Genomic DNA, 230,686 nt, shown 5'->3' on the forward strand with positions numbered 1-230,686 from the left:
AAACGGCAATTACGTGGCTAATTATAGAATAAACGGAACCTAGGAAAACACAGGAAAACAAGAAGTTTCTTACATTTTATCGAAAAAATCAGTGTGTTTTAGATTAAATCCCGTTCTTGTCTGTATACCAAAGCAAAACAATTAACCTCGAGAAGCACCCTAAAATGGGACCTCGCCCTTAATTAAAGCAACATGGCCACAAACTTTACTCCAAAAACAAAAACAATCAGAAAAACAAAATCCACTCATACTACAGAGAAATTAGTGGAGAAATTGTACCTGTTGAAACAAAAGTTTCAATCTTCCTATTACGGTAACTCCGATGGTAGAAAATACGAAAAAGCCCGTAATTTCAATATTAGATTAAGTAACATCTTATTTGAAGCCAACCAAATGGCCTCAACACTGGAACTAGTTCCGAAAAGCGGCTATATTACTATTAACTCAGAAATTCAAAAGTTAGAGAAAGAGTTGAATGAACTTATATAGTAGAAAATTTACATAGACATTCTTTTACCTATATTTATAGCTCACTTAAAAAATTTATGAGAAAAAGGTACTATAAAATCGGTGGAGTACTCTTAGTCGCCCTTTTTCTTTTTATTTTGTTGTGCGATTTTATTATCAGCTCATCTGCTGAGGGCAAGACCTTTTCAGACACAAGTGAAATCTCAAAAAATAGAGTAGGCTTAGTACTTGGTACTTCCAAAAAACTAATTGGAGGGCTTCCGAATCCGTATTACACCTATCGCATTAAAGCAACCGTAGAACTTTACGAGGCTAAAAAAATAGACTTTGTGCTGGTAAGTGGTGATAACGGCACACGTTATTATAACGAACCCAACACCTTTAAAAAAGACCTGATAAATAAAGGCATACCGGCAGAAAAAATTTTTTTAGATTTCGCAGGCTTCAGAACTTTAGATTCTATGGTAAGAGCCAAAGAGGTGTTTGGACTAAACAATGTTACAGTTATATCTCAAGAATTCCATAACCAAAGAGCTATCTACTTGGCCGAAAAGAAAGGCCTTGATGCTATTGGATATAATGCCAAGAGTATAACTGGCTCTCAAGGCCTTAAAGTTCACTTACGAGAGTATCTTGCAAGGGTTAAGGTTTTTATAGACCTAGCGCTCAATACCCAACCTAAATTTTTTGGTGAAAGCGTTGAAATAAAATAACCGCCGATACACAATGTGGATTATTTTATTTACTTATATCGTCATAATTTTCTATTACAAAAAGTGTTCTAAGGTTCTGCTTATGTAAAAAGTCTAAACAATATACACCGTTTGTACAGTTATTGATGATTTTCTCTTCTCCATAGCCTACTGCCCTAGTGATATTGGTCGCTGAAACACCGTTAGCCAACAAATACGCTTTAATGGCTTGAGATCGCTGCTCTGATATTCGTTTATTAGAGCTATTTCCTCCTTTACTATCTGTGTGAGTTTCTATTGAAATTCTTAATTCAGGAAATTTCTTAATCGCATCAACCACTTTATCCAATTCAGGAGTCATCGCAATAGTTACGTTACTTTTACCGGTCTCAAAGAAAAAGTTATTGATATTCAATACTTTCTTCCCTTCCTTCTCTTTTACAATATCACTTAACGAAGCTAGTTGCACCTGCAGTGGCTCCTTCTGTAGCTCTTCTAATTCCTTTGGATTATAGGTTTCCCTGAAAGTAGAGTATCCATCCCTAATAATTTCCATAGATACTATATCGGTATAAGGAATTTCAACTTGATAGCTACCGTTGGTCTTCGTAACCATTTGGGTAAGGATATTACCATTACTATCCAATACCCGAACTTCTGCTTCAGAAATTGGCTCATCATAAGGCGGCTTTACAACTTTTCCTTTAAAAATAAGCGTACGTGGACCAGGTTTGTTTGCTATCTTAAACCCATATATATCATCATTTCCTTTACCCCCAGGTCTATTAGATGAGAAATAGCCCATTAGCTCGTGCCCTTCACTTTTACGAATGACAAACCCGAACTCATCATATTTTGAATTGATTCCTTCGCCTAAGTTTACAGGAATACTGAAAGAATTATCTGCCTGTATGTTACTACGATATACATCCATTCCTCCAATACCGTAAAAAACATCTGATGAAAAGAAAAGACTATTATCGTAAACGAAAGGTGCAATTTCATTACCTGGCGTATTGATCCTTGGCCCCATATTAATTGGCTCTGACATTACTTGACCGTTGTTCGTAACTACATAATACAAATCTGTTCCACCATAACTATCATCAAAATTAGCAGCAAAATATAAGCGTTCGCTTGCTTCATCGTAAAACGGATAATAAAAAGAAGTACTTAAATCTTTCAATAAAAAGCGAAATAGTCCTCCTTCATAAGCCATACCAATTGCCAATGCATTTTTTCCTTTTTCATCAAAAGCTAGATTTTTTCCTTTAGCATTTGAAAGCACATAGTAAGTACCACCCGTTGTGCTAGAATAATACGGAGTAGATTTATGAAAAGGAGAGTCAGGAACCCCTTTATAAACACTTACATTACTTATATTACCCCCTTTTTCGATATCTGCTTCGTAGATATCTAAATAAGACTCTCCCGAAGGACCATAAATACGTTTTGACTTATTCTTCCTTCCACTGCTAAAGAGTAGTTTATCATCATGAAAAGCTGGAGAAAAATCAGAAAACTCGCTATTACCATCCAAAGTAAAAACAAAAAAACCGGCAGATTCCGTTTCCTTTCTTTCCAACAATTGATAGTTAAACTCGGCATTTTCCACCAATTCATTTTCAAGCGAATTACTCTTTGATTTCAAAAAAGCCTTAACTCTTTCTTGTTCGGATATTTTTGCTAAGCTCTGCAACATCTTATTAAACCGATGTGCAGACATGATAGTATCATTCTTATTGATATCTAGATATAACTTGGAGGCTTTATTGTACTCACCTGTTTTGAAATAGGAGTCGGCTAAATTCAAAAGTTGATGATTGGATATAAACTTACCCTCCTGCATTTGTTTGTTATACTCGTTAATAGCATCGTCATAGGCATAACTATAGAAATAGTTATCGGCCTTAGATGTCTTTTCCTGTCCAAAAGAAAAACCTACGGCTAACGTAAAAAATAATATGAAGATTCTGAATTTCATAGTCTAATATTAGAAAAATCTAGGCGTATCAATTTGTTTTGGTTTTCCTTTTAAGCTCTTACTACTTCCACCAGAACCATCTCCCCTACCCAAATAAAACTTAAGAATAACCTCGTGTGAACCACTGCTGAATTCACCTAATGGAGTTGTGTTGTAATCATACGAATAACCAATAAAACTGCCATTGGTTATTTGAAAACCTACAAGTCCGCTTACTGCGCTACCTAAACGGTAAGAAGCACCTAAGGTGAACTTATCGTTATACATGAAGTTAGCACTTAGGTTCGTGTTTAACGGCGCACCGTTAATATAGTTCAGCAAAAATGCTGGCTTGAACTTTAGGGTTTCGGAAAAATCAAAAACATAACCCCCGATAAAATTGAACTGCAATTTATCTTCTATAATTGTAGCCACATCGTCATTATAGATTCCATCTGTAAGGAAATTAGGTATTGACGCTCCCAAATACCAGATATCATCCTCGTATAAAAAGAAACCTGCACCTATAGTGGGATAAAATTTTGAAATGGTTTCTCTACCTAAAATTGGTTCCCCGGGATTTTCGAACGTACCCTTTGAAAAATCTACATTCAAAAATGAACCTCCCGCATCCATACCAAAGGAAAGCTTTGCTTTGTCCGAAACATTAAACTGGTATGAATACGCTACTTCTACATAAGTCTGCGTAGATGGCCCCAGCTGATCGCTGATAATATTAAGACCTAATCCTGTCTTCTCATTTGCAAAGGGTATGTTCGTTCCCAAGCGGATGGTTCGTGGCGTACCTTCAACATCTAACCATTGTGCACGATATGAAGCCGCAATTTCCGGATTCTGAACCGAGCCCACATAACCTGGGTTAAAACTACCTATATTATACATATACTGGGTATACTGAGGTTCTTTCTGCGCAAAACTATTTGCCGAAATGAACAATACACCTATAGTGAAGCAGATGTAACCGTAAAAGGATTTTAATGTTCTATACTGCATTATCCGAATTATCTTATAAGCTGAATCCAGCCTTTTTTAGTAGTATTTGTATCAAGGCCTTCTAACTCTTCTTGTAAGGTTATATTTAGAATATAGAAATATGTACCATCAGGTGACTGTTTACCTTCCCACATTCCGTCCCAAATAACATCATCGGTCATTTGATCACCCTCAAAAACCACTTTTCCGTATCTATTGAAAATTTTAATATCGTAGACTAGATCTATAGGGGTTGATTCAAACTGTTTGTTAATTCTAAGTACATCATTAGTACCATCGTTATTAGGTGAGAACTGATTAAATACAATTCCTAATTCCGCATCACTTCTTTCTGAGACATTTACAACTGCCGTAGCTACATTATTTTCATATTTATCTTCGCTATCAACTGGAGAGGAACGTATGATTTCTGCTGTATTTTCAAACAGACCTGCTATTGGAAGCCCTACTCTAATTTCAAGAATAGCAACTTCATTTTTAATGAGCTCGGGTATAACCCAAACTCCCGTTTCTGGTGAATATTCCCCTTTATCCGCAGAATTACTTATATAAACAAAACCACTATCTGTTCGTGTAGAAATAGTATCCCGTACCTGAATATTAGAAATGGCATCTTCATTTGAAATGTTGGTTATCTTTATTGTAAAGATGACCTCTTCTCCTACTAATGGATTTACTCTCTCCAGATTATTGAAAGGACTTCTGATGCTTAAGGTATCTTCTTCTTTAACGATCCTTGCAAACTTCTCTAAAGCCAAATCTATACCTTCCGGAAGGTCTATATTCAAAGTAACCTCAGAAGTATCATTGTCAGGATTACTATCTACTGGAAACGATTGCAATAATTCCGCTACGTTAGTATACGGACCTCCTTCTAAAACACCAACCGTAATAGTCAACGTTTCCGTACCGTCTGCCGGAATTTCAGCAATTGTCCATTCGCCGGCGGCCAAATCATAACTACCATCCGTAGCGCTGTGTGATTTGTATTCAAAGCCCGTTTCGAGCATCTCTCCAACAGTAACATTACGAGCAACCCTATCGGATAAATTATTTACGGTTAAAGTAAAAATAACTTCATCTCCCGCAACGGCCTCTTGTTTATCTACGGTTTTTACTACTTCAAGATCAATAGGTGTAGGATCACAGTTTGCATTATTGATATCTGGATCACAAGCATCTAGTGGATTAGTTCCATCAATTTCTTCCTGTCCGTCCGTAATACCATCTTCATCCGTATCACAAAGTCCGTTTGAATTATCCGGTATACAGGCATTGTTGTTACCAGGGTCCGCTTGATCCATTACACCATCACTATCGGTATCCAGCACACTAGACTCTAAAGCATCTATTATACCATCTCCGTCTTCATCCAAAGGATTTGTGGGATCATCTCCTACTTCCTCTCCGTCACTTATACCATCACCATCACTATCCGCATTATTTGGATCAGTGCCAAGGTTAGATTCCAGCCCACCTAACAAACCATCGCCATCATCATCCGTATCACAACTGCTAACCGAGATAGTTACCTCGCTTGTGTCATTCTCACAAGGTAATTGGGCATCAGTAGTTGTAAATGTAAACACGTACGTTCCATTAGCTAGACCTTGAAAATCCACAACACTTTCGGCATCAGGAACTACATTGGCCGGACCGGAAGTCCATGCCCATGTACCTGCACTTGCGGTTTCTGAAAATGTAGTATCCAAGTCTAATGTGGTTGTACCAAATGCAGCATCATTACAAGACGATCCATTTTCTGGACTTCCCGTATTTACAGGAGGTAAAATAACAGCATCTACTTTGATGCGAGGCGATTTACAAGTATTGGCTACTGCCTCTACGTAATAGGATGTTGTGCGTGTTAAAGCACTAACAGTGAAGTCTGACCCTGTTCCTAATGAGGCACCGCCTGTTGCTCGTGAATACCAATTAATAGTTGCATCTAGTGTTGCCGTAGCACTTAACACAACTTCTCCCGGACCACATCTAGTATCTCCGGATGGAGTCCCGATAATCTCTGGCGTTTCGTTTTGAACCAATGTTAATGTTAATGTAGGCCCCTCACATTTTTCCACTGTATCATAATAAAATGCATAATAAGTCCCTGGTAAAGGATCATTAATCTGATTGTTAGGAACAGGGCTTTCTATAGGATCATTTGAGTTGAACGCCCATCTTAACACGGTACCGGCCGGGGCATCACCCACAATATAATCATTTAATGAAGTTGTAATGTCATCACAAAAAGTACGCGTTATTGTTGTATCTAAAGTAGGAGGTACTTTGGCTGCACATTTATTACAATCATCAACCTTGATAGTTACTGATTTAGATTCGTTAACACAGGGATCTACAGCTCCCGTAGTTGTATACGTAAACACATAATCCCCTTTCGCTTGTCCTTCAAAATTGACAACATTATCCGCACCTATAGTTGGTGTAGTACTACCAGGAACTGTTCCAACGGCCCAAGCACCTGCCGTTTGACCAGAAATTATTGTATCAAGGTCTAAACTATTAACACCTAAAGTGGCATCTGCATTATTACATAACGGCGCAGCGGGTGGGGTAATGGTACCTGCCGATGGTGAACTACTTTGTGTTATAGTTAAAGTTGCAAAGTTTTCACTAGCGCAATTATTAGGTTCGTCCCAGAAAAAAGCATAGTAAGTTCCTGGTTCACTTACAGGGCTATCATCTATTCTAGAAGTCCAATCAGATTGAAGTAGTAAATCTGTATTGTTGGTGGTCCATATTAAGAATGCACCTGTAGGTCTAGCTCCATCGTAATAATTATCCAATCCTACAGTAAAATCATCACAAAAAGCATCTGTAGTTGCATTCAATACTGGAGCAGCAACACCAGCAGCACAATCATTATCTTCAATAGTAACGGTTCGTTGGGCTATTGCCGTTTGAACGTAGTTAAATTGTGTAGTATTACTAGGATTTCCTAATGTTAACGTAACGGTTTCATCAGGCTCAGTAATAGCATCATCAACTGTTAAAATATTCAATGCCCTCGCCAAGGTTGCAGTTGCCGCTGGTGGACTTGAAGGAAAAGTAAACGTCGCCTGACCTTGAGTGGTAAAATCATCTGTAATTGTTGCACTACCCCCTAAAGTGTAAGGTATTGTAATTTCTGTTCCTGTAGCATTAACCTTATCCAACCTAAGCACGTATCGTCCTCGAACAGTACCTTCCTCTGCCGCATCAGCCTCTGTGGTCGTAAGCGTAAAAGTACCTACATCATTATCTGCAATAGTAAACGTAACCGAATTTGAAGCGGTTATGGTTCCATTGGAAACATTGGTAATGGTAACAATAATAGTTTCATCAAGCTCAATAAGTTCATCATCAAATATATTAACATCAACAGTCACACTTGGTTTAGCAAGAGTTAAATTATACGTTTTGGTAAGCGTCTGGAAATCATCCGTTTCCGTAGCAGTTCCCGTTACACCTATAGTAACGGCTGTGGCAAGAAAGCCTCCTGTTCTACTAATCGTAAAAGAACTACCGGCACCTCCTTCCGCTGGTTCTCCAGGCGCTCGGGTAATAGAAGTTTGCTGAGCATTGGACACAGAGCCAACACACAAGAACAAAAACAATAGGAGAATAATACCTTTACCTTGAATTCCTAAACTATGGGTAAAGCAAGCTTTTTTCTTTTTCAATTTCATAACTGTCCTTTGAACAAAAATTCAAATTCACAGCAAATAAAGTAGGTCGTGGCTAAATGGGCGTCAATATTACTAAAAAAATCGTCCACAACCGTAATTTTAGGGTTAAATCAAGGTTTTATGGACGAACTACATCATATACGGATAAAACATCAACTTGGGATATCTGCCGACTGACTTTTTGCCTCAGGCGCTATCTTTCTAACTAGGCCTTGAAGTACTTTTCCTGGCCCCACCTCAATAAACAAAGAGGCTCCGTCTTTTACCATATTTTCTACACTTTGTGTCCATTTTACAGGGGCCGTAAGCTGAGAAATAAGATTCTTCTGAATTTCCGTTGCATCTGTCACGGCAACCGTAGTTACATTTTGATATACAGGACAATTGGGTACGGCAAAATTTGTATTCTCTATTGCTGCCGCCAATTCTTCCCTAGCCGGCTCCATTAAAGGTGAATGGAACGCACCGCCCACAGGAAGCACCAAAGCTCTTCTGGCACCTGCTTCTTTCATATTCACACAGGCTGCTTCTATAGCTTCTACTTCTCCAGAAATCACCAATTGTCCAGGACAGTTATAGTTTGCAGCAACCACGACACCCGGTGTCTCATTACAAATTTTTTCAACCAAAGCATCTTCCAATCCCAAAACCGCAGCCATTGTACTAGGTTGAAGTTCACAAGCTTTCTGCATTGCTAAAGCGCGCTGTGAAACCAATTTCAACCCATCTTCAAAACCTAAGGCCCCATTAGCTACCAAGGCTGAAAACTCACCCAAGGAGTGGCCTGCAACCATATCCGGCTTAAAGCTGTCCCCCATAACTTTACTTAAGATAACGGAGTGCAAAAATATGGCCGGCTGGGTAACCTTTGTTTGTTTTAAATCTTCAGGAGTGCCCTGAAACATGACATCCGTAATTGAGAAACCAAGAATATCATTTGCTTTTTCAAACAATTCTTGAGCTAAGGGATATTTTTCGTACAGGTCTAAGCCCATACCTACAAACTGCGCTCCTTGACCAGGAAATATATATGCGTTCATTCTTATCAATTTTTAATGCCTGCAAAAATAACAAATTAAGTTCAAGTCCCAAGTACAGTACTTACTCTTTGAACCAACTTGAATACATTACATAATTATTAGCAATACGGTCTATTTCTCCCGAACTTAGTTCAGGACTAATATCCTTTATCTTTTTCGCAGGTGTCCCTGCAAATATAGTCCCTGAAGGCACATGTGTACCCTTTGTAACTACGGCACCAGCTGCAATAATACTATTACTTTCTATAATACAATCATCCATTACAATACTTCCCATACCAATAAGAACATTGTCATTTAAAGTACACCCGTGTACGATAGCGTTATGACCTATTGACACATTGTTACCTATAGTAGTGGGAGATTTTTGATACGTACAATGTACTATTGCCCCATCTTGGACATTTACTTTGTTCCCCATTTTAATAAAATGTACATCTCCTCTTAAAACGGCATTATACCAAATACTGCATTGGTCACCCATATTTACATCACCAACAATTGTTGCATTTTCCGCAATGAAACAATCCTTACCGAACTGAGGTGTTATCCCCTTTATAGTTTTTATCATCCTAGATTTGTTTTATCTATTTCTAAACTTTTTAAAAATACGCCAAAAAGTCCTTTTTCTTTGAAGCCGATACCAACAGCTCCTTCCCATTTGAAACGACTACGCTACCTCCTTTGCCCTTTCTGTACTTGACAACCTCATCTACATTTACCAAATATGATTTGTGGATGCGTGCAAACGAAAAGTCCGCCAATGCTTCTTCAAAATACTTTAAAGTTTTACTTACTAAAATCTTCTTGTTCTCTAGATAGATTTCGGTATAGTTATCATCTGCCTTACAGTAAAGAATATCGGTAACATCAATGACTTGGAAACCGTCTTGCTGTGGCAGGGTTATTTTACCTTGAACGGATTTCAAATTTGGTTGCAATAGTTTATCCTCAAGTTCATTTTCCTTTTGCTTGATTATCTGTACATAACTTACAGCTTTTATCAACTCATCTATATTTATGGGCTTCATGAGGTAATAGGCGGCATGATGATTTAAGGCATCCATTGCATACTTATTATAAGCCGTCACAAAAACAGTTTCAAAAGTACGGTCCGGCAATTGATCTAATAGGTCAAAGGCATTGCCAAATGGCATTTCTACATCCAAAAAAACAAGATCCACTTCATATTTCTCAATAAGCTCTAGACCTTCCTGAATAGATGCCGCCTCACCCACTAAATTTACATCAGAACAATACTTACCTAAATAATTGCGTAATATTTCGCGGCTGTTGGCTTCGTCTTCTACAAGTACGGCGTTTAATTTCATAGTAGGATTTTTAGTTGGACAGAACCTCAATAATCTTTAATCTTTTTGTAAAATAAAAAGCACTTTGGTACCGGTGCCATCCGAACAAAGATCAGAAATGGTTACGTCTACCTTATTTTTATACATATTATTTAAGATGGCGATTCTTTTTTGGATGTTTCCCATTCCTTTCGATTTTTGTTTCTTTTGATTCTGAGTTTTCAGTTGGGCGGATTTTTTTCTTCCTATACCATCATCTGTAATCGTAATTGCAATAGACTTTGTTCCTCTTGGTGTAACCTCTACTCTCAAAAGTCCCTTTTCCTCCTTATAGCGAAGTCCGTGCCAAATAGCATTTTCAATATAAGGCTGAAGTAACATAGGCGGAATCTCAAAAGAAGAGATAGTAATGTCTTTATCTATATTCAACTCATAATCAAACTTATCAGGAAAACGGGAGTGTTCTAGCTTCACATATAGCTCTAGCTGTTCTAATTCTTTGGCAAGCGGAATAAAATCTTCCTCCGAATTTTCCAGTACCGAACGCATTAACGTGGAAAACTCGCTTAGAAACCGATTTGCACTTCGCTCATCGTTCTTGGCTATAAAATTATTGACCGAATTGAGTGCATTGAAAATGAAATGTGGATTCATCTGTGATCGCAACGATTTTAATGCCAATAGATTATTGGCCAGTTTTTGTTGCTGATTACTTCTATAAAAGAAAAATGTGGCCAAGCCCAGCAGAATCATCCCAAAAATAAGGGAATAGATAATCCATTTTTGGCGTTTATTATTTTCCTGAATCAATTGCTGTTCCGTAAGTGCCAAATCATATTTACTCTGCGAAAGTTCCCTTTCTTGCTCGAGACCTGAAATACGATTCTGTTTGGAAGAAATTTCACGGTTAAATCTGGCGGCCCTGGATATTTCCTGTTCCTTACGCACATACAAAGTATCTACCAAGGAGACATAATTTCTGTAGGTCTCAAAAGCTTTGGGATAATCGCCCTTATATTCAAAAACTTCAGAAAGTTTTCTTGTTGCATCTTTTTGAACTACCAAATCATTCTCAAAATCTGCCTCTACAATACTTTCTTTTAAATACGGAATTGCTTCATCGTACTTATCTTGGGCTATATAGGCATTTGCAATTTTATAATTGATCCGTTGGGAAGTAATAGAATCAAATTCACCTCTTGCTTCCCTTTTAGTCGTTCCTGCTTTTGGGAGCGTCTTTAATTCATTGAGACTCTTTTTCCGTAATTCTATTTCTGCTCCGTATTGACTCTTTTGATTGTAAAAATCCGCTACCTTTTCCTTTTCCTGAACAGCGCGTTTAGGTTCTAGATCTTCGGTAAGTTTTAAAGAGCTATTATAATATGCTCCTGCTTCTACCAATTTGTCATCCTGTGCATAGGTGTCGGCTATCTTAGAATTTAAGTCAGCTAATTTTGGGGTTATTTGATTTTTTCTAGCAACCAAGATTCCCTCCTCATAAAAAGCTACAGCCTTCCCAATAAGCCCCAAACCTCTATAAGCATCCCCTAAACTCTCATTTAACCGTACTTTTTGATAAGCATCCAGACCTTCTATTTTCAATAATGGACTTAATTCTTTCTCTGCTTCCGAATATTGTTTATTAAGAATGAACACCTCCGCTAAAAGAAGTGTTGTTCGTGTAGACTTATTGGCTTCTAAAGCATCCTTATAATTGGTAATTGCCAAATCATATTGATGGTGATAGCGATACACCTCTCCCAAAGCGACAAGAGATTCCGAAAGCAGCTTTTTATCTGCCTGCTTCCCAAGCACGGCAATAGAATTGGTGATATAATCAATACTTCGTTCAATATTAGACTGCTTAAACGTATTGGCCGAATCCAAATAAACCTGATGCAGATTGCCTTGAGGCTTGGCCATCTTACTGCGACCAACCTCCCTTTGCGCCCAAGAGTTCATTGTGGAGCATCCTACAAAAAGGATAAACAGTATGTAGCGAATTGATAGCATCTAATTAATTGTACAACGTAAACTTAGTTCAATTATGCGGCACTAAAAAACCGTCTTTTGACCTATTTTGCTAGAAAAACATCCTTTATTTAGGCTTTACGCAATCAAAAGGACCGTTCCCTCTTTTAAAACGCCACTTCCCTCAAAATAGGTTTTACACGAATTAAGTTGATTCTACTTTTACCTTATCAAAAAAAACAGAAACAAATTAACAGCCTCTCAACAGAGCTTAAAAAAACTAAATATGAAAAACACAAGAAAGATTTTAGGATTAACCCTTATGTCACTGGCATTAACCAGCATGTACGGTTGTGAAAATAAACCTAAAAAAACAACTACCGAACCTGTTCTGGCACAGGTTTTCACTCCTATAAATAATAAAGCACCAAAAAACAACACGGTTAAAATCGCATTGTTATTAGACACTAGCAACAGCATGGACGGACTCATTAACCAAGCAAAATCTCAGCTTTGGGATATTGTAAACAAGTTTACTTATGCTAAATGTGGTAATGAGCAGCGACCGGAATTACAAATTGCCCTTTATCAATATGGAAACGACAACCTATCTTCTAGGGAAGGCTATATTCAGCAAGTATTGAATTTTAGCGGAGATTTAGATGAGATTTCTGAGAAGTTATTTTCTTTAACCACCAATGGAGGTGAAGAGTTCTGTGGAGAGGTCATTCATACCTCCTTGAAACAACTCAATTGGGGAGAAAACCCAGATAACCTCAAGATGATATTCATTGCAGGAAACGAACCATTTACCCAAGGAAAACTCAACTATAAAGATGCCGTCACCAACGCAAAAGAGAAAGATATTGTTGTCAATACCATTTTCTGCGGGAACTATGAGCAAGGTGTTAATTCTGATTGGAAAAACGGCGCCACTTTAACGGGTGGAGAATATATAGCTATTGACCATAATAAAAAGATTGTTCATATAGATACCCCTTATGACGATGTAATTATTCAACTAAATTCTAAATTGAACAAGACCTATATTTCATATGGTGCATTGGGCAATGCCAAGATGGAACAACAACGCTCGCAGGATCATAACGCATATGAATTAGAAGAAGCGGTTGCTGTAAAAAGAGCGGTAAGCAAAAGCTCTAGACTTTACAACAATAAAAAATGGGATTTAGTAGATGCCTCTGATGATTCCTCTTTTGATATTGCCATGGTAGAAGAAGATGAGCTTCCCACAGAATTAAAAGGAAAATCAAAGGTTGAAATGGAATCTTTTATTCAAGAGAAAAAAACGGAACGAAGCAAAATTCAAAGTGAAATTCAAACATTGAACGCGAAACGTGAAAAGTTCATTGCCGAAAAACAAAAAGACGGCCAAAAGGGAGAGCTAGAGAACGCCATGTTGAAAGCTATTCAAAAGCAGGCGGCCAAAAAAGATTATAAATGGGAAGAATAACATCAACCTATCTAAAAGCAAAAAGCATCCCGTACTATGGGATGCTTCTTTATGTATTATTATGACAACTTACTGCGCTGCAGGACAATAACAATCGTACTTACGTTCTTTTTGACCAAAATCATAACCCAACGTTATTTGGTGAAATCCACCACTGTCAAAACGAATGTCGCCGGTCTGATAGGAGTAATTGTATGAAACCATAAAATTCCCAACGTTAGCTCCTATAATAGGAGTAAATAACTGCAAACGCTGCTCTCCAAAGCTATCTGCTGTTGCGAACTGAGCTCCTTCAAAACTTCTTCGATAAGACAACCCTCCCCAAATGCGACCAAAATCTACATCTTTGTAAACCTTTGCATTCAGATCAACAGACTTTTCTTTTGTAAACTCACTCATCTGAAATAAAATTGAGGGTTCTAATTGCCATTCCTGTTTCCCGAATATATAACCCACAGAAAAAAGATACCTCCGTAGATTATCGATTACGGGAATATTATCATTTCCTTTTCCATAACGATAAAGGTTACGCTCACTACCCAATAAATTAGTAATAGCAACATGAGCATAAAACTCCATTAAATTGTATGAAAAACCTAAATCTATATTAAAATAACCTTCACTCAATTTTATACCTGAAATAGCATCATCCACCGTGTCTGAACGAAATTCAGATTCGTCCAAACTACTTTGTAGATAGGTAGGACTTAAACCAAATGACAATTGATTTAAATTTCTGCCGTCACCACCCAATTTTAAATGATGGGCATATGTAACCTTTACTCCTGTTTGTGAGTGGTAACCGTTAGCATCATTAAAAATGATAGCTCCCACTCCACTATTACTTTCTCCAATTCTAAAATTGGCGTTTATGGTCTGTAAATTTGGAGCATCATCTACGTCAAACCATTGCATTCTTGCTGTAGCTCTTATTTTTCCTCCTTCACTGATACCAGCCATTGAAGGATATACGAGGTAATAATTGTCGGATAAATAATCAAAATATACAGGTATACCCTCTTGTGCGGTAGATTGAATTGCAAAGGAGAGGGATGCAAGTAAGAGCAGTAAACGGTATTTCATCTGTTGGATATAGAGGATGATTATTTTATCGACTAAATATAAGGTATAACGGTTGAAACGCAACATTATTATATAGACAAATCAATACGGACTGTTCAAAAATAGGTTGTATTTTTACAAAAATTTTGACACCATGAAGGAGTATACGATTACGGTTGTTAAAACCAACAACCCTGCGATTCTAAAATTTGAGACGAATCACTTTTTAACCAAAAACAAGAACTACGAGTTCAAAAATATAGATGAAGCCAAAATATCACCTTTGGCCCAGCAACTTTTTTACCTTCCTTTTATAAAGACAGTATATATCTCCGGTAATTTCATAGGCCTAGAGCGTTTTGATATTGTTGAATGGGACGATGTTAAAGACGAAGTTGCCCAGCAGTTGGTTGAGTACTTAAATGCAGAGGAGCCCGTTGTTAACGAGGAAGAGGAAACAACTAAAAAAGTAGCTATTACGGTTTACGCAGAGGTTACTCCCAACCCATCTGTAATGAAGTTTGTAGCTAACAAACCTATTGTACCTGCAGCTTTTGAATTCAAAAATATAGATGAGGCTAAAAATTCGGAATTGGCCAAACAGCTATTTAATTTTCCATTCGTAAAAGAGGTTTTCTTTGACCTTAATTATGTTTCTGTTAGCAAATATGACGTTGCTGAATGGGAAGATGTTACTATGCAATTACGTGAACACATACGTGAATATCTTGCGGATGGTAACGAAGCCGTTTCTGAGAGCGCTATTGCAAAAAGCAAAGAAGATGCTAATGAAGGCGCAGTACCTTCACAAACCGTAGCAGATCTTGACGACACTTCTCAACAAATTGTAGATATTCTTGAGGAATATGTGAAGCCTGCAGTTGCAAGTGACGGTGGTAATATCTTATTTCAATCATACGAGGAAGAAAGCAAAACTGTTAATGTTATTTTACAAGGAGCCTGTAGCGGATGTCCTTCTTCTACCTTTACTTTAAAGAACGGTATTGAGACGATGCTTAAGAATATGATAGGGGACAAAGTTAATGAAGTTGTTGCCGTGAACGGTTAATGAACTAATTTTTATAGTTATAGAATCAAAAGACCTGTCCAATATTTTCGTAATTTGTAAGAAACTATAAAATAAACACAATTATTATGGCAGTTCTAAAAGTTATTGAAGTATTGGCTAATTCTGACAAAGGTTGGGATGACGCAGCAAAACAGGCAGTTGAACAAGCTTCTAAATCCGTGAAAAATATCAAATCTGTTTACATTAACGAGCAAAGTGCTACGGTCAAGGATGGTAAAATGGATAATTACCGTGTGAACGTTAAAATTACTTTTGAGGTAAAATAGACACTTAAGAATTTTTTAGAAAAGCGTTGCAATGATATTTGCAGCGCTTTTTTTTACTCCTAAATCTATTGAAAAGTATATATCGCCTATTAAAACACTATGGATTTCTATTGCGTTTTGGGCACATACGCACAAAGTGTTGACGCATTCCGTTTTTATACGACCCATTAACAATAGTTTAATGGTTTCAGCTTGACTGAGCCCCCTGTAATTAGTATGTTACTAACCTAAACAATTTAAGTAATGGAAGAATTTGCAAATTATCAAGAACATATAGACAAAGCCATAGATTGGGCATGGAACATATTACCAGACCTGATAATGGCGCTCATCATACTAGTCATAGGATTATGGATAGTGCGCTTTATTAATAAAATGGTACGTAAATTTTTTGAAAAGAAAGATTACGACTTAGCTTTAGAAAGTTTTCTACAGAGTTTTATTAATATAGCGCTAAAGGTTTTACTTTTTGTTTTGGTTATCACCCAATTGGGAGTCAAATCATCATCACTAATTGCCATTATAGGTGCAGCTGGTCTGGCCATTGGTTTGGCTCTGCAGGGATCACTTTCCAATTTTGCCGGTGGTGTCCTTATTCTCCTTTTTAAACCTTTCAAAATCGGAGATTTTATTTCGGCTCAAAATGTAGATGGAACAGTAAAAGAGATAACCATTTTCTATACAAAACTCTCTACATTCGGTAATCAATTGGCAATTATTCCTAACGGACAATTATCTAACAATAATGTGGTAAACTACAGCGCCATGCCTACAAGACGCGATAATATTAAAGTTGGTATAGGCTATAGTTCTAATATTAAAGTTGCCAAAGATATTATGCTTGATATCTGTGCGAAAAATGATAACGTATTAAAAGACCCTAAGCCTGAAGTTTATGTTGACGATTTAGGCGATAGTTCTGTTAATCTTAGTTTACGGTTCTGGGCAGAGAATTCCGTTTTTTGGGCAGCTCACTTCTTTATATTAGAAGAAACAAAAAGAAGGTTTGACGAAGCCGGAATTGAAATACCATTCCCACAACGGGATTTAAATTTGAAAGGTCAAACCCTAAAGGCATAGACTATATCGGAAACAGATTTACTTTTTTTTCTTCTGCTGAAGAATAAAGTCTTTTAAATAATAAGGTTCAAAGTAGGCGACATCTTCAAAGTTGCCTACTTTGAATTTTTTGTATGATAGCTGAGCCATTTCATTAGCGGAAGGCACAACCGTGGTATCAAAACTCAGGTTAGGATGCGATAATAACGTTTTGCATTTTTCGGCGCCGTTTCCCACTAAAATTACCTTTCCTTTTGCTAAAAATTCGGCGAAAGAATTTTCATCTATAATTTCTGCTTCCGTAGCTCTCATTTCATCTTTATCCATGTTAAATACTGCGGAATACACTTCCATACGGCGTGCATCTAAAACAGGAATGATATAATCTACATCTTTTGATGTCACCTGTGCGGCCATGCTACTTAACGTAGCAATAGAAATTAAAGGAATATTTAAAGCAAAGCATAACCCTTTGGCTGCCGAAACCCCAATACGAAGTCCTGTATACGAGCCCGGACCTTTACTCACGGCAATAGCATCTAACTCGGAAATATCCATATTTACTTCCCTCAACACTTCTTGAATAAAAATGTGTAATTGTTCCGCATGTGAATAATTAGGGGTATCATGCTCTTTGATAGCCAAAATACGCCCTTCTTTAGCTATACTGACCGAACAGTTGGTCGTTGCTGTTTCTAAGTTTAAGATTATACTCATAAGGCTGCAAAGATAAGTGAGAAGATTAAAACTCACAGATAAAAATACCTGCTCGATTTTACACCGAACAGGTTTCCATGTATCACTTTATTCTGTACTATTTCAATTCTAATGGCAGCCCAAAATAGAATTCAAGTACTTTTAGTCTAAAAATATAATCATACTTGGTTCTGATCAATTCAGCTTCCGCATTATCGACCCTAGATTGCGCCTGACTAAAGTCAAATGCGTTCATGAGTCCTACATCATAACGCTCTTTAGAATAGTCATACGCCAAACGCCTTGCATCCAAAGTCTTTTGAGCGGCATCATAGGCCTTTGCAAAACTGGTAACGTCAACGTACGCCTGATTGATATCGGTTTCTAAATTCAATTTATCCTGTTCTAGTTGTAGTTTGGCTTTCTCTACATTTATTTTAGAACGCTTAATATTATTTTTAACGGCAAAGCCATTAAAAATCGGAATATTCAATTGAGCCCCGTATGATATACCATCATTAATCCACAATTGATTTGCAAAACTTTCCGCTGGTACTAGAGTACCCGTAGTACTATCAAATCCACCCTGATCGGAATACCTGGTATTGTAATTGAAAAAAGCTCCTAGTGTTGGATATATAGCTCCCTTTGCAATATCAAGATCTTTCTCAGCTAAATCTATACTGGATTGTGAGAATTTAATGTCGTTTCTAAAACTTAGAGCTTCTGCAAAAATTTCTTCAGGAGATTTATTTCGTACTTCAGAAGGTGGCACTTCAATATCTGCATCTAGCACGTCAAAATTCTTATAATCGGTTATCTGTAGTAATTGTGCCAAGTTAATTCGTGATATTAAAACTTGATTTTCCGTATTTACAATTTGCTGATCTAGAGTTGCTAATGTAGCTTCAATCTCCAGTAAATCCCCGTTAGGCAATACTCCAGCGTTTACGAGTTCCTTAGATCTTTTCAAATCTTGTTCAGACACGGCAAATTGTGCTTTAAAAACCTTTAAAGTTTCCTTATTGGATAGTATTTGCAAATACGCATTGGCCACCATTAACCGAATATCATCTTTTAAGTCATCTAAGCGATATTGATTGGATATCTCATTCAATTTTGCACGATTTAAACGATGGAGATTACGCAAACCATCAAAGAGCGTCAAAGAAGACGTAAGCCCCCCACTTGCACTCAAAATAGTTGTAGTTACCGGTTGATTCGTAGTGGGATCAAAAGAAAGACCTGTACTACCTGTAACACTAGATGAAGCATTTAAAGCCGGCAACATTGCACCTACTGCATCCGATTTATCTATTAACGCATTCTGCAAGTCCAATTCGTACTGTTCTACCGACAGGTTATGTTCTACTGCGTACTCCACGCATTCCTGCAGTGTCCAATTTTTCTGCTGTGCGCTAACCGCCCCAATAGAAAAGAGGAGCAATAATGCTGTTAGTTTAAAATTCATTTTGTGATTTTTTGATTATGATTGATGATTGTTACTCTTCTTTATCGGCCTCTTCCTCTTCTTCGTCTTCTCCCTTTTTAATAGGCTCCGTTTTACTCCAAACCTTCACTTTATCGGACTCTGTTAAACCCGAAACGATTTCAACGTTTACGCCATCTGAAATTCCTATTTCAATATCTTTTCTTTCGAACTCCTGGTCACCAGTTTCAACCTCTACATAAGGCTCATCTGTCTTTTTATCAAATTGCAATAATGCCTCTGGTATAACCAAAACATCATCTTTTTTCTCCAAAACCAGTGAAGCGTTGGCGCTATATCCGGCTCTAATAAACACATCGTCCTTAACCTCTACATCTCCTTCTATTTTAAACTGTACCGCGCCTGTTTCTTCAATTCCTTTGGGAGCAATGAATCGTAATTTAGCATCCAATTCAGCACCTTCTACAGCACCCAAACTGATTTTTAAAGGGGTACCTACTTCAAGTTTGGCAACTTCGCCCTCATCTACCTTACCTTCAAAAATCATCTTGCTTAAATCGGCAATAGTTGCAATGGTGGTGCCGTCATTAAAGTTGTTGCTCTCAATAACCTGATCACCTTCTTCAACTGGGATTTCTAGAATGGTGCCATCTACAGTTGCCCTAATGTTAGTATTTGCACTTGTAGAACCACCTGCAGAACCTTGACGGATAATCTGGTAATCTGCCTTGGAATTATCCAACTCTTGTTTTGCTTGGTCATACTGCAATTGCAAGGTGTTAAAATCCTGACTAGATATCACCCCTTTATCAAAAAGCGATTTGTTTCTGTTGTACTCTATCTGAACATTATTTAGTGCTAACTCTGCATTCCTTACCCTACCCCTAGACTGGTTTAGAGCCTGCTCATTAGGCACTACTTTAATTGTAGCAATTAATTCACCGGACTTTACCTTTTGGCCTTCCTCCATGTAAATCTTTTGTATAATACCCGAAATCTGTGGCTTAATTTCAACCTCATCTTCAGGAACTACCTTACCTGTAGCTACCGTTTTCTTTTCTATATCCGTTTTAAAAGGCTGTTCTGTTTCATAAGTAATAGCATCTTTACTATTCGATTTTATAAAAAAGGCCGCGGCCCATAAAGCGCCTAGCACCAAAATACCAATTAAGATATATTTTACAATCTTGTTCATTTTTCAGGTGTATTTGTTGTCTATTGGTTTTGTTGTTTTCCGTTTTGTTACAAAATTCTCTATTATTCTTCCCTAAGGGCATCAATTGGTTTTATACTCACCGCTCTTTGCGCAGGTATCAGTCCTATTAAAGTACCAAGAACTACCATAATCACTAACGCCCCAATTACATAGGGTATAGGCACTGTGGGATTAGTATACGGGAAGTCTATATCTTGGGTAGCACTACTAATTCCTGCCAATGCCAATGCTCCCAAAATAATACCCATGATACCCGCAATAACAGTCAAGAAGACCGATTCTAATATAATCTGATTACGTACCTCTGCAGGTGTCGCCCCTAAAGCTCTTCGTACCCCAAGTTCCTTGGTTCGTTCTTTTACCGAAATGAGTAAAATGTTACCAATACCTATGACGCCCGCCAATATGGTGGCGATACCAACAATCAACGAAAGAAAGGTTATACCATCTGCAAAGCCCACAATTTTATTAAACTGCTCCCCTAGGTTGAAAGACCCAAAAGCACGATCATCATCCGGGTGCACATGATGCAGGTTTTTTAAAAGGCTTTTAATATTCTCCTCTACTTTAATCACATCTACATTGTCATAGGCCGCAATTGAAAACCATCCCACATTATCGCCTGTATTGTATAATTTTTTAAAGGTCGAAAATGGAATGAAAATATCTCCATCTCCCCCAAAACCACCACTTGGCTCGTATTTATGAACTCCAATTACTTGAAAATAAACATCATCAATTTTAAAATAACCACCAATAGGGTTTTCGTCCTTATCAAAAAGTTCTTTCTGCGTCCGTTCTCCAATTACAGCAACTTTTCTTGACTGAGCAATATCCTCATCATTGATAAACCTGCCACCGTCATAGATTTTTTTAGGTGCAATTTTGGTAAAAGCAGGAAAATCCCCAAATAGCGAATAGCTACCCGTCTTATTATTTCTACCAATATTGGCAGGTGGAGTACCAAAAAAACCGCGGACATTTCTTGGTGCTATAAATTCTACTTCCGGGATACGATTCTGGATCATTACCGCATCATCTAGCTTTAATTGCATTTGCCTGCCCGTTTTATAGCCTTCATTAGGCATACTGGTATTTTGGCCCCATACAAACATACTATTCCGGGCAATACTCTCAAACATACTTTCAAAACCATTATCCATCCCTTTGGCCGCACCGGAAAGGGCTATATAAATGAATATGCCCCATAGCACGCCTACTACGGTAATAACAGTCCGAATCTTGTTCTTACTGATCGAACCGAAAATCTCTTGCCATGTATTTCTATCGAATATAAAATTCATATTATTCGTCTCTTAAGGCTACAATGGGTTTTATACGGGCCGCACGTCTTGCAGGAACGTAACCCGCAATGGCTCCGAAAATAATAAGAACAATAGTAGCTGAAATCGCTATGCTCATATCTATGTACGGGTTAGTTATAAAAAAGTCTTTCAACTTATCTCCCAAAGAACTTAAAATAACAATTCCGATAAGCATCCCCACAAAACCAGAAACCGTAGTAATAAAAACCGATTCCAATAAAATAGTTCCGATTACAGCTTTTGGTGTTGCCCCAAGTGCTTTTCGTATACCCAGCTCTTTTGTTCTTTCTTTCACCACAAATACCATGATATTACTGATACCGATTATACCGGCTATTATAGTTCCAAAAGCCACAAAGCCCACTATAATCTGCAATACACGCGCAAACTGCTGGTTTTGTTTTAGCTGATCAGCTACGTTTCTAATGAAGATGCCGTTCTGGTCTTTAGGATTGATATATTTTTTAGACCGAATAAATTTGTCCAGACTCTTATCAAAAGCCATAGCACCGGCATATCCAATTTCCGGTTTAAAGCCAACCACAATTTGATTGATTTTATCCGTATTTTTTTCAATTAATTGACGTGTAGTGTAGGGTATAAAAATAATACGTTCCTCATTATCACCTCCATCATCTTGAAACACACCTATTACTTTAAAAGAGCTTCCTCCTACATCAATATATTTTCCCATAGAATTCTTGGCACCAAAGAGATCTTCTTCAACCAAACGACCTATGACCGCATACTTGGTCTTGTTCTTTATATCTTGTGCATTTAAATACCGGCCTTTCATCATGATAGTCATTTCATTGAATTGATGCGAAGGCCCTACTGCTTGAGTTGTATAGCTATTTGATTCGTTCATATAGCTCACCGTATCCTGACGGGTAATTCTTGGGGTAATATACTCTAAGAATAAGGGAAAGTTTTTTTCAATATCGGCCAAATCACTATTGTCAAACTCAATCGTTCTATTGGATTTATAACCTTTATAAGGCATAGTTGTCCTTCCTGGGAAAACATACAGAACATTGGTAGCATCATCACCAAAAAACTCATCAAATGTATTGATAAGACCATTTCCAAAGCCGAAGAGCACCACAAAAATGAGAATACCCAAAGCAACCGTAAACCCCGACAAAAAGGTGCGGAGCTTATTCTTTTGAATCGTCTCGAAAATTTCTTTCCAGTTGTCTCTATTTAACATACTGAGCGGCCCTAACCTGTTCTACCTTTTTATCTTCTACAATTACCCCATCCTTTAAATGCACAATACGTTTACACATATGAGCAATATCTTCTTCATGCGTTACCACAAGTATGGTATTTCCCTCATCGTTAATTTTTTGAATAAGGTCCATTACCTCGTAAGAGGTCTTACTGTCCAAAGCTCCCGTTGGCTCATCTGCCATAAGAACTTTTGGCTCGGCAGCTAAAGCCCTTGCAATGGCAACTCTTTGTTTTTGTCCCCCTGAAAGTTCATTTGGCAAATGACCGGCCCATTCTTTAAGACCTACTTGAGCAAGATATTTTAGAGCCTTCTCTTCCCGTTCTTTTCTAGGTACTTTTTGATAATATAACGGCAAGGCCACATTTTCCATGGCGCTCTTGTAATTGATAAGATTGAAAGACTGAAATATAAAACCTAAGAACCTATTGCGGTACTTGGCCGCTTTTGTTTCGTTCAGGTTTTTAATAGGAACCCCGTCTAAATCATAAGTACCGGAATCTGCCTCATCTAACATTCCCAGAATATTCAGTAGTGTAGATTTCCCTGATCCTGAAGAACCCATAATGGCTACAAGTTCTCCCTCTGCAATACTAAAATTCAATCCTTTTAAAACATGTAATGAGTTGCTACCCATTTTGTAGGACTTGTGAAGATCTTTTATTTCAATCATGGTAGTTTTGTTAATTAGGTTGGAATTCTCAAAACAATATGGCGATAAGACTTGTAAGTTGCCGAATTGTTACAAGATGGACTCCAAATTTTCTGTTAAATAAATAAAATTATCCTTCTTCCTCTTCTTTTTCAATGGCATTCCACACCTTGATTTCATCAGATTCCGTAATACCGGACTTCACCTCAACGTGAATTCCATCGCTAATACCCAATTCAATATTTTTTCTTTCGAACGCCTGGTCGCCGTTTGCAATTTCAACAAAAGGTTTCTTCGTTTTATCATCAAATTGAACCAGAGCCTCTTTAATAGCCAAAACGCTATCTGCCCTTCCTAAAATTACCGATGCATTTGCACTGAGCCCCGCACGAATAAACACAGAATCCTGCTTTTTCATAGTTCCTTTTATTTCAAATTGAATAGCTCCGTTTTCTTCCTTTCCCTTTGGGGCTATATAATCCAAAACCGCATCAAAAGTCTTTCCCTCCAAAGCACCAACTGTAATTTCTAGCGGCAAGTCCTCTTTTATTTTACCTACTTCACTTTCATCTACCTTACCCTCAAAGATCATTTTATCCACATCCGCAATGGCGGCAATGGTGGTACCTTCATTAAAATTGTTACTTTCAATAACTTGGTTGCCTACTTCTACCGGAACTTCAAGAACCATCCCACTCACGGTAGCCCTAATTTGAGTATTTGCAGCATTTCCGTATCCTGTAGTGGTACCTGTTTTTACAATATCATACCTTTTGTTTGCAGCTGCATACGATTGTTTGGCCTGATCATAAGTTACCTCGGCTCGTTCCAGATCTACCTTAGAAATCACTCCTTTACCAAAAAGTCCTTTTTGGCGCTCCAGGTTTCTGAGTTGGTCATCCAAACCTATTTTAGCCTCATCTATATTATTTCTGGCATCGTTAAGCGCATTAAGGTTTGGGACTACTTTTATTCTACAAAGCAAATCTCCCGATTTCACATAGTCGCCACCCTCAACGAACACCTCTTCTATTACCCCGGAAATATTAGGTTTGATCAATACTTCTTCCAATGGTAGTATACTTCCCGTAGCCACTGTTTTCTTAACAATAGTCTTTTTTGATGCTTGTTCTGTTTCATAAACAACTGGGTCCTCGGCGTTTTTTTGATACAGATAATACATAGACCCGCCAAAGGCCACTACTATAAACAAAAGAACAATTCTGGTTACTGATTTTTTCATTTTTATGATTGATTGATGTTATTCTATTTATTTCTACTTAAATCTAAATTAATACTGGATATCATTCGGTTCTGAGTGCATCTATAGGTCTCACTTTTATGGCACTTTGCGCAGGAATAAAACCCGCTAAAAGCCCTGAGAAAATCAGAATAATCAATGCTCCTACAACAACCCCCAAACTAACGCTAGGGTTTACAAACATATCTACTGGGCCACTTATATCCAATAGGGTATTTACACCATAGATAAAAAGAGCTCCCAAAGTTATACCTGCCATTCCAGAGATGATAGTCAAAAAAATGGACTCCATTAAAATTTGCAGCTTAATTGACCATGGGTCTTCACCCAAAGCCCTTCGTATTCCTATTTCTTTTGTTCGTTCCTTAACTACAATGAGCATAATATTACTCACCCCGATTATGCCGGAAAGCAAGACCAAAATCCCAACGAAGTAAGCAATAAAACGTAATGCCCCGAACAAACTTTGCACGCGCTGAAATTGCTCGTACAAATCAAAATGCCCCACAGCACGCTGGTCATCTGGGTGTACTTTATGGCTTTCCTTTACCACACCCATAATTTTATCTTTAAGGCTAGTAATAGAAGTACCATCATTAGCGGTTATTGCCATCCAACCTACATCATTCCCTCGGTTAAAGGCTTGTGAGAAAGTGGTAAAGGGAACAAATATTTGTTTCTGACCTTCCTCACCATCACCATCATTGCTTTTCTTTTTATAGGTACCAACTACCATAAAATTAACGCCCTGTATTTTAATAAATGACCCAAGCACCTCTTCATCTTTATCGTAAAGTCCTGCTCGTACACCTTCACCAATAATAGCTATTTTTCGTTTTTCCTTAATATCATTATAATTCAAAAATCTACCTGAAGTCATGGTCATAGGGTCTTGTTTACTAATTTCAGGGTAATCACCATATACATTGTACGCCCCGGTTTTAATACCTCGCACTACATTATTTGCTCCGTTAAAATCTCCTAATTGATTTCTAGGCGAAATGAATTTTAACTCCGGCACATTATCTCTTATTGACTGTACATCTTCTACTTTAAAAAGAAAACTTCTACCCTTAGGAAGGCCCTTATAAGATTTGGTTGTACTTCTAGACCACATAAACATGGTATTCGTAGAAATATCCCCAAAATCCTGCATAATGCCATTTTCCAGCCCCTTTCCTGCAGACAAGAGCAGTATTAAAATGAATATACCCCAAAACACACCAAAGGCGGTCAATACGGTTCTGAACCAGTTGCTGGTCAGTACTTCCAAAATTTCTTTCCAACGGTCTCTATTGAACATAATTTTATGGTCAGGTTAGTTCAGTTTTATTTTATTCGTCTCTTAAAGCATCAATGGTATGAATATTGGCCGCCCGCCATGCCGGAAAAAATCCGGCTATAGCACCTGCCAAAACCAATACAAACACCGTTGATATAGCCACCGTGAAGTTCACAGAAGGGTTCATGATATAATCCACTTCTATATGTGGTCCTACAAATTCCAACAACCCCATACTGAAAATGAGTCCGGCAAATCCGGAAATGGATGTAATGAAAATAGACTCGTGTAAAATCATACCTACTATGGACCATGGTTTGGCACCAAGTGCCTTCCTGATACCTATTTCTTTGGTACGTTCCCGTACTACGATCAGCATAATATTACTAACACCTACAACACCCGCTATTATAGTGCATATACCTACGAACCAAAAGAACAGTGCAATATTATCCGTAAGACTATAGTAGCGCTTAGCCTCCTCCATGGCACTCCATACAAAAATAGCATTGGTATCTTCCGGATCAACAGTGTGAGTTTCCTGTAAATAAGATTGCAGGTTGTTTTTAAATTTAATTGATTTGGCAACTACCTCTTCAAAATTATCCGAAGGAGGCAAAGTATACGCAAGATTATTCACTCGGTCTCCACCATTAAAAGTACTTTGCGCAGTAGTTACCGGTATGAAGATGCGTTCTTCTTCACGGTCTTCAGTTTCATTGAATATTCCGATTATTTTAAACGGCAAACCCGATATTTTAATGAATTCACCTACGGGGTTCTCTACCTCGGTAAACACATCTTCAGCAATTTTCTTACCAATTATCGCAACCTTAGCCCTAGCGAGCTCATCTTGATGATTTAAGAACCTGCCCGCAAAAATTCTTGCATTTTCAATTAATTGAAATTGTGGAGAAACCCCCTGAACTTGATATACCAATGCCTCATTACCATAGGTAACCGAAACATCGCGAACAAAAACCCTAGGTGATTTAAATTGAATATCATCTTCTAGTAGCCTAGCCGAGAATTCATAATTTGCATTCGTTAGCTGTATATTTCTACCGGGGTTAAGGCCTTTATACTTTTTTGTAGTAGTTCCCGGCCAAACCCAAACACTGGTTGCAGCATCTTGCTCAAACTCATGAGCAATGCCATTGCGAAAGCCTTCGCCAAAACCTAATAGAATAACGAGGATAAATATTCCTGATGCTACGGATAATCCTGTGAGAAATGTTCGCAATTTATTTTTGCGAATAGTATCAAAGATTTCCTGCCACCTTTCGATGTCTAACATGTAGTTGATTTTGATTGATTGATGAGCACGATTGGGGCTATCGTACAACTACAAGACTAGCACGGGGAAGATTTGTTACACTAGAATGCCAAAAAAAATGTTAAACTTCTTCTGGTGACCTGTTTTTCATCTTTTTATAAACAAAATAAAATAATCCTGCTACAAGAATATAAGGCAATGCCATAAGATATACGATGCCATTATTTATACCCTCTGCAGCTTTTACATTCCCGCTACTTTCTAAAGCAGCGCGACACATGGCACATTGCGCCTCCAAAGTCTGGGGCGAAACCAAAACAGCTAAAATCAAAACTATAAATAGGGTCTTTTTCATTCTTATTGATTCAAAAAATAATTTACCTATTACTTTTTTAACTCACGTAATAAGGCGAAATCATAAGGTATACCACAACACCGGTTATCGCTACATATAACCAAATAGGAAATGTAATCTTTGCCCATTTCCTATGGTTTTCAAACTTTTTGAGGTACGCGAAAGCATACGTTTTGAGCACCAAAGGTATAATGATAATCGAAAGGATAATATGTGATACCAAGATAAAGAAATAGATATAGCGCATAATTCCTTCCCCACCGTAACTGGTAGATTCCGAGGTCATATGATATCCTATATACATCACTAAAAACAAGAGGGACAAACCTATACAGCCGGTCATTATATTTTGATGTAATTTCTTCTTACCATTTTTAATCGCCCACACAGCAACAAGTAACAAAACGGCCGTAAGTCCGTTTATAGAAGCATAGATAGGCGGTAGAAAACCAAGTCTTTCTACATTTGGTATTTTCACTCCAAACAATATTGCCACCACTATGGGTACCACTATAGATACAATGGTAATTAACTTATTAAACTTTTTTTCCTTTGCTAACGTCTCCTCCATCTATTCTGCCAATAATCGTTTAATATCTTCTTTTAAAATTGAAATCTGTTCTTTTTCACCATGATCATTTTCGCCCTGCTTTTCTGTAATAGCTCCACGATAATAGATTATTGGGTTACCGAAATCGTCCGTTCTAGACCTCAGAAAACCTTCTTTATCTACTAAGGCAAATAATCCCGAATGTTCAAAACCACCTGGTGCATCCTCCATTTCCGCGGCAAAAATATTGAATCCATTGTTGGCCAGATCAAAAACTTGCTCTTTGTCTCCGGTCAATAAATGCCAATCCATATCGGTAATACCATATTTTTCGGCATATGCCTTCAAGACACTTGGTGTATCGTAATCCGGGGTTATTGAAAAAGAAGCTATTCCAAAATTTTCATCAGCCTTAAATTCGTTTTGGATAGTTACCAAGTTTTCTGTCATTACTGGACAAATAGATGGGCAACTCGTAAAAAAAAATTCAACAACAAATACCTTTCCATTATAATCAGAATTTGAAATGGCCAAGCTGTCTTGATTGATAAAATCAAAAGAAGGAACCTTTTTTTTCTCTCCGTTTAAAGTGATATAGGACAGTGTACTTTTTGCATGTTCAACATTTAACCTATCATTCTGCACAATGGTTCCGCTAGAAATACGGTCAACAATCCTGGGAACGAAAATAATTCCGAAAATCAGTATTATCAATGATACCCAAACATATGTATATTTCTTCATTGCAGTTCGTAAATCAAAAACTGTTATTATTCTTGCCTATCGGCATTATTCTTTTTAAGTGCCAGACGGTATTCCGCCAATATGATTTTTACATCATCTACCATCTTATTGTTTAACTCGGACACGGACGTTGCATCAAAACCATACAAAGTAGCCTCTACCCCATCTTTTGTTCTACCTCTAAGATTTAGCTCTTTATCTATAATAAAGGCATAAGGAGTGCTTAAATCATTTTCTAATTGTATATCTGTTTTTAACGAAGAGAAAAAATCCTTGACCTGTTTTTCATCACCAAAAACAAAATTCCACTTTTGCATATCTACTAAATGGCCTAACTCTTTCTTTAATTCCGTTGCTTGTACTTCCGTTCCTTTTGGCATTACCATTACAAACTGAAAATCTTTAAACTGATAAAAACGCTTATAAATTTTTTGATTAAGGTTAAAGGCATTACCATTTTTCTTGTCAGGATTATTACCTAACAAACCAACTACGGTAATCTTATTCTTAAAGGTCGCGTTACCTTCCATATCAGTAACATCATTAACACCATTCGTCAAGATAGGAAGCTTGCCAAAGTTATTGACCCCAGAAGCAAAAAAAAGATATGCTACTATAGGTAGAATAAACAAAACAATTAAGACCACATATTTTTTTACTTGCATAGGAAAGGAGTGCGCCGCACCATATTTTCGACAGCTACAAAAATAAAAAAGACGGTTGTGAAACCGTCTTAGTATGCTGTTAATTTATTAAGATAATGTTTCTTAGAAATTCCACTGTATAAAGCCATCTTTATACACATTGTAGATATAGTCCGCTTCAAAGAGAAGAATGAACAATAAATAGGCTACAAGGAAAATTGGTGTCCATACAATTGCTCTTCTTAAAGAATTTTTTTCATCACGTAGATGCATAAAATCCCAAGCAATGTAGTAAGCTTTTACCAAAGTAAGAATAATGAATACCCAGTTTATTAACTTCATTCCCACAAAATAAGAATGCGTTAATGCTCGAGGTTTAGCAATACCTAATGCTACTTCTACTGCTGTTATTAGGGAAAGAAATATAAGTACTCCCCAGATTTTTTGGGTATTGGACTTGAATTTCAACAGTCCTCTAAAAATCTCTAGTTTGTGTCCGTGTGCCATATTATATTAATCTCAAATGCGTTATATGTCGTTTTAAACAGAAAATATAGGTTATACCAAATAGAAGAAGGTAAATACAAATACCCAAACTAAATCTACAAAGTGCCAGTAAAGACCTACCTTTTCAACCATTTCATAATGGCCTCTCTTTTCGTAGGTTCCTAAAATCACATTAAAGAATATGATTATATTAATAACTACACCAGAGAAAACGTGAAACCCGTGAAAACCTGTTATAAAAAAGAAAAAATCTGCGAATAGACGACTACCATATTCATTACGAATAAGATTAGCGCCTTCAACTACCAACTTACCATCTTTGATTTTCTTTAAGGTCTCCTCTCTATTCAACAAGGTCTTATGACCTTCGTGCTCACCTTCCTGAACTATAGCTTCCGTACGGATAAGAATACTTGGATTGGCCTTAAGCCCCTCCATAACTTCGTTAAAAGAATAGGTTGGTTGATAACCTTCATCAAAAAACCATATACCATTTTTATTCTCATGTACTGCGCGCTCACTAGGAATAGTCTTAGCAAAATCACGTATAGCCGCTCTTTCTCCAGTTTCAGCATTTACGAATTGTAAAATCCTACCACCTTTAGTCTCAACCGCACCGTAGTCTCCTTTTATAAAAGTTCCCCATTCCCAGGCCTGAGAGCCAACGAAAATAGCACCACCAATAATGGTCAAGAACATATACCAAATAACGGCATTCTTCTTCATCTTATGACCTGCATCTACCGCTAACACCATAGTTACCGAAGACATAATAAGAATGAACGTCATGAAAGCCACATAAATCATTGGGAAATTCCCATGAAAGAAAGGAACGTGGGTAAACACCTCATCCGCGATTGGCCATGTTTCAATAAACTTAAATCTTGAAAAGCCGTAAGCAGCCAAGAAACCCGAGAAAGTTAAAGCATCGGAAACGATAAAGAACCACATCATCATTTTACCATATGATGCTCCTAAGGGGCTATTTCCGCCTCCCCACACGTTTTCTTCCGCCGTACCAGTTGTTACCGTTGAATCCATATATTTTGTAGTATGGTTAGATTTTGCACAAATTTATAGTTTTCTTATGTATCGTGAAAGCACTATACACATGAAAAACCAACTTTATTTAATTTTATTACCCTACGAAGTACATAAATGCCAGTAAATAAACCCATAGCAGGTCTAAAAAATGCCAAAATGTAGCTCCTAGATCTACTCCTAAATATTCTTGAGGGGAATATTTGCCCTTAATCTGATTATAAAGAACCACTAATAACGTAATAATTCCAGCTGCAACGTGCACAATATGCACCATTGCGATTAAAAACACGTAAGATAGCTTAATATTACTTGTTGGCCCTGTAAAATAGTAGCCCGTAGCTATCATTTGGGAAAATCCGTTAAATTGAAATGCAACAAATGCTATCCCCAGTGCCAAAGTTGCCAACAGCCAAGTTGTCCCCATTTCAGAATCTCCTTTTTTAATGGCGTTTTTTGCCATTATATAAGTTAGACTACTTACTATTATTATAGCAGCACTTATCAAAAAAGAACTTGGCAAATGCAAATCACTGATCCAATCTTCCCTGGAACTACTAACAATATACGCACTGGTCCAACCTGCAAACCCCATAAGCAGGCTTACGATTCCAAACCAGAGCATCATTTTTTTAGCCCGATCGTTCTTTTCTTTCCCCGTTCCTCTAGTTAAATCCATGATTCTATTTAAATAAACTTATCTACTACGTACACCACTTGCATAAGCGTAATGTAACTAACACTTGCCAACATTAGTTTTCTAGCAGTAACATTATCTCTTTTCTCGTATAAAAGAAAAGCGAACACTAACATTACCATTCCCATCAAAAATATGATTACCGCTGCGGGAATAGAAAGTTCCAACCTACCAGTAATACCAAATGCAGGAATTACAGAAATAACCAACATCCAAATAGTATACATTATAATCTGAAGCGCCGTACCCTTATCCTTCTTCCCTGTAGGAAGCATTTTAAAACCTCCTTTTCTATAATCATCGTCCAACATCCAAGCTAATGCCCAGAAATGCGGAAACTGCCAAAAGAACTGTATCATGAATAAAGTACCCGGCTCTATGCCAAACTCGTTTGTTGCGGCAACCCACCCTAACATAAAAGGAATTGCCCCAGGAATTGCCCCAACAAACACCGCCAATGGCGTTTTAGTCTTTAAGGGTGTATAACAACTTGTATAGAGAAATATAGAAATTGCTCCGAACATAGCTGTCTTGGGATTCAATATATAAAGTGAGATAATACCCAGAACGGTAAGTAATACAGCAATAGACAATGCTTTATTGACGGATATTCTTCCTGCAGGTATAGGCCTGTTTTGCGTACGTTTCATTAACGCATCCAGATCTTTTTCAATAATCTGATTGTAAGCGTTGGATGCCCCAACCATGCAATATCCACCAAAAGCCAATAGCAAAAGTGAAACAACATCAATCTGATGGGCACCTAACAAATAACCAGCTAAAGAAGAAAAAACCACACTAATTGCTAGTCTAGCTTTAGTAATTTCTTTAAAATCGGCCATTGCCAGTGCCAAAGTAGGAACTGTTGCCATATTCACCGCAGTCTTCATTCATCTTTTTTCGAACGGCAAAGATAGCTTTCAACCTCTATTTCTGCAACCAATTGGTCATCTTTCTATTATGAGCTTTTACGAGCTGATCAATAAAGCAATTACGGTACAACCTGTAACAAAAAAAACCCGCCTAACAAGTAGACGGGTTTTTAATATATTTTTTTTGTAGCTAGAGCTTACTGCAACTTAAATGTAATAGGAATACTAAATGGAACCCTTACAGCCCTACCACGTTGCTTACCTGGTGTCATTTTAGGAAGCTTACCAATAATACGAGCAGCTTCTTTCTCTAAGTTTTTATCCGGGCCACGCATTCTAACGTTACCAATGCTACCATCTTTCTGGATAGTAAACATTACACTTACTCTACCCTGAACACCCATTTCTTGGGCTATTTCCGGATATCTGAAGTTCTTACCAATATGCTTCTGCATCATTTTTTGAAAACAAGCTCTTTTATCAGACTCACTTTCACAACCTGGAAAAATCGGAACATCTTCAATAACCGCAAAAGGTACATCTACATCTTCTACCTCTTCTTCAACAAGAACATCCTCTACTTCTATGATTTCTTCTTCCTGACTGGTTTCCGTAGACTCAATTACAGTTTCTTCTACTTCCTCCTCATCTTCAACAACCTCAATAATTTCAGGTGCTGCTGGTGGCGGTGGCGGTGGTGGCGTTTTAATTTGCTCCGTCATAGGAACCTCTTCGTCCAATTCATCATCAACGTTCATTGAAATATCGTAATCATTGGTCTTGTCATACGTTTTCCACTCCAACGCAGTATACACTAATCCCATTGTAACTGCCAGGCCAATAACAAAATAAAGTCCGCTATTGCGGCCTACATCTGCTTTCGGGTTCTTTTTCGGTTCCATAATTTTGTATTTTAATGTGTGCTAATTTAATTAAATAATTCTTTAACAAGCAACTAATTTCTCCATTTTAACCACCTTTCCGTAGAAAAAATGGATTTTATAAGCAATGATCCCATGATTGCACCCACACTATTTGCCAATGCATCAAAGATATCGCCATGGCGATTTGCCGTTAAAGCGTACTGTAATACCTCAATAACTATACCATAACCAATAGCTCCGAACAATGCTAGTAAAAAGGCTTTGCGCAAAGGCATTGCCCCATTAGTTACCTCTCTAAAAAAAAGTACAGCCAGAAAGGCAGCACCAAAATAAAAAGAAAAGTGTACCACCTTATCAAGATTTGGAATATCTATATCCGCAACATCCGTATCGGAGAAAGAGGCCAGACTCATATACGTAACGAATATCATCCAACCAAAAAATGCTATCGTATACCTACGGTTTTTAAGCACTAATAAGCGATTTATACGCATCTGCAGACAAAAGGTCGTCTACTTCCGAAGCATCACTAATTTTAATTTTCACCATCCAACCATTTCCATAAGGGTCAGAATTTACGTTTTCAGGAGCATCTTCCAATGCTTCATTAAACTCAATAATTTCACCACTTAAGGGCTGAAACAAATCAGAAACGGTTTTTACCGCTTCAACCGTTCCAAAAACCTCTTCTTTATCCAAAGTCTCATCTACGGTTTCCACTTCAACATAAACAATATCTCCCAATTCACTTTGAGCGAAATCAGTAATACCAACGGTAGCAATATCACCGTCTATTTTAATCCACTCGTGATCCTTTGTATATTTTAATTCTGCAGGTATATTCATGGTCTTATTTTTATGAAAACAAATGTATCGTTTTCTGAAGGAGTATTCAAAAAAACACGACCAAGTTGACAAAGAAATGAGAAAAATTATCCTAATTTAAAATTAACTACTCCTCTACAACTATTTCCTCAATTTCATAAGGCGATAAATTAATTACCGAAATTGTATCTAATAGTGAAACCCGTATTAATAGTAGTCTGCGGAAAGGCTGTTGACACGGCAAACTGGGAGAATGAGTGATCGTAAAAGAACAGAGCATTTAAGTTTTTACTTAGCGCATAATCTGCAGTAAACTTAATGGACAGCAAGTTTTGTCCAGAAGTAATTTGATTATTATCTATATCGAGATTTCTTATAATAGTAATATTATCCCTTAACGTAACATCTGCCTTTAGGTTTAAATCACCTTTTAAACGGGTTTTGTTCCCACCAATGTTCGTAACAAACTTTACATCCTTAAAACGATACCCTAAACCAACCGTATATTCCTTACCGTTCATTTCGGTCATAAGGTTATTATCAAAACTAAGTGCCAAAGTTCTACTGGTTCTCATTTCCGCTAAAATGCTCACTGAGTTTTTCATTTCGAAATCCAAACGAACTAGCGGATTGAACTCATCATTCAACACTACGTTATTTAAAATAAGGTCGGACATTTGGTCACCTGTCTCTGCATCTAAGGTAGATAGTCCATCATTCTTCAACTGTACTTTCTCAAGATTAGTCTGAAATGAGTTGATACTATAGGCAGCACGATACCCGTGGCTCAAAGAAAAACGCTGAAATGTCTTCTTAAACCACTTGTTACGCATAAGACCCGTAAACTTCAAGTTCCAATTAGGAATGGGAATATCACGAAAAGCATCCAAATTTACACGCTTCGCATCCTGACCCGTATACGCAGCAAAGAATGCCGGAAGCAACACTTCTTGTTGTGTTTTCCCATACCCCTCCGGAAACCCTGTATCCGGATTAATAACCGGGGTCTGCCCCCTGTCTTCCAACAAACGATTCGCTATAGTAATTCGGTTTTGTTTGAACTGCTCAAATGTTTTTGAATCAAATTCATCACTTTTATTAAAAACCGTACCGATCATAACCGTAGATATACTAAAGTTACCATACTGGTTCCCCAAGAGGTTATTATATTCCAATGAACCATCTGCATTATTACGCACTACGCTGAAATTCTCTTGATAGCTATTTGAGTATTGCCTATCCGCAGATAAATCTATAGTAAGATCCTTAATAGGTTGTGCTGTAGCGGTTATATTAAGCTGCTTGTTCACATTTTCTATATACTGTTCATTGAATTCTCCAAAACCGGTTAACCACCCTTTTCTAGCAGCATCAAAACGTACATCTGCCTGACTACCGAATACAAAACCAACCGAAGGCTTCAATGACCCCACAAAACCAACCGATTGTGTATATCCTGGCAACACCTTACCTCTACTTTCATTATAGTTGACATTTAAACGCTTAACCATAGTTAATACATCTACTGCCGTATTGAAGAGTCCACTACTTTTCTTTTTCGTTTTTTCCTCATCAGATGCCGGGTTTCCTGCTTTATCCTTTCGAATCGGAGTTCGTTTAGCATCCGGTTTGCCACTTCGCTTTTTAAGTCCGATCAAATCGTAGAACTTTTGCATTGTTAGATTGGCCGTAAGATTATGAGTACTGGCATTCTGTACTGTATTAATATCTTCTAATGCCACTTCTCTTAAAGCATCTCCACCACGTTGCCAATCAAAATTACTGGTATAGCTGTATTGCGCATTGATAAAATCCAGCACGGGTATCTTACTAAACGGTAGGTCATAATTCAACTCCAACTGTTGTGCATGTCTATTGGGCTCTCCTAAATCCCAAAAGCCGTCCCAAAGACCTAAAGCATCATTAATTCGTTGATCTTCCTCACCCGTATCAGTCAAATAATCTTCGTAATAATTTCTTACGATATGATTGTTACTGGCCGTCATATTTAAACGTAATGACTTCGTAAGACTATAGTTTACGGCATACTGCCAATTGAACTGGTAATTTCTTTGTTGCAATGTAGGCAACTCTAATTTATCTACTCCCTCTTCCACAACATCTCTAAAACGTTGTTGATTAAACTGTCTATCTATATTGGAATTTACGGAAACACTAGTAGGCAGTAAACTTAAGTTCAGTTCTTTTAGCCATCTCCAATATTGACCTGTAAACAGCGAATCATTTTTAGCAAAGGGTGCCACCTCTACAGGTTTAAAATTATGATTATAAACAAAACCTGCAGCAACGTTCTTATCCTCCAAAGAGGCTATTTCAAAATCTCTATGATTGGTTTCATTATATGAATAGTTAAAAGTAAAGTTTTCTACATCATAGAAATTAGCATCTGCCTCTTCACCTCTATCCTTACGGACCCCTATAAAGTTTATACTTGTTCTTTTTGTATAATCTTCTGCCTGCTGCTCAATAGCTTTTGCATCTTCGGGATTATCAGCAGCATCAATTCTGTCCTGTAATTTTAAATCGTCATAAACCGGATCAAATTCCGGAGTTATCATTTGTTCAGATATACCATAGTTAAATGGAAGTTGAATTCCCCATTTATTTGGAAGCAATTGTCCTAGGTTCACATTTGTGACCACATCGTACGAAAGCGCATCTTCACGTGCACGTTCGTTAGGCATCTGATCAATAGCACCAAAACCAGAGGTACTAGTACTACCTGTTGCTGATACGTTTGCAAAATCTGCAAAATTAGCATCTACCGCAGCTAAAGCCGCCCATCCGCCTTCATTATCCAAACCGGCCAAACGTAGTTCATTAAACCAGACTTCTCCTCTTGCGGGAGTCCTACTAACATTTTTCACACCCACCATCATACTACGGATGCTACCCAAAGACGGGTTACCCTGTATACCTATACGCAACCTACCAGGTGTTCTTGCAGAAAGGGGGTCTACCGGTATTACCTCACCCTCTATAACTTCAAAATATCTTATTTGACTAAGGTCACTTCCTGCTATCCAAACCGATTTTACTTTATTAAGGTCAGCTAAGACAATTTCCATTTGGTTATTATCTGGCCAAACTGCTTCTTCGGAACTAGCTCCAAAAGCAGTAAACTCTAATGGTATCTCTAGCTGGTAGAAGTTTTCCGAGAAATCTGTTCCTATTCGAAGGAAACCTATTAAAGGTTGATCAACATCGTAATTATCTGTTTCTAGAATTTTCTCGGCGTGTATGAACATTTTCAATTTCTCATACTGGCGCACATCAATATCAAGACTCTTAAAAACGCCTCGGGAATCTTGTGATTCCAAGTTTTCCACTACCAAGGACAGTGATTGCTCATTCTGCTGAATGATTGTGTTATTATTATTCAGTTGCTCCCGAAGTACGCCTGGTGGAAGCACATAAGGAATTGGCGTTCTACTTTCGTTCTCTTGAATATTTACCGCATTAACATCTAGTGTAGTAGCGTCATCTGAAGTATTAGGGTCATCTATATCTAGAGATTTTGTATACGTTCTCCAATCTCCACGGACTAAATCCAAAGTAGCAAAACGTAAAAGCACATCGCTAGAAAAGCCGGTCATATACATACGTAATGAGCTTATAGAACGAAAATCATTGATACCGCCTACCGCTTCCGTAAAATCGCTCAAAGGAATTTTATACTGAATCCATCTTGTACGCACCGTACTTTCGTTTGGAATTCTATTTCCGGAAAGCACCAGTGAATCACGAATATCCGTTACATATTTGTCATTGATGGTCGTATTAGGCTTAATAGGAATACGGTACTCATAATAACTATTAACCGTGTTCATGGTAAGATCACGATCTATGTCTTCTACATCCGGTAGGGTTGTTGAGCCCCTATTATCATTGGTAACCTCAACCGGGGAGTTTCCTTGTGGGTTGTTAAAATTTAAATATCGATTTAATATTCCACCTTCCCGTTGCAAGAAATACTCATAGTTGTCCAAAGCCGGATCCTCAGGGTTATCAGTACCATAAATAGCGGTTTCGGCCGCATCATCTAGACCATCAAAACCAACATCTTGCTGAGAACGACTACCTTCATCTACATCAAAAGCATAAACTAATGCTTGTGTCGCTGGCACAGGTCCCCAAATAGGGTTTTCTGGCTTAATACTACCTTCCCCGTTAATTGGCAATCCGTTTTCATATTGCTTAAGACCATCGGATAAGATATCCTCAGAAATATTACCTAAGTTAAAAACCAACTCACCTTGGCTAGTGGCAGTTCCTTCTAAATAAGGATCCATTACCCAAAATTGTACAAACTCAACATTAGCCTGCTCAAAGTTGGTACTACTCAATGAGCGCATGATACCACCCCACTTATCATTAGGAGCATCCGTATTAAAATTTGCATTGGCATTATATGGGCCTTTTAATTCAGGGTAATAGGCTAAATCCAATGTAGTTTGTTGTCTGGTCTGTCCTTGTGCCTGTTCCACATTGGGAAATACCTCATCTATAAATATTCTTCTTGTGGCGTTGGTAGAAATATCATTATCGCTAATACTAGAAGGTCTTTGGTTGGTGTAGAAAACCGGATCAATTGTATACCAAGCTGTTTTTGCCCTTCCAAAACCTGTTTCCAGTCCCTTTTGGGTAGGCGAATCCAAAAATTCCAATGGTGTACTGGCCAATGCCCAACCAAGTGAAGACCGAATATCGATTAATGCTTGCGCCCCTTCAAAATCATCTAAATAAGTGGTTGTTTCCCCTTGAAAATCAGCGTTTTTGGGAGAATTTGGCTTTAACCAAGCTACCTCTCCACGCACCGAAATATTAGACGGTACATCTGTATCAATATTAGGAAGCTTATTTACCAAACGGGTCAAAAATGGGACTTCGGTTGAGAAATTTCCATTAAAACCAAATACCGTATTATTTACGGGCTCTACTCCAAAATTGGACTTTTGCGTTAATGGACGCTCGTTTAAGTTTAACAAAGTGGCGCCTAAAACAAAATTCTTGTTGAACTGATGTTCTACATTTACTCCAGTAAAACGGCGTGTTTGCTGACCGAAAACCGCATTGTTCTCTACTGAAATATTAATAGGCGTATTGGATGCTTCCAAACTAGGATCAAGAATCTGAACTGTACCCGCTTGGTAGTTTACCGTATAATCTATACCTTCTTGTAATTGTCTTCCTCCTGCGGTAACACGCACAGAACCTCTTGGCACATTGAATGCTCCAATAGGAATACCATTGCTTCCTTCTGACTTATATCCACCTTTTAATAAGAACTTATCTTTTTCAGGATTCTGCAATGCAGCTGATTTGGTCAGCTCGTACATATCTCTAAATACGTACTTTTCTTGGTTAGCGTTATAACCCGTTTCCGTATTATAATCTCCTCCGCCCAAACGCTCAAAAAGATACTCTCCAAACGGCTCGACTTTTGTGAAAATAATTTGTCCATTTTGGGTATCTACCGTTATACCGGGCACAAAATCAAAGAAACCATCACCACCTGGCTGTAAGTCATTGTAGGCATTCAACCTATCAAAATTAAATATCTCCAGAAGTATCCGCTCTTGTAAAGGCTTGCCCCCATCTGTCTGCCCAGGAAAATCCTCTACCGGAGTAATATAGTTTCTTGGCGTTGGATTCGAATACAGAATATTCATTTTAAAATCTTCCTCACTCAACCTAAAAGCGCCCGTAGCATAAATGTTCTTCATCATCAAATCCCAGATAGGATCAGACACGTTGGTAATATTACTTTTCAGTAATTTTAAAACCAGTGTATTGTTGTCAATAATAGGATTGTCAATAGACCCAGAAACCGTAGTTGCATCTAAGCCCCCATTTGCAAATTCACCTACTTGGTACACTTTACCGTTATACGTATATTGAAACGCTACTGCTAAAACCTCGTCATTACTTAAACGCTGGTTTAATGAGATATAACCTAATTGAGAGTTAAATTGAAAATCTCTATTCTGTTCTAATTTTCTAGCATTCTCTAAATAGGCATAATCAAAACCTTGGTTAGGCTGATAACCTGCAATATTAAAAGCCTGTTCTATCGTTGCTACATCTCTAACACTCTGTGTAAGCGCTCCACCCTGACCTATTAAAGCAGGATTATAATCATTGGCGTCGTTACGAGGTAACTGATTAGGCTGACCGGTATTGGTATTAAAGAAAGTTCCTGGCGCATTCTGACCGATCCTAGTTTTTGTTTCACCGGCCAAAAGAGGATCGTATTCCCCCAAATCCTGTATACCAACTATGTTACGAACGTTCAATGTTTGCTGGCTACGGTTCGTAACCCATACTTCTAAACGCGTAATCTGAACTTGACTTCTTATATACGGATAGTCTGCTAAGGCAGCATCATAATTATCTCTAAAGTATTGTGCTAAAAAAAAGTGCTTATCCTCATCATATTGCAAAGCAGAAACAGAGAATTCGTTCACTGTACCACCACCCTGCGCTACAACCGTGTTATTTTGAGATCGTTGCTCAGAAAAGACCGCTGTAACCGTAGTTTTACCAAATTGAAGCTGTGTTTTAACTCCAAAAAGACTTTGCGCCCCTGTTATTAATGAACTATTAAGCGGCATATTTACGTTACCTACTTCTATAGACTGAATAATATCGTCCTCTGTAGGAGTATAATCCAATTTTACAATATTCTGAAAATCAAAAGTTGCCTCTGTATCGTAATTAGCGGTTACTTGCAACCGCTCTCCTATCTTACCCAACATACTTAAACTTATACGTTGATCAAAATCAAAAGAAAGATTGGTCCGGTTTCTTGGAGATAGTGATGGGTTATCGTTTTTCTGCCAGATGACACCTAAATCCATAGCCACGGATCCCTGTGGTATCACCTCTATAGTATTGCCTCCAAAAATTGATTGAAAGAAATTATTGTTTACGTAAAAATTAGGGAGTAAATTTTTTCGAGCTTCTTCGCTGCCTTCTTTTTTACCAGCGTAGGCATCTGCTTTTTCTTTGAAATATCCTTTGATTCCCTCTTGGCGCACCAACTCATAGTACTGATCAGGAGTAAGGATTACAGGGTATCCAATATCAAAATCACCTACCTTTTCAGAATAGATGTACATATTTAGGTTTGGATCGTATTCGTATTTAGAAACAATACTTTCCGGGTTTTCCATTTTGAGCTTACCCAAAGAAAAACCGGTTTTTACGGAATCCACTTCTTGCTCTTCCCTATCTTCATTTTCTGTTTCTTGAGCATACGATATACCGGAGGAAACGAGCAAAAATAAAAATAGGAGTGTAAGCTTAAATGGTGATTTAAGAAATAGTTTGGCCCCTGTTTTCAAACTTGTTATAAATTTTTAAGCGCAAGTTTAATTATGTTCTCTACGCTGAGAGAGGGATCTTGGGCAAGTACTTTATCAACTACCTTTTCGGCTTGTCTTCTTACAAAGCCAAGAACCTCTAAAGCAGATAACGCTTCTTCTTTATTTGTATTGTTCGCGGGTGCGGAAACTTCGCCTATATCGTAAACTTTTAAAATCTTATCGCGAAGGTCTAGAATAACACGTTGGGCCGTTTTGGCTCCTATACCTTTGATAGATTGAATTGTGGGCACGTCTCCGTTAGCAATAGCATCCCTAATTTGGGCCGGTTCTAATGAAGAAAGCATAGTCCTAGCCGTACTTGAACCAATACCTGAAACCGATAACAAAAGACGGAAAATCTCGCGCTCTGATCGCTCTGCGAAACCAAATAAAGTGTGAGAGTCTTCTTTCACCTGAAGATGGGTGAACAAACTGATATTTTCCGAATCCCCAACCTTAGAAAAGGTATTTAAAGAAATATTGACAAAATAGCCAACTCCAGCACATTCTATTACTACAAACGTCGGATTTTTTTCTACAAGCTTTCCTTTAAGGTGAGTAATCATGGTTGGGGCGGTTTTGGTGGATTATTATGTCCGGCCATTACAACCGGACTGTAGTTATGATTTGACCGTTGTTTTGGCCTTTTTTCTTTTTTCTCTTTCCTGGGCATCTATAACCGCAACTGCAGTCATATTAACCATTTCATCTACATTTGCTCCTAATTGAAGAATGTGAACAGACCGTCTAAGACCCACCATAATTGGTCCAATACTATCTGCCTGATTTAATTCTTTCAATAGTTTATAAGTGATGTTTGCGGCTTCCAGATTGGGAAAAATCAAGGTATTCACCTTTCTTCCCGCTAATTTCGAGAACGGAAACTGACTTTGCAACAATTCCTTGTTCAGCGCAAAATCTGTTTGAATTTCACCATCTACGATAAGGGCAGGGTTACTTTCATGTAGAATACGGACCGCCTCTCTTACTTTCTTTGCATGTGTATGATCAGAAGAACCAAAGTTAGCATAAGAAAGTAAAGCCATTACCGGCTCAAAACCAAAGGTTGTGGCAACATTAGCGGCATTTTGGGCTATCTCAGCTATTTCCTCCGCATTAGGATTTATATTAATAGACGTATCGGACAAGAACAAAGGTCCTTTATCTGTAATCATAATATTAACCGTAGAAACTTTCTTAACACCGGAAGCCCTACCTATTACTTCAAGAATTGGTTTTACCACCGTTGGATATGCTCTTGAATATCCAGAAATCATGCCATCTGCATCACCTTCCAGCACCATCATAGCACCAAAATAATTACGCTCGCGCATTCTTATTTTAGCACTGTAGAGGGTTGTGCCATTACGTTTTCTACTTTCCCAGAACTTGGTTGCATAGCGTATATGCTTCTCATCAAATTCTTTGGAAGTAGGATCAACAATTTCAATATCGGCATCAAAATCCAACTCTTTTTTTAACTCTAATATAATTTCTTTATGACCTAACAAAATGGGTTCCGCAATACCTTCTTCGTAAACGATTTGTGCTGCTTTTAAAACATCTAAATGATCTGCTTCTGCAAAAACAATTCGTTTTTTATTCATTTTCGCTCTATTATGCAATAGGCGCACCACTTTATTATCGTTACCTGAACGTTGTAAAAGCTCTTCTTTGTAACGATTCCAATCTGCAATAGGACTTTTAGCCACACCACTTTCCATTGCGGCTTTAGCAACGGCAGGTGGAATCTCGGCAATTAAACGTTGATCAAACGGTTTTGGAATTATGTAGTCCTTACCAAACGTCAACCTTGTTTCGCCATAAGCAATGTTAACTTGCTCCGGAACCGGTTGTTTTGTAAGCTCGGCCAATGCTTTAACAGCAGCCATCTTCATTTCTTCATTAATGGTGGTCGCTCGCACATCTAATGCCCCTCTAAAAATAAAAGGAAATCCTAGTACATTGTTTACCTGGTTAGGATGATCAGAACGTCCAGTGGCCATTATAATATCCTTACGTGTCCTTACTGCCAAATCGTAGTCTACCTCAGGATTAGGATTGGCCATGGCAAACACAATAGGATTTTTAGCCATTGAAACCAGCATTTCTGCTGAAACTATATCCGCTATAGAGAGGCCAACAAAAACATCAGCATCTACCATAGCTTCGGAAAGTGTATCTATTTTTCTATCCGTAGCAAATTCCGCTTTTGAGGAAGACAAGTTTTCGGCATCTTTTCTAATCACCCCTTTACTGTCTAACATGACAATATTTTCAGCTTTTGCCCCAAAAGCTTTATATAATTTGGTACAGGAAACAGCTGCAGCTCCCGCCCCGCTTATTACAATCCGTACTTCTTCTATATTTTTTTCGGATAACTCTAGTGCATTCAATAATGCAGCGGCAGAAATTATTGCCGTACCATGTTGGTCATCATGCATTACTGGGATATCAAGCTCTTCTTTTAGCCTTCTCTCAATTTCAAAAGCCTCTGGGGCCTTTATATCCTCAAGATTAATACCTCCAAAAGTAGGAGCTATCATTTTTACGGTCTGGACAAACTCATCCACATTTTCCGTATTCACCTCAATATCGATTCCATCTATATCCGCAAAAATCTTAAACAACAAACCTTTACCTTCCATCACTGGCTTAGAAGCTTCCGGCCCAATATTACCCAAACCTAAAACAGCAGTACCGTTAGAAATGATAGCTACTAAATTTCCTTTGGAAGTATATTTATAAGCATTTTCCTTATCCTTTGCAATTTCAAGACAAGGTTCTGCCACACCAGGCGAATAGGCCAATGCCAGGTCACGCTGGGTAGAATATGGTTTTGTAGGAACGATTTTTATTTTACCAGGCTGAGGTTTAGCATGATATATCAATGCTTCCCTTCTCAGTTTTTGATTCCCCATAAGATTATTCGGTTTTAAAAAACAAATTTAAGGGTATTCTTCGGATAAGTGAAGCGCGTTCGAAGTATTAATTTCTTATACCCCAATCTATAAACAATATCATCAGTTAGTTTATTCTTACTTCTCCCCTTTAACATTAAGCCGTAATGAAAACACAGCCGCCAGAATAAAAAACACTCCAGCAAAAAGGATGGCATTAATAGAGTTCCCGCCAAGAAGATTTTTAAAAATAGGCCCGAAAGTCAAGGTTTCTATACCCATAGGAATTACGATCATCATATTCAAAATACCCATGTAGACACCTCTTCTGTCTTGCGGAACTATTTTAGATACCATGGTATAAGGTATACCCATCATGGCCGCCCAGCCTACACCAAAAAGAACCATTGGCAACAATACGATAAAAGGATCAGAGATATAGGGGATGGCAAAAAGCGCTAATCCTGTGCCGAACAAACTTGCAGCATAGACTTTTTTACTTCCATATTTGAGTACTATTGGGACCAAAGCTAGCGCGACAACCATTGTCGTAACATTATAAGTCGTACTCATTTTAGCTGATTGAGCTGCCGCTCCGGAAAGATCAAAACCCATGGTATTCATAAACAGGGGCGTAATAAATTGCCAATACACAAATAGGGCATACCACTGAAAAAGGTAAACTACGGAGAGTTTCCACATAAAGGAAGGCATTTCTTTTACCGCTTTTGATATTTCAACAAAAGGCATTTTAAAACGCTCAATAGATGATAACGCTTTGTGGGCCTTGATTTCTTTAAATTCTTCTTCGGACGGCGGAATTTCCGGTGTTTTTAATACTGACCATAAAATTGTGGCTACAGATAAAAATGCTCCAATAAAGAAAGAATAATATAACCATTTTGGAATAGAACCGGCCACATCCACAGCATCTGCCACACTAAACCAATCTTGAAACAAGAAAATAGATGCGTTGGCCAAAACAATACCAGCTCCTACAAACAAACTTTGCATCTGGTAACCAAGACTTAGTTGTTTTTCGGGTAATTTATCGCCTACAAAAGCACGATAAGGTTCCATAGCCATATTATTACCCACATCCAATATCCAAAGTAATCCAACAGCAAACCAAAGGGCGGGACTTAAAGGAAATGCAAACAAACAAAGACTACCGATTATAGCCCCAATTAAGAAGAAGGGTTTACGCCTACCAAAACGGGGCGACCATGTTTTATCCGAAATAGCGCCAATAATGGGCTGAATCACTAAACCCGTTACAGGACCTGCAATATTTAAGATTGGCAACATATCTTCCGATGCTCCTAAAAATAAAAAGACAGGATTGATTGCAGTTTGCTGTAATCCAAAGCTGAATTGAATGCCCAGAAAGCCAACGTTCATGTTGAAAATCTGCCAAAAACTTAAGCTTGGTTTATTTATAAAGTTCATGAGAAGTTGATTTTGGTCTTAAAACTATCTAACAAGATAGTATAATAAATCATCGACAGAAAAGAACTTTACCAGAAAATATGAGAGGGACCGAACTCTAACGTTTTCGATGAAGCCAGAATTATTTCAAGAACTCAATATTCCGCTGTAAACCTGAAAATTTAGTTCTTTTTACAGCTGATTTTTGAAACACTTTTCTAAACACATCTTCCGTAATTTCCTCCCAATCCTTTTTGGACATCGAAAGAAGTTCAGGGTGTGGATTGAACAGGGGTTCTTGGTGAGGTTTCGAAAAACGGTTCCATGGGCACACATCTTGGCACACATCGCATCCAAATGCCCAATCATTAAACCTACCCTCAAACTCAGCAGGAATTTCATTTTTAAGCTCAATAGTGAAATAGGAAATACACTTACTACCGTCAACCACGTACGGCTCAACAATGGCCTCCGTTGGGCAAGCATCTATACAAGCGGTACAATTACCGCAATGATCAGTGACCTTATAATCATATTCCAACTCTAGATCCACAATGAGTTCCGCAATGAAATAGAAGGAACCAACCTGTTGGGTAAGTAAATTGCTGTGTTTTCCTATCCAACCTAATCCGCTTTTAGCTGCCCATGCCTTGTCCAACACAGGGGCCGAATCTACAAAAGCCCTTCCTCCAACTTCACCAATATTTTCGGAGATAAAATCTTGCAACTGACGCAACTTAGATTTGATGACGTGGTGATAATCTTGCCCGTAGGCATATTTAGAAATTTTATAGGTATCACATTGCTGAGTTTCCTCAGGATAGTAATTCAGTAACAAAGAGATAACGGACTTAGCTCCATCTACCAATAAGCGAGGGTCCAAGCGTTTGTCAAAATGATTGGCCATGTACGACATCTCGCCGTGCATGTTATTATTAAGCCATTTTTCTAGGCGAGGTGCTTCTTCCTCTAAAAAATCAGCTTTGGAAATTCCACAGGACAAAAAACCGAGGCGTTTGGCTTCGGTTTTTATAAGTTCGGAATACTTCCCTCTTGATTTCATACTAAAACAACCCAGGTTGCACGCCTCCTTTAAGTTTTCCCAAGTGCTTATAGGCCAAATCCGTAACTTCCCTACCTCTTGGCGTTCGCATAATAAAACCTTGCTGTATTAAAAAAGGTTCATAAACCTCTTCAATAGTCTCCGAACTTTCAGAAACTGCTGTGGCTAAAGTAGTTATACCCACAGGACCTCCCTTAAACTTATCTATAATGGTTGTTAGTATTTTGTTATCCATTTCATCCAACCCATGTGCATCTACATTCAATGCTTTTAGACTGAATTTTGAGATTTCGATATCTATACTACCATTGCCCTTAATTTGAGCAAAATCACGTACTCTTCTTAAAAGAGCATTACAAATTCTAGGGGTACCCCTACTTCTACCGGCAATCTCAATAGCAGCATCTTGTGTAATAGGCACTTTTAAAATCTCGGCACTACGCTCTACAATGGTTGAAAGCAGTTCCGTAGAATAGTATTGTAAACGACTCTGAATACCAAAACGTGCACGCATTGGAGCCGTAAGTAGCCCCGAACGAGTTGTTGCTCCAATAAGTGTAAACGGGTTCAAATTTATCTGTACCGAGCGGGCATTTGGACCCGACTCGATCATAATATCAATCTTATAATCCTCCATTGCAGAATAGAGATATTCTTCCACAATAGAACTTAAACGGTGAATCTCATCAATAAAAAGCACATCCCGCTCATCCAAATTTGTAAGTAGACCAGCCAAATCTCCGGGTTTGTCCAGAACCGGACCAGAGGTAATTTTGATTCCCACCCCTAATTCACTTGCCAGAATATGCGCCAAAGTAGTCTTGCCCAAGCCTGGAGGGCCATGAAATAAGGTATGATCCAGTGCCTCTCCTCTTTGATTGGCGGCTTCAACAAAAACCTTTAAATTCTCCAACACCTGCTCTTGCCCGGTAAAGTCATCAAAACTTATGGGACGTAAAGCTCTTTCTATATCAAATTCTTCGGGTGTGAAGTTTTCTCCTTCAGGATCTAAGTACTCATTCATATTAAAACAAAGATAGCAGAAAAAGAAACAAGCCCACTATACTTCATTACCCTAATCTGCCGTTTTCTATATGGCAAAAAGCCGCTCAACCTTGAAGATAATTTTCGTAATTTCATTGCATGCAAGACTCTATTTACTCCTCAGAAATACTTCAGTACATTCCTTTTTATTATGTTATTTGGTCTGACAATTTACTGACCGAATCCGAAATTAACGTTGTTCATAATGCAATTGATGCAGACAAAACGCTGGCAGAACAGAGTAAGAAGCAATTACTTGCATGGTTAGACACCAACAATCCGCCAGCTGATGTAGAACTAAAAAAATGGAAACAAACCATTTCAAACTCAGCCGTGAATCTAATAGAAAGTGAAACCTACCCCCTTACCACTTTCAGTCAGAAGGTCGTATGTCACTATAAAGACGAATGCCCGTTTAACGAACAACTGAAGCATATTGAAATACAATTGGGCATTCAACCAAATCACTACAATCACCTTTTTGATGTGGAAGTATCGCATGAAGCTACATCGGACTTTTATAATGCCACAGAAATTGACTGTATTTTAAAGGGTAAGCATGCAAAGGTGGTAGATAATTTCAGAGAAATACTTGCAGACCCAATTTTTAAATGGGATATATACCGAGACAAAGAAGAGTTTAGAAAAGTGGTTCTAAACCAAGTCAAATTTCTGGCGGATAAAGGTTATGGAGCCATGGCATATCCAGAAGAATACGGAGGAACCAATGACATGGAAGGCTATGCCTATATGTTCGAAAATATGATGTATGCAGATGGCAGTCTATCTATAAAATTCGGAGTTCAATTTGGACTTTTTGGAGGGAGCATACAAAAACTAGGAACTAAAAAACACCATGACCAATATTTAGATGCAACAGGAAAAACGGAGCTTTTAGGATGTTTTGCTATGACCGAAACTGGCCACGGCTCCAATGTTCGTGGCATAAAAACTACGGCAACCTATAACAACAAGACAGATCAAATTATTATTCATACCCCTGGTAAGAACGATAACAAGGAATATATTGGCAATGCATTACACTCCAAGATGGCCTCCGTATTTGCCCAACTTATTGTAAATGGAAAAAATGAAGGCGTACATGCTATACTTGTTCCCCTTAGAAACGAGAAACACGAACTTTTACCAGGCGTAGTTATTGAAGATAATGGTTATAAATTGGGCCTAAATGGTGTTGATAATGGTAAAATATGGTTTGACCAAGTTGCCGTACCTAGAGAGAATCTACTTAATAAATATGGAGACATCAGAGAAAATGGCTCCTATTATTCTGATATTAAAAACCCGAACAAGCGCTTTTTTACTATGCTTGGCACTTTAGTTGGCGGAAGGATTTGTGTTGCCCGAGCAGGTTTAGGAGGTGCCAAATTTGCTTTAACCGTGGCTATTAAACATGCGCTTAAACGTAGACAGTTTAATGACAGTATTAAAATTCAGGAAGATCTGTTGATGGATTATCCAACACATCAGCTACGTCTTACGCCTTTGGTAGCTAGCGCCTATGTCTACCACATAACTTTGGACAATATGATGACGCAGTATTGCGACACATCTCAGCCAGACAAGCGAAAAGTAGAAACCCAAGTAGCAGGATTAAAATCTATCATTACCTGGTACGCAAATGAAACCATTCAAGAATGCAGGGAAGCATGTGGCGGAAAAGGTTATCTAATAGAAAACAGAATTGCGGATTTAAAAGGTGATGTAGACATCTTTACCACATTTGAAGGAGATAATACCGTACTTCTGCTATTAGCTGCAAAAGGGGTTTTATCCGACTTTAAATCAGAATTCAATAGCGCAGGGTTTTCTGCCGTATTGAAAATACTGGGTATACAAATAAGTGATAAATTAACAACTATTAACCCTGTTTACACGAACAAGGTAGACAAAGACCATTTATATAATCCAAAGTTCCATAAGCACGCTTTTGACTATCGTACGAGACGCTTAACTTATTCCTTAGCTATGCGCATTAGGGATTACATTAAAAAAGGAGTTCCCTCATACCAAGCTTTTCTAAAAGTTCAAAGTCACTTAGTTGCTTTAGGGAAAGCATATAGTAATGAACTGGCTTATACTACCTATTACGATTTTGTACAGAACATGCCAGAAGGCAGAAACAAAGACCTATTTCAAAAGTTGGGCACTCTCCATGCTTTGCACACCCTTAGACAAGATGCAGAATGGTATTTAGAACAGGGTTATATTGGCGGAACAAAATCTAAAGCTATCCGCCAGCGTGTTGAACGCTTATGTACGGAGCTAAGACCACACATTGAAGTTTTGGTAGATGGATTTGGCATACCGGAACACTGTATGAGTGCTCCTATTGCCCAATAGTATTCAAGGAGTTTTTATTACTTCTCCTTATGCAATTCAGAGGTGTCCAAAAAATCGATTATCTCTACTTTACCATCCCCGTATAAATGGGTTTTAGCATTTCCGCTTGAGGTCAACTGCACAGTATTGACAGAGTTTACATCTGCGTTGGCGGACTCTTCTAAAGTCAAAAAAACAGTGTCTGAAACTAACTTCTCACTTTTAAGTTTGGAGCTTTCAAAAAGATTAGCATATAACTCATAAGTCGTTCCTTCAAGGATGGCAGTAGCATTCGTGTACATTTTAACATTACATAAATCCGTCTCACCAAAAATATTAACATCTACTCTATCTTTGAGAACAAGGTTCATTTCTTTTCCTTTGAGATTAAAATCTCCAGAACTATTTCCTTCCATATTAATGTTAAAAACTTCGGCATCAGCATTTAAATCCATCTTGGCAGACTCATGCATATCTACGTAAAGGTCTTTTGATGTAATTGCTCCATCCATAGTAATCTCTCCGTCATACAGGGTAATAGCTTCAAGATATATATAATTGACCGTGATTTCCAGTTTCTTCTTTCTGGTAATATTATAAAAGGAACTGATTTGCAAAACACTATCCTGAACCTTAAATCTTAAAACATCAATAAGATTATCATCAGCAGTTATAGCAATCCCTTCTTCTGTGGAATCGTGTAAAACTATATCAAGGTCATCTCGCAATTCAATAGCATGAAATGGTGGTAATTCTTGAAATACATCAACAACAACCCTATTTCCTTTAATCTTTGGTTTTCGTTGAGCAAAAGCTGAAAAAGTAAATAATAAGGCAAACAGAAAAAGTAAATTTCTCATACTACAGTGTCTTTGGTTCTAGGGGGTTAGATTGACATTTTATAATTTGCAAATGTATCTTATATTGTTCGTATCCAACAAGAATGTTAAAAAAAAGTATAAAAAAAATGCCTAACTATAAAAGTTAGGCATTTATATTTGAGTTAATCTAGTATTTTAATGCTGAAGCTCTTCCTCATCTTTTTGTAAAGGTACATCCTGAGGCACAAAATCCTGACCTGGAATGATATATTCGTCATTCTCGTCCACCTTACTATAATCGTAAGCCCAACGGTGAACCTCTGGTATCGCACCTGGCCAGTTACCATGAATATGTTCTTGTGGAGTAGTCCATTCCAATGTATTTGCTTTCCATGGGTTCTTGGGACCAACCTTTCCGTAGAAAATACTTCTTACGAAATTGAAAACAAATATAAGTTGAGCACTAGCTGTAATGATAGCGAAAACGGTCATCAATACTTGAATGTCCGTTAATTCATCAAACATTGGGAACGCCGTATTCTCATAGTATCTTCTTGGTACACCTGCCATACCAACAAAGTGCATTGGGAAAAATATACCATATGAACCAACCGCAGTAATCCAAAAATGGACATATCCCATATTTTTGTTCATCATTTTTCCTTCAAACATAGTTGGGAACCAATGGTAAATACCGGCAAACATTCCGTAAAGTGCTGATATACCCATTACCAAGTGGAAGTGAGCAATTACAAAATAGGTGTCATGAACATTAATATCCAATGTACTATCACCTAAAACAATACCCGTAAGACCACCAGTAATAAAAGTAGAAACCATACCTATTGAAAACAACATGGCGGGATTCAACTGAAGATTACCCTTCCAAAGTGTAGTAATCCAGTTAAAGGCTTTTACTGCAGATGGAATAGCGATCAATAATGTTGTAAATGTAAATACGGATCCAAGGAACGGGTTCATACCAGAAATAAACATGTGGTGACCCCAAACAATGGTTGATAAGAACGCGATTGCCAAGATGGAAGCAATCATTGCGCGATACCCAAAAATTGGTTTTCTAGCATTAACAGCCATAACTTCAGATACAATACCCATGGCAGGTAAAATAACAATGTATACCTCAGGGTGACCCAAGAACCAGAAAAGATGTTCATACAATACAGGAGAACCACCTTGATAGTGTAAAACCTCGCCTTGAATAAATATATCCGATAAGAAGAAAGAAGTACCAAAACTTCTATCCATAATCAACAACAATGCTGCAGATAATAAGACAGGGAAAGAGATGATACCGATAATGGCAGTTACAAAGAAAGCCCATATCGTTAAAGGTAATCTAGTCATAGACATACCTTTTGTACGAAGGTTAATTACAGTTACAACATAATTTAATGACCCCATTAGAGAAGATGCAATAAATATAGCCATAGAAACCAACCAAAGCGTCATTCCCATTCCTGAACCTGGCTGTGCCATTGGCAGTGCACTCAAAGGAGGATAAATTGTCCAACCTGCTGCTGCGGGTCCTGCTTCCAAAAATAATGAAGATAACATTACAATACATGAAACAAAGAACATCCAGAACGAAAGCATGTTCATGAAACCTGATGCCATATCTCGAGCACCGATCTGCAAAGGAATTAGAAGGTTACTGAATGTACCACTTAATCCCTGCGTAAGCACAAAAAATACCATTAATGTACCATGTATGGTTACCAATGCCAAATATACGTCCGCATCCATAACCCCGCCTGGAGCCCAATCACCCAATAAGACCTCAAAAACAGAAAATGATTCTCCTGGCCAAGCCAATTGCATACGGAACAAAAGTGACATTGCAATACCCAACGCCCCCATAACGAATACACCTAGAATCAAATACTGTTTAGCGATCATTTTATGATCCTGACTAAATATATATTTGGTTACAAAGGTTTGTTTGTGGTGATGATCATGTTCATCATGTGCATGATCATCTACCTGTGCATTTGCAGTAACAGACATATTTGCTATTCTTTAATTTTTTTAATTTTCTTTTTAAAGCTCCTACCCTACATTTTGTTTAATCAAAAAACACCATTATGTGGATTAATGACTAGCCGTAGCGGTTTCAATATTCTTGAATTCATCCGTAGATGCTTGACCCATTACATTTTCCCCAAAGGTCTTCTGTTCGGCAATCCAAGCATCATACTCTTCTTGTGTCTCTACAATAATCTTCATCTGCATATTATAGTGAGATTTTCCACAAATCTTGTTGCACAACAAAATATAATCAAACTCCCAAGGATCTGAATTGTCCTCACCATTAGCAGCTCTTTCAGCTCTTATTGCATTGGTACGTTTTACTTTATCAACAACATCAGGATTCAGACGCATTTGTTCGGTTGTATGTATTGGTGTAAAAGAAAATTCTGTTATCATACCTGGAACACAGTTCATTTGCGCCCTAAAATGTGGCATATAAGCAGAATGTAATACATCTTGTGAACGCATTTTAAAATTCACTTTTCTACCTACCGGTAAATGAAGTTCCTTGACAATAATATCATCTTTAGAATAAGCGTCTGACTCATCCAAACCAAGAACATTAGCCTTATTAATATCAATCATCCTTACGTTAGCCATACCAAGAACATTATCTTCTCCACCATATCTGGCTGTCCAACCAAACTGTTGTGCATAAAGCTCAACTATTAAAGGATCATCATCATCGTTAATATCCATTATTGTTGTCCATGTGTACAATCCCCAAAGAATCAAACCGGATAAAACAATAACCGGAATAATTGTCCAAATGAACTCTAAACGATCACTATCAGCAAAAAAGAGTGCTCTATTTCCTTCTACACCGCGGTACTTATAACCAAAGTAATGAAGCAAGGCCTGGGTAAGGGTTTGGACTAGAAATATGATGATAAAAGAAACCAACATTAACGAATCATACTCTGCACCATGTGCAGAACCAGCTTCAGGAAGTAAAAACTTACCATATTTCCAAAAACTAAAAATCGTAATTCCGTAGATGAAGACAAGAAATGCGAACAAGAGATATCCGTTCGTTTTATTATCTGAATCGTTGGCTATTTGGGAATTTTCAGCTTTGAGTTGCGACAGTTCGAAAATCTTCGTCATCTGCCAAATCGCTATCGCCACAAGGGCCAAAACCACTAAAGTCAATAATGTAGTCATCGTATGTTCTACTATTATACGTTAAAAATACTAATAATGAAAATGTCTGCTTTCCTCAATAAACGGATTACGTTTAGGCTGTAAAGGTGCAGTTGTCAAAGCACGGAATACCCAGAAAACAAATAAGCCTGCAAAGAAAAGAACAGCTCCTATTTCTGGTATACCTATAAACCATTGATCACCCACAGTTGATGGCATAATCATATTGAAAATATCCATATAATGACCTCCAAGAATAACGATACCTGTTAAAATCACAAACCAGTTAAGGCGTTTGAAATCGCTATTCATCAAAAGTAATACTGGAAACAGAAAGTTCATAGCTATCATTCCGAAAAACGGTAATCTATAATCCGCAATTCTCGTAACATAATACGTAACCTCCTCAGGAATGTTAGAGTACCAAATTAACATGAACTGTGAAAACCAAAGATACGTCCAAAATATACTGATACCGAACATGAATTTAGCTAAATCATGAATATGGCTATCATTTACGTCTGGTAAGTAACCTCTAGACTTCAGGTATACAGTTACCATTGCAATAACGGTAATACCGGATACAAACATACTAGCAAAAACATACCATCCGAACAGTGTACTGAACCAGTGCGGATCAACACTCATAATCCAGTCCCAAGACATAATGGATTCAGAAACCAAATAGAAAACCAAGAAACCTGCAGACCATCTGAAATTTAACTTGAAATTAGAATTGTCATCAGACTCATCTTGCTTTAAAGAAAGTTTTCTAGAATATTCTCTATAAAATATCCAACCTGCTAAAAATATAGCTGCTCTAACCAAAAAGAACGTTGGATTTAAATAACCTGCTTTACCTTGTAAAAGGTGATCATGAGCAACTACATCCGCATCCATCCAAACAAACAGATGATTCATATGAAGAACTGACATCACCAGTATTACAAATACAATGATTCCACCAGGAACCAAATAAGAGGTAATACCTTCCATTACCCTAAATAACAAAGGAGACCAACCTGCTTGCGCAGCACGTTGTATGGCATAAAACGCCAACACACCCAAGGCAATCATAAAGAAAAAGAATGCGGCAACATAAAGAGCTGCCCAAGGTTTATTCTGTAATTGATGTAAAAGGTGCTGGTCATGAGAAGAGTCATGCCCTCCACCATGGGCTTCGGCCGCCTCACCATGTGTCTCAACAGCTTCACCATGACTATCCGTGGCAGTTGCTCCATGCGGCTCAACAGCTCCATGTGCATCTCCGTGTCCTTCACTATGGCTAGCCACTATTGCTTTTGCCTCTTCTACTGTACTAGGTGCCGATATGAATCCGATAGCAATACCTAGTATCCCAAGAGCCATTAAAATAAAGGAACCGATCTTTAATTTGTTTGAAAACGTATACATATCCCTTTTCTAAGTATTATTTAGTTAAGTCTTGTTTCAATTTCATCACGTACTCCGAAACCTGCCACATCTCTTTTGTATTCATCTGCGATGCATAAGAACCCATAGAGTTCAATCCGTAATGAATGGTATGGTAAGCCGTACCTATTGTAATATTTCGAGCTTCATCTGCATATGTTGGTACACCAAGGATTTTCTCCCTTTTAACCAAAGTACCTTGTCCATCACCTTTATCTCCATGACAGATAGCACAATAAATGGTATATAACTGACCACCTACAGCTAAGTCTTTCTCGATATTCAAAGAATCTAATGGACTCTTTTGAACTCTTGCCAACTCTTTGCCTTCTGGTGTGTTTTCATAACCGTAAGGTATCCAACCTCTAGAAATTGTATTTGCGGGTGGAGTCATTGCTTCTTGACGATTCGGTAAGAAATCAACTTCGCCATATGCTTCGTAACCAACCGGCTCGTACATATTAGGCATATATTGATAGTTGGGACTGTTCTTATCGGCACAAGCCGTAATACACAGTAGCAACCCAAAAACGATTCCTATTTTGCTAAAACTGTTCATATTTAATGACTGTTTTTTTCAACTATATTAATTTCCACTGCTCCTGTATCCAACAATAGATCTTTTAATTCTTTCTCATTATCGTGAATATCGATTTCCATTAAAAAATGGTCATCTGTAGTACGAACATCTGGATTCTCTGCTTCTTTGAAAGGCCATAAACGACTTCTCATATAAAAAGTTATTACCATTAAGTGTGCTGCAAAGAAAACCGTAAGTTCGAACATAATAGGAACGAAAGCCGGCATATTCTCTAGATAGCTAAAACTTGGTTTACCACCAATATCCTGAGGCCAATCTTCAATCATGATAAAATTCATCATCACGGTAGCCACGGTTAAACCTACACAGCCATAAAGAAAAGCTGTAATCGCTAAACGCGTTGGCGCTAGACCCATTGCCTTATCCAAACCATGAACAGGAAATGGACAATATACTTCTTCGATGTGATGCTTGGCTGCTTTAACCCTTTTAACGGCAAGCATTAGCACGTCATCATCATCGTAATATGCATGTATCGCTTTTGATGCCATAGCTATTGTTTCTTATTGTTTAATAATCTTGCCTGACCGGCCCAATCGTCTCTTTGTGCTCTTCCTGGGAAAGACTCTGTTATCGAATCTAACAAATCATACTCTCTATTGGTCATTCTACCTACCTGAGCAAAAGTAAATATCCCTATCTCATTAAGAGTAGCTTCCATTTGTGGACCAACACCTTTAATTTCTTTAAGATTGTCCGCAGTTTCTTTGGTAGCATCAAATTTACCAATAGTACTTAAAAGCTCAGATACACTTTCACTACTATCCTGCTGAGGAACAACTTCACCCATCAAAACATCATCAGTAATAAGCTCTTCTTTTGTTTCGGTAGCAGTCAATTTAGTAATTGTATACAAAGGCTTACCAGCTTCTCTCAATTTCTTATACTTACTTCCCGAAGATTTCAAAATGGATTTAACTTCCGCTTGAGCAATTACCGGGAATGTTCTAGCATATAAAAGAAACAATACGAAAAAGAACCCAATAGTACCTACAAAGATACCTATATCCACAAATGTTGGTGAAAACATTGTCCATGAAGATGGAAGATAATCTCTGTGCAACGACGTTACGATAATTACGAAACGTTCAAACCACATTCCTATGTTCACAACAATGGAAATTGCGAATGAGAACATAATACTAGTTCTTAATTTTTTGAACCACATAAACTGTGGAGAGAATACATTACAAGTCATCATTGACCAGTACGCCCACCAGTAAGGACCAGTTGCTCTATTCAAGAATGCATATTGTTCGTATTCTACACCTGAGTACCAAGCCATAAAAAGCTCGGTTATATAAGCGCATCCTACAATAGAACCAGTTAACATTATAACAATGTTCATCAACTCTATATGCTGTACCGTAATATAAGCTTCCAAATGACACACTTTACGCATGATAATCAAAAGCGTGTTCACCATAGCAAACCCTGAGAAGATAGCCCCTGCTACAAAATATGGAGGAAATATCGTAGTATGCCATCCCGGAATAACCGACGTAGCAAAGTCAAAAGATACAATCGTATGCACAGATAGTACAAGTGGTGTAGCCAAACCTGCTAAAACCAGGGATACTTCTTCAAAACGTTGCCAATCTTTAGCACGACCACTCCAACCAAAACTTAGTAAACTGTATATTTTCTTTTGAAAAGGAAGTATAGCCCTATCTCGTAACATTGCAAAATCAGGAAGAAGACCTGTCCACCAGAAAACTAATGAAACCGATAGATATGTTGAAATTGCAAATACATCCCAAAGTAACGGGGAGTTAAAGTTTACCCAAAGAGAACCGAACTGGTTAGGAATGGGTAATACCCAATATGCCAACCAAGGACGCCCCATATGTATAATCGGGAAAAGACCTGCCTGAACAACAGAGAAAATTGTCATTGCCTCGGCAGAACGGTTAATTGCCATTCTCCATTTCTGACGGAACAATAGAAGTACCGCTGATATCAAAGTACCGGCATGACCAATACCTACCCACCAAACAAAGTTAGTAATATCCCAAGCCCAGTTAACGGTCTTGTTCAAACCCCATGTACCGATACCTGTGGAGATTGTATAAATAATACAACCAATTCCCCAAAGAAATGCCACTAAGGCTATAGAAAACACAATCCACCAATGCTTATTAGCCCTACCCTCAACTGGAGCGGCTATATCCACACTAACATCATGGTAGCCTTTATCCCCAATAACTAAGGGCTTTCGTATAGGTGCTTCGTAATGCGACGCCATATAATTCTATTATAGTTGTTTACTTAAATACGATTTTATGCTTCGTTCGTGTTTCTCACTTTCACATGATAGAACACATTTGGCTTAGTTCCCACATGCTCCAACAAATGGTACATACGATCACTCTCTGCTAATTTGGAAACTTCACTTTCCTCATCGTTAACATCACCAAAGATTATAGCCCCTGTGCTACATGCAGAAGAACATGCTGTTTGAAACTCTTCATCTTTTACAAGACGCCCGTCTCTTTTAGCATCCAAAATAGACTTCTGGGTCTTCTGAATACACATTGAACATTTTTCTATAACCCCTCTTGAACGAACATTTACATCAGGATTCAATACCATCTTGCCCAAGTCATTGTTCATATGGTAATCAAACTCATCATTGTTATTATACAAGAACCAGTTAAACCTACGAACTTTGTAAGGACAGTTGTTAGCACAATACCTCGTACCTACACAACGGTTGTAAGCCATATGGTTTTGACCTTGACGGCTATGAGATGTTGCCGCAACAGGACAAACCGTTTCACATGGTGCATGGTTACAGTGCTGACACATTACAGGCTGAAAAGCTACTTGCGGATTAGCTGCCGGATCTTCCAACTCACCAAAACCACCTAACGAACCTTTGTCACCAGATAGGCCATCAAACTCATCTTTCTTAATATTATCCCCCTCAAAAGTATCTTCTGAAGAATAATATCTATCAATACGCAACCAGTGCATATCCCTACTCTTTCTAACTTCTTCCTTACCAACTACAGGAACATTGTTTTCTGCATGACAAGCAATAACACAAGCACCACAACCTGTACAAGCATTTAAATCTATGGACATATTGAAGTGATGACCGATAGTACGATCAAAACTATCCCATAAATCTACAGAAGTTGCAGGCACCTCCTGGTGATCTAACGACACTTGAGGCTGCGGGTTCCATTCTGCATGGTTTTTAGTATTGAATATCTCTAAAGTAGTTTCTTTAATGATATCTCCTCTACCCATTAGGGTCTTATGCAACTGAATACATGCAAATTCATGCATTCCTGAAGCTTTCTCTATTGTAGCAGCTTGAACGCTGTTAAAATCTTGGTATAATGGATAGGCATTTACACCTGTTTGCATTTCGGTTTTCATACCTACTTTTCTTCCATAACCCAAAGAGAGACCTATGGAACCAATAGCCTGACCGGGCTGTATTATTACAGGAATATTGTTTATTACAACTCCATTCACGGTGACATTCGCATAACTACCGTCCAAACCTCCATTAGCCACATGCTCGTTCACGAAACCTAAACGCTCTGCATCTGCTTTGGATACCGTAACATAGTTATCCCAAGACACTCTTGTTATAGGGTCAGGAAACTCTTGTAACCAAGGGTTATTTGCTTGTTGACCTGCTCCCATACCCGTTTTAGGATATAAAGTAAGTTCAACTCCCCCACCGCTCGTAGCATTTACCAAACTATTGATTGCTGTTGCAATAGGAATTCCAGCTTGCGCGGCAACCTCCTCAATTACATTAGCCTCAACTGTTTCTTTATCCACCTCCGTAGAAGCTGTATTTTCAGGATCTGCATCAGAAGACAAAGTCATACCAGCCGCAGAATAAACACCATCATGTAGCGCCTTATTCCAATCGTTACCGGCTAAAATTGATTGAGACCATGTTTCTTTTACATACTCATAATAACTCTTATCACTACCTAACCATTTCAACAATGCAGTCTGGAACTGCCTTGTATCAAATAGCTCTTTTATAGTTGGCTGAACCAAACTATACTGGCCCTTTTTAATTTGCGTATCACCCCAAGACTCCAAGAAATGATTAGCAGCGGCAGTATATTGAGCAACTTCAGTAGTTTCATTCCAGTTATTTGAAAACACAACCGAAAGACCTACCTTCTCAACACCTTCTTTAAAGTCTGCAGCATTTGGCAAAGTATACATAGGGTTGACACCATCCATCAATAACGCACCAACTTTGCCCGCTTTCATATCGGCAATCAACTTCTGCACCGCCTTAACATTACCTTGTCTTACATAACGAGGAGAAGCAGCATCATACGCCTTGCTTCCCAACATTTCGTTGATCGCAAGAACAACTGTCTGGGCATTTATATCGTCTAGACCCGTAACTATTACGGCTCCGCTTCTGTTTTTTCTTATCTGAGCCGCAACATCATCTATGGTTTTCTGTACATTTTCAGAAAGCTCACCACCAACACTTGTACCATTTAACTTAGCATACAACTGAGCTAAAGCTATTTTTTGTTGCATTGGCGTTAAAGGCACACGCTTATCGGCATTCGCTCCACTCAAGGTCATATTCGCCTCAAACTGCACGTGACGGGACATTTTACCATTCTTAGGGATACGTCCTTTTGCGTAACCACTATCATAGCTACCCCCTTGCCAATCTCCTAAGATATCGGCCCCAAAAGATACTATGAGTTCAGCCTTCTCAAAATCATAATCCGCTAATGCACGCTCACCGTATTTTGCTTCAAAAGCACTAGCCGCTGCATCTTCGGAAATGGCATCGTAAACCACATGATTTACATTACCATATTCAGCTTTCAAGTCCCCCACTAATCTATCTGTAGATGGACTTGCATAAGTCTGCGTTAACAATGCGATTTGCTGACCAGAATTTTTAAGACTTCCCAACTTTGCTTTTACAGCAGCATCAAGAACAGACCATTCGGTAGGCTCTCCATTTGCCATAGGCCCTTGCAAACGAGTGCTATCGTATAAAGAGAGTACAGATGCCTGAACCCTTGCGTTTGCAGAACCTGCTACTTTAGCATCTTTATTATTCTCAACCTTGATAGGACGGCCTTCCCTTGTCTTTATCAGTATACTTGCAAAGTCAAAACCGTTCGCTATGGTAGTAGCATAATAATTTGCAACACCTGGAACAATATTTTCTGGCTGAACAACATAAGGAATAGATTTATGCACAGGTCCTTCGCAAGCAGCTAATGAAGCCGCTGCAGTACTAAAACCTACGTACTTGAGAAAATCTCTCCTATTGGTAGATGTAGCGGATAGACTTTCTTTATCTCCCAAAAAATCATCCACTGGAATCTGTTCAACAAATTCGTTCTGTCTTAGCGTCTCAACAATGGAATCGTTCGGATTTAATTCCGCCTCGTTTTTCCAATATTTTTTGTTTGATGCCATACGTTTTTATGTAATTAGCTACTTTCTAGTTCGATTAATAATGACACTTTCCACATTCCAGCCCACCCATTTGTGCGGCTGTTAATTTTTCAACACCATATTTCTTGGAAAGCTCGGTATGAATTTTATCGTAGTAAGCGTTACCTTCTACTTTGATCTCGGTTTCACGATGACAGTTAATACACCAACCCATAGTTAACGGCGAAAATTGATACATGATTTCCATCTCCTCTACAGGACCATGACATTGCTGACATTCAATACCAGCCACACTTACGTGCTGAGAGTGATTAAAATATGCAAAATCCGGTAAATTATGAATACGAACCCACTCTACAGGCTGGCTCTCACCAGTATAACTTTGATTCTCCTCATCCCAACCAACAGCTGCGTACAACTTCTTTATTTCTTTATTATAATCTACACCATACTCGCGTTTACCCTCTTCCAAGGTTTCATCAGCCACTTGATATATTGACTTATGACAGTTCATACAAACATTGAGCGCAGGAATGCCAGAATGTTTTGATACGCGCGCAGAGGAATGACAGTATTTACACTCAATCTTATTTTCGCCCGCATGTATACGGTGAGAGTAGTGAATTGGCTGAATTGGTTCGTACCCTTGATCCACACCAACCTGCATCATCCAACCATATGCAAAATAAGCACTACCTAACAACAGAAAAATAACGGTCACCAAAACCAAAAACTGATTTTTAGCAAACGCTTTCCACAATGGCAACCTTTTCTGAGACTCCTCGGCCTCCAACACAACACCATTTGCCTCAGCAATTCTTCTGAGTGTCTTGTTCACCAAGAACAACATTCCAACCAAAAGAGCAAAAACCAATGCTAGAGCACCTAATATTATTTCGTTTGATATACCATCTGCAGCACCCGCACTTGGAGCACCAACAGCAGCAGCATCGCCGGCAGCTGGAGCAGCAGTTTTTGGTGGCGCAGCAGTATAAGCCAAAATATTATCGATATCTTCATCCGACAAAGTAGGGAAAGGCGTCATCGCCGCCTTGTTATATTCTGCATATACTTCATTGGCATACGAGTCACCAGAGGCGATCAAACCAGGACTGTTCTTAATCCATTTATACAACCAATCACGACCTAAGCCCTCATCATCAGACAACCTAGTCTCCACATTAGCAAGAGCTGGACCAGTCATTTTACGGTTTAAGGCATGACAAGCAGCACAATTCTGATTAAACAACGCTTTACCCTTTGCTGGATCACCTGCCGTATCACCAGAGCTGGCCGCCTCAGCAGAAGCGTCGCCTTCAGCCGCATCATCTTGAGCGGATATAGAAACGGAAAATAACAGGAAAACAATTAGAGTTACACCTAAAACCTTAGAAATCGAATGGCGGTACGGAACCTTTTTCATATGAATCTTATTTCTATCGACATCTTGGCACGATAATTTCATTATTTTGAAAATACTTGTATTGTTATTATCTATGCTAAAATCGAAGGCAAAAATACGTAAATGACTTTATTTTGAAAATGTTAACGGATTGATAATTCCTAATTTATATTTATTCTAAATAATATGCCATCCTTTACATTGCCGAGGAATAAGCTACTTTTACATAAATTATTAGAACCCAATTATTTCACTACAATGAAGACAATTTTTGCACTAAGTTTTACTATGGCGTCTTTAACATTTGGATTTGCCCAGCAAGGGCAAATTAACATTGAACAAGACGAAAAAATCACTGAATTAATAGAAATATACAAGACTTCAAATGAAAGTTCTGAGTATTATCGAATTCAAGTTGGTTTTGGATCTTACAGTAAAGCTCAGAAAATCCAAGCTAATGTAGAACAAGATTTTCCTGACCTACCTTCTAAAATAGATTTTGATTCTCCTACATACAGAGTAAGGATCGGAAGATTTAAAAACAAATTGGATGCCGAGAGAAAATTTAAAGAGGTCCGGCAAAAATATCCGGATGCTATGTTATTAAAACCAAAAAAATCGACCCGTTAAGGTCGATTTTTTTTGCTCTATATAATTTGAATATCTTATTTAGATTTCAACTTCTTTTTCACTTCCACTTCTCTGAAAGCTTCAACGATATCTCCTTCAACTATATCATTATAGTTCTTTAATTGCAGACCACAATCATAACCTTTGGCCACTTCTTTAACATCATCCTTAAAGCGTTTTAATGAAGTTAACTCGCCCGTATATACAACAACACCATCCCTAATAAGACGTATTCCCGCGTTACGGAAAATTTTACCATTAGTAACCATACAACCTGCAATTGTACCAACCTTAGAAATCTTGAAGGTTTCTCTAATTTCTGCAGTACCAGTAATTTCCTCTTTGATTTCTGGAGACAACATTCCCTCCATTGCATCCTTTAGATCATTAATAGCATCATAGATAATAGAGTACATCCTGATATCGATTTCCTCTTTCTCAGCAACATCTCTTGCGTTACCCATTGGTCTTACGTTAAAACCAATAATAATCGCATCTGACGCAGAAGCCAACAATACATCAGACTCAGTAATTGCACCAACTCCTTTATGTATAATATTAACTTGTATTTCTTCTGTGGATAATTTCTGGAACGAATCCGTTAATGCTTCCACAGAACCATCAACATCACCTTTAAGAATGATATTAAGCTCTTTAAAGTCACCTAACGCAATACGTCTTCCAATCTCATCCAATGTAATATGACGTTGCGTTCTAACATTCTGCTCACGCTGTAATTGCGAACGCTTGGTAGCAATCTGCTTGGCTTCTCTTTCGTCCTCAAGTACATTAAACTTATCACCCGCCTGTGGCGCGCCATCAAGACCTAAAATAGATATTGGAGTAGCTGGACCTGCTTCTTTAACGGTATTTCCACGTTCATCCTGCATTGCTTTAACCTTACCACTATTTGTACCAGCCAAAACGTAATCCCCTATCTTAAGAGTTCCACCCTGAACTAATATAGTAGAAACATAACCACGCCCTTTATCCAAAAATGCCTCTACAACGGTACCGTTAGCTTTTTTATTAGGGTTAGCTTTAAGCTCTAATAGTTCAGCCTCGAGTAGCACTTTTTCAAGCAACTCCTTTACACCTTGCCCAGTTTTTGCCGAAATATCGTGCGATTGTATTTTACCGCCCCAATCTTCGACCAACAAATTCATTTGAGCCAAGCCATCCTTAATTTTCTCGGGATTGGCCGTAGGTCTATCTACCTTGTTTATTGCGAATACAATAGGCACACCTGCAGCTTGCGCATGACTAATCGCTTCTTTCGTTTGAGGCATAATAGCATCGTCCGCAGCAATTACAATAACCGCAATATCAGTAACTTGAGCACCTCTGGCACGCATAGCCGTAAAAGCTTCGTGACCTGGTGTATCTAAAAATGTGATTTTTTGACCACCCTCTAAAGTAACTCCATATGCACCGATATGCTGTGTAATTCCACCGCTTTCCCCTGCAATTACGTTAGCTTCCCTAACATAATCCAGCAAAGAAGTTTTACCATGATCCACGTGACCCATTACCGTAACAATAGGTGCGCGTGCTACTAAATCTTCCGGGGCATCTTCTTCTACCTCTATAGATTCTTCAAGATCGGCAGTTACAAATTCAACCTCGTAACCAAACTCATCAGCAACAATAGATAATGTCTCAGCATCTAGACGCTGGTTCATAGTAACCATTATACCAAGTGACATACATGCCGATATAATCTCGGTAGTACCTACACCCATCATGGTTGCCACTTCACCAACAGTCACAAATTCCGTAACCTTCAACACTTTACTTTCAAGTTCTTGTTGCTCAAGATCCTTCTCAGTTTGTTGGCGGTGCTGGTCTCTTTTATCTCTTCTATACTTGGCTCCTTTACCCTTCTTGGATTTACCCTGCAATTTCTCTAGGGTCTCTCTAATCTGTTTTTGTACGTCTTCCTCAGTAGGCTCTACTTTTGGAGCTCCATAACGTGGGTTTCCACCTCCACCACCTTTTCTGGCAGCTGGGCCAGTACCGCGTGGTCTTGGCGCATTACTTTTATTACCACTTCCCGGGTTACTAACTATACGTCTTCGTCGTTTTTTACGATCCGCACCAGCATCAGAACCAGCTTTAGGCTCCTCTTTCTTCTTTTTAGGCTTATTGAACTGAGAAAGGTCAATTTTGGCCGTAATCTTAGGACCGGTAAGTTTTTTGTATTTCGTAGTTAAGACGCCATCGTCTTTTTTCTCTTCCGAAGTTTCTTCTGCCGCAGCTTCAGGCTTTGCTTCCTGAACCTTCTTTTCTTCCGCAGCTTTAGGTTTATCCTCAACCTTAACTTCAGGTACTTTTGGAGCTTCAGGTTTCTTTTCTTCTACTTTTTCTTCTACCTCAGGCTCTTTAACCTCTTTTTTAACAGGTTCCTCCTCAACTTTAGGTTGTGGCTCTACTACCTGTTTTGGCAGCTCTACCTCTTTTGGCTTTTCAACCTCGGAGCCATCCTCTTTTTCTACATTCTCAACTTTTTCCTCAACAGGAGCAGGAGCGGCCTTGCCTTTTTTATTCCCATCAAGATCAATTTTACCCACTGTTTTTGGACCTTGAAGCTCAACTTTTCCTACCAACGTCTTTTCTGCCGCAGCAGCACGTTTTTCTCTAGCCAAACGCCTATCTTCTTGCTCTTGCTCTAACTGCAATCGCAAAGCTTCTTTTTCCTTTCGCTTTTCTTCACCCACTTCTTTGGAGGCGACTTTTTTGCTCTTATCGGTCTGAAACTCTCCTTGAAGCACTTCATAAACCTCATCGGAAATCTTTGTAGTAGGTCGCGCATCGATATCATGCCCTTTAGAGGCAAGAAAATCAACAGCCCTATCCAAAGAAATATTAAACTCTTTGAGGACCTTATTAAGCCTAATTTTTGCAATGTCTGCCATAAATACTTTCTCCTAATTCTCTTTAATCCTTGCTAATATACAGAACTCCAATGTGGTTTTACACTCTAACACATTAGCAGAATTTTCCGCTAAAGTATTAAAACCCATGACGAGTTCATAGCTAATCTTCCAATTCTTCTTTAAGAATACGCACAACTTCGGAAATAGTTTCCTCTTCCAAGTCGGTACGCTTCACCAAATCGGCTACATCTTGCTCCAATATACTACGAGCTGTATCCAATCCTATTTTCTTGAATTCTTCAATAATCCAAGCATCGATTTCATCTGTAAATTCAGTCAATTCTACATCTTCCTCAACACCTTCCCTGAACACATCTATCTCATAACCAGTTAATTGACCTGCTAAACGAATATTATGACCCCCACGGCCAATAGCTTTAGAAACTTCTTCAGGCCTAAGATAAACTTGAGCCGTCATTTTCTCGTCATTCAACTTTACAGAAGAAACCCTGGCAGGACTCAAAGCCCTTGTTACCATTAATTGTGGGTTAGCCGTCCAATTGATAACATCAATGTTCTCATTACCCAATTCACGAACAATACCATGAATTCTAGAACCTTTCATACCTACACAGGCACCAACAGGATCAATACGATCATCATAGGAGTCGACTGCAACTTTTGCTTTTTCTCCTGGTATACGAACTGCTTTCTTTATAGTGATCAGGCCGTCGTAAACTTCCGGAATTTCCTGAAAAAACAATTGTTCCAAAAATTTAGGAGAGCTTCTAGACATAATAATCGTTGGTTTACTACCCTTTAGCTCTACACTTTCGATTACACCACGAACGTTATCTCCTTTTCTAAAGAAATCAGAAGGAATCTGTCTATCTTTTGGTAAGATGATTTCATTTCCTTCGTCATCCAATAAAATAATAGCTTTGTGACGAATATGGTGTACCTCTGCGGTATAAATCTCACCTTCCAGATCCTTGAAGTGCTTATATATTGTTGTATTGTCGTGCTCGTGAATCTTTGAAATCAAGTTTTGCCGAAGTGCCAAAATAGCCCTCCTACCCAAATCAATAAGCTTTACTTCTTCAGAAACATCTTCACCCACTTCAAAATCTGGTTCAATTTTACGTGCTTCGGTAAGCGATATCTCTTCATTTGGCTCTTCTACCTCACCATCCTCAACAACTACACGGTTTCTCCAGATTTCTAAATCCCCTTTATCCGGGTTGATAATGATGTCAAAATTATCATCAGAACCAAACTTTTTCTTAAGAGCACTTCGAAAAACGTCTTCCAAAATGGCCATTAAGGTTACCCTATCTATGAATTTGTCGTCTTTAAATTCCGAAAAAGACTCAATCAGTGCAATATTTTCCATTATGCTACTATTACCTTTAAAATTTTAAAATGACTTTTGCTTCTTTAATATCAGAAAAACTGATCTGCTCTTTTTTCTGAACTGTAACTTTCCCTTTTCCAATGGGTTTGGGTTCCCGTGCTTTCCATTCCAGCACAATACCATCATCGGTAGTTCCGGTCAAATTTCCCTCAAATGTCTCTACCTCAGTTCTCACTGCAAGCTTTCGCCCAACATTTTTAGTATACTGCCTTGGCATTACCAAGGGAGATGCCGCTCCCGCCGAAGCAACTTCCAAGGAAAAATCATATTCTTCTCGATCTATATCATTTTCAATAGCGCGACTAATTTTCATACAGTCTTGCACAGTAACACCTTCATCTCCATCCAAAACCACCTTGATGGCGTTGTCCGCAGACATCGAAAAATCGATTAAAAACAATGACCCGTTTTCCTCTAAGGCATCGTTCAAAAGGGCTTCAACCTTACTCTTGAGCATAATATTTAGAAATAAAAAAGAGGACTAAATTGTCCCCTCATGAATACTTTTATATCCTTTCAGTGGTGCAAATATACGATTTTTTTGTTTCCAACAATATCCTATTCATTTAAAGAGTTTTATATCATAACAATTCATATTAAATTAACGATTTAGTAGTACATTTAAATTATACCAACCAAATTATCATTACATGGAAATACTTTCTTCTTACAACATGATTATTGGCGCTTCTGCCATAGTCATTATCTCTTTTTGGTTTAATGGAATCTCTAAAAAAACCAATATCCCGTCTGTACTTATGCTCATTGTCCTAGGTATAGCATTACAATTTGGCCTCAAGTACATTATGGGTTCTGAAATTGATTTTGAAAAAAACCTGCGCGGCACTTTAGAAATAATAGGCACGGTTGGGCTGATAATGATTGTACTGGAAGCCGCATTGGAACTTGAGCTAAAGCGAGAAAAGCTTATCCCTATTTTAAAATCAATGGCTATTGCCCTTCTAGGGCTTGTTGCTTCCGCCTGGGTTGCCGCACTTGTACTCTATCATTTTATTGACGGCATGACCATGCAATCTGCTTGGTTATACGCCACCCCCCTTTCCATTCTGTCCAGCGCCATAATCATTCCCAGCGTTAGCAGCCTTAGAGACGATAAGAAAGAATTTCATATTTACGAAAGTACATTTTCAGATATCATGGGTATTATGATGTTCTACTTCCTTACCGGAGGATTAGATCCCGAAACCGATTCTGGGCCCGTTGCCTTTGCAGGAAATATAGTACTTACCATTGTAATTGCCATTATTGCCAGTTACGCACTTGTTCTTATTTTCCAAAAGATAAAAAGCCAAGCTAAGCAATTTTTATTGATTGCGGTACTCTTGTTACTTTATGCTATTGGGAAAAAGATGCATTTATCCTCTTTAATTATAATTTTGATATTCGGTTTGGTCATTGCGAACGTAAAACTGTTCTTTCCCGGAAAGACCGCTATTTTTCTTGAAAAGGAAAAGATGCACCAAATCTATCATGAACTGCACATCATCACTTTGGAAACAGCATTTGTTGTGCGTACCTTTTTCTTTGTAATCTTTGGGGTTACCATTGTACTTGCATCTTTAATGAGCCTTAATGTGGCCATGGTAAGTATTCTGATTATCGCCTCTATATACGTCATCCGATTTCTAATTTTACGTGTTTTCATAGGAAAGGATATTCTACCGCAAGCCTTCATTGCCCCCAGAGGACTCATTACTATACTCTTATTTTATGCTATTCCCGTGGAAGCCGAAATTGCCGGTTTTGAATCGGGTATTTTATTATTTGTGATTATCGCCACAAGTTTAATCATGACCTGGGCCATGATACGAGACAAAAAGAAAATGGGCACTATGCTAGATGAGATCGATGAAGAGATCCTAGCACGCAACGAAGCGGAAGACCAGCTTAACGAACACGAAGCAGAAACTTCAGAAATGCAAACGAAGAAAGAAATTGAAGAAAGTAAAGAAGATTCTTCCGATCAAATAGAACCAGATGACCATCACACCTAGGTCTTAAAACAAAAAAACCGATACTTTTCAGTATCGGTTTTTTTGAAATCTCTGTTGGCCTACTAGGACTCGAACCTAGAACGACTGTACCAAAAACAGCTGTGTTGCCAATTACACCATAGGCCATTACCGTAATTTTCGCTAAAACTAGTTCAGCGTTTGAGCGTGCAAATTTAAAACAAAGTTTCGTTTAAGCAAACATTTTTTACAACAATAATCCAAAATCTATACAACAGACAGATTTTCAACGATATAAAATATATAAATAGTTTCATTTCTACGGTGCAAGCCCCATCAACAAGGCCGCAACGGTATATAACTCAATAATCTTCTTTGGAAGGTCTTGTTAAAGGTTTATCAAAAATACCCATGCATATCTATATAAATTAGTAAATTCGCCGCATTGGTTAAACCTCATAGTCCATGTTTTCAAAGAACTTCGAAAAATGGGACAATCTTCTCGGATGGTCCGTCTTTTTTATTGCCCTTATTACTTATGCCATCACCGTTGAACCCACCAACAGTTTTTGGGATGCCGGCGAATACATTGCCACGTCAGCCAAACTTCAGGTTGGACACCCTCCAGGAGCACCGCTGTTACAGATGATAGGAGCCTTTTTTGCTATGTTTGCCATTGAGCCCGATCAAGTGGCCCGCATGGTGAACTATGTTTCTGGCGTATCAAGCGCATTTACTATCCTTTTTATGTTTTGGACGATTACAAATCTCACTCAAAAACTGATAAAACGGAAGGACGATGTCATAACGAACAGTAAGGCCATTGCTATTTTTGGTTCTGGTATTGTTGGCTCCCTTGCCTTTACTTTTTCGGATAGCTTTTGGTTTAATGCGGTAGAGACAGAAGTCTACTCCACTGCAAGTTTATTAATGGCGCTATTGCTTTGGCTTGGTCTAAAATGGACAGACGATTTAGAAAACCCTAGAGGAAATAAATGGTTAGTTCTTATATCCTACGTAGTAGGTCTTACCTTTGGTGTTCAGTTTATGGGCTTTTTGGCCATACCTTCCATAGGATTGCTTTATTACTTTAAAACATACGAAAAAACCACGGTAAAGAACTTTCTACTTGCTAACATTGCCGTTATTGCTGTATTGATGTTGGTCTATAAGTTCTCTTTAACCTATGTATTAAAACTATTTGGTTGGAGCGAAGTCTTCTTTATCAACAGCATTGGCCTTCCATTTAACTCTGGCACCATTATAATGGGACTCATTTTTGTTGCTACGTTCTATTTTGGTTTAAACTACACCAGAAAGAACAATTATAAAACAGCAAATACCATTGTTCTTTCCCTGATGTTCCTCTTCTTAGGTTTTTCATCTTGGATGATGCTACCAATTCGTGCTAATGCAAGAGTGGTCATTAATGAGAATAATCCTGAAGATGCCCGTGCTTTGCTAGCCTATTATAATCGTGAACAGTACCCTGGTGTTGACAGTCCTGTTTATGGAACTTACTACTCCAACACTTTTGGGGTTGGCGGTGAAGACAAAGACGAAGCCCCTAAATATGAGAAAGATGAGAAACTAGGGAAGTATGTAATTGTAAATTACTACAAAGGTGCTATTCCCGGAGATGACCCTGAACATATTGGTTTCTTACCCCGTATGTGGAGTGGGCAAAATGCCGAGAACTACATGAAATATTTTGGACCGTTAGATTTTAGAATGACGCAGTCCAACGAAGAACTCAGACAAGCAGTTGCCCAAGTTAAGGATGGTTTTGCCAATGGCGAAATAGATGCAGAACAGTACATTAGCTTTTTAAGGCGATTTAGTGATTACCTTGAAGTCGAACCACCTTCCGTTTGGCAAAACATTAAATACATGGTTCAATTTCAATTTGGATACATGTATTGGCGTTATTTTATGTGGAACTTTACTGGCAAAAATAATGATGTTCAAGGTAGATATAACGGAAATGGCGAATGGCTAAGTGGTATTAACTTAGTAGACAGCCCCCGTTTGGGAAGTCAAACCAATCTTCCTGATGAAGTCAAGAACAATAAGGCAAGAAACACCTATTTCCTGCTTCCACTTATCCTAGGGATTGTTGGTATTTTGTTTCAAATAAGCAAAAACCCAAAACAGTTTTGGGTTCTTTTAATATTCTTTTTATTTACAGGCCTCGCAATACAGTTCTATACCAACCCTTACATTTTTCAACCAAGAGAAAGAGACTACTCGCTTGTAGGCTCTTTTTATGTCTTTGGCATATGGATAGGTTTAGGAGTTTATGGACTCTTTGATGAACTCAAAAAATACCTCAGCCCTAAAATATTAGCCCCGGCAGTAACACTAGTTTGTCTTTTGGCAGTGCCTACGGTAATGGCCGTACAAAACTGGGACGACCATGATAGATCTAATCGGTATACCGCCAATTCGTCCGCGAAAGCCTATTTAGATTCGTGCCAAGAAGATTCAGGCGCCATATTGTTTACTATTGGGGATAACGACACCTTCCCGCTTTGGTATGCCCAGGAAATTGAAGGCTACAGAACAGATGTGCGTATAGTCTGTACCAGTCTTTTTGAAACAGATTGGTACATTGACCAAATGAAGCGAAAGGCTTACGAAAGCGAAGCTATCCCATCACAAATTGCCCATGATAAATATCGTTGGGGATCTCGTGATGTACTTTACTATCAAACGGTAGACCCACTTTTCAATAAGAAAATATCGGAAAGCAGATGGTCCATCCAAGATTTCATTAAGTGGGTAGATAGTGACAATCCGCAAACGAAATTGAAATACATTTTAGAACGACAAGAAAATATTGACATGGACGCTTATTCCGAAAGTAGCCAAAACATTGTTTACTACCCTACTAATAAGCTTCGTATACCTGTTAACAAAACTAACGTTCTAGAAAGCGGGTTGGTAAAAGCAAAAGACTCAGCACTAATTGTTGATTATATTGATATTGACCTACCTAAAAGTGCGATTACCAAGAAAAGCATGATGATGCTGGACATCATAGCTAACAATGACTGGACACGCCCTATTTATTTTTCAGGCGGAAGTTTTGACGATGCTGAATTTATTTGGATGAAAGACTATTTGCAGCTAGATGGTATGGCTTACAAATTAGTGCCCATTAAAACGGAGCGTAGAAATTCTTTTGAAATGGGGCGTATTGATTCTGACCTTATGTACGATGTGGTAACTAATTGGGATTGGGGCAACTCTGGAAGCTCAGACATTTATCACGATCCTCAAACACGTATTCAGGGCCTATCTTACCGTAGCAACTTGGCGAGATTACTGGAACAATTACTAAAAGAAGATAAAATAGAAAAGGCGAAGGACATTATCGACCTTTCGATAACAAACCTTCCCGTTGAGTATTTCGGCTACTATACTTTTGTGGAGCCTTTTGTTGATGGGTATTATAAAGTAGGTGAAACCACCAAAGCAAGGGAGCTTTTTGGAAAGTTAAAATATATCTACCAAGACCGCTTGGAGTACTATGCCGGTATACCACTTGAAGAGCAATATGAGAAAATAGATGAGATAATTGCCGACATGGAGGGTTATAGAAGAAATATTGACATATTAATCGGCAACAACGATCGCGAAATGGCTGAAAAGGAAACGTTAATCTTCAATGAATACATAGACAAATTCAAACATTTCTACAAAGACAATATTTTACAGGAAGATGATTTAGAGCCAGGCCAGAACCCGGACATGGCAGACACTGTACCTGTATCGGACACCACTGCTATAGACGCAGCTACTACGGGTGATAAGGTGCCGGACACAACACTTGTACCGGCCACGAACTAAACTTCGGTTAACAAGAACTAAAAAAAGGCTCTTTCATCATTGATGAAAGGGCCTTTTATATTTTAAGCTATCTGAACAGAAAAATAATTCAGTTTTTTAATACTTTCAACAGGTACAAACTAAAGGTACTCGTTTAAAATACCAATAAGCGTATTAGCATCTTGCTCTCCACTTTGGCGCCATACCATTTCACCTTTTTTATAAATCATTAATGTAGGAAGTCCTTTAACACGAAGCGCTTGTGCAAGCTCTTTGTTCTTGTCCACATCAATTTTTATAACCTTGCCTTTATCCCCCAAAGCAGCGGCTACATCACGTAGAACAGCATGCATTGCATTGGATTGCTCGTTCCAATCCGCATAAAAATCCAAAAGAACAGGAATTTTTAAATCTATGAGTTCACCAAACTTTGACATACGTAGTTATTGGGTTAGGATCCAAAAGTAAGAAAAAATGTTAAATTGCCACCTATAGCCCAAATTTTATAGGCTTTAGGCCGCGTTAAAATCGTGTTAAGCTTTCTTTTTAAGGGTAATCACGGTTATTTCAGGCCATATACCCACTCTGCCTGGATAGCCTAAAAAGCCAAAACCTCTATTTACATTTATATATTGGCCAAGTTCTTGATAGATACCTGCCCAATATTTATATCTCCATTTTACGGGACTCCATTTAATCCAACCCGGTATTTCTATTCCAAATTGCATCCCATGTGTATGTCCACTTAATGTAAGATGATAATGGTAATCATCATGTAATACAACATCTTCCCAATGCGAAGGATCATGGCTCATAAGAATCTTAAAATCGTCTTTACCAACATTGAAAACTGCTTTTTTAAGGTCTCCTGCTTTTTTAAAACCACCACGACCCCAGTTTTCTACTCCAACCAAAGCAATCCTATCCTTACCTTTTAGCAGATAGCGATTTTCGTTCAATAATAGGTCAAAGCCCATATTTCGCTGTAGTATCTTTAAATCTTCCAGATTCTTATGCTTGGCCTCTTCCGTTTCCCAATCTACATAATCCCCATAGTCATGGTTCCCTAGAACAGAAAATTTACCGTCTTTGGCATTCAGTGTAGAGAAAAGGTCTGCCCATGGCTCCATTTCCGTGGCCATATTATTTACCATATCACCAGTAAACAGAATTACATCGCTTTTCTGCTTATTGACTAGATCAACAGCATATTCAATCTTTTTTCTATCGTCAAAACTACCACTATGTACATCTGATATCTGAGTGATTTGGTATCCATCAAAAGAATCGGGCAAATCATCGTACTCCAAATTATATTTGAGTACCTTAAAATTGTATTTCCCCTTGTACATCCCATATAACAGCGCCCCAAAAGGAATTGCGGCCAAACCAAGCCCCAAAAGGCTCAAAAACTTTCTACGTTCCGGAAAAGTAAACTCTTTTGTTTGACCAAAGAATTTCTGATATCCGCTAGAGATAACTCTAAAAATATCTTCGGACAAAAGAAAAAGAATCGTAACCATTTCAAATGCCAATACGGTCAAAAGTAGCCCAAAGGCATAACTTTTAGCCCTGCTTAAAACCCTTCCCTCTTCTTCGCCAAATGTAAATTGATAGATAAAATTACCAAGTACCAGTACGGCAACAGTAATAAAAAGATAGTATACCCAAGGGTATCTGGTTACAGTTTTTAGTGCCTGCAAAGTATAGAGACCCATAACAATGTAAGCGATGACAAAAATAATCCAACGTAGCATACTTACAAAGGTATTTCAATCTAAGATGGGGATCACCTCATTTAGATTTTATTTAACCCTATTTACAATATTTATAATTGTGTCTAAGTCTGTTACAGCTATTTCAATGTCATTTAAAAAAGATGGTGAGTTCATAGAAACCTTGTTTGTTTCCGGTAAGGTTTTCAAAAACTTAGTACCTGAAAGATGAACAAATTCAAAACCCGCTTCTTTGAAATCCAAAACATTTTCAGGCCGCACTCCCCCACCGGGCATAATATTACAACTAGTGGCTTGCTTGAGAAGTTCTTTTAGGAGTTCTATTCCTTTTGGCGAGGATTTCTCCTGACCCGATGACAATATATAATCTACTCCTAAGCTTTCTAGCTGAAACAAGGTTTCAAATGGGTCTTCCACCCAATCAAAAGCACGATGAAAAGTAAACTTTAAATCTCCAGAAGCCTCGATCAATTCTTTTGTTCGGCCTACATCTAATGAAAAATCAGTATTTAAAATCCCTGAAACAATTCCTTTAAACCCCAAGTCTACACATAAGGCAATATCTTCTTTCATAATTTTCAACTCATCCGCAGAATAGGTAAAATCTCCACTACGCGGACGAACTAACACATGAACAGGAATAGAAATATGCTCTCGCACACTTTTCAACAATCCATAGGAAGGTGTAATCCCGCCTATTGCAAGTTCGGAACATAGCTCTATGCGATTGGCACCTGCCTTTTGCGCATTTAATGCAGATTCCAAAGAATTGGCACAAACTTCTATTAGCATTTTACTTATATTTAATGCCCAAGTGGCATTTTAAAACTACCCCTAAAATAGAAATCTTAATACCATGCAAAGAAGAAAGTTCCTGAAAAATTCAACCGCCGCCACGGCCGGTTTAATTTCGGCACCTCTAATAGCCGGCCAAACTAATACATCTACTTATCAAAAAGCGAATAATGCAGTAGCTATAAAACCTATTGTTATATGCACTTGGAATTTTCAAAAGGCATCTTCAAAAGCATGGGAGGTTCTTAAAGATGGCGGCTCCTCACTTGATGCGGTCACCCAAGGTGTAATGGTAGAGGAAAATGATGTAAACAACCAAACCGTAGGTATTGGCGGAAGACCGGATAGGGATGGGAATGTCACGCTTGATGCTTGTATTATGGATAAAGACAGTAACTGTGGAGCAGTACTTGCCATGCAGAATATTGCCAACCCTATTTTGGTTGCCCGCAAGGTAATGGAAGAAACGCCACATGTTATGCTTGCTGGAAAGGGCGCCGAACAATTCGCTTATGAGATGGGGTTCAAAAAAACGAACCTACTCACAGAAAAATCAAAACAAGAATGGATAGAATGGCAAAAAACGGCACATTACAAGCCTATTATAAATATCGAGAATCATGATACTATAGGCATGCTCGCCATTGATGCCAACGGAGATATTTCCGGCGCTTGCACCACTAGTGGTATGGGATACAAAATGGCGGGACGCGTGGGTGACTCCCCAATAATTGGCGCTGGACTTTTTATTGATAACGAAGTAGGCGGAGCAACAGCCACCGGCGTGGGCGAAGAGGTAGTCCGTACCGTAGGTAGCTTTCTTATCGTAGAATTAATGCGACAAGGGAAATCTCCTCAAGAAGCTTGTAAAGAAGGGGTAGAACGAATTATGGCCAAAAATAAAGGTCGAAACGATTTTCAAATCGGGTTTATTGCCATTAACAAAGCTGGCGAAACCGGCGGTTATTGTATTCATCCCGGATTTACATATAGGTCCTATTCTGAAGAGGGGCATGTAAATAATCTAGCTAAAAGTCATATCAAATCTTAAAACACTAAAAAGAGTTCAAAAACTTGATTAGCTTTGAATCCTTTTGAAAAACTATAAAATGCCAGAACAAAAACGACTCTTCTTACTAGACGCCTACGCACTTATTTTCCGCGGATATTACGCGCTTATAAAAAACCCTAGAATCAATTCCAAGGGCATGGACACCTCCGCAATTATGGGATTCATGAATTCACTTTTTGATGTGATTAAACGCGAAAAACCAGACCATCTAGCGGTTTGTTTTGACAAAGGCGGAAGTGCGGAACGTACAGAACTGTTTCCTGAATACAAAGCCAATAGAGATGAAACACCTGATGCCATTCGAACGGCAATTCCATACATTCAGAACATTTTGAAAGCTATGCACATCCCTTCGGTAGTTCTTGAAGGCTGGGAAGCTGATGATATTATCGGCACTTTGGCCAAACAGGCCGAAAGAGAAGATTACAAAGTTTTTATGGTTACACCGGATAAGGATTTTGGACAATTGGTATCCGAAAATATATTTATGTACCGCCCTGCTAGAATGGGCAATGGAATAGAAATATGGGGTATTCCTGAAATACAGAAGCGTTTTGGCGTAGAACGCCCAGAACAAGTAATAGATTATTTGGGTATGATGGGAGATGCTAGTGATAACATTCCAGGCTTACCCGGTGTTGGTGACAAAACAGCCAAAAAATTCATTGAGCAATTTGGCTCTATGGAAGGTCTTTTAGAGAACACAGACAAGCTAAAAGGGAAAATGAAAGAAAAGGTTGAAGCGAATAAAGAGTTGGGGCTCCTTTCTAAAAAATTAGCGACCATCTGTATAGATTGCGATGTTACTTTTAATGCCGAAGATTATGAAATGTCTGTTCCAGATAGCGAAAAAGTACAAGCGATTTTTGAAGAACTTGAATTTAGACGACTAAAAGACCAGTTCATTAAAATATTTTCAGGTGAAACCGAAAATGAAACGCAAACTCAAGTAAGCAATACTGAAACCGCGAAAAAACAAGCGTCAACCTCTTCGTCTGCTGGTAGCGGGCAATTCTCACTTTTTGGTGGTGACGGAGCTTCTGCCGCTACAATTACAGATAGTTCCAGCCGAAAAACCATCAAGGACGTACCTCACGTGTACCAAAGTGTAGCACCCGGTATGGCAATGAAACTCTTTGTTCAAAATTTAATGAAACAGACTTCGGTTTGTTTTGATACGGAAACTACTTCCTTAAATCCGCTTGAAGCTCAACTCGTAGGTATCGCATTCTCATGGGAAGCTACGAAAGGGTATTATATTCCTTTTCCAGAAAACAAAGAAGAAGCACAGGAACTCATAGAGCTTTTACGCCCTTTCTTTGAGGCTAAAAACATTGAAAAAATAGGGCAAAACCTTAAGTATGATATCAAAGTTTTAGACAAATATAAGATTAAGGTTAAAGGAGATTTTTTTGATACCATGTTAGCGCATTACCTAATAAACCCTGATATGCGACACAATATGGATGTACTTTCAGAAACCTATCTGAATTACACTCCGGTCTCCATAACAGAACTTATTGGGAAGAAAGGGAAGAACCAATTGAATATGCGAGATGTTCCTTTGGAAAAACAAACGGAATACGCAGTGGAAGACGCGGATGTTACCTTTCAGTTAGCGGAACATTTTAGACCAGAACTTGCCGACGCAAAGACGGATGTGCTTTTTAAAGACATTGAGATTCCGTTGCTACATGTCTTGGCCGATATGGAACTAGAAGGCATCAATCTAGACGAAAGATTCTTGAATTCGCTTTCCGAAGACTTGAATGACGATATTAAAAATCTTGAAGAGAAAATATACGAAGCCGCAGGAGAAGAATTTAATATAGGCTCGCCAAAACAATTGGGAGAAATACTTTTCAGCAAAATGAAACTGGTAGATAAGCCCAAAAAGACCAAAACAGGTCAGTTTTCTACGGCAGAAGATGTACTATCCTATTTAGCCAAAGATCATGAAATTATCCAAAATGTGTTGGATTATCGTGGGTTGGCAAAGCTTAAAAGCACATACGTAGATGCACTACCAGAACAAGTAGAACCAACTACAGGAAGAGTACACACGGATTATATGCAAACCGTTGCCGCAACAGGTAGGTTAAGTAGTAATAACCCGAATCTACAAAACATTCCTATCCGTACGGAAAGAGGTCGCCAAGTCCGAAAAGCTTTTGTCCCAAGGGATGAGAATTACATTTTATTAGCTGCGGATTATTCTCAAATTGAATTGCGCATAATTGCCGCATTGAGCGAAGAAACTACCATGATCGAAGCTTTTAAACATGGTGAAGATATTCATGCTTCCACAGCATCAAAAGTATTTAACGTTCCTATTGAAGAAGTAACCCGTGAACAAAGAAGCAATGCGAAAACCGTAAATTTCGGAATCATCTATGGTGTATCTGCTTTCGGCCTGAGCAATCAAACAGACCTATCCCGTTCGGAAGCCAAAGAGCTTATTGATACGTATTATAAAACGTATCCTAAACTCCGTAATTACATGAGCGAACAGATAGATTTTGCCCGTGACAATGGTTATGTACAAACTGTTTTAGGCCGAAGACGCTACTTAAAAGACATTAACGGAAGCAACGCCATAGTGCGTGGTGCCTCAGAGCGTAACGCTGTAAATGCACCCATACAGGGTAGCGCTGCAGACATTATTAAGATAGCGATGATCAATATTCATAAAAAACTAGGTGAAGGCAACTATAAATCTAAAATGCTTTTACAAGTGCATGATGAATTGGTATTTGACATTTACAAACCCGAGTTGGAAGAATTGAAAATTCTAATTAAATCGGAAATGGAAAATGCTTACAAATTATCGGTTCCTTTGGATGTAGAAGTTGGTATTGGGCAAGATTGGCTAGAGGCGCATTAAATCTAACATTGAGACAGACATAATAATTAGGAAGGGCGTTTCATTAAAAAATCAGTACCTACCAAAATTTTAGTGTTTTTCTCACGTTAGATTTAAACAACCTCTCAACTATGTCTCTAAAATTTCCCCAATGGCTCTTTGTAGCACTGTTTTTATTCGCTTCTCAATTAGGTTTCTCCCAAACTAATTACTTGCAAAATTTTAGCTTTGAAAACTGGTCAGGAAGCCCTGAAAAACCAGAAAATTGGGCGATTACCAATGAAAATAGCATAAGTAAGCAAACCGATGCTACTGAAGGTAATTTTGCTTTAGAACTAGACCTAAACAATTCTCTATCTAACAAAACCATATTAAGCACAAGAAATGTAAGCCAAGTAACACTTGCCACTGATGCAGAACACACATTTGCATTTGACTACAAAGTAACACAAGGCATAGGAAACTCTACTACCGCTACACTTTGGATTCTTAAAGACCTTGGTAGTTATACCATACAATATATATCAGAATCATTAACTTTAAATACCGACGGTAACTGGCATACCTATAGTTTTGATTTTGATACAGATGTATCCGACGAAGACTATGTTTTTGAATTGGAGTTTAGAGCTAATTCCGCAACTACTAGCATTGTACTTTTTGACAATATGCGTGTTCTAGGGACCACACCTGTAGATTCTGATAATGATGGCATTAAGGATTCAGATGATCTTTGTCCAAATACACCTTCTTCTGCCTCAGCAGTAGATGATACAGGCTGCGAGGTAACTATTGACGATACAAACCTTTTAAAAGACCCAAGTTTTGAGGATTGGGCTCTTAATAGTGGTGAAAACCTTAGAGATTGGGGAAGAAATGTCATTCCAGGTAGTTCGTGGAATAAAAATGAAGATATAAACGATAATTTACAGTATAGTAATGAACTTAAAACAGCTGATAATGGCTCAAATACTGCTTCCATTTTTCAGAATGACATTCAAATTTATGCAGGAGTTGAGTATATAATCTCCATAGATTATAAAGTTTTAGAAGGTACTTTTAATAATTTAGAACTTCTATTTACTCAGGGAATATTTGCTGATACTTTTGAATCATTTTCTGTAAACCCTACAGAATCAGGTTGGTATACATTTTCTACACTTTACACCCCTCAATCCAATGAAATGGTTAATCTCCAAGTTAATGTAATTTCTAATGGACAACAAGAACGGATATTATTAGACAACACTATAATTAGAGCAAATGTCGCAAGTACTGATGATGATAATGATGGTGTTGATAATTCTTCAGACCAGTGCCCTAATACATCAACAGGTGAAACGGTTGATGCAAATGGTTGCTCACAAAGTCAACTGGATGATGACAATGACGGAGTAACCAACGACCTTGACAATTGTTCTGACACTCCTGCGAATACTACAGTAGATACGAACGGTTGCCCGATAGTCATAAATAATGATGTGGATGATGACGGTGTTATAGATGATAATGACTTGTGTCCTAACACGCCAACAGGAGAAACTGCAGATGCAAATGGATGTTCTGAAAGTCAGTTGGATGATGATAATGACGGCGTGAGCAATGATCTTGACAATTGTTCAGACACGCCTGCGAATACTACAGTAGACGCGAACGGTTGTCCGGTAGAAATAAACAATGATGCGGATGATGATGGTGTTACTGATGATAATGACCAATGTCCTAACACGCCAACAGGAGAAACTGTAGATACAAATGGCTGCACCATCACCTCTCCTTCGGAACCTAACATACCTAATGAAAGTATTCAGGTAAAAGTTTCCAGTACAACTTGCCAAGATTCCGACAATGGTGAAATTTCGGTAAGTTTTGAAGAAGACTATTCATATACTGTTCAGATAACTGCTGGTTTACTAGATAATACCTTCAACAATATCAATAAATCAACGGGGCTGGTTCGTTCTGACTTACCTGCCGACACCTACAACGTTTGCATTACCATACCCATATTCCCAACTTTTGAAAGATGCTATACTGTTAAAGTTGAGGCCCCAGAAGATTTTAAATCTGGCAAAATCAATATAAATAATAGTAAAAAGACAGGTAAACTAGTAGTCTCAGGATCCAAGAACTACTCTCTTATGGTCAATACAAAGGAGGTTAATTACAGCTTTAATGATACAGGAAATCAAGTACTTTCTTTTGACCTTGATGACGGGCTTAATACTATTGTCGCATCAACGGACAAGGAATGCCAAGGCGAGTATATGGAAAGTATCCTCCTAAATACAGTAAGAACTTATCCCAATCCAACTACTGACAGTGCCATCATTACAGGAATTGAGAATAATGAGAAAACTACAATTACCATTTATACCATAAACGGAAAGATTATCAAGAGTATGCAACAAGCAATAAATGACTCCTCTGTTACCATTTCACTAAGTGACCTACCCATAGGCACTTATTTGGTACGAATATTTTCTGACAGCCAAGACATTCAAACCAAAATTGTAAAAAAATGAAAAACTCACTAACGCTTATCTTTTGCGTCATTTTATTTGTAGCATGCAAAGGAAACAAAGAGGATTTAGTTGATCAGGTTTTGCCTTCAAACCCTGAAATAGAACTTGGAGCTTTTAATCTCGTGTTTCCTGATAACAATTTAATTTGTACTGAGGGCGTAAACCAAGCTAACAACGAATTGGATATAGAATTCCTATGGTCAAAGTCAACTAATGCAACCTCTTATAAACTAGACATTACGAATCAGACTACAGGTGAGGTAATTTCAATGTTCTCAAATACTGAGTCAAAAGCTGTGACGCTTCCCAAAGACACTCAATTCTCATGGACCGTTACTGCAGCCTTAGAAGATAAGGAAGAAGAAAGTAACACATGGAATTTCTATTCAGAAGGAATTTCAGAAGAAAACTTTGCACCTTTTCCAGCAGAAATAACAATCACAGATAATGAGGATGGCACCGTTAATATAGAATGGTCTACTACCGATTTAGATGATGATATATCTTTTTATAATATTTATTTGGGCACTACGGCAAATCCAGAACTATTGCTCTCTCAAACCAACATTATGAATATTTCTGATCAGCCCATAGAATACGGCACTGTACACTACATAAAAATTGTAACAGAAGATAGTCGTGGTAATTCATCTACAACTAAAACAGAATTCAGCTTTTAATATCAAGAGTGAACTTAATTATACACCTCTTAACTATTATTAATCTTTCCTTACCTTTTATAAAGACGGAGGTCTTAGAGAATTAACATTTACTAACACTCTTTACATACAAAACCCGCCCTTTCACAACATAAATTCGCAGAAAGAGCTTTTCGTAGCTACTTTTATATTCCCATTCTAGCAGAAATGGACTTACTAATAAACCAATGAAAACGTTAGCTACACTTTTTACTATTTTGTTTTATGTCTGTAACAGCCATGCACAGGAAGTTATAGAAGAGAGCGTGGCTCATGAAACTACCACGACTTCAATAAAAAAAGTGAAGGTATTTCCTAATCCCGCTAGTAACGTAGTAAATTTATTAGGATTGAAAAACACCGCAAAAGCAACCATTTCCATATTGGACATTTATGGTAATACCGTAGGTTCACACCAATGGGAGATCCGCAGAAACGCAATAAGCGTTCCTATTTCTTCTCTAGATTCAGGAGCATATATCATTACCGTTCATTCTAACGAGCAAAAAGTCCGTCTTAAGTTCTACAAACAATAAAGAACAACCAACACGAAAATATTACGTTCAAAAACACGTAGTGTTCTATCCGCGTTTACCCCATAAGTTTTGGTAATTCACTTTCAACTATTCGCAAAATGAATAGGTTGTTTCTACATACCCCATAAAACCCATAGAATAAATTATATTTTAACATTTATTATGTAAGGCAAAACTTTAGCACCGTACAAAGACTGATAATTTAAAAATATCATGAAAATGAAAAAAAGAATTGCAGTTTTAGCCCCAATTATGATTGCTACTAGTATTTTTACCCATGGATTAAGCGCCCAAGGACCTATTGATGGTTTTTTTAGCAAAAAAGGTAAAGCCAGTATTTCCTTATCCTACTTATCCGGTAACTACGATGAATTTTATGTAGGAGGTGAAGAAGTGAGCCCTGTTCCTGCTCATAACGAAATTGATCAAACTATATATAGCCTTTACGCTACATACGCCATTACCGATAACATTGCGGTAATAGGAAATTTACCCTACATTCAAAAAGAAGGAAACGGTAGCGCAGACCCCATTAACGGCACAACGGAACAATCCGACTTCCAAGATATCAGTGCATTTGTAAAGTGGGCGCCCTACATTAAGGAGTTGCCAAACGGCACTATGACCTACATTGTAGCTTTAGGAGGTTCAATTCCATTAAACTATGAACCCAGTGGTATTTTATCCAACGGCTCAGGGGCACCTGGTATAGATGGGAAATTAGGGTTGCAGTACAAAAACAATAGCGGATTTTTTGCTATGGTTATTGGCGGATACGGATTAAGAGGCAAATCCGATAATAATTTCAATCTTGGAACTGGTGATAAGTTTGATGCGCCCGATGTTGTAAATGCCGTGGTGAAAATAGGATTTGCCGCTAAAAACTTCTATCTAGATGCTTTTCTAGATTCTCAAACCTCTTTAAACGGTGTAGATATAATGGGCCCAGGCTTTGCTGGGAACTTCCCGGAAACAATAGTTAACTATTCCAAAATTGGCGGTAACCTTTATATCCCCTTTACAAACTTCATTGGTGCAAGTTTTGGCGGTGGAGCTATTATAGATGGTAGAAATATAGGGAAAAACACCTATTACAACGGCGGTATAACTTTAAACCTATAAAAATTATCAGCATACAAAACAAACACACCACAGCAAGGGTGTCTTTCTAAAAAGAAAAGGATTCTCAAATATTTGAGAATCCTTTTTTCGTGTAAATAGACTTGACCAGCTCTAATTAGTAGAAACATTAGCTTTAAGTGTATGTTTTTATTTAAATTCGCCCAAGAAATTGAAAAAGAGTGTTTTTAAGTGAAAATAATCGCAAAACACCGCTTGTTTTTCAATAGAATTAGTGTACATTTGCAGCCCGTTTGACGGGATTGAAGTGTTTAATTAAAAAGTAACCGTAGTGGATACATTAAGTTATAAGACCGTTTCTGCCAATAAAACAACTGTTGACAAACAGTGGTTATTAGTTGATGCAGAAGGAGAGACTTTAGGCCGATTGGCTTCTAAAGTTGCCAAAATGCTTAGAGGAAAACATAAGCCAAGTTTCACCCCTCATGTTGATTGTGGTGATAATGTGATTGTTATCAATGCTGAGAAAATCAATTTGACAGGAAACAAATGGGATGACAAAACCTATTTGCGATATACTGGTTACCCAGGTGGCCAACGTGCTACTTCTGTAAAAGAGCTATTGGCTAAAAAGCCTGAAGCAATTGTAGAAAAAGCGGTTAAAGGTATGCTTCCAAAAAATAGATTAGGTGCAGATCTTTTCAGAAACCTTAAGGTTTTTGTTGGGACCGCTCACAATCATGAAGCCCAGAAACCACAGGTTATCAACTTAAAAGAATTCAAGTAATGGAGATTATTCATAAAATCGGCAGAAGAAAAACAGCGGTTGCCCGTGTATATGTTTCAGAAGGAAAAGGAAACATTACAGTAAACCAGAGAGATCTTAACGATTATTTCCCAACTGCTACCCTTCAATACAAGGTTAAACAACCTTTTGCACTTACCGAAAACGAAGAAACTTACGATGTAAACGTAAATGTATACGGTGGTGGTATTACTGGGCAAGCAGAAGCTATACGTTTAGCTCTTTCTAGAGCTATGTGTGAAGTTGATGAAGAGCACAGGTTGGTTCTTAAACCAGAAGGTTTATTAACTCGTGACCCACGAATGGTAGAGCGTAAGAAATTTGGGCAAAAGAAAGCTCGTAAGAAATTCCAGTTCTCTAAGCGTTAATATTACATTATTATACAGATACCTGTCCTTTGGACGGGTATCATTTTTTATATTTTTCTAATCAAAGTTCATTGAAAGTCCGCATAAAGCGGATAAATTAAAAAACTATTTTTTTGTTGAAAAATAGTTCCTCGGGAGACCTTATGACATCTAAATGTTAATAGGCACCGTTAGTTTAGCATCTAAATGCTTGAGGCTTGCCATTATAGGCATACCACTTAAGCATTGCCAATTCATAAGAACGTAAACTAAATTAAAATGGCGAAAGTCGAAGTAAAACAATTATTGGAAGCTGGTGTGCATTTTGGCCACCTTACACGAAAGTGGAACCCTAACATGGCGCCCTACATCTACATGGAGCGTAACGGTATTCACGTTATCAATCTTTATAAAACAGTTGCAAAATTAGACGAGGCCAACGAAGCCCTTCAAAAAATTGCCGCATCTGGTCGAAAAATTCTTTTCGTAGCTACAAAAAAACAAGCTAAAGATATCGTTGCTGAAAAAGTAGCAAACGTAAACATGCCTTTCATCACAGAAAGATGGCCTGGTGGAATGTTGACAAATTTCGTTACCATCCGTAAAGCGGTAAAGAAAATGGCCTCTATTGACCGTATGAAAAAAGACGGAACGTTCATGACTTTGTCTAAAAAAGAACGTCTACAAGTAGATCGTCTTCGTGCTAAATTAGAAAAGAACTTAGGTTCTATTTCTGACATGACCCGTTTACCTGGCGCTTTGTTTATTGTTGACACTATGCGTGAGCACATTGCTGTTAAGGAAGCTCAAAAATTGAACATTCCTATTTTTGCAATGGTAGATACCAATTCAGACCCAAGAGACGTTGATTATTTGATTCCATCTAATGACGATGCATCAAAATCCATCGATATTATTATGACTCAGGTAACCGATGCTATCGCTGAAGGTCTTGCTGAGCGTAAATCCGAAAAACAATCGGATAAAGAAGGTGCTGAAGAAGCTAAAAAAGAAAAGCCTAAAAAAGTAGCCAAAGAAGAGGTTAAGAAAGAAGTTAAAGAAGCTCCTAAAGCTGAAGCTCCCGTAGCAACTCCTACTGAAGCTGTAGACCTTACTAAAATAGAAGGTATTGGACCAAAAGCTGCAGAAGCTTTGGTTAATGCCGGTTTTGATTCTTACGCTAAATTAGCAGAAGGAAATCCAGATAAAATCAAGGAAATCCTTACTGAAGCTAGCTCTAGAATGGCACACCTTGACCCAACTTCATGGCCAAAGCAATCCAAAATGGCTGCTGATGGCAAATGGGATGAGCTTAAAGAATGGCAGGACAGTGTTAAAGGAGGCGTAGAATAAGTTCTTCCACCTTACTTACAGTAAATAAAATAATAACATAACATTTGGTTTAAGATAGCGCTAGAAATACGCGCTATCTTAGAGCAAATTGAAAAATAGAACAAAAAATGGCAAAAATTACAGCCGCAGAAGTAAACAAACTAAGAAAAGCTACTGGCGCAGGAATGATGGACTGCAAAAATGCTTTGGTTGAAGCTGAGGGAGATTTTGACAAAGCAATTGAAGTTCTTCGTAAGAAAGGACAGAAAGTAGCTGCTAAAAGAGCCGATAGAGATTCATCCGAGGGTGCTGCAATTTCTAAATTGAACGCAGACCAAACAGCTGGTGTTGCAATTGTATTAGGTTGCGAAACTGATTTCGTTGGAAAAAACGAAAATTTCCTAGCTTTAGCTAATGAACTTGCTGAAATAGCTTTAAACTATGACTCTAAAGAAGCATTTTTAGCTGCTGATTTTGGAGGAATGACAGTTGCTGACAAATTAGTTGAGCAAACAGGAGTTATTGGTGAGAAATTAGAAATCACTGCTTTCGAAAAATTAGAAGCTCCTTACGTTGGAACTTACGTTCATATTAACAAGATCGCTGCATTGGTTGGCTTATCGGCTAAAGTAGAAAATGCTGATGTTCTAGCAAAAGATGTTTCTATGCAAGTAGCTTCAATGGGAGCAACAACTTTGTCTTACAAAGATTTTGACCCTTCATTTGTTGCTGCAGAAACAGAAGCTAGAATTGCTGTTATCGAAAAAGATAACGAAGAACTAGGTCGTTTGGGAAAAACTCTTAAAAATGTTCCTCAGTACATTTCAATGTCTCAATTAACTGATGAAGTTATAGCTAAAGCCGAAGAAGATGCTAAAGCACAATTGAAAGCTGAAGGTAAACCAGAGCAAATTTGGGACAAAATTCTTCCAGGTAAAATGGAAAGATTTATTTCCGACAACACTACTTTGGACCAAGAGCAATGTTTATTGGACCAGAACTTCATTAAAGATGAAAAAATCAATGTTGCAAAATATGTTGAGTCTTATGGAGATGTTTCTGTTACAGGCTTTAAGCGTGCTACGGTAGGATAATCTAATATCAAAATAATCAAAAACCGCCCCAACATTTGTTAGGGCGGTTTTCTCTTTTGATGATTCCGTACTTTATTGATTTTACATAAAAAGAGCGCTACTTCTAAAGTAACGCTCTTTTATATATGTATAAGCAGAAAATTATTAATCGGCTTTGAGCCATGCTTCCCTTAACTTAATTGCACCCTCACTAGCATTTTTTAGAGTTGTAATGGTCTTAACATTCACTGTTGGACTTCCAACTTTTCCCTCTAGATTAATCTCTTCATCTCCCCGTTTAACGGTCATCTTAATATCCGTATCGGGAGACCAGCCAAAACTTTTCCCAATAATAGGACGTATTGACTCTAAAGTAATTGGCTCTCCATTAATGCTTTTTATGACATCACCACCCTCTGCTCCCAACGTATTGAAGAAACTATTAAGCTCTATACCTTCTCTTATAAAAACAATACTCTCATTAGTTTGCTCAACATCTATAAACGGCTCTTCACCGTTTAAGAAATATCCTGTGCTCTGCTCAACCATACCTGCTTTCAAGCCCACTTTTGCTAAGTACTCATTATAATCTATGGGTGTATTACCAACAACATAAGTATCAAAAAACTCGCGAATCTCAGGATAGGTCATAGCCACAATCTCATCTATAAGCTTATCATCTTCAAAAGGGATATTCTTCCCGTACTTTTTACTAAGTTCTTTCATCATCCATAGCACCCCTTTTTCGCCATTGCTAAGCTCCCGCAACTGAATATCCAACACCATATTAATCAAAGCTCCTTTCTCATAGACATTGGCATAGTTCTTTTTATACGGTTCTACTAATATATTTTTACTCATTTCAGTAAATGACATGGTATCATCATATGCCTTGGCGTTATTAACCTTACCCATCATTCTTTCATAGAATTCAGTTTCATCAATAAGACCCTGTTGAATTTGAAAAAGATTCGCGAAATATTCCGTTGTCCCTTCATACATCCATAAATGCTCAGACATTTTAGGGTCGTTAAAATCAAAATATTGAACCTCTTTTGAATGGACACTCAATGGGGTTACGATATGAAAAAACTCATGAGAAACAACATCTACCATAGCTTGTTCCAGACGGTCTTTTGGCATAGCCTCTGGCAGAACGACCACCGTTGAAGTGTGATGTTCCAAAGCTCCAAAACCAGAAGCATCATCAGCCTCCATAGTTGATAGATACAATAGAATGTTATAAACTTTAGTCCCATCTATATCACCTAAAAAGGTTTTTTCGGCTCCCATCATTTTTTCCATTCGCTCTTTAAGACTTAAGGCAGAATAAATTCCTGATGGCGAATACACACTTAATGTAACCGTAATCCCATTAATTTCAAATGTCTCTGTATTAGGTTTTGCGTAAAGAATTGGATTATCGATTACATCAAAATATCTATTTGCCGTAAAAACATCAACATTTGCCACTGGTGTTTCCAATATTTTTGGCGATAAGGATGTGGACGCTTTTAAATCTTCCGGTCTCTTTACGGATAATTGATATGCAACTTCTTTCAGCCCTCCAAAGTAACCCACAAAACCGTGAAGGTTAAGCATAAATGTTTTTCCCGCATTTATATTGGTTCCTGAAGGAGAAAAAACCTTATCCTTTACTTCACCTTCTGTATCATACGTGTCGTTCACCAAATAAGTAACCTTATCCAGATTTTTACCATTCGCAATCTTCCACGTATTATCATCCGGTTTCACAAAAGTCAACTCATTTCCATCATAATCCAAAGCCTTAAAACCTTCAATATATTGACCATAATTATCTGTACTATATGTTCCCGGAACCGTTTTAGGTATAAAAAAAGACACTTCATCCGTTGTAAAAACACCTGGATCTACTGTAACAGAGACTTTATCTTCAACTACATTTTGTAAATCCAAGGTAGTCAAGACCGGAGTCTTGTCAGCGGTTAAAATAGTTTTTGTTGCCCCACAACTGGCTAATAACACCGTAAAGGCTAGTAAGCAAATTTTTCTCATTGTATATATTTTAATACTAAATTGTAAGTAATACCCGTAATTTTAAAGGGCTACAAGATTATAAAAATTAACAGAATACCGCATCATTATTAGGAAATAATTATGGTTAACTTTATATAGGCCTTCAAAAAGGAACCCTAAGATTTTTTGATTATTTTTGCCTCAACGAAATACTAGCCATGCAATACAAAAGAATTCTCTTAAAACTTAGCGGTGAAGCCCTAATGGGCGAAAAGCAATACGGAATAGACTCTAAACGGTTATCCGAATATGCTGAAGAAATCAAAGAAGTAGCAGAAAAAGGTGTTGAAATAGCCATTGTTATAGGTGGCGGAAACATATTTAGAGGCCTAACAGGTGCAGCTACAGGTATGGATCGCGTACAAGGTGACCATATGGGAATGCTTGCAACCGTTATAAATGGACTTGCACTACAAAGTGCTTTAGAAATGCAAGGCGTACAAACACGTTTGCAATCTGCTATTCAGATAAATGAAGTAGCCGAGCCCTTTATTAGAAGACGTGCCATGCGTCATTTAGAAAAAGGAAGAGTGGTTATTTTTGGAGGTGGAACAGGAAATCCTTATTTCACAACAGATTCGGCAGCCGTTCTGCGCGCTATTGAAATTGAGGCAGATGTAATTCTTAAAGGTACACGTGTAGATGGTATTTATACTTCAGATCCTGAAAAAGACAAAAACGCAACTAAATTCGATACTATTTCTTTTGCCGATGTGCTTTTAAAAGGCCTAAAAGTTATGGATACGACCGCATTTACTTTGAGCCAAGAGAACGAACTACCAATTGTGGTTTTTGATATGAACAAAAAAGGCAACCTTATTAAATTAGTAGAAGGCGAAAATATTGGTACAGTCGTAAATCTTTAGCCTTAATTTAGTTTTATTTGCTCCTTATATTATATTTGAATTATGAACGAAGACATACAGTTTATATTAGATTCCGCAAAGGAAAGTATGGATGCTGCCATGAGGCATTTAGAAAAAGAGTTTGTTAAAATACGTGCCGGCAAAGCAAATCCGGCCATGCTTTCTTCCGTAATGGTGGAATACTACGGTTCTCAGACACCTCTTACACAAGTAGCCAATATTAACACGCCTGATGGACGTACCATTTCAGTACAGCCGTGGGAAAAGAATATGCTACAGGAAATTGAGAAGGCGATTATGAACTCCAACTTGGGCTTTAACCCAATGAACAATGGTGATTTTGTTATCATTAATGTACCTCCTTTAACCGAAGAGCGTAGAATTCAATTGACAAAACAAGCTAAAGCCGAAGCCGAAGATGCCAAAGTTGGTATTCGTAGTGCACGCCAAGATGCTAATAAAGAAATTCGTGATTTAGAAGATGCTTCTGAAGATTTGCAAAAGAATGCAGAAGTTGATGTTCAGACCCTTACTGATAAATACATTAAAAAAGTAGATGCATTTTTAGTAGTTAAAGAAGCGGAAATCATGAAAGTTTAATTTGAACTTCCCTCTAAAATTGAAAGCAGCCTATCCGGCTGCTTTTTTTATTTTGTATCAATTCGTTAATTAAATATTACATTTTAGGAACACACCTAATCATTCTATACCTTTGCGCTCGGAAAAATCGAACGATGGCAGCCAAACTTAAACAAGGTTTTTGGGAGAAAACAGCAAATATAATTCTCCGTAATCGCATATTGATACTCATTTTAATTGTTGCCTTCACGGTTTTCTTGGGCATGCAATGGAAAAACATGCGTTTCAGCAATACCCAGGCAAACCTATTGCCAGATGACCACCCTGTAAACCTAGAATATCGCGATTTCCTGAAGCAGTTTGGCGAAGAAGGAAATGCTATTGTATTTGCCATTAATGATTCCGCTCTGTTTACTCCTTCCAATATTAATAGATGGAACAAATTCAGTAAGCAACTCACCGCTTTTCCCGAGGTAGATTTTGTTCTTTCCTTGGATAACCTTCAAGAGCTTAAAAAGGACAATGGAAACCAGAAGTTTATTCTTGAGCCACTCATAAGCTCAGAAATAAGAACCAAGAAACAAATAGATAGCATAAAAAACCATCTATTTAACGATTTGCCTTTTTACGATAATCTTCTTTTTAATAAAGAAACCGGTACCATCAGGACCATAGCCAATATGGATGGTGACATTATAAATACCAGTGTTCGTAAGGATTTCATACTAGAAGACCTTAACCACCTTATTGACAATTTTGAGGCTGAAACCGGTCTGGATGTTCGCGTATCAGGAATGCCGTACATCAGAACAATGAACTCTCAAAACATTATTGACGAAATAGGAAAGTTTATTTTGGCTGCGCTTGGCGTCACCTCCTTAATTTTCTTTTTCTTCTTTAGAAGCTTCCGTGCCACCTTTATTTCTATGTGTGTAGTGATTATTGGAGTGATGTGGGCTTTTGGAATTTTAGGCCTACTACAATACGAAATAACGGTTCTTACCGCATTGATTCCACCGTTAATTATTGTTATTGGCATACCAAACTGCATCTTCCTCATCAACAAATATCAGCAAGAGGTCAAAAAACATGGGAATCAAGCGCTTTCGTTGCAACGTGTAATATCTAAAATTGGTAATGCAACGCTTATGACCAACATGACTACAGCCTCAGGTTTTGCTACTTTCATCATTACAGATAGTAAGTTGCTTAAGGAATTTGGCATTGTAGCCTCTATAAACATCATAGGCATTTTTGTGCTGTCCCTATTGATCATCCCTATCATATACAGCTTTTTATCCTTACCAAAAACAAGACACTTAAAACATCTTAACAAACGTTGGATCGATGCTTTCGTCAATAAAATGGAACACATTGTTAGAGAACGTAGAATTGGAGTTTATATCGTTTCTTTAATTCTTCTTATCACCAGTATCATTGGTATTTATCAAATTGAAATATCGGGTAGTCCTATAGAAGACATGCCCAAGAACGCGCAGTTTTTTAAGGATATTCGTTTTTTTGAACAAGAGTTTGATGGGATTATGCCGGTTGAAATTGTAGTAGACACCAAAAGACCTAAAGGCGTTCTAAAACCAGCAAACCTAAAACGAATAGACAAGCTAAGTGAAGTAATTACGGAAATACCGGAACTCTCTAAACCTATATCCGTAGTTAACTTAGTAAAATACTCCAAACAAGCCTTCTACAACGGTATTCCAAAATATTATCAACTCCCCACCTCACAAGAAAACAACTTCATTATGAAGGTGGCACAAAATTCTGACGGAAACGGCAACCTACTCAAGAACTTTGTTGATAGCACGGGACAGACCGCCAGAATCACCACATTTATGCAAGATGTGAAAACGGATCGCATGGAGCAAATTGAGGAAAGATTGAACGAAAATATCACTAAGATCTTTCCTCCAGATCGCTACAACGTTTACATGACAGGAAGTGCGCTACTCTTTTTAAAAGGCACAAAATATCTTGTAAAGAATCTAATTCTATCATTAGCTTTTGCCATTTTTCTGATTGCACTGTTCATGGCCTATCTTTTTAGGTCATTTAGAATGATCATAATTTCATTGATACCCAATTTACTCCCTCTAGTTGTTACGGCCGGTATTATGGGATTTGTAGGCGTTCCCATTAAACCTTCCACGATTTTGGTCTTTAGTATCGCTTTTGGAATTTCGGTAGATGACACTATTCATTTCTTGGCAAAATATCGCCAAGAGCTTATTGCCAACAAATGGCAGATAAAAAAATCCGTCTATGCGGCCCTCCGTGAAACTGGGGTGAGTATGTTCTATACTTCAATTGTTCTTTTCTTTGGATTTTCTGTATTCATCATTTCAAACTTTGGGGGAACCGTTGCTCTAGGGGCTTTGGTTTCTGCAACCCTAATGTTTGCTATGTTGGCCAATCTTATTCTTTTACCTTCACTATTATTGTCTTTGGAAAGGAATATCGCAAGCAAAAAAATCCTGAAAAAACCGCAAATAGACATTCTTCCGCATGATGAAGACGAGGTTGGCAAAAAATGAGGTTGATTTAACGGATCATAAGCATTGATTCTTTTTTCAAAAACTTATATTTGCGCTTCAATTTTCAAGTGACCAAAATGAATTCTTACAGCGTAAAAGAACTACTTTCAGAAAACCTCCTATTGCAAGAGGTAACTATAAATGGATGGGTAAAAACATTCAGAAGCAATCGTTTTATAGCTCTGAACGATGGATCGACTATTCATAACATTCAATGTGTTGTAGATTTTGAGTCATTTGATGAGGAACTGCTGAAACAAGTTAATACGGGTGCTGCTTTAAAAATAACCGGAACGTTGGTAGAAAGCCAAGGTAAAGGTCAAAAAGTAGAAATTCAGGTAAGCGGGCTTACCGTACATGGTGAAGCTGATCCAGAAACCTATCCTATACAACCTAAAAAACACTCCTTAGAGTTCTTAAGGGAAAAAGCACACTTGCGTATACGCACCAATACTTTCGCTGCAATAATGCGAGTAAGGTCTGCTTTATCTTTTGGTGTTCATCAATACTTTCAGCAGAACGGCTTCAACTATTTCCATGCACCAATTATTACCGGTTCGGATGCGGAGGGTGCAGGAGAGATGTTCAAAGTAAGTACGTTAGACAGTAAAAACCCTCCTGTAACAGAGGATGGAGAGGTTAATTTTAAGGAAGATTTCTTCGGAAAAGAGACCAACTTAACGGTTTCCGGTCAATTGGAAGCTGAGACCTACGCTATGGCATTGGGCAAGGTTTACACTTTTGGCCCTACATTCCGTGCAGAAAACAGTAATACGTCAAGACATTTAGCTGAGTTCTGGATGATAGAACCAGAAATGGCCTTTTTTGACCTTAATGACAATATGGATCTTGCCGAAGATTTCATAAAAAACGTTATTACGTACGTTTTGGACAACTGCCAAGACGACCTTCAATTTTTAGAAAAACGCCTTTTAGACGAAGAAAAGACAAAACCACAAGCAGAGCGAAGCGAAATGCCGCTCATAGAAAAGCTAAAATTTGTTTCTGAGAATAGTTTTAAGCGAGTTACCTACACGGAAGCTATTGACATTTTAAGAAATAGCAAACCAAATAAAAAGAAAAAATTCAAATATCCTATTAACGAATGGGGGGCTGATCTACAAAGTGAGCATGAGCGCTTTTTAGTTGAAAAACACTTTAAGTGTCCTGTAATTTTGTTCGATTACCCGGCTACAATTAAAGCATTCTACATGCGTTTAAACGAAGACGGTAAGACCGTTCGCGCAATGGACATCCTTTTCCCTGGTATTGGCGAAATAGTTGGCGGCTCTCAACGTGAAGAACGTTTAGATGTACTAAAAGAGAAAATGAGTGCACTAGGAATTGACGAAGAAGAACTATGGTGGTACTTAGACCTAAGGAAGTTTGGTAGTGCCGTACATAGTGGTTTTGGACTTGGTTTTGAGCGTTTAGTACTTTTCGCAACCGGTATGGGCAACATTCGTGATGTGATTCCATTTCCACGTACACCTCAAAATGCAGAATTTTAGCTAGAATTCGTTAACTTAGAAGTCAAGCTACACAAGACCTAAATGCTAAAACAACACTTACAGTTTAAATTATCGCAAAAGCTATCTCCACAGCAGATACAGCTCATGAAGTTGATTCAACTGCCTACACAGGCTTTTGAGCAACGACTTAAGCAAGAACTGGAAGAGAACCCGGCATTAGAAGGTGGTAAGGAAGAGTCAGACACTATAGAGGATGACTTTGCCGATACCTATGAAAATGAGGATTCCGACAATGAAATCATTGCCGCCGAAGATATTAATATTGATGATTACCTAAGTGATGATGAGATTCCTGATTATCGCACAAAGGCAAATAACTACAGCGCGGATGATGAAGAAAAAAACGTTCCTTACGCTGCAGGAACTTCTTTCAATCAATATTTACTAAACCAACTTAACACGGTTTATTTAAATGATGAAGAATGGAGTATAGCCGAATTTTTGGTAGGAAGCGTTGATGAAAGCGGCTATATCAGAAGACCAATTTCCGACATTACGGATGATTTGGCTTTCACTCAAAACATATACACCGAAGAAAAAACCATTGAAAAGGTTTTAAAAATAGTTCAAAAGCTAGACCCTCCCGGAGTTGCAGCCCGTTCACTAGAAGAGTGTCTTATTATTCAATTGAAACGAAAGGATGTAACTCCTAGTATTGAGCTGGCTATAACTATCCTTGAAAAATCTTTTGAACAGTTCACTAAGAAGCATTACAAAAAGCTTATTCAGAAATACAATATCACAGAAGAACAACTGAGAGATGCTATTTCGGAAATAGAAAAGTTAAACCCAAAACCAGGTGGCTCTTATTCCGGCAACAACCGCATGGTAGAACATGTAGTTCCTGATTTTTCCATTCGTATTGTAGACGGAGAGCTAGAGTTAACCTTAAACGGTAGGAACGCACCAGAATTACACGTATCAAGAGAGTATAACAACATGCTTAAAGGCTACAAGGATTCCAAGAAAAAATCCAAATCACAGAAAGACACTGTGCTTTTCATAAAACAAAAACTAGATGCCGCTAAGTGGTTTATTGATGCAATTAGACAGCGCCAACAAACCTTGTTCATTACAATGAACTCCATTATGCATTACCAATCAGAATATTTTTTAACTGGAGACGAACGTAATCTTCGCCCCATGATTTTAAAAGATATTGCAGATGAGATTCAAATGGATGTATCAACCGTATCCAGGGTGGCAAACAGTAAATATGTTGATACGCCTTACGGCACAAAATTAATAAAGGAATTCTTCTCTGAATCCATGAAAAACGACCAAGGAGAGGATGTTTCAACCAAAGAAATCAAGAAAATTCTTGAAACCGTTATTAGGGAGGAATCTAAGAAGAAACCTCTTACTGACGATAAACTAGCAGCTATACTAAAAGAAAAAGGATATCCCATAGCACGAAGGACCGTCGCAAAATACCGGGAACAATTGGACATTCCCGTAGCAAGATTGCGCAAACAGATTTAATGAAGGTTTTTCTAAAGGCCATATCTTATATTTTTCATCCTTTATTCATCCCGATAGCAGGAACGTTAGCCTACTTCTTGATTACGCCTAAATACAGCCCTATTGCCATTCAGAGTGCCAATGTGTTGCCTATTTTTATCTTAACAGTTATCATACCCATAATTGTATACTTTATACTTAGGAATCTAGGTTTGGCTCAGAGCGTTTTTATGTATACTCTGAAAGAACGACGATATCCTTTATATGTTCATATAATCCTACTACTATTCGTAGTGTACAGAGTATTGCCCAACACCAATATTGCCGAATTACATTTCTACTTTGTTGGTTTAATTATCTCAGCCCTAACCACAGTCTTATTATTATTCCTAAGATTAAAAGTGAGTATGCACCTTATGGGCATGGGAAGCCTTGTAATGTTCCTTATAGCCCTAAGCATACACTTTGAGGTCAACATCACATTAGGCCTAAGTATATTCACTCTATTGACGGGACTAGTAGCTACATCTAGACTTTATTTAAAGTCACACAGTGCGATAGAGGTTATATTAGGATTCTTTATTGGATTTCTTCCCCAACTATTTACAATCCGTTTTTGGCTTTAAATTGCTGCCAGTTTCCTTCAGCAGAAAATTACAAAATGTAGAAAATAAGTCCAACTCTTAACGGTTGGGTATTTAAACTTTCATTATCCAAAAATACATTGCCATTATACAGGTTACTAAGCGAGTAATAGGCATGGACATTGAATGTATTGTATCCAAAATTCAACGTTAAACCATACTGAAAACTTCTTATATCATTATTATAAAAAGATATTTTACTTGCATCAGTTGGCACCAATTTGGATCTTCCAGCAAAAACGTATCCAAATTTCATTCCGGCATATAATCTCCAAAACTTATATTCTGAAGGTGTAGAATTCCTCCATCTAATTTCAAAAGGGACTTCCAACACATGAGTTTCTATTTTATTCCTTTTGAAGTCACTATCATTTTCAAGTATACTATATAAAATACCATTGTTATTTTCCTCTGCTTTTAAATTTGAGTAATAAGAGTACACACCATAACCTACACCCAGCCCTATTGCTGTTGTACGATTACTATTTAACGGCATATCCTTTATAAACCCGGCCTGTAGACCATAAGACAAATTACGCTGACTTACATCATCTGGTTGACCTAAAAGGAAATTATAGGTAACACCAATGTAAAACTGGTCTTCCAGATACCTAGTATCAATACTTGAGGAATCCGGACCGGTCTGAGCAACTAAGCCACTAAAGCACAGAAAAAGCAACCCAATTAAATAACGCATCATAAAATCAAAATTAAGCAAATAAAAAACGCCCCGGAAAATATTCCGAGGCGTCTGTACTTATATGTTAAGAAATACTATTGCAAATTGTTGAAGGCATCGCCATCATAAGTCGTGTAATTGACTTTCAATGCATTCACCTTTCTCAATTGAGCTTTAATATCAGCAATCAATCCCATATTAGCATTTCTATCAACCTTCAAAGCTGTTGTCAATACATTCTGAATTTCTTGGGGCTTTTTAGCTCTCTCAGAAAGAATGTAATCACCAACTTCATTAGGAGATGAAAATTTATCATTCAATTGAATTCTAGCCTCTTCGCCAAATTGAGCTTTATACTGTGAAGTTGGCTTCCCAACATAAATGTATATAACTCTATCCTTCTTTTCTAATTTCTTAGTTTCACTAGCGTTAGGCAGAGTATTCTCTACTTTCAAAGAACTATCTTTCATAACCGTTACGGTCATAAAGAAGAATAAAAGCATAAATACAATATCAGGTAACGATGCAGTGTTCACAGCTGGTAAACCGGCATCCTTTTTCTTTGCAAACTTTGACATATTATATTCTGTTTTAGCTCTTATTAATTTGTACTACCCGTCTCTGCTTCCGATAACTTCTGAGGAAACAACTCTTGAATCCGCTTAACCTTTTCTTTGAGATCCTCTTTTCTACTAGCGTCGGTCTCAGGATTAAGATATTCTGCCTCCATATCAGTAAAGTCTCTTCTGTAAAGACGTTGTGCCTCACGATTCCTAAGTTCATTGTACGCACCTACCAGTTCATTTTGAACCGTGATGTAAGTACTATACTTTGTCTCACGATCGTTCTTCAAAGATATAATAGCTTTCGCTGGGTTATCAGATGAATCGGACAGTCTTTTACCTTTACAGTAGCTACAATATTCTGGAGTACCTGAAGGTGCGCCACCATTATCTAAAAAAGCCATTGCTCTTTCTCGTAATTTCTTAATATCGATAAGCTCCTCTTCAACTAGCAACTGACCATTACGGTTAATATTTACCGTAAAGATATTCTTCTCTTTAATAACAGGCGGCTTCTCCGTAGGTGGCTCAATTGGTGGCAACATACGATCTAAACCTGCATCTGTCTCAATGGTTGTAGTAACCAAGAAAAATATAAGTAGCAAGAATGCTATGTCTGCCATTGATCCGGCGTTTACCTCTGCTGGTCCTCCTCTTCTAGACATAATTTAGTTCTTTATTTATTTAATCATTTTTCTAACACCGCCCCATAGCATAGATCCTACAGCTACAAGAGTCAATATGAAAAATACGTTTATACCAGCACCGATTTTCTTAATCTCAGACTCATCAGTTGATATACCTCTTTTTGCCATTTCTTCGACACTAACATCAGTACCGCTAGACATTACAAAACCAATCCCAACTACTAATAGAAATCCAACCACTACAAAAAGAGTCTTCTTTAAATTAGCAGGGTTTGAAAATAAGTTTTTAAGAGCGAATACAAGACTAAATACCACAGCGATTCCTAACAGCAACCATGTAATGGCAAACATTGCATTTAAAGCTCCGTTGTTAGCAGCCTCATCGGCTGGCATTTCAGCCTCTGGAAGCATGAACCACAAGGCAGCGCCTATTAAGCCCACAACGACCAATATAATTTTTACAATTTTGTGCATAATTTAAGGTATTATGTGTGCGACTTATTTTTTGTGATCCACCAACATATCTATCAAAACGATAGATGAATCTTCCATATCATTAACGATGCTATCAATTTTAGCAATAATGTAGTTATAAAAGATTTGAAGGATAATAGCAGTAATAAGACCAAATACCGTTGTTAATAATGCCACCTGAATATCACCTGCAATTAGAGATGCACTAAGGTTACCAACAGCACTAATTTTCTGGAAGGCCTGAATCATACCAATTACCGTACCCATGAAACCAAGCATTGGTGCAATAGCGATAAATAAAGATAACCAGGAAACATTCTTTTCTAATTGTCCCATTTGAACACCACCATAAGCTACAACAGCTTTTTCAGCAGATTCAACACTTTCTCCTGCTCTATCCAAACCTTGATAGTATATAGAAGCAACAGGCCCTTTCGTATTTCTACAAACTTCTTTTGCAGCTTCAACACCACCAGATGCCAATGCATCTTCTACTTGTTGTCTAAGCTTACCAGTATTAGTGGTTGCCATGTTCAAGTAAATAATTCTTTCAATTGCTACTGCCAAACCAAGAATCAAACACAAAAGAACAATACCCATAAAACCGGCACCACCTTGTATAAACATTTCTTTCAACATCTGGGTAAAACCTACTTCAGCTTCAGCAGGTGCATCTTGCAGCATTACTGCTGTAGTAGCCATTGCGTTAACAGTATTTGTACTCATTACAAACAACCCGCCCACGGCTAGGATAGAGGATAATTTTTTCATTTGTTCAAACTTAAATTAGTTATTTAATAGGGTTAAAGATAAAAAAAAATCACAATAAAAAAAGTAAAACTTCGTTGCATCGGAGAAGTGGTGCCCAAATATTGGACATAGCATCGAAACGGGCAATTACGCCAGTGTCTCTGCCTGACATAATCAAGCATTGACTTCCATTTTGCATATAGAAACTAAACTTACAAATATTTCCAGTCTAAACTAATTTAAACTGAAAAATCTTTTTGTTCTGCAGAGAGGAAGGGATTCGAACCCTCGATACCCTTTTGGGGTATACACACTTTCCAGGCGTGCGCCTTCGACCACTCGGCCACCTCTCTAAAATCATCTTATACGCCTCTTTTTTAATAAAAACAGACCAGACAAGATAACCCTTTTTAAGGGGTGCCCAAATAACAAAAAAAATATTAGTTGATGAAATTAAAACTGCTAATTTTCTTCTATCTCACCACGTAGTGAAGTTTCGAATATGCTTTTGAACAACTTGGGCGAAACATTATTACCCAAAAGGTACATCAATTTAGCAATGGCAGCTTCGGTTGTAATGTCTTTACCATTAATTACTTGCAATTCTTCTAACTGCTTACTTGTTTCATATCTACCCATGGAAACACTACCGCCCGAGCATTGCGTAACATTAATAATATGTATATTATTTTCCTTCGCTTTTCTTAGAATATCTATTATCCAAGGCTCATTTGGAGCGTTTCCGGCTCCGTAAGTTTCCAAAATCAACCCTTTTAATCCAGGAATACTCACAACACTCTGCAATACCGTGGGACCAATTCCAGGAAACAATTTTAAAATGGCCACGTTCGTATCCATATTTTTATGGACCTTAAACTTCTTTCGTTTTACATACGACAATAAGTATTCCTTGCTCACCTTTAAGAACACACCGGACTCTATTAATTCGGGATAATTAAGAGAGGCAAACGCTTGAAAATGCTCCGCATTAATCTTCGTTGTCCGGTTGGCGCGATACAATTTGTACTCAAAATAAAGTCCCACCTCTTGAACTACCGGTTTTTTATTTTGTTTTAAAGCCGCAATTTGAATGGAAGTAATCAAGTTTTCCTTTGCATCTGTGCGCAAATCCCCAATAGGCAGCTGAGAACCGGTAAAAATTACTGGTTTGCTTAAATTTTCTAGCATAAAACTAAGGGCAGAAGCCGTATAACTCATAGTATCACTACCGTGCAATACCACAAAGCCATCATGAGTATCATAATGCTCTTCTATTATAGTCGCAATTTGAGACCAATGTTCAGGATTCATATTAGATGAATCTATAGGAACATCAAAAGAAACCGAATTAATCTCACAATCCAACTGCTTTAATTCTGGTATATTCTTCATTAACTTATCAAAATTGAAAGCCTTTAAAGCGCCAGAATCGTAATCCTTGACCATACCTATGGTACCGCCAGTATATATAATGAGAATTTTACTTTTATCTATCAAACCAATATCATTAAATTCCGAATATTTGTTTTGAGTTTTCCGTAGTCATATTTGCCACAACCTCGGCGGACTCTCCATAGACCTCTGCCAATTTCTCTAACACATTCATTAGATAAGCGCTTTCATTACGTTTTCCTCTGTAGGGAACAGGAGCTAAATACGGTGAATCTGTCTCTAGAACAATATGTTTTAATGGAATTTCGGCTAAAAACTTATCTATTTTTCCATTTTTAAAAGTTACGACTCCACCTATTCCAAGCTTCATATTATATGATAAGGCCTTTTTGGCTTGTTCTAGCGTTCCGGTAAAACAATGAAAAATACCGTATAAATCGTCATCTTTTTCACTCTCTAACACCTTAAAGACTTCATCAAAAGCATCTCTACAGTGAATGACGATTGGCAATTTATACTTTTTAGCCAAACGGATTTGTCTACGAAAAGCTTCTTGCTGTTCTTTTAAAAAGGTTTTATCCCAAAATAAATCGATTCCAATTTCCCCAACTGCATAGAATTTTCGCTGTTCTAACATTTCTTCTACGTGCTGCAGTTCTGCTTCATAATTTTCCTTAACATGAGTAGGATGCAAACCCATCATTAAAAAAATATTATTGGGAAAAGACTTTTCAAGATCACACATTGCTTCTGTGTATGTTGAATCTATTGCTGGGATAAAAAAGCGCTGAACACCAAGAGCCATAGCTCTTTCAATAGCCTCAGACCTATCCTCATCAAAGGCTTCGCTGTATAAATGGGTATGCGTATCTGTTAATATCATGCTGCAAAAATAGCCTTATCTTTGATAAAAAGAATACATGTCCTCTCTGAAAAAATTTCTTCGGAAAAAAAATTACTCCCAAATACCCTTAAAGCTTACCCAAACCGATCACTTTGAAATATCAGCTAAAATAAACGGTGTTTCTGGAAGGTTTATCCTAGATACGGGTGCATCCAACACTTGCATTGGTATTGACAAAATCGATCAATTTGCACTAGCCTCGGAAGTTTCGGAAATAAAAGCAGCTGGAGCTGGAGCTACAGATATGGAGACCTTAATATCGACCAAAAACAAAATTGAAATAGGAAACTGGAAAAAGAAAAAGTTGAAAATCGTTCTTTTTGACCTAGTTCATGTAAACCAAGCCCTTACTGCCCACAATACTTTACCGGTAGATGGAATAATAGGTGCCGATGTTCTAAAAAAGGCAAAAGCAGTAATCGATTATAATAAGTATTGCGTTTACCTTAAAAAGTAATCTAGATATTCACTCTACTATTACACAAAAAAAAGCCCCAAAGATTAAAATCTTCAGGGCTATATATTAATTAGTGAGACAAACTACATCTCCAAAGCTTTCTTGACATTACCATCCATCAATAGTTCTTCAGGATTTTCCAATGCTTCTTTTATAGCGACCAAGAACCCTACAGATTCCTTACCATCAATAATACGGTGGTCATAAGATACCGCCACATACATTATAGGTGCAATAGCAATAGCTCCATCTCTAGCAATTGGTCTTTCCACTATGTTGTGCATTCCTAAAATTGCACTCTGTGGTGGGTTGATAATTGGTGTGGACAACATGGAGCCAAATACACCTCCATTAGTAATGGTGAAAGTACCGCCGGTCATTTCGTCTACGGTAATCTCTCCTTCACGGGCGCGTATTGCCAATCTTTTCACTTCTGCCTCAACACCTCTAAAGGTTAAATTTTCAGCATTTCTAATAACAGGCACCATTAATCCTTTTGGCCCGGAAACCGCAATACTGATATCACAGAAATCGTAAGAAATCATCTCTTTACCGTCTATCATAGAATTTACGGCCGGATACATTTCCAATGCTCGGACAACGGCCTTCGTAAAGAAGGACATAAAACCTAAACCAACCCCGTGTTTAGATTTAAAGTCGTCTTTATATTGTTTTCTAAGCTCAAAAATCGCAGACATATCAACTTCGTTAAAAGTTGTAAGCATAGCTGTTTCATTCTTGGCAGACACTAAACGTTCCGCAACTTTTCTACGCAACATAGAAAGTTTTGAACGTGTTTCTCCTCTGTTTCCTCCTGTAGGCGTTCCCATGGAAGGAACAGCATTTACAGCATCTTCTTTAGTGATACGACCATCTTTTCCACTTCCCTTAACCGAAGAGGCATCAATACCTTTTTCACTCAATATCTTTTTTGCCGCTGGTGATGCTACTCCAGAAGCATAAGTTTCTTTTGCCTGTGCAGGTTGTGGAGCTTTTGCCGCCTCTTTTTTAGGTTCGCTTTTCTTCTCCTCTGCCAATTCTTTCTCTGCAGAGTCACCAGTAGGTTTGGCAGCGTCCGTATCTATTAAACAAACTACCGCTCCAACTGCAACAGCATCCCCTACTTCGGCTTTTAAGGTAATTATGCCACTTTTCTCAGCAGGAAGTTCTAATGTAGCCTTATCCGAATCTACCTCGGCAATGGCCTGGTCCTTTTCAACGTAATCGCCATCTTCTACCAACCATTCCGCTATTTCTACTTCGGTGATAGATTCGCCCGGAGATGGGACTTTCATTTCTAATATCATGCTATACTTATTTGCTGTGTTATCTTAAACTATTTCATTAACCAATTCCTAATCCTCCGTAGGCTTGGGTATTGGTTTTGACATATTATTCTTAGTCTTATCGAATACATAATCGATTACTTGCTGATGTCTCATTTTTGAACGAACTGCACTACCGGCTGCTGGAGAAGCATAGAATCTTCTTGAAGCGACCCTAAACTTGTTCGAATCACTAAAATGCATCATCATATGGCTCCATGCCCCCATGTTTCTTGGCTCTTCTTGCGCCCAGACCAAATCATCTGCCTTTTTGTACTTGGCAATAACAGCTTTTATCTTTTCTGATGGCACAGGAAACAATTGTTCTACACGAACCAAAGCAACATCTTCCCTATTCTGTTCTTCTTTGACCGCTAGTAAATCATAGTAGAATTTACCTGTACAAAACACGACCGATTTCACCTTACTTATCGTAACGGAAGCATCATCTATAACTTCTTGAAAACTTCCTGATGCCAATTCATCTACCGTAGACACCGCTTTTGGATGTCTCAACAAACTTTTAGGCGTAAATACAATAAGAGGTTTTCTGAAATTTACTTTCATCTGCCTTCTCAAGATATGGAACATCTGTGCTGGTGTAGAAACATCTGCAATATACATGTTGTCTCTTGCACACAGTTGCAAGTACCTTTCCATACGAGCTGAAGAATGTTCTGCTCCCTGACCTTCATACCCATGCGGAAGCAACATCACCAAACCGTTCTGCAATTTCCATTTATCCTCTGCTGCAGAAATATACTGGTCAATCATAATTTGGGCCCCATTACTGAAATCTCCAAATTGCGCTTCCCAGATGGTTAGTGAATTAGGACTGGCCATGGCATAACCGTAGTCAAAACCAACCACACCATACTCTGATAATAATGAATTATAAATTTGAAATTTTGCTTGTTTCTCACTCAAATGATTAAGCAATATAACCTCCTCTTCACTTTCTTCCACCTTCATTACGGCATGTCTGTGCGAAAACGTACCACGCTCCACATCTTGACCTGACATACGAACCGCATAACCTTCTTGCAATAATGTACCATAGGCCAACAATTCTCCCATGGCCCAGTCCAACCTATCAGACTCGAAAAACATTTTCTTGCGATCCCTTATAAGTTTATCAACCTTACGTAGGAATTTTTTATCTTTTGGAAGCTCCGTAATAACCTTTGCTATTTTGGTAAGCTCTTTTTTATCGAAAGTAGTATCTACTTTCTCCATCATTTCCCACTCACGAACGTTAACAAAGCCTTTCCATTCATCGGCCATGAACGGGGTTATTTCCGTTTTGTCCTCTTTTCGGGAATCTACAAGTTCTTCCTCTAGAGAAGCCTTATATTCCTCTTCCAACTTTTTAACAAAGTCTTCTTCTATTATACCTTCGGCCAATAACTTCTGCGCATAAATATCACGCGGATTTTGGTGCTTGGCTATGGCCTTATATAGTTTTGGCTGCGTAAAACGCGGCTCATCACCTTCGTTATGACCATATTTTCTATACCCTAACAAATCAATAAATACATCTCTATTAAAACGCATACGGTATTCCAATGCAAAAAGCGATGCATGTACAACAGCTTCCACATCATCTGCATTTACATGTAAGACAGGACTTAAGGTTACCTTTCCAACATCCGTACAATAGGTAGACGTACGAGCATCTAAATAGTTCGTTGTAAAGCCAATTTGGTTATTAACTACTATATGTATGGTACCATTGGTCTTATACCCGTCTAGATTGGCCATTTGCACCAATTCATAAATAAGCCCTTGACCAGCAATTGCGGCATCTCCATGTACAACTATAGGAAGTACTTTTGAAAACTCATCTGGAAAATGGGCATCTTGCTTTGCACGTGCAATACCTTCTACCACTGCACCAACCGTCTCTAAGTGAGAAGGGTTAGGAGCAATGTTCATCTTTATTTTTTTGCCATTATCAGTTTTACGATCAGAGGTCCAACCTAGGTGGTATTTTACATCGCCATCAAAAATCTCTTGCTCATAATCTTTACCATCAAATTCACTAAATATATCTTTTGCCGCCTTGCCAAAGATATTGGTAAGCACATTTAGTCTACCTCTATGTGCCATACCCATTACAAACTGTTCCACACCTAACTCAGCAGCACGCTCAACAACAGTATCAAGAGCAGGAATCAATGACTCACCGCCCTCTAAAGAAAATCGTTTTTGGCCAACATACTTGGTATGCAAAAACCCTTCAAAGGAAACCGCTTGATTTAGTTTTCTAAGAATTCGTCTTTTATGCTCCGCATCAAATTTTGGATGATTATCATTAACGTTCAACCACGTCTGTATCCACTCAATACGCTCTGGCTTACGAATATACATATACTCTACACCAATAGCATCGCAGTATATACGACGTAGATGCCCTATGATTTCTTTTAAAGTATTGGCTCCTATACCAATAACATCACCGGCACTGAAGACCGTATCCATATCACTTTGTGAAAGGCCAAAATTTTCGATATCAAGCGTTGGCTCATATTGCCTACGCTCTCTAACAGGGTTGGTTTCAGTAAATAAATGTCCCCTACTTCGATAACCATCTATCAAACGAATGACCTGAAACTCCTTTTGAAGAGATTGTGGCATTGCCGCAACTCCATTTTGTTGTGTACCGTTTTCGGCTAATAAAGCATCAAGATCCAACCCATCTAGCGCCGACTCCGTTCCAAAATCAAAACCTTGGAAAAAAGCGCGCCAACTAGGCTCAACACTATCGGGGTTAATAAGATATTTGTCGTATAATTCCGCAAAAAAAGAAGTATGAGCGGTATTTAGAAAGGAATATTTGTCCATAGAAGATTCTCTGTCATGCAAATAAATGGGTACAAAAATACAATAATTCCCATTTCTGGGACGTATCTTAGTATGCAATATTGAAAAAATAAAGATAATGATTAAAAAACTCTCTTTGATCTCTAAAAAAATATTTTTCGCGTTATTTCTTCTTCTTTTTGCGACAAGTTGTTACACACAAAACACTTCTCAACCTTCCGATTTCTGGGATAATGTTAGACTAGGAGGCGGATTGGGCTTTGGCCTGAACAATGGAGGTTTCAACGCTACAGTTTCCCCTAGCGCTATATACCAGGTCAACGATAAATTTTCTAGCGGTGTAAGCCTTACTTTTAACTATGCAAAATACGATAATGATAAGCGGTATGCGTATGGTGGTAGTATTTTATCCCTTTACAATCCCCTGCCCTATATTCAGCTTTCCGCAGAATTGGAACAATTACGTATTAATAGATCTATTGCATTTAACGGTCTACCCACTATAGAAGACAATTATTGGTCGCCCGGACTATTCTTTGGCGCAGGTTACATAGATCGTAATTTCACTGTTGGTATTCGCTATAATGTACTTTATGATGATAGTGAAAGTATTTACCTGAATGCATGGATGCCTTTTGTACGTGTGTACTTTTAGGAGTATTTAGCTTTCAACCATACTTTTTGTAACTCTCGCTTTAATACGAGAAAGGTAACTTGATCGGCTACCTCAACAACATCTGTTACCGTAATTTCCTTAAACGCTTTTTCAGGAACATCTATTATATATAGTAAATTCAGATATTCTGAAAAGCGCTCCATTATTAGACGATAGATTTTCTCCTTTAAAACAGCCTTAAGTTGATTCGGAAGAATATCCGGTGTAACATCTATATGAATATTGGCCAGCCCAAAATCTTTTATTACCTGGGCTACCAATTTATTGTAAAGCTCATTTTTCTCTGCATTGGCAAGCAAATCTGTACTATCGGAAAAATTCAAAACCATGTATTATTTACGTTTTTGATTTGAGGTTGGTTTTGATTCAGAAAAAAAAATCCAATTTACAGCCCTTTAGAAGTTCATTTCTAGTTATGCCCTGATTTTCTGTTCCCACTCCCATGCGGACTTCATTGCCTCATCTAAAGTATACTGTGATTTCCAACCTAAGACTTCGTTCGCTTTTCTAGTATCAGCGTACGCAGAAACAATATCACCAGCCCTTCTGTCTACAATTTTATAATTTAGTTTTTTACCCGACACTTTTTCAAAACTGTGAATTACCTCCAAAACTGAGCTTCCTTTTCCAGTACCTAAATTAAATACCTCGTAATTTTCTTGGTTCTTCCCTGCCAAAAGACGTTGCAATGCCTGAACATGGGCTTTGGCTAAATCTACCACATAGATATAATCGCGAACACAGGTACCATCTTCCGTAGGATAATCATCACCAAAAACCGACAATTGCTCTCGTAAGCCAACACCGGTCTGTGTTATAAATGGAACCAAATTTTGCGGTACACCTATAGGCAATTCACCTATATTACCACTAGGATGTGCACCCATTGGGTTGAAGTAACGCAAAGCGATGGCGTTCATATTCTCATTCACCAAACACGTATCACGAATAATCTCTTCGCCCATTTGTTTTGTGTTCCCATAAGGGGATTCCGCTGGTTTAACCGGAGCCATCTCACTAATAGGCATCTCGTCTGCTTGCCCATATACCGTACAAGAGGAGCTAAATATAAAATTGGAATTGTCTTTCTTAGAAAGTTCTTTTAAAAGATAAACCAATGTACCAATGTTATTTTCATAATACAAAAGTGGTTTTTTAACACTTTCACCTACCGCCTTTGAAGCAGCAAAATGAATTACCCCCTGAACATCCTGGTGCCTTTTAAAAAAATCTTCAACCTTGGATTTTTCTTTTAAATCAATTTTTTCAAAAAGTGGCACTTTACCGGTTATGGAAGAAATACCATCAAGTACCTTTTCGGATGAATTGGAACAATCATCTATGATTACCACCTCAAAACCTTCATTTTGAAGTTCTACAACTGTATGTGATCCAATAAATCCAAGCCCACCGGTAACTAATATCTTCATAATCTATTATTTTTCAAAACCCATGCTTTTTTATTGCAAATAGGCCACTTTCTTTTTTACTGCTTAGTTCGCTCATGTTTTTAAAGCAAGTTAGAATAAGCGCTAAGCATTTACCAACTCCAATACTGTTTTTGTAATAAAATCTATTTGATCATTTTCTAATTCCGTGTGCATTGGTAATGAAATAACTTCTTTAACCAATTGGTTTGTTACAGGGAAATCAGCTTCATTATACCTATCATCTGCATATGCCTTTTGTTTATGTAAAGGAATAGGATAGTACACACCACATGGAATATCATTATCTGCCAAATGTTTTACCAAAGCATCTCTTTTGCCATTGGTAATTCTTAAGGTATATTGATGAAACACATGGCAACTGCACGTATCGCATATCCCTTCTCCACATCTCGTGGTTTTTGGCGTTATGATATGGGGCTGATTTTCAAAAGCCTTGTTGTAACTCCTTGCAGCCTGTCTTCTTCGGTCACAATACTCATCCAGATTGGGTAATTTAGCACGTAACACAGCTGCCTGAATAGAATCTAACCTAGAATTTACTCCTACCACATCATGATGGTATCTTTCATACATACCATGATTTACCACTCCTCTTAAAGTATGGGCCAACTTATCATCATTAGTGAAAATTGCACCTCCGTCTCCGTAAGCTCCTAAATTTTTTGATGGGAAAAAAGAGGTAGCACCAACATGGCCTATAGTTCCAGCTTTCTGTTTTTTGCCATTATCAAAAATATAATCCGCACCAATTGCTTGGGCATTATCTTCTATTACAAATAAGTTATGTTGTTCCGCCAACTGCATAATGGCGTCCATATTGGCACATTGGCCAAATAAATGAACAGGGACTATAGCTTTTGTTTTAGGTGTAATAGCCTTTTCGATAGCCGCAATATCTATATTAAAAGAATCTGGCTCTACATCTACAAGAACGGGAGTTAATTGTAATAGGGCTATTACCTCAACTGTAGCCGCGAACGTAAAATCTGCGGTGATTACCTCATCTCCTGGCTGGAGACCCAACCCCATCATTGCAATTTGCAATGCATCCGTACCATTGGCACAGGGTATAACGTGTTTTACATTTAAATATGCTTCTAATTCACTCTGGAATGATTTTACTTCCGGTCCATTTATGAAAGCCGAAGTTTCCATTATAGTGGCTATTGCCGAATTGACTTGTTCTTTTATTCCTTCGTACTGGCCACCTAAGTCGACCATTTGAATTTTTTTCATCGTCATGAATTATATAAATCGAAACAAAAATACGAAACCATGCAGTACAATTTTATCTAAAGAAGTGTAATTTAGCGCAAAATATGAATCAGTGCATAGCATCTATAATGTGATTGTTCAGATTTCTTGGTTCTTCCTGAAGATTCTGGCTCTTTTCAATTCTAAATTAAAACTGTTCGTAAAAGGCCGCAAGCACTCCTTCTACTTACTTGATAACGCTATTTCCAAAGAAGACAGAACACTTTGGGTTCATGCAGCATCCTTAGGTGAATACGAACAAGGGCTTCCCATAATTGAGAAGCTTAAGAACGAATATCCTTTACATAAAATTGTGCTCACCTTCTTTTCCCCATCTGGATATGAAGTAAAAAAAAATACGACCGTAGCGGATGTTGTGGCCTACCTGCCAATGGACACTAAAAAAAACGTGGCACATTTCTTAAAAACAGTACATCCTGATATTGCCATATTTGTAAAATATGAGATTTGGCCTAATTATATTAAAGCGTTAGAGAAGAACAAAATCCCCGCTATTTTAGTCTCGGCCTTATTCAAGAAAAATCAGGTTTATTTCAAAGCCTACGGCGGGTTTATGAGAAATACCCTTCGCAAATTCTCCAACTACTTCGTTCAGGATGCGAATTCAAAAGAATTATTGGAATCCATTGGAATAAAAGATGCCATCATAAGCGGAGACACGCGTTTGGACCGTGTTTCTGAAATTCTAGACCGTGACAATACACTGGATTTTATGGAGGTTTTCAAAAATGATAAACTTTGTTTTGTAGCCGGAAGTACTTGGCCAGAAGATGAAGCCATATTAATAGACCATATCAACCACGCCCCAAAGAACCTAAAATACGTATTAGCCCCGCACACTATCAAAAAAGATAAAATTTTAGGTCTTGCAGGAGCATTCACAAAAAAAACCACACTCTATTCAAAAATCTACAGTAATAATCTACGCGATTATGACGTACTGATCATTGATAACATTGGGCTTTTGACCCGTATTTATAGCTATGCCGATATAGCTTATGTTGGCGGTGGTTTTTCAACAGGATTACACAATACTTTGGAACCTGCCGTTTTTGGTATTCCCGTAATCATTGGACCAAATTATGACGGTTTTATAGAAGCCGAGGATTTAGTAAAACAAAAAGGTATTTACCCTATAAAAGACCAATGGACGTTTGGAGAGCTTTTAAAGAAGTTTCTTGACAGTCCGGAATTTAGAAAAAAGACAGGAGAAATAAACGCCAATTACATTTCAAAGAACAAAGGGGCGAGTATGGAAATCATGTCCCACATTAAAGCTTTTATCTAAATTTTTAAAATTATTCTACTTTATCTTCCCTAAGGAGGTCTTAAAATTTGAACCTCCAGTGATTTTAACTCTTTTTACGGTTTGCAAAAAATGCAGTTTATCGTTTTTATGAACAGTTCAACTAATTAATATACTAACCATAAGGGGTTTAAGCCAAAAAATTCGCAATATTTGACCTTTGTATTTATTAATTTATTAAATTTAAGGAAATCTCACACTTATGGAACAACAACTAAGCACCGGAGTTAAAATGCTCAACGGATTTCTTCGAATCATGATCACTTGCCTGGTATGTATTCTACTATCAGTACTAGTAGCCCTCGTTCTAGATGTTACTGGAATTATGTAGTAATCTAAAAAGATTTAATTGACCAAGCATAAAAAAGGCCCTCGTAGAGGGCCTTTTACTTTTAAACGGAACTTAAGCGTAGGCTCCCGGACTTCCTTGCATTCTCGTTTACACCAATCTTATATAACCTTTTCAATATTTAAAACCTTACCCGTAAGTGGGTGCAGTTTCAACATTTCACCGGTCTCTTACACCATGTTTCATAAATGACACAACATGGTAGATATACTGGCATTATGTGTATTAGAAATCAAAGATTTGTCTTTTCTGATGGCTTCAAAGAAGTTATCTCTATGGTATCAATCTAAATCTCCAGCTCCTAATGATGCAAACCTTAGGGATTATGCAAGACGTAGTGCTTTATTATTGGGCATAAAAGACCAGAACACTTCTTGCTCAGTAGACCCTACGTTCGGTTCGTTTAACGACACCGTAACTTTAAGAAATATAACAAAATACGATATTCATTTCGCTATGACCGACAAAGACCATTTCACGACATAAGGAAGTAATAACATCTAAGGAAATTAGTTGCCCTCAAGAAGATTTGCTTGAACAAGTGATTAGAAAAAAATACTTGTGACCAAACACCAAAGCGGAGATTTGGCATTGGCCCTTTCACAACTTATGTCCTAAAAAGAAATTAAAAAAAATAGGACCAAAAAATAGCGCAGCCGAGATAAGAAATCAAGGCCATTCAGAACATTGTATTTCAGGTCTATCCAATCGAAAACAAACCTATCCAAAGTCACTTAATTATAACTAATGCTAACCAGCTACCTTTTCTTCTATCCTATTGAGTAGGTCTTCTGGGTTAAAAGGTTTGAAAATAAATCCGTCCATACCACTTTCAAACATCTTCTCTTTTACTTCTTGAAATACGGATGCCGATAAGGCTAATATAGGGACCGTGGTATTGAACTTTCTGATTTCCATAGAAGCTTCATACCCATCCATTACGGGCATCTGGATGTCCATCAAAAGTACATCATAACCTTCTTCACGTACTTTATTTACCGCAGCAAGTCCGTCATAAGCCACATCAACAACCAAGTTGGCCTTTTCTAATATTTGCTTTCCGACCATAACATTGATCTGATTGTCCTCTACCAATAAAACTTTTTTACCCTTTAGGTCAAATACCTTTCTTTGAGTAGTTTTCTCCAACTCTTGGCTAGAAGCCAACTTCAATTCTAAATTAAAATAAAAGCGACTTCCTTTATCCATTTCACTTTCTACATATACTTCAGAACCCATAGCATTTACTATACTTTTAACAATGGGCAATCCTAAACCCGTACCACCGTACAAACGGTTTGTACTACTGGATGCTTGAGAAAATGCCTGCCATATTTTTTCTTGCCCCTCTTTTGTAATTCCAATTCCGGTATCTATGATTTCTGTGCGAATAACAACAATGTCGTTTGTCTCGCTTTCCATTACGATTTTTAGCTTTACACTTCCCTTTTCCGTAAATTTAATGGCATTTGAAACCAAGTTATTGATTACCTGATTGAAGCGAACAATATCTAACCAAACAGTGGGAAGTTTGTCATCGATTTCCAATTCCAACACAATTCCTTTACGTAAACAGCTAGATTCATGAATTTTCTTTATTTGCTTCACCGCTTTCATAATATTAGTAGGAATAGGGTCTAGTTCAATCTTTGTGGACTCCATTTTACTGAAATCCAAAACATTGTTCAGTAAGTTCAAGAGTATTTTACCGGAGTAGTTCAATGCTTCAATATTCTGCTTTTGATCTTCTCTAGGATTGGTGTCGCCTAAAATATGGGAAAGACCGGTAATTGCATTTAGAGGTGTTCTTATCTCATGGCTCATCATACTTAAAAACCTAGACTTTGCATTTGATGCCTCAATAGCTGATTCTCTCTGATTGTGTATTTTAGAATAAAACCCTGCGTTTATAAAGGAGAAATAAGTTAATTGATATGTTACTAAAAGAATTGTAGTAATAATGGAAATAGGATAAATATACCTTCCTGCCAATTCAGGATCCATATGCGTGTCACTAAAAAGATTAAAATCCGTAAAATACAGAAGTGCCCAAAACACCATTGACAAACTAGAGAATAGCGGAATATAAAGTTTTTCTCTTATGAAAGAAAATAGTATAAAAGGCAAAGCCATGGCAAACATGAGTATAAATTCCACACTCCCGGCCTTTCCAATAAATGAGGCAGTCACCGTAACACTCAAATTAAAGGCAATCATATAAATAAAGCGGGCAAGGGTTAGGTTTCCTTTTTTGGAAATGATGGCAGAAAGGATAAAAAGAGGCGCCGTGGCTATGATGAAATTGCTAAGTTCTATCATATGCAATATCCTAGCTAGAATAAACCAAATTATTGTAATGACAGTCGTCAACAATGAAAGCATAAAAACAAGCTGCACCCTTCTGTTTGAAAATTCTGACATGTATAAGATGTATTAATGTGAGGTAAATATAAGATAACCGTTCCTGAACACATAATGAACTATTTTTAAATACCGATTTCCAGAACCTGTACCACCGTATTTATAAAGAAATATGACAAGTTCCCGTGACCAACACTCTAAATAGCAAATAGCCCACTGCAAATTAAATAATGTAATTCTTATCTATAGAAAAGGTAAACAGCGGCGCACTACTTCATCAAATTAATCTCTGCAATGCTCTTAATTCTATTTCGCTCTAAGAAGGCGTCAATGGTTTCAAAATGTTCAATTACTCTTTGGTTCTTGAACTCAAATACTTTTTGAGATAATCCTTGTAGAAAATCACGATCGTGAGATACCAGAATTAAAGTCCCATCATAGGTTGATAAGGCTTCCTTCAAAACATCTTTTGATTTTAAATCCAAATGATTCGTAGGCTCATCCAATATTAAAAGATTTACAGGTTCTAACAACAATTTCACCATTGCCAATCTAGTCTTCTCACCACCAGAAAGCATACTTACTTTTTTATCTATATCGTCTCCGCTGAACATAAACTTGCCTAAAATGTTCTTTATCTGGTTACGGATATCACCAAAAGCAACCTCATCTACCGTTTGAAAAATAGTCAGTTCTGGGTCTAATAACGATGCTTGGTTTTGCGCAAAATATCCTACCTTAACATTATGCCCTAATTGACAGTTTCCTTCTACATCTATTTCACCCAGAATAGCCTTGATCATGGTTGACTTACCTTCACCATTACGACCCACAAAAGAAACTTTCTCTCCTCTGGCAATTGACATATTTGCATCTTTGAAAACAATATGCTCATCATAAGATTTAGAAACTCCCTCAACCGTAACCGGATAATCTCCCGAACGTGGAGATGGTGGAAAGCTCAATTTTAAAGAAGAGGTGTCTACCTCATCAATTTCAATAATTTTCAATTTTTCAAGCATTCGTTCACGCGACGTAACTTGGTTCGTTTTTGAATAGGTTCCTTTAAATCGTTCAATAAAGGCCCTATTATCCGCTATAAATTTTTGTTGCTCCTGATACGCTTTTATCTGGTGGGACCTACGGTCTTCACGCAATTGCAAGTAGTGGGTATAATTGGCTTTGTAATCGTAAATACGCCCCATAGTAACTTCTATGGTACGGTTGGTAATATTGTCAATAAATGCTCTATCGTGAGATATTACCATTACGGCATTGGCTTTGTTCAACAAGAAATCTTCCAGCCAAATAACTGATTCAATATCAATATGGTTCGTAGGCTCATCCAACAAGATAAGATCTGGTTTTTGCAATAGAATTTTAGCCAATTCTATACGCATACGCCAACCTCCGCTAAACTCATTGGTTTGCCTTACGAAATCCTCTTGTTTAAAACCCAACCCCTTCAAAGCTTTTTCTACCTCAGAATCATAATTAATATCTTCTAAGGCATAGTATTTCTCACCTAAATCAGAAACTTTTTCTATGATGGACATGTAGGCATCGCTCTCATAATCCGTTCTAGTCTCTAATTCTTTGTTAAGTCGCTCCATTTCATCGCGCATGGTAAAAACATGCTTAAAAGCTTTGGCAGCTTCTTCAAAAACGGTACAATCATCTTCAGTCAATAAATGTTGTGGTAAATAAGCTATAATAGCATCTTTTGGTACACGAACATTACCGCGTGTACCACTTTGCTCGCCAGCAATAATTTTCATCATCGTAGATTTTCCCGCTCCGTTCTTACCCATTAGGGCAATTTTATCGGTAGGATTAATCAAAAAAGAAACATCACTGAATAAGGTAGTACCACTAAATTCTACCGCCAAATTATCAACTGAAATCATGCTTTGAAATTTAAAAGTGCAAAACTAACAATAAGATGTGGTTAGTTACTCTTTTACGAGTTCAAAAAGTTCTTTGTCTAGCTGTGGCTTTACCATGCTTGTAGTATTAAAATGCATTGTTGTTGTATTAGTGCTATTGTATGCGGGCCATTCCGGTAATCCGGTATGGTTTGGGTTTCCGGTCTTGGCAAAATTAATCCATGCTTGGCTCATTTTATCCGCCAAAGCGTGTGCATCTTTCCCTCCTCCTGTCATATGATTTGCTAAAGTAATATTATCGAAAACAAATGGTAGCTCCATACAATGCAATGCTTTATATTTTCCATCAAAAACGGGAGATTGCCATGTAAAAAGGTACATAAATACTGGTGCCCCGTCTTTGATGCTAGATTTTAAATTCGCTTCGGCCACTGCTCCTGGTCTAAACATGGTGTCAACATCCAACAAATCTTTTGCCGCAGTATCTTCTGGATATGCTTTTTTAACCGCTTTGATATATGCATCTGCTTTTTCTTTATAGGTCTCTTTAATATGATTCATGATGGTTTCATCGGAAGCACCAACAAAACGCATATTGGCAAAAGGAGCAAATTCATTTTTAGCAGTTCCGATTAATAGGGGAACGTCTTTTGAAAGTGCTAGCGCTTCTGAAGAATTGATTTGAAAAGGTAAATCAACACCATCTTTACTAGGCCCCCAATTCAATCCAAAACCGACAATGGTCTTCCCTTCCGCTTTCATTTTCTTCTCTACTATTTTTAGCGCCTTACCACTGGCATCTGCCAAAGTCTGAAAAGGTATATTTTGAATACTATCTATGGTTGTAGCATTCAATCCTAGAATAGAAATAGTTTCCTTGGCTACTTTTTGGGTAACCTCTTTCTCTAATATCGCTTTCCGGTAAGAACCACTTTGGTTTATGGCCTTATGGAACAAATCTTTTGCTTTGGGCATGGCCATAAGGGTAGTGACTTTAGCTCCACCTCCTGATTGCCCAAAAATGGTTACGTTATTTGGGTCTCCTCCAAAGTTTGAAATATTATCCCGAACCCACTTCAGTGCCATGACCATATCCAAAATACTGTTGTTAGGAGAGTGCTGGTACTTTTTGCCATAGGCGGATAGATCCAAAAAGCCCAAAACATTCAACCGGTGATTTATAGACACTACAACTACATCTCCTTTTTTACTCAAGTTCGCCCCGTCATACGATGGTAACTCATGACTAGATCCTGTGGTAAAACCACCCCCATGAATCCAGAACATTACCGGTCTCTTTTCACTTTCATCAATACTAGGTGTCCAAACATTTAAATTGAGACAATCTTCATTGGTATAACCCCAATCATGATCAAAAACAAATTCAGCTTCATCCTGCACCGAAGTAGTGGATATTAAAAGTGGAGCTACGGGACCGTACATAGTTGAACTTCGAACGCCCTCCCAAGATTCAGGTTCTTTTGCCACTTCAAATCGTTTAGCTTGGGCATAGGGAATTCCTTTGTACGTATAAATGCCTTTTTCAATATAGCCACGCACCTTTCCGGAATTGGTCTTCGTTACAGCAATATTTTCTCCTGTCCGTATTTCTGACTGAGCATCCAGAAAATTTGTGAAAAGTATAATGCCAAGGACTACCAAAGTGGTGCTAATTTTTTTCATTTTATTGAGTGTATGTTGAGTTGTTCATTTGCTTTATCTAACTGCAATTTCTAACTATCTCTAATGTAAGGAAAAAGAAGAATTTTTCACTTAATAGGTCACATCATTTTATGTTAACCCAATTTATCTCTATTAAAATCTCATTATTTTCAGATACAACATGATAAATAACATCAAAGAAATTTTTAGTTGTCTTATTTAATTCAAAACCTATGTTCTAACAACTCAAAAGGGGGCGAAATCTTTATCGATTTTTAACAAAAAATAATGTTAAATAATTAAAAAGGGTTAACTTGTAACCCTTGACAAATAATACGGAAACACCCATAAAATAAGCACTTTGGGATATAATAAATGATAAAAATCATATAATAGCAAATAATAAAATTATGACAAAAGCACTTTATGTTGCTGCTTTGGAATCTCACAGTGGCAAGTCATTAGTTGTACTCGGTTTGATGCAACTTTTACTTGGGAAAATGGCAAAAGTCGGATATTTCAGACCTGTAATAAATGATGTTCCTAAAGGCGAAATAGACAATCATATTAACACGGTGCTAACTCATTTCAATTTGGATATTCCTGTTGAAGATGCATATGCCCTTACCCAAAGTCAAATGGTTGAAATGTTCAATGATGGACGAACAGGAGACATTCTTGACTCCATTATATCCAAATATAAAGAACTTGAGCAACGGTTTGATTTTATACTTGTAGAAGGAAGTGATTTCTCTAGTGACGGAAGTGTAATTGAATTTGATTTGAACATAGATATTGCCAAGAACCTTGGGATACCCGTTATTCTAATAGATAATGCGAAAGGTAACAGTTTAGAGGAATTTTGCGGTAACCTTGGTTCTGCGGTCAATACCTATATCAAAAAGGATATTGAACTTATTGGTGTGGTAGCAAATAAGTTAAGACCAGAGAATATTGATATTGTTAACAAGAGGTTGAATCTTGAACTTAAGGATAAAACCGTTGTATTTGGGGTTCCTAGAGCTTCAAACTTATCTCACCCAACTATTCACGAAATTCTTAAAGCCCTTAATGGGAAGGTTCTTTTTGGGGCGGAAAGTTTAAATAACCAAACCGGAAGTTTTGGCGTGGGCGCCATGCAATTACACAATTACCTAAACCACTTGCATGAGAATAGCTTGGTTATTACCCCTGGAGACCGCTCAGACATTATATTAGGTGCGTTGCATGCCAACCTTTCTGACAACTATCCTACCATTTCAGGAATTATATTGACCGGGGGAATTATTCCAGAACCCTCTATCTTAAAACTATTGGAAGGTTTTGAAACCCACGTGCCCATAATTTCTGTACAGCAAGGCACATTTGATACCACCAACGCCGTAGGAAACATCAAATCAAGAATATACGCCGAAAGCAAACAGAAAATCGCAACATCGATCTCATTGTTCAATTCCTATGTTGATGGTGAATTATTATTGGAACGTTTAAAAACTTACGAAGCCAAAGGCACTACCCCAAGAATGTTTCAGTACAATCTCGTTCAGCGTGCCAAAACTTCTAAAAAGCATATTGTTCTTCCAGAAGGTGAAGATGATAGAATTATTGAAGCTGCTAGCGAGTTGAGTGCTTTGGGTATTGTTAAAATAACTCTTTTAGGGAATAAAGAAAAGATTGAAAAGAAGGCTATGCAGTTAGGCTTTGACCTTTCCCATTTGTCTATCCTTGACCCCGGAAGCGCACCTAATTTTGAAAGTTATGCCAACACCTTCTATGAATTAAGAAAGCATAAAGGTGTAAATATGGATATTGCAAGGGATTCTATGTTGGATGTTTCTTACTTTGGTACTATGATGGTGTACCAAGGAGATGCAGACGGTATGGTTTCAGGAGCTGTGCATACCACGCAACATACTATTCGCCCAGCATTACAGTTTGTTAAAACCAAGCCTGGCATAAAAGTAGTATCCTCTGTATTTTTTATGTGCCTGGAAAATAGAGTTTCCGTCTTTGGTGATTGTGCCATTAACCCTAATCCAACGGCAGAACAGTTGGCAGAGATTGCAATTTCGTCCGCAGCTTCTGCAGAGGCTTTTGGAATTAAAGCTAAAATTGCCATGTTATCTTATTCTTCCGGTAGTTCAGGAAAAGGAGATGATGTAGACAAGGTGAGATTGGCGACTGAAATCGTAAAAAAATCAAATCCTGAATTACAGATTGAAGGCCCCATACAATATGATGCGGCTGTAGACCCATTAATCGGTAAAAGTAAACTCCCTAATTCCGAGGTTGCAGGACAAGCGTCGGTTTTAATATTTCCAGATTTAAACACAGGAAACAACACCTATAAAGCAGTACAAAGAGAAACCGGAGCCGTGGCCATTGGCCCAATGTTACAGGGACTTAATAAACCCGTAAACGATTTAAGTAGAGGTTGTACGGTAGAAGATGTTTTTAATACAGTAATCGTAACTGCTATCCAAGCACAAGAAAAATAAACAACTATGCAGATTTTGATTGTCAATTCAGGGAGTTCCTCAATAAAATTTCAAGTGATTGAAATGCCTTCCGAAGAAATTATTTGTAAAGGTTTGGTGGAGCGTATCGGACTTGATAACGGTAAAGTACATTATACTGCCAAAGAAAAATCTCATGTAGAGTCATTGACCCTTGCAGACCACAAAGAAGGTTTACGAGCAATTACTAATTTATTGATGCATGACATCCATGGTATTCTAAAACACCCAGATGAAATTGATGTTGTTGCACATCGTGTAGTGCATGGTGGGAGTAAGTTTGATCAACCCACCAAAATTGATGAAAGCGTAGTAGCAGAGATAGAACGACTTAGTTCTATAGCTCCGCTCCATAATCCTGCCAACGCAACAGGTATCAGAGTAGCCATAGATATGTTTAAAAATGCAGGACAGGTTGCTATTTTTGATACGGCCTATCATCAAACCATGCCTGAAAAAGCATACCGCTATGCAATTCCTAAAGAGCTTGCAGACAAAAACCGTATTCGTGTATATGGTTTTCATGGTACTAGTCACAAATATGTTTCGGAACAGGCTATTGCCTATTTAGAAAAACCAGCGAACAAAATCATAAGTATTCACCTAGGTAATGGTTGTAGTGCTACTGCTATAAAAGATGGCAAGAGTATAGACCATTCTCTTGGTTTTAGCCCTACCAACGGGCTCATAATGGGTACACGTAGTGGAGATATTGATCATTCCGTGATTTTCCATCTTATGAATAGTTTAAAAATGACTTCTGAAGAAGTCAACTATTTATTACAAAAACAAAGCGGACTTTTGGGCCTAACCGGATATTCGGATTTGCGAGAAATCCAAAATGGCGCAGAAGAAGGAAACAAAGATTGCCAATTAGCTTTGGCTATGACCGCCTATCGCATTAAAAAATTCATTGGCACTTATATTGCCGTGCTTAACGGCGTAGATGCCATACTCTTTACTGGAGGTATAGGTGAAAACTCAAATGTACTTAGAGAAATGGCCTGTAAAGACATGGAAGCTTTAGGCCTTCACATTGATGATAAAAAAAACAACCAAAGAAGCGCCTCTATTTTTGAGATTCAGAAAGATGAATCACAAGTTAAAATTCTTGTTGTCCCCACTAATGAGGAATTAGAAATAGCTAGACAAACTTATGCGTTGGAGGTGTAGGTCATTGGTTCTGTAAGAAATGAGATTTTTGCCTGGATATTATAGACAAAGCTAAATAACATTTCATCCAAATAAAGAAGCCTTTCAGTAAATTGAAAGGCTTCTTTATTTTGTAGGCGCAGAGACTCGAACTCTCACACCTTGCGCAACTAAATCCTAAGTCTAGCGTATCTACCAATTCCACCACGCCTGCATCTCCAAATTAAATTGGGAGGCAATTTTTGTCGTTTCTCTGTTTCCTATTTTTGGTATTTCAACAATAGTTCTTACTGCACTTGCTGTCAGGTACAAATTAAATCTACCCATAATGATTGCATTGAGCTATGTTGTGGAGCCTATTAAGGCACTTCTTTTTATTCCTTTTATCAATATCGGCGAAACACTTTTTGGAACGGCACATACCCTATTAACTTTTGAGGCTATAAAAGCAAGTTATGACCTTAGTTTTTGGAATACGCTAAGTTCTCTTTCATATGAACTGCTCTGTGGTTTTGTAGGTTGGGGCTTAACTATTTTACCCGCTTCAATATTTTTTTACTTTTTATTGAAAGAAATGTTAAAATTTTTCGTCAAAGATTCTAAATCAACCAAATGAGTACAAACAAAACCATTCAATTTCTAGGATATCTAGGATTAATAGGATCAATTCTAGTAGGTATGGGAGAATATTTACTTCACTACTCTACTAATATTTTAGGTCATTCAGAGAATTATGAATTCTTTGCCTTTGTAGACCTAGAGCATATGACTTTGGGTCACTTTTTAGCGGTCATTGGTCTACCTTTTTATTTTGCTGGGTACATTCATATATATCTAATGTTAAGATCAGGTAATGAAATATTAGCCAGATTGGTACTCGCCATTGGCTTTATTGCCTTTGCCGTTGGAGGCATATGGATTGGATCTCGCTCTTCTATAGGTAACATTGTACATCTTAAAGATTCCATGAACCCAGAAGTTTATAAAGATCTGCTAGCGCATTATACAAATCATATGGAAGTATTAGTGCAAGCACTTAGGGTTATAGTTGCATTGCTATCTATTGTTTTCATTGTTGCAATACTTAAAGGCGGTACGTACTATAAAAAATGGATGGCAATTTTCAGTCCAATTGTTATCTTAATTGCTGTGGCACTTGTTGGTTTAGCAATCCCGTCTATTGGTCAACATACCTTACCAATTCTTATGAACATTACTCATTTTATACTTTTTAGCTTATCGCTATACCAACTACATATTCTTATAAAACCTTTACATAATGATTAAAAAGCTACTTAAAATAATAGGTACACTCCTATTGATGATGATGATCTTAGTCTTTTTCAGATTCTGGAGAGATTCTGTTTCTGATAAATACGATGTTAGTATTGAATCAGATAAAATACCTGAATTTTCAAATGTACCCCTAGACTTTGTTCATAAATACACTGGTGAAAAATCACTTCCATTAGCACCTTCAGCACTTATTGATATTGATAATGACAACATCGATGAAGTATTTTTTGGTGGAGGAATGAGCCAAGAAGATGCCATTTACGCATATCGAAATAATGAATTCGTACTAGTTTCAGAAGAAGTTGGTTTACCAAAAAAAGGCAACACCACAACTTCATTAGGAGTTGTTTCTGGAGATATGGACAATAATGGCTTTACTGACCTTATTATTGCTCGCGAAGATGGTCTTCATATTTACTATAATGATGGTAAAACGTTTACAGAAACAATCATTAATACACCTGTAAATAAAAAATCATCTCCTGCAGGAATTACTCTTGGTGATATTGATAAGGACGGAGATTTAGATATTTTCTTAGCTACCTACCTGCACAAAGAACTGATGGAGGGGCAAAACATTTTTGAACGCTATGATTATGGCTCTACAAGTGAGTTATTATTAAACAACGGTGATAATACTTTTAAGAGTATTACGAAAGCTGCTGGCTTAGACTACATACATAACACCTTTCAAGGGGTTTTAGTAGATATTGACAATGACTCTTGGTTAGATCTTGTTGTAGTTCATGATACTGGCGAAGCTAGAACATATAAAAATAACGGTGATTTGACTTTTACTATGAAATCGAATCCGTTAACTGGTAAATTCGCTTACCCAATGGGACTTGCAGTTGGTGATTATAATAATGACGGCTTGGTAGATTTTATGTTCTCTAATGTTGGTACGACTGCCCCAAATTTTATGGCAAGCGGTGACATTAAGGATAAATCCCTTTTTAATGATAAATGGATTCTGTTTAAGAATGAGGGCAATTTTAAATTTACCGATGCCGCAGAAGAGGCTAAAATTGCTGATTATGAGTTTTCATGGGGATGCACTTTTGCCGACATGAATAATGACGGGCTACAAGATTTGATAGTTGCAGAAAATTATGTCGATTTTCCTTTCAGTAAAATATTTAAACTACCTGGGCGATTATTGATTCAAAAAGAAGACCACACTTTTGTACCAACAGAAACAGAAAGTGGTGTTGAAAATCCTTTGTATGGTATAACCGCACTTGTAAGTGATTTTAATGCTGATGGACATTTAGACCTTATTTGGACCAATATAGACGGCCCTTCAAATGCTTTTATCAATAAAGGAAATGCTAACAATTTTGTACAATTAGATTTAGCAGATGCTGCAGAAGCTATGGGAGCTAAAGTTACCGTTGTTACACCAGATGAAACTTATACAGATTGGCTGGTAACCGGTGAAGGATTAGCGAGTGATCAAACTGCATTACTTCACTTTGGATTAGGCAAAACTCAGCATATCCATAAAATAACGGTAGCCTATTCAAATGGTAATAAAGACGAGATTATTTCGCCTAAAATTAATTCGGTTGTAGATGTTATCAAAGAACGTAATCTACAAATGGCAAATGATACTGTAGTAACAACCTTGAAAACAAAAAAATGATAGAATCTCTAAAAAGAATGTTCAATAAAAGACCAGACGAGTTCGATAAAGTTCCTGAAGGTGTTTGTCCTAATTGTTGGGGTGACCAAGAATATGGAAACGTAGTTCGTAAAAAATATAAGGATTTACAGATTGAAGTTAATAATCACAGTAGTAAACATGCCTTTATTCAAAATTTTGTGGTTACCCATTTAACAGGTATACAGCTAAAAAGTAAGGTTAGCGGTCTAGAGTGCCCCACTTGTCATATAACCCCTAAAAATGAAAGCTAGTACTACTTTATTCTGGGTTATAAATATACTATTCCTCATCGGTCTTTTTGGTGCGGGTAGTCTAGTTATTACAGAATTTATAACAGGTGATGGCTGCCCCAAATTTGGGGCTGTACCCGCTTGTTTAATCATCTTAATATGTTTTATACTTCCCTTTATTTCGCATTTGCTTAAAAAATGGAATCTCATTTATTTCTTATTTACCGGTATTGCAGCACTAATTGCTTTAGTGGCATCGGTAATGCAATTTATAGGTAATGCAGAATGCCCTAAAACTGATTCAGGAATACCTATGTGTTATATATCGTTACTGATTTTCACATCACTTATCATCCTTAAAAAAATATAACTTAATTCTTTAAACAAAAAATAATCTCACAAAGAGAACCAAAGTCCTTGAGGTGCTTGGGAAATGCTATTGAAACTTTGAAGTGATTTGCATGTTGAAACGAAAGAATTATTTAAACAAAGTGACCCTACTATTTTAGAAATAATTACGGATACAAGCCTAATCTAATGAGAGGAAGAATTATAGCGACTTTGACAGATTACAAATATGTAATTGCGCTGGTTAGCGTGTTCAATTTTTTATTAACACCTATTCACATTGCAGTAAGCGGATTTAATCCAGGTTACGTAATCGTAACAAATTTTACTTTGGTGATTTTAGGGAGTTCACTTATTGCTTCAACAAAATTGACAAAGGCATTTACCTATGTTCTGGGCTTGCTTACATTAACCGCAATTTGGATGGAGTTTGCCCATGAAGGGTCCAAACCTCTCACAATTTTTAGACTGGTCATTTCGTTTGCACTTTTTACCAACTTATGCATCTTATTACTTGGCCAACTTCGGAAAATTAAACAGGTTAACCTTCAATTTATTCTGATGCCCATTTTAGGGTTTCTTTTTTTAGGGCTTATTGGAGGAATTCTTTTTGAAGCAATTGATATTGCCGACCCAAATTCATTCAGACGCGTAGCTCACTTTTATAGCTATAGTTTTTACTATTTCAGCTTTATCAGCATTACCACAGTAGGTTATGGAGATATTACTCCGTTAACCGCTCCAGCTCAATCTCTTACTCTTGTTCTAAATATTATTGGTCAGTTTTATTTGGCCATAGTGATTGCTGTTTTTGTCGGAAAATATATTAATGTGAAATCGTAAATCCTATAACACCCCTTTTGTATAGTCTTTTCTATTGCGGCGTCTTTCAGCTTTATAAATTTTGAGTGGGTAACTTTCTGTGACTATTGAATTGATGGCTATAGGTTTAACCACCGTGGTAGTACTAAGGGTAAACCGAATTAAGCGGGAAAATTACACCCATAAAAAAAGCCTCTCAGTTTCCTGAAAGGCTTCTCGTTTTACATGCGGAGAGACTCCCCGAGGCTGCGCTCGGGACAGGCTTCTCACCTCTCCTTATTTCATATTTTATTCAAAACTTCATAAAACTAAAAAAGCTTCTCGATTAAGAGAAGCTTTTGATTGTACAGGCGGAGAGACTCGAACTCTCACACCTTGCGGCACTAGATCCTAAGTCTAGCGTGTCTACCAATTCCACCACGCCTGCATTTCCAATTCTAAATTGGGATGCAAATATAATGCAAATTTTCAATTCTCTAAATTTTCTATCATTTAAAAACGTTCTTTTTTGTATTTTTAAAATACACCCTAAATTTGCTACATGCAAAACGTACAAGATTACATTTCAAAAAACAAAGAAAGGTTCTTAGATGAACTCATACAATTATTGCGTATTCCTTCTGTAAGTGCTGATTCTGCCTTCTCTCAAGACGTAATCGATACCTCAGAAGCAGTAAGGACTGCGCTAGAAAATGCAGGTTGTGACACGGTCGAAATTTGTGAGACCGATGGCTACCCAATTGTCTACGGCGAAAAAATTATTGACCCTGCCCTACCCACGGTTCTGGTATATGGTCATTATGACGTTCAACCGGCAGATCCAATCAATCTTTGGAACTCGCCTCCGTTCGAGCCTGTTATCAAAAAAACCGATACACATCCTGAAGGTGCCATTTTTGCCCGTGGTGCTTGTGACGATAAAGGTCAGATGTATATGCACGTAAAAGCGTTGGAATTTATGGTGAAAACCAATCAATTGCCCTGCAACGTAAAATTCATGATTGAAGGCGAAGAAGAAGTTGGTAGTAACAACCTAGCCGTTTTCGTGGCCAATAACCACAAAAAACTAGCTAATGATATCATCTTAATTTCCGATACTGGTATGATTGCGAACGATGTTCCATCAATAACTACCGGTTTAAGAGGCCTTAGCTATGTAGAGGTAGAGGTTACTGGCCCAAATAGGGATTTACACTCTGGACTTTATGGTGGTGCCGTAGCGAACCCTATAAACGCTTTAACCAAAATGATCGCTTCGCTTCATGATGAAAACAATCATATTACCATTCCTGGGTTTTATGACAAAGTAGAAGACCTCTCCCAAGAAGAACGGGCAGAGATGGCAAAGGCGCCCTTTAGTCTAGATGCATATCAAAAAGCGCTTAACATTACATCGGTAGACGGTGAAAAAGGTTATAGTACAAATGAACGTAACAGCATACGTCCTACCCTAGATGTAAACGGAATTTGGGGCGGATACACAGGAGAAGGCGCAAAAACGGTAATAGCCAGCAAAGCCTATGCAAAAATATCTATGCGTTTGGTTCCTAACCAAGATTGGCAAGATATCACACAGTTATTCAAAACTCATTTTGAAAGCATAGCGCCTAAAGGGGTTACCGTAAAAGTGACGCCCCATCATGGTGGACAAGGGTATGTTACACCTATTGACACCATTGGTTACAAAGCAGCGTCTAAAGCATACGAAATTACATTTGGTAAAAAACCCATTCCACAACGTAGTGGTGGCAGTATTCCTATTGTAGCGTTATTCGAAAAAGAATTGAATAGTAAAACTATTCTAATGGGCTTTGGCTTAGATAGCGATGCTATTCACTCACCAAATGAACATTTTGGAGTTTGGAACTACTTAAAAGGTATTGAGACCATACCTTATTTCTATCATCACTTTACAGAAATGAGCAAGTAAAATAAAAAGGGGAATCAACTAAAACTGATTCCCCTTTTTATTTATATTTTTTTAACGTACTTGGTAATTATAACCGTCATAGTTGGTCCTACTTTACCTTCTATATATTCTGCATTCTCGCGGTCTAAAGAAATTCTTCGTACAGCCGTACCTTGCTTGGCAACTTGACTAGAACCTTTAATTTTCAGGTCTTTTACTAAAACAACACTATCTCCATTTTCTAGAATTACGCCGTTTACATCTCTGTGAATAATTTTATCAGCCTCTGCTAAACCTTCTCCTGTTGCTTTTGCCCAGTCCAAAACTTCTGGCTCTAAATACATCATTTCTAAAAGATCCTTAGGCCAACCTTCAGACTTTAATCTAGATAACATTCTCCAAGCTACAACTTTCACAGAGTCATACTCGCTCCACATGCTATCATTAAGACATCGCCAATGATTGGCATCCATTTGTTCTGAATCCTCAATTTGAGTACGACAAGTTTCACATGCTAAAATACTTGAATCTACTCCACTTATAGATACCGGCTCTACTTCAAAAACTTCTAAATTATTCGTTCCCGTACATAATTCGCAAGTGGAGCCACTACGTGCTTCCAAATCAGCTAATACACTCATTATTCATTATTTTTATAATACAAATTTACATCTTTTAAGTGGGTCAATTGGACCTTTCCCCAAAGAATTGGGGGCGGGCTATACATTACAAGTACGCTTTGCTAAAAAGCAAATGCGGGCTTTTCATTACTATCCCTAAGGCAAAAAAACAAAAATTACTCTACATTTGTAGAATCAAAATATATATTCTATGTTTGTAGAACATACTCTAAACTTGTAGAAAATGCAGTTATCCAAATCGGAAGAAGAATTAATGAATATTCTATGGAAGCAAAAAAAGGCGTTCATGAAAGATTTACTCGATGCTTACCCAGAGCCAAAACCCGCTACGACCACTGTTGCCACATTATTAAAAAGAATGGCCGACAAGAAGTTTATTGACTATAAAAGCTTTGGTAGAAGTAGAGAATACTATCCGCTGGTAAAAAAGAAAGATTACTTCTCTAAACACGTTAACGGACTCATTAAAAACTTTTTCAATGATAGTGCCAGTCAGTTCGCATCATTTTTCACTCAAGAAACCAATTTAAGTAAAGCTGAATTGGAAGATTTAAAAAAATTAATAGATAGTGAAATCTTAAAGAAATAGTCATGATCTTATTCCTTATAAAATCTGCTGCCTGTATGGCCATATTTCTAACCTTCTACAAATTATTGTTAGAAAAGGAAAGTATGCACACTTTCAAAAGGTTTTATCTTTTAGGTGCATTGTTCATTTCTTTCATAATACCGAGTATTGTTTTTACCGAAGTTGTTGCCGCAACACCCATAAATGTATCTATAGAAACACAAAATATAGAATTCATAGAGGATGCTCAGATTACACAACCCATTGCAACCGATTCAAAATTCAATTGGGAATTAGCATTATGGTCAGTTTATGGTATAGGAGTCCTAGGTTTCGGATTTCGATTTTTTCGTCACCTCTTTCAAATTGGATTACGAATTCGTAAAAACCCAAAACTAAAAACAAATTTCAGTGTAAAAGTACTTCTAAAAGAGCAGTTACCTCCACACACTTTTTTCAGTTATATATTCTTGAACAGGCAAAAGTATGAGGCTAAAATAATTCCTAATGAGGTACTACTTCATGAGGAAACCCATGCGAAACAAAAACACAGTATAGATGTGTTATTAATCGAATTTCTACAGGTTATATTCTGGTTCAACCCCCTTACCTATCTCTTCAAAAAGTCAATTAAACTTAATCATGAATTTCTGGCAGATAGTGCTGTAATTATAAATAGTAAAGACCCTATTCAATATCAAAACACGTTATTATCGTACTTATCAAACGATAGTTTTAATCATTATCAGTCGGCTGGCATTGCGAATGCCATTAATTATTCATCAATCAAAAAACGTTTTAAAATCATGAAAAAACAAACATCAAAAAAAGGGATTGTATTAAGATGTACATTACTTCTACCCTTACTCGCAATTTTACTGTTTGGTTTTAGCGAAACCAAAACTATCATCCAAAATGAAAATGCTGCAAGTAAAATAATTATGACGGATTCGGAGAAAAATCCAGAAATTGAAAAATATAATGCCCTTGCCAAAAAATACAATGCGATACCTATTGAAAAAAGGGTCATCCCATTAAAGGATTTGTACATATTGGAAACTATCTACCGTAATATGAGCAAAGCTCAAAAAGAAGAGGCTCATCCTTTTCCTGAATGCTTGCCAAAGAAGAACCAAGATGGCGCAACGAAAAAGCAAATTACATCTTATAATTATTTGGCGAAAAAATATAATACCATGATGGACAATGGCGCAAACGTTCACATCGTAAAATCTGATGTAGACCAGTTAAATCGTATCTACGGATTAATGTCTGCTAAACAAAAAGAGAATGGAGAGCCGTTCCCAGATTTTCCAGAGCCACCAGCAATACCCGAAGCTCCTAACGTATCAAAAGATGAAAAAAGCAATATTCCTCATCCACAAACACCAAATACGAAAATAGAATCATCATTAAATTTTCCTGCACCTCCTCGCTCACCCCATGCGCCAAAAACACTAAACACAACTAATTATGCCAATAAACAATTAAAAGAAATCATTGAAAATCAAGACCCATATGATCATTTAAACCTCGATGCAAAGGCTATAAACGGAATTCCTTCAAACACCCACACCTTTTATTCTAAACCTAGCAGTCCGGTCGCACCACCATCACCTCCTACTCCGGCATCCCCATTAGATTATGCCATTGATATGGCAAAAAAAGGAGCAACATTCTTCTATGAAGGCAAAAAGGTTTCGTCTAATAAAGCCATTGACCTACTAAAGAAAAACAAAGAGTTAAATATAGAATCTAGAGAGAAAAATGGCAAAGCAGAAGTACGAATTACCAAAGAACCTGTAACAATAAGATAACCACAACGTCAAACATATGTTAAAGCCCTCTTTTCGAGGGCTTTTTCATTACCAAAAGTGAAATAGTTACGTTCACCCAGTATACATCATCATCAACATGCCAGCCGTATGGATGGTCAAAAAACAAATCATTAATCATGATACAAAACTTCTTTATTCTCTGCTCGGGGGCGGACAGCTCCATTTTAAAAACCTGTTCACAAGGGGAACAGAACAAATACGCCGGTATTGGCGCAACCGTATTCTTTACGGCTCTCATGGCATTTATTGCCAGTAGCTACGCCCTTTATACTGTTTTTGACAATATATACACGGCTACTTTCTTTGGTTTCATTTGGGGGCTTTTGATTTTTAACCTAGACCGTTTTATTGTCTCCACCATTAAAAAGAGAAACAATTTTGGTCAAGAATTTTTACAAGCTACTCCACGTATCATTCTCGCAGTCATAATAGCCGTGGTTATTTCCAAACCCTTGGAAATGAAAATTTTTGAAAAGGAAATTAACCAAGTACTGTTAGAACAAAAAAACGAAATGACCTTGGCCAATAAAGAACAGCTGGCCTTACAGTACACGCCTAAAATTAAAAATCTCAATGCGGATATTACCTCCTTAAAAAGTGAAATCACTACTAAAGAAATGGAGACAAATGCACTCTACAGCACCTATATTACCGAAGCCGAAGGCACTTCTGGCACCTTTAAATTAGGTAAAGGCCCAGTTTATGAAGAGAAACGACAAAAACATGATGCCGCCCTTGCCGAACTCAATACGCTAAAAGAAACCAATGCCCAGAAAATCTCTGGAATCGAAAGTCAGATTACGGCTTTGAATACGGAATATGCGGATGTGGTTAAAAACTCTCAACCTGTAATAGATGGTTTTGATGGACTCATGGCGCGCATAAACGCACTTAACGAACTGCCTTGGTGGCCATCATTTTTTATTTTTCTATTGTTCTTGGCTATAGAAACCACACCCATTATTGCAAAACTTTTATCCCCAAAAGGAACGTATGACTTTAAATTAGAGGAAGAAGAAAGTATGATCCATACTTGGGTACGGCAAAAAATACAGCAACGCGAACAAATTCTATTAGCAGATACGGCTTTGAATGAAAAGATATATAATGAAATAAGGAGAGAAGAAGAGGTTTACGCTTATAAAAAGAAAAAAGCAGAGGAACTTTTAAAAATACAGGCAGATGCTTTTGGGGATTTACAGATGAAGCAATTATAATTTACCTAATCAATTAAATCCAAAAAGACATTTATTTTTTTTAAGACCTTTTTGAAATCCTCATCAAAAGCTGCGTCTCCTGCGTGCAACCTTTCTTTATGTTCTTCCGCAAAAGCAAAGGTTTTTTCCATTCCTAAAATACTTATTTTGTATTTTAGTTTGTGGACTATCTCTGCAGCTGCCCTTGGCTCATTCAGCTTAATATGATACAGATATTTTCCTAAATCCCAAGCAAATTCAGATTTCAAAAGTATTACAAACTTTTGTTCAAATTCAGAATCGCGAGCACCTACTAGGTTTTCCACGTAGTTTAAACTCGGTCTTTCAGCTTTATAACCCTCAAAATCATTCATAGAAATTCCACCTCAATTAAAGCGCTCTAACTTGTATTTATAACAAGATATATTAAAGGTAAGAATTCTACTACTGAGATTTTTTTCTTTGTTGTGAAACGTCCAAAAAAAAATGTCATCACCTCAAAAAAAGATGTTTGCTTCCGAGCATCAATTCAAACACTCATATTTCTATCGTTTTAACAGTATAACCCAATCTTGCTTTTTAAGCTCTGGAGGAGCACCTAAATCTACCTTGCCTCCACCTTGTAATTTAACTACGGAACCTTTTTGCAGGCTACCCCCGGCCAGTGGGTCATACCAACTTACGAAAAAGTCGCCCTCAGCTTCACTTAGATCAATTGTATACATACCTTCTTTTGGTACGTAGATAGCATAGACTTCACCCTTTTTCCGGTAACAGTATGCTTCATTAGAACTTACTAAATCATGTTGAGCTTGCATATCCCAATACGGTAAATTTTCCTGAAAAAAATCTAAGGCGTGTTCGGTAATTTCCCATAAGCGATCTCTACTTCGCCAGTCTTCCGCATTAAGATCATGATAGGTGTTATTAGCACCAAAATACCATTCAACGCCGGCAGCACCGGAGAGCAACGTTCCCCAAAGTACGTATTGCCTTAAGCTATCATGGTTGCCATCTAAAGAATCTGATCGTGCCCCGGTGTGCCACATGCCAATCTCATCCATAGTAATCATCCATTCATGTCCGGTATCCCGACTTTTCGTTTTCCAAGTTTTCACCACTCCCGCTGCTCCTTCTCTTTTATCTACTTGAAGAGAAATTCCATCCAAATCTTTGTAACCAACTATGGAGTCTAAAATATTAGCTCGTGCCGGTTCATGACTATGTGTATGCAAGAGCACAGGGTGGTTATAAGGGTCTATATTATTCAGAAAAGTGATCATAGCTCTACGCTGCTCATCATTCTGGGAAACAGGTGTGAATTCTGCATAACCATTCTCTTCTCCTAAATTAAAATTCATGGCCAAATGATGTCCAAAACGTGCCATAAGCTCACGGAGATATAATTGACGCATAGGACCTGTATCACCCTTATCCAACATAGTTTCGTTCTCCGTTTCCTGCAATACCATATGCATCAATATGCCTTTTGCCTGCATATGATCAAACACAATTTCCCATTGCTCTAATTTGCTTACATCAAAACGGGTAAAATCACCCGGTGCGGTATAGGGCCAAACATCCTTTCCATCTCCAAGGATATTCAAGGTTAGAAAATAGACCACATTCATACCCTTTGAGGCCAAATAATTTAATGCTCCGATTAGAGCTTTTCCCTTATCGTCTTTCCATGCTGGGTCTCCTTCTTGCCAATCCTTTAAATGCGGTGCATAGCTATGCAACTTTTCATTGGTCTTTGCCTCACCTTCGCTTTCTGAACTTTGCATGCGATAAGTGCCGTCAAAATCTTCATAGCCCAAAAGATTTTCAGGACTATCGGCACCACCTTTTATCCAATACTCACCAGAATCTTTAAATTGGAAATATCCTTTATTATTCACCAAACGCCCTTTGGCCCTGAAATCAGGACTTTTCTTATCTGATGCCACTACATTAAACTTGCCCAAAGCATTGGTCAAACTTATCTCTTTACCCTGTGACTTATCGTTAGAAAGTGCGATGGAATCTCCATGCTGCAAAATGGCAGAATAGCTCCACTCCCCCATTTCACTTGGAGAAAAGCGTACTTGCCAAATCTTACCTTCATCAGCACTACTTTCTGCAGCGTTGCCGTCTGCGGCATAAAAACCACGAACTTCATACGTTTTATCCCCATTAGTAAACTCAACATTTAAACGATAATTCAAAAACGGATTATCTTCTGCCTTTTCCGAAGTTTCAGGACCTTCAAAGGATAAAGTGATGGTATGCCATCTTTGGTATTCGGCCAACTTCGCCTCATTCTTTTGTTCCGTACATGAAAGAAAGAAAAAAACGAATGAAATAAGGAATAACGGGTGGTTTTTCAAGTTGTGCTGGTTTTATAGATTAAAAACTAAAAATAGACAAATTGAAAATAGTTCCGTGCCCTAAATCACACTTTAACTAATTGCCCCATATCCTGAGCCATAATGCATTTAGCAGACGCTTGGCATCAGCTCTATATTTTGGCATTTCTTGAACTACAAGTCCATTTTCCGTAGGTATAAGTTCATAACTAAAAGCAAATTGAGTTTCTTTTGGGTCCATACTTATCAGTCCAAACCTAAGGTCATTAAAATATAATTTGCCTTTTGTTTGAGTTATGGTATACCAACCTTCTGTTATAGCTATAAGCCGTTGCACTTTATCCTCTTTTTTTAAATTTCCTAAAAGGTCGTGATTCTTCGGGTAGGATATAAACTCAATTTCTTTGGTATCGTAAAAAGAATAATTCCCTATTAAATAGGCATTTTCAGTATCTACATTTGCCGTCCATAAGACAGAATTGAAAGGAGTAGGCCTAGTGTCTATATTTTCATAAGATATTCCATGTTTTTCAATACTAGCCGTAAATTCTTGAAAAGAGAACCATTTTAAAATCAGGGTGCTTACCAAGTATGCAGTACTTACAGTAAGACCTAATCTGTTGTATCTTTTTCGTTTTGGCGATGTTTTTTTCTGGCGCATGGCCATTATAAGGAATATCAGGAAAGGAACCGTGTAGAGCGGGTCTATGACAAAAATATTCTGTAACGCCAATCGGGTTTTTAGAGGCCAAAATAATTGGGTTCCCCAGGTAGTGAAGGAATCAAGGACCGGATGGGTAAAAAGGCCCCAGAACATTAACCAAGACCAATCTTTAAAGGTTGCCTCGCTCTTTGTTTCAATTTTTGAAATTATCCAGCCAAATATGGGAGCAAAAAGTATGGAAAAGAAAATAGAGTGACTAAACCCACGGTGCATTTCTGTGGCAGTAACGGTATCAAAAAGGAAACGCGAGATAACGTCCAAATCAGGAATAGTACCGGCTATGGCGCCATAAAGCATAGCTTTATTACCTACTTTCTTTCCTAAGACGGCTTCGCCTACTGCGGCACCTAGCACGATTTGGGTTAAAGAATCCATTGTTGGTTACTGGTTAAGAAAAAAAATTATTCTACAATCTCCATTTTCTTTAGTAGAAAAGAAGCATTCATGTTTTGGCAAATTCCGTCTTTGAACTTGTAATCAAAATGAAGTTCGTTATCTATGATTTCCGCATCAAAATAATGGTTTTTTACTTGTGGCAATGTATCAGCAACTTCACAAAGACTTAAATCGTGTGTAGCGATAATTCCGGTGGATTTAGAAGCTACCAAACGTTCTACGAACTTACGGCTGCCTTCTGCCTTATCCGTGCTATTGGTTCCTTTTAGAATTTCATCCAAAACAATAAAATAGCGATCCTCGTGAATTTCATCAACAATGAATTTTAATCGCTTTAATTCCGAAAAGAAGTATGATTCATCATCAGTTAACGAATCTGTTGTTCTCATACTTGTTATTAACTTAATAGGGGAATATTCCACCTTCTTCGCACAAAGTGGCAGCCCCATGTTGGCCATTACGATTTGTAATGAAACGGTTCTTAGGAATGTACTCTTACCCGCCATATTTGCGCCCGTTACAATAAAGAACTGTTCGCGGTCTATTTCAAAATCATTTAGAACGCTCTTCTCTGGGTTTAACAATGGGTGCCCTGCTCCTATAGATTTAAGAACCACGGCATTTTCATTGATATTGGGAAAAGTATAATTAGGGTGATTAAATGCAAAATTGCCTAGGCTATTGTACGCATCAAAATATGCGATGGCGTCAAACCATTTTTCTACAAAAGCGCCATGCTTTGCAATCCATTTTTCAATCTCATAGCAATGCGTTAAGGTACGCAGAAGAAAGCCGTTCCCCAGAAAGAGGTAGATAATATTGTTGTTCTTATCTAGGCTGTTCAACTGTTTTGAAAACCGTGCAATGATCAATGATGTTTTTTCTTGATCACGCAGTACGTTCCCGCGGAGTTCCTTTAAGTAGCCTGATTTAAATTCGGTATCCTCAATCAATGTAAGTAGCTTGTTGTACTGCTGAAAGGTACTCTGCACTTTTGAAGCGTCACCACCAAGTTTGGCAATCTTTTTTGTGTAAACTCCTGTAATACCCATACCTACTACCAACCAAAGAATCAAAACGGATTCAGGAACAAAATCAGTAAAATATAAAGCAAATAACAACACCGAGATTCCTGAAAAAATATACGGTAAATAGCGCATTATCTTTGGTATGAACGGCACGTATTTATCTAACCAATTTACAATAGCATCGGTCTTACCTTCTGCTTGGGTCAATGAAGCTATTGCAGAGAAATTCTGCCGCCATTCGGGCATTTTCGCCAATTCTTGTATGGCTTCTTGTTTCTCTTTGATACCATCTATAGTATTCGCCTTGAACAAACCTGCAAAAGTCTCCGCACCTTGTTTTAATGCAGTACGATTGGCATACTGAAAAAAGGAGCCCCTACCAAAAAGGTCTATATCTTGACTAAAATAGTGCAAGGGGTCCTTAAACTCGTTTCCTTCTGGTAAATCATGAAAGTCACGATCTAACACTTTTAATTCCGTCTTGTTGATATCCAATAAAGCCAGTAACCTATCTCTTTTGTACTGTAACCCTGAGTGACGCGTAACTAAAAACAAAAAAAGAACAATAGTTACCAATACCACCCCTAAAACCAACTTGGTATTACCAAAAGTTAGATAAATAGCAAAGCCGGCTACTATGAATATGGCTAAGCGCAACATGCTTGAAGCAAATAGAAGCTTCTTTATTTGTGAAAGCTCTTTGGTGTATTTTTCAATTTCACCGTTGTAAAAAGATTGTAATTCCTGCATAGTATCCAACAAGGATTTTAGATAAATATCACCAAAAAAACTTACGAAAGTGCATTGTACTTCGCTTTTAATTTTTTGGTAAATTTAGAAATGACCAGATTGTACGAATGGTCTATAAGCTCAATTATTAGTTTGGGAGGAATATTTTCTATTAGGAGGGTGTTCCAATGCACCTTGCTCATATGATAGCCTGGTATAATTAAACCGTCGTATTCATCCCGAAGCAAAATTGCCCTATCAGGATCACACTTAAGGTTTACTTGAGATGGAAGACGTTCCAACGCGCAAAGTGCGAACATTTTACCCATGACTTTAAACACTAAAGTTTTCTCATCAAAAGGAAATTCTTCGGTCACGCCTTTTTTAGCTGTGCAATACTCACGAAACAGTTCAACGTTCATCATATACAATCCTAGATTTGCTCGGTGCTATTAGATATCAAAACCCTCAAATGGTTACACTTTGTACCTAACATATTCAGAAAACCCAATTATGAACCTACTGTATACCCTTTGAATCATAAACGATTACTTTCTCCCACAAAGCACTGGATTCTTCAATAAACACTTTGTGCGGAGCTTCGTCTTGGTAGTTTTTTTGTGCCTCGGCAGATTCAAAAGTTACAATCAATGAATAGGTAAAAGAACCATCTACAACATCACGACTAGCTTTTGGGGGCGCTCCTATAAAACTTGTTTTAGCATATTTAGAGTTATCCAAAAATTTCTGTAAAGACTTCTCAAACGTAGCTCTTGCTTCTTTGCTTTCCGGGTCTTTAAACCAGAAATATACGGTATGGGCAAAATTGGGATCAAATTCTCTCATGTCATTCTTTGTTTGGCCATTAGCGGTAACGGCAAGGGTTAAAAATAATATTGAAATAGTAAGTGTTCTCATAAATATGGTATTTAAAACGTTATTTAAATTAATCTTCGAGCATTTCTTTCTGCTTTTGGGTAATTTCCAAAGCGGTATAGTCTAATTTCCATCCAATGGTCTCTACTATTTTTTCAATTAGAAGAACAGCTTGTATGGCTTCTTTTTTAGCTGTTTCCATCAATCCACTTTGTGGGATTTTTTCACGAATATGTTGTTTGGCCTCTTTATTCAATAAGGTTAAGTCTTCCGAAGAAAAGAAGTTAAACATACCACTCTGAATATCATAAAACTGAATATCAGGCTCAATGGAAAGAATTTCAGGTTCTGGGAAGTGGGTCAGAATGATTCGTTTATTAGCATCATCGGCCTTAATTTTTATCTTTTTAAGATCGTAGCCAATATGAGCCTTGGCATTTATGACCAGTAACGCCTTTTTCTTACTGCTCACCAAACTCATGAACCGTTCTTTTATATTCTCATAACGGTAAATTTCTGCAAAATCACCCTCAACAGAAACCAATTTACAAACACTCTGTATTTTATCTACAAGAACGGTAGATTGATGCTTTGTTACCTCTTTACTTTTCTTCTGCCTTATAAAAGAGTACACCCAATACATGAGAATAGCCCCCAGTACCAGACCTAAAAAAGTATCGAAAATATTATCCATTGTTATTTTCCTATTTCCCCCAAATGGGTAAATTTAAATCCTTTATCGTACTTGAGGCCATAACCGAAAATACGGTCCATTGCAGCATGCGAAAATAACATAATCCCTGCTAACTGCAATATTGGTTCCGAAAGATACACCCCAATTATATAGATGGCAAGAGCAATGCCCTTATGATGAAAAATATTATAGCATAAAGCACCCGCTTTGTTTCCCAGAAGATACCCTACCATGCCTATATCCGGAGTTAACAATAACACCAAAAACCACCACCAGGCAAAAGGCAAAAGACTGTAAAGATATATTCCCAAGAGAAACATAGCCAATTCTTCAACCTTTAATAAGCTGCTCATTTCCGAACGGGTTTATTCTGAATGACTCTGTAAAGTACAGGTCTACTAGGGCTAGCGTCATTATCAAAAGGCGCCACTTGCAGATTTAATATATAGGTACCATCTTCAATCGTATTGGCCACGTAGATAAATTCCGTAATTGTAGCTTGTTTTCTAATTTTACCTCCAAAATTCCAAAATACCTTGTGTGATACTAAGGCACCATTGTCTTTTTCCTTATCTATGGAAGGAAGATCTACCAACAAATGCTCTACTCCTTTCTCCACTAAAAACTCCGTAGCCTCTTGCGTTAGATATGGAGGATTGGTATGTGCATACTGGCGTGATTTTTTCTGCCTCATATTGGGAAGGGTTCGTATGACCACGGCCTCCCTTTTTTTATTACCCAAAGCGTACTTTAGCTGCTTTTTTGAAACAACTAAATCATTATCAAACATTTCCGGGGCTACGGTAATTACTTCCGCGAGAAAGAAATACTGCTTTAGATTTTTATTGATGGAGTGAAATTCTTCGCTTATATGGCCCACACATTCGGTATGCGTTCCGTGCGCATGTGGGTTAAAAGAAATATCATTGAAATTAATGGAAGCCCCTTCGGACACCTTACCCACAAAACCTTTTTCCTCGTGAGGTTGAATTGTTGGTGGATCTACATACCATGCGTTTACATTATCCACACCATTTTTTATAACGATGGATATATCCAAAGGCTTTGTAAGGTCTATAGGGTAATTTTTTGTTCTATGTTTAATAGTGGCAATCATAAATTTATTCTGTTTTAGACCTTTTGTTGGGGATTTAAACTACAATGGTCTTTTCTGGCGTGAAATTACTACACACGTTCATTTCTGAATCTACTCCAAATTTACCATAAAAAGGTCGGATGCGAGTCCGTCAGCTAAAAAACGACCTTTTTGAGTCGTTAACAAGGTATCACCATCAATATAGAGAAAATGATCCTGAAGGTGTTTTTCGGCCTGCATTAAGGCATAATCATAAAAAAAATTACCAAAATCAGATTTAATTTTCGAAAGCGACACGCCCCAAATGGTACGCAGCCCCGTCATGACATATTCGTTGTAGGTATCCGTAACGGATAAGACTTCCGTTTCCATGGGAAGTTCCCCTTGTTCTATCGCTTTCAAATATTTGGGATTGTTATTAATATTCCAACCGCGGCGAACACCATCATAGGAATGTGCAGACGGACCAATACCTATATATTTTTTCTGTTGCCAGTAGGCGGTATTGTTTCGTGAGAAATAACCAGGTTTCCCAAAATTAGATATCTCATAACTTTCAAAACCAGCGGCTTCCAAGGTTTCTGATAAAATATGGAAATGCGCCTGAGCTACCTCATCATCAACATTTTTTATCAATCCTTTTTTTATGAAACTGGCAAGTGCCGTTTGCGGCTCTACGGTAAGAGCGTAACTAGAAATATGAGGAATACCAAAAGAAAGGGCTTTCTGGATGTTTTCACTCCACCGTTCACTGGTCATATCTGGTACACCGTAAATCAAATCGATAGAAATATTATCGAAATAAGTGGTGGCTTCTCGAATACAATTTTCTGCTTCAAACGCATTATGTGCCCGGTTCATCAACTTTAAATCTGATTCAAAAAAAGATTGAATACCAATGCTCAACCGATTGATTGGACTCTCAGAAAGTGCTCTTATTTTTTCCGTGGATAAATCATCCGGATTGGCTTCCAAGGTAATTTCAGGATTATCAGTAACCTTATAATTCTTATAAACCTCATCAATAATCGACTGAATTTCTATGGTTTCCAGTACACTAGGCGTTCCACCGCCGAAGTAAATGGTCTCTACCATTTCTTCCTTAAACTCATCTTTTCGCATCACTAATTCTTTCCGCAAAGCTGCAACCATCGCTTCTTTCTTTCCCATAGATGTCGAAAAATGAAAGTCGCAATAATGACAAGCTTGCTTGCAAAAAGGAATGTGGATGTAGATGCCGCTCATTTTTTAGTGTTCAGTGTTCAGTGTTCTATTTTGCTCCAAATTTGGCCGGTTTTCGCATCATGTATTGAATTAGTTTTCCGACCTCATCGCTTTGTGCTGCGCACTCACTAAAAGTTTTCTCATCAATATATTTACAAGCCAGATCAAATTCTAACCACGTTTGTGTTTCTGAATTTTCTGCATCACTATCTGTCAACTTACTAATAAAATGTCTGGGATATAGTCGCTTACGATATGCTTCTGCTACATTAGCACTTACACTCCGTGAAGATCTTCTAATTTGATCAGTTAGAGCATAAGTTTCAGTTTTAGGAAATGCTTTCGATATCTCAAAAATTCGCATTGCTAAAGCAAACGACTTTTTATAAGCCAATAAATCTTGAAATCTCATATTAATCTATTCTACAAATAATTTCAATTACCAAAACTGAATACTGCCAACTGAACACTAATTACATAACCAACAGCCTACTTCTTCACCCTTTTCGCATTCTGTTTTACAAAAGCGTCCCAACCTGAGTAGCTTTTACCTACCTCTACTCTGCCTTCGTTATAAAAATGACACACTGCAGCAGCAAGACCATCTGTACTATCTAGGTTTTTAGGTAAGGTTTTTAGTCCCAATACACTTTGTAGCATCTTCGCCACTTGTTCTTTACTGGCATTACCGTTACCGGTTATGGCCATTTTTATTTTTTTGGGTAAGTATTCCGTAATGGGAATTTCTCGTGAGAGTCCGGCCGCCATGGCTACCCCTTGTGCACGACCCAGTTTTAGCATAGACTGTACGTTCTTCCCAAAAAACGGTGCTTCTATGGCAATTTCATCTGGGTTGTACGTGTCAATAAGTTCTATGGTACGTTCAAAAATGAGTTTTAACTTTACGTAGTGGTCATTATATTTTTTGAGCATCAATTCATTCATCTGAATGAACTCCATTTTCTTGCCTACCACTTTTATTAGACCGAAGCCCATTATGGTAGTTCCGGGGTCAATACCGAGTATGATTTTTTCTGTAGCCAAATGTTGTATTTTATTGGAGTACTATGGGAATTCTAAATTTTGCCCTTACCGGAATACCTCGTTTTAAAGCAGGTTCAATCTTAGGCAAACCGTTTAGGCTATTTTTAATGTGCTTGTCAAAATTGGGAAGCTGGGTTTCCGTTACACTTCCCTTATCGATATTTAAAAGAGAAATAGCTCCTGAAGCCTCCATTAAAAAGTCGACAAAAATAGTATCCTTTATTGCTCCCTGAACCACAAAATCCGATTCTTCCAATGTTTTTGAAAAGTGCTTCATAAGGGAAGTCATAAAGCATTGTTTTTGCTCCTGTTTGGAAGCTGTTTCGTCACAATCGGTAAAAAGTGGATATTGGTCCACATCTTCCCAATCGATACTCAATATCTCTTTATTGACCAATTCTTGAGTTTTCTTTTCCCTTGAAGCCGACGTATTACATGCGGTCAGCAAGAACAGAAAACATAAGATTGTGAGGTTTCGCATTGCCCTAAATTCTAGGCGGAAATTACGATTTTTTGTGGAGGTTTGTGCTATGAATCACTATTCACGAAAGGAAAATACCCCAAAAAAGCAGTTTTCAATAAGAAAATGTAATTTAAAAACGGGAGTGGTTATTTTACATCATAATGGATTTCCTCTTTTAATTCAGAAATACGCTTTTTTACCATTTTGGACATATAGTCATTTTTATCACCAAAGCTCTCGTCAAATTTTTCATAATACGTTAATTTAATTTTGGGGTCTTTGTAATACTGATCAGCTACTGTACACACATTATGATAGACCAGAGCGTCATTCGGATCTTCTTGATGTGCCAATTTGTAGTATTTCAAAGCCTTTTTCATATCTCCTTTGTTTCTTGCGATTCCCGCCAAGGATATATACTCATGCAGCAAAAATGGTTTTTGTACTGCAATAGACTCTTGAATATAGTATTGCGCACTATCTATCTGTTTATCTTTCCAAAATACATGCCCTAAATTAAAATAAGCCTCCGAATTTTCATCATTTAATTCCAAAACCTTTTTATAGTTGATTTTTGCCTTTTCAAACTCCCAATCCTTGAAATAGCAATAAGCCAGTTTCTCATAGATATACTCTTTGTGTTCGCCCAGTTCAATTAACTTCTCAAAGTAGAAAATAGCTTTAACATACTCATCATTATTATAATAGGTCAGCGCCTTTAAATTTATTAGTGCCACATCATTTTCATAAAATCGGAGCCCACGGTCAATGAACGTTAAAGCAGAATCTTTCTCTCGTTGCCCTACATAATACTTACTCAATTGAAACAAACTTCTTAAATGGGTACTATCTGTTGCTGTGGCATTTTTATAAGAGACTATACTTTTCTCAACATTCTTTTGTTCACGAAAGGTCTCTCCTAAATAATAATGATACTCTGGGTTGTCATTTGCAACTTTGGTCAACTCTAAAAAAAGACTTTTTGCATTTTTAAAATCCTTGGTCTTCAGAAAGAGTTTCCCCAATTCAAATTTTGCTATTTGTAACGTCGTTTCTTTAGAAAGCACATTTTGGTATTGCGCTATGGCTTTTTCATAATTGCCAATAGCGTTATAGGCCCTTGCAATCTGTAAAGTAGAAGTAATGGAACCATCTTCCGCATAATGGTTAATAGCCTTAATGTAGTTACCTGTAGCGTAGAGACTATCCGCCACTTTGGAATTTGCTATTTGACCATCCGCCTTAGTATAGCATACAAATAAAAAAATAAACAATAGGGCTCTCAAAATTTATCTAAGTTTGAAAGTAATAGGTATTGAAAATGGAACACTTACGACTTTACCTTTTTGTGTCCCAGGTTTCATTTGGGGTAGTCGGGCAATAATATTAACAACCTCATTTTCCAGCAACTTATGTGGGCCTCGTGTTCGAACATTAGCAATATTACCAGTACTATCAATTGTAAAAAGTACATTAACTCGGCCTTGTATTCCTTGTTCTTGTGCTTCTTCTGGGTATTTAAAGTATTCACCAATATGCTTTTGCATACTTTTCTGAAAACAAGCCCTCTGATCCGTTGCATTTTCACAACCGGGAAAAACAGGAACTTGTTCTACGACTGCAAAAGGCACGGCCACACCTTCATAATCAGCATTCACTCCTGTGGTAACCGTCCAACCGTTTACAGTTTTCGCATTTTTATTGGCTTGTGAAGCCACTACATTTGTCATTTTTAATATTTCTTGTAGCTCGTTTTCTGTTAAACTATCCTTTGACATAAGCTCTTGATTCAAGTTTATTAATCTTTCCTCAAGCGAATTACTATTTTCAGAAGATTCTCCTGAATTAACATTTTGCTCACACGAAGTATAAAACAACATGCCCAAAACCAAGGGCACCAATGCCAAATATTTTAATTTGAAAACCGATTTTGATTGTGATTTTTGTAACATGACGATTCGTTTTTTGATTAATGATGATTTAAAAAAGTGATTGATGAACGATATATTTTGTGTTTGGAAAACTTGTGACAACAACAATTGATATTGTTCGTTTTTATTGCTCTTTGCCACTTTTGCATCGGCGATGAACTCGTGCAATTCTGAAATTCTATTTTGATACACATAGACCAGCGGATTAAACCAACCTATAATACGCATCAACTCAAAAAAGAGGAGGTCCCAAGAATGACCTTGTTTAATATGAACCAACTCATGCGCTATGATACTTTTATAATCGCTTTTCGGAACTTTATCCCCTATAAAAACAGACTTGAAAAAGGAGAAGGCAATAGTACTATCTGAAACCATAATACGGGTAAACTCCTTGAAATTTAACTTTTCACCCTTAGATTTTAGAAGATTTAGTTGACGTAGTTTAAGGGCAAACAATATAAGTGCAACACCCACACCAACTGCAAATACCAGTATCTGCCATGATACATCAAACCCTGAATCTTCTTGAGAACTTACAACAACAGCATTGTTTAACTCCCATAAATATTCTTGGTATTCAATATAAGACTGATCAACTTTGGTCTTAAAAGCTTCAATTTTTATCAAAGGCAAAACGAGTGATAACAGAAACGTGCTCAAAAGATAAAAGCGGTTCCATTGAAAGAAGGTTTCTCGTTTTAAGAAAAAATCATAGATAACAAGAAAAACCAGTTGAAAAGCGATGCATTCTAAAACGTATTGTACCATTATTCATCCTTTTTAATATCCTTTAAAATAGACTCCAATTCCGTTAGGCTCATATCGTTCTTTTTCATAAAGAAGGAAACCATACTTTTAAATGAACCTTGAAAATAGCCATCCACTAGTTTATTGATACTCTGATTGCTATAATCGGATTTCTTTACAATAGGAAAATAGAGATACCCCTTACCCTCTTTCTCATGATCAACAAAACCTTTACTTTCTAAAATTCTAACAATAGTAGACACGGTATTATATGCCGGTTTTGGTTCTGGTAACTGCTCTATAATAGTGGCAACATTGCATTTTTCCAATTGCCATAATTGCTGCATTACCTCTTCTTCCGCTTTCGTCAACTGCTTCATTCAACTAATTATTTAGTTTGTTCTTTAAGCAAATATAACTAAAATTTTAGTTTAAAAATTGATCAACTGATAGTCAGTATAGATTAAAACGCAATTTCATTTCTAGAGAAGAACCTGTAACAAAATGTAATTATCTTCGTCCCATAGAAAATTGATAGAATGGATATTGTTTTGCTCGTTTTGGGTTTTGTTTTTATGCTCGTTGGTATTTTTGGCAGCTTCTTACCCATACTCCCTGGCCCACCAATTAGCTGGGTAGGACTATTATTACTACATCTTACGAAAGCAATACCGCAAGATTGGGTATTCTTAGGGATAACTGCAGCGCTAGCGCTTCTTGTTTTTGGATTGGATTATGTGATACCTGCTATAGGAACCAAAAAATTTGGGGGTACAAAATATGGGGTTATTGGCACCACATTAGGACTTTTAGTGGCACTATTCTTTCCTGTTTTAGGCCCTTTTGGCATCATAATTTGGCCTTTTGTAGGGGCGTTAGTGGGTGAACTATTGAATAAAGCAGATGGGAAAACCGCTACGAAAGCAGCATTTGGGAGCTTTTTAGGCTTTCTTACCGGCACGTTTATGAAGTTTTTGATTGCAGTAATCTTTCTTGGCCTGTTCATTTCCAAGGCCTGGAATTACAAAGCTGAATTATTTCCTTTTCTAAATTAATTCAGTCAGTATTAATACAAAAAAACCTTGCTCAAAGAGCAAGGTCGTGTATTGAGTATGCACAAAATTTTAATCCAAATACTAATCCATCCAAACTACTTTATCCGCAGTAGGAGTCCGCTCCCCTTCAGGAATAGGTTCATCTGTATAGCCCATGTAAAAAAAGCCTAAACAGGCTTCGCCGTTATTCATCTCAAAGAAATCGTGCATGTGCTTTACAAGTCCGGGAGAGCTCCAATAAGAACCTATGCCCATTTCCGTACAACACAACCACATGTTCTGAACGGCCATTGCCGTAGCAGCTACTTCTTCCCATTCAGGAACGCTTTGTGATGGGTCTCTTTGCATACAAATAGCAATAACTGCCCCTGCACGTTTAGGGTTTTCAATCAGTTTTTTAGCTTTGAATTCTTTTGGATTAGGGTCATTTTCCAAATATTTTAACGAAAGGAAAAGTCCTAATTTCTCTTGAGATTCGCCCTGTAGTACACGAAATCGCCAAGGTTCCGTTTTCTTATGTGTAGGCGCCCAATTGGCAGCTTCCAATATTTTTTCTATATCCGCTTTTGCAATGGGTTTATTATTATACTGTGCTGGAAAAACCGAACGTCTATTTTTTATTAAATCAAAAATCATTTGTTTCTTTTTCTTTTCCCAAAAGTACCTATAAACCCTTAGGGAAGCATGGGCTTTAGCAAAAAGATAACAGCTATAAGATATTACTCAAACCAACTTTTGTAATACTTGCCATCATCAATATCCATGGCTTGTTGTGTTAACTTTAATGGCTTAAACGTATCAATCATAACTGCAAGTTCTTCGGTCTTACTTTTACCAATGCTCGCTTCGTATGTACCAGGATGTGGACCATGGGGAATACCTGCCGGATGTAAGGAAATATAACCTTCATCTATACCTTTTCGGCTCATAAAATCGCCATCTACATAATACAACACCTCATCAGAATCTATATTGGAATGATTGTAAGGCGCCGGAATAGATTGCGGATGATAATCATACAACCTAGGACAAAACGAACACACTACGAAAGCACTGGTCTCAAAAGTTTGATGTACTGGTGGCGGTTGGTGCACACGCCCTGTAATAGGTTCAAAATTGTGAATTGAAAAACCATAGGGAAAATTGTAACCGTCCCAACCCACCACATCAAAAGGATGCGTAGCATAGACCAAGTGATGCAGCTGTCCTTGCTTCTTCACCTTCATTAAAAACTCTCCCTTTTCATCATACGTTTGGAGATTTTGTGGCAATTTAAAATCACGCTCGCAGAAAGGAGAATGTTCTAAGTGTTGCCCAAACCAGTTGCGATAGCGCTTTGGTGTATATATTGGATGGTAGCTTTCGGTAATTAATAATCGGTTGTCTTCAGTATCAAATTCTATTTGATAAATCATTCCTCTGGGAATCACCAGATAATCACCATATTCAAAAGGAATTTCCCCTAAAAAAGTCTTTAAAGTACCAGAACCTCTATGAATGAACAGAAGCTCATCTGCATCTGTATTCTTGTAAAAATAATCGGTTAGGGACTTTCTTGGGGCTGCAAGCCCTACATGTACATCACTATTAAAAAGTACGGTTTTTCTACTTTCTAGATAATCGTCTTCCGCCTTTATCTTAAAACCTTTTAGCAACCTAGACTTAATGTTGTATTCTACCGCAGCCCTAGGTGCTATGTCTAAAGTTTTACCTACTTCTTTTATTTGTGTAGGTCTGTGTAAATGATACAAAAGGGAAGACATACCATCAAAACCAATTGTTCCAAACAATTGTTCGTAATGCAAGGTTCCATCTTCTTTATTGAATATGGTGTGTCGCTTTTGCGGAAACTTTCCCAGCTTATGATATAAAGGCATGTATTTTTCTTTAAAAATCTAGCTTAAAATTACGTCTTTTTTGTCGATTTCGCATATTTGAGCCTTTTTATGAACGTATGAAATAACCACATTATCACAAATTTCTTAAAATGAAAAAAACGTTATACTAACGCATTTGATCGATGAAAAGAAATCTATTTGATGTAAGTTTGTACCGTTGTTAAGATTATGAAGATGAGCGACATAAAACTGGACATTTATAAAATCCTTGTCTAGCTTTATTTAGTATTTCTATTGAAAATGTAAACCTTAATACCTTGTATCATGAACAGAACACATTATCAGGTAAAAGCGGAAAGAGCAAAAAAAGCATGGATATCCATCCAAAATCAAATTACTTCCAAGGAAAACAAAGAGAATGTTTTAGAACGCCAGTTGCGTAAAGTATAATTCTCAATACAAAGCAGTGCACGCATAAAATGCATGTAACTTCTGCAAACTCTTCTTTGATTATTAGTGTGTAAGGCTATTTTTTATAGGCTATACTACACCAAAATCCATAAAAAAAAGCCTTCCAACATTGGAAAGCCTTTCATTGGACCAAACCTATTTAGGTTTTGGGTCACAACACAACAGGGCAAAGATACTAAAGCTTTTGACATAATTACTATGTCTTAAGACTAAACTATGCCCTAGGGTCAAACCTTCTTAAAATAAGGCGCGCAGCCTTATCATAATTAATATAATTGTATGCCCAGTTAAAAAACACAATGACCTTATTCCTAAAACCTACCAAGGCCATGAGGTGAACAAACATCCATATGAACCAAGCAAAAAAGCCTCCGAACTTAAGTTTTTTAATATCTGCAACTGCCTTATTTCTACCTATGGTAGCCATAGTTCCTTTATCTAGATAGGTAAAAGGTTTCATGTCTTTTCCCTCTAACATCCTTTCTAAATTATTAGCTAGCAGTTCCCCTTGTTGAATTGCCGGTTGCGCTACCTGCGGATGTCCTTTTGGAAAATCTTCGGTTTCCATATAAGCGATGTCTCCAATGGCAAAAATACTTTTATAACCTTCTACTTGATTAAAGCGGTTTACCTTGTAGCGGTTTATGCGCTCAACCAAAATATGCGGTGCAAACCCTTCTATGGCTGCACCCGTCACCCCTGCTGTCCAAATGAAATTTTTGGTCCGCATACTTGTTCCATCTTTAAGGGTTACCTGTTCTCCATCATAATTGCTAGCAATAGAATTCAAATGGATACGAACACCCAATTCCGCTAAAAATTCCATAGCTTTTTTTGAAGCATGTTCACTCATTGGAGGCAATACTCTAGGGCCGCCTTCAAACAAGTTAATCTCCATTTCATCTATATTTAGATGTTTATAATCCTCAGGAAATACATTATTCTTCAATTCTGCAAAAGCTCCCGCAAGCTCAACACCTGTTGGCCCGGCACCTATAATACAAAAATTCAGTAGTGCCTTGCGCTCAATAGGGTCTTGACAATCATCTGCCTTTTCAAAATTTTGCAACATGAGACTTCTAATATCCAATGCTTGTGGCACGCTCTTCATGGGCATAGCATACTTTGCAATTTCTTGATTACCGAAAAAATTAGTTTTTGTACCAGTGGCTAAAACCAGATAATCATACTGCAAATTGCCCGTATCCGTCGCAATTAACTGTTGTTCAGGGTCAATACGCTCCACATTGGCCAATCTAAAGTAAAAATTCTCCAAATGCTTTAATACTTTACGTATGGGATATGCAATGGAGTCCGGCTCAAGACCGCTCGTGGAAACTTGATAAAGTAAGGGTTGAAATGTATGGTAATTATGCTTGTCCAGTAATACGACTTGCAAATCTATTTTACTTAGCTTTTTGGCTAGTGATATTCCGGCAAAGCCGCCACCAATAATCACTAATCTTTTTTGACCTGTATTAGGAAGGTTCATAGCTTAAATTTTTCTGCAAATTAAGAAGAACCAGCCCAATATCTTTTTTATATTTAGAAATATCACATATAATATTGCCCCAATAAAAAAACTGAAAAGAAGCTAAATTTCATATAGTGAAAATGCATTTACTCAGAAACATAAACACTTTGTTCTTTTTTACTTTTTGCAGAACCGCTCATGCCCAATTCGGGTATTACCAATAAAGGAATCTGTGTGTGAAAGGCTATCCTTTTCACAACAGACTCACGGGTTATACTTTCTAAATAACTATGTTGGTAGTGAAGCATGGCCAACAAATGAATATCTAATTCCTCACTAAAAACCTCTAATGTCTTAGAAATGGAATTTAATTCTGATACGGTATGCACATAATGCTCCGCGGTCTTTAAATATTTGCGCAGCATACTTAAATTAAATTTCTGAAGTTCTGTTAATGCCGTGATTTTATGCTGCACATGGACTATTCTAATTACGGCATTGAACGTGCTGGCCATATCAAGTAATGGTTGAAGTTCTGATTGTGTGTAGAACCTATTGAAATCTGTAGCAAAAGCAATTTCATCCGGAGTTTTAAATTTAAAATTTTGAGGAACGGCAAGCACGGGACATCTCTTTACCGTTTTAATAATACGTACCGTGTTACTACCCATAAAGACTTCATCTACACCAGAGGACCCTTTGGTACCTGTAATAACCAAATCTATTTTATAGTCATCTACGGCTTCCTTTATCTCATCTACGAGCATAGAGAAAGAAGATATTGCAATAAATTTATGCTTGGGATTATTAAATTCCGTGTTCATTCTAGAAATGAGCGCAGTAAGACCTTTTTCAGATACGGTTTTTGCGGCATCCTCCTCTGTGCCATTACCCACATTGGTTGCCATAAAACGGCTATGCGCTATATGTGGTGTGTAGGTATTTAATGCGTAGAATGTACAATTTTCATTCTTGAAAAGTTCTATTGCATAGCGTGCAGCGTTCCATGCATTTTCGGAAAAGTCGGTAGGTAACAGTATATTTTTCATCTACTTTTTTATTGAAATCTTCAATGTAAAAGTAGAACCAACTCTAAAGTCAAACTATGATAAATATCAGCTTTTAAAAAGAGGCCGGCTAAAATCCCTCAACTAATTCCAAGAGTTTACGCTCATCAGCAATACCAATTTTCTTACCTGAGGTTTTTATGAGTCCTTTTTTCTTAAACTCAGAAATTATGCGGATACAGGATTCCGTTGCCGTTCCTACTACGTTAGAATAATCTTCCCTAGACAAGGTGAGTGTTAGAAAACCCTCAGCATCCTCGCCATAATTCTTTTTCAAATATAAAAAAGCCTCTGCCATTCTTTGCTTCACTGTTTTTTGAGACATGTTTACAATAACATCATCTGCCTCTCTTAAATCGTGAGCCATATGGCGCAAGACTTCAACAGCAAAATTAGGGTTGGTGTCCAGCGTATTGGAAATGGCTTCCTTTGGAATAAAGCAAACTTCCATATCACTTACGGCAATGGCACTCAAATTGGTAGATTCCTCGGCAATAACAGCACGTTGGCCCATGACTTCGCCTTTACTGGCCAATCTTACAATTTGGTTTTTACCGTTCTCGCTTAGTTTAGACAATTTTGAAACGCCGTCCCTAACACAAAAAACACCATCTAGCTTTTCTCCTTCTTGGAAAATTGCCTCCCCTTTCTTAAGGGTTTTTGAAATTTTAGAATCAGATACTTTCTTCAATTCCTCCTTGCTCATGGCCCGTAAAGAATTGAATTGTCTTATTATACAATTTTCACATCTGCTACTCATATCTTTTATTATTTATACCTGACTGAACAAAGGTACCGTTCAAAACCTACAATAAACCTGACAATTGTCATATATTTAAAGACTCACAACTTGCACCTTTGTAAAAGGTATTAGCAAATGTAAAAATGAATTCTAACAATTGTTTCCATTGCGGTGATGACTGTGGTAAAAAACCCATAGTCCTTGACGACAAAATTTTTTGTTGCAATGGTTGTAAGACCGTTTATGAAATTTTTTCCGGTAATGACCTTGATTATTACTACGACATTCAGTCTGCTGCCGGTGCTACTCCAAAAAAGGTTGATGGAAGATACGACTTTTTAGACTCAGTACCAATAGCAGAAAAACTAATAGAATTCAATGATGGCGACTTACAGATCATAAACCTTTACATACCCCATATTCATTGTAGTTCTTGTATATGGGTACTTGAAAATCTTAACAAAATAAATCCATCAATAAAGAGCGGACAAGTAGATTTTCCTAAGAAAACCGTTCGGATAACCTATAACAGTACAGAAATATCACTAAAAGAGGTTGTGGTGCTGTTGGCCAAGATAGGTTACGAACCTTATATTTCATTAGATGATTTTGATAACAAAAAGAAAAGTGTAGACCGTAGTTTAATCTATAAACTTGGAGTGGCAGGTTTTGCATTTGGGAATGTCATGTTCCTATCTTTTCCCGATTATTTTGACCTATCGTCTAGTGATGCTTCCGGTGGCGAGTTTTGGCTTAATAGATATGAACCCGTTTTTCACTGGCTTATGTTTCTATTTTCGTTACCCGTAATTTTTTATGCCGGCAGGGATTATTTTATATCAGCTTATAAAGGGCTTCGAAGTAAGATTTTAAATATAGATGTACCCATTGCACTGGGAATCTTGGTGCTTTTTATTCGCAGTACATTAGAAATTGCTTTTGATTGGGGAAGCGGCTTTTTTGATTCTTTAACGGGATTAGTATTCTTTCTATTACTCGGCAAATTTTTTCAACAGAAAACGTATTCCTTTCTATCTTTTGAACGTGATTACAAATCGTATTTTCCTATTGCCATAACTCGCATATCCCAAGAAGGAAAAGAAGAAACTACGCAGGTTCATGATATAAAAAGAGGAGACCGGTTATTGATAAGAAACGAAGAATTGATTCCCGTAGACGGGATTCTTATGAGCGGACAAGCACGTATTGATTATAGTTTCGTCACCGGCGAATCCGAACCCGTAAAAAAAGAATCTGGAGAGAAGATTTTTGCAGGTGGAAAACAGTTACAAGGTGCTATTGAGATGGAAGCATTAAAATCTGTTTCGCAAAGTTACCTTACCCAATTATGGGGCAACAGCATTTTTCAAGAAGACAAAGCCAGTAAATTTCAAACACTTACAGATAGTATTGGCCGAAGATTTACGATAGCGGTACTTAGTATTGCATTTATTTCAGCGGTATTTTGGTTGTATTATGAGCCAAGTAAAGCCATGAACGTTTTTACAGCGGTCTTGATTATTGCCTGTCCGTGTGCCATAGCTTTAGCCTCTCCTTTTACATTGGGTAATATGTTGCGCATTTTTGGCCGGAAGAAATTCTATTTAAAAGACACACGTACCATAGAACAACTTGCGCAAATAGATACCGCTATTTTTGACAAAACAGGCACGATTACCACGGCCAAAAAAAGTACGGCTACCTATGAAGGCATGCCACTTACTGAATCTGAGGCCTCTTTACTAAAAAACACCTTGCGCGGATCTAACCATCCGCTCAGTAGAACGCTCTATACGCTTTTAGCAGAGCAAAATATTATTACATTAGATGAATATGAGGAACATGTTGGCAAAGGAATAGAAGGTACCAAAGATGATGAGCATATAAAAGCGGGGTCTGCCGCTTTCGTTGGTAACGAACAAACACCAGATGCCTTGAATACATCTGTACACATTAGTAGCAACGACGCTTATAAGGGTAGATACGTTTTTCATAATGAATATCGTGATGGTGTATCCGATGTTTTTAAAGCGATGTCTCAAAATTTTGATTTAGCCATTTTGTCCGGCGATAACGAAGGTGAAAAGTCACGCTTAGAAAAACTGCTTCCCAAACTAACACCCCTTTACTTCAATCAAAAACCTCAACACAAACTAGAATTCATAAAGGCTTTACAGGAACAGGGCAAAAAAGTGCTTATGGTAGGTGATGGCCTTAATGATGCCGGTGCATTGGCTCAAGCAGAAGTTGGTATTGCCATATCAGAGGATATTAATGTGTTCTCTCCGGCAAGCGATGGTATTATGGATGCTTCTAAGTTCCAACAATTAAACAACTATATATTGGCTTCAAAGAAAGCCATGAAAATTATTAAGCTTAGTTTCTTGTTATCGTTGACCTATAATCTTATAGGCCTTTATTTTGCAGTTACAGGTCAGCTAGAACCGGTTATAGCCGCAATTCTAATGCCCCTTAGCTCTATTAGCGTAGTTGTGTTTGCTACTGTGGCAACCAATCTCATAGGCAGAAAAATTGACTAGCACTGTAAGGATTAACGCTCAGTAAGACAACTTAATAGTTAAAAATCGGATTCAGTCCGATTAAAAAGTTACGTTTGTAAAACCAACAACTAATTACGTTTTAAGTACCAATGCCAGTCTCAACTATCTCTTCGTTCTCAAAACATTTTAAAAAAATCTCATTACTACAAATCTCAATAGCTATTGTCTATTTGTGGTTTGGAAGCCTTAAGTTTTTTAACGACATAAGTCCGGCCGAAGAATTGGCCAAAGAAACAATTACTTCTCTTACTTTCGGTTTAATTCCTCCTAAAATTTCCATCATAATTCTTGCTGTTATAGAAGTAGCGATTGGTATTTTTTTGCTTTTGGACCTGTTTAGAAAGCAAACTGTTATAGTAACGCTTCTACACATGATCTGTACTTTCTCTACTTTACTCCTTCTTAGCGAAGCCTCTTTTACTTATAGCCCTTTTGCCCCCACTCTTTTGGGGCAATATGTAATTAAAAATCTAATTATAATTGCCGCTTTGATTTCTATTTATCAAAACACAAAAAAGGCTTAAATAAATTGGATTCAAACGTTTTAGCTTGATAAAAGAATTTTTTTGAACTATTCCCATTGAAAATAATAATACTGTATATATTTACAGTGCAGCTGGTTATATCTATAAACAAAGAAACTTTTATAGATTTATTAAAACCTGACAAAAATCATATTAAATAGAAAGTTCACACCGTAGTTTTACGGCATAATTCAGGTAGGTATGAGTGTCATTTATGTGTTATTGGCCATAAGCATCTTTGTTGCGGTCATATTTTTCATTGCTTTCATCGTTTCGGTGAAAAGCGGGCAGTACGATGATTCGTATACTCCATCCGTACGCATGCTTTTTGAAGATGAACTGGTAAAAACTAAAAAAACCAGCTCCAAAAAGTTAAAAGAAGAAAAAATCCAACTAAATAAACAAGTATAATTATGGAAGTACAGCAATTTTATTACGATAACAAAATCGTGAAAAATTTCCTCTATGCAACCATGTTCTGGGGTATTGTGGGTATGTCTGTAGGCTTATTGTTAGCCTTAATGTTCATGTTCCCCAACTTAACCGATGGAATTTCATGGTTAAGTTTTGGTCGTTTGCGCCCATTGCATACCAATGCGGTGATTTTTGCATTTGTAGGAAATGCTATTTACGCAGGGGTCTACTACTCTACGCAACGTTTGCTAAAAGCACGTATGTATAGCGATTTTCTTAGTAAATTCAATTTTTGGGGCTGGCAGGCAATTATTGTGGCAGCAGCTATTACGCTACCATTGGGATACACCAGTACTAAAGAATATGCTGAGCTTGAGTGGCCTATAGATATTGCTATTGCTGTAGTTTGGGTTGCTTTTGGAGCTAACCTTATAGGTACTATGATAAAAAGGAGACAGCGCCACCTTTATGTAGCAATCTGGTTTTACCTGGCCACTTTCGTTACTGTAGCAGTACTTCATATTTTCAATAATATTGAACTTCCTGTTAGTGCATTAAAAAGTTACTCGGTTTATGCCGGTGTTCAGGATGCGTTAGTGCAGTGGTGGTACGGGCACAATGCAGTTGCATTTTTCTTGACCACTCCATTCTTAGGTCTTATGTATTATTTTGTACCTAAAGCTGCTAACAGACCTGTTTATTCCTATAGACTTTCTATTGTACACTTTTGGTCATTGATATTTATTTATATCTGGGCTGGTCCTCACCACTTATTATATTCTGCATTGCCCGATTGGGCTCAAAATTTAGGGGTAGCATTCTCTATAATGCTATTAGCACCATCTTGGGGCGGTATGATCAACGGACTATTAACCTTGCGCGGTGCTTGGGACAAAGTACGTACCGATCCTGTTTTAAAATTTATGGTCGTTGCCATTACAGGTTATGGTATGGCAACTTTTGAAGGCCCAATGCTTTCGCTTAAAAACGTAAACGCAATTGCCCACTTTAGTGACTGGATAATCGCTCACGTACATGTAGGTGCCTTAGCCTGGAACGGTTTCTTGACCTTTGGTATGATCTATTGGTTAGTGCCCAAAATGACAAAAAACAAATTATTTTCCGTTGGGCTGGCTAATTTCCACTTCTGGATAGGAACATTAGGTATTATACTTTACACCTTGCCAATGTACGTTGCTGGGTTTACCCAAGCTTTAATGTGGAAAGATTTTAACCCAGATGGTACTTTAGTTTATGGTAACTTCTTAGAAACCGTGCATGAAATTATGCCTATGTACTGGATGCGGGCCATTGGTGGTAGCCTTTATATCGTAGGTGCCTGTGTTATGATATATAACGTGGTTCGCACCATTAAATCCGGTAGCACAATAGAGGACGAGTTGGCGGAAGCTGCTGCACTTACCCGTGTTTCTAAACATAGAACGGCTGGTGAAACTTTCCATACATGGTTAGAGCGTAAGCCAATTCAGTTAACAATCTTGGCTACTGTAGCCATCCTTATTGGAGGTCTAATACAAATTGTACCAACACTTCTTGTAAAATCCAATATTCCTACGATTACAAGTGTAAAACCATATACTCCATTAGAACTGGAAGGTCGTGACCTTTATATTCGTGAAGGCTGTGTTAGCTGTCACTCGCAAATGGTTCGTCCGTTTAGAAGTGAGGTGGAACGTTACGGCGAATATGCCAAAGCTGGGGAGTTTGTATATGACCATCCATTCCTTTGGGGCAGTAAGCGAACCGGACCGGATTTGCTTAGAGTTGGCGGAAAATATTCCGATAATTGGCACCTTAACCATATGTACGATCCACAGAGTACATCATCCGGATCTATTATGCCATCCTATTCTTGGTTAGTACGGGACAAACATGACCGTAGTAACATACAGACTAAAATGGAAGCTATGGTAACCCTTGGTGTACCTTACACCGAAGAGGAAATTGCAAATGCCGATGCCCTTATGGATGCACAGGCCGAAAAAATAGAAAAGAATCTATATACAGATCCCGATTTTGCTAAAACCTATGAGGCCGATAAAACTTACGCTGCTGAAAACGGCGAAGAGTTTGTAGAAATGAGAGACCGAGAAATAGTAGCCTTAATTGCGTATTTACAGCGATTAGGAACAGACATCAAGGTTAAGGAAACAGGAGAATTATTATCTGAAAACAAAAACTAGAAATCATGTTCAAATTTGTAAAAGGTTACATGGAAACTATAGATGGTGTAGCTACCTACCCCATGATATCATTACTTATCTTCTTTGTGTTTTTCACATTGTTATTCTGGTGGGTTATCACCGCATCAAAATCATACATAAAAGAAGTGAGCGAACTACCTTTTGAAGAAGATAACCAACAAAACCTAGAGCTATGAAAAACACATCAACCTGGTGGATTAAAATTCCACTCATTTTCTTTATAATATTCGGGATAACCGAGTTTGTTGTTGATTCCGGTGAAATGCCTGCCTTTATAAAATACCCTATGGTACAGGTATTTCTTGTATTTGTGCTGTTCCTCCTAATAGTTATTGCCGTAATTACAAGAGCTATAGAAAATGTAATGTTCCAGACGCTGTCAAAAGAAGCTCAAGAGCGCTACATAGCTGCAAAGAGCAAATCTTTCCATTGGAAATGGGGTGAAGAAACATACCAAAACTTACTAGGTTCTAAACCTATTGAAAAAGAGGGCGAAATTATTCTTGACCATAACTATGACGGTATACGTGAGCTAGACAACAATTTACCACCATGGTGGGTATACCTGTTCTATGCTTCTATTGTATTTGCCGTAGTTTATTTGGCACGTTTTCATGTTTTTAATGAGTATGACCAAATCCAAGAGTACGATCAAGAGGTTGCTGCCGCACAATTGGAAATTGAAGAATACAAAAAAACCGCCAAAGGTCTTGTAGATGCCAACACGGTAGAATTACTAACCGATGCCGGTGACCTTAAAGCGGGCCAGACCATTTTTGAAAGTAACTGTGTTGCCTGTCATATGGTAGACGGTGGTGGTGGTATTGGACCTAACTTAACGGACCAAAACTGGATTTTGGGTGGAGGCATCAAAAACGTTTTCCATACCATTTCAGAAGGTGGTCGTGATGGTAAAGGTATGATTGCTTGGAAACAAAATTTAAAACCTGCAGAAATCGCGCAGGTTGCAAGCTATGTATTAAGCTTCCAAGGAACAACACCTGCAAATCCAAAAGCAGCTGAAGGAGACCTTTGGGTTGATCCCAATGCTCCTGAATCAGCTACACCGGCAGAAGAAGCCAGTACTGAACAGGAAGTAGATTCCACATCGGTTACTATGAACTGAATACAACGAGGTGTTAAAACCTCTTAGGGCCAATAAAGAGATATATAATGGCACAAGATCAAGACAATTTTAGGGATTCAATAGGTACCATTAAAGAAGATGGAAAAAGAGCTTGGGTCTTTCCTAAAAAGCCAAGTGGTAAGTTTTATGAGTATCGTAAATACGTAAGCTACGCGCTTTTGGCTTTTTTGATTGCATCTCCTTTTGTAAAGATCAATGGCAACCAATTTCTAATGTTCAATGTCCTAGAAAGACGTTTCAACATATTTGGCTTTCCTTTTTACCCACAAGATTTCCACCTGTTTGTTATTTCAATGATAATCGGGGTGGTTTTCATTGCCCTGTTTACAGTTGCCTTTGGCCGTATTTTCTGCGGATGGATGTGTCCTCAGACCATTTTTATGGAAATGGTATTCCGTAGAATCGAATATTGGATAGATGGAGATCGCGGTGCTCAAATGCGATTGGATAGACAGGAATGGAATGCTGAAAAGATTCGTAAACGTGTTTTAAAGTGGATAATCTTTTTTATCATATCCTTCGTTATAGCCAACGTTTTCCTGGCCTACTTAATTGGCAGTGATAGGTTGATACAGTATATAACAGATGGCCCTACCCAACATTTAAGCACCATGTTATCGTTGTTAATATTTACCGGTGTCTTTTATTTTGTGTTCGCCTGGTTTAGAGAGCAAGTATGTATTATTGCGTGCCCTTACGGACGTATGCAAGGGGTATTGTTAGACAATAAATCTATAGTTGTTGCTTACGACCATAAAAGAGGTGAAGCCGAAAACGGAAGAAAAAAATGGCGTAAAAATGAAGACCGCGAAGCTTTAGGTCATGGTGATTGTATTGACTGTAACCAATGTGTAAATGTCTGCCCTACAGGAATTGATATTAGAAACGGAACACAGTTAGAATGTGTTAACTGTACGGCTTGTATAGATGAGTGTGATGCCATTATGGAGAAAGTAGATCTCCCAAAAGGGTTGATTCGTTATGCAAGTGAGGATGAAATTACAAAAAAAGAAAAGTTCAAATTTACACCTCGCCTAAAAGGCTATACCGCAGTACTAGTTATTTTGACCGGGGTATTGGTTGGTATGATGTTTTTAAGAAACGATCTTGAGGCTAATATTTTACGACTACCCGGACAGCTTTACGAACACAAAGAAGGTAACATCATAAGTAACGTGTATACTTATAAACTCTTGAACAAAACAACCAAATCCGTAGATAATGTTCACTTCGAACTGATATCTCCAAAAGGCGAAATAAAACTGGTACGTAACGATAATTTTGATGTACAACCAGAAGCTTTGGCAGAAGGAACTTTGTTTATAGAAATTAATGCATCTGCACTTAGCGGTGACAAGAACAACCTTAAAATTGGTGTTTATAGTGATGATAAATTAATAGAGACCACTACGGCGCGCTTTTTAGCACCACGTAGTTATAAATAGCATTTAAATAAAAAATCATGAAAATAAATTGGGGTACAGGTATCGTAATTGCTTTTGTAGCTTTCATCAGTTTCATTCTGTTCTTTGTGATACGTATGACTACGAGTCATAACGCCAATCATGATTTGGTTACGGAAGAATATTATAAGGCAGAACTAGGCTATCAAAAAGAAATCGATGCGGAGCAAAACGCTCTTAATTTCAATGAACAAATACAATTAAAAAAAAGCCCCAAGGGATTATTGGTAATTTTTCCCGAAGGTTTCGATAATACTAATGTTTCGGGCATTGTGTCCCTATACAGACCGTCCAATAAGCACTTGGATTTTAACTTTCCTATAAGTTTATCCAATTCACATTTGCTCATACCTGACAAACGCTTGTTGGATGGTCGATGGGACATAAAAATTACCTGGAAACACCAAGGAAAAGATTTTCTACACAAAGAAAGCCTAACCTTTTAAAATAAAACATGTTACTATCTGCCGTCATATTAGGCCTTATGGGAAGTTTGCACTGCGTTGGTATGTGCGGACCTATTGCCTTTATGCTTCCGGTAGACCACTCTAACAATTTAAAAAAGTTTGGCCAGATATTTATTTATCATTTTGGTAGGCTAATGGCCTACGGTATAATAGGTCTCGTATTTGGGCTTCTAGGAAAAGGACTTTCTATTTTTGGTGCACAACAAAAACTATCCATAGCTATTGGTGTTTTGATGATTGTGGTGGTTTTGATTCCTTATAAGACATTCAATAAATACAATCTATCTAAACCTATCTATAAAGTTATCTCAAAAGTAAAGAACCAATTAGGTAAAGAACTCAAGAAAAAATCTCCGGACACCTTTCTCACCATCGGTTTTCTAAATGGTTTCCTCCCTTGTGGTTTGGTATACATGGCGCTTTTTGGAGCTATTGCCATGGGAAATGCAATGCAAGGAAGTCTTTATATGGTGCTATTTGGTTTAGGTACACTGCCTTTAATGACGGCTGCTATATATTTTAGTGGTTTATTAAAAGGTGGTATTCGCAAAAAAGTACAGAAAGCCATTCCTGTTTTCGTAGTGGTCATAGGCTTATTATTTATTTTAAGGGGGCTTGGCTTAGGTATTCCGTATGTATCGCCCGCGCCCGTTACACAATTGGCCACTAGTGCCATAGAATGTCATAATTAATGGCTACCAAACGTTTTTAATATGAAACCTTTACCAAACGAAATTGTACTTCGCCCAAGGTTTCAATTAGATGTAGTTGGCGCTAAAGAAGATGTTCTTAAAAATTTTGAATCTGCTGCGGAATCACCTTTTTTAGTGAAACGTTTAGATGAGCATATTTTCATCAAATTTAATGAAAAGAACAATCATTTTTGGTCTCCACAGCTCCATTTGGAAATAGATGAAATAGATGAAAAAAATTGTCATTTACATGGTGTTTTTGGCCCTAATCCTACCCTTTGGACCTTCTTTATGTTCCTACATTTTGTTATAGCTGCCTTGTTTATAATTTTAGGGATTTGGGGGTATTCCAGTGCCTCCTTAAACAAGCCGTATCATCTGCAACTAGGACTTATGGTCATGATAGTTATCCTTTGGTTTGCACTTTATTTTTTTGGACGCGGCGGAAAACAAAAAGGAAAACCACAAATGCAAGAACTCTATGGATTTATGATGAATGTTCTTACGTAAAATATTTTAAAACTTTAAGTGCCTTCCCTATATTTGAAGGTCAACAACAACTTAATAACCAATTACATGAAACGTATTTTTATGTTAACCCTAATCTGTGGGTTATTGTCCTTTGGAAGCTCTTTTGGCCAAGAAAATCAAGAAGAGCCAAAAGGAATTGAAAATGTAGCTTATAAATGGGGAAAGATGGCTCTAGATGCTACAGCTTCCGACACCGAAAAATTTAAACCCAGGCCCACCATAACGTCTAGATATCTAGGACTGATTTTTGTTTCTATTTTTGATGCGTGGTCTGTCTATGACCCAAAAGCGATACCGGTATATTTAAAAGGTGTAGATCGCAGACCTGCTAGCGAACAAAATCTAAAAAATAAAGAAATAGCCATTAGTTACGCCGCTTTCGGTGCAATGAAAGAATACTACTATTCAGATACCGAAATGTTCAGAAAACTGATGATGGATTTAGGTTTGGATCCGGACAACACTTCTATGGATCCCACAACACCAGAAGGTATTGGCAACTTAGCCGCAAAGGCAACTATTGAGGCCAGAAAAAACGATGGTAGTAACCAATATGGAAAAATGGAAGGCTCCAATGGTGAAGCCTATTTTGATTATACCAATTATAGTCCCGTAAATACCGCAGATGAGAATACGGATATCAACAGGTGGCAACCCAAATATTTCTCTGATGGCAAGGGCGGGCAATATGCACCCGGATGTCTTACGCCCTACTGGCAAAAAGTTACGCCAATAGCATTGACCTCTGCAGACCAATTTAGACCGGGACCACCCCCAATGTACGGTTCTGAGCAATTAAAAGAAGAAGTGAAGGAAGTGGTTGATTTGCAAGCCAACCTTTCCGGTGAGGAAATAGCTTTGGTAGAATTTATGCGAGACGGTCCACAATCCGTTCAACAGGCCGGTCACTGGCTGAAATTCGCTCAAGATGTTTCCCGTAGAGATAATCATACGTTAGATGAGGATGTAAAAATGTATTTCCTAACTGAAATTACAGCAATGGATGCCTTTATTGCATCTTGGGACTCTAAAATGTTTTATGACTATGCTCGTCCTTATGCATTGGTTCACGAATATTATAAGAATAAAACTATAAAAGGTTGGGCTGGTCCTAGCAAAGGGGTTATTGAAATGAAAGGTCAAGAATGGCGCCCGTATTCACCAGATATCTTTCTTTGCCCCCCATTTCCCAGTTATACTTCCGGACATAGTACTATAAGTGGCGGTTGTGCCGAAGCGCTTAGACTTTTTACCGGTGACGAGTATTTTGGAGAAACAATAGAACTTATTCCGGGATCCCTTACAGAGGTTGATTCCGTTTATTACGGAAAACCGGTAACTATAAACTTTCCAACATTTACCGAAACAGCTAATATGGCAGGGATGTCTAGAGTTATGGGTGGCTATCACATACAAGCAGATAACATTGCTGGGCTACAATTGGGTAGAGATGTTGCTAAACAGGCTTGGGAGTTTTATAATGATCACTTGGGCAAGTAAAGAATTATTTAATCAAAAAAAGAAGGGAATCGTAGCTGATTCCCTTTTTTATTTCGGAATTAATAAAATAATATGACATTATTCATATGCCAAAACACCTCTATTCTAGATATTTGCACCTTAACAATAATATACCCTTAAATTCAAATAAGCCATATATCAACATTAAAATAAAATAAGGCTAATAGTGTACTTTTGAACCAATGGAGAAAAAGGAGATCAAATCCCGAAATGATGTACAGCTACTGGTTGAGACTTTCTATGGAAAAATACGAAAAGACGAAATCTTAGGCCCGATTTTCAATGGAATTATTACCGACTGGCCGTCACACTTAAAACTATTGACCGATTTTTGGGAGACTCAACTTTTTCTTCAACGTAAATATGACGGAAACCCCGTAACAGCGCATCAGGAAGTAGACGATAAAACTAATGGAACCATTACCTCTGAACATTTTGGATTATGGCTCAATCACTGGTTTGCAACTCTAGATGAACTTTTTAAGGGAGACCGCGCTTGGATAGCCAAGAACCGAGCTCAGAAAATGAGTACTATGCTTTTCATGCAGATATACCAACACAGGAACAGAACAAAATAAATCAATCGTTTTTAATTCGGATATATTTATCCTAATTAAAAAAATTTATATCTTTGTAACATAAAACAATTTATAGGTAATGTTTTCAAAAGCATGTGAATACGGAATAAGAGCATCTACTTACATAGCGTTAAAATCGCTTGAAGGTACTCGTGTTAGTTTAAAAGAGATTGCTGAAAAGATAGATTCGCCTGTAGCTTTTACTGCTAAAGTTTTACAACAATTGTCTAAAAACCATATTGTAGATTCTGTAAAAGGAGCTGCCGGAGGATTTCAGATAGCAAAAGCCAACATAGACCAAGTAAAGCTTTCTCAAATAGTGTATGCCATAGATGGTAACAAGGTATATGAAGGATGTGGATTGGGGCTAAAAAAATGTAATAGTAATGAGCCTTGCCCTGTTCATGATAAATTTGTTCAAATACGGGCAGATTTAAAAAATATGTTAGAAAGTACAAGTTTATATGATATGACTGTAGGCCTAGAAGAAGGACTTACCGCGTTAAAACGTTAAAAAAATTTAATTTTAAATAGGACAAAATTATCCTATTAATTGTAATTACAAAAAAAATAAAATTATGATACAGACCATTGGTGAAATCGTAGCTCAAGATTACAGAACCGCACAAGTTTTCAAAGACCATAAAATCGACTTCTGCTGCCGTGGAAACCGTTCATTAGAAGAAGTTGCCGAAAAAAACAATCTAAATATAGACACCCTTTCTGCAGAACTAAAAGCAGTATCAAACCAAAACAACGGTGATAACATAGATTTTAAATCCTGGCCGTTGGACCTTCTTGTGGATTATATTGAGAAAAAACATCATAGATATGTGGAACAGCAAAATACCATTCTAAAACAATACCTTGAAAAACTATGTAAAGTTCACGGAGAGAAGCATCCTGAGCTATTCGAAATAAGTCAACTTTTCAATGCCTCTGCCGGAGAATTAGCGATGCATATGAAAAAAGAAGAATTGGTGCTCTTTCCATTCGTCCGCAAAATGGTGGAAGCAAAACAATCAGGACAAGATTTAACTGCTCCTCATTTTGGTTCCGTAGAAAACCCAATTAACACTATGATGGCTGAACATGATAATGAAGGTGTTCGTTTTAGAACTATTGCGGAACTGAGCAATGATTATACGCCCCCTGCCGATGCTTGTTCTACTTACAAGGTTACGTACGCGCTATTACAGGAATTTGAAGAAGACCTGCACCGTCATATTCACTTAGAAAACAATATATTGTTTATGAAAGCCCGTGAATTAGAAAAACAATTAACCCCACTAACATAAATACTTGAAAGATTAAGATGATGGTAAAGATAGAGTATAATATTACATGCCATGGAAGGATGCACTGTGCATCTGTTTTGCCTAAAATAGGAAGCCACGGAGAAATGCGCTATCTTATATTAGCAATACTGATAAAACCAGTCTCTTAACCCACCAAATTCCTCTAAACCCTAATTTAAATGGCATTGTCTTTTCCATATTAAAAGATGCTACCATTTAAATTTTTACGGGTCGAATTAATTTTTTCTCCCTATGGGAAATAAAAACCCTAATACGGCAAATAAAATTAAGAGACTTGCAAATGCTAGGACAAGGTAGAACCCAGAAAAAAGTAAGGTAGATTGCCATGAAACTATTGCTTTATAGAATATGAGACTTTCGGTCAAAACAAAACCTGATACATATACATAGAACATTTTCGTATTAAGTTGTATAAGCTTAAAGTAATCCAAGAACACAACTAAACTTATCGTGACCACGCCCAAAAAGATCCAATGTAGATAACCAATGGTAAAGTCCAAATAGGTAACTGCTAAATCTGCAAAATAAGGTAGCGAACTTAGCAATTGCAATATCATTTTTACCACTAAAAGTACTCCTACAAGTAGTAATGAGTTGTGGTAGAATTGAGAAAACAAGTTTTCTTTCTTTAGCTTAATACCAATTAAAAAATCCATCAAGACATAAAAAGCCCAAAGCTGTAAAAGTGCACCTAGTCCTCCAATAACATAAAAGACTGCAAATGGTTGTGTAAATAAAGTGGATAGAAAAAAAGTGAATAGAATTCCTAGATTGAAGCCCCACAATAGTTTTCCAAAACTTCTATTCGGTATGAGCACACCCTGCTTTTCCAGAATATACAGAAAAACTGCCACTAGCCCCATTAGCATCCAACCATTATATAAAAAATGGAGATAGAAATATATAGCCAAACGATACCAAACCGACTCTGTTCCAAGCGTGTTCATAATACCTCCAAGAGCCCAAGGGCCAATACTGGCAATTAGCAGATATACAAGGGCGGTCTTCGCAAACTTTAATGACTGATTATGTTTATGTTTAATTAGAGTATTCTTAAAAAAGAACCAAGAAAACCAATAAGACGCGATCAAGAACAGGGTAGAAAAGACAATTGAAAACACCGCATACCCTTGAAACGGAAAAGTCAACAACATTCCCAATAGTGTAACTTGTGTAAACCAAAAAATTCTCCGGTATTCCTTCTGGACCAATGCATCGCTCAAGTAAAGCTTATAAAATAATGTAGTAAGCGCCAAATAAACCCAACCGAGTAAAGCTATATGAGAATGGGCATGAACAATAAACTTGTAGGTAACGGGAATATCACAAACTCTAAAAAAACGCAACAGACATCCTAAAATCGCAGCAAGGACAAAATAGAATAAAGCGGTCTTAGTGTGAATTTTAAGATTTACCATTTATATTGCTATCTATACTTACAAAATTAAAAATCCTTTTTCTTAGATATGTAAATTAATCGCCAGATGGGTAAGACGGTCCACAGAACAAGCATAAACATGGATACAAAGAAACCTTGATCTGTTCCAAAGAACTTTTTGAAAACCGCTCCTGTGTAACCCAAAAGCGCAGAAATGTCCAACTTTAATAAGATTAAAGTCCGTGATAAATCAATTGGATTGAACATGGTAGCCCCAAGCGAAAAACCATCTAATGGATACTCTTTGAATATAATTAAGGACATAAGAAACAACCCATCATAAATTACGGCCAGAAACAACCATAATAATACCGCGTAACCAAAACCTTTAATTTTATTTTCATTGGAAAGAGCTATATTAAAAGACAGTACGGTAAAAATAAGGGTTAGAAAAGCACCTGTAACGAGGAGTAAAGTAAAGTCAAAAATCGCATCACTTTTAAAGAGTCCGTAAAGTACAAAAGGAATACCAAGACCCAAGACTAAACTTAGGGTTAAAGAACCTGCAACACCTAGATATTGACCCAGAAAAATAGAAGAGCGTTTTACAGGTTGCGCCAATAAAAGCTCGGTAAACTCTTTTGAATTATAAAAATACATGATACCAAAGATGGTGCTAATCAAAGGCACTAGAATTATTATAACGTTCATTAGGGTTATGATTGCCTTGGAAACGTCATTGTTTAAAAACAGCAGTACAAAACCTAATAAAAGGTAAAATAGAAAGTACACGTAGCTCCAACGGCTACGGATAAGGTCGTAAAAACTATATTTTAATATTTTAAGCATGAGTTGGTTCGGTTGCAATGGCCGCAATGGCATATTCTAAATCGGTTTTTCCTGTCTTTATTTTCAGTGCTTCAATACTACCTTTAAAGTAAATATTACCCTCTAACAAATAAACGATCACATCAGACACCTCAGCTACAAACTGCATAATATGAGATGTAATCAGCACAGTCTTATTCATCTCTTTTTGTTCCCGAATAAGATTTTTTAAATGAATTAAGGACGCTGGATCAAGACCAGTTGTTGGCTCGTCTAAAATAAGCAGAGGACTATCGAACATAAAAGCCAAAACAATGTTTACTTTCTGTTTGGTTCCTCCAGAAAGGGTAGATAGCTTTTTATCTAAAAAAGGCTGCAATTTAAAAAGTTCAATTAGCCTTTCCTCATCACTTGGGCTCTGCCTGAGGTCCTTTATCATCCGTATGAGCTCATAGACTTTTAAGTTTCCGGGGAAGTTAGCTATCTGAGGCAGATAGTTGATTTGTTTGCGGTACTTCCAATTCTTTTTGATGCGCTCTCCCATGACGGATATACTTCCTTCATCTGGTACAACCATTCCTAAAACACTCTTGATCAAGGTAGTTTTTCCCGAACCATTAGGTCCTAATATAGCAAAAACACCACCTTTCTCTATGGTAAGGTCTAAGTCCGAAAGTACTTCGTTCTTTCCAAATTTTTTCTGCAAACCTTCTATATGAATCATTGTACTTGGGTCATTAGGGGATTAATATCCAATAAATTGTCCGGTGTAAAAACAGGAGATACTTTTTCTGAAAAATCTATGATATCCATAAAAAGACTTCGCAGCAAAACAATAGCCTCTGGAGTTTTATTAACGATATAGGAAAACAGCTTTACGGGACGGTAAGGCACATCGCCAATTCCATTATTATCTAAATCATATCCTGTATAATCGCTCCAATAATTACCGTCAAAGACATTATCGTTCAACTTACTGTCATATGATATATCAAAACTATTGTACAAAAAGTTATTACCGCTGAACCTATTAGTATAACAGGCGCCTAGCACCTTTATACCCCACCCGTTCTTTATGAAATTATTGCCCTTATACGTAATTCTGTTCGATCCTTCTATATGAATCCCAACCGTATTTTCCTCAAAGGTATTTTCAATTATTTCCGCATCGTTTATTTCTTTTAATAACATCCCAAAAGCAGCAGTTCCCCAGTTTTTCCTGAAGGTATTACCCTTCATTACTATCCGTTTTGAGAACATAACAGCCACTCCCGCTCCATTATTTTCAAAAACGTTGTTGGTATACACATCGTCATCCGAAAACATAAAGTGCAAGCCATACCTCAGATTATCCGTGCTTTTGTTATCATGAATTTCAATATCATCGGAGAATTCCAGATATATACCATCTCTTGCACCTTGGATAATATTTTTACTAACCTCAACATGATGCGAATACCAGAGCTGAATGCCATTTCCTGAATTATACTCGTCTTTAGCGTCTCCTATAATCTTATTGTGATATACTTTACCGTGGTTTGATTTTTCTAGATAAATCCCGAAAAACAACTTTTCCAAAACAATGTTCTGAATTAAAAAATTCTCACTCTTAACTACTCTAATTGCTGCATAATCCGTGGTATAACTTGTACCCACATTAATTATAAAAAAACCATCTACAGTAACATTGTCAGAAACAATACGGATGATTTCTCCTTTATCTTCCCCATCTATTTTAGGGTAGCCCTCACCTATTAATGTGAGTGGTTTGTTTATAATAATATTGTATTCTTTATATGTTCCTTTTTTGACTATTAACGTATCAAAGTCTATGGCACGTTCAATACCTTCAGAAATAGATTTTACTTTACAACTCTCACAAACAACAATAGGTTTTGCCCATAGGTGTACGGTAAAAAAAAGTAAAAAAGTAAAATTTAATAAGCTTTGGTATCGTATCATCTTAATATGAGAAATTTAGAATTCTCGTTAATTCTTTTCTTATCAGTTTTTCATAACAAGACCACCAAGATCTACTCTTGGATAAACACGGTTTATTCTACGACCGCAATTTTAGGCTTGACATTACCTGGGCTCTAAATTTTTTGGTTTCTATATTTACCTACGATATCCGAGATATGGATACGATATACAATTGGGCTTGCCTCCTTTTCCATTTTGCTGGAAAATTCCCTTATGGATTCTGTTTTTTGACCTTTGGTTCGCAAAATGATCTCTTTTACGCCATTGGTAAAAGTGCGTAGGCATTTTTTTGCCGTGCTTCCCTTTAATTCCTCAAAACTTCCGTTAATCAAAACAGAACGCCATTGTAGCATTGTAGCTATTTCATCTACCTGCAAAGAAACTTGCCCATACATTCTCATAGATTGTATTTTGTGACCTGGAGCGGAATAACTTATTATACTTTTATTTTCTAAATCATAGAAGTAAGTCACCGGTACAATAAACGGACTTTTACCCGCTATGTAGCCTAAATGACCAATACAATTATCGCTTAAAAGCGACATACATTCCGAAGTTTCCAAGTCTTTTCCCATAATTCCTGTAAATTTAAAATGGATTATCTTTTTCAAACTGGTTTTTCAGTTCCGGCCACGTATATAAGGTTCCTGAATTATTTAACTGTGCTCTTTTTGCTTCTTCTTCATTTGAAAAAGCGGTTAAAAACGCACCCATTGGACTAGGTATATTTTCACTGATCAAATAAGTTGCTTTTGTAGCATCAACAAAAACTCCAGGATCGGTATAATTATTTACCCTGTATAGCGCAACAGTTTCCAGATCTATATCCCTCATATAATTCAACATACATTCTGATGCATCAAAAGAATAACTTCTTCCTTTTTTGGTCATAAATTGGGCAGCATGTTGCTTATCTACAATAGTCATACTACAAAAATGACATCCTTCAGAACCATATGCTATGGCTTTGGGCCCACTATTACATGAAGACAATACCAAAACCAATACTAAAATACCAGCTAGACTTTTCATGATGTTGCTAATTTATGTTCTTGATGAGATTTATGAGAACCCTTACTTTTCAATCCTACGAAAAAAGCGACTACTGTAAGTGCCATACCTGCGAACATGAACCAAGCCCCTTTTGCAGGAATTGAACTTACGTCAAAATTGAGAAGTTTTTTATATCCAAAAAGTGGTGGTTTATAGGTCATTGGCGTTCCATCTTCATTAATAACCTTAATTATAGCATGCGGATCCAGGTTAGAACCATAGTCCGTTAACCAGAGATTAAAATCATACATGCCCATGATTCCTAAGATAGACATTAGTAAGAACCACCCCAAGAAATAACGGTAATCAATTTTACCTAAAAAGCCTAAAACTCCAAATAATACGCCTAAAACGACCATACCTATGATGACAATAGGAAAAACGTTGAATTCCCACATTTCATCAGCCTTTGGAATAGTCTTCATACCAATGTAATGGTTAAGGCCATCTATATTCTGAAGATCAAATTCAGAAACACCTTGAATACCATTAATATGAATATTCATTCCTAACGGATCAGGATATTGTGGAGCACCTAACATGATATTCCAAAGCGGAAATACAAATAACCCCAATAAACATAAAGAACCGACTATCATTATTACACTTGCCCTTTTCATCTTACTTCATCTTAAAATACTATATATCAAAACATAACTGGCACTAATAGTAAAAAGCAGGCCGGTCTTGGTACTGGACCTGCTTTTTGTTGAACGATCAAACAATTCTCCCTCCTTTATTCACCCAAAGACCAAGAAAGATCAATATTGGATTTAGCAGGAGAAACTCTTATGTAACCTTGCATCTCTTGGTGCAAAGCGGAACAAAAATCCGTACAGTAAAATGGCCATACTCCTTCTTGTTTGGGTTCCCAAACTGTTGTTTTAGTTTGCCCTGGCATAATCAACAATCCCGAATTAGTAGCACCTATCATCATAAAGCCATGAGGCACATCAAAGTCTTGCTCGTGGTTTGTGATGTGGAAATACACGGTGTCACCCACCTTAATACCTTCTATATTATCTGGAGTAAAGTGACTACGGATCATTGCCATGTATACATGCACTACATTACCGTCACGAACTACTCTTGCATCTGAAACATTTTTTGTGGCAAATGGATGTTCGTTCTCTGCCAGCTTATAGATTTTTTGTGATTTAGGTGCTAATATCGATGCTGGAATAGCGGCTGCATAATGCGGTTCACCATGCGTTGGAAAATCATAAAGCAATTCCATTTTATCTCCGGAGATATCATATAATTGCGCAGAGTGCTCTAATTCAGGACCTGTTGGCAAATATCTATCTTTGGTAATCTTGTTCATTGAAACAAAATACTTACCAAATGGTTTTCTAGAATTACCCCCGGGAATCATGCCGTGACCCACAGAATAATATGTTGGTTTTCTATCAACAACTTCCCAAGTACCCACTTTCCACTTTACCACTTCAGAAGAAATAAAGAAAGTAGTATAACCAAAACCCTTACCATCAAATTCTGTATGCAATGGTCCTAAACCTCCGCTCTTAACAACACCTCCAAGAATATCATCGAATTTCAAAATAGGAATTCCATATGCCTCACCATCAAATTTCTTACCGTCAATTGCGGCTATCATATTATCGAACGAGTGAATCGTAAGATCCGCGGAAAGTTTTCCGTTACCTATAATATAACTTCCGGTAGGATCAACATCTACACCGTGCGGCGATTTTGGTGTTGGTAAAAAGTAAATAGCACCAGGAACTTTCGTAGGATCCACGGTCAATACTTCTTTTTTCATAGTTGATGTAGCACTATGTGTCTCATCACTATACACGTTATGTGCATAATTGGCAGGCATAAGTGTACCCCCACCGTTTTCAACATACTCTTCAATTTTTTTCCAGTTTACGGCTGCAATAAAATCCTTATCGTTTTGAGAAGCGTTAACTTCTAGCAATGAGTTCGCTTCCTCTGTATTATATGTCGTAAAAAAGAACCAACCATGAGATTTTCCGCGTCCTGGGTGAGATAGATCATAGTTGAACCCCGGCATTATTAACTGGAATTTAATATCCATATTACCTGTCTCAGGCGCTATACTAATAAATGACAGGGCCCCTTTAAAATTCCCTTTATAATCTTTAATGGGCATATCTCTTTGGGGAACGGGAACAGAAAAACGTGTACCTGCCACTACATATTCTGTGTTTTCCGTTATGTACGAGGAACTGTGGTTACCTGCACTATTGGGCACTTCTATAATCTCGGCAGTTTCAAATGTTTTTAGATCAATCCGTGCTATTCTCGGTGTATTATTTCCATTTATGAACAACCATCTACCATCTAATTCTCCGTTAGTTTGAGAAATATCGGGATGGTGAGAATCATCTCCCGGTATAAAACCAAAGGAAGTATTTAACATAGGCTTGGTTTCTTCTGAATACCCATAGCCAGATGTAGGAAACTGAGAAAAAACCGGAATCTCTTTGAACATCCGTCCCGAAGGAAGTCCGTAAACAGTTAGGTTACCGCTATACCCACCGGACATGAACGCGTAAAACTCATCATGTTCACCTGGGGCTACATATACTTTCTCTGCATTATTTGATGCTAGCGCTCCATTAGATGAGGCTTTGCCGTTTTGATTACCGCAACCTGAAAAAAACAGGATAGGCCCTAGAATCGCTACTAGGTAAAATGAATACTTTTTCATCTGAATTGTATTTTTTGTTTTATTTTAAGGTTCTAAAAAACTCAACTACACTACGAGCTTGCTCTTGTGTTAATCCTTGGTTGGCCATTGGAGCGCCGTTAAATTCTGCCATAAGCTCTTTTGCCAAGGGATCTTCCTTAACCATAACCTCAGGATTTAAAATCATGTTCATTACCCATTCCGGACTACGTCTTTCTAAAATTCCCGTTGGAGCTGGACCAATGAATTTCTTATCCACCCGGTGACAGGCCAAACACATTTGAGTATAAATTTCCTCCCCTTTTTTGGCCAATGCCTCATCAATATCCGGAGCTAACGCCAATGAAGTGATTGGTCCTACCCCTTTGTTTTCCAAATCCACGCGTTTGGATGCCGGAACCGTACTTGTGGCCGGAACAGCTTCTGCCGGTTTCTCTGTTTTGGATTTTTCACGATTTACGCTAAATCCTTCTTTCTTCTTTTCTTCTTTGCCTCCACATGCCATAAGTAGGAGCGAAAAAAAAATTACGACACTTCTATTTATAATTTTCATTTTAAGCGGTTTAAAAATTAATTTATGTGGCAAATGTATGTGGTAAGCGCAGTCAAAAACATGATATACATCAGGTTTAGATATAAAAAGGATAAAATTGTCCTTTATTTTAATTTTTTATTGAAACAAGGGTTCCATGAAAGTTGTAAATTCAAAAAATGACCTAGTAAAAAGCTCTGTCAGCATAAGATGCCAGACAAGTCACGGAGTTTTTTTAATAGTAGAAAAGGGTACTAAATTAACAGGGTATCTACGTTAAAAAAGTAGGATTAGAGAGCGCTATTTTACAGCGAGGTTAAAAATGGGCAAAACAATCATTTCTTTATTTCTAGAACAAAAAAAGGGCGGCACGTATAAAACGTCCCGCCCATAGTTGCGTAGTTTAAGTGCATCTATATTTTAAAGGTCACCACTGGTATTTTAGAATGGTTAACAACATCTTCGCCAATACTACCCATAAAGAAATGGGCCAAGCCCTTACGGCCGTGAGTAGAGATACCTATTGCATCGGCACTATTATTTTCGCTATAATTCAGAACACCTCGTTCCACACTATAATCATTATATATTTCAACTTGCAAGGCCTGATTTACTTTACCTATAAAACTATTAATACGTGTATAAATATCACCGGAACTTAAGAAATCATCGCCAGGTGTATTAATGTAAACCAAGTCCAATTCAGCTTTTAACATATCAGCAAATTTTTTGGCTTTGTCAAAAGCAACAATACTTTCTTCTCTAAAATCAGATGCAAATACAAAACGATTGATTTTGAAATCCGGTATTTCATTTTTGATTACTAACACAGGAATTTCAGCATTACGTACTACCTTCTCAGCATTGGAACCAATAAAAATTTCTTCAAGTCCATCAGAGCCATGAGAACCCATAACGATAAGTTCCGCTTTATGCTCGGCAGCAATTTCATTTACTTCACTAAATACTTTGTAGTGTTTAATAATAGGTGTAACCTTAACGCCTTCCAGGTAAGGCTTTTTTAAAAATTCATTGAATCTTTTTTCAGCCAATTTTATTAGAAAAACGGTTTGTTCCGGGTGAAAACCTTCTGTAGAAGTTATCATAGCCTGATTAAGTTCTAACATATGCAAGGCCAATATCTCGGAGCCATGCTTTTCAGCAAGGGAAACAGCAACTTTAAGTGCATTTTCAGACTGTTCGGAAAAATCTAGAGGTACTATAATTTTTTTCATAATATTTCTATTTTATATAAGATTAGGGCATGTATTTAAACTGTCATTGAAAATAGTCTTTTTTCTGGTTCTTTTGTATGTAAAAGTACATCAAATGCCATACAAATATTTCTTATAAACGGGCGGCCTTTTTCCGTAACCTTTATACCATCTTCAGAAACTATGAGCAAAGCATCCTGTTCCATTTCTTTTAACCGCTCCGTTACCTCTTCTATTCTTTGGATACGAAGATTCTCATTGGTCCACGAGGTCTTAAACCCACACATTAAATTTAGGATGTGTTTTCTTATTGCTCGGTCTTCATCCGTTAATATGTGCCCTCTATACACAGGAATAACATCATTTTCCACTAGATGCCGGTATTCCTCAATTCCTTTTACATTTTGGGCAAAACCATACCAACTATCACTAATACTTGAAGCTCCCAAACCAATCATAGCCTGAGTTTTTGATGCTGTATACCCCATGAAATTACGATGTAAACTACCTGATTCCATAGATTTGTAAAGCGTATCCGTAGTAAGCGCAAAATGGTCCATACCAATTTCATGATAGCCCACTTCTGCCAATAGGGCTTTACCAGTTTCATATTGTTGTCGTTTTTCATCGGCAGTTGGCAAATCGGCATCTTTATAACCTCTTTGTCCGTTTCCTTTTAACCAAGGTACGTGTGCGTAGCTATAAAACGCCAAGCGATCCGGTCTAAGTTCTTTGGTGCGCAAAATAGTTTCACGAACATGCTCTTCCTTTTGAAAAGGTAAACCAAAAATTATATCGTGACCTATGGACGTATACCCAATCTGCCTAGCCCATTCCGTAACATTCTTTACGTTGGCAAAGGGTTGAATGCGGTGTATAGCCTGTTGTACTTTTACATTATAATCTTGCACACCAAAACTAACGCGTCTAAAACCTACATCGTATAAAGCTTGTAAATGTTCTTTGGTTGTATTGTTGGGGTGCCCTTCAAAACTAAATTCATAGTTTTCCGCCCTTTTGGCTATGCTAAAAATACCCTTGATCAGGTTTTTTAGATGCTGAGGCGAGAAAAAAGTGGGTGTACCACCTCCCAGGTGTAATTCTTTGATAATAGGACGCTCATTGAATAAATCACAATATAACTTCCATTCTTTTAAAACCGACCGTATGTACGGCTCCTCTACCTCATGTCTTTGCGTAATACGTTTGTGACAACCACAAAACGTACACATACTCTCACAAAAAGGTAGATGTATATATAGACTTATGCCCTCTTTGGCATTACTTTCCTTAAAACTTTGAATTAAGCTAGATTGCCATTTCTTGCTCGAAAAAGTATCCATATTCCAGTAAGGAACAGTTGGGTAACTAGTGTATCTGGGACCCGCAACATTATATTTTTGAACTAAACTGCACATAGATCGTATCTTGTTTAATACAAACTTAGTTCTGTTCAATAGCTTAAAATATGATAATTGTCAGGTATCGGAATTTAAGAGACGTATAGAACGGTTAAAGCTCCTCACAAATAAAACCTTGATTTTTTAAAAGTGAAGTTACCATAGTTGGACATTTATGGGTTTCGACCCGGAGGATATTGTCACAATCCTCCAAGTCAAAATTCCATTTTCCTTCCGGTTTTATCAATTGATTCAATAATGGTTTCAATCTTTTTATCTGCTTACTTCTTAATACCGATGTTCTGAATACCAATACGGTCATGATTAAAATTTTAAAGTGTATTTCTGTCCCAAAACATAGGTGGTTCAATATTCAACGAACGCAGATATACGTAACCTTGACCTCTATGATGAATTTCATTATCTATGAAATAAAGAATAGCAGATTGTACCGTACCCTCATAAAGACCGAAGCTTTTGATTTCTTCATGAAACCTACTTATATTTATTTTTGACCAGTTTTCATTGATTTCCTTGGTTTCTTTATCCCATAGTTCCAACACTTTTTGTTTACTATTACCATGTGCAATGTGTTCATTTTGAACCGTAGTTACGCCTGTTACAATCTCTTTGGTACCCGGCCCGCCAATACTTAACAGTTCTTGGATCATTTCTGCAAAGGTGCGCATGCCGCCAATAGAATATTCAAAGAAATCCTTCTCTGGGAATTTTTCTATTAGTTTTCGTGTAAGCGCTCTATGACCTTGCCAATGGGCCAATAGTTCGGATGAAAGAATTACTTGTGCCACTTTTTCTGTAGATGAGACTCCGGTGTTCATAATTTACATTTTTTATATTCGTATTATTAATAGAACAAATGTAAAAGTGACTGGTGACAGCGGTTTGTCAGTAGTAAAATTTTAGAACTTTTATTATTTTGGCTAACTAAGCTAAACCCAATAATAGCAATAGATTACAACAATTGAATTAAAAAATCATTTTATCAACTTGGCAAAATTATATGCGGCGTTAACCAGATTCGCATAACTGGAAGCCATTGCTTCTGGCAAAGTAGAAATACCCCTAATTATTGAATTGACATATGCCAGCCCAAACTTTTCCTGCTGTTCTATAGTTATTGAAACCGAACCACACAGCGCGGCCACAGGAACCTTATATTTCTTTGCAGAGTTGACCACACCATTTATAGTCTTACCGGACAAGGTTTGCTCATCTAACTGACCTTCTCCCGTAATAATCCAATCGGCATCTGAAATGGCCTCATCAAAATGTGCTAATTCTTTTACCAGGTCAATACCCGATGTTAGTTCTCCCCGCAAGAATACAATGGCTCCTCCTCCAATTCCTCCTGCTGCTCCGGAACCTTTAATTTTTTGAACCTTAATATTATAGGTATCCGAAATAACTGTGGCAAAACTTTTTAGACCTTTATCTAAAATCTCTATTTCTTCTTGGGAAGCCCCTTTTTGTGCGGCATAAATTTTTGCCGCGCCATTTTTTCCATAAAAGGTATTAGAAACATCACAAGCAATTTTAAATTTAGCTTCTGATAACAACGGGTGTACGTTAGAAGCATCTATACTTCTTACCTTGACCAAATTACTTCCAATAGGTTCTAGATCCAAGCTAAAATCAGCTCTAAACTTATACCCAAGAGCATTGGCCATACCCATGCCACCATCATTGGTAGCGCTTCCTCCAATACCTAAAATAATTTCCTTGGCTCCTCTTTCTAGCGCATCTGCAATAAGTTCTCCCGTACCAAAGGTGGTGGTCTTCATACAGTTCCTATCTGTATCCTGCAATAATTTTAGTCCGGAGGCTTCGGCCATTTCTATATAAGCTATCTTGTTTTTCGCAGCATATAAATAGGAAGCGCTAATAGGACTAAACAAGGGGTCGTTTACGGTAATAGTTATTTTTTCACCATCAATGTAATGCTTCACCACATCAATAGTTCCATCGCCCCCATCTGCCAAAGGCATTTTCACGATTGTGGCATTATTAATGACATGTTGCAGTCCTTCCTCTACAGCAGAACAGAACTCAAAACCGCTAAGTGAACCCTTAAATTTATCTGGAGCGATTATAATTTTCATATATCTAGTTTTATTGAAATACCGAAGGTAATAACATACAAGCACAAAGAATGATGACAAAATAACCTACTAAAATAGCTACCTCCTTCTTACCTGAATAATACACGACTTCAAGACCTTCATTTACTGTTCTTTTGACCGTATAACTTACCGCAAGTGCAACAAGAATAGTTACCATACAACCTAGGGCATTCCACCAGAACCAAAAGATCGACGGCACATACAACCAAAGATAAATATTGAACAATACACCAGCAATAATACCAATGTTCGCACCAAGCGCGTGCGTTCTTTTTGTTAAAATAGCTAAGATGAAAGCCGCCAAAATAGGTCCATAAAAGACCGAGCTTATTTTATTGATAACTTCAATAACAGTACCCTCTATATTACCTGCAAAAAATGCAAAGAACAAACAGACCAGGCCCCAGAAAATAGAAAGTATTCTAGAATAAGACATATATTGTCTATCTGCCATATCTGGCTTGAACCTTTTTACAAAATCTTCCATAGTTACCGCAGACAAAGAGTTTACCGTAGAGCTCAAAGTAGACATTGCTGCGGACATAATAGCTACGATTAAAATACCAATTATTCCGTTGGGCAAATATTTTATTATAAAAACCGGCACCAAGAGATCGGCTTTCTTGCCTTCCAAAGAAGAAATATTAGCTTGATAGACCGTTTCCATCTGATCTTGAAAACCTAAATCCTGCATTAACAAAGTACCCAAAACCAACCCCATAATACAATAAGTGAGCGTAAATGGAAATCTTAACAGACCATTTGCCATCATAAGTTTCTTTAGGTTGGGCATACTGCTAGAGGACAATAAACGTTGTGATTGCGTCTGGTCCGTACCGTAATATGATGCGTATAAAAAGAAACCACCAATGACCATTGGCCAAAAGCCAAATTCATCACTGCCATCCGCATTATTAAAACCCCATTTATTAAAGTCAACGGCAGTAATACGATTATGATCTACATTGGCTAAAAAATTGTCTAAACCACCAAGCTCACTAAAGCCGTAAAAAAGACATATAATTATACCAATAAACAAAATACTCATTTGTATAACATCTCCCCAAATAACAGCTTTCATACCTCCTTGAAAAGAATAAATCATAGTGATAACTCCAATAATCAAAACCGATATCCAAAAATCCAATTGAATAGTAGCCTGTAGAATTAACGCCATGGTATACACCATTACGCCTGTGGCCACTGACCTACTTATCTGAAAAACAAAACTGATCAATAAACGAGATGAGGCATCAAAACGTGTTTCCAAATATTCATAAACACTAACAATCCCAGATTTATAAAGTGTTGGTAATACCGCCACTAACAAAAATGCCATAGCCAATGGCACTCCTAATTCATAGGTAAGCCATTGCATACCACCTCCATCCTTAAGACCTACAAATGCGGGAGCAGAAATAAAACTAATTGCCGAAAGCTGCGTTGCCATGGCGGAAAGACTCAGTGGTAACCAAGATGTTTTTCTTCCCCCTAAGAAATAATCACCTCCTGAACTGTTTTCTTTAAAAAGAAAACCAAGCCCCAAAAAACCTACGAGGTAAAAAACGATTATGATATAATCCAAATAATTCATGAGTGTATATACTTTTGGTTTGGTACCTTATATTTTTATTCCAATTCTATCAATATATTTTACTGCCTAGTTGTTATGCAACTATTTACAACTGCAAAATATAGAAGAAATACCTTACAAATATTAAATTATAGACTCAAACGGCGGAAATTGAACAACACATTACAATTTACCGCCATTTTGAGTCAAAATGAGAATTGAACAGCTCAACAACTAGCAACTAATTAACGCTAACCAACTGGGCTGGTTATACGAACACTTAGAAATCCTAATCCTCACAAAAACGTATTTGACCTAACCCTTTAGCAGGTCTATTATAAGTGCTGCACTCCATGAGAAGTTGTCGCCTCCATAACCTGTTGATTTTTCGTCGCCGGTATCCTTCCTACAATCAAAATATTCAAAAAAGCCGTATCTCTCGATCAACTCGATACTATCTTTTCTAATTTGCGACGCCATATTTGTAAAGCCATAGTTTTTAAGCCCTATATAAAGCATCCAATTCATATTAATCCAAACCGGACCTCTCCAGTACTTTCTAGGATTAAAACGTTCATCTGTTGGATCAAAGGAAGCGCATAAATATTTATCCTCACCGCCAAATTTATCCATCATAGTTTGTACTAAAGTCTTAGCTCTTTCTGCATTTGGAATATTAGCGAAAAAAGGAGAAAATGATGAAGAAGTAATATGGCGTATGGCTCTTTCATTTCTTAAATCATAGTGTACATAAGCTCCTAATTCTGAATCAAATAATTTTTCATTGAAGCATTTAATACTCTTTGACTGCCAATTAAGGAGTCTCTTTATTTTATCCTCGTTTCCCCCAATTAATCCATATAAATTAATTAATGCTTGGTTTGACTTTATGAGCATGGCATTGAATAAAGGATCTTGCACCAAGAAGGGGGAAAGTTCGGCTATCTTGGCATCATCATAATTGTTTTGCTTGGCAATATCTATGATATATAAATAGTGGTCATATTCTCTCTTAGAAGGCCGTTGAGATGCATCTACATGGGTCGTATCTTTTCGCTCAAAAGTATATTCTGGCGGATTCATGGTATTCCAAATATCATCCCATACCGGTGAATTGTCCGTACCAGATTCCCAGTTGTGATAAATATATACCAGACCTTCGTTTTGAGGATCACGGTTTTCATAGAAATAAACATGGTTATCATACACTTTATCTATCTGCTCTTCAATAAAGTTGAGCATATCTTCTTTATCATCTACAATATTGAGCATATCCTGTAGAATAAACCCAGTAACAGGGGGTTGGGTCATGCCTGTAGACTTATATTTCTTTGAAGAAAGCGGATGCAAATCCGACCTATGAAAATCATGGCCCGGAAAATAGGAATCATCATCCGTATGAAAAACAATGTGTGGTATAAAACCATTATCCCATTGCGCATTCAACAAAGTCTCTATTTCTTTTTTTGCGTGATCTGTATTATAATGAGCAAGGCCTATTGCAATAAAACCACTATCCCATTTCCATTGAAACGGATAAAGACCTTTACTAGGAATAGTAAAACCTCCTTCTTGAAAATTGGCATCTAAAACGTCTTTTGCCCTATTGATTATATCTTCTTTCATAATATACTTAAGGATAAATCACATTGGCAGCAAGCCACCACCAATGTGTATTTAATTAAAAACTGATTAAACTGAACTTTAACTAACTCCAAATCGTTTTTAGAAGTTGAAAGTCGCTGTCAAGAAAAACCTTCTGGGAAGGATAGGACGACCTACAAAGAACTCAGATTCGCTCTGTCCGGCTGCACCCGCTCTTGGGTTACCTTCTGTAATACCATCACTATCAAAAAGATTGAAGACGGAAAAACCAAGACGAACGCTCTGGTTTTCTTCTGGCGTACCAAAAGTATAACCTGCACCTAACCTACCGATTGGAATGGCGTCCAATTCTATATCATTTACATCAGAAGAGAATTTACTACCCGTGTAGTTGAAACCAAAATTAGCATCGAACTTACTGTTATCGTAATAAGCCCCCAGTGAACCTAAAAAGTTAGGCTGTCTTGCCAATTCATTGCCCACGTTAGCCTCGGAAGAAGTCCCGTTCACCAAATCAAAATCTGTGTTTTTAGTAATTTCATGACCTTGGTAAGTAACCGTACCACGAAGATTAAAATTGCTAGCTACGCGATAGTCACCAGTAGCTTCCAAACCTATAGTTCTAGTATCCTGCTCAGAACGGGTCTCATCAATTAACTGACCACCAACAATAGCTTGCTGTATTTTAATTCTGTCTTTTAAAGCTACATAATAAGCAGCAACAGATCCAGAGAATTTAGAAGAACCAAATTTAGCCCCGGCTTCAAATTGAATAATATTTTCAGGATCATAAGCATTTTCAGAAATACCTGCTACCGGAGCAAAACCTCTAATTTGTGGAAAGAAATATCCTTTGGAAAAGTTAGCATATAAATTGGTTACATCGCTCAATTCATAAAGACCTGCAAAAGAAACTGCCCATCCAGATGCTTCTATAGAAGATCTAATGAAACTACCGTCTGCAGTTTGCACATCGCTCAATGCCGTAGTCAACTCTGGGTTATCATAAACTGTTGCACTAGATATTCCACCTTTGGCATTTTCACCATCTGTATGTTCATATCTAAAACCAACGTCAAAACGCCATCTATCAAAAATCATCTCGTCCGTTAAGTAGAAGGCTAACCTGTTTTGAGACAAGAAGTTATTTGAAGTTTGACCGATACGGTTGTACAAACCACCTTCTGAATATACGACATTATTTCCTCCAGCATCTGCATAATTCAAGTTCACCAATCTTGGTGCATTGTTGAATTCAGATAAAACACGATATTGGTAGTTAACATCTTCAGCCTCCGTACGTGCTATAAAAGTACCCAAGGTTACGTTATGACTCCCGCCATTCATAGTTTCAATAGACTTAGTCAAGGATGCCTCTCCTGAGTAATCGGTCATTGGTCTTAAACGGTCTACGTGAAGGTTATCTATAACCAGATCAGATCCATTTATCTGGGAATTAGGATTTCCGCTCTGATAGCGAGCTGTGTACCCTTGATTGTCAGGAGCTATACTAGCTACATAATTATCTAATGTAATAGGGTTTCCGTTGTCTCCGTTTCCTCCAACATACAAAGCAAAGTTGTGCTTGTAGTTAGCATATTTTACTTTGGACTTAAACCTAAGGTCATCTGCAAATCTATAGTCAAAATCAGCTAAAAGATAACCGCCGGTCGTAGAAACTCCATCTGCAATTGGACTGTTATAGGTACCACCTGGCGTAAGGAAAGAAGTATTTGCCAATTCCCCTGTCAATAACTGCTCTACCGGTTCTCCATCATTTCCCGCTAAACGCTCTCTGCTTCCACCTGATAAAGGAATAGGAAGGTAGAACTGTGCCTTATCATTTATAAACTGACCATGTACGGTAAACGTTCCTTTATCAAACTTTTTCTTGATATTAGCCCTGAACTGTACCCCTTTTGTAGGCAAACCTGTATCTATTGGGCCACGGTCATGTCTTACAAAACCAGTAAACGCATAGTAGGTATTAGAATCTTCACCACCCAATTGGCCACCTGTATAGAAATCTGTTTTTAAACGCCCCATATTGGCAACTTCAAGGTTTATAACGTTACCAGGATTGGTGTCTCCCGTTTTACTTGTATAATTAATGATACCCGCTACAGAACCTGCACCGTATAAGATGGCAGAACCACCACGAACAAATTCCACTCCTTTAAAGCCAATATCGGGTCTGGCATAAACATCATGAGCAGAAGAGTTAAGACCAAACGTACTCATTAATGGCATCCCATCGTATTGTAACGGGTTGAACACATATTGACCACCAGAAGGAAGACCTCTTACGAATACATTAGTAGCCGTTTCACCACCACCACCTTCAGCGGTAATACCTGGTACACTTCTTAAAATATCTGCCTGACTGTTAGCCGATAGTTTGGTAATCTCTTTCATCTTTACCGAACTAATAGATAAAGGTGCCTGTTTCTGAGACCTGAACGTACTGGAAGCAGTCAAAACTACCTCATCCAATTGCTGACCACCTTCTTGTAGGACAAAATCTACCGTTATATCCGTACCAGTCAAATCTACTTGCTTATCTAGGGTAGTAAAACCTAGATATGATGTTCTTAATATTTGGCTGCCTTCCAGGTCTGTTGAGAATGTGTAATTACCATCAAAGTCAGATGTGGTACCAGAAGTACTCCCTGCTATTATAATATTCGCTCCCGGTATAGGTTCCCCGGCACTGTCCGTAATGGTACCGGAAATTCCAGTCTGGGCAAATGCTCCAGTACTTAAAAGAAGACCGATTACCGCAAAAATAACTTTCTTCATAATTGTAGTTTTTAAATGTTGAGTGAACTTGAGTTATTATTAATTTGTTAATACAGGACCAAAACTATCGGAATATCATATTATTTCGACAAAAAAATTGCAAATTTGATATGCAAACGTTACCGCAAACGTTTACAATTCCTAATTTTATCATAAATAAATTTGCATTGTACTGAAAATCAACACCTTTTTTAAATTATGAGCAAGAAGCACAACACCACATTAAAGGATTTAGCCAGAGAATTAAACCTTTCAATATCCACGGTTTCCAGAGCGCTCAATGACCACCCTGATATAAATGCAACTACAAAACAAAATGTTAATAATCTGGCCCGACAAATGAACTATTCCCCTAATTTGTTCGCTAGAAGTTTTAGGTCTCAAAAGACCAATATTATTGGTGTTGTGGTTCCTAACATTTCCCATTACTTCACATCTACCATCCTAAAAGGAATTTTAGAAGAAGCAGAGATACTAGGATATCGGGTAATTATCTCTGAATCTAACAATAGCGAAACCAAACAAACAGAAATGTTGAATACCATGACCCAATTTGGGGTAGATGGTATTTTAATGTCACTTACTAAAAAAACTACGAAAATTGAAGATGTACTAAGAACCCTAAACCGTGTACCCATTGTATTGTTTGATAAGGTATCTCAGAAAATACCCTGCACCCAGATTGTTATTGATGAAGAAGAGGCTGCCTTTAATGCTGTAGAACACCTTATTGAACTGGGCAAGAAACGCATTGCCATCATCAAAGAAACTGAAAATTCATATAATTCAGAGAAACGATATGCCGGTTACATTAGAGCTTTGGAACACTACGGCCTTCGCATAAGAGAAAAGATTATTTTAAGTACAGAAGACATTTCACTTATTCATGGTAGGCGCCTCGCCAATATTCTCTTAAGTATGAAAAAACGGCCCGATGCTATTTTTGCCATTACGGATAATGCTGCTATTGGAGCCATTAAAGCCCTCAATAAATTCAAAGTGAAAATTCCTGAAGAGATAGCCGTCGTAGGTTTTAGTAATTCGGCAAACTCGAAAATCATTCAACCGGAATTAACCACTGTAGACCAGCCTGGTGATAAAATTGGCCGTACTTCCGTAAAATACCTTATTGATGAAATTGAAAATCCATCTAACGATGTCATTACTAAAACTGTTGAAATAAAAACCACATTAGTGGTCAGGGATTCCTCCTTAAGAGCGGAATAATGCATTATAAGAATTATCTACTGACAGGCTGTTGTCACCCTACAACTTTTTCTTTGTTCTTGGAAAAGACATCTTAACAGCTAAAAAAATGAAATTCCGATATTTTTCAGGTCAGTCTCTGAAGTTTTATCTTTGGAATATATACCGCACTCTTATGGGTTTGGACACCATTAACAGATTTGACCGCATAGTAGCTATATTAATTCAATTGCAATCAAAAAGAATAGTAAAGGCTCAAGAATTAGCTAATCGTTTTGAAGTTAGCCTGCGTACCATCTACCGAGATATTCGCTCCTTAGAAGCATCGGGCGTACCCATTATCAGTGAAGCTGGCGTAGGATATTCTATTATGGAAGGCTATCGTCTTCCTCCCGTAATGTTTACCCGTGAAGAAGCCGGAAGCTTTGTAGCTGCAGAAAAATTGATGCAAAAATTTACCGATACCTCACTAGGCTCTCACCATAAATCGGCAATGTATAAAGTAAAGTCGGTTTTAAAGGGAAAGGAAAAAGATTGGATTTCCACTTTGGAAGCACAAGTATTGATTGACCCATCTGAAACTCCCTTTGATGAAAATATTCCCAACGCTCTAGAGATTCTATTTGAAAGTATTGCAGATAAGAAACAGGTATTTCTAAAATATCATTCTCTAAATTCAGAAAAACCATCTGACCGTTTTATTGAACCTGTAGGACTTTTTCATGAGAACAACTTTTGGTATGTACTAAGCTATTGTCATATCAGAAACGATTACAGACAATTTAGAACGGATAGAATGTTGAGCATCACAAGAACGGACAAGCCTTTTACGCTAGAGCACGGAATGTTAGATGATCACTTAAATAATGGAGCCGACCAAGAGAAAACCAAAATCATTATTTCTGTTGACAAAAGTATTGCTCGTTATATTTCAGCAACAAGAAAGCAGTACGGATTTGTATCTCAAGATATCAAAAAAGACAAAGTTATAATGACCTTTATGACGCAAGATGTATTTCAAGCTTTTCCCAGATGGTATTTGATGTTTGGTGATTATGCCGAAATAATTGAACCAACAAGCTTAAAAGAAAGAGTTATTGAAATCCTTGACGAAACCAAAAACCGACTTAGGAATTGATTTAATGATCATCGGTTTTCGTTCAAGCCTTTTCTTACTACCTGCACAACGTACATTCCAAACCTATTTAAGCATCGTCAAAATCCGTCTACACTAGCAGCTTATGGAAAGAAGTACCTTCTTGTAACCCAGATTGAAGCTAAGACTCAATCAACAACATGTCAAAAAATTGTTATGTAAATAGAATTGACCTACAAATTTTCATGTGAAAACCTTATTTTAGCGCCACTCTTATAAAACTTAAAGACATGACCTTATTATTAATGGCCGCTGGTAGCGGTAGCCGATACGGAAAACTGAAACAATTTGATGATTTAGGCCCTAACGGCGAATTTTTGATGGAATTTGGTATTTATGATGCCCTTAAAAACGGTTTTGACCATATAGTCCTCATTACTAAAAAGGAAAATGTTTCTTTGGCCGAAGACCATTTGCGTCCTAAATTACCTGCCAACATTAAATTAGACGTTTTAGCTCAAGAAATTACAGATTTACCAGAAGGATGTTCTTTTTCAGGTGAGCGTAAAAAACCTTGGGGTACGGCACATGCAGTTTGGACCGCAAGAAACGTGATAAACGGACCATTTGCCGTTTTAAATGCAGATGATTTCTACGGACAATCAGCTTACGCTAACGCTGCTAATTTTGCACGTGAACATAATAATGACAATACTTTTGCCCTTGTGGGTTACACTTTAAAAAACACCTTGTCAGAACATGGTTCTGTATCTAGAGGGGTTTGCCAAGTAAATGGAGACGATTTAGTTTCTGTAGACGAGCGTTTAAAGCTTGAACCAAAAGACGGTAAAGTACTAGACCTTGATTCTGGCAACGAATATACAGGCGAAGAGCAAGTAAGTATGAACTTCTGGGTTTGTCAACCTTCAATTTTTGATAAAATCGAAAGTGAATTCAGAACTTTCCTTGCTGATGATAATCTAGCCACAACTAGTGAGCTTTACATTCCAAAGACAGTTCAGGAAATGTTACAGGCCGGCGAAATAAAAGTAAAAGTAGTACCATCTGGTGGTGATTGGTTTGGCGTAACTTATGCCAGTGATCGTGAGAAAGCGGTTGCCAACCTACAAGGTAAGACCGATGCGGGCAAGTACCCTTCTCCGCTTTGGCCAAAAAAATAATGAGTACGTATTCTAGCGAAGAACTTAATGAATTATTAGGGCACTTTTCATTGCCTCAAATGGAGTATTTGATCAAACCGTTAACAGACGGTTTGATCAATGATACCTTTTTGGTTTTTGATGCTGCCACCCCATTATACATCTTACAACGGGTAAACCATCTTGTCTTTACCGATGTAAAAGGGCTGATGAATAATATTCAACAAGCTTTTAAATATTTAAAGGGAGACGATTATACCAGAATAACTTTGGTGTCGCCAAAAACTGGAGGTAGTCATTATATCTCACCTATAGGCAACCATTGGCGGGTCATGACGTATATAAACGGCAGCACCGCTTATAACACTACAGAAGACAGCAATATTGCTTTTGAAGCCGGAAGAATAATCGCTAAATTTAACTCACTTTTGCAACAGGCGGATTTAGAAGATTATGTTGATACCATTCCTCGCTTTCATGACATTACTTTACGCCAAGACCAATATAAATCCGCTATAAAAACTGCACCTCCTGAGAAACTGGAGATTGCAGAAAAAGCGATTGTATTCACAAATGAGGTTTTAGAGAAATTAACAGCGTTAGATTTAAAGAACTTACCCGTAAGAGTTTGCCATAACGATACCAAATTGAACAATATTCTCTTTTCTAAAGAGACAAAAAAGGCCCTTTGTCTAATTGATTTGGATACACTTATGAAAGGTTATTTTCTCTATGATTTTGGCGATGCCGTACGCACTATAGCCAATACCGCTGCAGAAGATGAACAAAACCATAATAAGATTGTTTTTGACAAAAACCTATTTGAAGCTTTTATAGATGGCTTAGCGATCAATGGTTCATTTTTAACCAAAAACGAAGTTCAAATGCTACCTTGGGGTGCCGTTCTCATGCCTTTTCTGCATGGAATACGGGCTTTGACGGATTACCTCAATAACAATATATATTATAAAGTAGCTTACGAAAACCAAAACCTAGACCGTAGTTTAAGTCTATATAATTTTACTCAAAAAGCATTGAGCCATATAGATTATATGGAAAGTGTATTAAAAGAAAAACTGGGTTAAATTCAACAAACACCTATTCCTTCTAGAAAGATAAACTTCTAAAAACCAACATTAAAAGGTCATTTTTTATCATTACAATTCTGTTGTTTTTATAATTCCAATCCAAAACAAACCTAGAATAAAGAGCTAGTTAACCATCAACTAGTGTATTTTTACTACCTTGAAAATTAATTCCGAACACCCTGCAGGTAATAAATCGGTTTCTGGTTTTATGTCCAAAAAAGTTTGCTCAACATTTGTATGTCTTCTCTTCTTTCTCTGCCTTTTTGCTCAAGAAAGCGAACTTGAGTTCTCTCAAAATTATACAATTACCGATGGTTTAGCTCATAATGGAACGACTTCAATTCTAGAAGATTCAAGAGGTTACATATGGGTAGGTACCTTTGAAGGTCTTAACCGTTATGATGGCTATGAATTTAAGACTTTCAAGAACACACTGAGTCAAGACCTTTTTATAAGTAATCGTATTAGATCACTTAAAGAAGATACAAAAGGGAATATATGGATTGGTACGGATGAGGGTATCTCCCTATATAACTATGACCTAGAAGAGTTCAGCGACATTTATTCAAATCAACTCGCCAAAAAAGGAATTAAAGGGCCGGTCGTTAGGGATATTTCTATAAACAAAGACCAAGGCATTATTCTCTGTGCTACTGAAAAATATGGAATTCTAATATTTAACGATGATTATACCTTAAAAGACGAATATTCCCCCACGGCCTTTTATGAGAATGGGGCCGTTAAATTCTACAGCTCACTATCTATAGACAAAAGTACATACCTCTATGCTACATCCGTAGGCCTACTTTCTTTTAGCCTAAAAGACCATCAATTTACTAAAGTAGTTTCCAATGAAATAAATAATTGCGAGTCTTTGCTGCGTATTAACGCATCTACTTTTTTGGCAACACTTAAATCTGGCTTCGCAATACTTTCTTATCAAAAGAAAGGTGCCAATTATGACTACCGAGTCGTTAAGAATAACCTTTTACCCTCACAAAACTTCAACAGCTCTGCTTTTGACCACGAAAACAATCTCTGGCTTGGCACTTTGAACAACGGAGCTGTTCGCATTAATGATATTAATACCCTTTATAAGAACACAGACATAGATTATTCATTATTTAAATTCCAGAACAGGCAACTTCGCATAAGCTGTTTTAACACTACCTCCAATAACCGGTTTTGGGTGGGTTCTTTTGACAAAGGTATTTTTCGTTTGGATATTAAAAAAAATCCATTCAAAGAATTTGACGGACAAAGTCCTTACCAATTTGGTGTAAGTGATCGACATTTAATTCATATAGCCCCATTGGACGATCACAGGACTTATTTGACCAAAAACCAAGGAGGCTTGGCTCTTTTCAATTCAGAAACGTCTCAATTTGACCCATTACCTTCTGTTTTTTCAGATAAATATGCTTCACGAATTTCGTCGGTGTATATTGATAAAAGAAAAAGAACCTGGTTTATGGTACGAGAAAAGGGTTACTTTAGGTTAAATCCGGGAGAGAAAAACCCCCTACCCATTAATATTAGCTCGCTCCCTGAATTTTCAGGGATAGAATCTTATAAAATAACAGAAGACAAAAAGGGGAACCTCTGGCTTGGTTCCAGAAGAGGTGTTTATAAGATTTCGGTAGATAAAAAAGGTAACGTCACCAGAATAGAAGCCCTGAACGACAATCCGTATTTTGATAATTTTAAAATGATACTGGCCCGTTATGTATATGCAGACCCTGAGCATGATTTTATATGGGTGGGCACAGCGGAAGACGGTCTTTTTAGAATTAATATTAAAGATGACCCTTTATTAAAACATGCAAAAATCAAGCACCTCCGGATGGACAAGAAGGAAGGAGGTCTACCAAATAATTTTGTTTCTGCCATAACAAGAACACCAGATGGGAATTTATGGATAGGAACAGAAGGGGCAGGAATCTGCAAAGTAGAAAATAGTGAAAATGAACCTATTTTCATCCCTTTTTCCGAAAAAGATGGACTTTCCAACAACGTTGTAAAAAGTATTAACATTGACAATGAAGGCAACCTTTGGATTGCTACAAATGTAGGCCTAAATAAATTTTACCCTAAAGAAAAAAAGTTCAGGAAATTCGGCAAAGAGGATGGACTCCCCTTTGAAGATTTTTGGTACGCTTCCTCTTACTTAAAAAATGGCACTTTGGTATTGGCTGGTCTTGAGGGCTTCTCCTACTTTAAACCAGAATCAATCACCGACTACGAACCACTGCCCACTTTACATTTTGGAGATTTCAAAATATTCAACAAAACTGTTTTTCCTCAGGATACGGTCAACAAAAGGGTGTTGCTTTCCGAACGGCTACATGATGGCCAAAAGTTAAAATTAAGATACGATGAAAATGTTTTTACAGTAGAAGCTTTATCCCTGCATTTTGCTTCCACAGAAAATCACTTTCTAAAATACAGGCTATTACCCGTAGACCAGAATTGGCTACAGACCACCTCCGATCAACGCATGATCAACTATAATGGTTTACAGCCCGGAACCTATTCATTAGAGGTAGCAGCATCAAACTCCATTGGAGAGTGGACCGCTCCCAAAACCCTTAGCATAGTTATTTCCCCTCCATTTTGGAAAACTCCCTTGGCCTATATTCTTTATGCTTTGGCTTTCTTTTTAATTCTGGGTATTGTGCTCTATAACATTATAAAAGTACAATCGTTGCGCTACAACATTCAATTGGAGCAAATAGAAAAAGACAAAGTAAAAGAAGTTAACGCGGCCAAACTTCGGTTTTTTGCAAACATTTCCCATGAACTAAAAACACCGCTCAATCTTATTTCTAGTCCAGTTAAACTATTGTCCGAGCGCTACAAAGACAATATAGATTCTCAGGAAAAGCTGAATATCGTGGCCCGCCAGTCCAAAAAAATAGGACAGCTTATAGACCAAATTCATGATTTTGAGCGGGTAGATGCCAACTTAATGGAGATGAACTATTCAAGATTTTATTTTGATGAGTTCATAGAAAGCCTAGTTCCCGATTTTCATTACCTAGCCTACAACAGTCACAAAAGATTGGAAGTTGTTTCTAAAAATTCAAATATTGTAGTCTCCGCAGACCGCGACAAGCTAGAAAAAGTATTCAATAACCTTTTAAGTAATGCCTTTAAATATACCGGTGTCAATGATGTTATTACAATTACCTATGTAAGTGATGACAAAGACCTTCTTGTATCAGTAACCGATTCGGGAAGAGGTATTCATGATGATGATCTACCCCATATTTTTGAAAGGTTCTATCAATCCCGAAAAAGAGAGAGCATACATTCTACAGGTTCCGGCATAGGGCTCGCTTTTTCCAAAAAATTGGTAGAAATGCATTATGGTTATCTGGAAGCTTTTAGTGAAATAGGAGTTGGCACAACTATAACGGTACGTCTACCGGTGGTAAAAAAAGAATCTGCGGACGACCAAGCTTCCAAGGAGAATGCCATCATAACGGCCGAAAATGAGGTGTCAGATGCAGAAACTACGATAGCAAAGACTGAAATTTCCAAAATTAAAACAAGCGGTGACCACTCAGAAAATCTTATTTTTTATGTGGAGGATGTACTAGATATGCGGCTCTACGTATCTAAAGTGCTTTCTAAATTCTTTAAGGTCAAAACATTTACCAACGGAAGGGAATGCCTAGATGCCATGGAAGACCAATGGCCAGATTTGGTCATAAGTGATATTCAAATGCCGGTCATAAACGGATTGGAACTTTGCAAACGTATTAAGGCAGATATAAAAACAAGTCATATTCCGGTTATATTACTTACCGCGTTAGATGATATTGAAAATCAGATTCAAGGTATTAAAGATGGTGCGGATGCCTACATTAAAAAACCTTTTGATGCCCGCCAGTTGGTAGCTCGAACGGAAGCCCTGCTGGAAAATAAAAAACGATTACGGGAACGTTTCAAAATTGGTATTCCGCTTATTAAGGACAACAACCTCAACATTAGAAACGATAATGCGTTTCTTGAAAAGCTATATCATCTCATGGCCGAAAATCTAGATAATCAAAATCTAGATATGGACCAATTTGCACGTCAATTGTACCTCAACCGTACACACTTCTACCAAAAAGTAAAAGCCTTAACGGATAAAACCCCGTTTGAAATGCTGAAAATGTACCGCTTAAAAAAAGCGGCAGAGTTACTTGTACAACAACCAGATCTATCCGTAAATGAAGTCTACACCATGACCGGATTTAAAAGCCGAACGCATTTTAGCAAGCTCTTTAAAGAAATGTACCATACTACTCCTGGGAAATATACAGCTCAAAGCAAAGACAGGAATTCTTTATAAAAGAATCTTTTATTAGTTCAAAGGATATTCGACAATAAGCGTTCAAGTTCACTTATGAATTAAAGAATACATATTTTGTACGTATAGAGACATCGTTTTCCTCCAGAAAAATATCTTTGAACTTAGTGACAAAAGGCATAACTTAATTTTAAAAGGAGTTATGGCCTAAAAAAATCAAATCACTATTATCAAAAAGTCAGGATTATGATAACATATGCTTTTCAAATTTTTCAATCCATTCTGAAATTCGGTTTGGTAGGAGTGCTATCACTTTGCACAAACCCTAACAATCAAAAGCCAGTTACAAAAACGGAACGTCCAAACATTCTGTTCTGTATTGCCGATGATGCTTCCATGAAAAGTTTTGGTGCCTATGGAGATACATTCATTAATACACCTGCAATAGACAATTTGGCCAAAGAAGGTGTCGTGTTTCAGAATGCATATAACGGAAATCCAAAATGCTCACCTGCACGAGCTTGTATCTTAACAGGCAAGTACAGTTGGCAGTTAAAAGAAGCGGCCGACCATAACGGTCGGTTTCCTCTTGAATTTAAAACCTATCCACAGTTATTAGCTAAAAAGGGGTATCGTGTTGGCTACACGGGCAAAGGTTGGGGACCCGGCGTGTATGACACCAAAGACAATCCTGCGGGGCCGCAACATAACGCTATCAAACTAGAACCGCCTTATAAGGGCATTACAGATGTGGATTATGCAGCAAATTTCGAGGCCTTTCTAAACGACAACCCAAAAGATACACCGTTTTGTTTTTGGTTGGGCGCAAAAGAACCACATCGCTTTTATGAATTGGACTCATGGAAAAAAGACGGAAGAGAATTAAAGGAAGCCAGTGTACCTGCATTTTATCCTGATAATGAAGTGGTCCGTGGTGATTTACTGGACTACGCCATTGAAGTAGAGTGGTTCGACACCCATGTGGGCAAGGCCATTCAGGCTTTAGAAGAAAAGGGATTATTAGAGAATACATTGGTAGTAATTACCTCCGATCATGGCATGCCTTTCCCAAGAGTTAAAGGTCAGATTTATGAAGAAGGTTTTCATGTTCCACTCGTTGCCTATTGGAAAGGAAAAATTGTTTCCGGTCGTACGGTGAGCGACTTTGTAAGTTTCTCTGATTTGGCGCCAACGTTTATGGAAGTTGCTGGTGAAACACCAACTAAACAGATGACGGGAGGTAGCATCATCAAACAACTTTTTACTCCAGAATCAGGTAGGATTGATGCTAGTCGCGACCATGTCCTTTTAGGAAAAGAACGTCACGATGTTGGTCGCTCCAATGAAGATGGCACAGACTTAGCCTATCCTGTTAGAGCTATTAGAAACGACTATCTTCTGTACGTTCACAATATTAAACCAGAAAGATGGCCCGTTGGTAATCCGGAATTCGGTTTTATGAATACGGATGGTTCACCAACAAAGAGTTACCTCACCAACCTAAAACCTGAAGACGAGGAGTATCATTATTTTGAAATGAATTTTGATAAGAAACCGGAAAATGAACTTTACAATATCCAGAAAGACCCGCATTGCATTACTAATTTGGCCGAAAAACCTGAGTACGCATCTGTAATTAAAACGCTTCGTACTCAAATGGAAACTGAATTAATTGCGCAAGGAGACCCAAGAACACTGGGTAATGGCGACATCTTTGACAATTACATTTACTATGGCAAAAGACTGGATTATAAAACAGGCAAACGGATATCACCCCTCAAATACGAGAAACAAACCGAATAGTTAAAATGCATGAAAAAGAACATTCTATACTTTCTACTTTTATTTTTTTACCCATTGGCTTCTATTTTGGCCCAACAAAAGCCCAATATCATTTTTATATTGGTAGATGACCTTGGTTATGCCGATGTTGGTTTTAACGGCTCCAAATATTTCGAAACCCCTTCACTAGATGCTTTATCCAAAGAAAGTTTGATTTTTGATAATGCCTATATGTATCCCACCTGTTCCCCATCAAGAGCAGCTCTTTTCACCGGAAAACAATCGTTTAGAACTGGAGTGTACACGGTTCCTGTTTTAGAAAAAGGAGATGCCCACGAGAACATTTTTTCTAGATGGACCGTTGGCAAAGAACACTCAATTTATGCCAAACCCCTTGCCGAGAATGGATACAAGTCTATTCACTTGGGTAAATGGCATATTGTTGGCCCGTTTCCTGAAAAAGAACTGGCCATGAGCTGGCCCATTCAACAAAGATTAGACCAGCCACAGGCGGGAGATTTCACATGGTTAGAAAATCACAAGACACCAGCCGTAAAGCAATACTACCCGGAAGGTAGAGGATTTATTAAAAATGTGGGTGGCACGTTCCGTGGCGACCCTGCTTTAGAAGAAGGAGGTTATAAAAGTGAAACAGGCGGGTATCGTGCACCATTCAGCAATCCATTTGTAGAACCAAAACCTGATGATGAATGGTTAACGGACCGGTTAGCCAATGATGCTATTGACTTTATGGATGAGCATAAGAGCAGCCCTTTTCTAGTTAATCTTCATTTCTATGCGGTACATCGTCCTATAAAAAACAGAAACGACGAGCTTTTTGAGAAATACATGAATAAAGCTGGAGACCCTGAATTAGGACAAGGCGTGGGTAAAAAGAAAGAGCGTATGGCCAGTTATGCCACCATGGTGCAGTCTATGGATGAGAATATTGGCAAAATTACGGCCTACCTCAAGGAAAATAACTTAGAGGAAAACACTATGATCATAGTCACCTCGGATAATGGTTATCACCCTATTGCTTCAGAGAATTTAAAGATGAGAGGTGCCAAAGGCGAAATTTATGAAGGTGGCATCAAAGTTCCCGCCTTAATCCATTGGCCCGGTAAAGTGAAGGCCCGAAGAACGGACATGCCAATTTCGGTTTTAGACTATTTCCCTACGATGATGGATGTAGCCCAAATTGATTACAAAAGTCAGCTTGACGGAAACGCTCTTACTCCCCTATTTCAAGGGGATACTAAACTTTTTAAAGAACGCCCATTGTTCTGGCATCTGGCCAGCCAATACAAAAACGGAACGTGTTCCGTAATAAGAAAAGGAGATTATAAATTGATTCAATTTTTAGCCGATGGAAAACTCGAACTCTACAACTTAAAAAGCGACCCTCTAGAGGCCAATAATTTAGCTGAAACGCAAACAAAAACAACCCAAAAACTACTTAAAGAATTAGTGACTTGGCGCATAAAAAATAAAGTGCCTCTACCCCCAAATTCCAGTCTCTCTAAGTAATATGAATCAATTTAACGGCTACACCATGCGCACCTCTAGACTCCTCACAACTTTAGTCCTAATTCTTTTAATAACCCCCTCATGTTGGACGCAAGAGAAATCGACTAAAAAACCCAACGTAGTTTTAATTTATGCTGATGATTTGGGAAGAGGTATGCTTGGTTCCTATGGTCAAAAAATGTTGACCACACCCAATATTGATAGATTAGCTTCAGAAGGTATGCAATTTGAAAGAGCCTATGGCGCTATGTACTGTGCTCCAGCAAGAGCAAGTCTGCTGACTGGCATGCATGACTGCCATGGTGGTGATGCTATGACTATTGTAAAAGCGGGTATTTACAAACAATTGGACAATGGCCTCACTTTTGATGAAATTAAAGATAAAATTCACGAAGTAGCATTACCTGCTGAAAAAGACGAAGTGTTTTTAGGAGAAGTAGCTCAAAGAGCGGGTTATACCACAGGGCAATTTGGGAAGCTAGAATGGGGTTTTGCCACCACTCCCGAACGTATGGAGCGCCATGGTTGGGACCATCATTTTGGGTACTACGACCACGTGCGCTGCCATGGCTTCTACCCTCCTTTTCTTTTTGAAGACGGGAAAAAAATAGATATCCCAGGAAACACACATATAGATTGTGCCAAAACCACGGAATATGACTCCCCAGAAAATTATGCTACTCGTTGGAACATGGAGGGCAAAGCGGTGTATTCCGAGCATATATTAATGGATAAAATGTTGGCTTTTATGGATGACAATAATCCAAAAAAAACCGATAAACCTTTCTTTCTCTATTTCCCCACACAGTTACCTCACGGACCAACTATGGTTCCTGAAGTACATCCCGAACTAGCGAACAATACCAATCTAACACAATGGGAAAAGGAATATGCTTCCATGGTAAAAATGTTAGATGATGATGTGGGCCGTATTTATGACAAACTAGAAGAAATGGGAATTTTGGAGAATACCATCATCGTCTTTACATCAGACAATGGGCACGAAATTTATTATCCTGAAGAAGGTCGCACCTCCAAAAACAACGTGAATGTAAAAGGAGAGGAGTTTGATAATATTACAACTCGCTTCAATAGTAAGGCCATAGGTGATATTTTTGATGGCAACGACGGCATGTCCGGTAAAAAGCGGGACAACTGGGAAGGTGGCGTACGTGTTCCGCTATTCTGGTATTGGAAAAACCATATAAAAGCCGGTGCAGTTTCAGACCAAATGGTCAGTAATTATGATTTTTTAAATACCCTTGCGGAAATTGTAGGCACACCACAAGTAAAAGAAAAAGATGGTATTTCTTATGCCAAAGTTCTATTTGGTGGCAAACCAAAACTGCGTGAATACACCATTTACTCTTCAAAAATGGGTCCCGCTTTAGTTACCCAAGAAGGTTGGAAGCTGAGGTACTATCTTAAAGAAAACGTTTTTCAACTCTACTATCTGCCTGAGGATTACGAAGAAATAAATGATTTAGCTAAAGAACATCCTGAAAAGACGGAAAACCTAAAAGCAATTCTCTATGAAGAATGCAATGGAAATTGGGAAAATGGACTTGGCCCAATTCAAATAAGAATCTAAATAAATTGGAGCTATGATCGAAAAAACATTCAGATGTAATTATATTTTGCTTCTTTTAATACTGTTTGCTTTTACATTTTCTGCAAATGCTCAATCTGATTTAATAGAAAATCCTGCGGCTACGTCTGTACAACGTGATGGGGACTGGTGGAACAACAGGCACAAGACCATCGTAGACAGACTTGATTCTAATCCTGAATTGATATTAGTTGGAAACTCCATTTTTCACACCTTGGAAGAAGAAGACCGCAAAGAAGTTTGGACTAAATACCTAGACCGATACCGTACTGTAGACATGGGTATTAGCGGTGACCGAACCGAGAATGTTATCTGGCGTATTGAAAATGGAACCTTAGAAGGTATAAATCCAAAAGTAGCCGTAGTTTTAATAGGAACCAACAATACAGATGGCAACCATTATTTAAACATAAGTACACCTGAAGAACTAGCCAATGGCATCTACAAAATATGTACCCTACTGAACCAAAAACTTCCTGATACCGAGATTCTGCTTATGGGTATTCTTCCTTACGGATACAAAGCCAATCACAGAGATAACATTAACAAAGCAACAAATAAACTGATTGCTTCCTTTCCAAAAAAGAATCCAAAAATTCACTACATCAACATTGGCTCTAAATACGTTGATGAAAATGGGAAAATCAAAAAAGAACTCATGCCTGATTACCTCCATCCCAATGCAGAAGGACATCTCTTAATGTTCGAGGCGCTTGATGCCGATATTCAAAAGTTAATGAAACAGTAAATGATTTAAAGCTCAACTTTTTACAGAACCAATACCAAATGAAACTCAATTATCTTCTTATAGCCCTTGTCTTTCTGAACCTCTCGCCTATATGCGCGCAGAAAACACCAGAACCTAAAACGAAGAAAAAGAAAGCCAGTGAAATGGTCATAGAAAGAGAACGACCTGCGGAATGGAGTAAGCTTGTTTTGGGTGGACGTTTTATGGACCGTTTTCTACCCATGCCCGATCTGGGAGGTATGACCTCCGGTACTTGGGGGGCACCCGGTGTAACCCCCAGAGATATCAACAATGGGGTGGAGAGTCCGCTTTGGTCTTATTGGGGCGGAAATACCCTATTGGAGCAGGAAGATGGCAAGTATCATCTCTTTGTCTGCCGATGGCCCGAAAATGCAGAGAAAGGCCATATGGCTTATCATGACAGCCGGGTTGTTCATGGGGTTTCAAAATCTCCTTTCGGCCCTTTCAGAATTGCCCGAGAAGTTGGTCATGGACACAACCCTACTTGGTATAAAACGAAGAAAGGTAGATACGTTCTTTATGTCATTGACAAGTATTATGTTGCGCAACATATTAATGGTCCATGGAAAGAAGGGCAATTTGAGTTTGACAAGCGAGATAGAGAAACCTCTAGCGCCCATAATTTTATGCACAACTGCACTTTCGCTCAACGTGAAGACGGCACATTTTTAATGGTGAATAGGCATGGGTATTCATGGTTTAGTAAAGATGGTCTCACCACATGGAATATGGTTGGGGAGAAATCTGGGTATCCGCCAGTAGAAGGCAAATATGAAGATCCTGTTATTTGGAAAGACAACATACAATACCACATGATCGTAAACGATTGGCTGGGCAGAATTGCTTGGTACTTGCGTTCAAAAGATGGTGTAGATTGGAAGGTAGAACCGGGTGAAGCTTATGTACCGGGAATCTCAATTCATGAAAACGGCAAAAAAGAAGACTGGCACAAATATGAACGTATCCGAATGCTACAAGATGAAAAAGGGCGAGCTATTGCCGCCAACTTTGCCGTTATTGACACTTTAAAATACGAAGACCTGCCCAATGACAACCACAGTTCCAAACTAATTGTCGTTCCATTGATAAAGGATAAGTTACTAACCCTCTTGAACGAGAATAAAATCTCTCCAAAAACAAAAGAGATTCGAGTAAAAATAGAAGCTGAAAGCGATTTTAATCCACAAACAGATATAGACTTAAACTCATTACGTTTTGGGGCTTCAGAAAAAGTAAACTTCGGAAATGGAAGTAAAATAACACGAACCGAAAAACTGGGCAAGGACCTCATTCTCATTTTCAATGGAAAAGGCAATGGGCTCACGGAAGACAACTTTGCCGGAAAACTAATTGGTAAAGACAAAAACGGAAAATTACTTTTTGGATACACCCGTTTGCCGGAAGTTGAATACGTCCAACCCATTCTCTCCGCCAGAGCTCCAACCTTTACAAAAACATCAGAAGGTTATACCGTTGAAGTGAAAGTAGAAAACTTTGGCCAAGTTGCCTCTACGGAGACGGAAATCAATATTACCCTACTAGAGAATGGGAACGAGAAGAATTTGGCATCGGGAAAGGTTCGACCTTTAAAACCGTTTCAAGAAGTAATGGTATCTCTTCCCTGTACAATAAAACTACAAAAAGGGAGTACCTATACTTTAAAAAGCACCCTTCTACCCCAAGGTGACCAACCTGTAAATTTTACCAAAACCATTACCCTACAAGAATAATATCAACATGAGCAACAGAAGGAATTTTATAAAAAAGGCAGGTATGGGCGCCGCCCTAGCAGGAGTTTCAGGTCCGTTAGCAGTACATGCCGCTTCCTCTCATTTTGAGGTATCCAATAAAACGGGTAAAAATGAAGGTGAACAAATAAAAATAAAAGTTACAAAACCCCTATTTTGCCCGTACCATAGTATTGGCGATGGAGCACTAAAAGGTGGTGATGCCTATTACTTTCAAAGTGATGCTTTTTCCCACAATCCATTTACTATTCCGGCCAGTGGCATGAGCGGTTCGCCCGTAATTCGTGATGCTGCAGGTAAATTCGTTGGCTTTATGACCACGTTTGGTTATGAAGATTCTACGTTTAGTTTTGATGGAAAGGAAACCTTGACCATCAATGTTCCCAATGGCCAAGAACTTTTTGTGGATGAAGGCGGAGATGGTGAAAAAGCCTGGAAGACCTACAACACCAAAATGATGGAACGGCTAAATATTCAGCCTTATAAAGTTTATCCTCATTTTTGGGCAGATGTGGAATATTGTACTTGGGTAGAACAGAAAATACAATCTAATGTTCCCAAAGGACATTTCAATATATTAAATCACGATTTTGTAGCGAAGTACTTAGATAAAATAGTTGAATACGGCTATCCTAAGGGAAAAATGACATTAGACCATGGTTGGGGACAATTTCCTGATGGCTCTCTAAATTCCGGTTATGGTTCCTGGAGTCCAGACCCCAAGAAATTTCCCGATTTCCATAAGACCATGGACCTTATTAATGAGAAAGGATTTACTCCAGGATTGTGGATTGGCTTCCCTAAAATTCATGCTGCTAGTACGGCTGCACAGAACAATCCTAATTTATTGGGTGCCTTCAGGGCCGAGGGCAAAACCCAATACGATAAAGGAGTACGCTGGCTGAACCCAAAATCCGATATTTTTGAATATGCCTCAGAAACCATCTATCGTTTTCATCAAATGGGGGTCCGAAAGTTTAAAATTGACATGTCATACAACACAAAATCAGACATGTTACACATACACAAAGAACTTTATAAAGCTGCAAAAGGTATTGACGAAACCATTGAAATGGAATTTCATGTGCCCGATATTTTCTTTACCAAGTTTACCGATGTTACCCGAACCAATGATGTTTGGCTCAATGATAAGTACGATTGGCCTGCCCGTGTAAAAACACATTATGAAATCTCATATAAATCTTCTCCGGGACGTGGTATCAATCTTGACCATATTGGTGGAAATGCCGAAAAAGACATTACGGAAGAAAAATACCTACAACACCTAGAAATGTTTAAATCTAAAATTGGCTATCCTTTGGTTTCAGTTCTACCACATCACATCAGTCAAAAATGTGTTGATGAAACAGGTGATTATTTATGGGATTATGAAAAAGGATTAAGAAATATCATTTCTGATTTTTACTAGTAAGCCCTGTAAAAGGCTAGTGATTTACAGAGAGAGACAAGAGATACACAGGTAAATACATCTTTTTAAGCTTTTTAAACTTCATTTGATGGTAGATTTAAATAGCGGTTTCTATGATTCACTGGTTTAAAAAAATTGGATTTTCTTTTTTACTCATTTTCCTTTTTACACTCGCATCTTGTGGTGGGAGTACCAAAAAAGAAAAAGTAGAAACTGTAGATAACCGTCCAAACGTTTTATGGATAACCATTGAAGACTGGAGTCCGGACTTATCCTGTTACGGCACAAAGGGTATCCACACACCTAATGTAGACCAATTGGCCGCAGAAGGTATTCGCTATAACAAGGCATTTACAACCTCACCGGTCTGCTCTACATCACGTTCAGCAATGATGACCGGTTTTCACCAAAACTATATTCGTGCCAACCAACATCGCGAACACAATAAACAGCCATTACCTCATGGTATAAAACCCATTCCTAAACTGTTTGAAGAGGCTGGCTATTTCACCACGTTAATGAGCTGGAAGACAGATATGAACTTTCTTCCTGACACCAAAGAAGAGCTTTTCATGAATACCAATGATTGGACGGACCGCAAGCCTGGCCAACCATTCTTTGCTAGAATTACCTTTGGAGGCACCCACCGTTCTTGGAACCGTGACCCACAAAGACCTATTGACATAAAAGATGTGGAGCGTCCTCCCTATTATGCAGACACTCCTTTTATACGTCGTGATTGGGCCAATGGTCTAGAGCAAATGCAATTAGTAGACCGTGAAGTAGGCGCCTTGCTAAAACGATTAGAAAACGAGGGATTGGCAAACAATACCATTGTCTTTTTTATTGGCGATCACGGCCGATGTCACATACGAGGCAAACAATTTTTGTACGATGGCGGTACCCGAATTCCTATGATTATGAGATGGCCAGGGAGAATTGAACCCAAACAAATAAGTGAAGATATGGTCATGTCTATTGATATTGATGCAACCATCCTTGAAGCCGCTGGCATTACCCCTCCGGTTCCACTTCACGGCAAAAACCTTTTAGGGGATGACATTAAAAACCGAAAATACACTTTTGCCGCCCGAGATAAAATGGACGAGACCCATGATGCCATGCGTTCCATTCGTTCTAAAGACTATAAGCTTATTCTGAATTTAATGCCCGAGAGGCCCTATTTGCAATACAACCAGTACAAAGAAAACGCATACCCCGTACTAGCAGAAATGGGCATTATGTACCTAAAAGGAGAACTTAATCCTGCACAAGCAGCCTTCTTTTCCCCCGTAAAACCTGAAATTGAGCTATATGATCTACGAAATGATACATATGAGGTAGACAATGTAGCAGATAACCCCGAATATAGCTCTGTGAAAAAAGAGCTACTGGCCGAACTTCAAAACTGGCGCACCAACGTCATTGAAGATGAAGGTGTGAGTGATGAATTTAGGGCCGTTGGCGTTTTTCCCGATAAGAATCCATTTTCAACAGTGGACGAATGGGTAGCCAAAAACCAAAAAAATTACGATTTCAACCGTATAGGCTGGCCTGCATGGTATCCTACAAAAACGCTTCAAGAATGGCAAAAGGCCCGCAACAAATGGGAACCTTACGCTATGAGAGGAGCTTCTGAAAATATACCTCGTCCTGAAATTGGCATTATCAAAAAGAAGAAAAAACAGAATTAAAGCCAAAATTCAGAATGACAACAAAAATTAAACTTGTACAAAAAGTAGCTATCGCCTTTATATTTTTTACGGGGATAACCGCATTACACGCTCAACTTAAACCGAAAAAATTTCAGCCCGAGTGGGAATCTATCCGAGAGGGCTATGAAATTCCCGAATGGTTCCGCGATGCTAAATTTGGCATCTTCCTTCACTGGGGACCTTATGCCGTACCCGCCTACAGTAGCGAAAAATACCCAAGAGGTATTTATGATAAAAAATGGTCAAAAGGAGGGAAAAAGCCATATACCTATCATCGTGAATATTATGGGGAACCTTCAAAATTCGGGTACAAAGATTTTATACCTGATTTTAAGGCAGAAAAATTTGATGCGGATGAGTGGGCTAAATTATTTAAAAATGCAGGGGCTCGTTATGTAGTGCCAGTTGCAGAGCATCATGACGGGTATGCTATGTACGCCTCCAACCACACCCGCTGGAACGTTAAAGATACAGGACCAAAGAAAGATGTAATGCGCATGTTGTCCGAAGCTGTAAAGAAAAACGATATGAAATTTGGGGTGTCTTCCCATTTTGCGCGCCACCGCGTATATTACCGTAAGGATGACCCAACTTGGGACACTAATGACCCTAGGTTTTATGACCTCTATGGTGAACCAATAGGTAATGACACCTTACCCACCAAAAAATTCCTAAATCTTTGGTGGAACCGTACTACGGATATCATTGACAACTATGAACCCGATTTATTATGGTTCGATTTTGGGTTGGACAAACCTGGATTTGAAGTCGTGCACAAAGAAATACTCGCTTATTATTACAACAAAGGTGAAGAATGGAACAAGGGTGTTGTTTTTCAAGATAAAAACATGAGAAACAAATCTTTTCCGGAAGACCTGATTGTATTGGATATTGAGCGTGGGCGCATGGATGGTATTTACAAATATCCTTGGCAAACGGATACATCTATCGGTAAAATTTCGTGGGGTTATGTCTCCAATGAAGAATACAAAACCTCTAACTACCTTCTAGACGAGTTGATAGATATAGTAAGTAAAAACGGCTGTTTGTTACTGAACATTGGACCAAAAGCAGATGGTACTATTCCTAATGAAGCAAAGAACATATTAAACGAAATGGGCAAATGGCTAAGCCTTAATGGCGAAGCTGTTTATGACACCAGACCTTGGACCATCTTTGGAGAAGGCCCTACCAAAGTAGAAACAGGACATCATTCCGAAAAAAACAATAAAGAATCCGGACCTGAAGACTTTAGGTTTACCACCAAAGACGGAATTCTCTATGCAACGGCTCTGGGTTGGCCTAAAGACGGGAAATTCAATATTAAATCGCTTGCAAAAAATAATCCGAACACATCAAAAAAAATAGCATCTGTAGAATTCATAAGCGGTAAAAACAGTATGAAGTGGAAACAAACTGGCAAAGGACTTTCTATTACCGTTACTGGTACAAAACCTTGCGAGGCCGCTTATGTCTTTCGGATAAAACTGAATTAAAAACAATCCAAACCTATTTTCAAAATATAGAAGATGAGCAAATTTTATTTTAACGAAGAGCAAAGTTCCTATGACGCTATTGTTGTGGGTACAGGTGTCAGCGGAGGCTGGGCTGCCAAAGAACTGTGTGAGAATGGGTTAAAGACCCTTATGCTGGAAAGAGGCAGAATGGTAGAGCACATTAAGGATTATACCACTGCCCACATGGACGACTGGGACTTTAAACATGGTATGGAACTCTCTATTGAAGAAAAGGCAAAAAGACCCAAACAAAGTAGAACTAATAAAGGAAAAAGTGCAGATTCATACAAGTGGTTCGTAAATGACTTGGACCACCCTTACAATGAGACCAAACCTTTTAATTGGATGCGCGGTTATCACGTTGGTGGCCGTTCCATAACCTGGGGTAGACACAGTTACCGTTGGAGTGAAATTGATTTTGAAGCAAACAAGAATGATGGTCATGGTGTTGATTGGCCTATTCGCTATAAAGATATTGCTCCATGGTATGATAAAGTAGAAACCTATATTGGAGTTTCTGGTGAAAAAATGGGGCTTAGACAATTGCCTGATGGGCAGTTTCTCCCAATGATGGAATTGAATTGTGTAGAGCAAAAATTTAGGGATAAAGTTTACGAAAATTTAGATGGACGAGTAGTTACTTCAGGTCGTATAGCCCACATAACAGGTGACAAAGAATTTGAAGGGCGCACCAAATGTCAGTTTAGGAACCGTTGTTCAAGAGGGTGTCCGTTTGGAGGATATTTCAGTAGTAACTCATCTACGTTACCAGCTGCGGAACGAACAGGTAATCTAACCCTAAGGCCTGATTCTATCGTAACCGAAGTAATTTACGACCCCGACACTAAAAAAGCTGCAGGGGTAAAAGTCATAGACCGCTTAACTAAGGAAGAATTTGTATTTAAGGCAAAGGTTATTTTCTTATGTGCATCGGCCATTGCATCGGCTTCTATTCTTATGCAATCAAAATCTGACCGTTTTCCTAATGGGATGGGTAATGATTCCGATCAATTGGGCCGTAACATCATGGACCATCATTTAGGAGCTGGCGCTAACGGAAAATTTGACGGTTTTGATGATAAATATTACAAGGGAAGAAGGCCTGGCGGTGTGTATATTCCTCGTTTTAAGAATATAGATGCTAAATCTAAGAGCAAGGATTACCTACGTGGTTTTGGATACCAAGGAGGTGCAAGCCGTAAAAACTGGAAAGATTCCGTTGCAGAACTTACGATGGGTGCAGAGCTTAAAGAAGCAATTCTAAAACCAGGTGGCTGGACCATGGGCGTAGGTGGTTTTGGTGAAATTCTACCTTACCAAGACAATCGTATGACCTTAGACTATGACAATTTAGATGGTTGGGGCCTACCAACGGTAACCTTTGATGCTGAAATACGCGACAACGAATTTAAAATGCGCGAAGACATCGTAGTTCAAGCGGCAGAAATGTTGAAGCAAGCAGGAGCTAGAGATATCAAAACTAACAACAGCTCCTATAATATTGGCCATGGTATTCACGAAATGGGAACCGCACGTATGGGTAGAGACCCAAAAACATCAGTACTTAATGGTCATAACCAAGTGCACGAAGTACCAAATGTATACGTTACTGATGGCGCCTTTATGGCATCATCAAGCTGTGTCAACCCTTCATTGACTTACATGGCTTTTTCTGCAAGAGCAGCCAATCACGCCGCACAAGAACTTAAAAAAGGAAATATATAATGGACAGGAGAAAAGCATTAATGCAGATAGGAATGTCTATGGGCTACGTAGTAGCCGTACCAACATTCATGAGTGTTTTACAAAGTTGTAACGATAGTAAAACCAACACTTGGACACCCCAATTTTTAACTCCAGATGAAGGCGTTGTACTAATTGGCCTAATCGACAGTATTCTTCCAAAAACGGATACCCTTTCAGCATCGGAAGTTAACGTTCATATTTTTTTGGACAGCTTTGCCAACGAAGTGATGCCTCCAAAACAGCAAGACCAATTTAAGGCTACCTTAAACCAACTAGCAGCCAATGCACTAGAAAGCTCCAAAAAAGAGCGGATAAGCGATCTTACCGCTACGGATCTTGCCCCTGAAATGAGAAAAGCATTGACCAATAAAAAAGCAAAGGGTGTACCCTTTGCCAAAAATATTCGTGATTTAACTATATGGGGGTATAAATGTACCGAGTATGTAGGCGAAGAGGTATTGGCCTATGATTCTATTCCTGGTCAATATATTCCATGCGGCGATTTAGATGAACTAACAGGAGGAAAAGCTTGGTCTATTTAAACCAAGCTTTAATCCACAAGAACCTACCAAACAAAGAGAACGAAAAATGAAAAGACGCAACTTCATACAAAAAACAGCATTATCTACAGGAGCAATCTCAATGGGTTCAGGGTTATCCTATGCCTCTAATTTAGCTTCATCAAAAGATGCTCATAAATTCAATTTAAAATATGCTCCACATTTGGGCATGTTTGAAAACCACGTGGGCAAAGACCCTATTGACCAATTGAACTTTATGGCGGACCAAGGCTTTACGGCTTTTGAGGATAATAAAATGCGTACCCGAGATGTAGCGCTACAGGAGAAAATGTCACAAACCATGCAGAAAAGAGGCATTGAAATGGGTGTTTTTGTCGCTGTCTTTTTAAAGGAAGGACATGTAGCTTCCGGCGACCCTGAAAAGCGAAAAGCCTTTTTAAAATACTGTAAAGAATCAGTAGAAGTTGCCAAACGTGTAAATGCGAAGTGGATGACGGTTGTACCGGGAAATGTGGCTGCCAAAGTTAAGGAAGGATACCAAACTGCAAATGTAATTGAAACCTTAAAACAGGCTTCGGCAATTTTTGAGCCGCATAATCTTACTATGGTGCTCGAACCTTTGAACTTTTTCAATCATCCCGGTGCTTTTTTAACGGATTCTCCACAAGCATATGAAATCTGCAAAGCTGTGGATACCCCTTCATGTAAAATTCTTTTCGATATATATCATCAACAAATACAGGAAGGTAATCTCATTCCTAATATGAAAGCTTGTTGGGATGAAATAGCCTATATCCAAATTGGAGACAACCCGGGAAGAAATGAACCTACCACGGGAGAAATTAACTATTGGAATGTTCTAAAATTCATAAAGGAGAAAGGTTACAACGGCATTTTAGGCATGGAACACGGCAATTCAAGACCTGATAGGGAAGGTGAACTAGCCGTTATAAATGCGTACAAAAAGGTGGATAGTTTTAAATAATTCAAGACGAAATTTTAGAAACTGAAAAAAATGCAAAGAAGAAAATTTATCAGTAAATCAATACAAGCCGCAACTTTAGCATCAGTAGCCGGAGTTCCTTTTCATGGTTTTGCAGACATTGCAAAATCGGATAAAAGTCGATTTTTTAAAATCTCGTTAGCGGAATGGTCTTTTCATAATGATCTCCGCGCCGGGAAAATGGATAATCTTGATTTTGCCGCCAAAGCTAGAAGTTTTGAATGCGAAGGTTTGGAATATGTTAATCAGTTCTTCATGGATAAGGCAAAGGATAAGACCTACCTCAAAGAAATGAATAACAGAGCCGATTCTGAAGGGGTAAAGAATGTGTTGATAATGATTGATAGAGAAGGGCAACTGGCAGATGTAGATTCCAAAAAACGTTCGCTAGCAATAGAAAACCATCACAAGTGGATTGATGCTGCTCATTTTCTAGGTTGTCATGCCATTAGAGTGAATTTAGGAGGAGGAATTGAAAAAGGAGAGGCTACAAAAACTGCCATTGATTCATTACATAAACTTGCGGATTACTCCAAAGATTCCAATATCAATATTCTAGTCGAAAATCATGGCGGTTTCTCTTCTGACGGCGTATGGTTATCTAACGTAATGAAGAATGTAGAACGAGAAAACTGCGGCACATTGCCAGATTTTGGAAACTTTTGTATTGAAAAAAACAAAGAACGCGAATGTGTGAATGAGTATGATAAGTACAAGGGGTTTGCAGAGATTTTACCTTTTGCAAAAGGAGTAAGTGCCAAATCTATTGAGTTTGATAAAATGGGCAACGAAACAACCATTGATTATTTCAAAATGATGAAAATGGTTAAAGATTCAGGATATACCGGCTTCATAGGTATTGAATTTGGTACATCTACTGGCTCAGAAGAAGAGGGAGTTAAATTGACTAGAGACTTACTTATAAGAGCAGGCTCACAAGTCTAAACAAAGCACCTAAAAAAATAAGCGTTATGAAATATACTTCCTTCAAAATAGCATATGCAGTTACATTTTTGACGCTTATTTTTTTTATAAACGGAACTGCTCAAAAGACATCTGATGATGTTGCCGTCCCCTTTATTGGAAATTGGGCTGCAGTTTTGCCGGATGGTCATCCTGTATGGCTTTCATTTTATATAAAAGATGGTGTTCTTGATGGCGAAGCATGGTCCGTAGGCCTTGGCAATGCTATTTCTGAATTAAAAATCAATTCCGATACCCTTTATTTCAAAAGACTATATAAAGTTGGCGCACCCAATTTTCCTGGTGGCCCTCCAACAGGAAAAAAAGTTCCTGTTCAAACCAGGGCAGTTGTTAAAGACGATAAGATATTTCTGTCTATGGACTGGCCCTTGTCTAATGGAACTACTAAAAAATTAGATTTTAAAGGTAAACGTTTACCTTCATTGCCTTCTAAACCAGATTTGGACAAAGTGAAATTTGGAGAACCGATTACTCTTTTCAACGGGAAGGATTTATCAGGATGGCGACTCACCAATCCAAATCAAATTAATGGATGGAAAGCAGAAAATGGCATTTTAATAAACACCACTCCCAAACTTAATTTTGACCCTTTTTCAAAATATGGCAACCTTCGTACAAATGGTGAGTTTAAAGACTTTAATCTCCAACTAGAATTTAATGTGCCAACAGGTGGAAATAGCGGTATATATCTATGTGGAAGATACGAAACACAAGTAGTAGACAGAGATAGTAGAATGCAAGGTTTGCAAGGTGTAGGTGCATTATTTGCTCGGATACCTCCTAGTGAAAATGCAGGTAAAGTTGGTGGTGAATGGCAAAAATATGATATCACCTTAGTAGACCAACATGTGACCGTCATTCTCAACGGAAAAAAAGTAATAGATAACGAACTTATCCTAGGTGCTACAAAGGGCGCACTAAACGCAGATGATACCAAACCCGGACCAATTTACTTTCAGGGGGATCATACCGCGGTTAAGTATAAAAACATAGAACTTCGGCCACGTATCAATCCCAATTATAAAAAACAAGGCACCGATACATTAGAATTTCTAAAGTTTGATGTTAATGGAAATGGGGCATTAGAACCAACGGAGATTCCTTTATTCGATCAAGATGTTTTTGATCAAGCTGATTCGGATATTGACTGGCAATTAAGCGAAAAAGAATACAAAAGCTACCTGGCTTATGAAAAACGCATACAATCTGACCGTACTTTGATTCCCGAAAATACTCAAATTTTTAGCGATGTACCGTATATTCTTGACGGTCACAATAGACATACCTTAGATATTTATCTACCGGATACTACAAAATTCAAAAAACCCTATCCTCTTGTTGTATGGATTCATGGCGGAGGTTGGCAAAAAGGCACAAAAGACCTTTTTGGAAAGCAGGCGTTTCTATTAAAACATGGGTTTTCCATGGCTTCAATAAATTATCGCCTTACTAGAGAATCAGAATTTCCAGAACAAGTTTATGATTGTAAGGCAGCCATTAGATATCTTAGAAAATACGCAGACCAGTATGGATTAGATGCTAATCATTTTGGATTATGGGGCTCTTCAGCTGGCGGGCATTTAGCCTCCTTGACAGGTACCACCAACAACTCAAAAGAATTAGAGGGAAGCCTTGGTGTAATCGATGCTTCTAGTGAGGTACAAGCCGTTTGTGTTTGGTTTGGCCCATCAGATTTAAATTTGATGAATACCTCTTCAACCGACAAATCAAAAGGCGAAAAACAAAACACAAAACCCATTATAAAATTCCTTGGAGGACCTTTCACAGAAAAACAAGAAGCTGCAAGAAAAGCGAGTGCCATAAACTATATTTCAAAAGACGACCCACCATTTTTAATTATGCACGGAGAAAAAGACCCTCTGGTACCCATAGAACAGAGTGCGCTGTTTTACAAAGCGCTTCAAAAACAAAATATTGATTCCGAATATATTTTGGTAAAAGATGGTATACACTCTTTTTTCATGGGTGTCAACAACCATAAAAAAGTGACAGAATTCTTCAAAAATAAGTTAATGGACTAAGGTCAAACTAAGAAACAACAAAGATGAACAAGCACATATTAAATATTATTTTGGGATTACTATGCGTAGGATTTGCTTCTGCACAAAAAAATGAACGCCCTAATGTGGTTATTATTTATGGGGATGATGTAGGGTATGGCGATGTTGGTGCCTATGGCTCAGAAATGATTCCTACACCAAATATTGACAAACTTGCTGACGAAGGAATACGCTTTACCGATGGTCATTGCTCTGCAGCCACGTGCTCTCCTTCAAGATATTCTTTGCTTACCGGAATTCATGGCTTTAGAGATGGTATTAATGTACTTCCACCCAACGCACCGTTAACTATTTCTACCGATGCTCTTACTTTACCCAAACTCTTTAAAAAAGCGGGGTATGCCACAGCCGTAATTGGAAAATGGCACTTGGGTATTGGCGCAAAAGACACACCTACGGACTGGAATGGTGTCGTTAAACCGGGTCCTCTGGAAGTTGGTTTTGACAGTAGTTTTTTACTTCCCTCTACCAATGATAGAGTGCCTTGTGTTTATTTAGATGGACACCAAGTAGTTGATCTTGACCAGAAAGACCCTTTGTATGTGGGTAGAAAACTTACGGATGTTCAAAATAAAAAGAACACTTCCTATCCGGATGGAATAACTAATCCAGAGGCCATGACGTACTACCAAAGTTCGTCAGGTCATAACAACAGCGTAATTAATGGTATTGGAAGAATAGGATATATGTCCGGTGGAAAATCCACACTTTGGAATGACGAAAACATGTCGGACGAATTTGTAAAACAGACTAGAAAATATATAAGTGATAATAAAGATAAACCCTTTTTTCTGTACTACGCAGCACAGGACGTTCACGTTCCCAGAACGCCGCACCCTAGATTTAAGGGCACTACAGAATTAGGTTATCGCGGAGATGCTATGGTCCAATTTGATTGGGCTACTGGAGAAATATTAAAAGCCTTGGAAGAAGCGGGAATAGCAGATAACACCATCGTGATATTTTCAAGTGACAACGGCCCTACCTATGATGACGGCTATGATGATGGAACCACTATTGACCGTTCAAACGGAGAAAACGACCGTGGTCATGATGCTTCCGGAATTTATCGCGGTGGGAAATACCAAATTTATGAGGGCGGTACACGAGTACCTCTTATTATCCGTTGGCCAATAAAAATCAAACCAATGATATCTAACGCAATGGTCAGTCAAATCGATTTTCTTGCTTCTTTTGCTGAATTTTTGGAACAAGATATTCCAAAGGGCGAAGGGCGAGATAGCCGAAATACACTAGCTGCTTTCATGGGCGAAGACCTAAAAGGATTACCTTTTATGATTGAAGAAACACGCACGCAACATGCCCTTCGTTCAGGAAATTGGAAATATGTTATTGGCCCAAAGAAAAAACAAAAAGACACCGGTCCGGAACTCTACAATTTAAAAACGGATCCGGGAGAACAAAACAACTTAGCACATTTACACAAAGATATTGCTGAAAGAATGGATAAGCAGTTACACGAACTGATTTCAGGTGATGGTTTAAGGAGATAAAACGATTATAGGAATCGAATAGGACTTAAACCCAATAATTTACAAAGTCTTCACTTACACCGAGACTGATTTTGTCTTACTATAGCCACATTTTCATACATGTTAATTAACATGTTCGTTATATGATATGCTATGATAAAAAATACCTAAACCCTAATAAAAAACAGGGTTGGACTCATATTTAAGTGATCATTTGTTATACATTTGAAACCAATTGTTGTACACCTTAAATATCTCTAAAACTATATTCGCTTTATTAACTCAAAACTCTCAAATGAACTTATGAAACACAAAAAACAATCAATCAAAAAACCCTTATTACTGCGGCTGGGATTATCCTTTTTAGGGCTCTTTCTAGCAACAATGCAAATACATGCCCAAGACGGTACCATTACCGGTACTGTTTCGGATGATACTGGAATGCCTTTGCCAGGTGCAAACGTTTTAGTAAAAGGAACAACAACAGGTACGCAGACAGATTTTGATGGAAACTATTCCATCTCGGCTTCTAGCGATGCCACTTTAGTATTTAGTTACATCGGTTTTTCAACACAAGAAATACCGGTAAACGGTCAAGCTACTATTGATGTTGCCCTTGCAGAAGACGCAAGTAAACTAGAAGAAGTAGTCGTTGTAGGTTACGGTCAACAAAAAAGAGTAAACCTTACCGGTTCGGTAGCCGCAGTAGATGAAGAAGCTCTAGAAGACAGAAACGTACAGAATGCGTTTCAAGCACTTCAGGGTCAAGCGGCAGGTCTACAGATTTCTCAAAACAGTGGTGCCCCAGGTAATGAAGGTTTGAACATTAACATTCGTGGACTCAACTCTTTTGGTAGTAATAACTCACCCTTAGTACTAATTGATGGGGTTGAAGGTAACCTACAGGATTTAGACCCATCGGTCATTAGTTCTATTTCTGTTTTAAAAGATGCTTCTTCTGCAGCTATTTATGGTTCCAGAGCAGCAAATGGTGTTATTCTAGTAACGACTAAAAGCGGAGGAAACAACGTTTTTAAAATTGAATATAATGGTAGCGTATCCACAGAAACGTTTACCAAGGTTCCTCAAATGATTTCGAATTCTGCCGATTACATGACATTGATGAACCAAGCGTTGATAAACACGCCTGGTGCCTCGGCAAATCCGTATCCGCAAGAAGTAATCGATGCTTATAGAAATAACCAGGGCAACCCTGCTTATCCAAATACAGATTGGTTTGATGAAGCGTCTAGAACCCCAATTGTTCAACGCCATGTGGTTACAGCTAGTGGTGCCATAGAAGGTACTAGCTACAATATTTCCGTAGGTAACTGGGATCAACCTGGTATCATCCGTTCTTCAGGATTTAAGAAAAACAACTTCTTTATGAGCGTGAAGTCGGATATAGGAGAAAAGCTTACTGTAGGTGGTACAGTATCTGGCGTAGCTTCTAAAACAAGTGGACCTCAACAAGCAGGCACAGAATCTGGCTTATTCAATTTATTTAGAGTTAGACCAACTTGGGGTGTATATACCTTAGATGGTACAGGAAATTATTCCGGAAAAGCGTTCTCTGGCACAGACACAGAATTCCCAGGTTTTGATGAAGGTTTTACCAGAAACAACCCTATTGCAGAACTTGAGGTTCAGGACGGTGAAGTTTTAAACCAATATAACTTTAACGGGAACCTGTTTTTTGACGTTAAGCTTTCAGATGATTTGGTTTGGAGTACAAAAGGAGCTTATAAGTTTGATTACGATTATTACAAAAACCAACGTATTCAATATGATGAATACAACTATAGAACCGGTGAATACCTTAGAACTACGCGTGACCAGTCTCAATTGACCGTAGATAACGTATGGAGTAAGCAAACTACGCTCTTCTCTACCCTTACTTACTCAAAATTAGTTGGCGATCATGACTTTAAAGTATTGGGTGGGTATAGTCAAGAAGGTTTTGACCGAAGTTTTACGCGATCGCAGAGAACCGGTATCCCAAACCGCAACATTACAGATTTAGAAGGTGTAAATTCAGAAAATCAGTTTACAACAGGCTTTTCCGAAAGCTGGGCTATTCAGAGTTTCTTCGGTAGAGCCAATTACAACTATAAAGAAAAATACCTCATTGAAGCGAATATAAGGGGAGATATCAGCTCTCGTTTTGCAAAAGGAAACAGACTTGGGGTTTTTCCTTCGGTCTCTGCCGGTTGGAGATTGGACAAGGAGAGTTTCTTTGAAAATATAGAAGCCGTAAGCGAACTTAAACTTAGAGGTTCATGGGGACAACTAGGTAACCAGAATATTGGTTTGAACGTTGCGGATGATGAGTTAAACTCAGGTATCTACCCTTATCAATCAACACTATCGTTTGACCAATTTGGATATCCTTTTGGCACCAGTGTTCTTGCCGGTGTAGGTCTTAGAAGCCTAGTAGATTCAGATATCACTTGGGAAACTACTACGGTAACGGATTTTGGTGCAGATTTCAGCCTCTTCAACCGAAAACTTTATGGCTCCGTGGATTACTATATAAAGGAAACGGTAGACATCTTAAGACAATTACAAGTTGATGAAAGTAGTGGACTGGATGCTCCTGTCGTTAATCAGGGCGCAATGACCAACAAAGGTTGGGATATCGTTATAGGCCACGACAATAACATAAATGAAGATTTGCGTTATAGCATAAACGGAAACGTATCTTGGTTTAAAAACCGTCTAAAAACTTTTGGAGATCAGGAAATACAGGCCCGAAATATAAACGAAGAGGGTTATGCCTTTGAGGATTGGTATATGTGGGAATCCGATGGTTATTTCCAAGATGAAAATGAAATAGCAAATTCTGCGGTTCAGCCACAACCTGGAAAAGTAGGTTTTATTAAATTAAAAGATCAAAACAATGATGGTGTTATTGATGGAGATGACCGTATTCACATAGATGGCAGGTACCCTGCTTTTGTATACGGACTTAACCTTTCCGTAAATTACAAGAATCTCGATTTTAGAATGTTCTGGGAAGGCGTTGAAGGAACCAAAAACTACATTGCCCGTGACCCCTTTAGACAAGATGGAGGTACCGATGTTGCTTGGTTAACGGAAGCATGGACTCCTGATAATAGAAACTCTAGATTACCTGCCGTATATTACGAAACTGCCGAAACACGTAGATCTACCGTATATAACAACTCTTTCTGGTTATGGGATACCTCCTATTTAAGGCTTAGGAATGTTACTTTGGGGTATTCGTTATCTACAGAAGTATTGGACAAAACACCGTTCAACAAGTTAAGATTCTATTTCGCTGCGGAAAACTACCTTACTTTTCAAAAAGATTATCCAATTGATGTAGATCCAGAAGCAAATGGTGTAGATGCCTACCCATTTAGAAAGACATTAACACTAGGTGTAAACATGACATTTTAGTCAATCAAAAAATAATATATAATGAAAAAGACAATCATATTATTCGCACTATCCTTTCTGGGGATTTCGATAAGTTCGTGCGAGGACGACTTTTTAGACAAGCAGCCTACTTCTCAACTCTCTTCCGATTCTTTTTGGCAGACCGAAGCAGATGCGGAACTAGCATTAACCGGTGTATACAGTAATTTACAACAGAACATGTTGGCTATTCGCGCCGATGGTGGATGGCCTCCAACCATTAAACCAAACTGGGATGCCCTAACCGACGATTCTTACCAGACATTTAACTATGGCTTTAGAGAACTTATTGATGGTACGGCCACTCCAACATCAGGTGGTACAAATGGTGCAATAGCCCAATTGTATAGTGTATGTTATAAAGGAATACAGACCTGTAATTTCTTTTTGGCCAATATAGAACAAGTGGAAAATATTGAGGCTGATAAGCTAAATGATTGGAAAGGTCAGGTTAGAACTCTGCGTGCTTTTTTCTATTATAATCTAGTGACTACATACGGAGAAGTTCCTCTTAGGATAGAACCCACTACCTTAGAAAATCAGGATTTAGCTAAAAGCCCTGAAGCAGATATTTTCGCTCAAATTGAAGAAGATTTACAGTTTGGAGTTGCAAATCTTTCAGAAGCTCCATATGGCGATGGTTATGTTGTAAAAGGATCTGCCAATGCATTATTGGCACGGACCTACCTTTACCAAGGTAAATATACAGAAGCGGCAGAAGCGGCTAAAGCAGTTATAGATGGAGGAAGCTTTGCGTTGTCACCAAACTATGAAGACCTTTTTATTGATGGAGGACAAGTAGATAATCCAGAAATCATTTTCTCTACAAAATATTCAAGTGCTCCGGGAGAGTTTCAAGATAGAGGTAGTGAAATCATGATCGGTTTTTGGGGGACCCTTAAACCAACAGAAGATTTTGTGAATTCTTTTGAAGCCACCGATGGTTTACCAATAGACGAATCTCCTCTATACGATGAAACCAATCCATTAGAAAATCGAGACCCAAGGCTTAGTAAAATTGTACTTGAGGGCGAGTGGAACCCAGAAATTGAGCAAAAAACACTATCAGGTTTTGGATTATTAAAATGGATCAGCCCAGCCACAAGAGCCTCTTTCGTACAGAACTTTACCGAAGGTACCGATTATATTCACATCCGTTATGCAGATGTACTTTTAATGTATGCAGAAGGCAAGATAGAATCCGGAAGTATTGATACGTCGGTATTAGATGCTATAAATCAAGTAAGAGCCAGGGCTTACGGTGTGGCTGTAGGTGACACCGGTTCGTACCCAGCAATTACAACTACAGACCAAGGCGAACTTCGTGAAGCTGTTCGTAACGAACGTAGATACGAATTTGGTTTTGAAGGCTTACGATACTTTGACCTGAAACGTTGGGGTATAGCAGAAGAAGTGTTAAATGGTTTTTATGATGCGCATGTAGATGCCAATAGAGTGTTTTTACCTAAGCATTACAAATGGCCATTACCACAAAGCGCTATAGATAAGAATACTGCTTTAGAACAAAATCCCGATTACTAATTACATTAAAAACATGAGAACATTAACACATCTGTTTTTGTTGAAAATGTTGAGTTAGTTTTTTTTAGCCAGAAGACCATATGGTCTTCTGGCTTTTTTATGTCTTTACAATTAATAAATAGTATTTTCAATTTCCCTTTGATAGTCAAAATATGAGAATTTTCAATAAAAAGCTAAGAATGCTTACCGCACTCTTCGTGCTTACCGTTATTACGCAATCGTATGCACAAAAGCCAAATATTGTCATTATTTACGCCGATGACATGGGATACGGCGATTTACAGTGTCAAAATGAAAATTCTAAAATCCCTACTCCTCACCTTAACCAATTAGCTTCCGAGGGCATGCGCTTTACAGATGCCCATAGTTCTTCGGGAATCTGTTCACCTAGTAGATATGCCCTACTTACTGGTACTTATCATTGGCGTAGACAGCAAGGTATTGTAAATTCTTTTGGGGCTCCATTCTTTAATGAATCGGATATCACACTTCCAGAAATTTTAAAAGATAACGGTTATACAACAGCAGCTATAGGAAAATGGCACTTAGGGTGGAACTGGAGTTTTATAAACGATGAACCTTCCGGAGAAAGAACATATTGGAATAAAACGCATAAAGTCTATTTAGTTGAAGACATTGATTGGAAAGCACCATTAACAGGAGGACCGCTAGACAGAGGTTTCGATTATTATTTTGGGGATGGAACCATTAATTTTCCACCCTATGCTTGGGTAGAGAATGATAAATTTGTTACGGCACCAAATGATTTTTTTGAATTCAACGAATTTGAAAGAGACGTAAAAGAAGCAGACTGGGATTCACGTCCAGGACCAAAAGTAGAAGGCTGGGACCCGTATACTGTATTACCAACATTGACTAAAAAAACAACAGCATGGATTGGCAAACAAAATAAAGAGAAGCCTTTTTTTCTGTATTTGGCACTTCCTTCGCCGCACGCACCGATTATACCTAATGATGAGTTTGATGGAACTTCACAAGCTGGAGGTTATGGTGATTTTATGGTACAAACAGATTGGGTAGCCGGACAGGTATTAGAAGCTTTAAAAACAAATGGATTTGAAGAGAATACTATAGTAATCTTTACCTCGGACAATGGTCCTGAAAGATATGCTTTTGAACGTGCTGAAAAGTATGACCATTTTAGCATGGGAAATTTCAGAGGCCTAAAACGTGATGTTTGGGAAGGCGGTCATCATGTACCGTTCATTATCAAATGGCCTGGCAATATTAAAGCGGGTGCGGTTTCGGAAGAAGTTATTTCCCAAGTAGATATTATGGCTACCCTAGCAGAAATAACAAAAACTTCTATTCCAGAAAATGCGGCTCCTGACAGTTACAACCTGCTACCGTTGATAAAGGGTGAAAAATACAGAAAACCATTACGCGAAGCTACAGTCCATAACACATATGAAGGTATTTGGGGTCTACGAAAAGGAAAATGGCTATACATTAACAAACCCTCTGGCGAACACTCCAAAATGCCAAACTCTTTTAAGAAGTTAAAAGGATACGAAGATTTCAACACGTCTGCTCTACTTTTTAATATGAACAAAGATGCCGAGCAAAAAAATAATATTTTTGATGAGCATCCGGATGTAATATCCGAAATGTCCAAAATTCTAGAAACCTATCGCGAACAAGGGTATTCCGTAAAACGATAAATATAGCTTCCCTATAAACCCAACATATGCCAAAACTTTCTTTTGAACGTAGTTTTTCATTTTTATCGATGACATCAAAGGCGTTGATCTTGTTCATGTTATTCGCTACATCTTGTCAAGAAAAGAAAGATGCTAAGGAGCAATCAGCTCAAAAAACACTTTTTAAAGAACTATCAAATAAAACAACAGGGGTAAGCTTTGCCAATACTATTGAGGAAACAAAGAGGTTCAACCTATTTTCGTACATGTACTTTTACAATGGTGGTGGCGTTTCGGCGGGAGACTTAAATGGTGATGGGCTAGACGACCTTTACTTTACGGGTAACCAAGTTTCGAATAAACTCTACCTCAACCAAGGCAATTTTAAGTTTATAGATGTTACGGAACAAACTAAAACAGCCGGCAATACCAATTCATGGTATACTGGTGTTACTTTTGCTGATGTAAATGGTGATGGAAAGTTAGACATATATGTCAGTCAGATTGGTGATATGCTAGGAAACAATGGCCACAATTTACTTTTTATCAACCTAGGAAATGATAAGAACGGTTCTCCAAAATTCAAGGAGAGTGCAAATGAAATGGGGCTAACGGTCAAAGGCGCAACCACCCAGACTGCATTTTTTGATTATGATTTAGATGGTGATCTTGACGCTTACATTATGACACATTCCAATTTTAACGATGGTGTACTTCCACGTTCGGAAAAGCGTTTGATTTCTAGTCCCTATGGCGATAAGTTATTTAGAAATGATGGCAAAAAATTCACCGACGTAACCAAAGAATCGGGAATTTACAGCAGTACGCTCGGTTTTGGTCTGGGCATTAACACTGCCGATGTCAACAAAGATGGTTATCCTGACATTTATATTGGTAATGACTTCTACGAGGACGATTACCTCTACATCAATAACGGGGATGGCACATTTACAGAAGATTTAGAATCTCGTATAAAACACACAAGTCGGTTTTCTATGGGCAATGATATTGCCGATATAAACAATGATGGCCTGCCGGATATCTTGTCTTTGGATATGCAGGCCTATGAACCTGAAATTTTGAAAGCCTCTCATGGGGAAGACTCGTATGCTATTTTTAACTACAAACTGTCTTTTGGGTACCAACACCAATATGCACACAATACTTTTCAGCTCAATAGAGATGGGAAGCATTTTAGTGAAATTGCACGATTAGCAGGCATTGAGGCAACCGATTGGAGCTGGTCCGTATTAGCAAATGATTTTGATATGGATGGCCAAAAAGATTTGTTCATCACAAATGGAATCTACAGGCGAAGTAATGATATGGACTATATGCAGTTCCTTTCGGGAGAAGAAGTTCAAAATCAACTACGTTCGGGCAATTATGATTTTAGCGAAGCCTTAACAGATAAGATGCCTAGCTACCCATTACAGAATTTCTTTTTTAAAAATAACAATGACCTCAGCTTTACCAATACATCTACAGCATGGGGCGGTTCTAAAAAAGGTTTCTCCAACGGTGCAGCATATACAGATTTAGATAATGATGGTGATTTAGACCTTGTTGTTAATAATCTTAATGCAGAAGCATCCATTCTTAAAAATACAAGCCTTGAAAGCGACTCGCTGAACAGTTATTTACGGATTAAGTTGAAGGGTAAGTCTAGTAACAAATATGGTTTGGGATCGAAAGTTACGGTTACCCGAAAGGGCAATAAAAAATACCAAGAATTATTGAACGTCCGTGGATATCTATCCTCATCTGCACCTTATCTCAATTACGGAGTTCCAAAAAATGAAATAATAGATACGATTCAAGTAAAATGGCCAAATGGCGAAGAAACAATTTTAACTGAGGTAAGTGCTGGTCAAGAATTAACCATTTTACAAAAGAATTCATCACTTCAAAAATCTGAAAGCACCAGTACAAAAACTTTATTCACAGCTTTGGAAAGTAACGAGTTGGGTATTGATTACAAACACAATGAGAATCGTTTTTACGAATTCAACAGAGAACATCTAACACCCCATATGAACTCCACTTGGGGACCACCCATTGCTATTGGAGACCTCAACAATGACGGTTTAGATGATTTCTTCGTTGGTGGAGCTCAAAACCAAGCTGCTGAGATATACTTCCAACAATCCAATGGTAAATTCACCAAATCAACCGCACTTCAAACTGATGCGCCTTCAGAAGATACCGCTTCAGAACTAGTGGACTTTAACGGTGATGGGTATTTGGACATTCTTGTTGGTAGCGGTAGTAACCAAGAAATTAAGCCAGACCCTAAAAGCCTCACTCGCCTTTACATAAACAACGGAAGAGGCAACTTTACAAAACAGGGCAATTTCCCAAAAATCTATACCACCGTCTCTGATTTAGCAATTGCTGATTTTGATAAAGACGGCGATAAGGATATTTTTATTTCATCACGCTCCGTTCCCGGAAAATATGGCTCATCACCTAACTCTTATTTGCTTAAAAATGATGGGAAAGGAAATTTTTCGGTAGATGTTGAGTCGAAAAAGTATTTTGATAAATGCGGAATGGTCACTTCTGCCAAATGGGTGGATTTGGATGGAGATGATTGGCAAGACCTTGTTTTGGTAGGCGAATGGATGCCTATTAAGGTATTTTACAATTCAAACGGAAGCCTTAGCGAAGCCAATCCGGAGGGAAATAAATTACAATTCTCAAACGGCTGGTGGAACACAATAGAATATGGAGATTTTGATAATGATGGAGACATTGATTTGGTTGCAGGGAATCTTGGGTTGAACTCAAAATTAAGGGCAACACAGAAAGAGCCCGTACAAATGTATTATGCCGATTTTGATAAAAACGGATGGCCAGAAGGGGTTACCACTCATTTTGTAAATGGGAAAGAACATGTTTTCTCTTCAAAAAGCCTTTTAGAAAAACAAATGGTATACCTGCGTAAAAAATTCACCACCTACAGTGCTTTTGCCCAAGCGGACTTCAAGGATATTTTTACAGCAGAGGAATTACAAAACGCAAAAACCCTAAAAGCGTATGAATTTAGAAGCTGTTTCATAGAAAATCTTGGAAACAAGACATTCAAACTTATACCCCTACCTACAGAAGCACAATTCTCTACTGTAAATTCAATTTACAAACAAGATTTTGACGAAGACGGAAAATTAGACCTGTTACTAGGAGAAAATTTTTATGACACTAATACGGAATTAGGAAGATATGATGCCGGACATGGTACACTTTTAAAAAATAAGGGGAGAGATCGTTTTGAAGAAACACCCATTTCCAAATCTGGTTTACTATTGGATAAACAGGTAAGGCATATCAAGACCCTTATGAGCAAGAAGTATGGGCAGCTTTTGATTATTAGCAACAATAATGATAGTCTTCAATTCTATAGACGCTGAGGTTTATAGAATGTCTTCCTAAGTTGCATTTATTTGCAACGACATTTCTTGTACTGACAGAAACAAAAGTTCTTGCAATTTTGGCTTTCTTTGAATTGTATAAACAAAATCATTTTTAAATAGATGAAAACATACATTAGCAAATTACCTATACTAACACTGACCTTATCCGCTCTATTATTTTTTAATTGCGGAACGAAAGAACAGCCTACGGAATCAATTGATAAACCTAACAACTCCCCAAACATCATTCTTTTTGTTTCTGATGACCATGGCACCGATGCCATTGGAGCCTATGGCAACAAAGTAATCAAAACCCCTAACCTAGATCAATTGGCTGCCGAAGGCGTTCGTTTTAATAATGCCTATTGTACCAGTGCTAGTTGTGCCGCAAGTAGGTCCGTTATACTCACTGGACTTTATGGTCATGCTACGGGTTCTTATGGGCATGTTCACGACTACCATCATTTTAGCAGTTACGACAATATAAAATCTTTACCCGTCCTTCTTGAAAATTCAGGTTATGAAACCGCTCGAATAGGTAAATACCACGTAGCACCGGAATCGGTATATCATTTTCAAAAGGTTTTGGAAGCTGATCCACGAAATACCGTAGAAATGGCGGAGCAGTGTGAAGATGTTCTCAATTCTGACAAACCTTTCTTTCTCTATTTCTGTACGGATGATCCACACCGTGGTGCTCCTTTTGAATCTGACCCATGGAATACCCCAAACAGTTTCGGTAACAAAGAAGAAGGATATGAAGATGTAGAAACTATTACATACGACCCAAAAGATGTGGTTGTACCTAGTTTCCTTCCTGACAGTCAAGAGAGCCGCGAAGAAATTGCTCAATACTACCAGAGCGTCTCAAGAATAGATCAAGGTTTTGGCAAACTCATGAAGATGCTCAAGGAAACAGGAAAAGACAAAAACACTGTAGTTATCTATATTTCGGACAACGGAATGGCTTTCCCAGGTGCTAAAACTACTGTTTATGAACCAGGCATTAAATTACCCTGTATTATAAAAGACCCCTTGGCCAACATCAAAGGTGGCTCGGTAAACAATGCCCTAATATCATGGACAGACCTTACGCCAACGATTTTGGATATGGCAGACGTTACCTACGATTCCAACGATTTTCATGGGAAATCGTTCAAAAACATACTCTCCAAAGAAAACCCCAAGGGTTGGGATGAGATGTATGCTTCTCATACCTTTCATGAAATTACAATGTACTATCCTATGCGAGTTGTAAGGGATAAAAATTATAAACTGATCAGAAACATTGCATGGCGCCAAGAATATCCTTTTGCATCAGATCTTTGGGCTGCATCTACTTGGCAGGAGGTATACCGAAGTGATAAAGAATTCTTTGGCAAACGTAAGGTTAAAGACTATCTCTTTAGACCTGAATTTGAGTTATTCGACCTATCTAATGACCCGGACGAGAGTGAAAATTTAGCAAATGATAAAAACTATGCAGAGGTTTTAGAAGCTCTAAAAAACAAAATGAAAGATTTTCAATTAAAAACCAAAGACCCTTGGCTCATTACTTGGGACCACGATAACTCTTTACAAGGCACTGGCGTAAACCTCTAAAAACTAAAAATGGATTATTTTAAATCTTTTAAAGCACTTTACCTGTGTGCGATTTTCTGTTTTGGAGCTCAATTTCTTTCGGCACAGCAGACCATTCATTTCAAACCGGAAGCCGAGGATATGACGCCTCTAGTCCGTGAAGCTTTGAAAAACAGCACTGATAAGAATCTAACTCTAGTTTTTGAAAAAGGTACCTATAAATTTTTACCCGACTATGCTACGCAACGATACTCCTTTATCACGAACCATGGTAACGGATTAAAAAATATCATTTTTTTACTGGAAAATTTTGATTCTGTAACCATAGAAGGTAATGGCTCCGTATTCATTTTTCACGGACAAGTAGCTCCTTTTCAGATTCGAAACTGCAATCAACTTACAGTCAAAAACCTGAAAATGGACTGGGACATTCCTTTTCTTTTTCAAGGCGAAGTGCTTGCCGTAGATAAAAATGAAGGATGGAGAGACGTCAAACCCTTTACTGATGGATTTTCTTGGGAGCTTAAAAAAGACCGTATTTTCTTCCCTAATGTAGATGGCTTCTCGTTTCCGGAGTTGGGTAGTACGCTGGCATTTAACGCTGAGCACAAACGTGTTGCCCATGGTGCCTGGGATATGGGCAGCAGACCGCGTTGGGTGGAAGAAAGACCTGATGGCGTACTTCGTTTTCATGAACATTTAAAACAGTATCCGCCAGTGGGTTCTATTTTAAACTCCAAAGGAGACCATGACCATAACCGTTATGCTCCCGCTTTTCAAATTACCTCTTCCAAAAACATCCATTTAGAAGATATCACCATTCACCATGCTTTGGGAATGGGCTTTTTATTTGAACGAACCGATAATATTACCATTCACAATTGCGGTATTTACGTACGTAAAGGTTCAGACCGCGTAGTTTCTACTATTGCAGATGCTACCCATTTTGCGAATTGTAAAGGTGATATCTTAATAGAAGATTCTACTTTTAAGCATATGCTGGATGATGGCACCAACGTACATGGAACCTATGTGGTGGTCAATAAAGTTTTGGATGAACGCACGGTACGTGTAGCTTTGCAGCATTTTGAACAAATGGGGTTTGAGTTTGCAGCCTCTGGTGATGAAGTATGGTTCATTCAACAGCCAAGCCCAAAAAGAGCTTCTGAAAACGTGGTAGACCATGTTTCTATTGTTAACGACAAATACTCTGATATCACTTTTAAAAATGAACTTCCTGATAATCTAGCTCGTGGTGATATTTTAGAAAACAAAACCTGGAACCCTACCTTCACTATGCGTGGTTGCAGTATAAAAGACCATAGGGCACGAAATATTGTGCTAAAAACACCATTGAAGACCATCATAGAGAACAACGAGTTTTCATCTATGATGTCTTCTATTTTCTTTAGGGGAGAAACTTATTTTTGGTTTGAATCCGGAGCGGTTGAAGATGTATTGATACAGAATAATAATTTTGAATATTGCGCTTACAGCGGAATGGAACATGCCATTTTAAACATCACACCTCGTCTCGGTAAAGATTTTGACCAAACTGAAATTTACGACGGTAACATCAGGTTTATCAATAACAACATTAAAACTTTTGACAACCGTATTGTTTGGGCAGACCGTGTTGACGGACTTACCATTTCCGGTAACGTAATTGAACAGACCACCACGGCTTCTTCATTACATCCTGATGGATATCAATTCGATTTTAAAAATTGTATCAACGTAGAGGTTTCAAATAACACCTATAAAGGGAATGCAGATAAAGTTCTTAAATTAGAAGGAATATCTACTGAAAAGGTAAAATACAAACGTAATAAAGGGTTTGCCAAAATTAAAAAACAGTAAATCCTTTATTCTCTATTAGTTAACTGTTTTGGGCTTTAAGCCCCACAAATGCGTGGTTTGAATAGCCGCAGACATAATATTTACCCTTGACGACAAAAAAACTTCAATGAACCTATAAATTGGCTCTTATAAAATGACCTCGTCAAACTATTAGAAAACTATGCGAAAAATTATAGCCAATTGGTCCGTTCTTATTTTAGCCATTATTTCAACAACTAGTTACGCCCAGCAAAACAATGGCGAGCAAGTGCTTTTTACAACTTCTATTTCAGAAGATGCTACTCCTGCAGTTCTAGCGCGAATAATGACAGCCGATAAAAATCCTATTTCTGAAATAAAGTTTGAGAAAGGCACCTATCACTTTTATCCGGATAAGGCATACGAACGTTTCACTCGTATTTCTAACCATGATGATGTTATGGCAAAAACGGCACTGCCCCTTATTGGCTTTAAAAACCTGGTTATAGACGGCCAAGGTTCTACCTTTATTTACCATGGCAGAATGATTCCTTTCTTAATAGAAGGTTCTGAAAACATTACAATCCAGAATGTTACTGTAGATTGGGCTATGTCTTTTCATAGCGAGGGCACTATCGTAGCCAACGATGAAAAAAACAACACTTTTGACATCCATTTTTCGGACGAGTATCCGTATGAGATCAGGAATGAACAACTCATCTTTCTAAAAGAATACTATGAGCACGACCTTGGGCAATCCATTCTTTACGACCCTGAACGAAAAGCAATTGCTTTTAATACCGAAGCTTATACTTCCATTACCACTATTAGGAACTCCAAAGTACAGCACAACTTTGATAAAATAGAATACAAATACAAAGTAGACCCACGCTCCAAAGTAGAAAAAGTTAGAGGTAAAGAAAACAATTTAAGAGTTGAGGAACTAAAACCCGGCACCCTTCGCATATACAATCACAAGAAAAAACTACCTCCAGTAGGCATGATTATGGTTTGTAAAGGAGACCAAAGCCTAAATAGGCTGGCACCTGCATTCCGTGTTACGGGGACTGATAGTTTCAATATTAATAATGTAACAGTACACCATGCGGGTGGTATGGGCCTGATTGCAGAGAACTCCTCTGATCTTATCTTAGATGGTTTTCACGTAAAACCTTCAAATGGCAGAATGGTATCTACCTCTGCGGATGCTACCCATTTTGTAGGTTGCCGTGGTAAAGTGGTATTAAAAAACTGTACGTTTAACAATCAATTGGATGATGCCACCAACGTACATGGCACTTACCAAGAGATAATTGACATTCTAGGTGAAAATAGTATTGGGGTGCGCATTGGCCACGCGCAGCAACAGGGTTTTACTATTGGAAAAGTGAATGACACTATTGGCTTGGTTCGTTTGGCAGACTCATTTTTTGCATACGACCATCTGACCCTTAAGAATATAAAAGAAATAAATGGTAGATATCAAATCATCACTTTTAATGAACCGCTTCCCGAGAATTTAAAAGTGGGTGATTTAATAGAAAATTTACAGGCCCATCCAGATTTATTAGTCCAGAATTGTAATATAAGTCGCAATAGAGCACGCGGACTGTTGATTTCCAACCCCAAGAAAACCTTGATAGAAAACAATTTTTTCAGTACTGAAATGGAGGCTATCTTAGTACCGGTTGAGAGCAGCCATTGGTTTGAGTCTGGTAATGCCGCCAATTTAACCATTAGAAACAATACGTTTCAAGACAATCAACATAGTGGGCACAACAGAGGGGTAATTCGTTTTGTT

188 protein-coding genes and 4 tRNA genes (1 of these 192 cut by a window edge) are annotated in these 230,686 nt (G+C 37.8%); 84 read left to right on the plus strand and 108 right to left on the minus strand.

Going from position 1 to position 230,686, the window contains the following annotated elements; all coding sequences use genetic code 11:
* The first annotated feature begins 192 nt into the window (after positions 1 to 192).
* Entirely contained in the window at positions 193 to 489 is a 297-nt protein-coding gene (locus KO521_RS12920; protein ID WP_215940318.1) for a hypothetical protein, read from the plus strand.
* Between the two features lie 56 nt (positions 490 to 545).
* Complete coding sequence (locus KO521_RS12925) at positions 546 to 1,181, plus strand: SanA/YdcF family protein (protein WP_215940319.1); 636 nt, start codon at positions 546 to 548, stop codon at positions 1,179 to 1,181.
* A 25-nt stretch (positions 1,182 to 1,206) separates the two neighbouring features.
* On the opposite strand, the gene KO521_RS12930 is transcribed toward KO521_RS12925, so the two are convergent.
* From KO521_RS12930 to KO521_RS12960, 7 genes are all read right to left on the minus strand, one after another.
* Positions 1,207 to 3,144, minus strand: coding sequence for an OmpA family protein (locus tag KO521_RS12930; RefSeq protein ID WP_215940320.1), 1,938 nt, complete (start codon positions 3,142 to 3,144; stop codon positions 1,207 to 1,209).
* A gap of 9 nt (positions 3,145 to 3,153) precedes the next feature.
* The gene (locus KO521_RS12935) at positions 3,154 to 4,137 is read right to left on the minus strand and encodes a PorP/SprF family type IX secretion system membrane protein (protein WP_215940321.1); all 984 of its coding nucleotides are present in this window, start codon (positions 4,135 to 4,137) and stop codon (positions 3,154 to 3,156) included.
* An 8-nt stretch (positions 4,138 to 4,145) separates the two neighbouring features.
* Entirely contained in the window at positions 4,146 to 7,826 is a 3,681-nt protein-coding gene (locus KO521_RS12940; RefSeq protein WP_215940322.1) for a gliding motility-associated C-terminal domain-containing protein, read from the minus strand.
* Between the two features lie 152 nt (positions 7,827 to 7,978).
* Positions 7,979 to 8,866, minus strand: coding sequence for an ACP S-malonyltransferase (gene fabD, locus KO521_RS12945; RefSeq protein WP_215940323.1), 888 nt, complete (start codon positions 8,864 to 8,866; stop codon positions 7,979 to 7,981).
* Between the two features lie 61 nt (positions 8,867 to 8,927).
* A complete protein-coding gene (locus tag KO521_RS12950; RefSeq protein ID WP_215940324.1) occupies positions 8,928 to 9,437 on the minus strand; it encodes a gamma carbonic anhydrase family protein in 510 nt (169 codons plus the stop codon).
* 31 nt (positions 9,438 to 9,468) lie between these two features.
* Positions 9,469 to 10,197, minus strand: a complete 729-nt coding sequence (locus tag KO521_RS12955) for a LytR/AlgR family response regulator transcription factor (protein ID WP_215940325.1) — start codon at positions 10,195 to 10,197, stop codon at positions 9,469 to 9,471.
* 36 nt (positions 10,198 to 10,233) lie between these two features.
* Complete coding sequence (locus KO521_RS12960; protein ID WP_215940326.1) at positions 10,234 to 12,189, minus strand: tetratricopeptide repeat-containing sensor histidine kinase; 1,956 nt, start codon at positions 12,187 to 12,189, stop codon at positions 10,234 to 10,236.
* Between the two features lie 244 nt (positions 12,190 to 12,433).
* Here KO521_RS12960 and KO521_RS12965 point away from each other — a divergent pair, with 244 nt between their 5' ends.
* Entirely contained in the window at positions 12,434 to 13,621 is a 1,188-nt protein-coding gene (locus tag KO521_RS12965; RefSeq protein WP_215940327.1) for a vWA domain-containing protein, read from the plus strand.
* A gap of 69 nt (positions 13,622 to 13,690) precedes the next feature.
* On the opposite strand, the gene KO521_RS12970 is transcribed toward KO521_RS12965, so the two are convergent.
* On the minus strand, positions 13,691 to 14,704 hold the full coding sequence (locus KO521_RS12970; RefSeq protein ID WP_215940328.1) for a PorP/SprF family type IX secretion system membrane protein: 1,014 nt from the start codon (positions 14,702 to 14,704) through the stop codon (positions 13,691 to 13,693).
* A gap of 133 nt (positions 14,705 to 14,837) precedes the next feature.
* Here KO521_RS12970 and KO521_RS12975 point away from each other — a divergent pair, with 133 nt between their 5' ends.
* From KO521_RS12975 to KO521_RS12985, 3 genes are all read left to right on the plus strand, one after another.
* Positions 14,838 to 15,752 carry a NifU family protein gene (locus KO521_RS12975; protein ID WP_215940329.1) on the plus strand — a complete coding sequence of 305 codons (915 nt, stop codon included), beginning with the start codon at positions 14,838 to 14,840 and terminating at the stop codon, positions 15,750 to 15,752.
* An 86-nt stretch (positions 15,753 to 15,838) separates the two neighbouring features.
* Positions 15,839 to 16,039, plus strand: coding sequence for a dodecin family protein (locus tag KO521_RS12980; protein ID WP_215940330.1), 201 nt, complete (start codon positions 15,839 to 15,841; stop codon positions 16,037 to 16,039).
* A 243-nt stretch (positions 16,040 to 16,282) separates the two neighbouring features.
* Positions 16,283 to 17,119 (plus strand): mechanosensitive ion channel family protein, encoded by an 837-nt coding sequence (locus tag KO521_RS12985; protein WP_215940331.1) that lies wholly within the window; start codon positions 16,283 to 16,285, stop codon positions 17,117 to 17,119.
* Between the two features lie 18 nt (positions 17,120 to 17,137).
* Here KO521_RS12985 and tsaB read toward each other — a convergent pair whose 3' ends face one another.
* The 26 genes from tsaB to ruvB form a co-directional block, all read right to left on the minus strand.
* Positions 17,138 to 17,815, minus strand: coding sequence for a tRNA (adenosine(37)-N6)-threonylcarbamoyltransferase complex dimerization subunit type 1 TsaB (gene tsaB, locus KO521_RS12990; protein ID WP_215940332.1), 678 nt, complete (start codon positions 17,813 to 17,815; stop codon positions 17,138 to 17,140).
* Between the two features lie 97 nt (positions 17,816 to 17,912).
* Positions 17,913 to 19,265 carry a TolC family protein gene (locus tag KO521_RS12995; protein ID WP_215940333.1) on the minus strand — a complete coding sequence of 451 codons (1,353 nt, stop codon included), beginning with the start codon at positions 19,263 to 19,265 and terminating at the stop codon, positions 17,913 to 17,915.
* 31 nt (positions 19,266 to 19,296) lie between these two features.
* Entirely contained in the window at positions 19,297 to 20,439 is a 1,143-nt protein-coding gene (locus KO521_RS13000; protein ID WP_215940334.1) for an efflux RND transporter periplasmic adaptor subunit, read from the minus strand.
* Positions 20,440 to 20,501: 62 nt separating this feature from the next.
* The gene (locus tag KO521_RS13005) at positions 20,502 to 21,764 is read right to left on the minus strand and encodes an ABC transporter permease (RefSeq protein ID WP_215940335.1); all 1,263 of its coding nucleotides are present in this window, start codon (positions 21,762 to 21,764) and stop codon (positions 20,502 to 20,504) included.
* A 1-nt stretch (position 21,765) separates the two neighbouring features.
* Entirely contained in the window at positions 21,766 to 22,995 is a 1,230-nt protein-coding gene (locus KO521_RS13010; protein ID WP_215940336.1) for an ABC transporter permease, read from the minus strand.
* Entirely contained in the window at positions 22,985 to 23,689 is a 705-nt protein-coding gene (locus KO521_RS13015; RefSeq protein ID WP_215940337.1) for an ABC transporter ATP-binding protein, read from the minus strand. Before KO521_RS13015 ends, KO521_RS13010 begins: the two co-directional genes overlap by 11 nt.
* A gap of 109 nt (positions 23,690 to 23,798) precedes the next feature.
* A complete protein-coding gene (locus tag KO521_RS13020) occupies positions 23,799 to 24,911 on the minus strand; it encodes an efflux RND transporter periplasmic adaptor subunit (RefSeq protein ID WP_215940338.1) in 1,113 nt (370 codons plus the stop codon).
* A gap of 61 nt (positions 24,912 to 24,972) precedes the next feature.
* Positions 24,973 to 26,232 (minus strand): ABC transporter permease, encoded by a 1,260-nt coding sequence (locus KO521_RS13025; protein WP_215940339.1) that lies wholly within the window; start codon positions 26,230 to 26,232, stop codon positions 24,973 to 24,975.
* Between the two features lie 31 nt (positions 26,233 to 26,263).
* Positions 26,264 to 27,508, minus strand: coding sequence for an ABC transporter permease (locus tag KO521_RS13030; RefSeq protein ID WP_215940340.1), 1,245 nt, complete (start codon positions 27,506 to 27,508; stop codon positions 26,264 to 26,266).
* Positions 27,509 to 27,608: 100 nt separating this feature from the next.
* Entirely contained in the window at positions 27,609 to 27,842 is a 234-nt protein-coding gene (locus tag KO521_RS13035; protein WP_215940341.1) for a hypothetical protein, read from the minus strand.
* Positions 27,843 to 27,879: 37 nt separating this feature from the next.
* Positions 27,880 to 28,413, minus strand: a complete 534-nt coding sequence (locus tag KO521_RS13040) for a DUF420 domain-containing protein (protein ID WP_215940342.1) — start codon at positions 28,411 to 28,413, stop codon at positions 27,880 to 27,882.
* Positions 28,414 to 29,136 (minus strand): SCO family protein, encoded by a 723-nt coding sequence (locus KO521_RS13045; RefSeq protein WP_215940343.1) that lies wholly within the window; start codon positions 29,134 to 29,136, stop codon positions 28,414 to 28,416. It abuts the gene before it with no gap.
* Positions 29,137 to 29,162: 26 nt separating this feature from the next.
* Positions 29,163 to 29,801 carry a hypothetical protein gene (locus KO521_RS13050; RefSeq protein WP_215940344.1) on the minus strand — a complete coding sequence of 213 codons (639 nt, stop codon included), beginning with the start codon at positions 29,799 to 29,801 and terminating at the stop codon, positions 29,163 to 29,165.
* A 102-nt stretch (positions 29,802 to 29,903) separates the two neighbouring features.
* The gene (locus KO521_RS13055) at positions 29,904 to 30,287 is read right to left on the minus strand and encodes a cytochrome C oxidase subunit IV family protein (protein WP_215940345.1); all 384 of its coding nucleotides are present in this window, start codon (positions 30,285 to 30,287) and stop codon (positions 29,904 to 29,906) included.
* A 51-nt stretch (positions 30,288 to 30,338) separates the two neighbouring features.
* On the minus strand, positions 30,339 to 31,328 hold the full coding sequence (locus KO521_RS13060) for a cytochrome c oxidase subunit 3 (protein ID WP_215940346.1): 990 nt from the start codon (positions 31,326 to 31,328) through the stop codon (positions 30,339 to 30,341).
* Between the two features lie 97 nt (positions 31,329 to 31,425).
* On the minus strand, positions 31,426 to 32,007 hold the full coding sequence (locus tag KO521_RS13065) for a cytochrome c oxidase subunit 3 (RefSeq protein ID WP_215940347.1): 582 nt from the start codon (positions 32,005 to 32,007) through the stop codon (positions 31,426 to 31,428).
* Between the two features lie 8 nt (positions 32,008 to 32,015).
* A complete protein-coding gene (gene cyoE, locus KO521_RS13070) occupies positions 32,016 to 32,915 on the minus strand; it encodes a heme o synthase (protein WP_215940348.1) in 900 nt (299 codons plus the stop codon).
* A 179-nt stretch (positions 32,916 to 33,094) separates the two neighbouring features.
* Positions 33,095 to 33,799 carry an energy transducer TonB gene (locus KO521_RS13075; RefSeq protein ID WP_215940349.1) on the minus strand — a complete coding sequence of 235 codons (705 nt, stop codon included), beginning with the start codon at positions 33,797 to 33,799 and terminating at the stop codon, positions 33,095 to 33,097.
* Between the two features lie 53 nt (positions 33,800 to 33,852).
* On the minus strand, positions 33,853 to 34,254 hold the full coding sequence (locus KO521_RS13080; protein WP_215940350.1) for a VanZ family protein: 402 nt from the start codon (positions 34,252 to 34,254) through the stop codon (positions 33,853 to 33,855).
* A complete protein-coding gene (gene gcvH / locus KO521_RS13085) occupies positions 34,247 to 34,627 on the minus strand; it encodes a glycine cleavage system protein GcvH (protein WP_215940351.1) in 381 nt (126 codons plus the stop codon). Before gcvH ends, KO521_RS13080 begins: the two co-directional genes overlap by 8 nt.
* A 149-nt stretch (positions 34,628 to 34,776) precedes the next feature.
* Entirely contained in the window at positions 34,777 to 41,973 is a 7,197-nt protein-coding gene (gene sprA / locus KO521_RS13090; RefSeq protein WP_215940352.1) for a cell surface protein SprA, read from the minus strand.
* 5 nt (positions 41,974 to 41,978) lie between these two features.
* Positions 41,979 to 42,560 carry a Holliday junction branch migration protein RuvA gene (ruvA, locus tag KO521_RS13095; protein WP_215940353.1) on the minus strand — a complete coding sequence of 194 codons (582 nt, stop codon included), beginning with the start codon at positions 42,558 to 42,560 and terminating at the stop codon, positions 41,979 to 41,981.
* A 54-nt stretch (positions 42,561 to 42,614) separates the two neighbouring features.
* Complete coding sequence (locus tag KO521_RS13100) at positions 42,615 to 44,915, minus strand: NADP-dependent malic enzyme (RefSeq protein ID WP_215940354.1); 2,301 nt, start codon at positions 44,913 to 44,915, stop codon at positions 42,615 to 42,617.
* A 117-nt stretch (positions 44,916 to 45,032) separates the two neighbouring features.
* Positions 45,033 to 46,343: an MFS transporter gene (locus KO521_RS13105; protein WP_215940355.1), complete on the minus strand. Its 1,311-nt coding sequence runs from the start codon at positions 46,341 to 46,343 to the stop codon at positions 45,033 to 45,035.
* 121 nt (positions 46,344 to 46,464) lie between these two features.
* A complete protein-coding gene (gene queG / locus KO521_RS13110; protein WP_215940356.1) occupies positions 46,465 to 47,385 on the minus strand; it encodes a tRNA epoxyqueuosine(34) reductase QueG in 921 nt (306 codons plus the stop codon).
* A 1-nt stretch (position 47,386) separates the two neighbouring features.
* A complete protein-coding gene (gene ruvB / locus KO521_RS13115; RefSeq protein ID WP_215940357.1) occupies positions 47,387 to 48,409 on the minus strand; it encodes a Holliday junction branch migration DNA helicase RuvB in 1,023 nt (340 codons plus the stop codon).
* A gap of 119 nt (positions 48,410 to 48,528) precedes the next feature.
* Here ruvB and KO521_RS13120 point away from each other — a divergent pair, with 119 nt between their 5' ends.
* Positions 48,529 to 50,793 carry an acyl-CoA dehydrogenase family protein gene (locus tag KO521_RS13120; protein WP_215940358.1) on the plus strand — a complete coding sequence of 755 codons (2,265 nt, stop codon included), beginning with the start codon at positions 48,529 to 48,531 and terminating at the stop codon, positions 50,791 to 50,793.
* A 17-nt stretch (positions 50,794 to 50,810) separates the two neighbouring features.
* On the opposite strand, the gene KO521_RS13125 is transcribed toward KO521_RS13120, so the two are convergent.
* From KO521_RS13125 to KO521_RS13165, 9 genes are all read right to left on the minus strand, one after another.
* On the minus strand, positions 50,811 to 51,632 hold the full coding sequence (locus KO521_RS13125) for a GIN domain-containing protein (RefSeq protein WP_215940359.1): 822 nt from the start codon (positions 51,630 to 51,632) through the stop codon (positions 50,811 to 50,813).
* Positions 51,633 to 51,788: 156 nt separating this feature from the next.
* The gene (locus KO521_RS13130) at positions 51,789 to 53,618 is read right to left on the minus strand and encodes a cytochrome c oxidase subunit I (RefSeq protein WP_215940360.1); all 1,830 of its coding nucleotides are present in this window, start codon (positions 53,616 to 53,618) and stop codon (positions 51,789 to 51,791) included.
* 84 nt (positions 53,619 to 53,702) lie between these two features.
* Positions 53,703 to 54,806: a cytochrome c oxidase subunit II gene (locus tag KO521_RS13135; protein ID WP_215940361.1), complete on the minus strand. Its 1,104-nt coding sequence runs from the start codon at positions 54,804 to 54,806 to the stop codon at positions 53,703 to 53,705.
* Positions 54,807 to 54,836: 30 nt separating this feature from the next.
* Positions 54,837 to 56,198, minus strand: a complete 1,362-nt coding sequence (locus KO521_RS13140) for a quinol:cytochrome C oxidoreductase (RefSeq protein WP_215940362.1) — start codon at positions 56,196 to 56,198, stop codon at positions 54,837 to 54,839.
* Between the two features lie 16 nt (positions 56,199 to 56,214).
* Positions 56,215 to 56,775, minus strand: a complete 561-nt coding sequence (locus tag KO521_RS13145; RefSeq protein ID WP_215940363.1) for a c-type cytochrome — start codon at positions 56,773 to 56,775, stop codon at positions 56,215 to 56,217.
* 2 nt (positions 56,776 to 56,777) lie between these two features.
* Positions 56,778 to 57,308 (minus strand): DUF3341 domain-containing protein, encoded by a 531-nt coding sequence (locus KO521_RS13150; RefSeq protein WP_215940364.1) that lies wholly within the window; start codon positions 57,306 to 57,308, stop codon positions 56,778 to 56,780.
* A 2-nt stretch (positions 57,309 to 57,310) separates the two neighbouring features.
* Positions 57,311 to 59,062 (minus strand): NrfD/PsrC family molybdoenzyme membrane anchor subunit, encoded by a 1,752-nt coding sequence (gene nrfD, locus KO521_RS13155; protein WP_215940365.1) that lies wholly within the window; start codon positions 59,060 to 59,062, stop codon positions 57,311 to 57,313.
* A 35-nt stretch (positions 59,063 to 59,097) separates the two neighbouring features.
* Positions 59,098 to 62,256, minus strand: coding sequence for a TAT-variant-translocated molybdopterin oxidoreductase (locus tag KO521_RS13160; RefSeq protein ID WP_215940366.1), 3,159 nt, complete (start codon positions 62,254 to 62,256; stop codon positions 59,098 to 59,100).
* A gap of 34 nt (positions 62,257 to 62,290) precedes the next feature.
* Positions 62,291 to 63,658, minus strand: coding sequence for a cytochrome c3 family protein (locus KO521_RS13165; protein ID WP_215940707.1), 1,368 nt, complete (start codon positions 63,656 to 63,658; stop codon positions 62,291 to 62,293).
* A gap of 237 nt (positions 63,659 to 63,895) precedes the next feature.
* Between KO521_RS13165 and KO521_RS13170 the strand changes: the two genes are divergently transcribed.
* The gene (locus KO521_RS13170; protein ID WP_215940367.1) at positions 63,896 to 64,267 is read left to right on the plus strand and encodes an SPOR domain-containing protein; all 372 of its coding nucleotides are present in this window, start codon (positions 63,896 to 63,898) and stop codon (positions 64,265 to 64,267) included.
* Positions 64,268 to 64,302: 35 nt separating this feature from the next.
* Here KO521_RS13170 and infB read toward each other — a convergent pair whose 3' ends face one another.
* The 3 genes from infB to rimP all read right to left on the minus strand — a co-directional run bounded on the left by infB (position 64,303) and on the right by rimP (position 69,014).
* Positions 64,303 to 67,182: a translation initiation factor IF-2 gene (infB, locus tag KO521_RS13175; protein ID WP_215940368.1), complete on the minus strand. Its 2,880-nt coding sequence runs from the start codon at positions 67,180 to 67,182 to the stop codon at positions 64,303 to 64,305.
* Between the two features lie 121 nt (positions 67,183 to 67,303).
* Positions 67,304 to 68,536, minus strand: coding sequence for a transcription termination factor NusA (gene nusA / locus KO521_RS13180; protein ID WP_215940369.1), 1,233 nt, complete (start codon positions 68,534 to 68,536; stop codon positions 67,304 to 67,306).
* Between the two features lie 16 nt (positions 68,537 to 68,552).
* Entirely contained in the window at positions 68,553 to 69,014 is a 462-nt protein-coding gene (rimP, locus tag KO521_RS13185) for a ribosome assembly cofactor RimP (protein WP_215940370.1), read from the minus strand.
* Between the two features lie 193 nt (positions 69,015 to 69,207).
* On the opposite strand from rimP, the gene KO521_RS13190 reads away from it, so the two are divergent.
* Entirely contained in the window at positions 69,208 to 70,572 is a 1,365-nt protein-coding gene (locus tag KO521_RS13190; RefSeq protein WP_215940371.1) for a cation:proton antiporter domain-containing protein, read from the plus strand.
* A 54-nt stretch (positions 70,573 to 70,626) separates the two neighbouring features.
* Here the strand turns inward: KO521_RS13190 and KO521_RS13195 are convergent.
* Positions 70,627 to 70,698 (minus strand) — tRNA-Gln (locus KO521_RS13195).
* 297 nt (positions 70,699 to 70,995) lie between these two features.
* Between KO521_RS13195 and KO521_RS13200 the strand changes: the two genes are divergently transcribed.
* The gene (locus KO521_RS13200; RefSeq protein ID WP_215940372.1) at positions 70,996 to 74,382 is read left to right on the plus strand and encodes a glycosyltransferase family 117 protein; all 3,387 of its coding nucleotides are present in this window, start codon (positions 70,996 to 70,998) and stop codon (positions 74,380 to 74,382) included.
* Positions 74,383 to 74,501: 119 nt separating this feature from the next.
* Here KO521_RS13200 and KO521_RS13205 read toward each other — a convergent pair whose 3' ends face one another.
* The 3 genes from KO521_RS13205 to KO521_RS13215 form a co-directional block, all read right to left on the minus strand.
* Positions 74,502 to 74,798: a thioredoxin family protein gene (locus KO521_RS13205; protein ID WP_155594819.1), complete on the minus strand. Its 297-nt coding sequence runs from the start codon at positions 74,796 to 74,798 to the stop codon at positions 74,502 to 74,504.
* Between the two features lie 96 nt (positions 74,799 to 74,894).
* Complete coding sequence (locus KO521_RS13210) at positions 74,895 to 76,118, minus strand: metallophosphoesterase (protein WP_215940373.1); 1,224 nt, start codon at positions 76,116 to 76,118, stop codon at positions 74,895 to 74,897.
* A 48-nt stretch (positions 76,119 to 76,166) separates the two neighbouring features.
* Positions 76,167 to 76,889: a copper homeostasis protein CutC gene (locus KO521_RS13215; RefSeq protein WP_215940374.1), complete on the minus strand. Its 723-nt coding sequence runs from the start codon at positions 76,887 to 76,889 to the stop codon at positions 76,167 to 76,169.
* Between the two features lie 64 nt (positions 76,890 to 76,953).
* Here KO521_RS13215 and KO521_RS13220 point away from each other — a divergent pair, with 64 nt between their 5' ends.
* The 10 genes from KO521_RS13220 to tsf all read left to right on the plus strand — a co-directional run bounded on the left by KO521_RS13220 (position 76,954) and on the right by tsf (position 89,244).
* A complete protein-coding gene (locus tag KO521_RS13220) occupies positions 76,954 to 77,943 on the plus strand; it encodes an isoaspartyl peptidase/L-asparaginase family protein (RefSeq protein WP_215940375.1) in 990 nt (329 codons plus the stop codon).
* 58 nt (positions 77,944 to 78,001) lie between these two features.
* Positions 78,002 to 80,848 carry a DNA polymerase I gene (polA, locus tag KO521_RS13225; RefSeq protein WP_215940376.1) on the plus strand — a complete coding sequence of 949 codons (2,847 nt, stop codon included), beginning with the start codon at positions 78,002 to 78,004 and terminating at the stop codon, positions 80,846 to 80,848.
* Positions 80,849 to 80,958: 110 nt separating this feature from the next.
* On the plus strand, positions 80,959 to 83,352 hold the full coding sequence (locus KO521_RS20555) for a T9SS type A sorting domain-containing protein (RefSeq protein WP_289846448.1): 2,394 nt from the start codon (positions 80,959 to 80,961) through the stop codon (positions 83,350 to 83,352).
* A complete protein-coding gene (locus tag KO521_RS13250) occupies positions 83,349 to 84,032 on the plus strand; it encodes a hypothetical protein (RefSeq protein ID WP_215940377.1) in 684 nt (227 codons plus the stop codon). The genes KO521_RS20555 and KO521_RS13250 overlap by 4 nt, the downstream gene beginning before the upstream one ends.
* A gap of 206 nt (positions 84,033 to 84,238) precedes the next feature.
* Positions 84,239 to 84,586 carry a T9SS type A sorting domain-containing protein gene (locus tag KO521_RS13255; protein WP_215940378.1) on the plus strand — a complete coding sequence of 116 codons (348 nt, stop codon included), beginning with the start codon at positions 84,239 to 84,241 and terminating at the stop codon, positions 84,584 to 84,586.
* A 219-nt stretch (positions 84,587 to 84,805) separates the two neighbouring features.
* On the plus strand, positions 84,806 to 85,708 hold the full coding sequence (locus KO521_RS13260; protein WP_215940379.1) for a hypothetical protein: 903 nt from the start codon (positions 84,806 to 84,808) through the stop codon (positions 85,706 to 85,708).
* Positions 85,709 to 85,997: 289 nt separating this feature from the next.
* Positions 85,998 to 86,453 (plus strand): 50S ribosomal protein L13, encoded by a 456-nt coding sequence (gene rplM / locus KO521_RS13265; RefSeq protein ID WP_215940380.1) that lies wholly within the window; start codon positions 85,998 to 86,000, stop codon positions 86,451 to 86,453.
* On the plus strand, positions 86,453 to 86,839 hold the full coding sequence (gene rpsI / locus KO521_RS13270) for a 30S ribosomal protein S9 (protein WP_215940381.1): 387 nt from the start codon (positions 86,453 to 86,455) through the stop codon (positions 86,837 to 86,839). The genes rplM and rpsI overlap by 1 nt, the downstream gene beginning before the upstream one ends.
* A gap of 258 nt (positions 86,840 to 87,097) precedes the next feature.
* Positions 87,098 to 88,171 carry a 30S ribosomal protein S2 gene (gene rpsB / locus KO521_RS13275; RefSeq protein WP_215940382.1) on the plus strand — a complete coding sequence of 358 codons (1,074 nt, stop codon included), beginning with the start codon at positions 87,098 to 87,100 and terminating at the stop codon, positions 88,169 to 88,171.
* Positions 88,172 to 88,278: 107 nt separating this feature from the next.
* On the plus strand, positions 88,279 to 89,244 hold the full coding sequence (tsf, locus tag KO521_RS13280; RefSeq protein WP_215940383.1) for a translation elongation factor Ts: 966 nt from the start codon (positions 88,279 to 88,281) through the stop codon (positions 89,242 to 89,244).
* 144 nt (positions 89,245 to 89,388) lie between these two features.
* Here the strand turns inward: tsf and KO521_RS13285 are convergent, their stop codons facing one another.
* The gene (locus KO521_RS13285; protein ID WP_215940384.1) at positions 89,389 to 91,260 is read right to left on the minus strand and encodes a peptidase M61; all 1,872 of its coding nucleotides are present in this window, start codon (positions 91,258 to 91,260) and stop codon (positions 89,389 to 89,391) included.
* A 179-nt stretch (positions 91,261 to 91,439) separates the two neighbouring features.
* Here KO521_RS13285 and pyrH point away from each other — a divergent pair, with 179 nt between their 5' ends.
* The 6 genes from pyrH (at position 91,440) to KO521_RS13315 (ending at position 98,897) form a co-directional block, all read left to right on the plus strand.
* Positions 91,440 to 92,147 (plus strand): UMP kinase, encoded by a 708-nt coding sequence (pyrH, locus tag KO521_RS13290; protein WP_215940385.1) that lies wholly within the window; start codon positions 91,440 to 91,442, stop codon positions 92,145 to 92,147.
* A 42-nt stretch (positions 92,148 to 92,189) separates the two neighbouring features.
* Positions 92,190 to 92,747 carry a ribosome recycling factor gene (gene frr / locus KO521_RS13295; protein WP_194524788.1) on the plus strand — a complete coding sequence of 186 codons (558 nt, stop codon included), beginning with the start codon at positions 92,190 to 92,192 and terminating at the stop codon, positions 92,745 to 92,747.
* Between the two features lie 134 nt (positions 92,748 to 92,881).
* Positions 92,882 to 95,278, plus strand: coding sequence for an efflux RND transporter permease subunit (locus tag KO521_RS13300; RefSeq protein WP_215940386.1), 2,397 nt, complete (start codon positions 92,882 to 92,884; stop codon positions 95,276 to 95,278).
* Between the two features lie 77 nt (positions 95,279 to 95,355).
* Positions 95,356 to 96,789, plus strand: a complete 1,434-nt coding sequence (asnS, locus tag KO521_RS13305) for an asparagine--tRNA ligase (protein ID WP_215940387.1) — start codon at positions 95,356 to 95,358, stop codon at positions 96,787 to 96,789.
* A gap of 42 nt (positions 96,790 to 96,831) precedes the next feature.
* Complete coding sequence (gene rpoN, locus KO521_RS13310) at positions 96,832 to 98,292, plus strand: RNA polymerase factor sigma-54 (RefSeq protein WP_215940388.1); 1,461 nt, start codon at positions 96,832 to 96,834, stop codon at positions 98,290 to 98,292.
* Positions 98,292 to 98,897, plus strand: a complete 606-nt coding sequence (locus tag KO521_RS13315; RefSeq protein WP_215940389.1) for a hypothetical protein — start codon at positions 98,292 to 98,294, stop codon at positions 98,895 to 98,897. The genes rpoN and KO521_RS13315 overlap by 1 nt, the downstream gene beginning before the upstream one ends.
* Positions 98,898 to 98,925: 28 nt before the next feature.
* Here KO521_RS13315 and KO521_RS13320 read toward each other — a convergent pair whose 3' ends face one another.
* From KO521_RS13320 to KO521_RS13355, 8 genes are all read right to left on the minus strand, one after another.
* Complete coding sequence (locus KO521_RS13320; RefSeq protein ID WP_215940390.1) at positions 98,926 to 99,615, minus strand: porin family protein; 690 nt, start codon at positions 99,613 to 99,615, stop codon at positions 98,926 to 98,928.
* A gap of 74 nt (positions 99,616 to 99,689) precedes the next feature.
* Complete coding sequence (locus tag KO521_RS13325; RefSeq protein ID WP_215940391.1) at positions 99,690 to 100,172, minus strand: ExbD/TolR family protein; 483 nt, start codon at positions 100,170 to 100,172, stop codon at positions 99,690 to 99,692.
* 23 nt (positions 100,173 to 100,195) lie between these two features.
* Positions 100,196 to 100,822 carry an ExbD/TolR family protein gene (locus KO521_RS13330; protein ID WP_215940392.1) on the minus strand — a complete coding sequence of 209 codons (627 nt, stop codon included), beginning with the start codon at positions 100,820 to 100,822 and terminating at the stop codon, positions 100,196 to 100,198.
* Between the two features lie 15 nt (positions 100,823 to 100,837).
* Positions 100,838 to 101,278: a hypothetical protein gene (locus KO521_RS13335; protein ID WP_215940393.1), complete on the minus strand. Its 441-nt coding sequence runs from the start codon at positions 101,276 to 101,278 to the stop codon at positions 100,838 to 100,840.
* Between the two features lie 24 nt (positions 101,279 to 101,302).
* The gene (locus KO521_RS13340) at positions 101,303 to 102,049 is read right to left on the minus strand and encodes a MotA/TolQ/ExbB proton channel family protein (RefSeq protein WP_215940394.1); all 747 of its coding nucleotides are present in this window, start codon (positions 102,047 to 102,049) and stop codon (positions 101,303 to 101,305) included.
* 244 nt (positions 102,050 to 102,293) lie between these two features.
* Positions 102,294 to 102,381 (minus strand) — tRNA-Ser (locus KO521_RS13345).
* Between the two features lie 109 nt (positions 102,382 to 102,490).
* Positions 102,491 to 103,525, minus strand: coding sequence for an asparaginase (locus tag KO521_RS13350; protein WP_215940395.1), 1,035 nt, complete (start codon positions 103,523 to 103,525; stop codon positions 102,491 to 102,493).
* Positions 103,526 to 103,535: 10 nt separating this feature from the next.
* Positions 103,536 to 104,303 (minus strand): TatD family hydrolase, encoded by a 768-nt coding sequence (locus KO521_RS13355; protein ID WP_215940396.1) that lies wholly within the window; start codon positions 104,301 to 104,303, stop codon positions 103,536 to 103,538.
* Between the two features lie 37 nt (positions 104,304 to 104,340).
* Here KO521_RS13355 and KO521_RS13360 point away from each other — a divergent pair, with 37 nt between their 5' ends.
* Positions 104,341 to 104,781 (plus strand): retropepsin-like aspartic protease family protein, encoded by a 441-nt coding sequence (locus KO521_RS13360; protein WP_215940397.1) that lies wholly within the window; start codon positions 104,341 to 104,343, stop codon positions 104,779 to 104,781.
* A gap of 83 nt (positions 104,782 to 104,864) precedes the next feature.
* Here KO521_RS13360 and odhB read toward each other — a convergent pair whose 3' ends face one another.
* Together odhB and KO521_RS13370 are read right to left on the minus strand one after the other, a co-directional pair.
* Complete coding sequence (odhB, locus tag KO521_RS13365) at positions 104,865 to 106,088, minus strand: 2-oxoglutarate dehydrogenase complex dihydrolipoyllysine-residue succinyltransferase (protein WP_215940398.1); 1,224 nt, start codon at positions 106,086 to 106,088, stop codon at positions 104,865 to 104,867.
* 48 nt (positions 106,089 to 106,136) lie between these two features.
* Positions 106,137 to 108,950 (minus strand): 2-oxoglutarate dehydrogenase E1 component, encoded by a 2,814-nt coding sequence (locus KO521_RS13370; RefSeq protein ID WP_215940399.1) that lies wholly within the window; start codon positions 108,948 to 108,950, stop codon positions 106,137 to 106,139.
* Positions 108,951 to 109,047: 97 nt separating this feature from the next.
* Between KO521_RS13370 and KO521_RS13375 the strand changes: the two genes are divergently transcribed.
* The gene (locus KO521_RS13375) at positions 109,048 to 109,584 is read left to right on the plus strand and encodes an alpha-ketoglutarate decarboxylase (protein WP_252730064.1); all 537 of its coding nucleotides are present in this window, start codon (positions 109,048 to 109,050) and stop codon (positions 109,582 to 109,584) included.
* On the opposite strand, the gene KO521_RS13380 is transcribed toward KO521_RS13375, so the two are convergent.
* The 3 genes from KO521_RS13380 to KO521_RS13390 all read right to left on the minus strand — a co-directional run bounded on the left by KO521_RS13380 (position 109,581) and on the right by KO521_RS13390 (position 112,292).
* A complete protein-coding gene (locus KO521_RS13380; protein WP_215940400.1) occupies positions 109,581 to 109,934 on the minus strand; it encodes a hypothetical protein in 354 nt (117 codons plus the stop codon). The two genes, KO521_RS13375 and KO521_RS13380, sit on opposite strands and share 4 nt — an antisense overlap.
* A gap of 84 nt (positions 109,935 to 110,018) precedes the next feature.
* Positions 110,019 to 111,035 carry a UDP-glucose 4-epimerase GalE gene (gene galE / locus KO521_RS13385; protein WP_215940401.1) on the minus strand — a complete coding sequence of 339 codons (1,017 nt, stop codon included), beginning with the start codon at positions 111,033 to 111,035 and terminating at the stop codon, positions 110,019 to 110,021.
* Between the two features lie 102 nt (positions 111,036 to 111,137).
* Entirely contained in the window at positions 111,138 to 112,292 is a 1,155-nt protein-coding gene (locus tag KO521_RS13390; RefSeq protein ID WP_215940402.1) for a DegT/DnrJ/EryC1/StrS family aminotransferase, read from the minus strand.
* A gap of 91 nt (positions 112,293 to 112,383) precedes the next feature.
* Between KO521_RS13390 and KO521_RS13395 the strand changes: the two genes are divergently transcribed.
* Together KO521_RS13395 and KO521_RS13400 are read left to right on the plus strand one after the other, a co-directional pair.
* Entirely contained in the window at positions 112,384 to 113,619 is a 1,236-nt protein-coding gene (locus KO521_RS13395; protein ID WP_215940403.1) for a 3-deoxy-D-manno-octulosonic acid transferase, read from the plus strand.
* A 565-nt stretch (positions 113,620 to 114,184) separates the two neighbouring features.
* Complete coding sequence (locus KO521_RS13400) at positions 114,185 to 114,472, plus strand: hypothetical protein (protein WP_215940404.1); 288 nt, start codon at positions 114,185 to 114,187, stop codon at positions 114,470 to 114,472.
* 264 nt (positions 114,473 to 114,736) lie between these two features.
* Here the strand turns inward: KO521_RS13400 and KO521_RS13405 are convergent, their stop codons facing one another.
* The 3 genes from KO521_RS13405 to KO521_RS13415 form a co-directional block, all read right to left on the minus strand.
* Complete coding sequence (locus KO521_RS13405) at positions 114,737 to 116,407, minus strand: response regulator (RefSeq protein WP_252730065.1); 1,671 nt, start codon at positions 116,405 to 116,407, stop codon at positions 114,737 to 114,739.
* 209 nt (positions 116,408 to 116,616) lie between these two features.
* The gene (locus KO521_RS13410) at positions 116,617 to 118,254 is read right to left on the minus strand and encodes an ABC-F family ATP-binding cassette domain-containing protein (RefSeq protein ID WP_215940405.1); all 1,638 of its coding nucleotides are present in this window, start codon (positions 118,252 to 118,254) and stop codon (positions 116,617 to 116,619) included.
* Between the two features lie 45 nt (positions 118,255 to 118,299).
* A complete protein-coding gene (locus KO521_RS13415; protein ID WP_215940406.1) occupies positions 118,300 to 119,916 on the minus strand; it encodes a carboxylesterase/lipase family protein in 1,617 nt (538 codons plus the stop codon).
* 389 nt (positions 119,917 to 120,305) lie between these two features.
* Here KO521_RS13415 and pta point away from each other — a divergent pair, with 389 nt between their 5' ends.
* Both pta and KO521_RS13425 read left to right on the plus strand, forming a co-directional pair.
* On the plus strand, positions 120,306 to 122,393 hold the full coding sequence (gene pta / locus KO521_RS13420) for a phosphate acetyltransferase (protein WP_215940407.1): 2,088 nt from the start codon (positions 120,306 to 120,308) through the stop codon (positions 122,391 to 122,393).
* A gap of 6 nt (positions 122,394 to 122,399) precedes the next feature.
* Positions 122,400 to 123,584, plus strand: a complete 1,185-nt coding sequence (locus tag KO521_RS13425) for an acetate/propionate family kinase (RefSeq protein ID WP_215940408.1) — start codon at positions 122,400 to 122,402, stop codon at positions 123,582 to 123,584.
* Between the two features lie 111 nt (positions 123,585 to 123,695).
* Here KO521_RS13425 and KO521_RS13430 read toward each other — a convergent pair.
* A tRNA-Leu gene (locus tag KO521_RS13430) sits at positions 123,696 to 123,777 on the minus strand.
* Between the two features lie 39 nt (positions 123,778 to 123,816).
* On the opposite strand from KO521_RS13430, the gene KO521_RS13435 reads away from it, so the two are divergent.
* The 6 genes from KO521_RS13435 (at position 123,817) to KO521_RS13460 (ending at position 127,946) form a co-directional block, all read left to right on the plus strand.
* Entirely contained in the window at positions 123,817 to 124,179 is a 363-nt protein-coding gene (locus tag KO521_RS13435) for a DUF2062 domain-containing protein (protein WP_252730080.1), read from the plus strand.
* Positions 124,176 to 124,850 (plus strand): DUF6796 family protein, encoded by a 675-nt coding sequence (locus KO521_RS13440; RefSeq protein WP_215940409.1) that lies wholly within the window; start codon positions 124,176 to 124,178, stop codon positions 124,848 to 124,850. The genes KO521_RS13435 and KO521_RS13440 overlap by 4 nt, the downstream gene beginning before the upstream one ends.
* Entirely contained in the window at positions 124,843 to 126,504 is a 1,662-nt protein-coding gene (locus KO521_RS13445) for a CRTAC1 family protein (RefSeq protein WP_215940410.1), read from the plus strand. The genes KO521_RS13440 and KO521_RS13445 overlap by 8 nt, the downstream gene beginning before the upstream one ends.
* A complete protein-coding gene (locus KO521_RS13450) occupies positions 126,501 to 126,776 on the plus strand; it encodes a hypothetical protein (protein WP_215940411.1) in 276 nt (91 codons plus the stop codon). The genes KO521_RS13445 and KO521_RS13450 overlap by 4 nt, the downstream gene beginning before the upstream one ends.
* Entirely contained in the window at positions 126,766 to 127,125 is a 360-nt protein-coding gene (locus KO521_RS13455) for a hypothetical protein (RefSeq protein WP_215940412.1), read from the plus strand. Before KO521_RS13450 ends, KO521_RS13455 begins: the two co-directional genes overlap by 11 nt.
* Positions 127,126 to 127,292: 167 nt before the next feature.
* The gene (locus tag KO521_RS13460; protein ID WP_194532669.1) at positions 127,293 to 127,946 is read left to right on the plus strand and encodes an ion channel; all 654 of its coding nucleotides are present in this window, start codon (positions 127,293 to 127,295) and stop codon (positions 127,944 to 127,946) included.
* A gap of 324 nt (positions 127,947 to 128,270) precedes the next feature.
* Here the strand turns inward: KO521_RS13460 and KO521_RS13465 are convergent.
* Positions 128,271 to 128,352 (minus strand) — tRNA-Leu (locus KO521_RS13465).
* 114 nt (positions 128,353 to 128,466) lie between these two features.
* On the opposite strand from KO521_RS13465, the gene KO521_RS13470 reads away from it, so the two are divergent.
* A complete protein-coding gene (locus tag KO521_RS13470; RefSeq protein WP_215940413.1) occupies positions 128,467 to 129,855 on the plus strand; it encodes a dipeptidase in 1,389 nt (462 codons plus the stop codon).
* A 41-nt stretch (positions 129,856 to 129,896) separates the two neighbouring features.
* On the opposite strand, the gene KO521_RS13475 is transcribed toward KO521_RS13470, so the two are convergent.
* Complete coding sequence (locus KO521_RS13475; protein WP_194532671.1) at positions 129,897 to 130,475, minus strand: PhnA domain-containing protein; 579 nt, start codon at positions 130,473 to 130,475, stop codon at positions 129,897 to 129,899.
* A 223-nt stretch (positions 130,476 to 130,698) separates the two neighbouring features.
* Between KO521_RS13475 and KO521_RS13480 the strand changes: the two genes are divergently transcribed.
* From KO521_RS13480 to KO521_RS13490, 3 genes are all read left to right on the plus strand, one after another.
* The gene (locus KO521_RS13480; RefSeq protein WP_194532672.1) at positions 130,699 to 131,064 is read left to right on the plus strand and encodes a BlaI/MecI/CopY family transcriptional regulator; all 366 of its coding nucleotides are present in this window, start codon (positions 130,699 to 130,701) and stop codon (positions 131,062 to 131,064) included.
* Between the two features lie 2 nt (positions 131,065 to 131,066).
* A complete protein-coding gene (locus KO521_RS13485; protein WP_215940414.1) occupies positions 131,067 to 132,860 on the plus strand; it encodes a M56 family metallopeptidase in 1,794 nt (597 codons plus the stop codon).
* Between the two features lie 137 nt (positions 132,861 to 132,997).
* The gene (locus KO521_RS13490) at positions 132,998 to 134,098 is read left to right on the plus strand and encodes a DUF4407 domain-containing protein (RefSeq protein WP_215940415.1); all 1,101 of its coding nucleotides are present in this window, start codon (positions 132,998 to 133,000) and stop codon (positions 134,096 to 134,098) included.
* Between the two features lie 5 nt (positions 134,099 to 134,103).
* On the opposite strand, the gene KO521_RS13495 is transcribed toward KO521_RS13490, so the two are convergent.
* From KO521_RS13495 to KO521_RS13570, 16 genes are all read right to left on the minus strand, one after another.
* Complete coding sequence (locus tag KO521_RS13495) at positions 134,104 to 134,451, minus strand: Hpt domain-containing protein (protein ID WP_215940416.1); 348 nt, start codon at positions 134,449 to 134,451, stop codon at positions 134,104 to 134,106.
* A gap of 171 nt (positions 134,452 to 134,622) precedes the next feature.
* Positions 134,623 to 136,446 (minus strand): DUF5060 domain-containing protein, encoded by a 1,824-nt coding sequence (locus KO521_RS13500; protein WP_215940417.1) that lies wholly within the window; start codon positions 136,444 to 136,446, stop codon positions 134,623 to 134,625.
* A gap of 76 nt (positions 136,447 to 136,522) precedes the next feature.
* Positions 136,523 to 137,524 carry a metal-dependent hydrolase gene (locus KO521_RS13505; protein ID WP_215940418.1) on the minus strand — a complete coding sequence of 334 codons (1,002 nt, stop codon included), beginning with the start codon at positions 137,522 to 137,524 and terminating at the stop codon, positions 136,523 to 136,525.
* Between the two features lie 26 nt (positions 137,525 to 137,550).
* Positions 137,551 to 139,323: a MutS-related protein gene (locus KO521_RS13510; protein ID WP_215940419.1), complete on the minus strand. Its 1,773-nt coding sequence runs from the start codon at positions 139,321 to 139,323 to the stop codon at positions 137,551 to 137,553.
* A gap of 41 nt (positions 139,324 to 139,364) precedes the next feature.
* Entirely contained in the window at positions 139,365 to 139,724 is a 360-nt protein-coding gene (locus KO521_RS13515) for an MmcQ/YjbR family DNA-binding protein (protein WP_215940712.1), read from the minus strand.
* A gap of 97 nt (positions 139,725 to 139,821) precedes the next feature.
* On the minus strand, positions 139,822 to 140,220 hold the full coding sequence (locus KO521_RS13520; RefSeq protein ID WP_215940420.1) for a Dabb family protein: 399 nt from the start codon (positions 140,218 to 140,220) through the stop codon (positions 139,822 to 139,824).
* A 28-nt stretch (positions 140,221 to 140,248) separates the two neighbouring features.
* Entirely contained in the window at positions 140,249 to 140,872 is a 624-nt protein-coding gene (locus KO521_RS13525; RefSeq protein ID WP_215940421.1) for a DUF4230 domain-containing protein, read from the minus strand.
* Positions 140,873 to 140,874: 2 nt separating this feature from the next.
* Positions 140,875 to 141,225 (minus strand): DUF4260 domain-containing protein, encoded by a 351-nt coding sequence (locus tag KO521_RS13530; protein WP_215940422.1) that lies wholly within the window; start codon positions 141,223 to 141,225, stop codon positions 140,875 to 140,877.
* Positions 141,222 to 141,989: a cyclase family protein gene (locus KO521_RS13535; RefSeq protein ID WP_215940423.1), complete on the minus strand. Its 768-nt coding sequence runs from the start codon at positions 141,987 to 141,989 to the stop codon at positions 141,222 to 141,224. The genes KO521_RS13530 and KO521_RS13535 overlap by 4 nt, the downstream gene beginning before the upstream one ends.
* A 90-nt stretch (positions 141,990 to 142,079) precedes the next feature.
* Complete coding sequence (gene hemW, locus KO521_RS13540; protein WP_215940424.1) at positions 142,080 to 143,213, minus strand: radical SAM family heme chaperone HemW; 1,134 nt, start codon at positions 143,211 to 143,213, stop codon at positions 142,080 to 142,082.
* Between the two features lie 25 nt (positions 143,214 to 143,238).
* Complete coding sequence (locus KO521_RS13545; protein ID WP_215940425.1) at positions 143,239 to 143,604, minus strand: four helix bundle protein; 366 nt, start codon at positions 143,602 to 143,604, stop codon at positions 143,239 to 143,241.
* A 77-nt stretch (positions 143,605 to 143,681) separates the two neighbouring features.
* Complete coding sequence (ruvC, locus tag KO521_RS13550) at positions 143,682 to 144,236, minus strand: crossover junction endodeoxyribonuclease RuvC (protein ID WP_215940426.1); 555 nt, start codon at positions 144,234 to 144,236, stop codon at positions 143,682 to 143,684.
* 10 nt (positions 144,237 to 144,246) lie between these two features.
* On the minus strand, positions 144,247 to 144,717 hold the full coding sequence (locus KO521_RS13555) for a hypothetical protein (RefSeq protein WP_215940427.1): 471 nt from the start codon (positions 144,715 to 144,717) through the stop codon (positions 144,247 to 144,249).
* Between the two features lie 128 nt (positions 144,718 to 144,845).
* Complete coding sequence (locus tag KO521_RS13560) at positions 144,846 to 145,985, minus strand: tetratricopeptide repeat protein (RefSeq protein ID WP_215940428.1); 1,140 nt, start codon at positions 145,983 to 145,985, stop codon at positions 144,846 to 144,848.
* Between the two features lie 3 nt (positions 145,986 to 145,988).
* Complete coding sequence (locus KO521_RS13565; protein WP_215940429.1) at positions 145,989 to 147,401, minus strand: M56 family metallopeptidase; 1,413 nt, start codon at positions 147,399 to 147,401, stop codon at positions 145,989 to 145,991.
* Positions 147,401 to 147,760: a BlaI/MecI/CopY family transcriptional regulator gene (locus KO521_RS13570; RefSeq protein WP_215940430.1), complete on the minus strand. Its 360-nt coding sequence runs from the start codon at positions 147,758 to 147,760 to the stop codon at positions 147,401 to 147,403. The genes KO521_RS13565 and KO521_RS13570 overlap by 1 nt, the downstream gene beginning before the upstream one ends.
* A 159-nt stretch (positions 147,761 to 147,919) precedes the next feature.
* On the opposite strand from KO521_RS13570, the gene KO521_RS13575 reads away from it, so the two are divergent.
* On the plus strand, positions 147,920 to 148,435 hold the full coding sequence (locus KO521_RS13575) for a DUF456 domain-containing protein (protein WP_215940431.1): 516 nt from the start codon (positions 147,920 to 147,922) through the stop codon (positions 148,433 to 148,435).
* Between the two features lie 81 nt (positions 148,436 to 148,516).
* Here the strand turns inward: KO521_RS13575 and KO521_RS13580 are convergent, their stop codons facing one another.
* Together KO521_RS13580 and KO521_RS13585 are read right to left on the minus strand one after the other, a co-directional pair.
* Entirely contained in the window at positions 148,517 to 149,071 is a 555-nt protein-coding gene (locus tag KO521_RS13580) for a nitroreductase family protein (RefSeq protein WP_215940432.1), read from the minus strand.
* Positions 149,072 to 149,154: 83 nt separating this feature from the next.
* Positions 149,155 to 150,312, minus strand: a complete 1,158-nt coding sequence (locus tag KO521_RS13585; RefSeq protein WP_215940433.1) for a homogentisate 1,2-dioxygenase — start codon at positions 150,310 to 150,312, stop codon at positions 149,155 to 149,157.
* A gap of 285 nt (positions 150,313 to 150,597) precedes the next feature.
* On the opposite strand from KO521_RS13585, the gene KO521_RS20560 reads away from it, so the two are divergent.
* Complete coding sequence (locus KO521_RS20560) at positions 150,598 to 150,723, plus strand: hypothetical protein (protein WP_289846450.1); 126 nt, start codon at positions 150,598 to 150,600, stop codon at positions 150,721 to 150,723.
* Between the two features lie 235 nt (positions 150,724 to 150,958).
* Here KO521_RS20560 and KO521_RS13590 read toward each other — a convergent pair whose 3' ends face one another.
* From KO521_RS13590 to KO521_RS13600, 3 genes are all read right to left on the minus strand, one after another.
* Entirely contained in the window at positions 150,959 to 152,236 is a 1,278-nt protein-coding gene (locus tag KO521_RS13590) for an NAD(P)/FAD-dependent oxidoreductase (protein WP_215940434.1), read from the minus strand.
* 128 nt (positions 152,237 to 152,364) lie between these two features.
* On the minus strand, positions 152,365 to 153,267 hold the full coding sequence (locus KO521_RS13595; protein WP_215940435.1) for a universal stress protein: 903 nt from the start codon (positions 153,265 to 153,267) through the stop codon (positions 152,365 to 152,367).
* Positions 153,268 to 153,355: 88 nt separating this feature from the next.
* A complete protein-coding gene (locus KO521_RS13600; protein WP_215940436.1) occupies positions 153,356 to 154,045 on the minus strand; it encodes a Crp/Fnr family transcriptional regulator in 690 nt (229 codons plus the stop codon).
* Positions 154,046 to 154,170: 125 nt separating this feature from the next.
* Here KO521_RS13600 and KO521_RS13605 point away from each other — a divergent pair, with 125 nt between their 5' ends.
* From KO521_RS13605 to ric, 14 genes are all read left to right on the plus strand, one after another.
* Entirely contained in the window at positions 154,171 to 156,567 is a 2,397-nt protein-coding gene (locus KO521_RS13605) for a heavy metal translocating P-type ATPase (protein ID WP_215940437.1), read from the plus strand.
* A 110-nt stretch (positions 156,568 to 156,677) separates the two neighbouring features.
* Positions 156,678 to 157,112, plus strand: a complete 435-nt coding sequence (locus KO521_RS13610; protein ID WP_215940438.1) for a DoxX family protein — start codon at positions 156,678 to 156,680, stop codon at positions 157,110 to 157,112.
* A 201-nt stretch (positions 157,113 to 157,313) separates the two neighbouring features.
* Complete coding sequence (gene ccoS / locus KO521_RS13615) at positions 157,314 to 157,523, plus strand: cbb3-type cytochrome oxidase assembly protein CcoS (RefSeq protein WP_215940439.1); 210 nt, start codon at positions 157,314 to 157,316, stop codon at positions 157,521 to 157,523.
* 2 nt (positions 157,524 to 157,525) lie between these two features.
* Complete coding sequence (ccoN, locus tag KO521_RS13620) at positions 157,526 to 159,730, plus strand: cytochrome-c oxidase, cbb3-type subunit I (RefSeq protein WP_215940440.1); 2,205 nt, start codon at positions 157,526 to 157,528, stop codon at positions 159,728 to 159,730.
* A 5-nt stretch (positions 159,731 to 159,735) separates the two neighbouring features.
* The gene (locus tag KO521_RS13625; RefSeq protein WP_215940441.1) at positions 159,736 to 159,927 is read left to right on the plus strand and encodes a CcoQ/FixQ family Cbb3-type cytochrome c oxidase assembly chaperone; all 192 of its coding nucleotides are present in this window, start codon (positions 159,736 to 159,738) and stop codon (positions 159,925 to 159,927) included.
* Positions 159,924 to 160,877 carry a cbb3-type cytochrome c oxidase N-terminal domain-containing protein gene (locus KO521_RS13630; protein ID WP_215940442.1) on the plus strand — a complete coding sequence of 318 codons (954 nt, stop codon included), beginning with the start codon at positions 159,924 to 159,926 and terminating at the stop codon, positions 160,875 to 160,877. The genes KO521_RS13625 and KO521_RS13630 overlap by 4 nt, the downstream gene beginning before the upstream one ends.
* 47 nt (positions 160,878 to 160,924) lie before the next feature.
* Positions 160,925 to 162,343 (plus strand): cytochrome c oxidase accessory protein CcoG, encoded by a 1,419-nt coding sequence (ccoG, locus tag KO521_RS13635; RefSeq protein ID WP_215940443.1) that lies wholly within the window; start codon positions 160,925 to 160,927, stop codon positions 162,341 to 162,343.
* Positions 162,344 to 162,360: 17 nt separating this feature from the next.
* Entirely contained in the window at positions 162,361 to 162,807 is a 447-nt protein-coding gene (locus KO521_RS13640) for a FixH family protein (protein ID WP_215940444.1), read from the plus strand.
* 8 nt (positions 162,808 to 162,815) lie between these two features.
* Complete coding sequence (locus KO521_RS13645) at positions 162,816 to 163,520, plus strand: sulfite exporter TauE/SafE family protein (protein ID WP_215940445.1); 705 nt, start codon at positions 162,816 to 162,818, stop codon at positions 163,518 to 163,520.
* A 21-nt stretch (positions 163,521 to 163,541) separates the two neighbouring features.
* Entirely contained in the window at positions 163,542 to 164,030 is a 489-nt protein-coding gene (locus tag KO521_RS13650) for a GTP-binding protein (protein ID WP_215940446.1), read from the plus strand.
* Positions 164,031 to 164,096: 66 nt separating this feature from the next.
* Positions 164,097 to 165,551: a vanadium-dependent haloperoxidase gene (locus KO521_RS13655; protein WP_252730066.1), complete on the plus strand. Its 1,455-nt coding sequence runs from the start codon at positions 164,097 to 164,099 to the stop codon at positions 165,549 to 165,551.
* 203 nt (positions 165,552 to 165,754) lie between these two features.
* Positions 165,755 to 166,150, plus strand: coding sequence for a group III truncated hemoglobin (locus tag KO521_RS13660; protein ID WP_215940447.1), 396 nt, complete (start codon positions 165,755 to 165,757; stop codon positions 166,148 to 166,150).
* A gap of 79 nt (positions 166,151 to 166,229) precedes the next feature.
* Positions 166,230 to 166,664 carry an RrF2 family transcriptional regulator gene (locus tag KO521_RS13665; RefSeq protein WP_215940448.1) on the plus strand — a complete coding sequence of 145 codons (435 nt, stop codon included), beginning with the start codon at positions 166,230 to 166,232 and terminating at the stop codon, positions 166,662 to 166,664.
* 64 nt (positions 166,665 to 166,728) lie between these two features.
* On the plus strand, positions 166,729 to 167,448 hold the full coding sequence (gene ric, locus KO521_RS13670; protein WP_215940449.1) for an iron-sulfur cluster repair di-iron protein: 720 nt from the start codon (positions 166,729 to 166,731) through the stop codon (positions 167,446 to 167,448).
* A 236-nt stretch (positions 167,449 to 167,684) separates the two neighbouring features.
* On the opposite strand, the gene KO521_RS13675 is transcribed toward ric, so the two are convergent.
* From KO521_RS13675 to KO521_RS13755, 17 genes are all read right to left on the minus strand, one after another.
* Positions 167,685 to 168,887, minus strand: a complete 1,203-nt coding sequence (locus tag KO521_RS13675; RefSeq protein ID WP_215940450.1) for a hypothetical protein — start codon at positions 168,885 to 168,887, stop codon at positions 167,685 to 167,687.
* A 26-nt stretch (positions 168,888 to 168,913) separates the two neighbouring features.
* Positions 168,914 to 169,696, minus strand: coding sequence for an ABC transporter permease (locus tag KO521_RS13680; RefSeq protein WP_215940451.1), 783 nt, complete (start codon positions 169,694 to 169,696; stop codon positions 168,914 to 168,916).
* Positions 169,689 to 170,399 carry an ABC transporter ATP-binding protein gene (locus KO521_RS13685; protein ID WP_215940452.1) on the minus strand — a complete coding sequence of 237 codons (711 nt, stop codon included), beginning with the start codon at positions 170,397 to 170,399 and terminating at the stop codon, positions 169,689 to 169,691. Before KO521_RS13685 ends, KO521_RS13680 begins: the two co-directional genes overlap by 8 nt.
* The gene (locus KO521_RS13690) at positions 170,396 to 171,637 is read right to left on the minus strand and encodes a nitrous oxide reductase family maturation protein NosD (RefSeq protein ID WP_215940453.1); all 1,242 of its coding nucleotides are present in this window, start codon (positions 171,635 to 171,637) and stop codon (positions 170,396 to 170,398) included. The genes KO521_RS13685 and KO521_RS13690 overlap by 4 nt, the downstream gene beginning before the upstream one ends.
* A 134-nt stretch (positions 171,638 to 171,771) precedes the next feature.
* The gene (locus tag KO521_RS13695; protein ID WP_215940454.1) at positions 171,772 to 172,233 is read right to left on the minus strand and encodes a pyridoxamine 5'-phosphate oxidase family protein; all 462 of its coding nucleotides are present in this window, start codon (positions 172,231 to 172,233) and stop codon (positions 171,772 to 171,774) included.
* Positions 172,234 to 172,246: 13 nt separating this feature from the next.
* Positions 172,247 to 172,690 (minus strand): nitrous oxide reductase accessory protein NosL, encoded by a 444-nt coding sequence (locus KO521_RS13700; protein WP_215940455.1) that lies wholly within the window; start codon positions 172,688 to 172,690, stop codon positions 172,247 to 172,249.
* A complete protein-coding gene (locus KO521_RS13705) occupies positions 172,687 to 173,331 on the minus strand; it encodes a hypothetical protein (protein ID WP_215940456.1) in 645 nt (214 codons plus the stop codon). The genes KO521_RS13700 and KO521_RS13705 overlap by 4 nt, the downstream gene beginning before the upstream one ends.
* Positions 173,332 to 173,447: 116 nt before the next feature.
* Positions 173,448 to 175,409, minus strand: coding sequence for a Sec-dependent nitrous-oxide reductase (gene nosZ / locus KO521_RS13710; protein ID WP_215940457.1), 1,962 nt, complete (start codon positions 175,407 to 175,409; stop codon positions 173,448 to 173,450).
* A 19-nt stretch (positions 175,410 to 175,428) separates the two neighbouring features.
* The gene (locus tag KO521_RS13715; RefSeq protein ID WP_215940458.1) at positions 175,429 to 175,941 is read right to left on the minus strand and encodes a c-type cytochrome; all 513 of its coding nucleotides are present in this window, start codon (positions 175,939 to 175,941) and stop codon (positions 175,429 to 175,431) included.
* A gap of 392 nt (positions 175,942 to 176,333) precedes the next feature.
* Entirely contained in the window at positions 176,334 to 177,155 is an 822-nt protein-coding gene (locus KO521_RS13720; RefSeq protein ID WP_215940459.1) for a universal stress protein, read from the minus strand.
* A gap of 35 nt (positions 177,156 to 177,190) precedes the next feature.
* Positions 177,191 to 178,552: an oxygen-independent coproporphyrinogen III oxidase gene (gene hemN / locus KO521_RS13725; RefSeq protein ID WP_215940460.1), complete on the minus strand. Its 1,362-nt coding sequence runs from the start codon at positions 178,550 to 178,552 to the stop codon at positions 177,191 to 177,193.
* A 94-nt stretch (positions 178,553 to 178,646) separates the two neighbouring features.
* Positions 178,647 to 178,856, minus strand: coding sequence for a hypothetical protein (locus tag KO521_RS13730; RefSeq protein ID WP_252730067.1), 210 nt, complete (start codon positions 178,854 to 178,856; stop codon positions 178,647 to 178,649).
* 10 nt (positions 178,857 to 178,866) lie between these two features.
* Entirely contained in the window at positions 178,867 to 179,373 is a 507-nt protein-coding gene (locus KO521_RS13735) for a DinB family protein (protein WP_215940461.1), read from the minus strand.
* Positions 179,374 to 179,529: 156 nt separating this feature from the next.
* Positions 179,530 to 180,654, minus strand: a complete 1,125-nt coding sequence (locus tag KO521_RS13740; protein ID WP_215940462.1) for a glycerate kinase — start codon at positions 180,652 to 180,654, stop codon at positions 179,530 to 179,532.
* A gap of 10 nt (positions 180,655 to 180,664) precedes the next feature.
* Positions 180,665 to 182,269: a sodium:solute symporter gene (locus KO521_RS13745; protein WP_215940463.1), complete on the minus strand. Its 1,605-nt coding sequence runs from the start codon at positions 182,267 to 182,269 to the stop codon at positions 180,665 to 180,667.
* 294 nt (positions 182,270 to 182,563) lie between these two features.
* Positions 182,564 to 183,874: an MGH1-like glycoside hydrolase domain-containing protein gene (locus tag KO521_RS13750; protein WP_215940464.1), complete on the minus strand. Its 1,311-nt coding sequence runs from the start codon at positions 183,872 to 183,874 to the stop codon at positions 182,564 to 182,566.
* A gap of 99 nt (positions 183,875 to 183,973) precedes the next feature.
* On the minus strand, positions 183,974 to 186,652 hold the full coding sequence (locus KO521_RS13755) for a TonB-dependent receptor domain-containing protein (protein ID WP_215940465.1): 2,679 nt from the start codon (positions 186,650 to 186,652) through the stop codon (positions 183,974 to 183,976).
* A gap of 198 nt (positions 186,653 to 186,850) precedes the next feature.
* Here KO521_RS13755 and KO521_RS13760 point away from each other — a divergent pair, with 198 nt between their 5' ends.
* The 26 genes from KO521_RS13760 to KO521_RS13885 form a co-directional block, all read left to right on the plus strand.
* Positions 186,851 to 187,879, plus strand: coding sequence for a LacI family DNA-binding transcriptional regulator (locus KO521_RS13760; protein WP_215940466.1), 1,029 nt, complete (start codon positions 186,851 to 186,853; stop codon positions 187,877 to 187,879).
* A gap of 154 nt (positions 187,880 to 188,033) precedes the next feature.
* Positions 188,034 to 188,996: a helix-turn-helix transcriptional regulator gene (locus KO521_RS13765; RefSeq protein ID WP_215940715.1), complete on the plus strand. Its 963-nt coding sequence runs from the start codon at positions 188,034 to 188,036 to the stop codon at positions 188,994 to 188,996.
* Positions 188,997 to 189,244: 248 nt separating this feature from the next.
* Complete coding sequence (locus KO521_RS13770) at positions 189,245 to 190,135, plus strand: nucleotidyltransferase family protein (protein ID WP_194528839.1); 891 nt, start codon at positions 189,245 to 189,247, stop codon at positions 190,133 to 190,135.
* On the plus strand, positions 190,135 to 191,199 hold the full coding sequence (locus KO521_RS13775; RefSeq protein ID WP_215940467.1) for a phosphotransferase enzyme family protein: 1,065 nt from the start codon (positions 190,135 to 190,137) through the stop codon (positions 191,197 to 191,199). The genes KO521_RS13770 and KO521_RS13775 overlap by 1 nt, the downstream gene beginning before the upstream one ends.
* A 160-nt stretch (positions 191,200 to 191,359) precedes the next feature.
* Entirely contained in the window at positions 191,360 to 195,544 is a 4,185-nt protein-coding gene (locus KO521_RS13780; protein ID WP_215940468.1) for a hybrid sensor histidine kinase/response regulator transcription factor, read from the plus strand.
* A gap of 204 nt (positions 195,545 to 195,748) precedes the next feature.
* On the plus strand, positions 195,749 to 197,305 hold the full coding sequence (locus tag KO521_RS13785) for a sulfatase family protein (protein WP_215940469.1): 1,557 nt from the start codon (positions 195,749 to 195,751) through the stop codon (positions 197,303 to 197,305).
* A 9-nt stretch (positions 197,306 to 197,314) separates the two neighbouring features.
* Positions 197,315 to 198,814: a sulfatase gene (locus KO521_RS13790; RefSeq protein WP_215940470.1), complete on the plus strand. Its 1,500-nt coding sequence runs from the start codon at positions 197,315 to 197,317 to the stop codon at positions 198,812 to 198,814.
* Position 198,815: 1 nt separating this feature from the next.
* Complete coding sequence (locus tag KO521_RS13795) at positions 198,816 to 200,405, plus strand: arylsulfatase (protein WP_252730068.1); 1,590 nt, start codon at positions 198,816 to 198,818, stop codon at positions 200,403 to 200,405.
* Between the two features lie 13 nt (positions 200,406 to 200,418).
* A complete protein-coding gene (locus KO521_RS13800; RefSeq protein WP_215940471.1) occupies positions 200,419 to 201,171 on the plus strand; it encodes a GDSL-type esterase/lipase family protein in 753 nt (250 codons plus the stop codon).
* 38 nt (positions 201,172 to 201,209) lie between these two features.
* Positions 201,210 to 202,922: a glycoside hydrolase family protein gene (locus KO521_RS13805; protein ID WP_215940472.1), complete on the plus strand. Its 1,713-nt coding sequence runs from the start codon at positions 201,210 to 201,212 to the stop codon at positions 202,920 to 202,922.
* A gap of 7 nt (positions 202,923 to 202,929) precedes the next feature.
* Positions 202,930 to 204,369, plus strand: a complete 1,440-nt coding sequence (locus KO521_RS13810; protein ID WP_215940473.1) for a twin-arginine translocation signal domain-containing protein — start codon at positions 202,930 to 202,932, stop codon at positions 204,367 to 204,369.
* 113 nt (positions 204,370 to 204,482) lie between these two features.
* Positions 204,483 to 206,063: a sulfatase family protein gene (locus KO521_RS13815; protein WP_215940474.1), complete on the plus strand. Its 1,581-nt coding sequence runs from the start codon at positions 204,483 to 204,485 to the stop codon at positions 206,061 to 206,063.
* Positions 206,064 to 206,077: 14 nt separating this feature from the next.
* On the plus strand, positions 206,078 to 207,580 hold the full coding sequence (locus KO521_RS13820; protein ID WP_215940475.1) for an alpha-L-fucosidase: 1,503 nt from the start codon (positions 206,078 to 206,080) through the stop codon (positions 207,578 to 207,580).
* A 33-nt stretch (positions 207,581 to 207,613) separates the two neighbouring features.
* Complete coding sequence (locus KO521_RS13825) at positions 207,614 to 209,326, plus strand: GMC oxidoreductase (RefSeq protein WP_215940476.1); 1,713 nt, start codon at positions 207,614 to 207,616, stop codon at positions 209,324 to 209,326.
* Positions 209,326 to 209,889, plus strand: coding sequence for a gluconate 2-dehydrogenase subunit 3 family protein (locus KO521_RS13830; RefSeq protein ID WP_215940477.1), 564 nt, complete (start codon positions 209,326 to 209,328; stop codon positions 209,887 to 209,889). Before KO521_RS13825 ends, KO521_RS13830 begins: the two co-directional genes overlap by 1 nt.
* A 46-nt stretch (positions 209,890 to 209,935) precedes the next feature.
* A complete protein-coding gene (locus KO521_RS13835; RefSeq protein ID WP_215940478.1) occupies positions 209,936 to 210,853 on the plus strand; it encodes a hydroxypyruvate isomerase family protein in 918 nt (305 codons plus the stop codon).
* A gap of 30 nt (positions 210,854 to 210,883) precedes the next feature.
* Positions 210,884 to 211,816, plus strand: coding sequence for a sugar phosphate isomerase/epimerase family protein (locus KO521_RS13840; protein ID WP_215940479.1), 933 nt, complete (start codon positions 210,884 to 210,886; stop codon positions 211,814 to 211,816).
* Positions 211,817 to 211,842: 26 nt separating this feature from the next.
* A complete protein-coding gene (locus KO521_RS13845; protein WP_215940480.1) occupies positions 211,843 to 213,897 on the plus strand; it encodes a family 16 glycoside hydrolase in 2,055 nt (684 codons plus the stop codon).
* A gap of 23 nt (positions 213,898 to 213,920) precedes the next feature.
* On the plus strand, positions 213,921 to 215,450 hold the full coding sequence (locus tag KO521_RS13850; RefSeq protein WP_215940481.1) for a sulfatase family protein: 1,530 nt from the start codon (positions 213,921 to 213,923) through the stop codon (positions 215,448 to 215,450).
* Positions 215,451 to 215,732: 282 nt separating this feature from the next.
* On the plus strand, positions 215,733 to 218,852 hold the full coding sequence (locus KO521_RS13855) for a SusC/RagA family TonB-linked outer membrane protein (RefSeq protein WP_215940482.1): 3,120 nt from the start codon (positions 215,733 to 215,735) through the stop codon (positions 218,850 to 218,852).
* A 21-nt stretch (positions 218,853 to 218,873) separates the two neighbouring features.
* Positions 218,874 to 220,412: a RagB/SusD family nutrient uptake outer membrane protein gene (locus tag KO521_RS13860; protein ID WP_215940483.1), complete on the plus strand. Its 1,539-nt coding sequence runs from the start codon at positions 218,874 to 218,876 to the stop codon at positions 220,410 to 220,412.
* Positions 220,413 to 220,564: 152 nt separating this feature from the next.
* Positions 220,565 to 222,094, plus strand: coding sequence for a sulfatase family protein (locus KO521_RS13865; protein WP_215940484.1), 1,530 nt, complete (start codon positions 220,565 to 220,567; stop codon positions 222,092 to 222,094).
* Between the two features lie 26 nt (positions 222,095 to 222,120).
* Complete coding sequence (locus tag KO521_RS13870) at positions 222,121 to 225,483, plus strand: VCBS repeat-containing protein (protein WP_215940485.1); 3,363 nt, start codon at positions 222,121 to 222,123, stop codon at positions 225,481 to 225,483.
* 123 nt (positions 225,484 to 225,606) lie between these two features.
* Positions 225,607 to 227,088: a sulfatase family protein gene (locus KO521_RS13875; RefSeq protein ID WP_215940486.1), complete on the plus strand. Its 1,482-nt coding sequence runs from the start codon at positions 225,607 to 225,609 to the stop codon at positions 227,086 to 227,088.
* 9 nt (positions 227,089 to 227,097) lie between these two features.
* Positions 227,098 to 228,927 carry a right-handed parallel beta-helix repeat-containing protein gene (locus KO521_RS13880; protein WP_215940487.1) on the plus strand — a complete coding sequence of 610 codons (1,830 nt, stop codon included), beginning with the start codon at positions 227,098 to 227,100 and terminating at the stop codon, positions 228,925 to 228,927.
* 160 nt (positions 228,928 to 229,087) lie between these two features.
* Positions 229,088 to 230,686: the 5' portion of an alpha-1,3-galactosidase-related protein gene (locus KO521_RS13885; RefSeq protein ID WP_252730069.1), read on the plus strand. It continues 285 nt past the right edge of the window; only the first 1,599 of its 1,884 coding nucleotides appear in the window; its start codon is at positions 229,088 to 229,090; its stop codon lies off the right edge, out of view.

This window comes from Zobellia uliginosa (assembly GCF_018860745.1).
Classification (GTDB): Bacteria; Bacteroidota; Bacteroidia; order Flavobacteriales; family Flavobacteriaceae; genus Zobellia; species Zobellia uliginosa_B.

What these genes read in the sequence shown, in the direction of transcription:
- KO521_RS13845 (WP_215940480.1), top strand. Translation starts at nt 211,843, where the DNA reads ATGAAATATACTTCCTTCAAAATAGCATATGCAGTTACATTTTTGACG.
- nrfD (WP_215940365.1), bottom strand. Translation starts at nt 59,062, where the DNA reads ATGGCGTCGCATTACGAAGCACCTATACGAAAGCCCTTAGTTATTGGG.
- KO521_RS13075 (WP_215940349.1), bottom strand. Translation starts at nt 33,799, where the DNA reads ATGGAACCGAAAAAGAACCCGAAAGCAGATGTAGGCCGCAATAGCGGA.
- KO521_RS13145 (WP_215940363.1), bottom strand. Translation starts at nt 56,775, where the DNA reads ATGAACAGTTTTAGCAAAATAGGAATCGTTTTTGGGTTGCTACTGTGT.
- KO521_RS13470 (WP_215940413.1), top strand. Translation starts at nt 128,467, where the DNA reads ATGCAAAACGTACAAGATTACATTTCAAAAAACAAAGAAAGGTTCTTA.
- KO521_RS13325 (WP_215940391.1), bottom strand. Translation starts at nt 100,172, where the DNA reads ATGTCAAAGTTTGCAAAGAAAAAGGATGCCGGTTTACCAGCTGTGAAC.
- KO521_RS13020 (WP_215940338.1), bottom strand. Translation starts at nt 24,911, where the DNA reads ATGAAAAAATCAGTAACCAGAATTGTTCTTTTGTTTATAGTAGTGGCC.
- KO521_RS13165 (WP_215940707.1), bottom strand. Translation starts at nt 63,658, where the DNA reads ATGAAAAAGGTTCCGTACCGCCATTCGATTTCTAAGGTTTTAGGTGTA.
- KO521_RS12995 (WP_215940333.1), bottom strand. Translation starts at nt 19,265, where the DNA reads ATGAATTTTAAACTAACAGCATTATTGCTCCTCTTTTCTATTGGGGCG.
- KO521_RS13585 (WP_215940433.1), bottom strand. Translation starts at nt 150,312, where the DNA reads ATGCCTTTATATCATAAGCTGGGAAAGTTTCCGCAAAAGCGACACACC.
- KO521_RS13760 (WP_215940466.1), top strand. Translation starts at nt 186,851, where the DNA reads ATGAGCAAGAAGCACAACACCACATTAAAGGATTTAGCCAGAGAATTA.
- KO521_RS13485 (WP_215940414.1), top strand. Translation starts at nt 131,067, where the DNA reads ATGATCTTATTCCTTATAAAATCTGCTGCCTGTATGGCCATATTTCTA.
- KO521_RS13745 (WP_215940463.1), bottom strand. Translation starts at nt 182,269, where the DNA reads ATGAATTATTTGGATTATATCATAATCGTTTTTTACCTCGTAGGTTTT.
- KO521_RS13580 (WP_215940432.1), bottom strand. Translation starts at nt 149,071, where the DNA reads ATGATTTTTGATTTAATAAAAAATAGACGTTCGGTTTTTCCAGCACAG.
- KO521_RS13645 (WP_215940445.1), top strand. Translation starts at nt 162,816, where the DNA reads ATGTTACTATCTGCCGTCATATTAGGCCTTATGGGAAGTTTGCACTGC.
- KO521_RS13520 (WP_215940420.1), bottom strand. Translation starts at nt 140,220, where the DNA reads ATGAGAACACTTACTATTTCAATATTATTTTTAACCCTTGCCGTTACC.
- KO521_RS13205 (WP_155594819.1), bottom strand. Translation starts at nt 74,798, where the DNA reads ATGTCAAAGTTTGGTGAACTCATAGATTTAAAAATTCCTGTTCTTTTG.
- KO521_RS13190 (WP_215940371.1), top strand. Translation starts at nt 69,208, where the DNA reads ATGGAAATACTTTCTTCTTACAACATGATTATTGGCGCTTCTGCCATA.
- KO521_RS13330 (WP_215940392.1), bottom strand. Translation starts at nt 100,822, where the DNA reads ATGTCTAGAAGAGGAGGACCAGCAGAGGTAAACGCCGGATCAATGGCA.
- KO521_RS13795 (WP_252730068.1), top strand. Translation starts at nt 198,816, where the DNA reads ATGAATCAATTTAACGGCTACACCATGCGCACCTCTAGACTCCTCACA.
- KO521_RS13375 (WP_252730064.1), top strand. Translation starts at nt 109,048, where the DNA reads ATGATTAAAAAACTCTCTTTGATCTCTAAAAAAATATTTTTCGCGTTA.
- tsf (WP_215940383.1), top strand. Translation starts at nt 88,279, where the DNA reads ATGGCAAAAATTACAGCCGCAGAAGTAAACAAACTAAGAAAAGCTACT.
- KO521_RS13680 (WP_215940451.1), bottom strand. Translation starts at nt 169,696, where the DNA reads ATGCTTAAAATATTAAAATATAGTTTTTACGACCTTATCCGTAGCCGT.
- KO521_RS13475 (WP_194532671.1), bottom strand. Translation starts at nt 130,475, where the DNA reads ATGAGTGTATTAGCTGATTTGGAAGCACGTAGTGGCTCCACTTGCGAA.
- nusA (WP_215940369.1), bottom strand. Translation starts at nt 68,536, where the DNA reads ATGGAAAATATTGCACTGATTGAGTCTTTTTCGGAATTTAAAGACGAC.
- KO521_RS13555 (WP_215940427.1), bottom strand. Translation starts at nt 144,717, where the DNA reads ATGCGAAACCTCACAATCTTATGTTTTCTGTTCTTGCTGACCGCATGT.
- KO521_RS13660 (WP_215940447.1), top strand. Translation starts at nt 165,755, where the DNA reads ATGGAGAAAAAGGAGATCAAATCCCGAAATGATGTACAGCTACTGGTT.
- KO521_RS12970 (WP_215940328.1), bottom strand. Translation starts at nt 14,704, where the DNA reads ATGAAATACCGTTTACTGCTCTTACTTGCATCCCTCTCCTTTGCAATT.
- KO521_RS13450 (WP_215940411.1), top strand. Translation starts at nt 126,501, where the DNA reads ATGATAGAATCTCTAAAAAGAATGTTCAATAAAAGACCAGACGAGTTC.
- KO521_RS12935 (WP_215940321.1), bottom strand. Translation starts at nt 4,137, where the DNA reads ATGCAGTATAGAACATTAAAATCCTTTTACGGTTACATCTGCTTCACT.
- KO521_RS13370 (WP_215940399.1), bottom strand. Translation starts at nt 108,950, where the DNA reads ATGGACAAATATTCCTTTCTAAATACCGCTCATACTTCTTTTTTTGCG.
- KO521_RS12985 (WP_215940331.1), top strand. Translation starts at nt 16,283, where the DNA reads ATGGAAGAATTTGCAAATTATCAAGAACATATAGACAAAGCCATAGAT.
- KO521_RS13830 (WP_215940477.1), top strand. Translation starts at nt 209,326, where the DNA reads ATGGACAGGAGAAAAGCATTAATGCAGATAGGAATGTCTATGGGCTAC.
- KO521_RS13820 (WP_215940475.1), top strand. Translation starts at nt 206,078, where the DNA reads ATGACAACAAAAATTAAACTTGTACAAAAAGTAGCTATCGCCTTTATA.
- hemN (WP_215940460.1), bottom strand. Translation starts at nt 178,552, where the DNA reads ATGTGCAGTTTAGTTCAAAAATATAATGTTGCGGGTCCCAGATACACT.
- KO521_RS20560 (WP_289846450.1), top strand. Translation starts at nt 150,598, where the DNA reads ATGAACAGAACACATTATCAGGTAAAAGCGGAAAGAGCAAAAAAAGCA.
- KO521_RS13030 (WP_215940340.1), bottom strand. Translation starts at nt 27,508, where the DNA reads ATGTTAGACATCGAAAGGTGGCAGGAAATCTTTGATACTATTCGCAAA.
- fabD (WP_215940323.1), bottom strand. Translation starts at nt 8,866, where the DNA reads ATGAACGCATATATATTTCCTGGTCAAGGAGCGCAGTTTGTAGGTATG.
- KO521_RS13005 (WP_215940335.1), bottom strand. Translation starts at nt 21,764, where the DNA reads ATGAATTTTATATTCGATAGAAATACATGGCAAGAGATTTTCGGTTCG.
- KO521_RS12980 (WP_215940330.1), top strand. Translation starts at nt 15,839, where the DNA reads ATGGCAGTTCTAAAAGTTATTGAAGTATTGGCTAATTCTGACAAAGGT.
- KO521_RS13320 (WP_215940390.1), bottom strand. Translation starts at nt 99,615, where the DNA reads ATGATGCGTTATTTAATTGGGTTGCTTTTTCTGTGCTTTAGTGGCTTA.
- asnS (WP_215940387.1), top strand. Translation starts at nt 95,356, where the DNA reads ATGAATTCTTACAGCGTAAAAGAACTACTTTCAGAAAACCTCCTATTG.
- KO521_RS13850 (WP_215940481.1), top strand. Translation starts at nt 213,921, where the DNA reads ATGAACAAGCACATATTAAATATTATTTTGGGATTACTATGCGTAGGA.
- KO521_RS13170 (WP_215940367.1), top strand. Translation starts at nt 63,896, where the DNA reads ATGAAGACAATTTTTGCACTAAGTTTTACTATGGCGTCTTTAACATTT.
- pta (WP_215940407.1), top strand. Translation starts at nt 120,306, where the DNA reads ATGACAAAAGCACTTTATGTTGCTGCTTTGGAATCTCACAGTGGCAAG.
- KO521_RS13855 (WP_215940482.1), top strand. Translation starts at nt 215,733, where the DNA reads ATGAAACACAAAAAACAATCAATCAAAAAACCCTTATTACTGCGGCTG.
- KO521_RS20555 (WP_289846448.1), top strand. Translation starts at nt 80,959, where the DNA reads ATGTCTCTAAAATTTCCCCAATGGCTCTTTGTAGCACTGTTTTTATTC.
- pyrH (WP_215940385.1), top strand. Translation starts at nt 91,440, where the DNA reads ATGCAATACAAAAGAATTCTCTTAAAACTTAGCGGTGAAGCCCTAATG.
- KO521_RS13050 (WP_215940344.1), bottom strand. Translation starts at nt 29,801, where the DNA reads ATGCAAGTAAAAAAATATGTGGTCTTAATTGTTTTGTTTATTCTACCT.
- KO521_RS13715 (WP_215940458.1), bottom strand. Translation starts at nt 175,941, where the DNA reads ATGAAAATTATAAATAGAAGTGTCGTAATTTTTTTTTCGCTCCTACTT.
- infB (WP_215940368.1), bottom strand. Translation starts at nt 67,182, where the DNA reads ATGGCAGACATTGCAAAAATTAGGCTTAATAAGGTCCTCAAAGAGTTT.
- KO521_RS13360 (WP_215940397.1), top strand. Translation starts at nt 104,341, where the DNA reads ATGTCCTCTCTGAAAAAATTTCTTCGGAAAAAAAATTACTCCCAAATA.
- KO521_RS13810 (WP_215940473.1), top strand. Translation starts at nt 202,930, where the DNA reads ATGAGCAACAGAAGGAATTTTATAAAAAAGGCAGGTATGGGCGCCGCC.
- ccoN (WP_215940440.1), top strand. Translation starts at nt 157,526, where the DNA reads ATGGAAGTACAGCAATTTTATTACGATAACAAAATCGTGAAAAATTTC.
- rpsB (WP_215940382.1), top strand. Translation starts at nt 87,098, where the DNA reads ATGGCGAAAGTCGAAGTAAAACAATTATTGGAAGCTGGTGTGCATTTT.
- KO521_RS13675 (WP_215940450.1), bottom strand. Translation starts at nt 168,887, where the DNA reads ATGGTAAATCTTAAAATTCACACTAAGACCGCTTTATTCTATTTTGTC.
- ccoS (WP_215940439.1), top strand. Translation starts at nt 157,314, where the DNA reads ATGAGTGTCATTTATGTGTTATTGGCCATAAGCATCTTTGTTGCGGTC.
- KO521_RS13770 (WP_194528839.1), top strand. Translation starts at nt 189,245, where the DNA reads ATGACCTTATTATTAATGGCCGCTGGTAGCGGTAGCCGATACGGAAAA.
- KO521_RS13035 (WP_215940341.1), bottom strand. Translation starts at nt 27,842, where the DNA reads ATGAAAAAGACCCTATTTATAGTTTTGATTTTAGCTGTTTTGGTTTCG.
- KO521_RS13595 (WP_215940435.1), bottom strand. Translation starts at nt 153,267, where the DNA reads ATGAAAAATATACTGTTACCTACCGACTTTTCCGAAAATGCATGGAAC.
- KO521_RS13775 (WP_215940467.1), top strand. Translation starts at nt 190,135, where the DNA reads ATGAGTACGTATTCTAGCGAAGAACTTAATGAATTATTAGGGCACTTT.
- KO521_RS13490 (WP_215940415.1), top strand. Translation starts at nt 132,998, where the DNA reads ATGATACAAAACTTCTTTATTCTCTGCTCGGGGGCGGACAGCTCCATT.
- KO521_RS13640 (WP_215940444.1), top strand. Translation starts at nt 162,361, where the DNA reads ATGAAAATAAATTGGGGTACAGGTATCGTAATTGCTTTTGTAGCTTTC.
- KO521_RS13625 (WP_215940441.1), top strand. Translation starts at nt 159,736, where the DNA reads ATGTTCAAATTTGTAAAAGGTTACATGGAAACTATAGATGGTGTAGCT.
- KO521_RS13505 (WP_215940418.1), bottom strand. Translation starts at nt 137,524, where the DNA reads ATGGATTCTTTAACCCAAATCGTGCTAGGTGCCGCAGTAGGCGAAGCC.
- queG (WP_215940356.1), bottom strand. Translation starts at nt 47,385, where the DNA reads ATGAAATCAAGAGGGAAGTATTCCGAACTTATAAAAACCGAAGCCAAA.
- ruvA (WP_215940353.1), bottom strand. Translation starts at nt 42,560, where the DNA reads ATGATTACTCACCTTAAAGGAAAGCTTGTAGAAAAAAATCCGACGTTT.
- KO521_RS13055 (WP_215940345.1), bottom strand. Translation starts at nt 30,287, where the DNA reads ATGGCACACGGACACAAACTAGAGATTTTTAGAGGACTGTTGAAATTC.
- KO521_RS13805 (WP_215940472.1), top strand. Translation starts at nt 201,210, where the DNA reads ATGAAACTCAATTATCTTCTTATAGCCCTTGTCTTTCTGAACCTCTCG.
- KO521_RS13410 (WP_215940405.1), bottom strand. Translation starts at nt 118,254, where the DNA reads ATGATTTCAGTTGATAATTTGGCGGTAGAATTTAGTGGTACTACCTTA.
- KO521_RS13755 (WP_215940465.1), bottom strand. Translation starts at nt 186,652, where the DNA reads ATGAAGAAAGTTATTTTTGCGGTAATCGGTCTTCTTTTAAGTACTGGA.
- KO521_RS12955 (WP_215940325.1), bottom strand. Translation starts at nt 10,197, where the DNA reads ATGAAATTAAACGCCGTACTTGTAGAAGACGAAGCCAACAGCCGCGAA.
- cyoE (WP_215940348.1), bottom strand. Translation starts at nt 32,915, where the DNA reads ATGAAGACTGCGGTGAATATGGCAACAGTTCCTACTTTGGCACTGGCA.
- KO521_RS13600 (WP_215940436.1), bottom strand. Translation starts at nt 154,045, where the DNA reads ATGAGTAGCAGATGTGAAAATTGTATAATAAGACAATTCAATTCTTTA.
- KO521_RS13255 (WP_215940378.1), top strand. Translation starts at nt 84,239, where the DNA reads ATGAAAACGTTAGCTACACTTTTTACTATTTTGTTTTATGTCTGTAAC.
- frr (WP_194524788.1), top strand. Translation starts at nt 92,190, where the DNA reads ATGAACGAAGACATACAGTTTATATTAGATTCCGCAAAGGAAAGTATG.
- KO521_RS13665 (WP_215940448.1), top strand. Translation starts at nt 166,230, where the DNA reads ATGTTTTCAAAAGCATGTGAATACGGAATAAGAGCATCTACTTACATA.
- KO521_RS13650 (WP_215940446.1), top strand. Translation starts at nt 163,542, where the DNA reads ATGAAACCTTTACCAAACGAAATTGTACTTCGCCCAAGGTTTCAATTA.
- KO521_RS13355 (WP_215940396.1), bottom strand. Translation starts at nt 104,303, where the DNA reads ATGATATTAACAGATACGCATACCCATTTATACAGCGAAGCCTTTGAT.
- KO521_RS13150 (WP_215940364.1), bottom strand. Translation starts at nt 57,308, where the DNA reads ATGGCATCAAAAGCGATACATGCATATTACGATGATGATGACGTGCTA.
- KO521_RS13565 (WP_215940429.1), bottom strand. Translation starts at nt 147,401, where the DNA reads ATGGTACAATACGTTTTAGAATGCATCGCTTTTCAACTGGTTTTTCTT.
- KO521_RS13025 (WP_215940339.1), bottom strand. Translation starts at nt 26,232, where the DNA reads ATGTTCAATAGAGACCGTTGGAAAGAAATTTTGGAAGTACTGACCAGC.
- rpoN (WP_215940388.1), top strand. Translation starts at nt 96,832, where the DNA reads ATGCTAAAACAACACTTACAGTTTAAATTATCGCAAAAGCTATCTCCA.
- KO521_RS13740 (WP_215940462.1), bottom strand. Translation starts at nt 180,654, where the DNA reads ATGAAAATTATAATCGCTCCAGATAAATTTAAGGGTTCACTTAGCGGT.
- KO521_RS13510 (WP_215940419.1), bottom strand. Translation starts at nt 139,323, where the DNA reads ATGCAGGAATTACAATCTTTTTACAACGGTGAAATTGAAAAATACACC.
- KO521_RS13390 (WP_215940402.1), bottom strand. Translation starts at nt 112,292, where the DNA reads ATGAAAAAAATTCAAATGGTCGACTTAGGTGGCCAGTACGAAGGAATA.
- KO521_RS13825 (WP_215940476.1), top strand. Translation starts at nt 207,614, where the DNA reads ATGAGCAAATTTTATTTTAACGAAGAGCAAAGTTCCTATGACGCTATT.
- KO521_RS13040 (WP_215940342.1), bottom strand. Translation starts at nt 28,413, where the DNA reads ATGGAGGAGACGTTAGCAAAGGAAAAAAAGTTTAATAAGTTAATTACC.
- KO521_RS13100 (WP_215940354.1), bottom strand. Translation starts at nt 44,915, where the DNA reads ATGGGGAATCAAAAACTGAGAAGGGAAGCATTGATATATCATGCTAAA.
- gcvH (WP_215940351.1), bottom strand. Translation starts at nt 34,627, where the DNA reads ATGAATATACCTGCAGAATTAAAATATACAAAGGATCACGAGTGGATT.
- KO521_RS13460 (WP_194532669.1), top strand. Translation starts at nt 127,293, where the DNA reads ATGAGAGGAAGAATTATAGCGACTTTGACAGATTACAAATATGTAATT.
- KO521_RS13445 (WP_215940410.1), top strand. Translation starts at nt 124,843, where the DNA reads ATGATTAAAAAGCTACTTAAAATAATAGGTACACTCCTATTGATGATG.
- KO521_RS13200 (WP_215940372.1), top strand. Translation starts at nt 70,996, where the DNA reads ATGTTTTCAAAGAACTTCGAAAAATGGGACAATCTTCTCGGATGGTCC.
- KO521_RS12965 (WP_215940327.1), top strand. Translation starts at nt 12,434, where the DNA reads ATGAAAAACACAAGAAAGATTTTAGGATTAACCCTTATGTCACTGGCA.
- KO521_RS13220 (WP_215940375.1), top strand. Translation starts at nt 76,954, where the DNA reads ATGCAAAGAAGAAAGTTCCTGAAAAATTCAACCGCCGCCACGGCCGGT.
- KO521_RS13535 (WP_215940423.1), bottom strand. Translation starts at nt 141,989, where the DNA reads ATGATTGCCACTATTAAACATAGAACAAAAAATTACCCTATAGACCTT.
- KO521_RS13400 (WP_215940404.1), top strand. Translation starts at nt 114,185, where the DNA reads ATGGTAGATATACTGGCATTATGTGTATTAGAAATCAAAGATTTGTCT.
- galE (WP_215940401.1), bottom strand. Translation starts at nt 111,035, where the DNA reads ATGAAGATATTAGTTACCGGTGGGCTTGGATTTATTGGATCACATACA.
- KO521_RS13000 (WP_215940334.1), bottom strand. Translation starts at nt 20,439, where the DNA reads ATGAACAAGATTGTAAAATATATCTTAATTGGTATTTTGGTGCTAGGC.
- KO521_RS13720 (WP_215940459.1), bottom strand. Translation starts at nt 177,155, where the DNA reads ATGAAAAAAATTATAGTACCTCTAGATTTTTCCGAACAGTCTGAAAAT.
- KO521_RS13750 (WP_215940464.1), bottom strand. Translation starts at nt 183,874, where the DNA reads ATGAAAGAAGATATAATCAATAGGGCAAAAGACGTTTTAGATGCCAAT.
- KO521_RS13790 (WP_215940470.1), top strand. Translation starts at nt 197,315, where the DNA reads ATGAAAAAGAACATTCTATACTTTCTACTTTTATTTTTTTACCCATTG.
- nosZ (WP_215940457.1), bottom strand. Translation starts at nt 175,409, where the DNA reads ATGAAAAAGTATTCATTTTACCTAGTAGCGATTCTAGGGCCTATCCTG.
- KO521_RS13340 (WP_215940394.1), bottom strand. Translation starts at nt 102,049, where the DNA reads ATGAAAAAATTATCCTCTATCCTAGCCGTGGGCGGGTTGTTTGTAATG.
- KO521_RS12930 (WP_215940320.1), bottom strand. Translation starts at nt 3,144, where the DNA reads ATGAAATTCAGAATCTTCATATTATTTTTTACGTTAGCCGTAGGTTTT.
- KO521_RS13570 (WP_215940430.1), bottom strand. Translation starts at nt 147,760, where the DNA reads ATGAAGCAGTTGACGAAAGCGGAAGAAGAGGTAATGCAGCAATTATGG.
- KO521_RS13215 (WP_215940374.1), bottom strand. Translation starts at nt 76,889, where the DNA reads ATGCTAATAGAAGTTTGTGCCAATTCTTTGGAATCTGCATTAAATGCG.
- KO521_RS13060 (WP_215940346.1), bottom strand. Translation starts at nt 31,328, where the DNA reads ATGGATTCAACGGTAACAACTGGTACGGCGGAAGAAAACGTGTGGGGA.
- KO521_RS13415 (WP_215940406.1), bottom strand. Translation starts at nt 119,916, where the DNA reads ATGAAAAAAATTAGCACCACTTTGGTAGTCCTTGGCATTATACTTTTC.
- KO521_RS13405 (WP_252730065.1), bottom strand. Translation starts at nt 116,407, where the DNA reads ATGTCAGAATTTTCAAACAGAAGGGTGCAGCTTGTTTTTATGCTTTCA.
- KO521_RS13045 (WP_215940343.1), bottom strand. Translation starts at nt 29,136, where the DNA reads ATGAAGAAATATACATATGTTTGGGTATCATTGATAATACTGATTTTC.
- odhB (WP_215940398.1), bottom strand. Translation starts at nt 106,088, where the DNA reads ATGATATTAGAAATGAAAGTCCCATCTCCGGGCGAATCTATCACCGAA.
- KO521_RS13545 (WP_215940425.1), bottom strand. Translation starts at nt 143,604, where the DNA reads ATGAGATTTCAAGATTTATTGGCTTATAAAAAGTCGTTTGCTTTAGCA.
- KO521_RS13530 (WP_215940422.1), bottom strand. Translation starts at nt 141,225, where the DNA reads ATGAGCAGCTTATTAAAGGTTGAAGAATTGGCTATGTTTCTCTTGGGA.
- KO521_RS13605 (WP_215940437.1), top strand. Translation starts at nt 154,171, where the DNA reads ATGAATTCTAACAATTGTTTCCATTGCGGTGATGACTGTGGTAAAAAA.
- KO521_RS13705 (WP_215940456.1), bottom strand. Translation starts at nt 173,331, where the DNA reads ATGAAAAGGGCAAGTGTAATAATGATAGTCGGTTCTTTATGTTTATTG.
- KO521_RS13010 (WP_215940336.1), bottom strand. Translation starts at nt 22,995, where the DNA reads ATGTTAAATAGAGACAACTGGAAAGAAATTTTCGAGACGATTCAAAAG.
- KO521_RS13870 (WP_215940485.1), top strand. Translation starts at nt 222,121, where the DNA reads ATGCCAAAACTTTCTTTTGAACGTAGTTTTTCATTTTTATCGATGACA.
- KO521_RS13130 (WP_215940360.1), bottom strand. Translation starts at nt 53,618, where the DNA reads ATGTCTGTTACTGCAAATGCACAGGTAGATGATCATGCACATGATGAA.
- hemW (WP_215940424.1), bottom strand. Translation starts at nt 143,213, where the DNA reads ATGAGCGGCATCTACATCCACATTCCTTTTTGCAAGCAAGCTTGTCAT.
- KO521_RS12920 (WP_215940318.1), top strand. Translation starts at nt 193, where the DNA reads ATGGCCACAAACTTTACTCCAAAAACAAAAACAATCAGAAAAACAAAA.
- KO521_RS13315 (WP_215940389.1), top strand. Translation starts at nt 98,292, where the DNA reads ATGAAGGTTTTTCTAAAGGCCATATCTTATATTTTTCATCCTTTATTC.
- polA (WP_215940376.1), top strand. Translation starts at nt 78,002, where the DNA reads ATGCCAGAACAAAAACGACTCTTCTTACTAGACGCCTACGCACTTATT.
- KO521_RS13015 (WP_215940337.1), bottom strand. Translation starts at nt 23,689, where the DNA reads ATGATTGAAATAAAAGATCTTCACAAGTCCTACAAAATGGGTAGCAAC.
- KO521_RS13815 (WP_215940474.1), top strand. Translation starts at nt 204,483, where the DNA reads ATGATTCACTGGTTTAAAAAAATTGGATTTTCTTTTTTACTCATTTTC.
- KO521_RS13140 (WP_215940362.1), bottom strand. Translation starts at nt 56,198, where the DNA reads ATGTATACGTTTTCAAACAAATTAAAGATCGGTTCCTTTATTTTAATG.
- KO521_RS13610 (WP_215940438.1), top strand. Translation starts at nt 156,678, where the DNA reads ATGCCAGTCTCAACTATCTCTTCGTTCTCAAAACATTTTAAAAAAATC.
- KO521_RS13685 (WP_215940452.1), bottom strand. Translation starts at nt 170,399, where the DNA reads ATGATTCATATAGAAGGTTTGCAGAAAAAATTTGGAAAGAACGAAGTA.
- KO521_RS13695 (WP_215940454.1), bottom strand. Translation starts at nt 172,233, where the DNA reads ATGGGAAAAGACTTGGAAACTTCGGAATGTATGTCGCTTTTAAGCGAT.
- KO521_RS13160 (WP_215940366.1), bottom strand. Translation starts at nt 62,256, where the DNA reads ATGGCATCAAACAAAAAATATTGGAAAAACGAGGCGGAATTAAATCCG.
- KO521_RS13735 (WP_215940461.1), bottom strand. Translation starts at nt 179,373, where the DNA reads ATGAACACCGGAGTCTCATCTACAGAAAAAGTGGCACAAGTAATTCTT.
- tsaB (WP_215940332.1), bottom strand. Translation starts at nt 17,815, where the DNA reads ATGAGTATAATCTTAAACTTAGAAACAGCAACGACCAACTGTTCGGTC.
- KO521_RS13655 (WP_252730066.1), top strand. Translation starts at nt 164,097, where the DNA reads ATGAAACGTATTTTTATGTTAACCCTAATCTGTGGGTTATTGTCCTTT.
- KO521_RS13730 (WP_252730067.1), bottom strand. Translation starts at nt 178,856, where the DNA reads ATGACCGTATTGGTATTCAGAACATCGGTATTAAGAAGTAAGCAGATA.
- KO521_RS13690 (WP_215940453.1), bottom strand. Translation starts at nt 171,637, where the DNA reads ATGATACGATACCAAAGCTTATTAAATTTTACTTTTTTACTTTTTTTT.
- KO521_RS13515 (WP_215940712.1), bottom strand. Translation starts at nt 139,724, where the DNA reads ATGAACGTTGAACTGTTTCGTGAGTATTGCACAGCTAAAAAAGGCGTG.
- KO521_RS13835 (WP_215940478.1), top strand. Translation starts at nt 209,936, where the DNA reads ATGAAAAGACGCAACTTCATACAAAAAACAGCATTATCTACAGGAGCA.
- KO521_RS13260 (WP_215940379.1), top strand. Translation starts at nt 84,806, where the DNA reads ATGAAAAAAAGAATTGCAGTTTTAGCCCCAATTATGATTGCTACTAGT.
- KO521_RS13865 (WP_215940484.1), top strand. Translation starts at nt 220,565, where the DNA reads ATGAGAATTTTCAATAAAAAGCTAAGAATGCTTACCGCACTCTTCGTG.
- ric (WP_215940449.1), top strand. Translation starts at nt 166,729, where the DNA reads ATGATACAGACCATTGGTGAAATCGTAGCTCAAGATTACAGAACCGCA.
- KO521_RS13880 (WP_215940487.1), top strand. Translation starts at nt 227,098, where the DNA reads ATGGATTATTTTAAATCTTTTAAAGCACTTTACCTGTGTGCGATTTTC.
- KO521_RS13840 (WP_215940479.1), top strand. Translation starts at nt 210,884, where the DNA reads ATGCAAAGAAGAAAATTTATCAGTAAATCAATACAAGCCGCAACTTTA.
- KO521_RS13425 (WP_215940408.1), top strand. Translation starts at nt 122,400, where the DNA reads ATGCAGATTTTGATTGTCAATTCAGGGAGTTCCTCAATAAAATTTCAA.
- ccoG (WP_215940443.1), top strand. Translation starts at nt 160,925, where the DNA reads ATGGCACAAGATCAAGACAATTTTAGGGATTCAATAGGTACCATTAAA.
- KO521_RS13210 (WP_215940373.1), bottom strand. Translation starts at nt 76,118, where the DNA reads ATGCTACGTTGGATTATTTTTGTCATCGCTTACATTGTTATGGGTCTC.
- KO521_RS13065 (WP_215940347.1), bottom strand. Translation starts at nt 32,007, where the DNA reads ATGGATTTAACTAGAGGAACGGGGAAAGAAAAGAACGATCGGGCTAAA.
- KO521_RS13285 (WP_215940384.1), bottom strand. Translation starts at nt 91,260, where the DNA reads ATGAGAAAAATTTGCTTACTAGCCTTTACGGTGTTATTAGCCAGTTGT.
- KO521_RS13860 (WP_215940483.1), top strand. Translation starts at nt 218,874, where the DNA reads ATGAAAAAGACAATCATATTATTCGCACTATCCTTTCTGGGGATTTCG.
- KO521_RS13125 (WP_215940359.1), bottom strand. Translation starts at nt 51,632, where the DNA reads ATGAGAAATTTACTTTTTCTGTTTGCCTTATTATTTACTTTTTCAGCT.
- KO521_RS13455 (WP_215940412.1), top strand. Translation starts at nt 126,766, where the DNA reads ATGAAAGCTAGTACTACTTTATTCTGGGTTATAAATATACTATTCCTC.
- KO521_RS13300 (WP_215940386.1), top strand. Translation starts at nt 92,882, where the DNA reads ATGGCAGCCAAACTTAAACAAGGTTTTTGGGAGAAAACAGCAAATATA.
- KO521_RS13590 (WP_215940434.1), bottom strand. Translation starts at nt 152,236, where the DNA reads ATGAACCTTCCTAATACAGGTCAAAAAAGATTAGTGATTATTGGTGGC.
- KO521_RS13335 (WP_215940393.1), bottom strand. Translation starts at nt 101,278, where the DNA reads ATGCACAAAATTGTAAAAATTATATTGGTCGTTGTGGGCTTAATAGGC.
- KO521_RS12925 (WP_215940319.1), top strand. Translation starts at nt 546, where the DNA reads ATGAGAAAAAGGTACTATAAAATCGGTGGAGTACTCTTAGTCGCCCTT.
- KO521_RS13120 (WP_215940358.1), top strand. Translation starts at nt 48,529, where the DNA reads ATGCAAGACTCTATTTACTCCTCAGAAATACTTCAGTACATTCCTTTT.
- rimP (WP_215940370.1), bottom strand. Translation starts at nt 69,014, where the DNA reads ATGCTCAAGAGTAAGGTTGAAGCCCTTTTGAACGATGCCTTAGAGGAA.
- KO521_RS13380 (WP_215940400.1), bottom strand. Translation starts at nt 109,934, where the DNA reads ATGGTTTTGAATTTTTCCGATAGTACAGATTTGCTTGCCAATGCAGAG.
- KO521_RS13575 (WP_215940431.1), top strand. Translation starts at nt 147,920, where the DNA reads ATGGATATTGTTTTGCTCGTTTTGGGTTTTGTTTTTATGCTCGTTGGT.
- KO521_RS13700 (WP_215940455.1), bottom strand. Translation starts at nt 172,690, where the DNA reads ATGAAAAGTCTAGCTGGTATTTTAGTATTGGTTTTGGTATTGTCTTCA.
- KO521_RS12950 (WP_215940324.1), bottom strand. Translation starts at nt 9,437, where the DNA reads ATGATAAAAACTATAAAGGGGATAACACCTCAGTTCGGTAAGGATTGT.
- KO521_RS13495 (WP_215940416.1), bottom strand. Translation starts at nt 134,451, where the DNA reads ATGAATGATTTTGAGGGTTATAAAGCTGAAAGACCGAGTTTAAACTAC.
- KO521_RS13250 (WP_215940377.1), top strand. Translation starts at nt 83,349, where the DNA reads ATGAAAAACTCACTAACGCTTATCTTTTGCGTCATTTTATTTGTAGCA.
- KO521_RS13765 (WP_215940715.1), top strand. Translation starts at nt 188,034, where the DNA reads ATGGGTTTGGACACCATTAACAGATTTGACCGCATAGTAGCTATATTA.
- ruvB (WP_215940357.1), bottom strand. Translation starts at nt 48,409, where the DNA reads ATGAATGAGTACTTAGATCCTGAAGGAGAAAACTTCACACCCGAAGAA.
- KO521_RS13525 (WP_215940421.1), bottom strand. Translation starts at nt 140,872, where the DNA reads ATGGATAATATTTTCGATACTTTTTTAGGTCTGGTACTGGGGGCTATT.
- KO521_RS13440 (WP_215940409.1), top strand. Translation starts at nt 124,176, where the DNA reads ATGAGTACAAACAAAACCATTCAATTTCTAGGATATCTAGGATTAATA.
- KO521_RS12960 (WP_215940326.1), bottom strand. Translation starts at nt 12,189, where the DNA reads ATGCTATCAATTCGCTACATACTGTTTATCCTTTTTGTAGGATGCTCC.
- rpsI (WP_215940381.1), top strand. Translation starts at nt 86,453, where the DNA reads ATGGAGATTATTCATAAAATCGGCAGAAGAAAAACAGCGGTTGCCCGT.
- KO521_RS12940 (WP_215940322.1), bottom strand. Translation starts at nt 7,826, where the DNA reads ATGAAATTGAAAAAGAAAAAAGCTTGCTTTACCCATAGTTTAGGAATT.
- KO521_RS13135 (WP_215940361.1), bottom strand. Translation starts at nt 54,806, where the DNA reads ATGACTACATTATTGACTTTAGTGGTTTTGGCCCTTGTGGCGATAGCG.
- KO521_RS13480 (WP_194532672.1), top strand. Translation starts at nt 130,699, where the DNA reads ATGCAGTTATCCAAATCGGAAGAAGAATTAATGAATATTCTATGGAAG.
- KO521_RS13630 (WP_215940442.1), top strand. Translation starts at nt 159,924, where the DNA reads ATGAAAAACACATCAACCTGGTGGATTAAAATTCCACTCATTTTCTTT.
- KO521_RS13785 (WP_215940469.1), top strand. Translation starts at nt 195,749, where the DNA reads ATGATAACATATGCTTTTCAAATTTTTCAATCCATTCTGAAATTCGGT.
- KO521_RS13800 (WP_215940471.1), top strand. Translation starts at nt 200,419, where the DNA reads ATGATCGAAAAAACATTCAGATGTAATTATATTTTGCTTCTTTTAATA.
- KO521_RS12975 (WP_215940329.1), top strand. Translation starts at nt 14,838, where the DNA reads ATGAAGGAGTATACGATTACGGTTGTTAAAACCAACAACCCTGCGATT.
- KO521_RS13105 (WP_215940355.1), bottom strand. Translation starts at nt 46,343, where the DNA reads ATGAACTTTATAAATAAACCAAGCTTAAGTTTTTGGCAGATTTTCAAC.
- KO521_RS13875 (WP_215940486.1), top strand. Translation starts at nt 225,607, where the DNA reads ATGAAAACATACATTAGCAAATTACCTATACTAACACTGACCTTATCC.